This is a genomic window from Paraburkholderia caribensis, assembly GCF_002902945.1.
Taxonomy (GTDB): Bacteria; Pseudomonadota; Gammaproteobacteria; order Burkholderiales; family Burkholderiaceae; genus Paraburkholderia; species Paraburkholderia caribensis.
Genome location: NZ_CP026101.1, coordinates 1 through 230,686, shown reverse-complemented (window position 1 = coordinate 230,686; position 230,686 = coordinate 1). Strand labels below are relative to the sequence as shown.

Genomic DNA, 230,686 nt, shown 5'->3' with positions numbered 1-230,686 from the left:
CTCCTCTATTGGCGTAGATCTTGTATGGAAGCGCCACCTTTTTGTGTGATGCCGCAGCGCGGTCCAGGATGGGATTCTTGAACTACGCGCGAGTGTACGGAGAGCGCCTGGCGCTGACAAGCCGCGCGAAATGCGTTGGCGCGGCGGTGTCTTTCGAGTGTTGTATCAAAGCGAAAACACGGCGACGGCCGTCTTCAGATGCCGTGCCTGGTCGGCCATCGCGCCCGCCGCAGCCGCCGCCTGCTCGACGAGCGCGGCGTTCTGCTGCGTGACTTCGTCCATCTGCGCGACCGCGCGGTTCACCTGTTCGATGCCCGTGCTCTGCTCGCTCGATGCCGCCGAAATCTCGCCCATGATGTCCGTCATCCGCTGCACGGCCTGCGTGACTTCCGTCATGGTCCGGCCCGCGCGCTCGGCGAGCACGGCGCCGCTGTCCACGCGCGACGTCGAGCTTTCGATCAGTTCCTTGATCTCTTTCGCCGACACCGCGCTGCGTTGCGCGAGCGCGCGCACTTCGCCCGCGACGACGGCGAAGCCGCGCCCCTGTTCGCCTGCGCGCGCTGCTTCGACGGCGGCGTTCAGCGCGAGGATATTCGTCTGGAACGCAATGCTCTCGATCACGCCGATGATGTCCGTCATCCGCTTCGAGCCGGCCGCGAGTTCGCGCATCGTCTCGACCACATCGCCGACCAGGCCGCTGCCGCGCACGGCCACTTCCGACGCGCCTGCCGCGACGCCACCCGCCTGCTGGGCGTTGTCGGCGTTCTGGCGAACGGTCGCCGTGAGTTGCTCCATGCTCGACGCCGTTTCTTCCAGCGACGCGGCCTGCTCCTCGGTGCGTTGCGACAGATCGGTATTGCCCTGCGCGATTTCACCCGACGCCAGCAGGATCGATTCGCTCGACTCGCTGATCTTGCCGACGATCGCGGCCAGTTGCTCGCGCATGTTGGCGAGCGCGTAGAGCAGGCTCGCGGTGTCGCCGGGTTTCGTGTCGACGCGCACGCCCAGATCGCCCGCCGCAATGCGGCTCGCGATGTGCGCCGCGTAATCCGGCTCACCGCCAAGCTGGCGCGTCAGACGCCGCGCGATCAGCCACGCGAACCCTGCGCCCACGACGATCGACGCCAGCACCAGCAGCGACAGCACCACGCGCATGCTCGCGTATTCCGCGCCCGCTTCGTGCTGCGCGGCGTTGGCCTGCTGGCGCCGGTAATCGATCAGCGCGACGATCCGGTCGCGCAACGCCTCGCTCGCGGCGATCGCGCGTCGTACCAGTTCGGCGCTGTCGACGCCGGCAGGGACGGGCTGCAGCCCGATCTGCTGATGCACGATCGCTTCCCATACCTCGGTCTTGCGCAGCACGTCGTCGTACTGCGATTGCCCGCCGCCGCCCGCTATCGTCTCGCGATATCGCGCGTACGCGTCGTGCATGTGCTTCAGCGACGCGACGATGTCGTCCTTCAGCTTCTGACGCGCGGCGTCGTCGGGGGCGTAGCCGAGGTTGGCGGCGTCGAGATCGGTGTCGATCTTGTAGCGGTTCGCCTCTTCCATCCAGTAGAGGCCGTCCATGTGGCGGCTCGATATTTCTTCCGTGATGCCGTGCATCGACGCCAGCGCCGACAACCCCGCCACGCCAACGGCCACACCAAAGCCGATCACAGTCGCAAACGCGATCAGCAGCTTCTTCCAGACGGTCATGCGGTCAAACCACTTCATCGTGAGATCCTCGACAGTTCATCAGCCGTGCTTCGACGGGTTGAGTCGCAGGCAACGCGGGCCGGCGGGCTGCAATGCTTTACGGCGCCCGTTATGCGGACTTGATGAACGGATGCACGGCATAAGAAAGCCGGCATGAGGGTTTGCGCGAAGTGATTGGCCTGTTATCGGACGAAGCCGGCGCGGGGAGCAGGGCGACTTCGGAAGTCACCCTTTGGGAGTTATCTGATATCGGACCGCGTGTCCTGGTCCCTACACTGCATAGGCTGCGTGACCCCGATTGAGTAGCGCAAGCGATGTTGTAACTCTCCGACTTTCCGCTCATGCTCCCCGGCGTGAGCGGTTTTTTTTCGCCTGTTGCTTTTCGGCTGTGCGCGCTCAGGCGTCAGGCATTGGCCGCCGCATCCACGTCGAGCGCCCGTTTCGCCAGCTTGCGCGTGTGATCGCGCACATCGACGGGCCATGCGGCTGTCATGGCATCGAAGCGGGCGGCGTCGTTCGCAAACAGCGCGCGCGTCGCTTCTTCGTAACCGGCGAGATCGCCTGCCATCGCCGTCATGAAACGATATGCCGCTTCCTGCGCCTGGCGCAGGCGGTCCTTTCCTTCACTCGCGCTCCGCGCCGCGTCGACCAGCTTGCGCAGCGCAACCGACGCGCCGCCCGGCTGCCCGTTCAACCATTCCCAATGCCTGGGCAGCAGCGTGACCTCACGCGCCACCACACCCAGCTTCGGCCGGCCGCGACCGCGTGAGGCCGTGGCTTCGTCGCTCGTGGGGTCGGTTTGGCGCACTTCACCGTCGGGCTGACCGGCGAGCCGGGCAAGCACGTCGCTCGCGGAGCCGCGCAGGTCGAGTTCGATGGGACGGCTGGTCTGGTCGTCGAAGATCAGCACGGAAGCGCCGCCGCCGCGCTCCGTCGCAGCCTTCACCGCCAGCGCAACGTCCTTCAACGCGCCCGACGCGAGAAGTCGAACGCCTTCGAAGGCCGCGCAGGTTGTTGCGTGAATTGCCATGTCGGGCCTCGCATCGCGTGGAATCAATGTCCGCATTTTATCCGGGTATAAATATAAAATGCAATATCACCCGGATAAAAATACAACACCCATCGGACGACATCTGATCTAAAAACCCACGCCGCATTGCCGTTATCCAGAGTAGAGGCCGCGACGACGAAAGATCGCCAGGGCCATTGCCGCAACATCTGTCCGGGTAGTTCCATGTTCCTTCACCGCTATTCGCGTCGTCCGTCATCGCTGGCGGGACGCTGGGGTGCGCTTGCGCTCGCCGCCTCGATCTGTCTTTCACCTGCCGTCGTCGAGAAGACCGCTTACGCCGCGACGGCCGCCAGCGAGATCCAGGTATCGCTCACGATCCACGATGTCTGCACGATGAACACCGATGCCGTTCAGCCGAAAGTCACGTGCTCGGCAGGTGCGCCGTTCCGCGTCTATCGGGACGGCCACTTCGCGCGCGGAAACGAACAGCCGTTGGGTGTTTTTGCCGGTGCCGCGCACCAGACCGCGGTAGAGATTGCTTTCTAACAAATCGCATAAATTCAGCACAATCTGCGACAAAACATTCGTTTAGCATCCGTTTGTCCAACTTTTAAGCCGTATCTAACAAATAGTTACATCTTCAGACAATAGCGGTTCCATACTCGGATCGTCGCCATAAAGAGCGCACAAAGCGCTTAGGGCTCCGTGGAGATAATTCGATGCGCTGGCGCAACCTGATCGTTCCGTGTCTGTCTGTCGCGTTGGCTGCCGCACCCGTCGTCCCCTTCAACGCGTATGCCGCAACCCGTCAGACCACCTTCACTGTCACACTGACTCTGCAGACCGACTGCCAGATCGCCGCGACGAATCTGAACTTCGGTACGTCCGGCGTGATCGCCGCGAATATCGACCAGACCAGCACGCTGACCGTCACCTGCTCGAATGGCGCGCCGTATACGGTCGGGCTCGACGCGGGCTCGGTGACGGGTTCGACGGTGGCGAACCGGCTGCTCGGCGGAACGGGCACCCCTGTGCCGACCGTCGCCTACCAGCTGTATCGCGATTCCGCGCGCTCGTTGACGTGGGGCCAAACGGCCGGCACCGACACCGCCGCCGGCACAGGCACGGGCGCAGCACAAACGCTGACGGTGTACGGGCGCGTCGCGCCGCAGAACACGCCGGCGGCGGGCACCTATACGTCGACCGTCACCGCGACCGTCACTTTCTGATGCCATGATCGCGTCGTTGAAACGAGCCGCATGCCGGCTCGCGGGCGGTGCTTTGCGCCGCGCGCGGCGGGTGGCAGCCGCTGACAGTCATCCATGCGACACAGTCCGCGCGGCGGCCGTGACGCGAACGCCGCGGTCCGCGCGCAGCATTAGACTGGCCTCGACATGCCGCGGATTCGTAGCGACGTCGCTCTGCTGCATCGCCGCCCTGCACACGGGCGCGGCCCACGCCGCCGCGCTGCAGGTCACGCCCATCCGGCTCGACCTGGCCGCCGACCGCCCCGCCGCCGTCCTCACGCTGCACAACGTCGGCACCACGCCGCTCAACGCGCAGGTCCGCGTGTTCGCGTGGAGCCAAAGCGCCGACGAAGACCATCTGGAACGCACCGACGACATCGTCGCGAGTCCGCCCATCGTCCAGGTCGCGCCGGGGGCCGATCAGACCGTGCGCATCCTGCGCGTCGCGAAAGGCGAAGTGAGCGCCGAGGAGACCTACCGTCTGCTGATCGACGAGATTCCGAACGGCCAGAGCACGGACGCGACCGGCGTGCGCATGCAGTTGCGTTACTCCGTGCCTGTGTTCGTCGGTGCGCCGCCCGACGGCAAGCCGCCTGCGCTGCAGTTCGCGCTCGAACGCACCGCACCGGACGGCGCCACCCAGGGATCGGCTCCACCAGCAACCGCCCTGATGCTGCGCGCGGTGAACCGCGACGCGACGCACGCGCAATTGAGCAAGGTCAAGCTGACCTGGCACGACGGCCAGTCGACGCTGCTCACGCCCGGCCTGCTCGGCTATGCGCTGCCGCACGCGACACGACGCTGGCCCATCGCGAACGCACCCGCCGATGCGCGCGAGGCAACGCTGTCAGTGGTCGTCAACGGGCAGCCGGTGACCGCGCGTGTACGCGTGGAATCCGGTGCCGCGACGCCTGCCGACAGCGCGCCCGCACGCTAATAACGGCGAATCGATGCCATGGCGCCAGCGACACGCTGCAATCTACAGCGCCTGTACGGGCATCGCGTGGCCGCTGATGTGCGCGCAGGCGTGGAGCGCGCCGCCGGACACCAGCGCCGCGGGCGAGACAGCGCCCGCGCTCAGCGTCGCCGCACAGCCGATGCTGTCGTCGCCGCGCGCACCGACAAACGTGCCCATCCCGGCTGCGCCCGCAAACGGCGATGTCTATCTCGAAGTGACGATCAACGGCGAATCGACGAAGCAAATTGCGCACTTCGTCGTGACCGACGCAATGATCTACACGACACCCAATGAACTACGCGACGTCGGCATTCGCACCGACGATCTGCCGCCGCCCGGCACCAACGGCCTGATCGCGCTCGGCACCATTCCGGGCCTGCGCTACACGTATCGTCCCGAGCAGCAGCGGCTCGACCTGCAGGTCGTCGATGCGCGCCGCCAGCCTGCCACGCTGGAGAACATTCCTGCGCGGCCGCCCATGTCGGCGAGCGGCACGGGGCTCGTGATCAACTACGAGTTCAGCGCGCAGACCAATTCGCCGACACAGTACGGTCTCTACAGCGAGGAACGCTTCTTCTACCCGGGCGGCCTGCTCGACAACACGGGCACCGCGTACTGGTATCGCAACCTGCATCGTTACGTGCGGCTCGACACCACGTGGAGCCATTCGAACCCGGACACGATGGTGACCACGCGTATCGGCGACACGATCTCGTCGTCGCTGACATGGACGCGGCCCGTGCGTCTCGGCGGCGCGCAGGTATCGCGCGATTTCACGCTGCGTCCCGATCTCATCACCTATCCCGTGCCGACGCTCGCGGGCAGCTCCGCCGTGCCAAGCGCCGTCGATCTGTACGTGAACAACGTGCGGCAATTCACCGGCTCGGCGCCATCCGGGCCGTTCGTCATCAACGCCGTGCCTGCGATCAACGGCGCGGGCGAAGCGGTGATCGTCACGCGCGACGTACTGGGCCGCAGCGTGATGACGACGGTGCCGCTCTACATCGATTCGCGGCTGCTCGCACCCGGCCTCACCGACTTCTCGGTCGAAGCAGGCTTTCTGCGCCGCTCATACGCGCTCAGTTCGTTCGACTACGCGGGCGATCCTTCGTTATCCGTATCGTTCCGGCACGGCTTGACGTCGCGCATCACGCTCGAAACGCATGGCGAAGCGACGCGCGGCGTCTACAACGCGGGCGTCGGCGCGCTGCTCGAAGCGGGCGGCGCAGGCGTGCTGAACCTGGCCGTGGCGGGCAGCGCGGGCAACGGCGGCGACGGATCGCTTGCGCGCAACGTGCCCGTCACGGGTCTGTCGAACACGACGGGCGTACCCGTCGGCATCGGCTTCGTCGAAGGCACGACGAATACCTCGTCAGGCGGCGTACTGCCGACGCCCGGCGGCAGCGGCGCGCAGTGGTCGGCGGGCTGGCAATGGCATTTGCCCGCCGTCTCCATCGACCTGCAGGCGCAACACGCGACACCGCACTACAGCGATCTTGCCTCCGCGGAAGGCACGCCCGTGCCGCGCACGACCTATCGCGCGACGCTCGCGCTGCCGTTCCGTCTGTTCGGCTCGTCGAGCACGGCGAGCGCGAGCCTCGTCGGCCTCGACGATCCTTACTACGGCGATTCGCGCATCGGCTCGCTCGCGTGGACGACGACGCTGCCCGCGAGCACGTCGCTGTCGGCGAGCGTCTATCACGACTTCGGCGACACCGGCAACACGGGCGTATTCGTCGCGCTGAGCTTCCTGCTGGGCGGCTCGATGAACGCGAGCGTCAACGCGGGCAGCGATCACGGCAAGCCGCTGTTCGGAGCGGCCGTCACGCGCACGCCGGACTACGGCGGCGGCCTCGGCTGACAGGTGCAGACTTCGCGCCAGAACGGTCAGCAGCAATCGCTCGCGCAGGCCACCTGGCGCGGCCGTTACGGCGACCTGATCGGCAGCGTCGCGAACGTCGGCTCGCGCACGTATGGCGAAGTGGACGCGTCCGGGTCGATCGTGCTGATGGCGGGCGACGTGCTCGCGGGACGCCGCATCGACGACGCCTTCGCACTCGTCTCCACCGACGGCGTGCCGCACGTTCCCGTGCTGCACGAAAACCGCGAGATCGGCGAGACGAACGGCGCGGGGCATCTGCTCGTGCCCGACCTCGTCGCCTACGAGCCGAACCATCTCGCCATCGATCCGCTCGGCCTGCCCGCCGACACCTCCGTCGCCACCACGCGCCTGAACCTCGCGCCGCAATCGCGCGCGGGCGTGCTCGCACGTTTCCCGCTGCGCGACTTCACGGGCGCGCAACTGATCGTCGTCGATACTGCTGGCAAGCCGCTGCCTGCGGGCGCCGTGCTGACGCAGCGCGAAACGGGCAAGCGCTATGTGGTCGGCTATGACGGCCTTGCCTTCATCGACGACATGCGCGCGGCCAACGCGTTCACGTCGACATCGGCGCAGGGACCGTGCGAAGTCGATGTGACGTTCGAGCGCGAAGGCGGCGGACTGCCGACGCTCGGCCCGTTCACCTGCAAGGCGCGTTCACCATGAAGCGCGCACCATGGCCCGTTCTGGTCGTTCTGCTCGTCGCATGGCTGGCCTGCACACCGCGCATCGCGCTCGCGCAGACCTGCAACGCCATCGCGTCGAGTCTGAATTTCGGTCAGGTGAGCCCGATTGCCGGCACGACGGCGAGCACGTCGTCGACCATCACGATCAATTGCACGGGCATGGGCGTGCTGCCCGTGCGCGCCTGCGTGAACATCGGCACGGGCAGCGGCGGCAGCAGCTACCTGCCGCGTGTCGCGCTGAACGGCACGAGTCAGCTGCAATACAACCTCTATACGACATCGGGCGGCAGCACCGTGTGGGGCTCGCGCGGCTCGACGACGTACGCGCCCATCGCCGTCGACGTCGTCCAGAACGGCCTGACGGGCGCCGGCTCCGCGACGCTCACCGTCTATGGACGCGTGCCCGCCTCGCAGACTTCGCTCGTCGCAGGCACCTATACGTCGACCTTCGCGGGTGCGTTGCAGGCGGAGCTGGACTATGCGGCGTATCTGCTGGTGGCGCCCGCGTGTGCTTCGCTGACCTCGCCGAGCAACACCTTCAGCTTCGCGGTCAGCGCAAGCGTGATCAACGACTGCACGATCTCGTCGACGAACATCAACTTCGGCACAGCCGGCGTGCTCAACTCGACGCTCACGGCGACGGGCACGCTGAGCGTCGCGTGCACGAACAACGACGCGTATTCGATTGCGCTGTCGGCGGGCGCGGGCAGCGGCGCAACCGTCGCCGACCGCGTGATGACGCGCAGCGGCGGCAGCGACAAGATTCACTACCAGCTGTATCAGAACGCCAGCCACTCGCTGCCGTGGGGCGACGGCACGAACGGCACGACCGCCCTGACGGGCACGGGGACGGGTTCGTCGCAAAGCGTGACGGTCTACGCGCGCGTGTTGCCGCAAACGACGCCGCAAGCAGGCACCTACATCGACACCGTGATCGCGACGATCACCTACTGAGGCAGAACCTACCGAGCCAGACGCGGCGAAAAATCATTCGACACATGCGCGCAATGCGTTGACGAGATCGAGCGGATCGTACGGCTTGCGCAATTGCGCGACGCCCTGCAATTGCGTCCGCTGCTGAGCCGACAACGCCGCGTCTGAGCCCGTGACGAAAATCACGCGCATGCCGGGCTGGCGCGCGGCGGCGTCGATGGCCAGATCGACGCCCGACTCGCCCGCCAGCCCGACGTCCGTCAACAGCACGTCGAAATCGCGCTCCTGCAGCATCTGCGACGCTTGCGCCGCGCTCGCCGCCTCGGCGACTTCGAGGCCGAAAGTGCGCAGCAGCTCCGCCGTGCTGACGCGCACCAGTTCGTCGTCTTCGACGAACAGAATGCGCAGATCGCGGATCGCTTCGAACGTCTCGTTGCTGTGCCGGTCGACGACCCTGACGGTTTGCGAGTCCTGCGCCTGCAGCGTGACGGTATCGTCCGGCCGCGCGTACTGCACCTGTAGCGCGTGCTGGATCTTGCGCGCGAGCGCTTCCTGCGAATACGGCTTGCTCAACAGCTCGACGCCTTCGTCCAGCCGCCCGCCGTGCACGATCGCGTTGTCCGTGTAGCCCGACGTGAACAGCACCGCGATGCCCGGCTGACGCTCGCGCGCCTTGCGCGCCAGCTCCGTGCTGCGCAGCGGCCCGGGCATCACGACATCCGTGAAAAGCAGATGGATCGGCACGCCGCTTTCGACGATCGCCAGCGCGCTTTGCGCATCTTTCGCCCTCAGCACGCGATAGCCGAGCGACGCCAGCATCTCGACCACCGTCGTGCGTACGTCTTCATCGTCCTCGACGACGAGTATCGTCTCCGCGCCGCCTTTGGCCGGTCCTGCGTCGACATCCGTTTCGAGATCCTCTTCCTCGCGTACGCGCGGCAGATACAGGCGGATCGTCGTGCCGTGCCCCATCTCGCTGTAGATCTTCACATGGCCGCCCGACTGCTTGACGAAGCCATACACCATGCTCAAGCCCAGCCCCGTGCCCTGTCCTTCCGGCTTGGTCGTGAAGAACGGCTCGAACACATGCTCCTGCACGTCGGTTGACATGCCCGAGCCGGTATCGGTGACGGCGACCATCACGTACTGGCCCGGCGTGACGTCGGCGTGACGCTTCGCGTACGCATCGTCGAGCGATGCATTGCCCGCTTCGATGGTCAGCTTGCCGTGGCCGTCCATCGCATCGCGCGCATTGATCGCGAGATTGAGCAGCGCGTTCTCCACCTGAAACGGATCGACGAGCGTATTCCACAATCCGCCCGACACGATGGTCTCGATCTCGATGCCGTCGCCCAACGCGCGCCGCAGCATGTCGTCGAGACCGCGCACGAAGCGCCCGAGGTTCACCACCTTCGGCGCGAGCGGTTGACGACGGCCGAACGCGAGCAGTTGCGACGCGAGCTTCGCGCCGCGCGCGACGCCGCCGAGCGCATTGCGCACGCGTTGCGCGGGCCGCTCCTGGCCAACCACGTCGTCGGCGAGCAGTTGCAGATTGCCGCCGATCACCTGCAGCAGATTGTTGAAGTCGTGCGCGACGCCGCCCGTCAGCTTGCCGATGGCTTCCATCTTCTGCGCGACGCGCAATGCTTCTTCCGCGTGACGCAGCGCTTCCTGCGTTTCGCGGTCGCTCGTCACGTCGCGGCCGACGCCGTGAATGCGCTCCGTATCGGGATCGAGCGAAAGCGTCCACGCGATCCAGCGCCAACCGCCGTCGATATGCTTCAGCCGGTTCTCGAAACGCGTCGGCGCACCCGTGCGGCGCAGTTCGTCGAGGTGCGCCTTGACCATCGAATGGTCGTCGGCGTGAATCAACGAGAAGTACGACTGCAACGCGAGCCAGTGCATGTCGTGACCGAGCACGCGCGTCCACGAAGGACTGATGCGCTGCAACTCGCCATTGAAACCCGCGACCACCAGCAGGTCTTCACTGAAGTCCCACAGACGGTCGCGATCCGCGACGGCTTCGATCACGCGCGCCTCGAGCGTTTCGTTCAATTCGCGCAGCGCCTCTTGCGCCTTCGTGCGCTCGGCGATTTCGCGTTGCGCGGCCTGATAGAGGCGTGCGTTGTCGATGGCCGTCGCGGCCTGCGCGGCGATGCCTTCGACGACGCGCTCCGCGCGCGCGGTGAACACACCCGGCGTCGGATGTCCGAAGAACAGTCCGCCGAGCACTTCGCCCGTGCGCGACACGACGGGCGCAGCAAGATAGCTGCACACCTGCAGATGGCCCTCGGGCATCCCGCGATGCGGCGGGTTGCGGCCGTAGCGCGCGTCTTTCGTAATGTCGTCGGAACGCACGATGCCTTCGCCCTGGAACGTCGGTGCGAATACGGCCGTGTTGCGCGGCATCGGAAACTTCGCGAAGCTGTCTTTCGGCACGCCCGACAGCGTGTACAGCATGTAGCTGCCGCCCTTGTCGTCCTGCACGTTGTAGAAAAACGCGCCGAACGCGGCGCCGGTCAGTTCCGTCGCGGCATCGACGACGACCTGCACCGCGCGGTTCAGGTCGAGTTCCGCCGCGACCGCGGTGCCGACGCGGTTCAGGATTTCGAGCGTGCGCGACTCTTCGCGCAGACGGTTGCCTGTTTCTCGCCGCAAGCGCGCGAGTTGCAGATTGCCCGCGACGCGCGCGAGCAGTTCGCGCGCCGCGAACGGCTTGATCAGATAGTCGTCCGCGCCCGATTCGAGTCCGCCCACTTTCGCCTCTTCGCCCGCACGCGCCGACAGCAGCAGCACGGGCGTTTCGCGCAGTTCGGCGTCGGCGCGCAACGCGCGCAACAGGCCAAAGCCGTCGAGCTTCGGCATCATCACGTCGGACACGATCAGCTCGGGCTGCAGGTTGCGCGCGGCCGCGAGCGCTTCCTCGCCGTCGCAAGCAAGATGCACATCATGACCCGCCGCCGACAGAATACGCCGCATGTAGTCACGCAGATCGGCGTTGTCGTCGACGACGAGCAGCTTGCCCGTCGCTCGGCCGTCTACCCCGGCGGACGGTGTTTCGCCGGTGGCGGGCAGCGGGCCCGGATCGCTGGCACTGTCATCCGGGTACGCATCGGGCAGCCAGCGCAGCGCGGCGTCCGCGTAGCTGTGCGCGCTCGCGCTCGTCGTCGCGCGCGCGCTGTTACCGGACGCAGGGTCCATCGATAGCGTAGCCGGCAGCACGACCGTAAATCGCGTGCCGACGCCGAGTTCGCTCTCGACATGAATCACGCCGTCGTGCAGCCGCACCAGCTCGCTGACGAGCGCGAGCCCGATGCCGCTGCCTTCGACCGACCGCCCCACCGCGCCTTCGACGCGATGGAAACGTTCGAACAGGCGCGGAATCTCGTGCTCGGGAATGCCGATACCCGAATCGGCGACGCTCATTTCGATGCTGCCGCCCTGCGTCGCTTTCAGGCTCACCGCAATGCGGCCCGTGAGCGTGAACTTGAACGCATTCGACAGCAGATTGAGCACGACCTTCTCCCACATCTCGCGGTCGATCGACACGGGATACGGCAACGGTTCGCAATCGACTTCGAGCGTCATGCCCGCCGATTCGACCGCCGAGCGGAACAGCGACGCGAGGTCGGCGGTGAACGCCGCGAGATCGGTCGGCTGCGGATGGATCTCGATGCGCCCCGCCTGGATGCGCGAGAAGTCGAGCAGCGCATTCACGAGCTTCAGCAGCCGCAAGCCATTGCGATGCGTGACTTCGAGCAGCGGCCGGTCAGCCGTGCTGGCCGCATCGGGTTTCGCGAGCAGTTCTTCGAGCGTGCCCAGCATCAGCGTGAGCGGCGTGCGGAACTCGTGACTGATGTTCGAGAAGAAAGTCGTTTTCGCGCGATCGATTTCCGCGAGCGCTTCCGCGCGCCGCCGCTCTTCTTCGTAGGCGTCCGCGTAGCCGAGCGCCGCGCCCATCTGCCGCGCGACCAGCGTGAGAAACGTACGGTAGTTGTCGTCGACGAGCCGGTACGGATTCAGCCCGACGACCAGCACGCCGCCGCGCCCTGCTTCGCCCGACGGTTGCACGGGCAGCACAGCCGCCTGCGCGCTAGGCCGCTGCCATGCGCCCGAAGGCAAGGGCGCGTCGAAGCGCTCCGCGAGATCCGGCACGATGGCCAGACGCTGGCTGCGCAGCACGTCGGCGAACGGCCACGCGGCGCCGGGCGCGGCATCCATCGATTGCGGCGCGGCGGGATGGCCCGCGCCGATGCCGCATGCGCCCGCCAGCGACGCCGACGCGCCGCCCGGCTCGGTCTGATAGAACAGCGCGAAAGTGAGGTCGTAGGGATCGCTTTCGAGCGCGCGCACGCTGCGCTCGCAGACATCGCGCCACGACAGCGCGTCGCGCGTCGCCGCGCCGATCTCCCGTAACAGGCGTAGCTGGCGTTCGCCGAGCACGCGTACGGTGTCGTCGCTGTTCGCGCAGATGATGCCGCCCGTGCCGCCGTGATCGTCGGGAATCGGGCTGTAGGAAAACGTGTAGTACGTTTCTTCCGGGTAGCCGTTGCGCTCCATGATCAGGAGCTTCTGCTCCGTGAAGGTGCCTTCGCTGCCCGTCAGCGCCGTCTCCAGCAACGGCTGAATCTCGCCCCAGATTTCGCGCCACACCGTCGACGTCGGCTGTCCGAGCGCAGCGGGATGCTTGCCGCCGATGATCGACTTGTAGGGATCGTTGTAGAAGTAGATCAGGTCCGGCCCCCAGCCGATCCAGATCGGCTGGCGCGACGTGAGCATGATGCGGATCGCCGTCTTCAGGCTTTGCGGCCAGTCGTCGGGCGCGCCGAGCGGCGTCGCGCGCCAGTCGTAGGCGCGTATCAGACTGCCCATCTCGCCGCCGCCCGCGAGGAAGCTGGGAGACGCACTGCCTGCGAGCGCCGCGTCCGCCTCAGTGGACGCGCCCGCCATCGTGTTGTCCGGTTTCATCGACGCAACCTTGGGTCTGTTTATCTATGAAACGTACATGCGAACGTCCGAAACTGGCCGCAGGGCAAGGAGCAAGGAGCGCCGTTCGGCGCGCCAGACAGGCGACGCGCGACGCCGCCGCCGGCCGGTTTTGGGCGCTCCCGTGGAATCGGTCCGGAAGTCAGAGGGGCACGTCTCATAGGTGAACTGACTCTGCGTCCCGCCGTATCGCTCTCGCCCTGCGGCCACACGCGGTACACCGGTGTCCATGCTTGCTGCCCTCGCGCGCTACCTTGCTTCGCTGCGTTCCGTTCGAAGCCCCATCACCCCGTCGCGTCCGACCGCACGGGCGTGCCCGGATTGCGCGGCATGCCGCTCGCGCCGTCTGTCGCGATCACGCGTTCGATGTCGTCGAGCGAAGCAGGCTTCACGAGATGATGGTCGAAGCCCGCATCGCGCGTGCGCTGCCGGTCGCTGTCCTGACCATAGCCCGTGAGCGCGATCAGCAATGCGCCCGCCGTAGCCGGCTCGGCGCGCAACGCACGCGCAACCTGGTAGCCGTCGATGCCCGGCAAGCCGATATCGAGCAGCACCACTTCCGGCTTGAACTCGCCCGCCGCCGCGATCGCCGCCGCGCCGTCGTACATCACGCGCACGTCGTGGCCGAGCATTTCGAGCAGGATCGACATCGATTCGGCGCCGTCGACGCTGTCATCGACCACCAGCACACGGCGCTTCGCATCGGGCGCGCCCTGGGTGTCGTCGACGGGATTGGCGGCGGCGGGCGCCGTGTCAGTCGCGGCGTCGTCGCCGGACGTCGCCGCCCCGGAGGCTGCCGGCCACGGCGCCGCCACCTTTCCTGATGCCGCGATCGGCAATGTCACAACAAATTCCGAGCCCATTCCAAGTCCCGCAGAAAATGCCTCGATAGAGCCGCCATGCAGTTCGGTGAGCGTCTTCGCAAGCGACAGCCCGATGCCAAGACCGCCCTCCGAGCGCGCCAGCGAATCTTCCGATTGCATGAAGAGATTGAACACGTCAGCGAGTTCGTTCGGCGGAATGCCGATGCCGTTGTCGCGCACGCGGATCGTCATGGTGTCTTCGGCCACGCTCGCGTCGAGCTCGATCACGCCGCCTTCGGGCGTGTACTTCGCCGCGTTCGACAGAAGATTGCTGATCACCTGCGCGACGCGGATCGGGTCGCCGTAGATCATGCATGACTCGTCGGGCACGTTGACGTGCAACGTGTGCTGCTTCTTCTCAATGGACGGCTGGTTTGCTTCGACGGCCGTTGCGACGGCGGCGCCGAGATCGACGCATTCCATCTGCAGCGCGATCTTGCCGTGCGTGATGCGCGACACGTCGAGAAGATCGTCGACGAGCCGGCTCAGATGCTCGACCTGACGGCGCGCGATCATGCGCGCGTCGCGCACCGTCTCGGCGTTCGCGTGATGGCGCGGGTCCATCAGTTCGACGGCATTGCGGATCGGCGCAAGCGGATTGCGCAGTTCGTGCGCGAGCGTCGCGAGGAACTGGTCCTTGCGACGGTCGGCGTCGCGCAGTGCTTCCTCCGCGCGGTGCAGCCGCAATAGCGCGCGCACGTTGGCGGCGAGTTCGGCCGGCTCGATCGGCTCCGTCAGATAGCTGTCCGCGCCGCCGTCGAGCGCGCGGACCTTGTCGAACGATTGCACGGCGGCCGCCGACGTCTGCAGGATGAGCGTCGAGCGCGTTTGTGGATCGCGCTTGAGAATCGAGCAGACCTCGATGCCGCTGATATCGGGCAGCTTCACGTCGAGCAGCACGAGCGCTGGATTGTGCGTGCGCACCTGATCGAGCGCGCCCTGGCCCGTCGCCGCCTCGATGACCTCGAAACCGGCATGCACGAGCACGCGCGTTTTCGCGTAACGCGCGCCGTCGTTGTCGTCGACGTTGAGGATCAGCGGAGCGGCAACCGTCATGAGGTGCCTCCGTGCACGATGGCCGGGCCGCCGGTTGCGTCGTCCGCGCGCGGCCCGGCTACCGCTTCGAGCGGCAGCGTCGCGGAGAAGGTCGAGCCCACGCCCGGCTTGCTGTCGACACCCACGTGGCCGCCGAGCAGCGCAGCGAGCTTGCGGCACAGCGGCAAGCCGAGGCCCGTACCTTTGACCCGCTGCTGCAGATGGTTCTGCACCTGGCCAAACTCTTCGAAAATCACTTGCTGGTGCTCCTCGGCGATGCCAATTCCCGTGTCGGCCACGAAGAATGTGACGTGCTCGCCATCCGGCTCCATTCGCGCGCCGACGCGTATCTCACCGCGCTCGGTAAATTTGAGCGCGTTGGAGACGAAATTACGCAGTATCTGCGTGAGCTTGGCTTCGTCGGCGAAGATGGGTGGCAAACCGTACGCGTCCTCGAAAATCAGCTTCACCGACGGATCAGTCTGAAGCGGCGTCAGCATCGGGCGCAGCGCCGCAAAGAGCCCGGTGGCCTTGAACCAGGCAGGTGTCAATTCAGTACGGCCTGCTTCGATCTTGGCGAGATCGAGCAGATCGTTGACGATTTCGGTCAGATCTTCGGCCGATTTGCGTATAAGTAGCACCTGGCGTTCCTGCTCGGCGGACAGGTCGCCGTCGAGCCGGTTCACCAGCAGATTCGACAGCGCCCGGATCGAGCTGAGCGGCGTGCGCAGTTCGTGGCTCATGTTCGACAGGAAGCGCGACTTCATCGTGTCGGCGCGCCGCAGTTCGTCCGCGCGTTCGTCGAGTTCCGCGTATAGCGCGACCACGCCGCGATTGGTGGCTTCGAGTTCCTGCGTGAGGCGGGTCAACTCGTCCTGGCGGTCGCGCAGTTCCGTCAGCGTGGCGAGCAGTTCGCGATTCTGTTCGAGCACTTCGTCGAACGAGCGGCGCGCCGCGTCCCCTGCGCTCCTTGCTCCGCCCGGACGTCCGCCCAGCGCGTTCTGCTGGACGAGGTTGCGCATGATCGCGTCGATGCCCGACGCGGCCACTTCGGGGCGGTCGAGCGGCAGGAAGCGCGCCATCGTCACAGCCGTGCCGCGTTCCGCCGACGATTCGATTTCGCACCGATCCATCAGCCGGCGGCTCCCGGCGATGCCGCGGCCCATGCCCGTCGACGACCGGTAGGTGCCGTCAAGCACCGACTCGAGTTCGCGGATGCCAGGACCGCGGTCGCGCACGTCGATGATTAGCGCCTGCGGTTTAGAAGCGCCGTCGAATGCGAAGGTCACTTCGCCGCCATACGCGTATTCGAATGCATTGCGCGCGATCTCCGAGACCGCGCTTGCGATGCGTGTCTGGTCGAGCATGGAGAAGCCGAAGCCCGCGGCGATCGCGCGCGCCTTGCGGCGCGCTGCGACGACGTCTTCCTCAGCCTCGAGCCGGATGCGCAGTATGGGGGTCGTCATGCCTGAAATGTACTCCCTGGTCTGCCTTGACGACTACCACGGTGGCGTCGTCGCGGCGTCGCGAGAAATCGCGGTACAGCACGGCGGCGATCATCACGGCCGGCTGCAGATGCAAGCCGGGATACGCCGCCAGATCCCAGCGCGTGCCGATGCCGTCCGAATGCAGGATGAGCAGCGCGTCGCGCGTCCACGCCACTTCGAATTCCTGCGAGTCGCGCATCGTATGACCGACGATGCCGTTGCGCGACGTGAGTTGCCACGTGTTGCGCGCGGCTTCGGCTGCCGTGCTCGAGCCGAGGCTCGCGCCGCCGCCCACGAGGGCCGGCTTGCCGGTATTGAAGATCGACGCCGCGATGTTGCCCGTGCCCGTGAACACGAGTTGCGAGCGTGTGAGATCGAGCCGCGCCATGGCGACGGCCGCGCCGCGTGTGGGGCGCAACGCACCGTGCGCGAGCTCCATCAGCGTGGCGGGCGAGCGGCCCGCACGGCGCCGCGCGACATCGACGGCAGCGGCCGCCGCCACATGGGCGTCGGGGCCGTGGCCGAGACCATCGGCAAGCGTGATGGTCAGGCCGTCCCGATCCGCTTCGACTCCCCACGCGTCGCCGCACACGGATTCGCCCGGATACGGCACACATACGCCGCCGATGTCGGTGCCTGCCGCCGCGCGTCCCGGGCGCTCTTTCGTGCTGCGGCTGCGCACCACGGCGCGCAGCACGGTGCCGAGATTCGGCTGCGAATACACCGACAACTCTTCCGACAGGCGCCGGATCGCGCCCAGCCCCGTGCCCGGCGAGCCCGCCGTCGTGCTGCCGTCGCGGAACGCGAGCTGCACGTCCTGCATGCCCGGACCTTTGTCGAACGCGATGATCTCGACGCCGTCAGCGAGTGTGCCCGCCGTATCCGACGGCAGGACCCGCACGAGCAGTTCGCCGTGCTGCGCATGCTTGAGGATGTTGGTCGCCGTCTCCGTGACGATCAGGGCGACCCGCCCCAGATCCGTCTCATTGAGCGCGCCCTTTTGCGCCGCGTCATTGGCGCCGCGCCGCGCGAACGCGACGCTGCTTGCGTCGGCGATTTCGAAGGACGCGTGCATGGCGCGCAGACCGCTTAGCGAAGTTTCCATTTCGTGATCGACACCGTCGTGCCTTTTCCTGGTTCCGACTGGATTTCGAATTCGTCGCACAGACGCCGCGCGCCGCCGAGCCCGAGGCCGAGCCCCGAGCCGCTCGTGAAGCCGTCCTGCAACGCGCGTTCGATATCAGCAATGCCCGCGCCCTGGTCGACGAACGTCAGCTTCAGGCCCTTACGCGTGCCGTTGAGAAGCACGCTCAAGGTCGCGTCGCCGCCGCCACCGTACAAAAGCGTGTTGCGTGCCAGTTCGCTCGCGGCCGTGACGAACTTCGTCTGATCGACGAGCGAGAAACCTTGTGCGATGGCTTCGTCGCGCACGACCTGGCGAAGCTTGACGATCTCCTGATCCGAGCGCAGACCGACTTCGACAGTCGATGTCACCACCACGCCGAATGAGTTCATGTATGAGCGCCCCACCTGATCAGGGCTGCCGCTGCTTGAGCAGCGCCATGCCTCGTTCGACGTTGAGCGCCGTGCGCACCCCCGTCAACGTGAGTCCCAGTTCGACCAGCGTGATCGCGACGGACGGCTGCATGCCGACCACCACCGTCTGCGCGTCGAGCACCGTCGCCATGGCGGCCGTGTTGCTGATCATGCGGCCGATGAAGGAGTCGACGATATCCAGCGCCGAGATGTCGATCAGCACGCCTTTCGCCCTGTCCTTGACGATGCGCGCGGTCAGGTCGTCCTGTAGCGCGATGGCGAGACGGTCGTGCATGTCCACCTGAATCGCGACGATCAGGCAATCACCCATCCGCAGGATTGGAATGCGATCCATGGCGCGACCTTAGCTGACGGTGCGCGTCGGAATGCTCGACCCGCTCTTTTGCAGCGCAATGATGAAGGCATCCGCTAACGTGGACTTCGTGATCACATTGTTCAGGTCGACGCCGAGATGCACGATGGTCTGCGCAATCTGCGGACGAATACCGCTGATGATGCAATCCGCGCCCATCAGACGCGCGGCCGCGACGGTCTTCAGCAGATGTTGGGCAACGAGCGTGTCCACGGTCGGAACGCCTGTGATGTCGATGATCGAAATGGCGGCGCCCGTTTCGACGATCTTTTCCAACAGGCTTTCCATCACCACTTGCGTGCGCGCCGAATCGAGCGTGCCGATCAACGGCAGCGCGAGAATGCCGTCCCATAGCTCCACGACGGGAGTCGACAGTTCGAGCAGTTCTTCCTGCTGACGCGCGATGATCGCTTCGCGGCTGCGCTGGAACACTTCCGTCGTGTAGAGGCCGAGCGAGTCGAGCAACAGGTTCACCGTCCAGCTCATGTCCGCGAATTCTTGCGGCTGGCTGCTGAACGCCTCGCGAAGGCGCACATACAGCGGCTGCTTCAGCGAGAAGACGAAGGTCGCGGTTTCGACGGGCGTGAAGCCCTGACGCGCGCGATGCACCGACATGTCGGCGAGAAACGCCCGCACGGGCTCCCATTCGGGGCGGGTCGCGTCGAACGTATCGGCTTTGGCGAGCGTGTCGGAGAAGATGTTCAGGAAGTTGCGGAACTGGTCGCTCATCTCCGCTTCTGTGGCGAGTCCGCGGCGCAGCGAGATCGATAGATGCTGGTTCAACCATTCCGTGAGCAGCGTATCGCGATGACGCGTCAGCACCTCGACGAGGGCCGCGCTTTTAGATGCGGTCATAAGGTCTCCGGGAAGAGTGCAGGTAAATTTTGCCCAGTTGTTTGTGTGCAAACTGTTCACGCGCATTCGATGTGCGCAAACATTACCGGAAGGCGTGTGATGCGGGCAGATAGCGGCGCCTTGCAGCATGAATCGTCCAATACTACAGGGGCGCTGCGTGATTGCGGGTGAAATGAGGGCCGAAATGTGCGGTGCGAGACGGCGGTTCCGCGGGCTGCGATGCGCGCTTCCGTCTGGCTCAGGGTTCGCTGCAGACGAAGTTGTTTGCTTCGTTGAGATTGCCCTTGCCGAGATAGCGCGGGTACATCGGATAGCGGCATAACGGACGCGAGCGGCCGTTGGTCGGCGGGGAGATGTCGGTGGCGAGCAGCGTTTCCGGTGAAACGCCGCGCGTGACCCAGTTGTCGAGTGCGCCGAGCAGATCGACGGATGGAATGAACACGCCGCCGCCATGCTGGAAGCCCGGCACCATGTAGAGACGCATGAAGGCGTTGACGCGCTCGTCGCCGTATTGGTCGATGAGGCGGTCGTAGTAGGCGATCGTCTGGTTGGGGCTGATGACTTCGTCGGCGAGGCCCTGCATCGTGATCAGCTTGCCGCCCTTCGCGATGAAACGGCCCAGGTCGGGATTCATCGCGCCGATGACCTGCGACAGCGTGGTCAGTTGCTTCTGGTATTTGCCCGGGTGCAGTACGTCGAATTTGATCGAATCGAACGTGGCGTCCTGGGTGACGAAGTAGCGGATGTAGCCGTCGGCTTGCGCGAACAGATAGCCGTTGCCTGTGAAGGTAGGCGATGTTTGACGCGCCGGGTCGCGGCCGAGTCCGAGCATGCCGTTCAGACGCGTGCCCTGGAAGACGTTGTAGCCGTGGTAGCCACTGATGTCGTAGGCGAGCTTGTACGGCAGTTTGAGGCCGTCGCGCAGGACGTTGAGTGTCGATAGTTGCGGGTCGGTCAGACAGCCGCCTTCGTGGGCGTAGGACGTGCCGCGATGGCAGCGCAGCGAGTCGATGATTTCGGGTTCGCGCTGGCGGCATTCGGCGACATCGCTGACGATGCCGTCCGTCGCGCCGTCCAGCTTGTCGCAGACTTCAAGCGACTTCTGGTAGACGCGTTCGAGTAGTGCGGGCGGGACGAAGCCGCCGGGCGTCGCGTATTCGGCCTGGCCTACGCGTATGCCGATCAGTCGGACGCCGGAGAAATTCAGCGCGGGGGAATCGGCGATGACGCCGTCGTAGTCTTCCGGAAACCGCTGCATGACGGTGTAGCCTTCGCGGCCGCCCGTTGAACCGCCCGCGAAGTACATGCGGTCGGGTGGATGGCCGTACATGCGCACGATCAGCGCGAGGGCGGCGTCGTGGGTTTTCTTCAGATGCGCATAGCCGAAGTTCACGACGGCTTCGTCGACCAGACCGAATACCGCGAGCGCAGAGTTGCCGACGTGGCCAGAGTCGTCGCCGAACGTGACGTAGCCTTGGGCTAGCGGTGCGCGAACCGGCGAGAACGGCATCACGCCGATGCCCGTTACGACTGTGCCGTTGTAGCCGCCGCCGCCGACCTGCAAGGCGCGGCCGTTCCAGCGGCGTGGCAGGTTGAGGTCGAAGCGGATGTCGGGAGTGGTGCCTTTGATCGCGCGGATGACACCCGTGATGCGGCAGAACTCGCCCGCGCCGTTGCCCGGGGTTTGGGCTGTGATGACGGTTGCGGTTTCGACGTGGGCGCCGTGCGTGGGAAGCGCGATGGTTTCGGCGTCGAGCCAGAGGCCGGTCAGGTCTGTGCAGCGCGTGGCGAACGGGGGTTTGGGTTTTGAGGTTGTTTGCGTTTGGCTTTCGGGTGCGGCGGGTGCTGCGGGTGTTGCCGCTGTTGCTGCGCTGGCGGCGCAGCATAGGAGCGCCGTGCGTGCTAGCCGGAACGCCGCACGCGGCCATGCGATACCGCGCTTCATCGGCAATCGGCTCCGCTAACAGCGGCGCGCGGCTGCGTCGGGCCCTTCCAGTCTTTCCAGAAGCGCGCCAGTAGCAGGACGGCGATGATCGCTGCCAGGTCGCCGGCAAGCGCCGCGAGCCCGTGGGTCAGCCCGTGGATGCTGCGAGGCGTCGCCGTGTCGACGATCAGCGAGATCAGCGTGCCTCCGACGAAGCACACTAACCCCGTCTGCCCGACCTTGATGACGGCTGGCGCTTTTTGCGCGAGTTTCGCAATGATGCCGGCGCGGACAAAGACGACGGCAACCCAGGCGATAGCGAGGAAGTTGATCACGCGTTCAATCGACAAGTTCTGTTTCAGGTGGCCAGGGAGCGGTTGGGTCAGGATGAAAAGCTTCACCACTGCGAAGGCTAGCACGGCTGTTAGGGCCGCTTTTGTAAACCAGCGGCCGGGTTTTGATTCCAGGAATTGATCCGAAACCGGATGCTCACGGCACAGGATACCGATCACGAACATCAGTTGCCAGGCGAAAGGGTTGAAAGCCCAGTCGATGACGTCGTCTATGGCGAAGAGTTTGGCTAGGGGTATGGCTAGCGCCCAGATTATGAGGCTTCCGGTTAGCGCGGTAAGTGGCGCTTTTCGGGCTAGTGGGACGATGAAGGGGACGGTGATCGCGAAGATCACGTACATCGGTAAGACGCTTGATAGGTAAGGCTGGCGTCTGAGGATTGCTATGTTTAGCGCTTCCTTGATTGGTGCTGCTGTGAATATTGGCCAGCCTGTCAGGTCGACCATTGGGTGGTTTAGCTGCAGTCGCTGCAGGATCGCGCCGGAGAATAAGGTGAGGACGGCTGTTAGCAGGTAGGCGCGGTAGATTTCCCAGCAGCGTTTGTAGAAGCGGTTGTGGGCGGCTTTTTCGCCTTTCTTGCTTAGGACCGCGCCGTAGGCTGCTGCGGATGCGTAGCCGCCGAGGCAGACGAAGACTTCTGCTGAGTCACATAAGGCGTATGCGTGCAACATCAGGTGCTGTAACACCCCGCCCGGGATGTGGTCGAGCACAATCACGATCAGCACGATCCCTCGGAAAAAATCCACTTCGATAGAGCGCGGGCGGTGCGGGTCCATTCGAACGGCTCTTTTGGCAAGTGCGGGGCAGGTAGCGCGGGTTTGGCGGCGCTAAGGGTCGCAGGGTGTCGGGGTTTACGTGGTGTAGGAACCGTTGCGAGTGAGAACGTTCCATGCTTACGCAGGGTGAAAGGTGATGTGGGGGAAATGAAGTGGTTGGGGCGGGGAAGCTTCGGGAATGTGTCGAGGCGATCGACACAGACTTACTACTTTTTCAGCTATAGGGGCGTGTTATTGGTTCGCTGGCGCGGATGAGGATCGAACTCACGACCTTCGCATTGCGAATGCGAACAAGTCGACGTTGATCGAAATGAATTCACGCTTATCAAAATATTTAATTCCATGAATTTAAACGATTTTTATTGAAACCACCCCTCATTACTGTTGATCGAGATTCCCTCGTTGGCGCATAATCTGGTTACATGGCGGTTACATGAAATCGCCGGCTTATGAGCAAGGGGGTTGGGTGGCTAAGGTCAACTTCACTGCGGCTCGTGTAGAGGCGCATCGCTGCGAAGAGGGTAAGTCGCAGTCGTTTCTTTGGGACAGCAAGACCCCCGGCCTCGGCTTGCGAGCCACGCCTAGTGGAGCCAAGGCTTATATCTACCAAGGGAAGATCCATGGCTCGACGGTCCGGATGACGATCGGCGATCCGAGGAGCTGGACGATCGACAAGGCTCAAGAGCGCGCTCGCAGTCTCCAGACGATTATCGACGGCGGAGTTGATCCGCGCGAGCGAGAGGCTGAGCAGAAGGCCGAACACGAAGCCCGTCAGGCAGCGAAGCGCCGTCAGGACGTGACTGTCGGCGAAGCGTGGGAGCATTACCTGGAGCATCTGCGAACGAAGATCTCCCCTAAAACGAAAAAGCCGCGGTCCGAGAGATACATCATTGATCACATCAACCTCTCCTCGCCTGGGGGCGGTATTGCCAAACGCGGCGGCAAAGAGAAGGTGCGTGGGCCATTGGCGCCGCTCATGCCTCGGAGGTTGACCGAGATCACTGCGACGTCCATGTCGGAGTGGCTCGAGGCTGAGATACCCCGGGGACCGACAAATGCTGGCCATGCTTTCGGTCTGTTCAAAGCGTTCATTCGATGGTGTGACAGTGACGAGGCATATGCGGGCATCATTCCTCACGACGCTTACACATCTCCAAAGGTCAAAGGCATCCTTCCGCGAAGCGCCGCGAAAGACGACTGCTTGCAACGGGAGCAGTTATCGGCTTGGTTTAGCGCGGTGCGCGGCATCGAGAATCCAGTCATCAGCGCATATCTCCAAGGCCTGCTGATCACGGGCGCCCGGCGGGAAGAGTTAGCTGCATTGCGGTGGGAAGATGTGGACTTCCGCTGGCGCAGTCTCACTATGAACGACAAAGTCGAGGGTACTGGTGGACGAACGATACCGCTCACCCCGTATTTGGCGAGCCTATTGTTGAATCTTCGGCGACTGAACGAGACCCCGCCTAACAAACGTCAAACGAAGCGACTTGCCGAAAGACGAGAAGAATGGGAACCGTCCGAGTGGGTCTTTGCCAGCAAGACGGCGGCGGATGGAAAGATTGCCGAACCACGTCATGCGCATAACCGAGCATTGGCGCCGACAGGTTTGCCGCATGTCTCGCTGCACGGCCTACGTCGATCGTTCGGAACCTTGTCAGAGTGGGTCGAGGTTCCCGTTGGCGTCGTCGCGCAGATCCAAGGACACAAACCGTCGGCACTTGCCGAGAAGCACTACCGACGTCGGCCACTCGACCTGCTGCGGATGTGGCATGACAAGATCGAAGCCTGGGTGCTCAATCAAGCAGGGATCAAGTTCACAGGCAACTGAAAGGAGCGTGATATGCGCCCGCGGAAATCAGGCCAAACCGGAGAAGCTAGTGCATCGGATCAATCGAATGAGGCAAATCGGCGAAACCGTCCTAAACACGGTGCTGATACAGATGTGTTGTGGCAGCTTTCTCCCGCAGCAATCGCGCACTGGCCTACGGTAGCCCAACAACTCTCCGATGCTGGAGTGCTCAGCAGCGTCGATGCACGTTCCGTCGTCTCTTACTGCGAGGCATTCGCACGATGGCGCGCAGTGGGTGACGAACTCGCAAAAATGCTGATAGAGTTCGGAGCAAAATCCGTCCGACAAGTAGAGGAAGAACACAACGGTCCTCAAGGTCCCGAACCGCAAGCGGCGATCACCCCGATGAAGCCAGCGAATCCGCGGCCACCAGCCGCAATCATGAGGCGCGTAGAGGTCGAGAGGGAAACTGGGCTATCTCGCTCTACGATCTATCAACGGGTCAAAGAGGGGACCTTCCCTCCCCAGTTGAAGATCGGGCCAAGATCGATTGGCTGGCGAGTTGCCGACATCGAGTCCTTCCTAAAATCGCCAGCAAACTATCGAGCAGAAGATAAAAAACCATAGAACGCAAACGGTCCATGTCACCTTCGCTAGTTATTGAAGGCATCGATTGCACATCCAACTTCTCCTTGTCATTTTCCGTGTACATTTTGATCTACATTGCAGCGGTTGCCGCAGCAAACCTGAGCGTCGCGCATTTCGGCCCGGCGTCCACTCCGATCAACGCCTTCTTGTTGATCGGCCTCGACCTTGCTATCCGAGATCGTCTTCACTTGGACTGGCATGGGCACTCGCTGTGGGCTCGTATGGTCTGCCTGATCACCGGCGCCGGTGTCGTCAGCTATATGCTCAATCCGGCTTCAGGCGTTATATCCTTGGCGTCTCTCGTCGCATTTAGCGCGGCGGCCATTACGAGCGCGGTCGTGTTCCAAGCGGTGCGACGCTATCCCGTTCTCACGCGTGCGAATGGCGCAAACGTAGCCAGCGCAGCGATTGACTCTGTCGTATTCCCGCTGATCGCATTTGGCACGATATTCCCGACAATCGCAGGACTGCAATTTCTGGCGAAGGTTACAGGGGGCGCTATCTGGTCTTGGGTGTTGTTGCGCAAGGTTCGCATCGCTTAAAGCGGGGAAACGCTATAGATACGAGCGTAGGTTTGCTCTTTCGCGCCTTGCAGTTCTCGCCTGGCAGTTGGTAGTCTCCCCGCACTTCGGACCCCGTTTTCTGCACCGGTCACTCCAAACCCTGTCAGGGTGAGGAATAGTATCGTGCAAAATCAAATTATTAAATCGATACATCGCACCTTGTATGGAAGCGCTGAATCGCCGGCACGCCCTTAAGCACACTCGCGACGCGAAGGCAATTAGAAATGGGGTTCGATCGCCTGAATGATAGCAGTGGCAAATCGCGCATATTTGCAAGTTGTCGCACGTCTCAACTTCTATTTAGCGTTCAAGAAAGGATTTGCGGGTGCCGTTTACTACTCTGTAGGCGCCTTAGTTGTTGCTTTGAGACATAGGTAACATTTCACCGTCGCGCCAATCGTCGAAAGATCTTAAGATTGCGACGTTGTAAGGCATACCGGGGACCTCATGAGAGAGGGGTCGAGTGAAGCGACCATTAGCCGCTCACGTGAGCGATAAACAGAAAGTCTAGAAGCGCAAGGCGCCAGCAGAGATGCCGCAATTTCACTTTGGTTGTTTCACTTGTGAGGGTCGGGTTCGGGAATGCTATTCTGACGTGTATCGGAAAAGCCCGACATCGAGCGAATCCGGGTCTATTTTGGCGGGAGCGCGGTGATGCCGGCCACTCGACCTGAAGTCGGCGCATTCGTCCAGATCACCGCCGTGCCGTACTCTGCCTGGGGAATCGGAAAGTTCGCCGGTGCAACGAACGGAATCGCCCGTGTTCAATATTTCGATGCACCCGGGGCTGAACCGCAGGTTGTTGAATCATCCCTGACGAACATCAAGTCGATTTGCCTGCCTACCCAGACACGCGTATTTAGGCGGCAATCGACTGGCCGCTGGCAGGTGGGACGCGTGACCGACGGAAATGGCGCTGCCATTTTCGTGCAATTCCCAAATGGTGAATCGGCCAATGTCGAGGCCGCAGATCTTCAGGTCCGTTGGAACCGCCCCCTGCGCGACCCTCTGCCACTGCTCACCAGCGAAGCCACTGAAACACCATTTCTCGCTGACGCACGCAGCGCCTTCACGCGTCAGGTCGCGCTTCAGTACAGAGCGGCTTCGGGCATCACAGCCGCTCTCTCGTCTTCTATCGAACTGGTCGATTATCAATTTGAGGTCGTCCGGCGCGTATTGACCGATCCGGTGCAGCGCTACCTGCTCGCGGACGAAGTGGGCTTGGGCAAGACCATCGAAGCCGGCGTGATCATCCGCCAATTCTTTCTTGACACACCGCCGGGAAGTTCACATGCCGTCGTTCTTGCGCCTCCCGCTCTCGTCGCGCAATGGCGAGAGGAACTAACCACGAGGTTCGGCCTCGGCAACGACCTCGATGACTTTCTTCATGTTGTCAGCCACGAAAATGTCGCGGATGTTGAAGACGAACTCGCTAACGCCGGACTGCTCGTAGTCGACGAGGCGCATCACCTTTCACGTTTTAGCAGCGAGCACGAGATCACGCTGTACCGGCGACTGCAGGCCCACGCGCACCGCATTCCCCGGTTATTGCTGCTGTCAGCAACGCCCGTACTGTCGGACCCTGAAGGCTTCCTACGCGTACTGCATCTGCTCGATCCGGTGGCATTCCCGCTCGACGATCTCGATGGATTCAATCGACGAATAGCAACACGCCAGGTCGTCGCGGAGGTAGTCGCAATGCTGACTCCTGAAAATCTTTGGAGTCTCACTGGCGAGTTGGACCGCCTTCAAGAGGCGTACGGTGAAGACATCACGCTGATGGAAAAAGTCGATGCGTTGCGCGCGATTCTTAACGCTTTTCCAGATGAAGAAGACGAGGCATACGTCAACGCACTTGCGGATCTAAAAACGCATCTGGTGGAGAGTTATCGTTTGCATCGACGTATTCTGCGGAATCGCCGCAAGTCGCTGCAATGGGCCACGCCTAGACGTGCTGGCCTCAAGCGAGTCCCGTTCAGGAGCGCCGGGGCTGAGCGCTGGAGACGTCAACTGGAGGAGTTGCGGTTGCATCTGAACGGCTTGGACACGCTGCCCGCAACGCTGCGAACTGCCGTGCTCGGTCATGTGCTCAATTCGCGCGACCGTACCTCGGTGCGCAAGTTGCTCGAGCAACACAACATCCGCGACGACGAGGCGCTCGAGATTGCCGACGCATTGGACGGCAGCGCGGAACGCATGCGCGACGGTCAGGAGCGCCTAGATACCCTCATTGCCACGCTCGAAGGCATATTGGCGACACCCAATGCGCAGGTGGTCGTCTTTTGCAGCGATCGCACCGATGCCGACCGCGCCGCTCAACACTTGCAGCGCTCCTTTGGCGCCCAGGTCGTTCGTCACGAAGTTCGTGCGAACTGCGAGGACGAAGACACCCCGCTGCCTTGGCAGAAATTCCTGTCGACGACCGACAAGGTTCGCGTGCTCGTGTGCGACGCGCGCGCGGAAGAAGGCGTAAATCTCCATGGAGGCAAAAAGATCGCCGTTCACTTCGACATGCCGGGTTCGCCGAACCGCTGCGAGCAACGTCTCGGACGGCTTGACCGTTTCGGCAAAGGCGATCCCATCGTGTCCTATGCGCTGCATGACGAATCAAACCCCGATGAAGGTGCGTGGATCGACACGCTTGATACCGGCTGGCAGGTTTTCAACCGCTCGGTTGCGAGCCTGCAGTACCTGATCGAATCAGCCTTGCAGACGCTAGAGGAAGAGTGGTTCGCGCAAGGTACACCGGCTATTCGTGAACACGCGACCGCGCTCAGCGGGCCAATGGGCTTGGTCGAACGTGAACGAAAGCAGATCGATCATCAGGACGGGCTGGATGCACTCGGTGAGCAAGAATTGGACGCCATGGAACAAGTCGACGAATGTGATCAGTCGTGGCGTGAGTGGCGCGCCGCGCTGATCCGGCTTGCTGGCGAAGCCCTCAAATTTCAAGTTCGCTACGACGGCTCGCGCCCCATCAACCAAGACTCGGACGAGGCATTCAGGCTAGCCTATGTGATGGAACATGGTGTGCCCAGAACACTCATCCCGATGGGCGGCTATCTGCGCACGTTCCTGCAGAGCATCGACGTCGATGCGCCGAGCGATCGCTCGCGCTCGCCGCTGACCTATCGCTACGTGTTTCGCCGGCAGAATGCGCTGACGCGCGCTGCGCGGTCGCAGGGCGTGCGCGTACTGCGCGTGGGTGATCCGCTGGTGGCATCGCTCGAGGCGTTCTGCGAGCAGGACGACCGCGGACGCGCCTTCGCCATGTGGCGCGTCGACCGTGAGTACGAGGTGCACGATCCGAGCGGCGCCGATCTGTTCTTCCGGTTCGATTTCATCATCCGGCCGGCCGCACTCGTCGCGAAGCTGGACGGACGCGGTGCCGACGGACAGTCGATTCTTGAACAGTCACTCAGCCGCAAGTCGCAGGCGCTGCTCGCGCCGATGTTCCTTCGCATCTGGGTGGATGGTTCTGGCGCGGTCGTATCGGCCCCGTCGGAACTGATGGAAGCGTCGTATACCGATTTCTGGCAAGGCACGCGCCGCGACTTCAACCTGAATCCTCGCCGATGGCGCGACCTTCCGTCGCCGATCCAAACCAGTTGGCTGCGAGACTGGCCGGCCCTGTGCGCAGAAGCGCGGCAGACTGCCGAAGCCGCCGCGCTTCAGTCCGACGGGTGCCGTGCGCACGTCAGACAGGCGCTGACCGCGCTGGACCGCGAAGAGCGGCTACGTCACGCCCAGACCGAATCACGCTTGGCGCGGCTAACGGGCGCGCAGCGGCGATGCGAACTCGAAGAGCGCTCCAACGACGACGCGCTTTACGCCGCGATTCGCAATTCGCTTGCCGAACCCGATATCGATCTCGATGTTGCGGGTGTGGTTTTCCTGGCCTCTGAAGACCCGTTCGAGCAATGAAGCGCGATTTCTTCGGTGACGCCGAACTCAAGGAGTGTCTAGCGGATTGGGGGCGGGCGGATCAGATTCTGACAACGCATCGGGCCACAGGTTTGCTCGAGCGCCTCCGACAAGTACTGCTGCGATATGTCGATGGTCATGCGCACCGCTCGCACGTCGAATTGGCGGCCTTGCTGCGGCAGTGGTTACTGCTGCATACCCACCGCGGCGGGGCGCAATGGCTGAGCGTGCCAAGTGGACCGATATGGCCGGATCGCCACGCGTGGGAAGCAGCTCAGTTCCAGGTGATCGCTTTCAAGCGCCGTTTCGAGATTCGCGCAGAAAGTCCCCGGCTAAGCTGGTTGGGCAAGCAGAGCGACCTCTTCGACGACGTGCTAGTCGAAACTCAGGCGCTCGACCGCAAATGGATCGCAGCGGAGCCCGTCGTCGGCGACGCGCTGGGATTGCCGTTCTTCACCGGCGCTGGTCAGCGCGAGGCCGTGCGCAGCCTCCTTCACATGCCTTCCGACATCACGCTAATCGCCGCGCTGCCGACGGGGAGCGGCAAATCATTGCTGGCCCAATTGCCGCCACTTTTGAACGGTGAAGGCCATGTCACGCTGGCGATTGTGCCCACCGTCGCGCTGGCAATCGATCAGGGCGAGCGCATGGCCGAGTTCTTCCGCAGAGAAGACGTCAACTGGCAGGAGAAGCCGCTCGCGTATCACGGCGGCCTCAGCCCGGACGAGCGCACCGCAGTGTTTCGTGCGATGAATAATGGCACTCAGCGTGTGCTGTTCACCTCGCCCGAGGCAGCAACCGGCTCGCTGCGAGGCTTGCTAGAAGACTGTGCGAAAGCCGGGCGTCTCACCCACGTCGTCGTGGATGAAGCACATCTCGTCGTTACTTGGGGCAGTGGCTTCCGGCCAGCGTTTCAACTTCTTCCCGCGCTAATTTCACGCCTGCGCAGCATGGCGCCGCGCTCGATCCGAGTCGTGCTCGCGTCTGCGACGCTCACCTCGCACACTATCGAAGTGCTGCAACGCCAGTTCGGACCGCCTGAGAAGACCAGGCTCATTTCTGCCGTCTACCTACGGCCAGAGCCGCGTTACGCAACTCATTTCTGTGCAACGCTCGCCGAACGGAAGCAACGTGTCGTCGAGGCACTCAGATTAGCGCCGCGCCCGTTCATCCTCTATGTCACACGGCCCGACGAGGCCGAGGAGTTGCTAGGAATACTCCTCGAAGATGGCTTCGAACGCATCGCGCAGTTCACTGGCGAAACGGGTGCAAGCGCGCGAAAAACGCTGCTCGCCCAATGGAAACGAGATGAGTTGGACGGCATGATCGCCACTTCCGCGTTCGGCGTCGGCGTCGACAAGAGTGATGTCCGCACCATCGTCCACGCGACGCTGCCGGAATCGCTGGACCGCTTCTATCAGGAGGTCGGGCGCGGCGGGCGTGACGGCATCGCGTCCGCCAGTCTGCTGCTCTACACACAGGAGGATATCCAGCAGGCGCAAGGGCTCGCAGCGCCACGCTACGTTGGCAACGAAATCGCCTTCGAGCGCTGGAGCATGATGATCGAGCGTCCGGTTGCCCGTGACGCCGAAGGCGACCAGACTTGGGTGGATCTGCGCCGGCTCCGTCCGGCGCTAAATGTTCAAGGTTCAACCAATCTCGAATGGAATCTCCGCACGCTCAATCTCATGGCGTGCGCTGGCTTAATCGATATAACAGCACTATCCACGGTTCCGCCGGACAGATTCGGCAAACCTGATAGTGACCTCGAAGAATCCGAAACGACCGTTACATATGCAGCGGTACGCCTCTCCAATGCAGGCCATCTGGCGAGAGCGACTTTCGATCAGCAAATGCAGCGCGCTCGAAGTGACGCGCGGTCCGCCAACAACAAGGGCATGGAGTTGATGCTGTCGATCGCACGCAATGAACGGAAGGTAGAAGACGCCCTGAGTGAACTCTATCGGGTCGCGCTGCATACGGTTTTCGCTCCGGTTCGTCCTTATTGCGGCGGTTGCAACCATCACTGGTCCGAGCGACCGCGCAAGCCGATGGCGCCGTCACCGTTCGTTGCTCGACTGGACATCTTTTCGCGGAGACCAGATGTTCCGAACGCATTGCGGGGCGTCCCTCGCGTGTATGGCAATCTGTCATTCATCGTAGTGGATGACGTTTCTCGTGTTCTGCAGCAGTCGACCACAAACGTCCTCGACGCGCTCGTCAGCGCTTTGAAGCCACACACGATCGCGCTCGAGCGTGAGACGCAGGATGTCGCGCTGAACGCGATGCGGGCGCGCTTGCGACGCCTGCGCTCCGATGCATTCATCGACTTGTTCGATCCGGCCCGGCCCGACGGCCTGGATGGCGCCGAACATGAAGTACGGATCGTCATTTTGTCTTCCGAATCAATCGGTCACTCCCTAAGTTTGGCTTTGAAAACGTCGCCCTGTGCGATGACTATCGTGCTTCTTCCCAATTCTGCTCGAGATCCGGATCGCCCCGACCGTCTATGGTCAAGCGTACTTCCGCATACCGATGAACAGTCCCTGATCCGGGCATTGACCCTATGAGCCTACTGAATCTCACCAACGACGGGCTGCCGAACATCCTAGTCCAGCTGCACGCCACGGTCCTGCGTGCGATCAAACCAATTCCCCGCGAAGCCCTGCTCGATGCCGTCGCGCCGCCCGCTCTGGTTTCCGATGCTGGAAAACTGGCGCGCGGCACGCTGTTGCGCTGGACGGCGCTGGGACTATTTCAGGAAGTCGACGGTGCGATCACGGTAACTGAGCGTCCTGCCAGCCGCCGCGACGGCGCAAAGGACTTGCTCGCGTTCACACGCCGGACTGCCTGCGCGCGCGTCATGGCTGCAGAAAACAATGGGGAGTTTTGGATGTCCGAAGGCGCGGCCGCGGCGGACCTAACTCGTTCCCTTGCATGGATGCTCGCTCAGGACGTATATCGAACCGGCTTCAGCCAGTTCGAGGCGCTGGAAGTGCAGCAAATGGGAGAGTCCGACCGATTGCTGTTCCGCAACCCGACTCGACGCACTGGTTTGCAATACTGGGCGCGCTTCCTCGGCTTCAGCCAGCAACCGTTTGCGGACATCGATCCCACCGTCGCAATACGTGATGTCTTGCCCAAGATCCTGAAGGAAGGCGAAGACATCGACGCTACCCAGTTTGTCGACAAAATCGCGCAGGCCCTGCCCGTGCTCGACCGTGGCATGTGGAGGCAAGAAGTCCTCTCCTCCGTGGACGGCAACGCGCTCGCGCCGTTACAGGCGGGTCAACTCAGCACCGCATTGTCTAGGGCTTTGCTCAATCTACGCGGATCAGGAGACCTGCTGTTGCAGCGTCGCGCAGACGTCGGCAGTTCTATCGTTCTTACAGGTGTGAACGGCATGCGCGCCGATCTGAGTTTTCAGTGGATCGCAAGACCCGGCGCAGGAGCCATGTGATGAACCCTTTGATCGAATTCTGGCCCTCCGGCGAACATGTGGAGGAATGTCTGCGCACCGAAGCCGAAACGGTGGATCAGGCCCTGTTGCTCGCAGTACACCTGCCCATCACGCTGAAGCGACGCTCCGCTCAGGCCGGCAATGAAGTAGACGCGTCTGAAGTCGACCTGCTCGACTCGCTCATGCGCCCCGTCAACGACGGCAGCTCGGTCATCATTGCGATCACCGGCGCGTCCGGCGTCGGCAAATCGCACATGATCCGCTGGCTCGGCGCGCAACTCGATCGCCATCCGCGCCGCAAAGACCTAGTCGTGGTTCCAATTCCGAAGACGGCGAGTCTCCGCGAAGTAGTCGAACGGATTCTCGCCCCACTGAGCGGCGCGCGGTACGACGCGCTGAGGGCGGATCTGAGCCGCGCGGTGGAGTCGCTCGACCCGCCACGCGCGGCCGAACTGCTCGCGACCGCGCTCGCCGAGGAACTTGGCCCCTACGCTGCACAAGTGGAGGAGCAAATCCGCGCGAACGGCGACCGATCGCTCGGACCTCGCATCGTCGCTGCAAACCGGGTGCGCGATCTGATCCGCGACCCCGAGATTCGCGATCAGTGGTTCCGGAACGTTCTGTTGAGAATCGTCGATGCAAGCCTCAGCGGCACGTCCGACCCAGCGCGCCGGCAATTCCAGGTCGCGGACTTCGAACCACCTGCAGCCATCGCGAGCATGGAACTGCGCCGGACCGTGGGCCAGGCGCTCGCGTTCTTGGCCAGCTCGAACGGCGCCGCCCGCGGCATCGCCGCAGAAGTGCTGCAGGAAGTGCTGGATGCGGCTCTGCGCACCATTTTCCGATTCACAGAAGCCCTGAATCAACGCACTATTCAGGACGTCGTCGACGAGATTCGACGGGAACTACTCGCAGACGGCAAGGAACTCGTGCTGCTCATCGAGGATCTGGCGGCCCTCTCAGGCATTCAGCAACCCTTGCTGGACATCATGATCGCCGAGAGCGACGAGAAGGGCGTGCGCGTGCGCGCCCCGATCCGCACGGCAGTGGCTGTCACGGATGGTTTCCTTGCCGGCCGGCAGACCGTGCTGACGCGCGCGCGGGAGCAATGGGTCGTGCCGAGCGAAGGCATCGACGAGGAAACCGTCACGCGTCTGCTGGTCGAGTTCACGGGACGCTACCTCAACGCATCCCGCCACGGCATTGCTTATTTGAAGCAGCGTTTCAACACAGTGGCACCGAACCGGGACGATCTCTATTCGTGGGTGCCCAAATTCGATCCCACGCTGGACGCGGCCTGGTCCGAAAAACTGGCGTCGTTCGGCAGCAGTGAATCGGGTTATAGCCTCTTTCCGTTCAATGTCGACGCGATCAAATCGCTAGCTTCGAGCGTCCTCAAAATCGGCGACGCCTGGACATTCAATCCACGCGCCTACATCAACGAGGTATTGAGCAGCACGCTCAGTCAGCGCTTTACCTTCGAGGCTGCCGGCTTTCCTCCCGCCAACTTCCGCAATCCAAAGCTACTGTCCGCAGTGAGCGTCGGTTTGACTTATCAAGGTCTGACATCCGAACAACTCGGTCGAGTGACATCGGGGCTCGCTCACTGGGGTGGTAATCCCAACACGCTCGATACAGCCCCACCAGCCACGCGCAACGTGTTCGACGCGTTCTCGCTGCCATGGCCTTTCGATGCGGTCGTGACGCCCAAACCCGTACCGGTCGATCCAGATCCGCATCGAGGCGGCAAAGTGGCGCCACCACCCCCGCCACCGCCACCACCGCCCGAACCAGCGGAAAGCCCATATGCACAGGCGCTCGAGTTGTGGGACCAGAACACGCGCCTGATCAGAACGTATCCGGTCAGAACGCGCACCCTGCTCGCCGATGCTCTGAACAAGCGGATGAACTTCGGCGACTACTGCCTGAGCGGGCAGGAAGTAAACCGGGACTGGTTCTGGCTTCCGCCCGCCAGCACGATCAGCAATCCCACCAAGGGCTTGAAGATTGAAGTTTCGCCGCCGGACGCGCCGATTTCGCCGACTGTCATCGCCGGTCTGAAAGCGCTCGACCGTTGGGACAGCAACGGGAAATCCTGGTCCTATCCCAACGGGGAAACAGACTATGCCGCAGCCAACACCTTACTGGAACGGCTTGAAAATCAGATACTCGACATGGTGCTTGATGAGGCCGTTCGCGACACTGGGATTGCCGCGCTCACACTGCATCGACAAGATTTGCTGCTCGGCGTGACCACGCGTGCAGACAACCCCAGTCTACGGGACTTGCTTGCCGATGCACCTAAGGAAATCGCCGTCGCGGTCGATGATCTTTCGCAACAAGTGCGCAGAGCGATGACGACCCGGAAACTGGCGACTGACACGCGCCCCCGACTGCAGGAGCGCCTGCGCCGCTACTTATCGTGCTATCAGGGTGACGGCGGCAAGGTGCTGGCCATCGACAACGAACGTTTCCGCCAGGCCATTAAGCAGGAAGTTCAGGATCGCTGGGTGTTCGTACTCAACGGCAATGGCGAGGCTGGCAACGAAGTGCAGGATATGCTTGACCGACTTGAGCCGCAAGCCGTCGATATGATCGTGCGAGACCTCGCAACGGCAGTCGACCTGTATTTGCCGGAAGCTGCCGCGGCTTTCGCCGAAGACCATGCACGCGTTGCATGGCGAGACGAAATGCGCGCGATAGTGGATCAGGCGAGTCAGACGCCCGCTTGGCCGACTGGCTCCGTTGCGCTGAGCGAAGTTCGCGGTGCGGTGGATCGTCTGGCGGCCGAGCCGCTCGATCAGGCGATCCAACGTCTGCGAAAAGTACAGCCCGTCGACGCGAACTGGGAAACGCATCAGAAACTGGCGGCCCTCTCGCTCGTCCCGTTGCCGCAACTCATCACAATCTACAGGGAAGTCGCCCTGCTTCGGCGCTTCTTCATTGACCTCGACAAATCCATCAAAGCACAGACCACTTCGATCGACGATCAGGCAGCCGTCCAAGCGCATGACGCCCTCTTCCGCGATCTGGCTTGGGAGGAATGATGCCAACACTGCTCGAACAGGCTCAACTGACACGAACCGGACTCGATCAAGTCATCCGTACCAATCGGCTACGTTCTCACTTGTCGGCCATTCAGAACCGTTCGGCCGAATGGTCCCGCCGCAAGGAAAAGCGCGCTGAACTGCACGTGAAGTCCGGCTACCTTGCGCCGCCCGCATCCAAACTGGCCGAGCTTGCAAGCGCCGACGAGGCAACGCGAGCTCTATGCGCGGAAGCGCGCGAACGGCTCAGCAAAAGCGACGGCGTCGATGCATTGTCACGCGATGAGTTCTGGATACGACTACTGGCCCAGGCCGACAAAGCCAACAGCCTGAGCAGCGATGCTATCCGCGCAAGCTGGCGCGCGTTGATCCGTGATCTTGGTGAACCGGAAGCCTCCTCGGCGCTGCTTGCACGCGAACCGGAAACTCCCGGCAACAAGCAGGCGCTCGCCCGATATCGCGAGGTATACACGCTGTACGCTTCGCTCAAGAGCGCTGCCATGCCTCCCGATACCCGATCGGCGGACGCGCTGCGCCAACACGTCGAGGAATTACGCAAGATTGTCTCGACGCTGACGCCTACGCCTCAGTCCGTCAAATTGTTCTTCAAAGCAATGGAGGCAGACGGCGCCGCGCTCGATCTCCTCACCGAGGAAGTTCTCATCTGGCTCCGACAATACGACGACACCTCTCGCTTCGTCATCCGTACCCGCACGGTGGGCACATGGCGCTGACTCCCGATCTCACGTTGGCAGAACGCGCACTCGACGAACTGGAGCAGATCGAGGCGCGCGCGCTCGTGTGGGGGCTGGTCGACAATGCGCTCGGGGATGATGAAGTGTACGAGGCACTGAACCGTGTCCTCAACGATAAACGGAACTCCGAACTGCGTTACGACGTGGCTTGCAATATCGCCACCGCGCGTGACTTGCGGGACCAGCTCGTCGCGCTCCGCATGATATTCGAAGTACCGCATTCGCACACCGGCTCGGGTGACCATAGCCCGCGCTGGCGCACGCGTATGGCCGAAGGCGTACGCCTTATCGCGCGGCTGCGCCAGATGTTTCCGCAACACGCGGGGCCGACTCAATGGACCTCAGCACCGACGCTGGTCGCGGACTACCGCTTCCTGCGCCGCGCCCGCCGTTACCCAAAGCGCGATCAGCGGCGCGATGCGGTGATGAGCGTCATCGACACGGCCGTGACCGATCCCCTGTTGCGTTCGGCCGTCGCGCACTGGCTCGAACAGATGCCGCCAAATGCAGGCATGTCGCGCTTTCAAGTCGATGCCGCCGCGCGCATTCTGGATGGCCTGCACCATCGCGTGCGAGCGGGCACTCTAGTCTCGGCGGGCACCGGCAGCGGCAAGACGCTCGCCTTCTATCTGCCGGCGCTCGCGTGGATCGCCCGGCAGCGGGTGGAGTCGCCAAGGTCGTCGGTTCGGGTCCTCGCGCTGTATCCACGTAACGAGTTGCTCAAGGATCAACTAGCCGAGGTCTACGAACAGTGCGGCAAGTTCGATGACTGGATCTCGAGTCGCGGCGGCGCACCACTGCGAGTCGGCGTACTGTACGGCGAAACACCCGGAACCCGTCATAGCGCGCTCAAGCAGAGCGGCTGGCGATCCAATGGACGCGAATCCATCTGCCCGTTCTTCACCTGCCCCAAGCCTGGTTGCGGCGGAGAGATGGTCGTCCGCGCCGAAGACAAGGAACTGGCACGTGACCGGCTGGTCTGCAAGTCGTGCGGACATTGTGTCGAATCGGACCGGCTTGCATTCACGCGTGAAGCCATGGCAAAAGAGCCGCCCGATGTGCTGTTCACGTCGGTGGAGATGCTCAACCGCCACTTATCCAACCCGCAGTTGCGTCATCTCTTCGGCATCGGTCCGAAGGCGCTCGAAGCGCCTAGCCTCGTGCTCATGGACGAGGTACATCTGTACTCCGGCACCTACGGCGCACAGGTCGCGTATCTGATGCGCCGATGGTGGAGCGCGAGCGGCAGACGCTCGAGTTTCGTCGGCCTCTCCGCGACCATCTCTGAAGGCCGGCGCTTTTTCGCCAGTCTCACGGGGCTGGATGATTCCGTGGTCCAGGAGATCAAGCCGCTGGAGAATGACATCATCGATGAAGGCGCGGAGTATCTGCTCGCTCTTCGCGGCGATCCGGTGTCTCAGGCCGCGCTTCTGTCAACAACCATCCAGACGCTGATGCTCTCAGCGCGTCTGCTCGACCCGCGCAATCGATTCGACAAGACCAGCAACCCGTTCTTCGGATGGCGCGCGTTCGCCTTCACAGATCAACTGGATGCAGCCAACCGCCTGTTCCGCAACCTTCTGGATGCGGAAGGCCGCCATTTCTCTGGCCACCCGAATACATCGCGTTATCCCGAGGGCGGTCTTGCCCGGCTGCGTTCAAGCCTCGAGCAGAACCGCCGCTACGATGGCGGCCAGGATTGGCGTGTGCCAGAGAATATCGGTCACAAGCTAGAAACGCGGCTCGAAATCGCGCGCACCACGGCACTCGACTCCGGCGTCAGCTCTGCCAGCGAAGTCGTGGTGGCCACCGCTGCACTTGAGGTCGGCTTCGACGATCCGGCCGTCGGCGTGGTCGTGCAACATAAAGCGCCGCGCGACATTGCCTCGTTCCTGCAGCGCAAGGGACGGGCTGGCCGCACGCGTCACATGCGCCCGTGGACGATGATCGTCCTGACCGACTACGGCCGGGACCGTCTCGCCTATCAGGCCTACGATACGCTTTTCGATCCCGAGCTGCCGGCGCGTCAGTTACCGCTTTCAAATCGCTACGTGCAACGCATGCAGTCGGTCTATGCGCTGCTCGATGAGCTCGGCGATATGACGCACGCAGACCCGCTCGGAATCTACGTCTGGCGTGATATGAAAGGGCCGCCCGATGAAGCCCTGCTGAAACACTGGGAGCCGCATAACCTTCGCGAGCTCAGGGAAGTCCTCAAAAGCACTCAGCCCGAGAAAATTTCCGCGCAGCACAACGCATTGCGGACCAAGGCGAAGCGACTCGCGCCGAAAGGCTGGCATCGGGGCGAGAACCTGGAAACATCGGGCTGGTACTGGTTGAAGACGCGTCTCGCTCACAAACGTCTCCACGACCTACTCAAACACGTCCTAATCCGCCAGGATGCGGGCGAGCGCCTTGCTGCTTCGTTGCAGAAACGCCTTGCGATCCCGCGCGAAGACCTGGATGTGCTGCTGTGGAACCATCCGCGCCCGCTACTACTCGGCGCGGTGCCCACCGCCATGCGTCGTCTGCAGATGAACTGGCTGGGCAAGGACTCGGCGCATCCCGACTATAGCGCGGGCCATCCCCTGCCCGACTACATTCCAGCCAATCTGTTCGATGATCTGAGCCTACCCGAAATGCGCCTCGCACTGCCCGGCGAGGCAGCGGACGACCACTATCTGCCGGTTCAGCAGGCGCTGGGCGAGTTCGCGCCAGGCAAGGTCTCGCGTCGTTACGACCACGCGCTTTGGCTGGGTGTTTCAGCGCAAACGCTCAAAAGCTACCTCGACATGAATCAGGAGATCGTCGAGCAAGATGCGGATATCGGAGACTGGTATCAAATGCAGGGCGAGCGGCCGTTCCATCGCATGGAAGGCGGCAAGGTGGTCGAGTATCAAGCCTTTCGTCCCCGCACCGCGCGCCTGCAGGCAGCGCCCGCACGCAGCGCCGGCTTGCCCGAGATAAACGACACAACCAATGCGCAGCTCAAATGGAGCTCGCATCTCGAAGGGCCGCGCGACGGCACGGAATTCCGACCGCCCGAGCATATCGGCGTGAGTCGCCTTGTCAGTTCAATCGTCGCGCACACGCACGCGGGGCAGTCTGCCGCACTGATGCGGCGATACGCAATCGCATCGCGAGCGGATATGCGCATGCGGATCGGCAACACATCGCACCGCCTGACAGTCGACTGGCGCTTCACGCAAGAGGGCAAGCCCTCCGGCGTCGGCTTCGAGATCGACGCGGACGCGCTTCTGATCGTGCTGAATCTACCAGCCGAATTGCACAAAAGCATCGACTGGTCGGATGAGGCACGCGTGCGCGCCGCCCGTGCCGCACGCTACAACTGGGAAGCGCAGCATTGTCCGAGCTTCGTCGAGACCGTAGCGAATCCGTTTCTGCGCGGCTGGATTGCACAGATTTTCCAGATTGCGGCCATTCTGGTGGCCACCACGGAGAAACTGTCACTGACGGTCGCGTTGAACGAGCTCGCCAACGGCGCGCGCATGCAGATGCTGCAGGGCGTGCTCTCCACGGTGTTCCAGATGCCCGAGACAGAGCCTGGCGATGAAAGTCCCGATCGCCTCAGGCAAGCGCTCACTGAAGCGCTCGGTCTCGAAAGCGTGCGGCTCGCCGTGCGGGACGCGGCACGCGTACTCGTCATGCCGATCGACGCAGAATGGGAAACGTGGCTGGCCCGGACCATGCGCGCCACTCTCGGAGCCGCCTGCCTGGAGGCCATTCAGCAGGCCTGCCCCCAGGTCGACCCGGAAGGACTGATCGTGGATATCGATCCCGGCATACGCCTCGACGGCACTGCGCCACAACGAGCGGAAATCTGGATCTCGGAGACCAGCCCCGGCGGAAATGGCATGATCGAACAGGTGGTCGAACTGCTCGCTTCGCGTCCCGACAGCTTTTACCGGCACGTCGAAGCCGCGCTAGAGGCCAGTGATCTCGAGTCGACTAACACGCAGTTAAAGCAGCTGGTGGAGTGGCTCGGCGGCAACGATCGCAAAACCGAAATCGTCGATGCGGTCATGCGCGTGCGTAATGCCGCCAGTCCGACCACGGCGCAGGCAGAGTTCGCCCGTCTGCGCGCGGACCTGGTGCGACGCGGACAAGCCGTATTCCACGGCTACGCGGTGGCCCTGAGTCTGCGCATGCTGAGGCCCGGAACCCCTGAGGAAATCGACCGGCTGATTGCCGAGATTCATGGTCACTGGACGCGACTCGAACACCTGCACGGCATCGAGATCGATGTTCGGGTGATGTGCGCGGTCTACAGCAGCGACACGCGCTTGGACGCCGCCTTTGTGTCCTCTGGCCTTGTCTTGCCCATGAGCGACCGCGAAAGCTGGCGCTTCGGTGTGTTGATGGGTCTGTTGTGGCCGCAAGGCCACGCACTGCGCGCGGTAAATTTGCCGCTCTCGAATCGATTCGTGCCGAATATCGCGACTGAGCGTCTGCTGCTCGGACAATGGCTTACGCAACGCCAAGCGCCGATCGATCCGAGCCAGCCGGGTTGGCTGCAGAACGCGCGCGAGCAACTGATCGCTCGCTCTGAAGCAGTATTTGCGGTGGCGGCTGACCAGGCGCATGAACTCGTCCCGACGATCATTCGCACGCTGACTGTCGAGCCAATCCACTTCGATTATCTGAACGTTTTCGCGACGCTGTCTTCGGTCAGGCGGCGCGACGACACGATCGAGCTCCAATTCTCGATTCCGGAATCCGCATGAGTACCTCCCGAAGCATTTTCAAGTCGGCCACGTCTGCACCGGAAGCCGCGCGCAACGCCTTGGCGGCTGTCTTCGCCAAGGAGTTGCTGGCGCCGAGCAAAACGGTTCATCTGCTTGCGCCGTGGATCAGCAATATTGTCATCTTCGATAACAGCATAGGCAGTTTCAGCGGGCTCAATCCCGAATGGAGCAGGCGCGAGATTCGCTTGGTCGACGTTCTGGTGGCAATTGCTTCCAATGACACGCGGCTCGTGATTCGGGTCCGCGCAGAAAATCACAACAAGCCGTTCGAAAAACGCCTCTTTGGCGCGCTGGCGGATTCCGGACTGCAGGACAAGTGCGACTGGAAGGAAAGCAATACCTTGCATACCAAGAGCCTGCTTACCGACCACGTGTTGATCGCTGGGTCGATGAACTTCACGGAGCGCGGAATCGCGCTCAACGAGGAACACGTGACGTTGGAATTCGATGGAGAGCGTATAGCGCAGGCCAAGATGGAGTTCCAAGACCATGGCATCTGAGCATCAGTTACAGCTGGCGCAAAGTGCGGCCGCATGTCTCGATGCGTTCTTCGCCGCGCCTAATCTGTTCGTGCTTCCGGCCGCGCGACACGATGATACTGGCGAACCCAACACCAATGGAGTCCCCGAAGCGCTGGTCAGTGCGATCCAGCGTACACGCAAGGGCGAAGCCGATCTGCCCATGCTGCTGCCATTCCGCAGCGCGGCGGACGAACGCGTTACCTGGTACGCATGCGCGCGCGACAAGCAGGGCGAGCGCGCAGTCCGCGCCGATCTCGATGCGTTCGTTGGCCCAGGCTTCGCGGATTTCGACATTTCGACGGTCCCCCCTAAGGATGCCGACGATCTGTTCACAAAGCACGGTTTTCATGCGGTGCGATTCACCGCGAACCGACCGAAGTTTGACATGCAGATCGTCGAGCAGTGGTGCGTGTATTGGGAGCTGTTGCAGCGCAAACCGAAGCGCCGGAAGCTGGAGCACCGGACGTTCGCGCAGCTGCGCGCGGCGCTCGACTGGGCCTTGCTCGCGAAGAACGAGGCCGAAGCCAGCGCCGCCGTCGCGGCTTTGCGCGAACAGCACGGTCTGAGCGCCGAGAACCGCGCATTCCTGGACATTCGCATCGCGGCGTCGTTCGGCCGATGGGACGAGATCCTCGACCACGAAAACTTTTCGCACCTGCTCAAGTTGCGACTGCCGCCGGAAACCTTTGGTGACATTTGGGAAGCGCTGTACGAAACCTGCATCCGTCCGCACGAGGCGTCCGGTGATCCTGAGCGACTGAAGAAGGCCTTCGAAACGCAGGTTCGCCCGGCCGCCGGCCATCTGCTGCGTTCGCTGGGACGCTCGCGTCGCCCCGCCGCGCTGAAGTCGTTCGTGCTGCACGAGTTGTCGCAGACCCGGCCCGCCGTCGATCTCTGCGCTCAATGGTTGGCCGAACTCGGTGACCACGCCTTCGGCCCAGCAACGGCGGGTATTGTCAGGCTGATCGAAGCGCTTACGCCCCGGAACGGCTTTGACGTAGCGTGCGAGGACATGAACCTTGAACGCTACGAACAGGCCTACGATCTGCTGTCGTCGCTCGAAGATAGCGTAGATGTGCTGATTGCGCTGCTGCGTTGCTCTAAGGAAATCGACGATCCCGAACGCGCCGTGCAGACCATCGCACGCTTGGGGGCAAGCGACCCGGCGGTAGCAGCCGAGGTTCGGAAAACCCGCACGCGCTTGCTCGGCGATGTCACTCGACTAGCCGAGACTTTCCCCCCGCAAGACCTTAAGGCGCAGTTGCTGGACGAGGCCGAGAGGGAGCCGGCCGCGGCGGACAACGTGGTGGAGTTCTGGCGCGAACTTGCCAACGCCGACGCGCTCATCAAGATCGACGACGCCATGCAACAGCGTCTATTGCAAAGTATGGAAGACGAAGTGCTTAGCAACTCCGGCACGTTCGACGCGCTTCTGCCAGTCTGGTTCGACTGGATCGTCGAGCGGACCCGGCCGCATGTGCCGTTCATTCCTCTGTATGACCAACTGCTCGACACCATATGGGTGCGCGACCGCTATGGCGAAAGCGAACTGGAGCTAATCAAGCAGGCGGCGCTGCACGTCGTGCGGGCCGGCCCGACGCCCGAGCAGTACAGGCATCTGATGGAACGTCTGAAGAAAATGTTCGACGTCGTGCGCTCTCCTCACTCGATGCCTTGGGCGCTCGATCTCGCCGATTCACTGGCAATGTCGCCCTCGCGCGACGATCAGGCGCGGAACCACTTGCTAGTCGCCATTTTGAGTGCGGGCAGCGAATTCTCGGCCCGCCTCGCCGATGCGCAAAAGGCCCTCTTGCGCCTGCTGGCTAGTGAGAACTCGATTCCCTTCACGCTGCCGTCGCAAGAGGTCGTGAGGTCTGTTGAGCCGGAAACGACTGATTCCGAAGCGCGCGTGATGATCTATAGTTTGGATAGCCAGGCAACCCAACGCGCAATGGATATGCTCAAGACCTTGAGTCCCAAACTCAAGGTCACGACGAATTGCGACACGGAGTGCACGCCGCGCCTGCGTCAAAGTACTCGCCACGCCGACTTCGTGTTTTTCGTGTCGAGCGTGGCCACGCATCAGGCATTTTTCTGTATCAAGGACGCGCTGCGTACACCGGACGCCCTGTGCCATGTTCAGGGCACAGGAACGACGCGTATCGTCGAGACGGTGATGAAGCAGATTCAGGCGGCGGGGTAAGCGTCGCCCGTGTCAGATGCGCGCTTCTTCCCGAGCGTGCATCGCCATCGCCAGGTCAAGATCGCAGCAGTCTCCGCTTGCAGGTCGCTCCACCCGAACCCTAGAGATGTTCGGCAGCGCGCACGAAAGGTTGCGGTAGATGTAAGCGCATAAGCCTTCTAAGGTTGCCGCGCCGAGGCCGGGTACTTCATCGAGAAAACGATGGTCGAGTTGGTCGCGAACACGTTCGATCTCTCTGCGTAGCAGACCGAGGTCGACCACCATGCGTGTGGTAGGGTCCGGCCGGCCGCGCACGAAAATCTGTGCGTGATACGTGTGCCCGTGAACGCGACGACTGCCTTCGGCGTCGATCTCCCGGTGCAGCGTGTGCGCCGCCTCGAAATAGAACTTCTGGCTGAGTTCGTAGTTCATCTGGTCCGGTGCCACTTCCTACTCCTCCCTCATAACACCGCGCGTCATACCGCTACTTCCCGAAACGACTCGAAGCCTTTCTGCCGCAGTTCGCACGCCGGACATTCGCCGCAACCATAGCCCCAATCATGCTGCTCGTTTCGATCTCCGACGTAGCACGTGTGCGTTTCGGTGCGGATCAGGTCTACGAACGCAGCGCCTCCGAGGGTATCCGCCATGCGCCAAGTATCGGCCTTATCGATCCACATAAGCGGCGTTTCAATCACCAGCGGCTGATCCATTCCCAACGAGATTGCGACCTGCAAGGCTTTAAGCGTGCTGTCACGGCAATCCGGGTAGCCCGAGTAGTCCGTCTCGCACATGCCGCCTACCAGCAACTGCAGACCACGGCGATAGGCGAGAGCGCCTGCCAGCGTGAAAAACAGCAGATTGCGTCCCGGTACGAACGTGTTCGGCAGACCGCTCGCTTGCATTTCGATCGCCTTGCCCTGAGTCAGCGCGGTATCACTGATCTGGCCGAGGATCGAGAGATCAAGCATGTGATCGTCGCCAAGCTTCGCACCCCAAGCGGGAAAGTCCTCCCGAAGCCTGCGCAGCACGTTCACGCGGCACTCCAGTTCGACGGCGTGCCGTTGCCCGTAGTCAAACCCCACCGTCTCAACGTACTCATATCGGTCGAGCGCCCATGCCAGGCACGTTGTGGAGTCTTGCCCACCTGAGAAGAGAACGATCGCGCGCGTTTTCATGATCAACCTCAAATGACTAAGAGTTCGCAACCAGGCGGTGTTGACGAAGCGCTCGCTTCATCGACCGGACGAGATAGTTGGTAAGCAAGTCAATATCGCTTGGAGTGTTCTGAATTCCGTTCCAGGGACGTTCATCATTTGGCGCGAGGCGCCACTGGCCGCTAGTCCACGCTGTGTATTCCTTTAGCAGCGCAAGGCCATGTTCGAACTCTGTCTGCGTGGTTGCTCCTTCGCTGGAGTAAAGAAACTCCATCACGAAGCCCATCGCCACTAGCCCGGCTCCGTGTCGCAAGCGCGAGGTCTTCGGACTCATACCAATCCATTCGCTACCGAATACCTCGGTAACTGCCCCAAAGAACGCGTTCACGAAATCGTACGCGCGGTTCTCGAAGTCGCCATCTTTGATGAACTCGCGAATGGCGCCGTCCGACGCCGAGTTCATAACGACTTTCTGCATGGCCGTATCGCTCAGCACCCCCTTGGGATTGGTGTGCTGACGTATCTCTCCGCGAAGCGCCGAGTTACGCGAGAAATTCAGTCGGTCGACGATGCGTGCAGCAAATTTGCGAGCGGTGAATCGTTCAGGTAGACCTTCCACGTTCGGCAGCAGTTCGTAGATCAGCGTCTTGGGTAAAGGCCGCGTATTGTTGATCAACACGAACTGCTGACGCAGTTCATTGTAGTCCTTGCAAATGAGCGCAGACACGAAGACCTGAAACCCCGGCTTCGTGATGCCCGCTAGCGCGCTCAGGCGCTGCTGGCCGTCCACCACGAAGCCTGGTTTGCTGTCGGTCGCTTTGATCTCGATGTCCACCACGCCATCGCTCCTGTCCTTGACCTTGACGCCACCGATGAACGCGACAATCAGCGCGTTGGGCAGAAGTGCATCTTCGCGTCGCAGATAATCGCGGATCTCCTTTATGTGCGAGGCTATTTGGTGTCTCTGGAAGCCACGCAATTCTCCACTCTCCTCGCGCCCGACGCGTTCGATTTCCGAGAACGCCAATATCTGCTCGGGCGTGGCTGCAAAAGTGAAAACATCATGTTCCGCGGCTTGCGACGCGCGAATGGCCTTGAATCGATGGACGCTCACCGGTGCTTCTCCAGGGTACGTTGTACGTGCTTGTGATAAACGCCCAGATTGTGAAACCCGCGGCGCTTGTTTCGATTGCTCGAACGGAAAATAATGACCTCGACGCCAGCCTTGTTGCAAATGGAACAGTTGCAACGCTTCCAAGGCGCGTCTTCCAGCGTGCGTTGAATCAACGCTCGCATCTTCATCAGATCTTTGTAGTGAGCCTCGGGTGAGACACTGTCCGCGAGTGTGAGGAATTGTTGATAGTCCATCACCGCGTCGAGCGCTTCCTTCACCTTAACTCCACCGCTGTCAAACCGACGCAGGGTGGTAAGCGCCTTCTCCTCTCGACGCTGCAAGTCCTCTGAACTGAGAACGCCACGCTTGATGCCTTGCATCAGTCTAGCGTTTTCGATGGCCTGTGGAATGCGAATGGCGGCGTAGTAATCCAAGCCGCCTTTCGGCGAGTCGATGTAGTAATTAGCTTTTGCGTCCTTGAACGCACGAATGAGAGGCGAGGTCGAATCGAAACTGGTGATCCCGAAGTTTGTAAACTCGTGAATTGTGTCTGCCTTGGCGAACCCGAGAAGATGAATCTTCGTTTCTGGCTTGATCGCGCTTCGTAAGGCATGCAGCACCTGTTTGATAACATCGACCTTAAGCGGAACGAGACCTCCGATGCCGAGGTAGCGGTATCCCATCTTCTCCAACTCCACCGCCGCCGCCGCCATGCTTCGGGGCGACCACCCTTGAACAGCACCAAGCGGTTCGAACGCATGCCCTTCGGCCGCTGTGAGTTTGATGAACTCCTGCGCGTTGGCAAGCGTGATTTCATACCGCTCGACGATGCTCCCGTCAATGTCGCTGGCGGGCGGATTATCGGTCAGGCAATCAAAGATGATGTGGTCGGGGGAAACCCCATGTGTAAAGCCTGCGTCGAGATAGAACTCGACTACTTCATTTGGAGGGTACGCAGGAGTCTGGTTGTCAGCGTACGCAAACGCGCCACAGTCGCCCATCACCATTGCATCCTTGAATGGCGCCCCACCATAGCGAAGGAACTTACGCACGCCATCGCGCAACATGCGTTGCTCTTCAGCAGTCGAATAACGAACCTTGGATTTTGGAACGCCAGCCGCTTGGCGAACCGCGCTCATCGATACAAGAAGGCCATCGTACGGGGCCGGAGTCATCAACTCGTGCGCGTACATGTCGTCCCAGTAGCGGCGACGGCCGGGCGCGTTGCGGTCGTTAATAAAGTCGTACTCGGGATCAACGTAATCCTGAGTGTCGGAGTAAAGGAATTTCATTGTTTCATCGAACTGGTGTAAATCTGCACCAGTGTGTCTTGGAGTCTTCTAATATCGCGCGGGACGCTCTGGATCTCATTCCACGACACGCCGAGCGCCTCCCAAGTTCCATTGGTCCAGCGGCAAGCGGGCGCGACTTTCTCAAGTTCTTTGCGGACTGTCTTATAGTCTTCGCTCTGTCCAGCCAAGCGGGCGTAGATTCTATCCATCAATACGCCCATGGCTTCGATACCCGCTGAGTGCATAAGCCTGCTGCGTTTCGGGTCAACTCCCCAAGCATCAGGAAAGACATCGCGTACAGCTGACCAGTATGTGATGAGGATCTTATACATGCCGCCGACATCTACGCCTTCGCGTCCCAACCCCTTGTAGGGCGCCAACGCACCAAGCGGATTGTTCATGCTATTGCGTATCATCGTAATGATCGCGGTATCCGTAATTACGCTGACATTGCTATTTTTCTCCGAGATGCGCTTGATAAGCTTGTGAAACGGCGACTCCGGATCACGATTAAGCAGGCTGCAGATCTCCGATGGTACCTTCCGCGCGCTCAGTTCTCGCGGTAAAAGAATGCTACGTGTTTCAGGTAGTAGTTCGTTGATTAAACGCGTCGGCAAGGGACGTGCCTTGTTAACGAGGATAAATTGTTCGCGCTGAACTTCCAGGCTGTCTGACACGAATCCGACAACGGGAACCGGAATGCGCTTTTGCTCCGCTTGCGCCAGCGCGAGTGATCGTTGCTGTCCATCAACGATCCAAGCGACGCGTTGCCCCTCGTCGTAAACAGGAATTGTCAACGTTCCGGATTGTGCCACGCCATGATCGCCGGTAGGCTTGGTGCCGCGCGATGCCGCGAAGTGAACCGCTGGCGACATTGCCAAGATGATCGCGTTGGGAAACAACACGTTGTCCTGATTCAGATAGTCGACGATGCCTTTTACGTGTGTGCGAATTTCCGGCCGCTGAAACCCTTTTAGTACGTCGTCACCGTCCCGTTCTACTCGCGAGATGTCTGCGACGCGCACGATGTCGGAGCCTTGAATAAAAAAGGCGTACACATCTAGATTTTCGCCCTGGATCGTGCGCAGTGCTCGCACCACGATCTCGTTTCTAGCCATATCGACCTCATTCCTTTTTGTCGAATTCTTGCTGGAGATCGCACCAGAGACTGCGGAAACGCCCCTGCTCACAAGCGACTAACGCTTCATCACGAAGATATCGCAGGAGTCGCGAGGATGCTCCATTAAACCGATGCCAGTTCTTGCGCATAAGCGCCAGAATTTCTGCGTCGGTTTTCTTCTCCCGCGCAGGCACCACCGGCTTCGTCAAATCGCGCATCGCATTAGTCACAGACGCAAGTGCTTCGTCAGCGGAGAGTCGATGTCCGTCCAACATCTCCACGAAGTGGCGCATTGCCCGCTGCGCGAAATCCGTTCGTGTGCCCGCGTAGGGCGAACCCTCCAAGCGCTCGTCATATGGCAAAGCAACTCGCCGAACGTTATCGGGCACGAGCGTCCGGCCATGATCCGATGTGATGATGCGGATTCTATTGACTTGATCCCTAGTAAGGGAAGCCAGATCCTCAGCGACCAGTGACACGTAACTTCCAGGCAATGCAAAGAGCGCTAGCGCATCAGGATGTTGGTGAAGTAGGGTCGAAATGGAGTGCTGCCCCTCCAGTTCTGCCGTTAGTGCCTCCCACCAGTCGCTTGGGTTTAACCCCAACCGGGCGAGCAACGGCTTTAACGAATTCGCACCATCGGAGACGGTAAGGTCGTACGAGGGTATCCGATCCGCGGCACCAACTATGCCAAGTCCTGCGGAGACGATGTGTAACGTACCCTGCAGTGCGTCGGCCACTCGCTGCGCCTCCACAAACGCACGCCCCATGTAAACGTCCCGAGCCTGACCCGACGGCGTCGCTTGTCGAACGGCTTTGACCCAACGCGCAGCAACAGATTGGAGTGTACCGCCTGCTTCCAGCGAGGCCAGTGGGACGCTGACGCCACTGTGGCGCTTTCTGTTGGTGCAGTTTGTAACAACAATCGCTTTGCGCGTCATAACTGCACTCACAGTTGAAAATATCGCTACCAATACTACACACCGAATTCGCCGATAGTTTCGCACTTATTGATGAAAATTTCCATCTTTTCAGTGAGATACAGGGGGGTTCCTGAAGAAGATGTGTAGCTCCGGCGCAACGGTGCATGACAAACAATCGCCAGTGAGCCTAGTATCTGCGCCCTCAGTGCGATTCACTTGGCTAAACGTTGCCGTCATTTCTCATTCAAATAGCGTCGCGTAGTCCACGTATTGGAGTTGCCAGCAATTCTCAACGCGGGGTTAAGCCTTTCAGATGCTGCCTGGCTTTCTGGTCCAAGCGTTGGTCGATGTAACAACCCACAGCGATGCTGACCGACGAGAGTGACGCGCGTATCCATGGGGCATCGATTTCCCTACATATATTTCGTATTCCAGATTATTTTGACCATATATCACGTCGATGAGGCGAGCAATCGGTGCGCGCCTAATGGACGCTCTGGTCCAGATTCAAATTTCGAGGAAGCCTTATGTCCGTCGGAAATGTAGCAAACAGCACAGATGCATGTCCTCGCTGCCGATCCACAAACCTCGAGGTTCGCAATTAAGCGGCGAAAGTCGGAGGCACTGTTGGCACGGTCGCAGGTGCGGCAAGTGGAATTGCCATGGCTGTCTCTGGAGCCGAGGCCGGAGCGGCAGTCGGCCTCATTGCTGGGCCCATTGCTGCACTCTTGGGCGGCGTTGGAGGAGCCCTTCTCGGTGGGCTCGTTGGCGGTGCGACGGGTTGTGCGACTGGCTCAGCGGTCGGCAAACTTGTCGATTCAAAGGTAATCGACAACTATCGCTGCCTCGATTGCGGCCACGTGTTTAGCGATCAACGACCGTAGGCGTCAAGCTTTTTTCTGATCTAACTGCTCTTGCGATACGGCACGGCTGCAAGGCCGCGCGATATGCGCTTGAATTTTCGAAAGGATGTACGCATGCATCTCGTCCAAACAATGGCTTACGTGAAGGAAACGCCGTGGCACGGCCTGGGCAATCAACTTGATCCGAATCAGCCGCTCGAAGTCTGGGCAATTCAAGCCGGCATGAACTGGCGAATCGACGAAGCCGAAGCGCGTTTCGTCTCGGGCGGCGCGGAGTCCAATCTCGGTTCGATCCACGCCTTCCCGGACCAGAAAGTGGTAAGCGGCAGCTTTAGCACACCGAACGGAGAATCGTGCAACTGAGGGTGGTGCGTAGGGGCACCACCGAGGCGCGCTCAATGTGTCAGCAGCCATGTGCCCCGGCCTGCTGCTGCCGCGCATAGTTGAATGGCAGCAGGTCCGTCACATCCGCGTCGGGCGGCCGTTGCGGCAACTCCTTGAGCACGTGCAACAGGTATTGATACCGCACCGGAAGTCGATCGGCTCGCGATGCAGATAGACTCGCAGGTCGTCAGCGAAGCGCAGCATCACCGGCTCCTCAATGCGTCGATCATCGTTGTGAGCAGCGCCGTGTCCTGTTGCATACATTCAAGTTCGAGACTTACCCCATTAGGCAACTGCGCCATCAGGCGTGACGGCAACGGCGGGCGTTGCGACGGACGCATCGGTTCAGGCGCCCCGGGCATGGGCGTCACAGCCCCGGACGCGGGCGGTCTTGAATTCGCGCGCACCGCTCGCGGATCGGCTACTTCTACTACGGGTACGAATTCCGCCGTGCCCGTGCCGGGCAACTCCACGCAGTCGCTGCGCACCGCCCGCCTGCGCTCCAGCAGGATCCACTTGCGCAACTGGTTGGCGTTCACGCCAGCCTTGAGCGCCAGCCCGGCCACCGACGCGCCGGGCTGCTCACACGCCTCAATCAGTCGCCGCTTGCCTTCGGGATCAAAGCAGCGCCGACCGCCTTCGTCGACGTGCATGACTTTAAGGGGAAGGAAATCAAGTTCGTCTGAGGTCATGTTGCGTCCGCAAGTTGAGTGATTGCGGACGCAAGCTTGATCTTCCAACATCGCACGCGCTAGGCGGGCAGAAACTATCGCTTACGTAAATCCTATTTTTCCAGATGCGCGAGTCTGACGGCCGGACAGAACAAACGATGTCTCATTGATTTGGGCCGCCGAAATGTTCACGGGCTAAGCGGGGAATGACATCTCGTACTCCTTGAGCACGTCAACCTCTTCATCCGCGTCGAGCCATTGACCAGCTCCCAGCAAGACGCGCATCATTTCGCAGCGTTGCTGAACACGGCGGGCCATAGTTTCTTCATAGGTCCCAGACTGATAGCAGTAGATCACTTTGACTTTTTCGTGCTTTTTGCGATTACCGCCAATCCGGTGAACGCGGCCGATCCGCTGCTCCATCGCTGCCGGATTCCACGTCAGATCGAAGAGCACGACGTGATGGCAGTACACGTGCATATCGATCCCCTCTTGAGCCTTGGGCGTGGCGATCAATACCAAAGGCGTCGACGGTAAATTGAATTTTTCGACGTTCCGGTCCAGCTTGTCAGTGTTGGCGTCGTGACGCACGATGAGAGGCAGTGGTCGGTTGGCCCCCGCTACGCTGTTGAGCGCTTTCCAGCCCGCGTCGCTTCCATTCCCCAGATGCTTTCCATGACGTCGCCACCAACGCTTGACGGCCGCCATTTTGATCTCGTCCGGGTAGTCGGGCGAATGCGCCATGATCTTGGTCACGCATACGGCGTAGTCTGCTTCGAGGTCCAGCCACTGCGCCACCTTGCCGGCGTGGCGCCGGAACCGGTTCGTGCGCTTTTCGATCTTTGCAGTTCGGTAGGTCACGTACGGATCCTTTGCCAGCATCTTCGCTAAAGCTTCCGATGTCGCGATCCGCTGCGTAAAGACGACGACCTTGGTATTGCGTTTGATCAACTCGACGAGCTTTTCGACCGCGATCTTCAGCTTGGGATCGGTCTCCTCTCTCCCGTCAACGACCGCGTTAAATGCGTCCGTCCAACGAGTGTCCACCGCGGCAAGCGGCGATCGTTCAAGCGATTCCCGCGCTGCGGGCCACGATGAACAGAGCGATTCGCGACGGTTGGCGATATGCACTCGCTTGCCGCTTGCCAGAACGCTCTCGATGCTCCGCTCGAGCAGCAATGTGGGAAGCAGCGAATGCGCCGTCGGCTGAGCTACCCAGCGATCAGTTTCCCGCTCCTTTTCATGCTCCCACGATGCGCGCACCATATGACGGCGCAGCGTCGTCTCAAGCGCCTTTTTGCCGGGATAGGGCTCGCGTCGAAGGACCGCCTGCCGGAATGCATCGAGCGGAAGCTGGGACACTTCTTCGACGAACGACGGCCTGGCGCCAATCGCATGAGCAAAATCGGCGAGACGTTTGCGAAACTGTTCGACGGATAGTGCAAATGGCGTCGCCGTAACCAACAGGCATTTTTCGAACCGCCGATGCAGGAGACGAGCGATCACCCGATGGCGGATCGTGCCTTCGAGCTTGTGCGCTTCGTCGACGATCAGCAGATCGAAACGCGCCCCATCGAACTTTGCGCGGGCCTGGATATGATCCAACTCGTCTTCGACATGGGAACGTGCATCGCGCTTCCAGCCCCAGCTTTCCGGATCGAGCCAACGGTTGATTTTCCTCGCCTGGGCTTCGGATACAGGCTCGTCATGTACGCTTCTGAGATCGCATTCGAGTATCTGCTTGATTAGCTGGTTGCGATCGGCGCTCTGCAACTTCATACCAACCTGCACTTCCGAAAGCTTAAGCGCCGCGCGCAGAATGCCGGCGTCACGTTCATCGGTGGAGTAGTTCTTCAGCGTCTCGTAAGACGTGAAAGCAATGGACGGCAGGCTTCGGCTTGCAGCGTCGGCTTCGAATTCGCCAAGTTTCGAGTAAGTCCGGCACGACCAGTCCTTCGAGCGGGCTTGCCATTCGCCGCTCATACTTTTCTGCAGATCGATCCAGCGTTTGCGCCACACGTTCGCCATATGTCGGCTATGCGTGAGCACAAGCACTTTCGCGTCCTTCCTGCGCGCCAGCGCAGCAAAGGCGACACCCAAAGCCACGTATGTCTTCCCTTTTCCTACCTCATCCGCGAGCAGCACGCCGGGTTCACCCTGGCGATAGAGCCGGTCGCAGATCCCTCTCGATCGCTCGTTCTGTTCGTCGAGTTCGTTCTGAAATGCCTCACCAAGACTGGCGCCCGATACTGCCAGATCGATGTCTTTTCCTTTGCCGAATGTAATCACGTTGCGTTCCTGAGCTCACGCACCACGGCCTGCCATTGCGGCAAGAGTGCTTCCGGCAAGCCTTTCGTTACCGAACGGACGAGCGATCTGGCTCGCCGCTGCCATTCTTCGCTCACGGATCCGGACGCGGTCTTTGCCAGATTCTCGGCTGCTTGCCACAACTCGAGGCGCACCCATGCGCGCCACACGCTCTCCAGCGCTTCGAGTTCGCTGTCCGGCGCGTGTGCGTCGAATATCTGCTGGAAAAGTTTGAGGAGATACCCTCGCTCGATTGGCAACGTCTGGGGCCCGCGCATGACCTTCTCGAAGTACCGGACCCGACTCGCCAGTTCACGCACTCTCGACGACCACTCGAAGTGAGACGCGGGCCGTGCCCCCTGCTTGCCACGCCGTATCCTATTGGTAACACCGTTCCCCGGTAGACCATCCAGTCCACCCATCATTGCGAGCCACGCTTCCGGTGTACACTCGAGCGGTGCGCCGTCACAGGCGGGAAGCTCGTCAGGCGCGACGAAGATTGGGCAATACCCGTCCTCGAAACCCCCTTCGCGGTTGCGCGTGACCAGACAGGCCACCCCGTCCACCAGCGAGAAGTTCTGGAACACACGGCCGTCATAGGTCAACCGCTGATTCCCATATCGCAGTTCGGTTTTCTCGATGCATTCGCTGGAACGCCACGCGATTTCGAGTTTGCGCGTGAAGGGCGAATAAACCGCGTGTTTCAACGGCATCCACAGTGGCTTCCGATTGATCACCGGTGCCTCGAACTCCACCTCGTCGAGAGAATAGTTCCGCCCACGGAGCGGTTCGAGCACCGCGTGCTCGATAGCGTTCCACGGCGAGTCGAACATCCACGCCGTTTCAACATTGCCGCGACCTGGCTCCTCGAGAAGCGCGCTGACCGTCATGTTCGGCGAACCGGTCATCAGCCATGCCCGCCGTGCACGCCGGGACCGATAGACGATACATACCGCCTTCCCATGCAGAGGACCCGGCTTCGGCTGAACCGGATGCATGCGTAGCCTGTCCGCTACAACCTCGAATACTTCGCGGCTGCCTTGAACCAGAACCGGATCAGACTGCAATTGCGGAAGGTACACGTGAAACTGGGCGGACGGGTATCGGCTCGCAAGTTGAGCCAGCCACGCCTGATCCAACGGAGGCTCGGCCGACTCGTGCCGCTCGAAAAAGGGCGCCACAAGGTGAACCTCTTCGGCATCACGCGGCGCTTTCAAAAGAAACCGGCGACCGATCGGCTGTTCGAGACTCGTCATGAACGTCCCGTCGAGTTCTTTGACGCCCGCTCCCCTCGCCTCTTCTCGAATCAACTGGGCGCTTTGTACGTCCCCGAGCGAATGGAGCAAGGCAAGTAGTTCTTTCGGCAAGGTCTTGCTGCCTGAACGATGGAACATCGCAATCTCACGATTGGCGCACCATCCCGCGTGGGTAAGATTCAACGAACCATCGGACCAGACTACTTCATGTTCGAAGATCGCGATCAGCAGCTTCGGATGAAAAAGCCGCCTGGTGTCGCGCCAGAACGAGACGTTGAAGCCGGCCTTGTGCCCCTTATAGTTGGAACTGTCGCAGACTACGTCGATCGGAAAGTTTGACATCGACTGCTCGCTCGACAACAGTGACTCACTCGCTGCATCCTTGAACCGAGCGATCAAAGCGGCAAAGAAGTCGGCGCTCAGCGTGAACGTACACGCGAGCATTGCTCGAGGCGAACCAAGTTCTCTCAATACCTCCAACCAGCACGCTTCCAGCGATTGCAGCTCTTCAACGCGCATGAGCTTTCCATCCGGTCTGTTTGATCAGTGATTTCAGATTCGCAAAGCGAAAATCTCTTGCTTGATTGCCCGGCTTCCAGCCGGCAAACAGATGAGGACGATCGCCGATCATATGGAGCCAGGGCGTGCCACCTCGGACGTCGCGCGTCACCGCCAGATGCAGGCGATGCACCGTTTCCAGCGGACGCCCGCCCTCGGCGAGGCCGCTTATTCCGCGCTGCAAAGCGGCCGCCAGCGAGTTGCCCCGCTGCCAACTTGCGGGGAACGGCTTCGCTTTCAGCGTGGCCGAAGCGAGTTGGCGAAGTCTCGCGGCGTCCGACGCGCTCACGGTTCGTGCACCGTGAAGTGCGTCGGCGAAGATCTGCAGCGCCGCCAGTTCAAGCTGGGTGACGATGTCGGTCGCGCGGGCCAGCGTCCGCTGCTCCACATCGAGCTGCGCTAGCTCGATTTGCGACCACGATTCAGCGTCGGGACGACCGAGAACTGCCCTCGCAGCGTAGTGCATGCGGTCATCGGAGTATCCAAACAGGCGCTCACCGAGTGCTTTACGCGCCTTCTGGAGTTTCACCGAGTTGCACGTCTCATCGAGCGTTTCCCACTTCTTGTACCAGGCGTGACCGTTGGGAAACTCCACGTCGATCAACAGCCGGTCGACCTCTGCCTCGACCGGTTGGAGCGAACCTCGCTTGACCAGACCCAGTTCGCGCAGCGAGACGATATAGTTCCCGAGCAGACCGGTCGCCCGCTGGTTAGCGAGAATCGGACGCGTAACGTTGGGCTGGGTGCCGGCGCACAGCACCTTGACAACCTGGATGCCAGCGATTCTTCGCTGGCCGGAGGCGCCAGTCTTGTACCAGAACTGCTTCAGCGCCCGCTCGAATCGCGCGAATCCTTGCTCGAACAAATCTGCGTCCACGGCTGACTGCGTGACCGCTTTAGCCCACCTCAAGCCGATCATCGTCCACAGGTATTCGTCAGCGTCCCCCGTCGCCCCGGTGAGCAACGGAACCAGACCATTTGACATCGCCTCACGCAATGCGTCAAACCCGAGCGGGTCGGTCGCGCGCAGATCGCCGTCTGCGGACCGCTTGTTCCAGAAAAGAAAGGAGGGCATCCCGTGACTCAACCATGAAATCGAATCCATATCCTTAGCGTGGTCATACGTAGCGCGCCGCCCAGACTGCGGGCGGTATGACCAGCGTCGGACCGTGGAATTAGCGCAAGGCCTGATCAAGCGGCATCCGTCATCCGGAACTCCGCGTCGATCGCTTCGCCTTGATCGCGCCAGCGATGGAACTGCTCGCGCTTCTCTCGTCCCGCCACGACACTTTGCTCGACCGCCGCTACGTTGGCGCGCAAATCGACGAGTTCGGGGAAGAACTGATCCTCGAACTGCGGGCCGCCGATCAGGCCAAGCAATTCCGCGCGCTGGCTCTCGAAGTTCTCGACCATCTTGTCGATCATCTTGCGAAACGCCTGCTCGCGCTTCATCTGTTCCACCGAATCCCAGATCTCTATCGCGAGCCCGAACGCCGAAAGCAGGCCGTTGAGTCCCTTAGCGAGATTGACAGCACCCCACGGTTTGAACTTGAGCATCTTGCCAAGATCGAGGCCAACGGCTTTAGCTACGCCGACGATGCCATCGCGCGCGGCCAGCACCGACGTGTTGTTGATCATGCCACTCTTGACCACGTAGTCGATGCCCTGCTTGCCGAATGCGCGCACGCTCGCGTTGAAATGGTTCACCTCCGCGTCGAACCCCACGGCCATCTTGTTGACTTCGAGTTTCACCGAGCGCATTTGCTGATCGAACGCGTTTTGCAGATTGGCGTTGAGCACAACACCGTCTGCCCCTATGTTCCGCTCGAAGAACTCCGCGAACGTGTCCATCGATTCCCCCCGCGCCTGCAGGATCAAATCGGTGAAAAAGTCCGTCACGAATCTGCGTAGGCCAATGCGCACGTCATTGATACGTCCATCCGACGAAACCAGCTGGTTGCGCAACTGGTTGCTCATCGTTTCCAGGCGGCTCACTTCCTGTCCGATGCGGTCGTCGTTATGCACGGCAATCGGCAACTGCTTGCCTAGCACGTCGCGTACGATGCTGCGCCGAGTCTCATCGACGACGGCCGCAATGCCGCCCGCCGCAGAGACTTTTTCCGACGTCGCGCGTTGAAGCAACCCGACGCGCGAGAGCGAGCGAAAGCGTTCGAGGTCGGCAAGCCAGTATTCGGTGCCCATCTCGAACGGGTCGGCGGCGACGGCCACCACGGCAAGGTCAGCGGCTTCGGCGTCGGTCAATGCGATCAGATCGCGCAGGCGGCCTGCCACGTTGTCCTTTTTGATCGCGAAGAGTTTCGCGTACTCGTGGTCGTCTTCGACATCCGCGACTGCGTCGAATCGGCTCAGCACGAACACAGTACGTGGCAGCAAGTTGAGCGAGCGGAAAAGCCATGTGAGATCGTCGCGATGGCTCTCTTTAATCGGGTTCGTCGGGTCCATCACGTAGACCACGAGATGCGCTTCGCTTACATACTTACGCGTCAGTTCCTTGTACTTTTCGAGCGTGTTGGTTTGTGTGTCGAACTGCTCCTTGAAACCGAAAAGGCCGGGCGTGTCGATCAGCAGACACTCAGGACTCGCTTCGTAGACCGTCACCGCATTCGATGACTCTTCGTGGCTGATCTTCATCGTCGACTTGTCGAGCCGTTCGAGCCATGCGGCCGCGATCGCCGTCTTGCCTTCGGAGAAGCCGCCTATCAGGACGACGCGCAGCCTTTCCTCTTCCATGCTGCGGATCGCGCTGTCGAGCTTCGCCTTGACCTTCGGATCGGCATCGACACCAAACGATTCGCCTTGCGCGATGAACGCCTGAAGCTGGGTGAGCACCCTCAAGGTTTCGGCCTGCCGTTCCTTGAAAGAGTTGAGCGTCTGTTCCATTACACTGCCTCTGTTTCGGACATCGTTGTAGAAAAATGCGTGAGATTCGCGCTGACACGGATCAGCGCAGAATTGACTTGCGCGACCTGGTCGACCGATCGCTCGACTTCGGTCGCAATTTCTCCGATGCGCGCTTTCACATTGCCCATCACGTTATCGCAACTGTTTTTCATTGAATCTTCCATGCGTCCGACGACACGTCCGATGTTCTGGTTTGCCGCCTTGCGCTGCTGGGACTTCTTGTAATCGCTGTCGACGAGGCCCCAGAGAGCCTTCGCGATACTCACGACAAGGGTCACGCCGCCGAGCGCAAGCGACACCCAGCCTGCCGGATTCCAGAACATCAAGAGTCCACCTGCGAGCGCCGCAATGAGTGACATGTAATTGACGCCGCTGTCGAACTTCATGTTCAGTTCAAATCCGCCGAGCGTCGACGTGCCGATCGACCGATACGCATCCTGGAGTTCAGCGATGCGTCGCTGGAAGCGCTCAAGCATATCGCTCACGTCCCGCTGGAATCGCTTAAGCTCTGCCTCCATGATCGACGGCAGGGATGATTCAAGTCTCGCCTGCTCGCGCTGCATTGCAGCGCTCAGTGCATCCTTCACATCGTCGTTGTCGATGCCGTCCTTGATCCGCTCGTAGATCCGTTCGCGCACGCGCGTTTCGAACGTGCGGATCGCGGCGTCTGCATGCGTTTGTAAAGCAGGACCGAGCGAACTCACAGCGAGTTCGAGCTGCTCACTGACGTGTGCCCAATCGCGCTGCACGTCCGCCGCAAGTGGCGCAACCTTGTCGCGCTGAATCAGAGCGATCGTGCCAGCCGCCCTCTGCACTGCGCTGCGCACCTTGTTCACGTTAGCGGCGCGAATGCGCGCGTCGCTATCGCTCACCATGCTGCCGCTCAGCCAGTCGAGAAACGACTGGAAACCCGATCGCGCGAGCATGTCGGCGGGACTCACCTTCGCAAGGAACTTCTCCCGACTGCGAGCGGCATCCGAGGCTGGCACGAGGCAGTCGGCCGATGCCAGAAACGCGGGCTGCGCGCTCAACGCGATGTAGCGCCGATAGTTGTTTCCAAGATGTTCGCGCATCGTTTCGTCGAGTACCGCGAGGCTCGCGCGTTCACCCTGATTTAACAAATCGCCTTTTTCAAGCTGTATCGGATTCGTGATGCGCTTGTTAAAGATCGACCAGACTTCCGTCTGATCGCCAAGATGTTCACGAATTTTTTCGAGCGTTCCTTGCCCGTCCTTGTCACCGGTCTGCGGCGCCGACGGCTTGCCGGTCACGTAGAACACCGCGTGTGCGGCCTTCACCGCGCCAAGAATGTTATCGATCACGCGCGCCTCCTTCCCTTCGATGCCCGGCACGTCGAGCAGTTCGAAGCGCTGACCGTTCGTGTAGAATTCGTAGCCGTGCGTGTCGAGGGTGTAGTCGGAACGGCCCGTGCCGATGATCTGGCCGTCCGCGAACGGCGCGAGGCTGTCGAGCATGGTATGCGCCTTCGCCTGCTGCGCTTCGAGCGACTGAAGCGCCGTTTGCGCCTGGTCGACTTGCGCATCGATTCGCGCGCGCTCCGCCACGTGTGCCGCCGCCAGTTCCCGCTGTTGCTCTCCTGCACGTGCGAAGTCGAGTTGCTCCTGCGGCTTGCTAAATAGCCACACGAGCTTTTGCCAGAACGATGCGGCTCGGCTCTTCGCCTCGAACGCAAGGCTCAGGCGGTTCAATTCCTGTTGAAGCGCGTCTTGCTCCGCGTCAAGTTGGGCGTTACGTTCTCCAGCTTGCGCCCGTTGCACGTCGAGCGCCGTGCGGCTCGCCTCGATCGATTGTGCGAGCGTCGCCAAGGCGGCTTCGCTGATGCCGAGTTCTGCCGCCTTCGCGCGGAACGCAGCGCGCGCCTCGGTCTTGGACCCCTCTTGCAGCAAGATTCGCAGCGATTCGATGATCGTCGATTTGCCCGCGTTCGTTTCGCCATAAAACGCGATCGTGAACGTATCCCAGCGGGCGTGCCGCTGTAAAGCCTCTATTCGTTTCGCAAGATCGTCGTGAATTGGAGCGACGAGATCAACGACCTGCGTCATCGTGCTCGCAACGCGCGGGTCCGTCGCGTCGCGTTTGAGCTCCCTGAGCAAATCGCCAACCTCGCTCAACACGGCCTGATGCAGGTTGTTCGGTGATGTACCGGCGGTTCGTTGCATGCTGGATCGATATTTGGTGTTGTTGATGAAGCAAAGCGACGTGAATGTGCGCAACTATGTTGCAGTCGCGCACGTGGGATATGGCAGGAAAGCGGCCTTCCTTCCCACATGCCTTCATCCCGCTATTTTGATTTCTCTATTTTTCTTTCTTATAGACGACGCTCAGGTGCTCCTTGATCTGGTTCTTTCCCAGCTCGTAGTCGGGGTCCCACGTCGCGAGATTGTGCGCGGCAATCGCCGCGGCCGATGCCACGCCAGCGATCGCTGTAATTCCGCCGAGCACAGAGCCAGCCATGGCCGCCGACCGGTACTCCGTGTACACGCGGCAACTCAAGCCAGCCTTCTCGATCCGTCCTTCGACCTTCTCGACAACCGAACTCATGTGCTGGATGTTGACGATCTGAAACGATGCTTTTGATTCGATCAAGCTGTCCAGCTTGCTGTCTGTCAATTCGTCCGGCGTATATCGCACCAACTCAATAGACATAGAAAGGCCGCCCTAAAATTATTAAAATTGATCGAACAGACGCGATGATGCCAACAGGACTGGCCACGCCTCAAATCGCTCACGGTGAACTAGCTCCGTGAGCGTTGCACTTCAATCACCTACCCCACCAAATCTGGCTGAATCCGCCGGAGATCCACTCGATCAAATTTGGCTGTAAACGAACCAACGTATGCGCACCACATCTCGGACAATGCGAACGACTATCCATGTCCGGCGTCATGACATCGCTGCGCGGGGCAAACGTATGCTTCCAACCACACTGATTGCATTTCAACGTAAAGGGCGCTGGGCGTACTGGCATATCGCTTCTGGCAGTTTGTTTGTTCGATGTGGCGGACTACCTCAAACTCACCATCTGTCCGACACGGATCATTCATCCGCGTTGCGCGTCGCTCGTTACCGATTCGACATACGCTCCTACTGCCGCGGTTCCAACAACAGCTGCAACAAACACGATCGCAAACGCGGCCAGGTGTTGCAGGGGGGAAGAATTGCAATTCGTGAACATGCTTTTTCCTATGGGAGTTGTAAAAGGACGGCATCGATACGCCGCCTTATCAACTTAGTCTCAGCTTCAGACAAATCATGTCCGAACGCCATCACGAGACCCCGATCTGATAGCGGACACTGCGCTTTCACGATCTCACCCGCCCTCGTACATCCCTGCCAGCGCTCTCGCCTCCGCCGCGAACTCTGAGCGCAGGCCTTCCGGCGCCAACACTTCGACATTTGGCCCAAACGCGCGCAGCCACCACCGCAACCGCTGGCTCAATAGCACCGTGCCATGCACCTCAAGTGCGTCGCCGCTCTGGCTGACCTGCTGATCTGCTGACAGCGGCGCTTCCAGCAGATGATGGCCTGCGCCGTTCCTGAACCGCAGCCTCAAACGGACCTCGCCTTCAACCATAAAGTCGAACTGGCGCTGCTCCCGCACGTATTCCGAGAGCCTGAACCCACGTGGATAGGCAAACGACTCGGGCAAGATGGCGGCACGTACAAGACGATCGAGCCGGTACATCGCAGGATTCGGATGACGCGGCATCGCAGCCACGAGATAAACCAGCCCGCCCACTTCGACCAGCCCGAGCGGGTAGACGATCTTCGCTTCGGCGTTATCAATCTTCGTACGCGGCTGGTAAACGATTTCAAGTTGCTGCTCATAAAAGAGCGCTTGCGAGACAACAGCGAAGATGCTGGGATCAACCTCGGGGTATTGCAACGTGAAGCTACCTGCCTCGACTTCGATCTTGTCGATCCATTTGCGGTAGCGCCGCTCATGCTCGCTGTTGACAGCAGCCAGCCGCTTGCCGGCCACATCGAACAGTGGGGCTAACGTTTCAGCCACCAGCGTCGGGATACGCCAGGTCGAAAAGCGACGCAACGTCTGCAGGGCCAGTGCCTCGTCGTGCGTCATGATGCCCGCGGCCTTCGCGGCAAGGCCGCTCGCCCCGGCAACCTTGCGCCAATACTTGGCCCGCCCGCGCTGCTCCACTATGACGAGCCCGCTTTCGAGCATATCTTCCAGCCAGCGCTGCACGGTCTTCGCAACCGGAGGATCAATCAGCGTGGCGCTGAGCTTGCGATGCACATCCGGAGTGGAAAGTGGTTCTTCGTCTCTGCCTGCATCGGGCAGAACCTGCATGATTTCTCGATCCAGCATATCGGAAAGGGAGTCGGGGACAAACGGGGCAAGATCCTATCGTTTGTCTAACGGCGGATTTATGTGCTTCTTGAGCGCTACCTGCGAAATATCCATTTTGGGATGGGGTCTAACGGACTGGTCGATTACCCCCCCGACGGCAATGAAAACATTTTCGGTTATATATCACCGACCTGAGCACGGCCAATTCCGGCCTCTCCGCCAGTGCAGCTCTGCGCTGGTGCACCTGCTCAGGAGCCCCCATGCCTTTCCTCGGTCTGATTATCCCGTTCGCCGTCGCGGCGCTCGCGCCAACCATCGCCGGATTATTGTTTCTCCTTCTTCGTCGCAGAACTCCAGCACCTACATCGCCCATTACTAACCCGGCAAGCGTCGCCGTTCCGCCCGCGGCAGCGATTCCTGTACCACCACCGATTTCGTATCCGTTTGAAGATGAATGGGAAGCTCACGCGTCATATCCCGAACATGCGTGGCGTACGACAGCACCATTCATTCGCCCTTCGCGGCCTGAGCACCCACATCTGGCGCGCGAAGCATTTGCCTTCGAGGACGTTGACGACTACCGATTCGAGACAGCGTCAATGCCGTCGTTCAAGACCGAGCCGGATGTTGCTAAACGCATGGCGAACTACCCGTTCGGGCCATCTGAGTCGACCCTGCAGGAAATCACATCTGACACTACCCTACATTGTCCCAATTGCCGTTCGTCACGAATCGAAACCCTGAATGTCGCGCGCAAGGCGGGGGGGACGATCGGCAGCGTCGCAGGCGCGACGAGCGGAATGGCTATGGCCTTCTCGGGTGCAGAAGCCGGTGCCGTTGTCGGCGCAGTAGGTGGGCCCATCGGTTCGATCTTCGGTGGACTCGCCGGTGCGGTCATTGCAGGGCTGGTCGGCAGCGCTGCCGGCTGTGCCGCCGGTTCCGCGGTCGGTGCCGCGATTGACGACAACCTGCTGGAAAACTTCCGATGCCGTTCCTGCGGTCATTCCTTCGGCGCACATCAGGCCTGATCGCGGTCTGCGTGGCGCTCCTCGTCGCGCACCGGTTTATCCGCGCACCTCTCTCTTATTCAACCCTGCCCGGCTTGCGCCGGGCGTTATGCCTGCTACCTCGAAAAGGAACTCATCATGCATCTCGTTCAGACCATGGCCTACACCGGCCAGCAACCGTGGCACGCCCTAGGCAACCGGCTCACCCCGAAGCAGCCACTCGAAGCCTGGGCAAAAGCAGCAGGTATGGACTGGCGTATCGACGAAGCCGAAGTGCGCTTCGTCGCGGGTAACGACAATACCCGCCTTGGCGCAATTCAAGCGTTTCCCGAGCAGAAGGTACTTTATCGCAGCGATACCAAGACTCCGCTTTCGGTCGTCTCCGCGCGCTACCAGGTCGTGCAGCCGGCCGAAATTCTCGAGTTCTACCGGGACCTGACGGAAGTCGGCGGTTACGAGCTCGAGACAGCGGGCGTGCTCAAGGAAGGTCGCAAACTCTGGGCGCTCGCCCGGACAGGCCAAAGCGCAGCCCTGCGCGGGCGCGATACGGTCAACGGATACCTGCTCCTCGCCACCGCATGTGATGGCAGCCTGGCAACCACCGCCCAGTTCACCAGTGTGCGGGTCGTGTGCAACAACACACTGCAGATCGCGCTTGGCGACGGCACCGGAGCTGTCAAGGTCCCGCACAGAAGCCAGTTCGACGGGCAGGCCGTCAAGCGTCAACTCGGTATCGCCGTGTCTTCCTGGGACGCTTTCATGGTTCGCATGAAAGCCCTCTCGGACCGGAAAGTGTCGGACGCTGCCGCCGAGTCGTTCTTCCGGCGCGTGCTCACCTACCCGGCCAGCAATCCTGGCGAGCGCGACGGGACCGCTATCAATGAGCGCGCCATCAAGGCAGTCGGTCAACTTTTTGCCGGGCGCGGCAAGGGGGCGGAGCTTGCATCCGCATCCGGAACGGCATGGGGGCTCGTGAACAGTATCACCGAGTACGTCGATTACCATCGACGCGCGCGCAGCGACGATCACCGGCGAGATGCCGCATGGTTCGGCCAGGGCGCAGCACTCAAACAGAAAGCGTGGGATGAAGCCCTCAGGCTGGTCGTCTGATTACCCACTTTTATCTATCCAGTTTCAACGGCCCGCTCAGGTTCGCCTGCCGGGCTTTTTTATTTCAGGAGGCTTCGATGAATGCCATCGGATCCACCCAGATCGCGGCTCGCCCTGCACTTCGACTCGTTCCAACGAAGGGCCTTTCGCGTGAGGACTGGCTCACCGTACGCCGCAGCGGTATCGGCGGCTCGGACGCCGCCGCCGCCGTCGGTCTGAATCCGTACCTGAGCCCCCTAGAGCTATGGGTCGACAAGACAGGACGCGCGGAGGGACTTCCCCGTCCCGACACTGGCGACACGACGTCGCCGACATACTGGGGCACGCTGCTCGAGCCCATCGTTGCGGCCGCCTACACACAGCAGACGGGCAGACGGGTGCGCAAGATCAATGCAGTACTCAGGCACCCAACAATTCCATGGATGCTCGCGAACATCGACCGCGAAGTGGTCGGCGCACCCGAGGTGCAGATCCTCGAATGCAAGACGGCGGGGGAGTTTGGCGCACGACTGTGGCGGGATGGTGTGCCCGAATATGTACAACTCCAGGTGCAGCACCAGCTCGCCGTGACAGGGAAAGCCGCGGCCGATGTCGCCGTGCTGCTATGCGGACAGGCGCTAGAGGTTCAGCGCATTGAACGTGACGATGCGCTAATCGCGCGTCTCATCGAACTCGAAACCACGTTCTGGCAGCTCGTGGAATCCGACACGCCTCCGCCAGCCGATGGCTCTGAGTCGTCGGACAGGGCATTGCGTTATCTTTATCCGGGTACCGGCGGGACCGTCGATTTCTCGGACGATCGTCGTCTATCGGCCGTCTTCGCCGATCTAGTCGTAGTGCGTAGCGAGATCGACGTGCGCGAACAGATCGAGGCCACGCTCAGGCAGACGATCCAGCAGGCCATGGGCGAAGCCGACCGGGCGATGTTCGAGACGGGCGCAGTGTCGTTCAGGCGCAGCCGCGACGGCAACAGCATCGACCTGAAGCGGCTGCTTGCAGATCACCCACACCTCGCCGCGAAGTACGCGATACAGAAGCCAGGCTCACGCAGGTTTCTGGTCTCTACCTGACCTGTCCGTTGCTTTTGCGGTGTCCTATCCCCCACCTTCTAATTTTTCAATCAGGAGCCTAACGATGCTCAAGGGCCTTTCCATTACACCGCCTCTCATCGGGCGGATTTCCATCGGTCGTGTCGTCGAGAAGAACGGCAAACGTCTGCCTGAGAAGGACGACCAGTTCACCATCACCACGCAGGTCCAGACGCGCGACGGATGGATGCTCCATCCGCTGAACGAGTCGTTGCGCAAGGCGACATCGGGCAAGTTGCGCGCGATTCCCGTGCGGTTTCTGTTCAGCGATCCCGGCCTGAATCTTCGTGCGGAGTATTCGCTGTTCGATCGCGACACGGGCCGACCGGTCTGCGTTGGCAACGGCGAGACGTGCCGGCGCGCGACCGTCACAGGCATCGAGGAACTGCCCTGTCCATCGCCGGACGGTTGTGCCTTCGGCCAGACCGGCGGTTGCAAGCCTTACGGTCGGCTCAACGTGACCATCGGCGACGACGATGAACTCGGGTCGTTCATCTTTCGCACCACCTCGTACAACTCGATTCGCACGCTGGCCGCCCGGCTGCATTACTTCGGCGCGGTATCGGGCAACCTGCTGGCCTGCCTGCCGCTGGAACTCAGGTTGCGAGGCAAGTCGACCACGCAAAGCTATCGCTCGGCAATCTACTACGTCGATATCAGTGTGCGCGCGGGCACCACGCTCGAAGCGTCGATCACCCAGGCGCGCGAGTTGGATGCGCGGCGCCGGTCGGCGGGATTCGATCAGGGTGCGCTCGATAATGCCGCGCGCACCGGCTTCAGTAACGGTGCATTCGAGGAGAATATCGACGATGGCGGTGCCGTGGTCGAGGAATTCTATCCTGTCGGCGAAGATAACTCTTCCCCTGCGGGTGGGAACGGCACCGGCGATGTCGAACGTCCGCCACGCCGGTCCGGTCTGAAGGAGAGGCTGGATCAGCGTGCGGCGTTGCTCGGCGGAACCGAAGCATGATCCGGCTCAGCCCTGCACCACTTCTCGCCTTCACGGCAACGGGAACTGCTGTCTGTATGTCGATACTCGCCGGCTGGCAACGCGGAGGGTGGGTGACCGAGCGGGTCGTGTGGATCGCAACGGGTGTCGTACTGGTCGCGGGCGCACACCTGTTACCGGTGCTTTGCAGGTCAACGCCACTGGTAGCGCGCGCGATCGGTACGGTGTTGTGGCTCGGCTGCATGGCCACGGCGTCGTACGGACATGCGACGTTCTTCCTCCTGTCGCAGTCACATGCAGGTACATTGCGCGAGCAACTGGTCGCGGCCGGTAGTCCTCAGGCGCAGCGGAGTCTCACCGCTGTCATGGCGGAGCGGGCGACTGTAACAGCGAACCTTGCTGCGATCGGTGCCAAGCATTGCGTGCACGATTGTCCGTCATTACAGGCGCGTCGCATGTCGCTGAACGCGAGACTCGATGCACTGAACGCGGAAGTGGCGGATATCCGAAGGTTACAAATCAACGATGACCGTGACGCTGCGCGTCGCGATGCCGCCCGTGACGACCCCGTCACGGCGCGGCTCGCGGCGCTCTGGGGTACGTCAACCGCGAAGCTTGATCTGTTTGCGGGGCTGGCTTTCGCGGCAGTACTCGAGGGTGTCGCATGCCTGTTGTGGTGGGTCGCGTGGACACCTCACGTCAGTCGCACGCCGGTCGCAACCGATAGCGCAGCGGAAACTCAAGTCGCCCCAGATCCAATGACCGCCCCGTCCGCGATCGCCGCACCCGTAACGGAACTGGACATCCTCATCCGCGATGTCTCGGCCGGCCTGCTGCGTCCGACGGTATCCGGCATCCGCCAGCATCTTCACTGCTCGCAAACCAAAGCCATTGCCCTGCGTCGGCAGCTTGCCGAATCTGCGGCATAGCCGGGCGCACTCAGCGCCCGCTTTTCCTTCATCCAGCGGGTCTCGCATCCAGTTCATTCCGGAGGCGGGTGCTCGCGCTTTTTCCGGTGAAACGTCATGAACCACATTACACGTCTCAAACCGCTGTTCCATCCCGGGCGCCTGCACGTCACGCCGTGCGCACTCGACGTCTTGCGGGCGAACGGAATCCCCATCATCAGCGTCGTGCTCAGGCACCTTGCGGGCGACTGGGGAGCCATTTCGGACGAAGACCGACAACAGAACGATCTGTCGGTCACAGCTGGTCTGCGCCTGCTATCGGTCTATGTGCTGCCAGATGAGAGCCGCATTGTGGTCGCAACAGAATGGGATCGCTCCAGCACGACTATTGAACGCCTCGCGGAGAAGGCGACCTGGCAAGGCAGTTCGACGGATCCTTCGCCAGCTCATCAACGCATCAGCAAGCGCGTTGCGCCGCATTTCGTTGCGGACACACGCTTTAAAGCTCAATTCGTCAGCCGGCCACACCCGGCCGCTTTCTAACTATCCACAAGGTCGCCCGGCGCTCCCATCAGGTCGGGCGCTTTCGTATCTGGGTTGACTGAAATGAACCCTCCTTCCACGCCGCACGCCGTGCCACGTTTCAGGCTTGGGCGAATCCTGGCAACGCCTGCCGCGCTCAACGCGCTTGAGCATGCGTCAATATCTGCGATTTATCTCTTGATTCGCCACGCCTGCGGTGACTGGGGCGATCTCTGCGATGCAGATCGCCAAGAGAACGAGCTAGCCCTGTACACGGGCGCGCGCCTGCTGTCGAGCTACATGATCCGGGACAACCTACAGGTCTGGGTCATTACGGAAGCGGATCGATCAGCGACGACCCTACTGTTACCAGGCGACTACTGATCCGCCCCGCTCGCACAACTCAGATAAGACCAGAGTCGTTGATGCGAGCCAAAGCAAGAGCGTGGTCCAAGAGCGCCGCTTTTTGAGCTGAACCCAGTCTGTGATATGCAGCGATCAGTTTCGCCTCTGCTTCATCCTCAGAATAGAAGAAGCTGGGGGGCAGCCGCAATGCCGTCGCGATACGGTTCACCGTCGCAAAATCTGGCTCGTGTTTGCCGCGCTCGTACTGATTCATTCGGGCACTTGCAGACATTTCGTCAATGCCTGCGAGCACACCTAGTCGCTCTTGAGACAGACCCGCCGCTTTTCGTGCCTGCTTTAATCGCGCAGCAAAGACCGACATTGGCCAGCTCCCCTTAAAGGGAAACATGCTGTCGATCCTGAACATTCGAAACACTAAGACTTTCTTAGTATTTGCCGTTAACTACTAAGTCCGCTCAAGTTAAGCACCCCAACTCAGCGCCAGCAACTACTAGAAGGCTCACAAATGGCGGTGCGAAGAGCGGCACTGTGCGCATATCAGCCCCCGCCCGTGCGGAGCGATTTGCATCAGATCCGAGGCGCTCCCCGGCCGGGAGCAATATGAGCAAGGAAAAAAAGTGAAAACAATTTGTAATGCGGGTTTTGTGAAATTAACGTTGTCCGCAGTTGCATCAGCCGCGCTGGCGGCCTGCGGCGGTGGTGGAGGAAGCGGATCGGCCACAACGACGTCCAATCCGTCGGCACCCACTGCTTCTGCGCAGCTGACGGGAAAAGCGATCGACGGCTATCTCGTCGGCGCGACCGTCTGTTTTGATAATGGACAGGGTGCGTGTGATCCTTCCTTGCCGTCAGGAACAACCGACGCCAGCGGCGGTTACTCGTTGCCCGACACCGGCAATCTCCAGGGCAAGATGCTGCTCGTCACAGTCACACCCGGTACGAAGGATCTCTCGCGTCCCGGCTATACGTTTCCCGCGACGTTCACCCTGAGCCAGACGGTCGCGGCGTCAGGGCAGCAGAACATATCCCCGCTCACCACGATGATTTCGGCGCAGATGGAAGCCGGGCTATCGCAGACTCAAGCCACCGCAGCCGTCGCCCAGCTGCTCGGTGGTAACGTCGACCCGAATGCCGATTACATTGCATCGAGTAACGCCGCGACGGCATCGACCGCATCCGCGATTCTCGACAAGCTCACGTCGTTCGCAACGAACGGCGTGGTTGACGCCGCCACCGTGCGCAACACCATGAACGCAATCGTGGCGAAGGGGGATGTCGCCTCTGTCACGCTCACAGACGTTCAGACGCAGGCCGCCAAGCCGGTCTTCACTGTGGCGAACGCCTCGCAGGTTCTGTCCAGCCCCACCTACGCGCTTGACGGCTATCTGCCTTATTTTTCGAGCTTTAACGCGCAGCCGGTGCAGGCAATTGTGCAGGACGTGCGTCAGCTGCAGGGCGCACAGGTTACAACGAGCCAGCAGGAATACAGCTCAGGTACGTGGCAACCGGTCACCAACGGCAAGTACGAAACGATGTACGGCGCCTACGAACTCAGGAACGATGCGAGCTGGTCGGCCTTCGTACCTGTGTCGACGTATCGTGCGCCGCTGGCAGTTTCGGCGAACGGAACTGTGCTCAGCGGTACCGATCCCGTCACAGGCATCGGGTATAGCATCGAATACCGGACGGTCGATCTGGGCGGTCTGCCGCTCGCGACAGCCGTACCCGCCGGGAATTACGAATTGAGCGCGTTGTGGACGCTTGCGCCGCTGACCACTTCGACCTTCAGCGCTGCCACCAAGGCGTATGTCGGCCTGCAGTCATACAGCAACGATCGGGTAATCCTGCCTGTCTGGTTGCCAGCTTGCGACAATCCTTCGATCGCAAACGGAATGGTCTGTGACGGCGCGCAACCAGCCGTTATGGAAGATGGCGTGATCTCGCTGATTACAGGCGACGCCAGCACGACTTACACGTCGGTTCGGCAGGCGATCGGACTGAATCTTGAAGGTCGCGCCGGCGGTTTCGGTATGACGCTTACCGCCGACAACAAGGTCACAGCAACGTCGTTCTCTTCCGGCGGTCAGCAGACGGTCGTGATCGGTTCATGGGCACTCTACAGCCGTAACGCGAACGTAATCGTGATGAACGTCGATCCCGCGCAACTGGCTCAGCTCGGCACGGACCCGCTGCTCTCCCCTGTCTACGACGGCGCAAAGCTCGTGGTTGGACTGCGCAACGGTCATCTGCGTATGGGCTTCCTGTACCCGTCGACCTATGTCCAGAAGACGTTCGAGTTCAGCAGCAGTCTGAATGCACAACTGATATCCGGCGTCCAAACCGCCACGACACCCTAACCGCTAAAGCACAATCATCTGCATGATCGTCGCCGTGCCAACGACGCGGTTGCATGCACTCGTCGTCACGCGGGATCGCTCGCCATCCCTTCGAATCCGCGGTCGCATGCGGGTGGAGGGGGGATGCCACCGCCAGCGCGCGGTATCGATCTGCATAAGTACAACCCAAAACATCACGTGAAGAGCATGAACCCATCCCTCAAATGCCTCGCTGCTCTCGTTCTCTCAGCCCTGGCGCTGAGCGCCTGCGGCGCAGACAGTCATCTCAAGATCAAACTCAGCAGCAACCAGTTCTATCCGAACATTCCGGAACTGAGGATCACAGCCGAACAGGACGTCACGATTCGTGGCATCGAAGTCAATGACGGTGATTGTGGCCTCAATATGTTGGTGCGTTTCCCTATCGTGTTGGCAAAAGGCGAGTCCGACCACGTTGACATCAGGTCGGATTGCGATCAGGTCAGCAAGGTCAAGATTCGCACCACCGACGGCGAATTCAAATACACGTTTTGATTACGAGGCCATTCACCATGAAAAAGCTTCTGTGCGCCCTTGCCGCCGCCGTGTCCGTGTCTAGCGCCATGGCCGACGTAGGTTGCGTCTATACAAAAACGAAGACACTGGCTAACGGAAATCTGGCGCTGCTCCACCCTGTCTACGTGTATGCAGAACCGGATCAAAACTCACAACGCAAACAGCTCCCTACCGTAGGCGCGTTTTTCGTCACGCAGCGCCGACATGAATTCATCAAGCTTGCGGATCCAAAATACTTCGAGAGTAACCCCTCGTATTCCTTCGCGGGTTGGGCAAAGTCGAGCGATTTCGATGCAGTCGCCTATCGGAATTGCTCCGCCGCGTCTGTTGAATAGCGGTTCACTGGAAGCGGTCCTGACGTAAGCGGTGATCCATCGCTGCGCCTATGACAAATGGTGGGCCGCTTTTTTTTGTTCGTGACCTCCAAGGTACCCAAGATTACCGTTAGACCCGCTGCCAGGTGCGGGTACCGAGCTTCCCATCTCGACCCACTGCCGCTATCAGTCAAATGACAAAATGTCCGCAAGCCCAGTGTGCAAGAAGATCACTGCATGTTGCAGCGGCAACAGCTATGCATTGCCTTCATCACGCTGTCGACTAGATTCGCCAAGGCCACAACGCCTGTCTCCGACTTGTCAAAGGACGCAGTTGCCACGCGATTCGATGACAGCAGCTGGCCGAACCCGGAAGTTTCCGGAATGCGCGCGGGTGCCACTGACCTGACGATCGGCGAGCTTCCGTAGTTGACCCACTCCGGTCAGACGGCCTTCTCCAAAGCGGTCACTCAGTCGAATCCATGTTCTGTGGACCGGAGTGCCATAAAGCAGCCGTTGGTGACCTCACCCAATCGGCCACAAACGGTCGCTGGTGGCCGACCGCTTTGGAGCAGGCTAACCATGGGCGGCTACGGCCCGAAGTCATGGTTTGTGCGCTGTCCATTTGCGCCACGTCCCCAATGTACGGCTGAAAGCCAGCCATTCTGAGAGTTGGCAGTAAGTGTGCCAACTGCTAGCCTTTCAGACCCGCTCAGCCATGGAAGACAAGCTGAGCGTCTGCTGCAACTTCAGGTCGAACCGGCAAGATACGCACCGGCGGGGCCCGGTTCTGAGATCGCGTCGGGCCAGTTAGTGCTCTTCAGTTCGAACACTTCGCAGCCGGGAATCTTGGTGATTGCAGTGTTCGGTAGCAAGTACTCGCGTCCATGCCTAACGCCTAGGTCATCGTACGTAAAACCATCTCCCCTGAACTGTTCATTCACGCCGATAACAATGTAAAGAAAGCAGCGCACCTGCCAAAGCGTCGGCTGTGCAATATCAACAAGGCGCTGAAGATCGATATACTGTGGATGCGAATCTTTTGCATCCTTGACACTGCGGAAGGTGCAAGGGGGGGAGATTTGCGCCTGTATTTCTTTGAACGGGGTCCCTCTCAGGGCAGCGCTGAATTTTTGGACTTTTCTAGCGACTTCAGGGTACGCGCTTCTAATGGATTCGAACAACCCATCCCAGGTGGCAAGCTGACATACCTGCGTCGGCATAATCACCAACTTCCAAGTGTGTTCCTCAGCCAGCTTCTTGTCGACCCAAGCGGCAGGCTTGCCCATCAGGCTCATGACGGCATCGCGTAAATCTTTGACCGGTTCGATCTCACTCAGGTTGGAAATCCAGGCAAGCCGCTTCTGGTCCGGCGGGTACGCTAGGGTTTCAAAGTGACTTGGGTCGACTCCCCGGATCAGGCGGCAGCCTAGCCCGGCCAGAGCTGTATGTCGTTCCTCGGGGCTTGAGAAGGCACTGCCGTCCAAGATGCTCATAGCAGATGCTGCGTAACGCTTCCGCAGCGCCAGCAGTTGGCTCAGCTGTTGGCTCAGCAGTTCCATCATTGGATCGCGCATAGGGGCGGGGGCGGTAATTGCCTCAATGCCAGGAGGCATCGGCACGTCGTTCCATAAGCCCTTCATGTGTTCGTATAGCACGAGCTTGGCACGTCCGGGAGGAAGCTCGCGAAAGCTTTCATAAATTTCATGGGACGCCTCTTGTTTCAGCTGCCACGATTCGGGAGTATGAAACTGCAGCTCGAAGGTAAAGCTATTCCACTTGATGAAGGCGTTGACGCCCCGGTAAGTCGAGCCCTCCGCCCAATAGTTGAAACGCACGTGGGTACATAGCAAGCGTTCCTCAAGGGTTCGCAGCACAGCCTCCGTAGTCTGCGCATAGTCCTTAGCGCAGACCACCATGGTGTAGCGCAGTGCATCGTCGACCTCATGAAACACATCGGCCAGTCGCGGATAGTACAATCGGTGGCTCCGATGTCTCTCAAGAAGGCGACGCAGCCGCTCCTTTAGCTTGCGCTCCAGCGACTCGCCCGTCTTAAGTCGGTGGTTCTCGCCTTCAAGCCGGGCGTGGTGTACTTTGGCCACGTCACGCAGCAGGCTCGTCACTTGCCCTTCGAGATGGCGAGCGCGATCGCGCAGAGCCTTGGTGCCGCTTTCTAGATCGCGCAGGACTTGCCCGGTCGCCGCAACGGGAGTGCCCTCACCGACACGGAAATTCGAGCCGATCTTCTCTAGTTCCGCCTTCTCCGCCCACAGGCGCAGCAGTGTGTCACGCGGCACAGGGAACTGGTCCAAGATGGCTAGCAACTCGAGATACCAGCCCAGCGACCAAGTGATGCGTATGCGAGCGTCCTCGTCGCCGATCTCTCGGACGAAATATAGAGTGGCGTCCGGGGCAACTACGAGGTCCAGCGTTTCCCGCTGTTGGGCAACATTGGCCAAGTCGAGCAGATCGTTCTCCGAGAGGTGCTCCATGGCCGATCGCCGTTCAATGAAAGCATCGAAACTGTGCAACACCTCCTCGCGCGGGAGCGGTTCGCGAATGGCTAGGCCGCACGCCTTAGCGGCATGCGACACCGCTGAAATGCCGAGAATGCGCCCCGACAACTCCACGGATGAGCCCTGGTGAAACCGGCGCACTTGCTGACGCCACTGCCTGAGCCCTTCCTGCGTTCCCTGAGATTTAAGCAGGCTCAACCCTGTTTGGTTGCCAATTGAGTAGGGGTGGATCTTTGGGTCGGCCGTACTGCATTCAGTCATTTGCGTAGAACCGCCGCCAGCCGCCCATACTGCTCCGATTGACACGCCGAGCTTCTCGCAAGCGTATTTGGCCGCCGCCAGCTCAAGCCAAGCTTCCTCGCGCGGGGACAAAGTCTTCCAAATGACCACTGCGTCAGTCAGCTGTTGCAGAAGGTCATTGCCACGTTCCACCAGCTCAGTGCTGGCGTCGCGCATCCAGGCCGATGCCGCGACCAGCACCATGTCGGCCTTGTGTAGATCGAACTGTTTCTGAATAGTACCGACGAATTCTTTAGGGTCGTCTACATACGACGACGCGGGGCCTAGCTTCACCAGCTGCTTGAAACTGACATTCTCAGCTTGAACCGTGTACAGCAGAAGCTTTGTCTCGCCCGTGCCGCAGTCCACAACGATTACTACCGGCGGCTTCTCCAACAGGGCGAGCTCCTGGGGCATCTCCGACCGATCAGCGACCACGTTCAGACCTTCGCCGTCCGAGAGATCGTCTACGAACGACTTCAGCCACGCAACGGGGGTTTCGCTGTGGCTATTCAGTCCCTTAGAGATCGCCTCCAACAGGCTGTCGTGGTCAAAGATATTGATCGCTGGCCTCCATGATTACTCGTCAGTTTCCGGCATCAGGATCAGCAGACCTCGTGCGTATCGCTGGATTTGTTTACGTGTCGGCTGATCGGCCAAGTTCGAGATCATATCCGCAACCTTCACCTCAGTTGCAATGCGGGACCCTCTTATGCGACGATAATACGTCTCGTCAGATACGTTCGGATCGCGGGTAAGCAGCACTACTGCCTCCACAAGGTGCTTGGGAATGCCCGCCGCCTCCAGCGACTCCGCTGTCTCGCTAGAGTCCTCGAGCACGTCATGTAGCCAGGCGACGATCTGCAACTCAGGATCGCCAGCTAGCCGCTCAGCCATGTCCCGCGGGTGCTCGACGTACGGCACGAGCGTGCCTCGCCGAACCTGCCCTTCATGCGACCGGTACGCGATCTCCTTTGCCAACGCGACGATTTCTTCTGTGGACTTCATAATCTTGAAATGGGTGTACGTCCCTATACCCTGGGAGATGAGTCAGAATGACGTCCTCGAAAGGGCGCGCCCAAGCTAGCGACTTTTGGTCTGTTTCGAATTTCCTACACATTTAACCATGGCAACGGATTCCACGCGATATATCCCCCCTGCGACTGAAGCGGAGCTTGTGCTCTCATGGTTAAGACGAGCTCGCGAATCCCAATTTTCCCACTATGCCGCTGCGGCACGTTTGGGGGGCTATGGATGGGTTTACGGGGTTCCGGTTATCATTATTACGGCAGTGATTAGCGCGTCGGCGTTCGCATCGATCCTTGCTCAAACCATTCCACTATATGCCAAGGTGATTACAGCGTTATGCAGCGTCGCAGCCGCTGTGCTGTCGAGCCTCCAGACCTTTTTCAAATTTTCGGAGCGATCAGAGAAGCACCGGATGTTTGGGGCGAAGTTCGGCGCGCTTCGACGCGAACTCGAAATCCTTCACACCCAAAATCACATCACGATTGCGCAATTGACCACGATTCGCACGAAGCTCGACAACTTGGCGGCCGAAGCGCCTAATGTAAGGGCGGCGGTTTTCTCGCGAGAGAAGGCGGACGACGAAGATAGCCAGTAGCTGTGGTGCGGCCGCGTCGTGGAGCAGATGTTACATTTTTAGCACACTTTAGCCTAAAGTGTGCTAAGTACGGTAGGCGGTTGGCTGTGAATGATCGCAGCATCGTCCAAGTAGCAGGCTTCTGGCGAGTACCAGATGGATGACATTTGCGCCTTCGCGGTGTCCAGTGCACAGCTGAGGTACGCGGAAGTCGGTGAGGAAACCGTCGACTGGTAGGTGGAACGTGGGGCAAAAAGCTGCGTCAGTCCAGCTATAGGCCGCGGCATGTCCGTCACTCAGAGTCCGCAAGTCAGCGACCGCTGCCGGTCGCTGAAAGTTGCTGCGACCGTCCGCTTCGGGGCAAGCACTTCGGCAGGCCGACTGGCTGGTTTGGGTCCGGGCCGCGTCAGTCCGCTCTTCAAACTCATCGTTCGAAAGCGGCCAGTGAAATTGCGCTGCCCTGAAGCGGCCAGTCGTCAGTGCGTACTCTCGACCCTCTCCGGCCGTTCGACCCGAGATAGTGGAAAAGAGCAGCTTTTAAGTGCACAACGGCCGTTCGTTCCATTTTCAGAACCCTACGGGTGATCGGCGAGCGCGGACATTCAGGCGGTTCACTTCAGAACGGCTTCGGCAATACCCGCGAGCGCACAGATCATGACGACCGTAAGCGGCGGAATTTTCCAGCGTGTCAACAGGAAAAAGCCAATCGTCGCGATGGCAAAATCGACGCCGGAACGTATCCCGCTGGTCCAGACGGGCGAATAAAGCGCGGTCGGGAGTACGTAATCAGAAAACCTCGCTGTTTGATCAGAATAACTGTAGCTTTGAGTCACCGCATCGCTACCTGAAGGAAGCGCCGACCTAGCGTTGATGCTGCGCGGTCGCCCGACTTTCAATGATCGTGCGGCCTACGATGTATTTCTGCGCGAGGTCGTCATGCGCTCGTTGATTCGCATTCTTACCGACTCGCGGAACCACGGCACCGCAGCATCCGTGAGGCGTCGTACAGCATGTCGTCGATCTTGAATCTCTTCGATGACAGATGCCTTGGAAATCTCCGCAGGCCGGCTCCAGCTGATTCCGTGACGCTGCTTCCCGGTATGCTCCTGCTGCTCGCGTCCGCGGGATCATGAGCCGCCCGCGGGCTAACCCTCGCTGAAGTACTTTGCGGCTACCGAAGTCGAAGGAGATTTCCCGGTTGCACAGGAACATCCGAATCGCTTCGCCAAAAAGCCATGATGCGCGCAGTAGTGGATGGTGACCCACTAGTCAGACTTTCCGTCGAACCTAATGGAATAGTCGGCTCTTTCTTAAAACAGTCTCGTGGTCGTCTCGACCACATCGAGTAGAGTCTAACGCTGCGTGTCCTTAGCGCCCACACGGCGCGTTGGACACTTCGCTATTTAAAGTTAGATCTCGCCCCGTCTAGGGGCTCGATAGGTAGCGCTCCACGAGAAAGTCCTCGCTCCGCTTAAAAAAGTTAGTCGGTGACCTTTGAGGGTCACCGATGGAAGGGTAACGCTTCGCTCATGCCTGCGGCATATCGCTGCGCTTTAAGTGCCTCGCTTTGCTTGCGCTCGCTCGGAGAACGGTTGGTTCAAAACAAAGATGCAAACAATAAATTTTTATACCAAACGAATAATTCCTACGAAAACGAATTACTTCTGTACAAACTATCGGGCGTAAACGCCCTATCGTCCGAACAGAAGTAATTCGTTGTATGTCGTGTTATTCCCACAGGGAAATTCGGGCACGGGTTATATCACTAGCTCGCCAGTGAAGCGGGCTTCGTTGCGCAAGTGCCACAATTGCCTCGATCGACGGGAAGATAAAACGATGTCAGGCGCAGCGATTACGCCAAGATGCAAGGGCTGGCATACCCGCCTAACGGAACGATCGGCTACAGCCAGATCTCTTGCCACGTTCTAAGGATTAGGATAGACAGTGTCCCATCATGCAGCGTGGGTTGTTTAGTCACCTGCCTTGCGCCGACTCTATCGTAGGTCGGTAAGCTCGCTGGACTGAACGGAGGCTGGCAAACCCGACTGCCGCCCGAGGAAGAGAGCAAACCCCTCACCAACGATCGTTGTGTGTTGTCGGCAACACCAATAGATTGCTGATGGCACCCTTAGGAGGTGCCTACGAGATGTGCGATTGTCAGAATCGCACATCTCGTAGGAGGATCAGGTAAGCATGAGCGCGCCCTTCCTTTCATGTCTTCTCTCCAAAACCGCAGCTCACCGGTCCCCAAAAAGGGGACCGGACCTTGAACCTCCTCGTAGGCTAAGCGTCATTGCCGAACGCCTCAACGTCGGCATCCCTACTCCTCTGGTATTAAGCGACGGCGGCGATCTTCGCGCGTATTCGCGGGGACCCATGTCCCCCAAGAGCGTGCCCCCTCAGCTTCTCTAAACCGAATGAAATTATCTTTCTGCGCATTGTAATCAAGCTCTTCGTCGAGCAACCGCATCCTCACCGTGTCATCGACTCGGACGAGGCCTGCGACAGGCGAAGGGCTGTCGTTCAAGCCGGGGATACGAACATAGGCGGCGTCCTCAGGAACAGCAGCGTGCCAAGCACCGGCGACGAGTTCTACCCACTCGGTCGAATCCTGAACCAGCTCGGCATTGAGGAAAAAAATCCAGCGGAAACGATGCCCCTTAAGTTCGCCCCACGCCAGCGACCAGATCCCACCGATTGCAACAGCCGCGAACCTTGCGTTATGGCGGAGACGGTTAACAAACGTTGCATGATCGCCTTTGGCTCGATTGATCGGCACGGGGGATTTTCCGTCAGGTGGAGCGTATCCACATTCGAGCTGCATTACAAATAGCTCCGGATGCTTCGCGAAACATTCGCGCTTGAATTCCTGCATACGTTCGAATGTTCGAACACTGTCCCCCTTCCAAGAAGCTAAGATCTTGGAAATCTTCCGTGCCTTCCCCTCATGGCGAAGCAGGTTGAACAGGTCGTTAGCAAGCTCGCCACAGAATCGACACACGTTCCGGTCGAAATAGGTTGGCAGCCTGTCGAAACAGTCGGCAAGGATTGGAATCCTGTCGACGTGGTATCGGACTACGTCTCGAAAAAGCTCAGCGTGCGGCGGCAGCTTGAAGCGATCAAGATCCAGCTCGCCATCAAATATGGCGCGAACGAGAATTGAGAGCATGCCGTAATACCGCCCCAATGCATGCTCTTCAACACGGATCAACTTGCCGTCTTCGCGCCTCTCATAATCGAACGCGTTGCCATCATTGTTAACGACGAGCCATGCGAGCCAGTCCATTCGGTGCACGACGCTGGACAAACATCCCAAAGCCTTCGAAAGGATCTCGTAACGCACTCCCTCATGCTCCACGAGCGTATGCATCATGTCACTTTCGACTCGATCAAGGATACGGCGATACACCACCCCGTATGTCAACGCCGCCTGGTGCACCTTGTTGTTGTCGTCGGTGTAGACATAACGGGCATCTTTCGCGATCCACTGTGTTTCGTAGCGAGTTAGTTTTATGTTAGGCACGGTCGTCTCCCGCTAGCTCTGGGACGCGCTGGATTGAACCAGCTCGCAAAGCGCCTGATATCTACGACGCAGCTGGGTGGCCGTTTTCTGGGCGCAATTGAAGTGCTCCCGTATGCCGTCGATGGTCGGGCGGACCTCTCCTGCAGCGACGTCATGCACAAGCTGCATCAATCGACTGTCACCCTCGTCGGTGAGTGGCGCGGTAGTGTCGGGAACCGCCCCTTCGTCGACTGCGATCCGCCCGCGACTACCCCGGTCATTGAGCGCGACTACCGGATTTGCGTGCACGACAAAGGTGCTACGACGACGGTCAAGTACCAAGTACCAGCAAAAACTACCCGTGAAATCCAGGACGGCTGCACACACGAGGGCTAGCAGGAGATTCAGCGTCTGCTCATCGCGCCCAGTCGCTCTTGCAAGTCGTGCAGTCGCGGGATCGTCGCGCATCGAGTCGCGCCAACGCTGATCCACGTCGGCGTCACGGTCAGCCGCGACCTCATGCCGCTTTGCCTCGTGCTCCTCCGTCTCGATCATCCGTAGTCTGGCTTCAAGCAAGTCGTGACGCCTACGTTGCGCGAGGCAATTGGTACCGCAGTATTTCGAGTCATTGATCGCGAGCATGTTGCGGATGTTTTCCTCGTCAGAGGCAATTGCCATAACGTCTCGCGTTAGCACAGCACTTGACCGTCCTCCGGAATGCGGAACGGTGACAGTATCTGCGCGTTGATTGCCAGCGTTTCGTTGCGCCAAGAGGAAAAAGGACACCTGGCCGTAGAGCGTGACCAACAGACTCGCCGCACACAGTCCCAGCGAAAAGCAACGGATGGGGATTGATTTCCCTGTGCTTAGGGCAGGCAGTAGATGCGCGCCGATAACCGGCGCCACGGCCAACGCAACGCACGCGACTTGCTCCGGTAGCCCAACGGCGCGTTGCAGACCGGACATGATGGCGATATCGACCGAAGTCATTGTCGTAAGTAGTGCGAGCATCAGCGTGACGAGTATGTGAGGATGACGCCCCCGGGTACCAGGAGTGAAGATGGCATTGGCGGTCTCGCCTTGGTCGCGCGCCACTTCGTAATTCGGATGTTCATTCATTTGGAAGTCCTTGTTCGTACGTCCGGCGCATACGGCAGAGCGGTAGCACCCAAACGTTGGGTCGGCCACAGGCAAAGGCCACCCGTACGGCACTAGACGGTGCCGTACGGGTAATGCGGGTGATCTTGTGTTGCGATCAGCGACCGATCGAGAAGAAATGGGGCGACAGGCGGATGATTTTCGAGTTGCCATGGGCTTCTTCCATCCACGCCCAACGGGCCGCGAACAGACGCTGCAAAGCACGTTTGCAACGGACATCATCAAAGCCGAAGCTTGGCGCCATCGCCGATAGCTCACCCTTTCTGATAAATAGACGACGCCGCTGGAACGCGTGTCCACGAAGCATCTGCACGAGGGCATCAATGTCGGCCTTATCCACATCCGAAGGTTCCCGCATGCGAGCGAGAACCTTGCTTGTTCCCAAAGCCAGCCAGAATCCAATTTCCATGGCAATGCGCATCGTGTTTTCAGCGACGGGACCTTCACAGCCCTCGAATCGATGGAGCACCCCCGCGAGACGAGCGATCAGAACTGTCAGACGCCCCAGGTACGCCTCCATCTCAGCGGAATACCCATTGCCAGAGAGGCGAGCATGGATCAGTTCAGATGTTCCCTCCAGAACGTGGCCGGCCTCTTCGGAAATGTCAATAATTACCGGCTCGAAAGCGCCGCTCTTACGCATGCGCTTGCGCGCGTCGCGCTTCAACAAGACAACGCGTTCGTCGTACTGGCCAAGCGCTTCGTGTCGCATCGCACGTCCGGTCCGAAGGCGCACCGGCATCAGCTGGTGCACGTCGAGCAGCTGGAGACGCGAAAGGAACCCGGTACCCAACGCCTTCTTGCCGTGCTCGTTCAAATATCCGTATAGCGGACCTGGCTGCGTCGCGATCACCATCGAAAGAAATGCGCTTTCGACCGACTCCACGCCTGTGGTAACGCGCTCATTCCTTGCAAGACGTGCGTCGTATAACGTGCAGAAGTCGGCGAAGGCGCGCGACAACGGGTTGTTGAAAAACCGAATGCCTTCGTCAAGCACGACACAAGCCGACGGCCATACTTTGTGCAGGCGGTGACGCAGTGCCTGGATAGTCGTGTCTTCGGCGATCCACGAGGCGGTGAGCAGCAGGCGCGGCTCCTCTGATAGCACGTGGTCAAGCTTAACGCTCACAGTGTCAGGGTCCTTACCGGCGGCGATTGCCTCGTCGAGTTCTCGACGGAGCTGCCTGATCCGCCCCTTCCAGATAAACTGCGCCGACCGGTAACGCCGATATTCCTGTGCGCTATCTTCGGCGGCTTCGGCCTCGACATCCCTAAATGGCTTGAGCAAACGGGACATCAGGGTCGACTTGCCACTGCCAGGAGGGGCACTGACAACGAAGTAACCCGTAAGCGGTATGAGCGAGCCGTCGCTCATACGTACGTATGCACCGTCCTGGCACGCAAACGTGGCCATGCCGAGCACCAAGAACGTCGTCATGTCCTCGGAAGTTTGATAGTTGTGCCGGAGATCGTCGGAAACGCGGCCAAGCAAGGTATCGCGCAGCAGGTTGCAGATGGTGCTCTCAGGAACCACCTGCATCGCATTGTTGATTGCCGGACTCATCATGCGATCTCCATTGCCGCGCGAACCTCGGCGGCCTTGAAGTACCAGCGACGGCCAAAACGACGAGGTATCAACCCGTGATATGCGCCTTTTTGGGATATGGCTTTGCGAATCGTCTGCGCCTGGATGCGCAGGTAGTACGCTGTTTCTTCGATCGTCCACACAGGCAGGGAAAGAAACGCCACAAGTCCGGGTGACTGGTTGTGGTGCCTTTCAGGCTCAATGTGCGGCATGTGAGCCGCGCTATCGTTCACATTAAGATATGCAGGCGACGGGACCGGAAAGGCAGGCTCGTCAGTCGTGCATGGGCGATGGATCCTGATTTGAAGGGGGGCGGAAAGAGCCATTGCAAAACTCCACAGTGGCGAGCACACGCACGGCTCGTCTTCGTGGCGTATTTCACGCAGATGCAGCTCAATCGCAGTGAAAGACGCGAGACGAACGTTAGGGAATTCGCGTCAAGTTGACCCCAATCGCAAAAGGCCGTGAATCTCTATGGTTGACAAGAGCACACATTTGCGCTTGCTCACAAAGCTTTTCAGTCTTCGACAACTCTGCTAGCGTTATCGTTTCCTTCAGTCAACTTCATCATGGGCAAAATTCAAATCGCGATTTCGACCGACACCTCGCGGGGAAAACAACAAGCGAAGCACACGCGAAAGTTGGGCGAGATTTCGGATCTGAAGCGTATTGATGCGATCCTTGTTCATCAGCATGTACTGCGGCGCTTCAAGTTGCGTCATCGACCTCAGTACGACGCCCTCTTCGATATGCGGATGGAGCTAGATAGATTTCTTGCTGAAAAGGGATTTGCGATTTCTCAGAACCAGGAGCTTGCGATCTCGCGGCCGAAGATGCTCGCGCACCTCATGAACTTTTGCTGGAGAAAAAAGAACGTAGAACTTCTGCAGACTGATACGGTTGACGACATTTGCGAGCGCCTTGAAGAGCACATCTTAGATTTCGCCAACCGCAACTTTCGCAACCCTCTTATTGGTTCACCAGACTTGCCTCATCTGGCACGCATCCTTGTCCGCCACTCGACTGACATAGCTGAAATGCATCAGCGACTCAATTACTTCGTCTATTACAGCCCATACAGTCTGACAAGCGAGATTTCGGGAAAAAAACTATACACTCACTTTATCTTGGCCCAAACCGGGCGCAACCCCATTTCGTCAAGCTCGTTATCACCCGCGCGAGTCGTGCAGTGGAAATCAGGCAGCAAGGCCCTTGGCAGCGACGAAATTGAGGATACGCCTCACAAAAGCGCTCGATGGCTTTATACAGAAGAAGCCGCACAAGACCCGGACCTTTCGGCGGTTGTAGAGACAAGGTGCTATCTCCCTTCAAGTCAGGTTGATGCCAAGGTCTTTGCGGGCTGGGAAACGGAAATCGTGATTAATGGGATTAAAGCAGATAATCACCTAATACTTGCCATTCCAATTACGGAGTTTCCCACCAGAATAGACGCCATAATGGAGGAATTCAGAGAGGCATTGCTCCATGAGTTAATCAAGAGAACAACATTCGCCGGAGAGAATATCGATAAAGCGGAATCGTTCTACGCCTCAGCCTTTGCCAATACGTTATCTCACCACACCTGCCTCATTGACAGCTTTGGTGGAATTCAGATGGTCCTATTGGGTCTATGGGCATGGGACCTAGTTCAGCGTGAAGAGGAGACAGCGGAAAGAGTCTCCGATGCAGTGCGCAAAGGCATGGAGGATTTGAAAATCAAGCTTGGCAAACCGCCCGGTATCCTGATTCCCGAGCCAGACTCGATAAGGAAGAACGGATACGACAAGGTTGTCGCCACCGTCGGCTCCGCATCCGGCACGCAACGAAAACCAAAATCGAGCCGTGTCGACAGATATCTGACATCCTCGCGAAGCGTTGTACTTGGTCCGGTTGGTTGAGTGGACCAGACTATTCCCCAGTCGCTTTTGCCAACGGCAAGCGTCGTGGAAGTCCCGCATGTACCCGACGCTGCTCGCTCGTGTCGCTTCTGGTATCCAAAAATGAAGGAGATCGCCGTTGCGCGACATAGCTAACCGCGCCTCTGACGATTTAGCCCAAATGGTGGACTTATACGCGAGCGCGACGCTACCCTTGCGACGAATCCGGTCAGCGTCCTTGCTGTTTGGCCGATCGCAGGCGCTTCTTCGCTGCTTTATTCTGACCGTGCGTGACAGCCCTGTGCACGGGAGCCCAGCCTCACTGCGCCGCCGACTCTGTAATCAGTTTCGCCATGCCGACTAGTCCCAGCCTCTTGGACACGCCACCACCAAACATTAGCGCGATTGGTACACGAGAAGCCGAACTGTGCCACTCCGCCGTACTCTTTGAACTTGTCCTGTACTTGCGTCCCTCACTCACTGGTCCACCGGTGCCATCCTTCTTCGCTCGTAGATCGAGACGAATCGACATGGACCAAATCTGGTTACACAGCGGTTACACGGGCTCAATAACACAAAAGGGTTACACGAAAATCTCCTGTAACCCTTTGATTTTATTGGTGGAGCGGAGGAGGATCGAACTCCCGACCTTCGCATTGCGAACGCGACGCTCTCCCAGCTGAGCTACCGCCCCACGACCAAACGATTCTAGCACGACGAAAAATTACTGTGCCAGACCAAACACCGGGGTCACTTCGAAGAAGCAGGCGCCCCAGCCAGCACCCAATCCACGACTGCCCGAATATCAGCATCATTCATCGCCGGATGCGCAGGCATCGGAATCGCGCCCCAAACGCCGGAACCACCATCCTTCACTTTCCGCGCAAGCAAAGCCCCAGCCCCAGCATTCCCCTTGTACTTCTCCGCCACCTGCTGAAACGAAGGCCCGACAAGCTTCCGATCAACCGCATGGCATCCCATACAAGCATTAGCCCGAGCGATGGCCGGCCCACGCGACGGCGCATCGGCAGCATGCGCGGGGTTAAACAACCCAGCCACAACCAAACCACCCATCACCGCCCGACGACCAGCACCCCAAAAACCCAACCTCATTGCCCCGCCTTCGAATTCCCCGGACGCACCTGCGTCGAGTTGCTAACCGGCGCCGGCGCCTGCTGCTCCAACGGCTTCGAAGTAACCGACGAATCCGGCACTGCCCCAGAAGTCACCTCAGCATCAGGCTGAGGCGCCGCAGCCGGCGCCCCTGAAGCCGCCGACGCAGCCGCCGCCGACGCCGCAGCAGCCTCTTGCGGCTGAATATACTGAAACACCTTCACGACTTGCGTGACACCAGGCACCCGGCTAGCCACATCCGCCCCGCGATTCCCCTCATCAACAGTAACGAGCCCCATCAAATAGATAGAACCACGCTCACACACCACCTTATAGTTATTCGCCGAAATATCCTTCTCAGCGATCAGCGCCGTCTTCACGCGCCCTTCCAGATACGTATCGTTACTACGCGAAGAAAAGGAGCTGGCGGGCGCAATCGTCAACTCATTGATGATCGCATTCACGTTATTCAGGCTACGCAGAACCGATTCAGCCCGAGCCTTCGAAACCTCACCCGCAACCTCACCCGTCAGCAACACCCGCCGATTAAACACGGTCACATTAACGTGCGCCGAGTCCGGCAAATTCTGGCTGATCAGCGACATCGCCTTCACCTGAATCTCGCGGTCTTCCGTCTGCGCGCCAAGCGTGCGCCGATCGGTCGCGACCAGCGCGCTGCCGCCCGCCGCCGCGCCCACGGCCAGCACGCAGCCCTGCAACGTCGCAGCCAGCCCGGCGACGAGACCAACCACCAGCGTGGTCCTCACAAACGTACTCTTCACGCGATATGCGCTCATCAACTCGCTCTCCTTCGGAATCATTCTTCGCCGAGCAACATCGCATCGATGCCGTCGCACAGACTATGGATCGTCAACAGATGCACTTCCTGCACGCGCGCCGTGCGATCGGACGGCGCGCAAATATGGATATCGGTATCGTGCAGCACTTCATTGATCTTGCCGCCGCCCTTGCCCGACAGCGCGATCACGATCATCTCCCGGTCGTGCGCGTCTTCGACGGCAGCGAGAATATTGGCCGGATTACCCGATGTCGAGATAGCGAGCAGCACGTCGCCAGGCTGGCCGAGCGCGCGAATCTGCGTCGCGAAAATCTGGTCGAGCGAGGCATCGTTGGCGATGCCCGTGATGATCGAAGAATCCGTCGTCAGCGCGATGGCTGCCAACGCCGGACGCTCGCGCTCGAATCCGCCGATCAGTTCGGCAGCGAAGTATTGCGCATCGGCAGCGGACCCGCCGTTGCCGCACGCCAGAATCTTGTTACCGTTTGCAAGCGCGGCAAACATCGTATCGACGGCCGCCGCAATCGGCATCGACAAAGCTTCTAGTGCTGCGAGTGTGACTGCCGCGCTATCGCGGAAGTGCTGTTGAATGCGTTCGACTGACATCGACTCTCTATCGTGTACTGCTTGCGCTGCCCGCCTGGCAGCGCAGGTTCAAATGGACGTGTTGCCCTTCCCCGTGCGAAGTCCGCAGCCGCTCCGATCGGCGCGTCATGCGGAGCCGCTGCGCGGTTCCGCTTCGCAGCGCCTGCGTGCAAAGCGTTCGGCACGTATTCACACACCACGCGCTCGCCGCACTTTTCGCGTCCGCAAGTTTAGCGTACTCACGCGGCGAAACCGCCTGCTCAACAGCCGTCCGCACGAAAAGCGTCGCGCAGCCACACCAGACGTCCGCGCTCGAACGCGATCACGTCGAAGCGGCACGCGGGCATCGCGCCGTCATGCGCCGACAAAAACTGCTGCGCGGCGCGCACGATGCGCTGCTGCTTCTGCCACACGACACTTGCCGCCGCGCCGCCGTATCCGCCCCGCGTTCGCGCGCGCACTTCGACGAACACCAGCGCGCCGTCCGGCTCGCGCATCACGAGATCGATCTCGCCGCCGCGACACACGACGTTACGTGCGACGAGCCGCAGACGCCGCCGCTGGAGAAACGTCAACGCATGCGCTTCGAACGCTGCCCCGACGTTTTTGGACCGTGCGCCATCGGAAAAGTTGTGCGGGCGCCGCGCAGCATCGCACGCGTGGTCTGGTGCGCGCGCGGCTGCGTGGCACAATGTCGGCCTTGTTTCGTCTGTCTGTGTCTTCCGTGTCATGACTCCTCTTTCCGAACTCGCGCAGGGACAGCAGTACCCCGCTTCCGCGCTCTATGTCGTGGCCACGCCGATCGGCAACATCGCCGACATCACAGTGCGCGCGCTGCATGTGCTCGGCCTCGTCGATCGCATCGCCGCCGAGGACACGCGCAACACGGGACAACTGCTGTCGCGCTACGGCATCTCGAAGCCGCTCGTCGCCGTGCATCAGCACAACGAACGCGAATCCGCGCAGCGGATCGTCGAGTATCTGCAGGCGGGCGAGCGTATCGCGTACGTTTCCGACGCGGGCACCCCGGGCATCTCGGACCCAGGCGCAAAACTCGTCGATGCCGTGCGCGAAGCCGGTTTCCCCGTCGTACCGCTGCCGGGCGCAAGCGCGCTCGCCACGGCGCTGAGCGTAGCGGGCGACTGGGTATCGACGTTCTCTTTCATCGGTTTCCTGCCGCCCAAAGCGAAGCAGCGCGCCGCCGCACTCGCGCCGCTGACAAAGCATCCGTACGCGATGGTGTTGTACGAAGCGCCGCATCGAATCATCGAAACCGTGCAGGCGCTCGCGGACGCATTCGGCGGCGAGCGGCGTCTGTTGATTGCCCGTGAGTTGACGAAATTACATGAGGCGTTGCATCGCTGCACCCTGGCCGAAGGGCCTAAGTGGCTCGCAGACGATGCCAACCGGCAACGCGGCGAATTCGTGCTGGTCGTCGAAGGCGCGCCCGTCGATGCCGGCGGCGAGCACGATCACGATGCGCTGCTCGGCATGCTGCTGGAGGAGTTGTCGGTGAGCAGCGCGACGAAGATCGCGGCAGCGCTCACAGGCGCTTCGCGCAACGCGCTGTACACGCGCGCGCTGGCGCTGAAAAAGGACGAGTGAAAACAAAAAAGGCTGCATAAAGCAGCCTTTTCTACCGAGGGCATCGCATGCCCACGGCCATCGTTCAAAGACGATCTTACTTTTCGTTCGAATCGCTCTGATTCGACGCCAGGATTTCCTTCATCTCGGCCTTCGCCTCGCGCTGCGTCAGACCTTCGATCTTCACGCGCGCCGTACCGATATGCGCCAGATGCAAAATTTTCGCAGCCGCGTAAGAAAGATCGATCACGCGTCCGCGCGCGTACGGACCACGATCGTTGATCTTCACGACCACGGTATCGTTCGTCGCCGGATTGGTCACGCGCACATACGAACCGAGCGGCAACGTGCGGTGCGCAGCCGTCAGCGCATGCATGTCGAAGCGCTCGCCGTTGGCCGTCTTGCGGCCGTGGAAGCCGCGTCCATACCACGACGCGCGGCCCATCTGATGGAAATCGCCGATATTCGGGCCGTCGGTCAACGGCTCTGCGTCAGCGAGCTTGCCCTTCTGATCCGCCGCGTCGGGCAGATTGTTCATACCGGAGCCGTACGACTGCGGAGCAACCGCAGTATGCGCATCCGCAGTATGCGCATCCTTGGTCGTCGCGGACACGCCGCTGACCTGCGTGGTAGCGCCTGGAGGCACCGCGCAACCGGCGAGGGCCAAAAAGGCAAAAACGCTCCCAACACGTCGGGGTAGCCGAGTTTTCATAAGACAATTTGATACCAATGCGAGCCGCACCACGCGAAAAACAGCGCTTATGCATGCGACTCCGGCGGCAATGAACGAGCGCGCACCGCGCAACGCTGGCGCAGGACGACGAAAGCCCGGACGCGGCACAATCAGCCGCAACCGCACGGTTAGTTTTCACGTCTGACGGAACTGTCCCCGCAGTTTTGGCCAGACCCCACAAGCCGCCATCGAACGTGAAACACGCTCAGCGCCGGAAACTCACAGCGCTCAGGAAGGCGGCGTAGGCCCCATCCAGCGTTACGGCAGCGAGGCCGTGGCAGGCGCGTGGCACCTGGCTAGACAGGACGTGCGCATCGATAAAAGCGATCGATGCTGGATTTGTCACCGGATTACCCGACGACACTTGCTTGATGGTGAAGCAGCAGCGTCCATTCCCGTTTCATAGGACGAAATGCTTTTTCACCCAAAGACAGTGCGGTTTCCCACACCCATTACGTGCATTATAGCAAAAACACAATTCTGTGTTGCCAACTGCTCCATCCCGCCGATGAATTCTCACTATTACTGCAAAAATGCGCATGCACCACTCGGCTTTCTGGCCAATGGCACGCGACCCGGCGGTCGGTACAATCGAGTTTTTCACGCTTCGCGCGCCCGCCATGAAAGTCACACTAATGCCCGTTACGCCGTTCCAGCAGAACAGTTCCCTGCTCGTTTGCGAGAGCACCGGGCGCGCGGCCATCGTCGATCCGGGCGGTGATCTCGACATCATCAAGGGCGAGGTGGAGCGCCAGAATGTGTCGGTCGAAAAGGTCCTGCTGACACACGGCCACATCGATCATTGCGCGGGCGCGAAGACGCTTGCGGAACACTACGGCGTGCCGATCGAAGGGCCGCATGTCGATGAGCGCTTCTGGCTCGACAAGTTACCCGAACAGAGCGTGCGCTTCGGCTTTCCCGCAGCCGAGGCTTTCGAGCCGACCCGCTGGCTCGACGACAACGACACTGTGAGCTTCGGCGACGAAACGCTCGAGGTCTATCACTGCCCCGGTCACACGCCCGGTCACGTGATCTTCTTCAGCCGTGCGCATCGCCTCGCGCTGGTCGGCGACGTGCTGTTCGCCGGCTCGATCGGCCGTACGGACTTTCCGCGCGGCAATCACGGCGACCTGATCCGCTCGATCCGCGCCAAGCTCTGGCCGCTCGGCGACGACGTCACCTTCGTTCCCGGCCACGGCCCCACCTCGACGTTCGGCGACGAACGCCGCACGAATCCGTATGTCGCGGACGGAGTCGGCGCATGAGCGCAGAAATCTATGTGAGCACCGACGTCGAAGCGGACGGCCCGATTCCCGGCCCGCATTCGATGCTGAGTTTCGCATCGGCCGCTTATACGGCCGACAAGCAGCTGATCGGCACGTTCTCCGCGAACCTGGAGCTGCTCGAAGGCGCGGCGCCGCATCCCGTGCAGGAGGCGTGGTGGAAGACACAGCCCGAAGCGTGGGCGGCGTGCCGCAAGGACTTGCAGCAACCGGCGGCGGCGCTCGTCGCGTATGTCGAATGGGTCGAGGCATTGCCGGGCAAGCCCGTGTTCGTCGCGATGCCGGCGGGCTTCGATTTCACGTACATGTTCTGGTACATGATGCGCTTCGCCGGACGCTGTCCGTTTTCGTGGTCGGCGCTCGACATCAAGACGCTCGCGTTCGCTATGACAGGGCTGCCGTATCGCAAGTGCATCAAGCCGCGCTTCCCCAAGCACTGGTTCGACGATCATCCGCACACGCACGTCGCACTCGACGACGCCATCGAGCAAGGCGCCCTGTTCTGCAACATGCTGGCGGAGCTGCGGGCCAGCCAGAGCGCCGTGGCAGCGGGCGCTGACGGGGACGACTCAGAACAAAAACCCGCCGAGTAGGCGCCAAATTAGGGAATCTCCCTCAGCACGGGCAGTTTGCATTGCGTTTCGTTTCCGCGACCTCTACCATTGACGAAAAGGCGACGCGACAACGGAGGCGCAGTTGACACTCGATACGTTCTCTCAAAAAATCCTGCGTCTTTTGCAGCTGGACGCGCGCCGTTCGGTGCAGGAAATCTCCGATCAGGTCGGGCTCTCGAGCACGCCGTGCTGGCGGCGCATCAAGGACATGGAGCAATCGGGCATCATCCAGCGCTACACGGCGTTGCTCGATCGGGAAAAGCTCGGCCTGCATGTGTGCGCACTCGCCCATATTCACCTGACGCGGCATACAGAAGGCGGCGTCGAGCAGTTCGAGCGGGAAATCGCCACCTGCCCGGAAGTGACCGAGTGCTACAGCACGACGGGCGAATCGGACTACATCCTCAAGATCGTTGCGCCCGATATCAAGGCGTACGACACCTTCCTTCACGACCGCATTTTCAAGATTCCCGCGGTCGCGCAGGTGCGCACGAGCGTAGTGCTGCGTGAGATCAAATTCGATACGCAGTTGCCGCTTTAACCAGCTCGCTAAGGCGTCGGGAATCGCTCAGCCGTCGCCGCGCGGCTCGCGCATCAGCTCCGCGCCAGCCGTCGACACATCCACTGCGTGTGTCACGTTCAGGCGGCGCGCGCCCAGTTTGCACTTGAGCGCTTCAACATCGATCCGCGCGAGTTGAAGCACTTCGCTTTCCAGCGCGTCAAGCCTGGACGGTTGCAAGGTCACTTCGATGTCGAGCCCCGTGCTCAGATAATGCAGATTCACGCTGGCGGCCTTGAGTCCTTGCGCGGCAAGCGCCGCTTCCACTTCGGCGGCAATCTTTGCGCGTGGCGGCAGGTTGACGGGCGGCCGCGCAATCGCATCGTTTTCCGGATCGACGTGAATCAGCGCATCGAGCACGCGGTTGTCCGACAGCACGCGCGAACGCGCAGTCTCGGCGATGTAGTGGCCTTCGGAAACGGAGATCATCGGGTCGACGAGAATGTGCGCGTCGACGAGCGCGAAGTCGCCCATCTTCCTCGTGCGCAGTTCGTGGACATCGCGCACGCCCGGCGTCGATAAAATCCGAGCGCGCAGATCGGCGGAATCGGATTCGTCGAGCGCGCGATCGGACAAGTCCTGAAGCGCGTCCCAACCGAACGTCCAGCCCATGCGCGCCACCATGAAGCCGACAATAGCTGCGGCAATGGGATCGAGCAGCCGCACGCCCGCAATGCTCCCGAGAATGCCCAACGCAACCACCAGCGACGACGCCGCATCCGAGCGCGCATGCCATGCGTTCGCGATCAGCATTGCCGAACGCACGCGCTGTGCTTCGCGCAGCATGTAGCGAAACAGTGCTTCCTTCGACAGCAGCACGACGAGCGCCACCACGAGCGCGCTTACATGAACGGCGGGAATGTTGTCGAGATCCGTGAGCCGCTCGCCGGCGCGCCACAGCATGCCGCCGCCGACTGCGATCAGCAGGCCGCCCAGAAATAGCGACGCGACCGTTTCATAACGGCTATGACCGTAGTTATGATCGGCGTCCGGTTCGGCTCCGCTATGGCGATTGGCGACCAGCACGACAAAATCGGAAATGAGATCGGCAAGCGAATGCACGCCGTCCGCGACCAGCGCCTGGGAATGCGCAATCACGCCCACGACGATCTGCACCGACATCAGCACCGTATTGAGTCCGATGCTGACGTAGGTGGTTTTGCGGGCTACGCGCCGTTTCTCCGCGGATTGGGCGGTCGAGTTGGAAGGCATTTGAAGGCAAACGGTTTGGTTACTATTTATTCTACCTGCCGCCTTGTGAATCGGCTGTTAAGCCCACAAAAAAATACCTTTTAAATCATGTGCTTATCATAACGCGACTCATTCGCATCGAAGCACACACCGCATCGGCCACTGTTCTTCCTAAGAACTGCAAAGACTTGCGCAATAAAAAACCGCACTTCCAAATGGAGCGCGGTTTCTGTTAAATCCATTGCCTGCGGTGCAAGCCTTAAGTCATATTATTTCTCGATGAGAAATTTTTCACGGTCTTGACCGGCAATCCAGCGCGGCGGCTTACCACGGCCCGACCAGGTGCTCCCGCTTGCGGGGTCACGATATTTAGGCGCGACGCCGGCGCGGGGACGGCCCGCTGCCTTTACGGCTTTCGCACCACGTCCGCCAGCGCCGAGTTCAGCCAGCGTAATACCGTAATCAGACATTTTCTGCTTGATCTCGTTTAACACTTCCGCATACTCGCGCGCTTTCGCCTCTTCGATCTGTTTCTCGAGCTTTTCGCGCTGCGCGAGCAGTTCCCTGTAGGAGGACATAGTTTCCTTGTGGTTCGATAAATGGACGGACGGTCTATGCCGATTAGTCCGGAAAGTGATCATGCCTCGGAATTTGCTGGCGAGATTAACACAAAATAGAAACTTCGGAAAAGACACCGGCGAAAATTAATTAATCTCAATTTCATAATCTTTCTAGCGACTGCCAATCAACCCGGTCAGAAGCCTAATTATTCCCCTACTGAATAACGCTCCTCTGAGGAATAAATTCGTAATTAATTCGCAGGCCATGAAAAGCAATGGTTAATTTATTCCCGAACATTTCATACCATGCGAGTTTTAACCGGCAAAATGTAAAATGCCGGCCGGATTTCGCGGTAAAAACCACCTCTCGCTATCTATCACGCATTGGCTTGTCGCGCGATGCAATCTTCAAGGGCAGCGTGCAAGCAATCCGCATCGGGTGCGGGCGTGTCGAACATCACGCGGTTGCGGACGCCCGAAATGCTCAGGTCCGCGCCATATCGGTCTATGCCCATCAGTTGCACTTGCGCCGGCCGTCGCGGGTGGCGTTCGAAAAATTCGATGAGCGCGTTTTCCTCGTCGAACGAAACAGGAACGAGCGGATCGAGCTCTTCCTGCGTCAACCATCCCATCGCGCCGAAGCCGCCTATATAACGCATCCGCTCGACCGACATCACCCAGAACGAGAAATCCCCCAGCACCAGATAGCGCTCCGCATCCGGGTGGTAGCGCAGATACCGCTGGGTCACGGGCGGCGTCGGCTCGACATGCTCGAAGGTGCCGACCAGCGTGATGCGCTGCCCATTGAGCACGTCGCCGTCCGGCGCATGGACGATCAGGAAGCCCGCGCGCGGATCGGAGTGCAGGTTACGCGTATGCTCCGCGAGCCGGCTCACGAGTATCGTCGGGCGATGGTGCGAATCCGGCGCGAACGGCAGCACCGTCGGATACGGAAACCCTTGCGGCTGGCGCGCATGCGTGGCGAGCGTGCCGATGGCGGCCTGATGCAGCAGATGCAGCGGAGCATGAGCGGGAATGTTCAAGTGCGCGTCCTCGTCGGGTGTTGATGCGCCGCGCGATGCCGTTAAACGCGACGCGCGTGGAACGTAGATATTAGTTCAGGGACTTGCCCGCACGCGCGATCATGCTTCGCTAGAATGTGGAAGCGCTTTCATCGCGCTTACTTGCTGCATCTGCGCTTCCTCTTCGTTTTCAATCATCGAGCTTTCCGTGTCCGATCGTCCGTCCGATTCCGCATCCTTGCCCGCCGCGCATCGCAATCTGTCCGCGAGCGCGCGCAACCGCGCCCGTTACGCGACGATGGCCCTCTTCTTCATCGCGGGGATGATGTACGCGTCCTGGGGCGTCCACGTGCCCACCGTCCGCGACCGGTTCCAGCTGAACCCGGCCATGTTGTCGCTCGCGCTGTTCGCGGTGGCGGGCGGTTCGATCGGCGCGATGGTGACGAATGCGCCGTGGATCGCGCGCGTCGGCACGCGGCGCGCGTGTCTCGCGGGCGGACTCGTGATGTCGGCGGCTGGGGCGCTGATTCTCGTCGTGCCGTATTACTGGATGCTGCTCGTCTTGCTCGCGCTCTTCGGGGCGGGCATGGCGACCCTCGACGTCGCGATGAACGCGGAAGCCAGCACCGTCGAAGAGACGCTCGGCCGCCCGATCATGTCGGCGCTGCACGGCATGTTCAGCGTCGGCGGGATGGCGGGCGCGGCGGTCGGCGGCGCGGCGCTCGCGCATGGCATGGCGCCAGCCGTGCATCTGCTGCTCGCCTCGCTGATCAGCGCAGCCGTGTTGCTGGCCGCGTGCCCATCCGTCCTGCCGCATGTTCCGCATTCCGAGCATCCCGACGCGCACACGCCGCGCGGCAACCGCTGGCGCTCGCCCGCGTTGTGGGCGCTCGGCGCGATCGCGCTGATCGCGTTGATCGCGGAAGGCGCAATGTACGACTGGGCAACCGTCTATATGCGCGACGTCGTAGCGTCGACGCCAGCCGTCGCGAGCGCGGCCTATGCGGCGTTCTCGGGCGGCATGGCGGCCGCGCGGTTTGCTGGCGACGCAGTGCGCGCGCGATTCGGCGCGCCGCAGCTGATCGCCGCGAGCGCGTCGCTAGCCTGCGCGGGCATGATCGGCGCGCTGCTGCTGCCGCATCCCATCGCAGCGCTGACGGGCTTCACGCTGATGGGCCTCGGTCTCGCCAACATGATGCCCGTGCTGTTCGCGGCAGCGGCACGCGTGAAAGGCATCCACGCGGCCGAGGGCCTCGCGCACGTCGCCGGGCTCGCCTACTTCGGCCTGCTGCTTGGGCCGGTGATCATCGGCGGCGTGGCACAGGTAACGAATCTTCCCATCGGGCTGTCCGTCGTCGCGCTGTGCGCGGCGCTCGTCGCATTCATCGGACCCAAGGTCTTGCGCCGCCTCGGCATCTGAACGCAGGCCGTGAGCACTGCCGTCACGACGCTCGCGTTACGTTACGCGAGCCGCCCATGTCCGGACGTTCCGCGACACGTCGTCCTCATCGAAGCTCCGTCCTTTCGACACGCTGCGCCGAAGCGCCTGATCCATTTGGGTTTCGCGCGACGCATGGCCGTGCGATCGCAATGGCATAACCCTTGCAACTCTCTCCCGGACAGAACCAAACAGCACTTTCGCGTGGATGGCCAATCCATCGCACAGAAAAACTAACGACGGCAACCTGAGCGTCAGGGAGGACGGCGGACCAGCGCATCGGTCCGCCGTTTGTTTATCGCGGCGCCGCTCAAAGTTCGCGATACGTGCTGTAGGTGCGCCCGAAATCGTTGCGCTCGATGAAGTTCGTGTAAGTCATCGTCGCGGAAACGTCGAGCGCCTCGACGTAGTGCCACCAGCCGACAGGCACAAACAGCAGTTCGCCCGGTTCGATCGTGCACTCGATCACCCGCGCATGTTCGAAAGACGGAAACCGCTCGACATCGATCGCGCCGCCGTCGAGCTGCGAATAACAATGCAGATGGTTGTACATGTGGGCGGTGTCGGTGAACGGCACGAGCAGAACACGCTTGCGGCCGATCACCTGCGCCATCAGGTTGTTGGTCAGGTCGTGATGAAACGGCGTCCTGGTACCCGCGGGACCGAACCAGAAATAGCCTGCGTCGGTTGGCGCGGGATCGAGATACTCGCCGATCGCCGGCGCATCGGCCCAAAGCGTCGCGAGCGCGGTGCGGTTACGCGACGCGTTGTTCGCCGTCATGTAGAAGTCGTTCGTCACGCCCGCGCTTTCGACGAGATCGACGTAATCGCCAAAGCGCATCGTGCGCTTCAACACGGGTTGATTGATCTCGTAGTCCGAGTCCGCCTCGCGCCCGAACTGCACTTCGACTTCGGCAAGACCGCAGCGCGCGCGAAAGTAATCGAAATTCCACAGCTTGCGCGCCGGCCAGGCGTCGAACATGCCCGTGATGATCACAGGCCGGTTCTGAAAATAGAACTGCTCGTAAAACGCATCGCGCGACAGGCGCGCGCGGCGCTCGACACACGCCGCCCCCGCACGCATGCGATTCAACTCACCGTACACGGAAAGCATCCATTCGCGCTTACGCAAACGATTGCGCAAGCGCGAACCCGCTTGAAAATAAGGGCTTTGCAATGTGCTATCGATCTCGCATAACGCGTGTTCGCGTTCGAAACCATGCTCGACGAGCACAGCATGCACGGCTTCGGGCGAGGCTTCGAGCAACAGGTTCTCAGCAATCCAGTGCCGCCATTCGTCATCGATCATACGTGTCACGACCGCGTCCCTCGCGTGTTGTAGCCGATACGACAATATCGCCCGCACCGCGTGCGGTGCGCAAAAGAAATGCGCAGACAGGCAAGCGCAAAAGAACTACGCAAAAACAAAAGGCACGCGGGTCGAAACCCGCGTGCCTCCTAAGCCCTTTCGGGCTGGCCCGCGTTGGGCAGAACGCGGCGAACCGCGTTTGCGCCCGCTCGCCAGGCGCTCTTACATCTTCACGACGTCGAGCAGCGTCTTCTTGCCCGACTTGTAGTTGTACAGCGAGATCACGCCGTGCTTCAGGTCGCCCTTCGCGTCGAACGTGGTTTCGCCGATCACACCCTTGTAGTCCGTATTCGGCATCACTGCGAGGATCTTCGCCGGATCGGTCGAGCCAGCACGCTTCATTGCGTCGACGATGATGTACACAGCGTCATACGTGAACGGAGCGTAGATCTGGATCGGTTGGCCGAAACGCTTCTGATACTTCGCCTGGAACGCTGCGCCGCCTTCCATCTTCTCGAGCGCCATACCGGCTTCCGAGCAGACGATGTTGTCGGTTGCGTCGCCAGCCAGGTCAGACAGCTTGTCGGTACACACGCCGTCGCCAGCCAGCACCTTCGCGCGCAGGCCGAGCTGCTTGGCTTGCTTGGCGAACGGGCCGCCCGTGGCGTCCATGCCGCCGTACATGATCGCGTCCGGGTTTTCGCCCTTGATCTTCGTGAGAATGGCGCGGAAGTCGACCGCCTTGTCGTTCGTCGCGTCATGCGACATCACGTTCAGGCCCAGCGACTTTGCCGTCTTCTCGAATTCGTTTGCGAGGCCCTGGCCGTATGCCGTCGAGTCGTCGACGATCGCGACGCTCTTCACCTTCAAGCCCTTCGCTGCGTAGTTGGCCAGTGCCGGACCTTGCTGCGCGTCCGTTGCCACGACGCGGTACGTCGTCTTGAAACCCTGTTGCGTGTAAGCCGGGTTCGTTGCCGACGGCGAAATCTGAACGATGCCTGCATCGCTATAGATCTTCGAAGCCGGGATCGACGTGCCCGAGTTCAGGTGGCCGACTACGGCGACAACCTTGTCGTCGACCAGCTTCTGCGCGACCTGCGTAGCCGTACGCGGGTCAGCTGCGTCGTCTTGCGCGTCGAGTTGCAGCGTGATCTTCTGGCCGCCGATCGTCAGACCCTTCGCGTTGATCTCTTCGACTGCGAGACGTGCGCCATTTTCGTTGTCCTTGCCCAGGTGAGCGATGCCCCCCGTCAAAGGCGCAACATGGCCGATCTTGACAACAGTGTCGGCCGAAGCCGTCGTCGCCAACGTTGCAAACAGCATCGCCGCAGCGCTGATCGGCAACAGCTTTTGGATTTTGATGTTCATGTAAGTCTCCGATTTCGGTCCCAAAATCAACGTAATCGCCCTTGTGCCCCGCTTCCTTCACGTGTCGCTCAAATCCCGTGGACGACTCCGCCGGATGCATCGTTCATGCACTTGGCAAGCACGCGTTCCAGCCTGTTTGTGGCAGGTGGCGCCCCGCGCTTGCGCGCAAGTGTAGGCTATCAAATTAATTTGTGGGGGTTTTTTGAGAAAGTGGGAACACTACCAATAGCGTTTATCCCACTTAGTCATGAAAGACACACGGGACATGCCCGGAAAACAACGCCTGGCGCGGGTTTCGGGCAAACGAGGCGCGCATCTATAGTGCCGCTCTAAAGCTTGGCCGCGATCGTCCGTTAATGCGCCGGATGTGCGTCGAACGCGTCATCACGGGCAAACACAATAGTGGTAGCGCGCGGTCGAGAGCCTGCGCAAACACGCTTAAGCGATGCACTCTATATAGAGTACGCGTGCCGCGGTTTTTGACCGCCGCAACGCGCCTGCAACCCGGTCGCGCCGTCCGCCGGAACGGGAAGTCGTTTCAATCCCCTTACGGGAAGCCCGTCGCGCGGGGCTCTCGCTGCAGTTGCCTTCTTTTGATGGCACACTGAGCGCCCGCTGCGGGCGAGATGCCCGCAAACGATTGCCCGCCCGATAGCGGCTTCACCGTTTATGCAAGGAGAAACAAAGTGAGCGTGAGTTCCCGATGGATCGACATTCAAACCGGCAATGATTCGTTCGGCGCGTACATGTCGACGCCGAAAAGCGGCAAGGGTCCGGCCGTCATCATCATTCAGGAAATCTTCGGCGTGAACGGCCACATTCGCGACGTCGTCGATCAATACGCGCAGGACGGCTATATCGCAATCGCGCCGGATATTTTCTGGCGCACGCAGCCGCGCGTCGAACTCACCTACGCCGGCGCGGATCGCGACAAGGGCATCGAGATCCTGCAGAAGACGAACGTCGATCTCGCCGTCGCCGATATCGGCGCCACGGCTGCCGCGCTGCGGGCGATGCCGGAAGTCACGGGCAAGGTCGCGGGCATCGGCTACTGCTTCGGCGGCCGTCTGGCGTATCTGGCCGCGGCTGAAGGACTGCTCGATATCGCCGTGTCGTACTATGGCGGCGGCATCCAGAACCAGCTAGACAAGGCGCCGCAAATCAAGGTGCCGATGCAGTTCCACTACGGCGAACTCGACCACGGCATTCCGCTGTCGGCAGTCGGTGAAGTGAAGGAGCGCTTCGCGGGCCGCGACGAGGTCGAACTGTATATCTACCCGAACGCCGATCACGGTTTCAACTGCACCGAGCGCGCGAGCTATCACCAGCATTCGGCGGCGCTCGCGCATGGCCGCACGCTGACTTTCCTCGCCACCCACGCGTAAGGTACGCTAGAGGCGCGAGGTGGCCGCGTCGTGCCCGGCGCTTCCATTCAGGGCACGACGCCCCGCGCGTGCCTTCATCACCTTTCTTGTCCGCGAGGGTCGTCGTGCAATCCGATTATCTCGATCATGACGCGATCGGCCTCGCCGATCTCGTGCGCAAGCGCAAGGTGAGCGCGCGCGAACTGCTGGAAACCGCCATCGCGCGCGCCGAAGCTGCCAATCCCGCGATCAACGCCATCGTTCTGAAGGACTACGACGCCGCGCGTCAGCGCGCATCGCGCGAGCATGCGAACGGCGAGCACGACACGATTGGCGACGGAGCACTCGCCGGTGTCCCGTATCTCGTCAAGGATCTCGGGCTGCCCGTCAAAGGCCTGCGCATGTCGATGGGCAGCCGTCACTACCGCCATTTCGTTCCCGACGAAGACGCGCCGCTCGTCACGGCCACGCGCGCCGCCGGACTCAACATCTTCGGCAAGACGAGCACGTCGGAAATGGGCCAGATGCCTTATACGGAGCCCGAACTGTTTGGGCCGTGCCGCAACCCGTGGAGTCTCGATCACACGCCGGGTGGCTCCAGCGGCGGTTCGGCCGCCGCCGTCGCGGCGGGCATCGTGCCGCTCGCGCATGCGTCGGACGGCGGCGGCTCGATCCGCATTCCCGCGTCGTGTTGCGGCCTCTTCGGACTCAAGCCATCGCGCGGACGGCAGCCGTCGAACGCCGTGCCTGCGCCCGGCGATCTCGGCATCGATCACGCCGTCTCGCGCAGCGTGCGCGACAGCGCGCTGCTGCTCGATCTCACCTCAGGCAACGCCGGCCGTCCGATGGGTGCGCCCGGCACCTTCCTCGCCGCCGCCGGCGAACCGTGCAAGCCGCTGCACATCGCGTTCGTCACCGACCCGATGCTCGCGCCCGCGCTGTCCGCCGACGCCCGCGCGGCGCTCGACGACGCCGCACAACTCGCGGCGTCGTTGGGCCATCACATCGAGCCCGTATCGCTCGGCATCGATTTCGCGAGCCTGCGCGAAGCGTTCCTGATGATCTGGTCGGTGAGCGCCGAAAACCTCGTGCTACGGGCCGATCAGATCACGGGACGCAAGCCCAATCGTGAGGAATTCGAAATCGCCACGTGGACGATGGGTCATATCGGCCGCAAATTCGGCGAGCGCGAATTGCCTGCCGCGCTGGAGGCGCAGCGTCAGGTGAGCGCGAAGCTCGCGGATCTGATGACGCGCTACGACGTGATCCTGTGCGCGACGCTCGCGTCCGCGCCGATCAAGATCGGTGAAATGCAGCCCACCGCCGTCGAGAAAATGCAGATGCGCGCCGTCACCACGGTGCCCGTCGAGCCGCTGATGCGCAAGCTGCTGACAGAAGTGTCGAACAAGGCGTTCGCTTGGGCGGGCTGCACGGAGTTGTTCAATCTGACGGGACAACCGGCGATGTCCGTGCCGCTCTACTGGAACGCGCGCGGACTGCCTATCGGCGTGCAGTTCGCTACGCGCGACGGCGGCGAAGCGACGCTGCTGCGGCTCGCCGCGCAACTGGAAACGGCGCGTCCGTGGTTCGACAGGCGGCCGCCGCTGATGCCCGCGCGCAGCTAGCGCCGCCCCAGCACGTCGACGGGCTTGCGCATCGCGTCGAGATCGGCATGACGTTTCGCAGGCATGCACGCAACGGCGACGATCGACAGCGCGAGCCCGCTCATCACATAGTATGTCGGCGCGAGCGGCGAACCCGTCGTCTTGATCAGCCACGTGACGATGAACTGGCCAAAGCCGCCGAACAGCATCACCGCAAAGTTGTAGGCGAGCGAAAGGCCGATCGAGCGCACGTTCGCCGGAAAGAGCTCGGCCATCAGCGCGCCGAACGGACCGTAATAGCCGGATAGCGTGATCGACAGCACGGCCTGCACGAGAATCAGCTTCGAAACGCTCGGCGCTTCCTGGAGCCACGCGAAGAGCGGATAGATCAGCACCAGCGTGAGACCCAGCGACCACAACGACAAACCCTTGCGCCCGATACGATCGGACCACGCGCCCGTCAGCGGCGACAACACCATCAGCAGCAGATTCCCGACGATCACCGCCGAGAACGAATCCGAATAAGGCAGCTTCAGTTGCTTGACCGCGAATGTCGGCAGATAGCTGATCAGCACGTAGATCGTCACCGTCAGCGCGATCACCGAGCCCAGACCGCAGAGCACGTCGCGCGTATGATGCGCGAAAAGCTCGCGGAGCGTCGCGCGGCGCGCGGTCTTCTTCGCATGCAAAAATGCTTCGGAATCCGCGAGATTGCGGCGAATGTAGAAACCGATCGGCCCGATCAGGAGACCGATGATGAACGGCACGCGCCAGCCCCAAGATTTGAGCGCTTCCGGCGACAGGCCGCGCGTCACCAGCGCGCCGACGATCGCGCCGAGCAGCAGTGCCGCTGCCTGGCTCGCCATCTGCCAGCTGCCGTACAGACCGCGCTTCGAGAACGGCGCCGCTTCGATCAGCAGCGCGGTCGAACTGCCGAACTCGCCGCCCGCGGAGAAACCTTGCAGCAGACGCCCGACCACGATGATGACGGGCGCGCCGATGCCGATTGCCGAGTACGGCGGCGCGACGGCGAGCAGCGCAATGCCGAGCGTCATCAATGCGATGACCAGCGAAAGCGCCGCCTTGCGTCCCGCGCGATCCGCGTACAGGCCGAGCACGATGCCGCCGACAGGCCGCATGAAAAACGCGACGCCGAAGCTCGCCGTGGTGAGAAGAATCGACGCGTAGTCGCTGCTGGAAGGAAAGAAGAGTTCAGCGATGACGACGGTGAGAAAACCAAAGACGGTGAAGTCGTACCACTCGAGTGCATTACCGATGACGGCCGCTGTGACCGCACGGGTATTGAGGCTCCTCGCTGCTTGTGACATCGATGTCTCCGGCCTTCGTCGAGGCGGCGTCGGGGTGCGTTGTTTGAAGCGGTTCGAATGGGCCGTCGTGGAGGCCCCGCGCGCAAGCCATGCGAGTGTAAAAGAGCACGACATTGGATTTCAAGCAACTTTCATACGACAAAGAGCGCGACACCGCGTTGCACGGTGCGCGCTCTAGCCGTTACTGCAGATGGCACATGCGGCGATGCTGCATTGCGTCGCCCGACGCATGTCCATGCCGCCTGGATTTCGTTGTATCAGGCCTTCTTGTTATATGCGCTGCACCAACCCTTGCTCGCGACCTGCTTGCCCGCGAACATCGGGCAGCCGGCGTAGGCGTCGGTGGCCTTGCCCTGATAGAAACTGCAATTGCCGCAGTCCTGCCCTGCTGCGTACTTCGAGTATTTGGCCTTGTCGACCTTGGATGCGTCTTCCTTGTAGCCGAGCGCCTGCGCGGTCGGATCGGATTCCGCGACCTTCGGCGCGTCGGCGAACGCCTGGCGCGACAGCGCGAGCGTCGATGCCACACCGATACTCGTAATCAGAAACGTACGACGTGAATTGTTCATGGGAAGTCACTCCATTGGTATTGTGGGGATCTACGCCGTTCTGACGACAGCGATCCCCAAGCATATCAATGAAGCCGCCGCGCGTGAGGCGTCAAATGTCGGTCATAAGGGAATCCGTACCGTGTGCGTGGGTGGGCCAACGCGCGCGTGGCCGATGTCACGCGCGCGTCATGCGGTGTCGCCGGCGCGATGTGACGGCGCCGTGACGACCCAGATTCGATTTCCGCGCAGTCGCGCGCTCAAGCGCGGCCGCTGACTTCGCACACGCGCTGCGCAATGGCCAGCGAGGCCGTTAGACCCGGCGATTCGATACCGAACAGATTCACCAGACCGCGCACGCCGTGCGCGGCGGGGCCTTGAATCAGGAAGTCGGCGGCCGGCTCGCCGGGACCCGACAGCTTCGGACGAATGCCAGCGTAGGCCGGCTGCAGCGCATGATCGGGCAGTGCCGGCCAATACGTGCGGATCGCCGCGTAAAACGATTCGGCCCGTTGCGGATCGACGTCGTAGTTGATCGAATCGACCCATTCGACGTCCGGGCCGAAGCGCGCCTGGCCGCCGAGATCGATAGTCAGGTGCACGCCGAGCCCGGCTTCGTTCGGCATCGGATAGATCAGGCGGTGAAACGGCGCGCGCCCCGAGATGCTGAAGTAGTTGCCGCGCGCCAGATAAAGCGGCGGCACATGGCGCGCGTCGAGCCCGCGAATCTTGCGCGCGATCGCGTTCGCTTGCAGGCCCGCGCTGTTGATGACGCACGCGGCGCCGATGGTAGTTGGCGAACTGCCGCCTACCTTGACGATGAAACGTCCGTTGATCGCTTCGATCGCTTCGACGGGCGCATGGAACGCGTAGACAGCGCCATCGCGTTCGGCGTCGCCTTGCAGCGCGAGCATCAGCTGGTGGCTGTCGACAATGCCCGTCTGCGGCGAGAACACCGCTTCGACACATTGCAGCGCCGGTTCCAGCGCCTGCGCTTCCTCGCCGCTGATCCGCATCAGATCGAGCACGCCGTTTTCCTTGCCGCGCGCCATGATGCTTTCGAGCTGGGGAATCTGGTTGCGCGCCGTCGCGACCAGCAGTTTGCCGCAACGCTGGTGCGGCACGCCGCGCTCTGCGCAGTAGTCGTACAGCATCTCGCGGCCGCGCACGCACAGCGCCGCCTTGAGCGAGCCGCGCGGATAGTAGATGCCCGCGTGTATGACTTCGCTGTTACGGGAACTCGTGCCGACGCCGATGGCTTCCGCCGCTTCCAGCACGATCACTTCACGTCCACGCGCTGCCAGCGCGCGCGCGACGGCAAGACCGACGACACCAGCGCCGATCACCACACATTCGATCTGATCCATGTCCGTTGGACGCGGCTCGATGCGCCGCGTTCTACCTCGTCGTCCACCAGGATTTCGATAGCGTGCGGTGTCGTCAAAACCGTGACCGCGTGCTGTCGAACGCTTCACATGCACAATGCGAAATAACGCGACGCGCTACAGACACAAATGCCCGCAGCCTTGTGCGGCTGCGGGCATCAATATGTGGGAACGCGTCGAGCGTTTGACTCAGTGTACGCCCACGACGGTCGTTCCAGGTGAATTTGGCGGACTCGTTCCGCCTGAGCCACAACAGGCTTGATCAATCCTGCGCAGTTGTGCGTTTGAACAGATGACGGACGTCGACGTGCGCGATTGGTACCGTATAACCGCCCGTTGCTAACTGCTGAGGATAGGCGGGGGCGTTCGGATTGAGGCTCAGTTCGCCGTTCGCGCGGGCTTGCGCCAGATCGGCCTTCACCTCGGCGCGCGTCTTGGGCCCGTTGACGCTGGACGGGGTCTGCGTCGGAGCCGGGCTATAGCCGCTTGCAAAAGCGGGCGCGGCGACGACTGCGGAAATCAGCAAAGCGGCAAGCGAAAGCTTTTTCATGATCGGTTCCTGAGGTGAAGTCCGGAGCGAAACGCGGTTTGCATTTCAGTGAACCGAGTCTAGTCCTCGGCTATCGGATTGCCGACCCTCATTAACGGAATTGACTGTTGCTCGAATACGCTCAAATCAGGCGCGAATCGCCCCGTTTTGGCTATGGAGTGGTTGCAACATTGGAACAATGAACAGGCCGCGCGAGGGCGGCCTGTTCGCATAAATAACGCGAATGACGCTAGAAACCGATCGGTTTGCGGCGCGAATTGTAGTCAAGGCGAATGTCATCGGCGCCGATATGGTCCCGGCTCGCGATGCGTGCCGAGCCGAAGCCGTTGAGGATCGCGCGACGCATTTCGCGCGGCGACGCCTGCGCCAGCGCATCGAGCGCCGCGCCGCCGAGTTGCGCGGGAAACCGCTGGCCCCAACCGTGCGCCGAGCGGATTTCGTGGTAGATCGACTGCGCGATACGCCGCGAGCCGTCGCGGTCCGGCGGCGGAATCTCGTAGACGTTCATCCGGTTCAGGATCGGCTCGGGAATCGCGCGTTCGTCGTTCGCGGTCGCGATCCAGATCACATGGCCCGCGTTGATCGGAATCTCCGCGAACTCGTCGATAAACGTCTGCGCGGTATCGTGTTCGAGCAGCGCGTACAGCGCGCCGAGCGGATCGTATTGCGAGTCGCCCGTCGCCTTGTCGATTTCGTCGACGGCGATCACGGGGTTGGCGTAGCTGCCGTGCACGAGCGCGTCGAACACCTTGCCCGGCTTCGCGTTCTTCCATTGCGACGATGCGCCCGACAAAATCCAGCCCGCCGTCAACGAACTCATCGCGACATAGTGATACGCCGTGCCGAGCATCCGCGACAGCTGCTTCGCGAAGTGCGTTTTACCGATGCCGGGATCGCCGAGCAGCAGAATAGGCATCAGTTCGAGGCGGTCGTCGGTTTCGAGGCACAGCGCGACCTGCTTGCGGATATCGTCGAGCGGCTCGGTGAAGTTGGGTAGCGAGCCGATCAGATCGTCGATCGACGGCATCCGGTTCGGCTTCACGCAGAAGCGCAGATTGCCGACCTTCAGCATCTTTTCGTATGTGGAACGCAGTGCGTCGTTGGCGCCTTCGCTGAGTTCGTTCAACGCCGTTTCGACCTGATCCAGGTCATAGACCTCGCTGAACGATGCAACCGCGATTTCCTGTTTAACCATGGCCGTTGTCATTGCTTCACCCCGTCGTGCTGGTCTTGCATCCGCAGCGTCCCCGACGCCGCCTCAATTTCAGTGTAACGACGCCGAAATGGCATGCAAGCCAGCAGTCACGAGGGTCTGCTGCTAACCGCACATGCCGGGCGAGACAATTGCTTGAATCGTCACGTCCGCGCCCCTATCTGCAATGCAATGTAACCGCCGCGCGCTGAACCTTGGTTCCAGATCGGGTGTCAGAAAACCGTTATCCCGATAAAGCGTAAGATGGTCGGCGGTCGCAGAAAGAACGCGCGGATGCCGCACGCTTTAACGAAACGCAGCTTCCGGAGACTTTTTGTTCATGTGGAAAACCAGCCTCGTCGCCGCCGTGTTCGGCACTACGTTGATGGCTCAGGGCACGATGGCGCAGACGCCGCCGCGCAGCGCGCCGCCCGTCGTCAAATGGGAGTTGCAGGTGATGCGCGACGGCCAGCAGATCGATTCATTCGACGGCAACACGACCGTCGGCCAGGCGCGCACGGATACGCACCATCACGTGGTGCAGAACAGCGTCGGTTGCAAGGACGTGCCGGCGGGCAGCATCGATCTCGCGCGCACGTTGACCATTTCGCCAACTCAGGCTGATGCGAGCGGCGTCACGTTCGTGATCGACGCGCAGGAAACCCTCGAAGAACCGTCCACGCGCACCACGAGCACCGGCTGCAAGCTGCCGCCGCAGCCGCGCCAGGTGAATGCGAGCCATCCGGGGCTGAAAGTGCCGCCGGGCGACTGGACGTCATGGACGATCGTCGACAAGGAACCGAATCTCGTATATCGATTGCGTGCAAGCGTCGCAAACAACCCGTGAACTTAACGAAAAACGTGGATAACGCGGCATGCGAAACCCCGAAGAACTGATACGCGAAAACCTCGACAGGAAAGACTTCATCGCCGTGAGCTGGAACCTGCACAAGGGCCGCTCGCCGCTCGGCTTCCAGGCATGGCAGGCGATGCAGCGCTGGGTACAGTCGGTTCATGCCGACGCGTATTTCCTGCAAGAAGCAATGGCGCGCCGGATGCCCGGCCCCGTGCTGGCGAGTTCGTTTGGCGCGCGCCTGGGCGACATCGACGATGACGTGTGGCATTGCCAGGCGACCGAAATCGCCGATGCGCTGCAGTTGCAGATCGCGCTGGGGCCGAACGTATTCAAACCGTCGTGGCGGCACGGCAATGCGATCCTGTCGCCGCACCCGCTCGATCTCGGTGGACGCTGGGACATTTCCGCGCACCGCTTCGAGCGGCGCGGCCTGCTCGTCGCGCGCGCGACGTTCGGCGGTCACGCGGTGACGTTGCTGTGCGCGCATCTCGCGCTCACGCGCCAGGCACGGCTGCGTCAGATGCACTGGATCGCGCACTGGATCTCGAAAGAAGCGCCCGACGGCCCGCTCGTGCTGGCGGGCGACTTCAACGACTGGCGCAACGATTCCGTGCCGCTCTTTCGCGAGCACGGCCTTGAAGAAGTCGCGACGCTGCTGGGCGAGCCCGGACGCACGTTTCCGGCGTTCTCGCCCGCGCTGGCGCTCGACAAGATGTTCGTACGTGGGATGAAACCCGTCGAATGGATCCAGCCGGCGCAAGAGACGGCATGGCTGTCGGATCACCTGCCGTATATGGCGCGGCTGCGCGTCGACTGAACGCGGCGCGATGCGTCAGTCGCGCTGCGGCGTCCAGTTGAGTTCCGCGCTGAGCGTTTCGCCGGGCTGCAGCACGCGGTAGCCTGAGCGCTGGCGCGCGCCATCGTTGGCGTTGAAGCAGTCGGTCGTATTCGTGACGGGCTCGACGCACAACTGCACATCGTTCGCCGGTGCGAACACCACCAGATAATCGAAAGGCGCAGCGGCCGTCAGCGTCACGCTGCGCCTTTCGTCCGGCCATGCAATCGTCGCGCTGCGCGTCCAGCCGCTGAAGTTGTTGTCCAGCTCGAACGCGTCGGCGCTCATGCCGCGCCTGAGCGCGTCGACGGCGCCATGCGGGCCGAGATGCGTGGGCAGCACGTGCGCATCGGCATGCCACATTGCTTCCACATGCGCGGTGATCACCGTGTTCGACGTGCGCGGATAGTACGGATGATGGCCCATGCCGAACGGCATCGGGCTTTCCGACAGACTCTGCACGGCGAGCGTCACGCGCAGCGCATCGCCCAGCAACTCGATGCGCTGGCTCGCACGATAGTGAAACGGCCAGTCGCCAGGCGCATCGGCATCCGGCACATGCTCGAAATGCAGTTCGACCGAGTTCGCCGTGCGCGCGCCTATGCGCCACGGTCTGCGCCACGCGTGACCATGCAGCGCGTGCGCATAGCCGTTTCCGTCGCCGCCTAGATCGATCGTACGGCCGCCGAACTCGAAGCGCGCGTCGCGTATGCGGTTGCAATAGGGAAACAGCGGGAAGCTCGCCATTCGCAGCGGATCGCGCGCGCCGAGCGCCGCGCGCGTCGCGGGACGCAGCCAATGCAGCACGCGTTGCGACGTCGGCTCAGGCACCACATCGAAATAAGCAGCAATCGATCCGCCAACTTCCGGCGCGACCACCAGCGTCGTATTGCCACTGGACAGCACGACGAGCGACGGGTCGTCGATCTGCAGATCGGTGGCAGGATCCGCTGCGGACGGATGAAGGGAAGCTTCGCGCATAGTCGTTTGAATGGGCGTGGGCGGTTGCGACGTCGTCGGGCGCGCGCGTTCGATGCCATGCGCCGAAGCGGCCCGCGCGACCGAGAATCGCACGGAAGAACCCTTCGGTCAATATTATTAGTAATAATTCCGGAAAAATCCGCCGGCAAACGCCATCGCCGGGAACCCAAAAAGCGGGTTTGCGTGTGTTGTCCAGCGCATATTATTAATGGTACCGTCAGTGCCACGATGCCTGCGGCATTCACCGTCAACGAGCCGCCGTTGCGCGGCCAGATCAATGAAAAAATCGACTCAGCGCCGCCCGACGATGACCGATATCGCCAAGCTCACCGGCGTATCGCAATCGACTGTTTCTCTCGTCCTGAACAACGCGAGCAGCGCCAAGTTTTCCGAAGCGACCCGCAACAAGGTGCTGAAAACTGCGCAGGATCTCGGCTATCGCCTCACCCCGCGCGAACCGCTGCCGCCGTCGTCGGGCGAGCGCAATCTGATCATCTATCTCGCCGACGAAATCTCGACCAGTCCGCACCCAGTCGTGAACATCGACGGCGCGCGCGATGCCGCCTACGCAAACGGCAAGCTGCTCGCCGTCTATTCGACGCACGGCAATGCCGACGTCGAGCAGCAGGTGCTCGACGCGGCGCTCGCGAGCCCGACCGTGTTCGGCGTGATCTACGCGACCGTCTACACCCGCAAGGTGACGTTGCCCGCCGCGCTCGCGCGCGTGCCGACCGTGCTGCTGAACTGCTACACGAGCGAGGGCGGCCAGTCGTCGATCGTGCCCGCAGAAGTCGCGGGCGGCCATGTCGCGACCGAATACCTGCTGCGCGCGGGACACCGGCGGATCGGCTATATCAACGGCGAGCACTGGCAGGACGCGGCGAAAGACCGCCTGAAAGGCTACCGCACCGCGCTCGCCACGGCCGATCTGCCGTTCGCGCCGGAGCTGGTCCGCGACGGCGACTGGAGCTCGGGCACGGGCTTCGAGCACACGCTGTCGCTGATGCGCGAGCCGCATCCGCCGACCGCGATCTTCTGCGCAAACGACCTGATGGCGCTCGGCGCGATCGAGGCGCTAAAGCAACTCGGCTACCGCGTGCCCGACGACGTCTCCGTGCTCGGCTACGACGATCAGGAAATCGCGCGCCACACGCATCCGCCGCTGTCGACCGTCGTGCTGCCGAACTACGAACTGGGCCGCTGGGCTGTCGATACGCTGCTCCAGGAAGTGCACAACCAGGCAGCCGGCGCGCCCGTACGGCACCGGATGGTGAAACTCGACGGGCCGTTGATCGAACGCGGGTCAGTCAGGGAAATTACCGAGGCAAAACGCGCTGCAATTAATATTATTAGTGATTGACCAATAATAATTCACGATGAAATAATCGGCACGTCCGGTCACACCACCGACGTGCCGGCGGCAGTTGAAGCACAAAAGCAAAACACACCAACTGGTACTGGAGGAAGACATGGCGTCGCACAATCGGGATTCGCGCGGGCAACGGCTTCAGCCGCTCGCCGCAGCATTGCTGGCAGTCGCTTTGGGAGTTGGCATGGCATCGGCGCAAGCTGACGATCTGCCCAAAATCCCCACCAAGAAACCGCTGAAAGTGGGCTTCGCGCAGACGGAGAGCAACAACCCGTGGCGTCTGGCGGAAACGCAAAGCTTCAAGGACATCGCAGCCAAGTGTGGCTGGCAGATGGTGATGACGGACGCCAACGGGTCCAACTCGAAGCAGGTCTCCGACATCCAGAGCATGATCGCGCAGCACGTCGATCTGCTGGTGTTCCCGCCACGTGAAGAGAAGCCGCTTGCGCCCGTGGTGCTGCAGGCGAAGAAAGCGGGCATCCCCGTGATTCTCGTCGACCGCAACGTCGATCAATCGGTGGCGAAGGCGGGCCGCGACTACATCACGTTCATCGGCTCGGACTTCATCGACCAGGGCCACCGCGCCGCCGACTGGCTCGTCAAGGCGACGGGCGGCAAGGCGAAGATCATCGAACTCGAGGGCACGACGGGCGCGTCCGCCGCGAACGACCGCAAGAAGGGCTTCGACGAAGTGATCGCGAAGAATCCGGGCATGTCGATCATCGCGTCGCAAAGCGGCGACTTCGCGCGCGACAAGGGCCGCCAGGTGATGGAAACGCTGCTGCAGGCGCATCCCGACGTCACGGCTGTGTACGCGCACAACGACGAAATGGCGCTCGGCGCAATTGCCGCGATCAAGGCGGCAGGCAAGCAACCGGGCAAGGATATCCAGATCGTGACAATCGACGGCACGAAGGGCGGCCTCGACGCGATCGCGGCCGGCGAGCTTGGCGCTAGCGTGCAGTCGAGCCCGTTCTTCGGCCCGCTCGCATGCGATGTCGCGCAGAAGTTCGCGAAGGGCGAGAAGGTGCCGACGTGGGTCAAGGTGTCGGACCGCTTCTATGACAAGGGCAACGTGCAGGAAAGCATGCAGTACGGCTATTGAGCGTTCGTTGATGTAACCCGGCTGGCGCGCCCCGGTTTTCATGCTGCGAGGCGCGCCCGGCACGGCCGACAAGCAGGGCTCCACCGGGCGTTCGCGCCCGGCTGACGGGAAGGGTTCGAGGCGACGTGTCCGTGGCGCGCGCGTTCGCGTTCCGTGGAACGTCGCTTCGCTTTGCCGGGCGTACCATCGACCTCGCGAACCGATCGACAGCAAGTCATTTCTCGCGGCGGCCATTGCGATCACCACGGGCGGCGCTGCATCGCTCGCGATGCAGCGTGGGGCGACCGTGAGGCGCGAAGGCGCTAATGCTGGTCGACCGCGCTGCATGGGACCCGCGTAAGCGCTAAAGCGCTAACGCGGGTCGACAAAGGAGACACACGTGACGCAATCCCACGCGCCTTCCGACGCGGCCCCCGGCGCTCATCCGCCGCCGTCCTCACGCGCGCCCCTGCTCGACATGCAAGGCATCGACATTTCGTTCGGCGGCGTGCCCGCGCTGCGCGGCGCGAATCTCAGCGTCGCCGCGGGCGAAGTGCACGCGCTGATCGGCCAGAACGGCGCGGGCAAATCGACGATGATCAAGATCCTCACGGGCGCCTACCGGCGCTCGGGCGGCAGCGTGCGCTTCGAGGGCCGCGAGATCGATTTCCGCACGCCCAAGGAAGCGCGCGAAGCAGGCATCAGCACGATCTATCAGGAGATAAACCTGGTGCCGTTCCGCTCGGTGGCCGAGAACATTTTTCTGGGCCGCGAGCCGCGCCGTTTCGGGTTGATCGACTGGCGCGACGTGCAGCGGCGCGCGTTCGCGCTGCTCGAATCGTTCGGCTTACAGATCGACGTGAAGAAACCCGCCGGCAGCTATTCGACGGCGATTCAGCAGATGGTTGCGCTCGCACGCGCCGTGTCGTCGGACGCGAAGATGGTCATCATGGACGAATCGACTTCGTCGCTCGACGAACGCGAAGTCGAACTGCTGTTCACCGTCGTGCGCAAGCTGCGCGACGATGGGCGCGCGGTGATCTTCGTGTCGCACCGGCTCGACGAACTGTATGCGCTGTGCGACCGCGTGACGGTGATGCGCGACGGCCAGACCGTCGCGCAAAGCGCGATGAAGAATATCGACAAGCGCCAGCTCGTCACGACGATGCTGGGCCGCACGCTCGCCGCCGTCGTGCAGGACGACAGTGCCGCGCGCGAGGCGAATCTCGCGCGGCGCGGCGACAAGGCGATTTCGGCGCGCAATCTGTCCGCGCATCCGAAAGTGAGCGACGTGTCGCTCGATGTGCACGCGGGCGAAGCCGTCGGCCTCGCGGGTCTGCTCGGCTCGGGGCGCACGGAAACGATGCGCCTGCTGTTCGGCGCGGACCCCGTCGGGCGCGGCACGCTGTCGATCAACGGCAAGGAGGTCGCGCTGAAGTCGCCGCAGGACGCGATCGCGCGCGGCCTCGCATATCTCACGGAAGACCGCAAGGCCGAAGGCATCGTGCCGGATCTGTCGGTGCGCGACAACCTCACTCTCGTCTGTCTGCGCACGCTGTCGAAGCACGGCATCGTCGATGTGAAACAGCAGCAGGCGATCGTCGATCGCTTCATCGCGTCGCTCGGCATCAAGCTGCGTTCGCCCGATCAACCGATCCGCGAACTGTCGGGTGGCAATCAGCAGAAGGTGCTGCTGGCGCGCTGGCTCGCTGCGCAGCCGTCGCTGCTGCTGCTCGACGAACCGACGCGCGGCATCGACGTCGGCGCCAAAGCCGATGTCGCGAAGATCGTGCGCGAACTGCGCGACGAAGGCATGGCGGTGTTGTTGTCCGCTTCCGAACTCGAAGAACTGACGGCCGTGGCCGATCGCGCCGTCGTGATCCGCGACGGCCGCACGGTCGCCGAACTGGACGGCGCGCAAATGAGCGAATCCGCGATCATGGACGCGATTGCCTACGGCAGCGCGGGCACCTCGCAACTGGTGGAAGCGGCGCAGTCCGCACATATCGACGATGCACTGGAGGACGACCGTCATGGCTGATGAGTCGCTGCGCAACGACGGCGCGCCGCTCGCTTCGGCTTCAGCGTCGCCTGATCCATCGACCGTGAAAAAGAAGCGGCGCATCACCATTCAGCGCGAAATCGTCGTGCTGCTGGCGATGCTCGTCTTCAACCTGCTCTTCACACAGCACTTCTGGTCGCTGCAAACCTTCAACGTCAATCTGACGCAGGTCGTGACGATCGTGATTGTCGGCATCGGCATGACGCTGGTTGTCGCGACGGGCGGCATTGATTTGTCCGTGGGCGCGTCGATGGCGATTGCGGGCGCGCTTGCGCCGATGCTGTTCCTGCATATCGCCGGACCGCTCGGCATTGCGCTCGCGTTCGTGCTGCCCGTTCTGGCCGCCGCCGTGTGCGGCGTGTTCAACGGCTTTCTCGTCACGCGATTAGCCGTGCAGCCGATTGTCGCGACGCTCGTGCTGTTCATCGCCGGGCGCGGCATCGCGCAAGTCGTCACCGACGGCAGTCTGCAGGCGTTCAACAACCCCGCCTTCCAGTGGATCGCGCTCGGCAAGGTGGCGGGCGTGCCGTTCCAGGTGCTGCTGATGTTCGCGCTCGTCGCGTTCTTCGCGTGGGTCGTGAAGAAGACGCTATTTGGCCAATATCTGCTCGTGACGGGTGGCAATGAGAAGTCGGCGTATTTGAGCGGCGTGCCGACCGCGCGCGTGAAGATGATCGCGTACACGCTGTGCGCGGCGCTGTCGGGACTCGCGGGGCTCATTTCGATTTCGGTGAATTCGTCGTCGGATGCGAATGTGGTCGGGCTCGGCATCGAGCTCGATGCGATTGCGGCCGTGGCCGTCGGCGGCACGGCGTTGACGGGCGGCAAGGCGTATATCGGCGGCACGCTGATCGGCGCGCTGATCATCCAGTTGCTGCGCTACACGCTGCTTGCGCACGGCATTCCCGACGCGGCCGCGCTCGTCGTCAAGGCGGGCATCATCATCGCGGCTGTGTACGTGCAGCGGCGTTCGCGCTAACGCTTTGCAAAAGACGATCCGATGAAAAAGAACCTGCCCATCCTGATCGCGCTTGGCGCGCTGATCGTGCTCGGACTCGTGCGCTACGAGCATTTCGCATCCGAGTACAACATCACGTCCTTCTGGCGCTACAACTCGATGTTCGCGCTGATCTCCGTCGGCATGGCGTTCGTGATCATTACGGGCGGCATCGACCTGTCCGTCGGCACGGTCGCGGCGATGTCGAGTGTCGTGGCCGCGCTGGCGAGCCCGTACGGCGGCTGGGTTGCCGTGCTGGCGGGCGTGGGCGCGGGCCTGCTGGTCGGCGTGCTCAACGGCATCATCATCACGCGGCTGAAAATTCTGCCATTCATCACGACACTGGCGACGAGCCTCGGCGCGCACGGGCTCGGGCTGCTGCTCGGCAGAAACGATGCGGTATCGATTTCGTCCGATACGAACTTCGCGAACTTCGGCCAGGGCGATATGTTCGGCCTGCCGGTTCCCGGACTGATCGCGCTCGCCGCTGCCGTCGCGGGCTGGCTCGCGCTGCGCAGCACGCGCTTTGGCCGGCATTCGCTGGCGATCGGCGGCAGCGAGGAAGCGGCGCGTCTGATGGGGCTGAATGTTAGCCGCACGCTGGTCGCCGTGTATGCCGTGAGCGGCTTGCTAGCGGGGTTGGCGGGCGTGATTCTCGCCGCGCAGTTTGGCGCGGGGCAACCGAATGAAGGCGTCGGCTGGGAGTTGTTCGCGATCTCGGCTGTGGTGCTCGGCGGCACGTTGCTGACGGGCGGCGAAGGGTCGATCGCGATGACGATCGCGGGCGTGCTGTTGCTTGGGCTCGTTTTTAATTTGCTGAACTTTGAGAATGGGCGTGGGTTTATTAGCCTGTCGGCGTATTGGCAGTCGGTGATACGGGGCGTGTTTCTGTTGCTGGTGATCGTGCTGCAGGCGCGTGTGTTGAAGCAGCGGGGGAAGAAGCATACGGGGGCGGGGGCGGGCGCGGGGCAAACGGTGGGGTGAGGTTTTCTGCTTTTGCTTTTGCTTTTGCTTTTGCTTTTGCTTTTTGCTTTTTGCTGGCATCCGCGATTTGCCTTCGTGCTTCGAGCACCGCCAGGTGGCGTCTTTAGCTTTGCGCTAGCATCCGCGAATTGTTAGCTCGCTTCACGCGTCGCCCCTGTGCGGGGCGGCACCTACTTTTCTTTGCCGCCGCAAAGAAAAGTAGGCAAAAGAAAGCGGCTCAAACCGCCAGTGCTAGTTCTTGCCTGAGGGCCCCCAAAGGGTCTTACACTTCACACGGCAATCACGTGACCCGTGCTCGTTGCCAGCGCGCTGAATGAGCGCCTCACCCGCTTCACCCACCCGTGTTTCAGCACGCCGCGCCAGACAGCTCACCGCCGCCCAGGTGGCAAACTGTGTGTCGGCATTCGCGCCATACGCGCACCACTCCGGACCGATAGCGCATGCGTCCCACCCTGTAAGAGCGCCAAGCCATACGACGCGACAACCTACACACAGTTTGCCACCTGGGCGGCACATACCATTCGCTGCCGCTTACACGGCTACGGGAATTCGAAGCGGGTGAGGCGTTCATTCGAAGCGTTGGCAACGGGCACTAAGCACGGCACTGGCGTGTGAAGTGTGGGGACGTTGGGGGCCCGTGGGTAAACGTCAAGAATTGGCGGTGTGAGCCGCTTTCTTTTGCCTACTTTTCTTTGCGGCGGCAAAGAAAAGTAGGTGCCGCCCCGCACAGGGGCGACGCTTGAAGCGAGCTAACGTAGAGCGGATGCCAGCGCAAAGCCCAAAACACCAAACTGCGACACGCGAAGCACGCTAACAAATCGCGGATGTCAGCGAAAGCAAAGGCAACCCAAGGACACCAGCGCAGAGTCATCACGCGTATGCCAATGCAAAGCCCCCCGCAGGACGACGCAAACCGTATCGCACAGCTGCGCCTGACCGACGGTCAAACCAACCCCGCCCCAGAGTAACATCGCGGTTTCTTTCGCCCTCTTCCCTCAAACGCCCCGCCGCCCAGCGCGGCAAACCGTCGCCATGCATCACTACCTGCCGATCCTGCTGCAAATCGCCCTCGTCTACCTGATCGCGCTGATCAGTCCCGGTCCCAACTTCTTCATGATCACGCAACTGTCGCTGGCGGGAAGGCGCGGGCTGGGCGCGGCATCCGCGCTGGGCGTCGGCACAGGCTCGACCGTCTGGGCCTCGCTCGCAATGCTAGGCTTCGCGACCGTGCTGCAACGCATCGACTGGCTGTACAACGGCATTCGCATCGCGGGCGCGATCTACCTGGTGTGGTTCGGCATCAAGCTCGTATGGGCAAGCACGAAACGCGGCGAAACCATCGTCGTGAACGTCGAAACGCCGCCCGCCAACGACCGCGGCGCCCATTTCCGCGCATGGCGCACGGGCATGCTCACGTGTCTGACAAATCCGAAATCCTGCGCGTTCTGGACCAGCATCTTCGCGACGCTCTTCCCAGCGCACCCGCCGCTGTGGTTCTACGGCGTCGCGCTCGCGATGATCGGAATGATGTCGGTAGGCTGGTACGGCAGCGTCGCACTGATGTTCGCGACGGAGCGCACGCAACGCGGCTACCGACGCCTGCGCCGGCCAATCGACGGCGTGTGCGGCGCACTGCTCGTCGGCCTCGGCGCAAAACTCGCCGCCGAAAGCTGAGCGCGGGCGGCCTCTGCGGCCAAGTTTTCCAGCTTCGCGAGAAGGGTCAATGCTGCAGCGCGCGAAAAGTTTCCGGTATTATCCCGAAATAGCGCCTACCAGCGCCTGTTTTCGTTGACGGCTGCCATCGCCCGATGATCGACGGGCGAAAGCCGGTCAAGCGGCAACGGCCCGAACGCCCGTCGCAGATGGGCTAGACCCGTAGGGCAAGACCCGCGTGGGTTTTCGTAGGGTCATCCGGGCACAGACCCAGCGCCGCACACCCCAGCAGTACACCCATGCCGCGCCGCAGTTAGCCGTTCCGGGAAAACCGGACGACAGCCGCGCCGGCGCTTGATAACCAGCTTGACAGACCACATTCACCGTTCGACCCGCTGCGGCAATGCCCGGCGCGGAACGCGGTAAAATAGCGGATTGCGCATCATTCCCGGGTCGCTTCCGGTTCGGGACGGTGCATTGCCTTTGCCGTGCCGGCCCCGCTTTTATGTGGCCGACCTTGATTTCGCACCATCGAAGAAGCCATGAGCAACCTGAATCCACAAACCGTCCTGAGCGTCCACCACTGGACCGATACGCTTTTCAGCTTCACCTGCACGCGCGACGCGTCGTTCCGCTTCGAAAATGGCCAGTTCACGATGGTCGGCCTCGAAGTCGACGGCAAGCCGCTGATCCGTGCATACAGCATGGCTAGCGCCAACTACGAAGAGAACCTCGAATTCCTGAGCATCAAGGTGCAGGACGGCCCGCTGACGTCGCGCCTCCAGCATCTGAAGGTCGGCGACCAGGTCCTGATCGGCAAGAAGCCGACGGGCACGCTGATGGCCGACAACCTGCTGCCCGGCAAGACGCTGTGGCTGCTGTCCACCGGCACGGGCCTCGCACCCTTCATGTCGATCATCAAGGACCCGGACGTCTATGACCGCTACGAGCGCGTCGTGCTGACGCACACCTGCCGTTTCGTCGACGAACTGGCCTACAAGGAATACATCACGGACCACCTCCCGGCGCACGAGCACATCGGCGAGCTGATCCAGGAAAAGCTGGTGTATTACCCGACCGTCACGCGCGAGCACTTCGCGAACCGCGGCCGCATCACCGATCTCATCGAAACGAAGAAGCTCTTCGAAGATCTCGACCTGCCGCACTTCTCGCTCGAAAACGACCGCGTGATGCTCTGCGGCAGCCCGCACATGCTGCGCGACACGCGTGAACTGCTCGACAGCCTGGGCTTCCAGGAAGGCAGCAACAATAATCCCGGCCACTACGTCGTCGAGAAAGCGTTCGTCGGCTAAGACTGCGCCCACACGCGCTGGCGCCGCGTCGACGACGCGCGCGCACGCCGCAACACCCGAAACCGGAGCCTTCGCGCTCCGGTTTTTTCTTTTGGCGCGTCAGACTGCGCGGAGCGGTTGGCGGATCGAGCCTGGACGCGCCCATGTCCAGCCGGATATCGCGTTACAAATTCAATGGCTATTGAATAACCTTGCATGTAGGAATTTGTCCGACATAAGCTGTAGCGGCCGCCTCGACTATTGCGTGAATTTTGCGCTGCAAGCCAAGATGGACGGGCATTTTTTCTTTTTTTAAGATATGATCCCAGCGCAGCAGCATTTGACAGACTATTAACAATACTGTCTTCTATTTGTTACAGAATGTAAATTTCGTTACGTCCCGACGTAGCGTTTTTCCGTCGAGATAGTTCCTGTGACGGACATATCTGGGGGTCAGGGTTCGCATGCGTTCTTCCGTCTACATGCTGCCGATGCGTCGCTGTGGCGCCGGCCGAGTCGTTTCGTGAGCAGCGCCATGGATTCGTCGATCGTAGTGCCGATGCATGTGCACGGCGCGGCTGGTCGCGCAAGCGATGCCACGCGCGCATCCAGTGCGTCTGCCCGCCGCCGCTCCAGCAAAGCCGCGATCTCAAACCACGCCAACCCGGACGCCACTGCCGACGCCACGGCGCGTACAGCATCCAGCGACGAACTCGCGCGTTTGCAGGCGCGCGTGCGCGAGCTGGCGTCCGAACTGATGCGCACGCAGGAAACCACGCGCCGCCATGTCGCGCAGGAACTGCATGACAGCCTCGGCGCCGAACTGACGGCCGCGCGCTTCGCGCTCGCGGGCGTCGAAACCTGGCTGCCCGCCGATGCCCCGTCCCAATGCACCGCCGCCCTCGCCACCGCGCAGCGTTCGCTCGACGCCGTCACCGAAGCGGCGCAACAGGCCGTCGGCGACCTGCACTCGCCGACGCTCGACAAGGGCATCGTCAGCGCGCTGTCGCACTGGACCAACAGCTTCGCCACACGCACCGGCCTGCGCATGAGCTTCGTGTGCGCCGCCGACGCCCGCCTGACGCGCCTGTCCGCCGATGCATCGCTGGCTGTGTTCCGCGTCGCCCAGGAAGCGCTGAACAACGTCGCCAAGCACGCGCGCGCGTCGGGGGCCGACATGCGCATCGAAACCACCGCGCAGCATCTGAGCATCGTCGTCAGCGACGACGGCGTCGGCATTCCCGCGCACGCCGGACAGGACGAGCGCCAGTTCGGGCTGGCGGGCATGCGCGCGCGCTGCAACGCGTTCGACGGCGAATTGCGCGTCGCCGCGTCCGCCGGTCAGGCGCGCGGCACGACCGTGCACGCGCGCTTCGAGTGGAAAGCCTTGCTGGGCAATGCTCCGCGCGCGCGACGCACCGCCATCCGTCTGTGAACCGCTCGTGAACCGCTCGTGGCCCGCTTGTAACCTGCTGTTTGTGAACACTGACTTCCCGTTATGAGCCTGCGCATTCTGATTGCCGAGGACCACGCCATCGTTCGACAGGGCGTGCGGCAGCTACTGATCGACCGCGGCGTCGCCGACGACGTCGCCGAGGCGCAGACGGGCACCGAGGTGCTCATGGAAGCATCGAAGCACGTGTACGACGTGATCCTGCTCGACATTTCGCTGCCGGACATGAACGGCGTCGAGGTGCTCAAGCGTCTGAAGCGCAAGCTGCCGCGCGTTCCCGTGCTGATGTTTTCGATGTACCGCGAGGACCAGTATGCGGTGCGCGCGCTGAAGGCAGGCGCGGCCGGCTATCTGTCGAAGACCGTCGACGCCACGCAGATGATCGCCGCGATCCAGCAGGTCGCGGCGGGCCGCAAGTACGTGAGCCCGGCGATGGCGGAAGCGCTCGCCGATTACGTATCGTTCGACGGCGAGCAGTTGCCGCACGAAAAGCTCTCCGACCGCGAATACCAGACGCTGTGCATGCTCGCGTCGGGCAAGCGGCTGACGGATATCGCGAACGCGCTGTCGCTGTCGGTGAAGACGGTGAGTGTCTACCGCACGCGGCTGCTGGAGAAAATGAAGCTGCGCAACAACGCCGAGCTGACCTTCTACGTGATGAGCAACCGCCTCGTCGACCTGAATCCGGCGATGGCGGGCTGACAGGCGCGCCGGGCGCGCTGCGCACAACTGTTGTGCACCACGAGGGGCGGCCCCGCCCACTTCCGCTAAAATTGCGGGTTTTCCCCGACATTGGGCGCGCCACACGCGTGCTTCACAGGAGACCCCGCCAAATGTCCCTCTTTCGCAAAAAGAGCGTCGAGCACATGATCGCCGGCGCGCAGGCTGCCGGCCTGAAGAAAGCGCTCGGCGCGCTCGATCTCACCTTTCTCGGCGTCGGCGCCATTATCGGCACCGGGATTTTCGTGCTGACGGGCACGGGCGCGGTGCAGGCCGGCCCGGCGCTGATGCTGTCGTTCCTGATCGCCGCCGTTGCGTGCGGCTTCGCGGCGCTCGCATATGCGGAATTCGCCTCCACCATTCCCGTCGCCGGCTCGATCTACACGTATTCGTACGCGACGCTCGGCGAGCTGGCTGCGTGGATTATCGGCTGGGATCTGATGCTGGAGTATGGGCTTGCGACTTCGGCGGTGTCGGTCGGCTGGTCGGGGTATCTGCAATCGTTGCTGTCGGGCTTCGGCGTTGCGCTGCCTGTCGCGCTGACGGCTGCACCCGGCGCGCTTCCGGGCCACGAGACTCTGTTCAACTTGCCCGCGTTTCTCGTGATGATGGCGATCACGACGCTGCTGTCTGTCGGCGTGCGCGAATCGACGCGCGTGAACAATCTGATGGTTGCGATCAAGGTGACCGTGGTGTTGCTGGTGATCGTCGTCGGCGTGTTTCATGTGAAGCCGGAGAACTGGCATCCGTTCATGCCGAACGGCATCGGCGGTGTGTTCGGCGCGGCGGCCGTGATGTTCTTTGCGTTTATCGGGTTCGATTCGGTGTCGTCGGCGGCCGAGGAAGTGAAGGACCCGAAGCGCGACCTGCCGATCGGGATCATTGCGTCGCTCGGTGTTTGCGCGGTGCTGTATGTCGCGGTGGCCGCCGTCGTGACGGGGATCGTGCCGTCTGCGCAGTTCGCGAGTATTTCGCATCCCGTCTCGTATGCGTTGCAGGTTGCGGGGCAGAACTGGGTTGCCGGTTTTATCGATCTCGGTGCAGTGCTTGGCATGTTGACCGTGATTCTTGTGATGGCCTACGGCCAGACTCGTGTGATGTTCGCGATGTCGCGCGATGGGTTGTTGCCTGCGGCGCTTTCCAAGGTGCATCCGCGGTTTGCTACTCCTTTTACGACGACCTGGCTCGTTGGGATCGTGTTTGGGCTGATTGGCGCGCTCGTGCCGCTTAATGTGCTTGCTGAGCTGATCAATATCGGCACGCTGGCGGCTTTTTCGATGGTGTCCATCGCGGTGCTCGTGCTGCGGCGCACGCATCCTGATTTACCGAGGGCTTTTCGGTGCCCTGGCGTGCCCGTTGTGCCTGTGCTTGCCGTTGCTTCTTGTCTGTTTCTGATGGTCAATCTCAGCAAGGTTACGTGGATTGCATTTGTGATCTGGTTGTTGGTCGGGATGGTCGTCTATTTTGGGTACTCGCGGAGGCATTCCAAACTCGCGCACGGCGGGCGGTAGCGGTTCTTTTTCGCGGCGCGGCAGGGGTTTGTTTCTGGGGTTTTGGGCTTGGCGCTGGACTCAGAGGACGGTGTCTTTTTGCTGCGCAAGCTGGTTGGTTTTTTTAGGGCTTTGCGATGGCATCCGCGAATTGTTAGCTCGCTTCACGCGTCGCCCCTGTGCGGGGCGGCACCTACTTTTCTTTGCCGCCGCAAAGAAAAGTAGGCAAAAGAAAGCGGCTCACTCCGCCAGTGCTTGACGTCTGCCCACGGGCCCCCAACGTCCCCACACTTCGCACGGCAACCACGTGACCCACGTGCGTTGCCAACGCTCTCTCTGTACGCCTCACCCGCTTCCTATACCCCGCGTCGCAGCACGCCGCACCACACAATCCACCGCCGCCCAGGTGGCAAACTGTGTGTAGGTTGTCGCATCGTATAGGGTGGCGCTCTTACCGGCTGGGACGCGTGCGCTATCGGTCCGGAGTGATGCGTGCGAGGCACCACGGCCTACACACAGTTTGCCACCTGGGCGGCCCATACCATTCGCTGCCGCTTGACCGGGTACGGGTAATCGAAGCGGGTGAGGCGTTTAAACGATGCGCTTGCAACGAACCTATGCAAGCGCGCTGCCGCCTGAAGGATGGGGACGTTGGGGGCCCGTGGGCAAACGTCAAGTGCTGGCGGTGTGAGCCGCTTTCTTTTGCCTACTTTTCTTTGCGGCGGCGTAACTATTCAGCGGTAACCAGAGGTGAAACGACGAATCCGGCAAAGCCTAACGCCAGCGCGTTGATCAGCGAACGGTTCTGCTTGCGTAAGGTGGCAAGGTAGGAGCGGATCGTGCAGAACGCCTCCATGCCCGATTCCGAGCGGAAGCACCCGGAAATCTTCTGTTTGAGTTTGGGCATGCGGATATCGCGTTCGGCCTGATTGTTGTCGAACGGTACGCGGTGATCGGCAATGAAGCGCCACACCTCATCGGCATACTTGTGAAGCCGTGTGAGCAGGTTGCAGGTAAAGCTTTGCCTGATCCTGCCGCGACGTTCCTGGCGCAAGGGCTCACGCGCCTGCTGTGGATTGAGCTTGCGCGCCCGGGCGATCAGGGCGCGGCTGCGCCGTGTGTAATAGCGTTGGCGCGCCGGGCTCAGCATGTTGTTTCCTGAAGCCCGACTGAGTTCGACCTCGCGCTTTGCCTGGCGAAGCAGGTCAATCATCTGCTGTGCCCAGGGTTGCTGCGTGGACTCCAGGACGAACACCAGTTCACGCAGATGATGGGCATTGCACAGCGCATGCTCACACTCATAGCCGGCATACGGCCGCCAGCCGTCATGGACCGCGACTCCCGTAAAGCCGGGGAGAATGCCGAAGCTGTCCAGCGCCTGACTGCCGCGCTTGCTGTGCGCGCCATACCAGCTCAACGCGTGCGTCGAGGCGACATGCAGCCAGTGGGACTCACGCCCCACGCGCATGCAGCTCTCATCGAAATGCACGACGGGTTGCCCGCGTAGCGCCTGCTGGATCTGATCAACGCACGGCGCCAGTAACTGCGCGGCCTGATCAATACTGTGCTGGACGGTTCCCGTACTCACATGCAAACCGAACAGGTCTTCCAGCGCCTGGGCGGTGCGCGCAACCGGCAACTGCTGGTATTGCGTCAGATAGACGGCTGCGGCGCGAATCTGGGGGCCGTACTGAACCGCCTGGCTCACGCCCTTGGGAAATGCCCCCGAATGCTGCTTGCCGCAGCAGCGGCACTGTGCGATCTGCACGCGATGTTCAGTCACCTCAAAGCGCGTGGGCGGCAGATCAATCACCTGGCGGCCTTCGGGCAACACGGCCACGCTGGCTGCCGCGATGCGGTTGCCACATTTATCGCATACCCGCGCCACCGGGTGAATCTCGATGTGATCGGCTTGCGCGACGCGTTTGAGCGTCTTGCCTTTGTGCCCCGGTTGGGCGCCCGGCCTGGCGTCGCTCGTGTTACGCAATGACTTTGGCTTGCGCTTCGGACCATCGCTTGACGGCGGCTTGCTGGAGTTATGACTGTCCTTCTCAAGCTTTGCCTCGAGCTCGTTCAGACGCCTCACCAGATCAATGATAAGTGCGTCCTTCTGCTCCGGTGTCAGCTCCTTGATGTCGGGCATCTTCGTCATGCCCCTCACTATGCACATCCTGGTAGCAGTTTACAAGCGCTGAATAGTTACGCGGCGGCAAAGAAAAGTAGGTGCCGCCCCGCACAGGGGCGACGCTTGAAGCAAGCTAACGTAAAGCGGATGCCAGCAAAAAGCCTAAAACACCGAACGGCGACGCGTGAAGCGCGCTAACAATTCGCGGATGCCCGCACAAACACCGGCAAACCACCCAGCGTCGCAGACAAACCCAAAACCCAAAACCCAAAACCAAACCCCAACAAAAACCGCCGGAGGCACACCTCCCCATAGCCGCCTCCCGTTTTTTGTGTTTTACTTTTCGTCACAAACAACAAAAACAAAGCAAAAACAGCACCCCAACCGTACCGGACCCTCCAGCAGGCCAGCGGTAGCAAGTGAACATCGGGCCCGAGCCGGTCTCACCCCACCCGGGGCTCAATAAAAGAGCGTCCCTAGGAGACAGTTCATGGCGATCAGCATCAGTCTGACGGTGAACGGTTCACCCGTTACCGCGAACGTCGAGCCGCACACCCTGCTTGTCCAGTTTCTACGAGAACAATTGCGGCTGACAGGAACGCACGTCGGCTGTGATACCGCGCAATGCGGCGCGTGCACGATTCATCTGAACGGCCGCGCAATCAAATCCTGCAACATGCTCGCCGTGCAGGCAGAAGGCCAGGAAATCACCACGATCGAAGGGCTGTCGAAAAACGGCGAACTGCACCCGATGCAAGCCGCTTTCCGCGAGTGCCACGGCCTGCAGTGCGGCTTCTGCACGCCAGGCATGGTCATGAGCGCGACCGCGCTGGTCACAACCAATCCGAACCTCACGGAAGACGAAGTGCGCCGGCAGCTCGACGGCAACCTGTGCCGCTGTACGGGCTACCACAACATCGTCAAAGCCGTCGTTCAGGGCGCAGCCGGCATGCAGGCCGACGCGTCTTCGAAAGCCGCCGCGAACGTCTGAGGAGCCCGCCATGAACGCACCCGATTCGCACCGCATGGTGGGTACGCCCGTCAGGCGCAAGGAAGACTATCGCTTCCTCACCGGCAACGGCCAGTACACCGACGACATCGTCCTGCCCGGTCAGACCTACGCCGTATTCCTGCGCTCGCCCCACGCGCACGCGCGCATCACACGTATCGACACCACCGCCGCGAAGCAGTCGCCCGGCGTCGTCGCGATTTTTACCGGCGCCGATCTCGCCGCCGAAAATGTCGGCGGGCTGCCGTGCGGCTGGCTGATCCACAGCATCGACGGCAAACCGATGCACGAGCCGGCGCACCCCGTGATTGCGCATACGAAAGTACGCCACGTCGGCGACCAGGTCGCGATCGTGATCGCCGATTCGGTGAAAGCCGCAAAAGACGCCGCCGAACTGATCGAAGTCGACTACGCCGAACTGCCCGCCGTGATCGACACGGTACACGCCGCCGACGCGGGCCAACCCGCCGTCCACGACGAAGTGCCCGACAACACCTGCTACACATGGGGCCACGGCGACAAAGCCGCCACGGACGCCGCGTTCGCCAAGGCGCATCACGTGACGACGCTCGATATCGTCAACAACCGCCTCATCCCCAACGCGATCGAGCCGCGTGCCGTCAACGCCAGCTACGCGCCGCAGGATGACAGCTACACCGTCTATGTGGCCAATCAGAATCCGCACGTCGAACGGCTGTTGATGGCGGCGTTCGTGCTGGCGCTGCCGGAATCGAAAGTGCGCGTGGTCGCGCCGGACGTCGGCGGCGGCTTCGGCTCGAAGATTTTCCTGTACGCGGAAGACGTCGCGCTGACGTGGGCGTCGAAGAAAATCCGCCGCCCTGTGAAGTGGACGGCAGAGCGTTCGGAGGCGTTTCTATCGGACGCGCACGGCCGCGATCACGTGACGAAAGCCGAACTGGCCATGGACGCCGACGGCAAGTTCCTCGCCATGCGCGTGCACACGATCGCCAACATGGGCGCGTACCTGTCGACCTTCGCCTCCAGCGTGCCGACCATCCTCTACGCGACGCTGCTAGCGGGCCAGTACGCGACGCCCGCGATCTACGCCGAAGTGAAAGCGGTATTCACGAACACGGTGCCCGTCGATGCGTATCGCGGCGCAGGCCGTCCCGAGGCGACGTATGTGGTCGAACGGCTCGTCGAAACGGCGGCGCGCGACATGAACATGGACCCTGCCGAAATCCGCCGCCGCAACTTCATCCGCTCGTTCCCCTATGCAACACCCGTCGGGCTGACATACGACACAGGCGATTACGAACCCTGTCTCGACCGTGCGATAGAACTCGCGGACGTCAAAGGCTTCGCCGCTCGCCGACAGGAATCGGAGAAAAACGGCAAACGGCGCGGACTCGGCTACTCGTGCTACATCGAAGCGTGCGGTCTCGCGCCGTCGAACATCGCGGGCGCGCTCGGTGCGCGCGCGGGCCTGTTCGAAGCGGGCGAAGTACGCGTGCATCCGACGGGCTCCGTCACCGTCTTCACCGGCTCGCACAGTCACGGCCAGGGGCACGAGACGACGTTCGCGCAGGTCGTGTCCGACCGCCTCGGCGTGCCGATCGACAACATCGACATCGTCCACGGCGACACCGGGCGCATTCCGTTCGGCATGGGCACGTATGGCTCGCGTTCAATCGCAGTCGGCGGCTCGGCGATCATGAAGGCGCTCGACAAGATCGAATCGAAAGCGAAGAAGATCGCGGCGCATCTGCTCGAAGCATCGGCGGATGACATCGAGTTCAAGGACGGCACGTTCCGCGTCGCCGGCACCGACCGCACGAAGACCTTCGCCGACGTGTCGCTCGCCGCCTACGTGCCGCACAACTATCCGCTCGACAAGCTCGAGCCCGGCCTCGACGAAAGCGCGTTCTACGATCCGACCAATTTCACCTATCCGGCGGGTGCGTATATCTGCGAAGTCGAAGTGGACGTCGAGACGGGCGAGACGCGCATCGAGCGCTTCACGGCCGTCGACGACTTCGGCAACGTGATCAATCCGATGATCGTCGAAGGACAGGTGCACGGCGGTCTCGGCCAGGGCATCGGCCAGGCGATGCTGGAGCGCTGCGTGTACGACAAGGAGACCGGCCAGCTGCTGTCCGGCTCGTACATGGATTACGCGATGCCGCACGCGTCCGATCTGCCGTCGTTCACCGTCGAAACCGCGAAAGGCACGCCGTGCACGCACAATCCGCTCGGCGTAAAAGGCTGCGGCGAAGCGGGCGCAATCGGTTCGCCGCCCGCCGTGATCAACGCGATCATCGACGCGCTCGCGCCGCTCGGCGTCAAGGATCTGCAGATGCCTGCCACGCCGCATCGCGTGTGGTCCGCGATCCACGCTGCACAAAACTCACGTCCTTGAGCGGAGGCCGACATGTATTCATTCGACTATCAACGTGCTGCCGACCCGAAAAGCGCCGTGTCCATCCTGAGCGCCGACAGCGAGGCGAAGTACCTGGCAGGCGGACAAAGCCTGCTGCCGACGATGCGCCTGCGTCTCGCGCAGCCGTCGAAGCTGATCGACGTCACGCGCATCCCGCAGTTGAAGGAGATTCGCGTCGAGCCGACCAAAGTGACGGTCGGCGCGGCCGTCAGTCATGCGGACGTCGCAAGTCACGCCGACGTGCAGCGCGTATTGCCGGCGCTTGCGTTCCTCGCGGGTCATATCGGCGACCGGCAGGTGCGCTCGCTCGGCACGATCGGCGGATCGATCGCGAACAACGATCCCGCCGCGGACTATCCTGCCGCCGTGCTGGGCCTCGACGGAACCGTCGTGACGGACCGGCGCCGCATTTCCGCGGCCGATTTCTTCGTCGGTATGTATGAAACGGCGTTGCAGCCCGACGAACTGATCGTCGCCGTCGAGTTTCCGGTGCCGGAGAAAGCCGCGTACGAGAAGTTCAGGAATCCCGCGTCGCACTTCGCGCTGACGGGCGTGTTCGTAGCGAAGACGGCCGGTGGCGTGCGGGTTGCGATCACGGGCGCGGCGTCGTCGGTGTTTCGCGCGACGGACATGGAGAACGCGCTCGCCGCGAACTTCACGGAAGCCGCCGCACGCGGCGTGACGATCGCGCCGGACGACCTCAACACCGACATGCACGCGAGCGCCGAGTATCGCGCTCACCTGATACCCGTGCTGACGGCGCGTGCGGTGCGAGCCGCAAACGGCTAGCGGACGCGGCGTGCGACGCGTTTGAGCACCCGAGGCCCGGCGCGTCCGGGCCATTTCGTTTGTCGGGTTTGTCCGGCTTGCTCAGCGTTCGAGCAATGCAAGCCGATGTGCCAGGGAGAATCATGCAGCCCGCTTCAATCGACGACACCCTCGCCCAGCTCAATGCGCAAGGCTACTTCGCCAGCCGCGAACTGGCGACTGCGCTCTTTCTCGCGCTGCGCATGGAACGGCCGCTGTTCGTCGAAGGCGAGCCGGGCGTCGGCAAGACGGAACTGGCCAAGGCAGCGGCGGGCATGCTCGGCACGTCGATGCTGCGGCTGCAATGCTATGAAGGGCTCGACACGGCGAGCGCACTGTACGAATGGGACTATCCGCGGCAGATCATGGCGCTACGGCTCGCCGAAGCGGCCGGCGAGAAGCCCGACAGCAGCACGCTGTATCGCGGCGAGTTTCTGTTGAAGCGGCCTCTGCTGCAGGCGCTCATGCCGGACGAGCATCATCCCGGCGCGCGGCGCGTGCTGCTGATCGACGAAATCGACCGCGCCGACGAGCCGTTCGAGGCATTCCTGCTCGAACTGCTATCGGACTTTCAGGTGTCCATTCCCGAGTACGGCACGGTGCGCGCCGAGCATCCGCCGCTCGTCGTGATGACGTCGAACCGCACGCGCGAAGTGCACGACGCGTTGAAGCGCCGCTGTCTGTATCAGTGGATCGGTTATCCCGAGCGCGAGCGCGAACTGGCGATCGTCGCGGCGCGCGCGCCTGAAACCGGCGCAGCGCTGCAACGCCGCGCCGTCGATTTCGTGCATCGGCTGCGCGGCATGGATCTGTTCAAGGCGCCTGGCATCGCGGAGACGATCGACTGGTGCCGCGCACTCGCCGCGCTCACCGTCACCGAACTCGATCCGCAATCGGTGCAGGACACGCTCGGCGTACTGCTCAAGTATCAGGACGATCTCGCGCGACTCGACGCCGAACAGATCCGCCAATGTCTTGCGGCGGCGGAGTAGCGTCGATGATGCCCGTCAGCGATCCCGGTTCCGCGACGCTCGCGCGCAACGTCGTGCACTTCGTGCGGCTGTTGCGCGGCGCAGGCCTGCCGATGTCGCCCGCACAGGCGGTCGATGCGCTCGAAGCGTTGCGCTGGATCGATCTCGACAGACGCGACGATGTACGTGCGGCGCTCGCCGCGTTGCTGTTGCGCGCGCCCGACGAGCGCGACCTTTTCAACGCCGCGTTCGATCTTTTCTGGCGCGATCCCGATTGGGAAGGCAAGCTGCGCGCATTGCTGCTGCCGAAGGTGACGAGCGGCATCCCGCCGCCCAAACGCAACAACCGGCTCGCCGATGCGCTCGCCGCGCATCACGCGAAGCAGCGCAAGCAAACCGCGCAAGCCGCCGACAAAGAGCAGCATGAACTGCACGCGCACGTGACGTTCAGCGCCGAAGAGCGCCTGCGTCATCGCGATTTCGACACGCTTACCGCAGACGAATGGCGCACGCTGCGGCATCTGATTCGCGCGCAGCGTCTGCCGCTCGCGATGGAGCCGACGCGCCGGCTGAAAGCGGCGTCGTGCGGCACGCATGCGGATCTGCGCGCGAGCGCGCGGCATGCCGTGCGCGCGGGCGGCGACTGGACGGTGTGGAAATATCGCGCGGTGGTCGCGCGCAAACCGCCGCTCGTGCTGCTGCTCGATATTTCCGGCTCGATGAGCAGCTATTCGCGCGCCGTGCTGTACTTCTGCCATGCGCTGCTGCAATCGCGCGAACGCTTGCAGGTGTTTCTGTTCGGCACGCGTCTCACCAACGCGACGCGCGCGCTAAAAGAACGCGATCCCGATGTCGCGATTGCCGCGCTTGCGGATCAGGTGGTCGACTGGTCGGGCGGCACGCGCATCGGCGCGGCGCTCGCCGAATTCAACCGCCGCTGGGCACGCAGAGTGCTGACAGGCAGGGCAACCGTGCTGCTTGTCACCGACGGCCTCGATCATGAGGCGATCGACGTGCTCGAAACCGAAATGGCCCGCCTGCGCCGATTCGCGCATCGCATCGTGTGGCTTAATCCGTTGTTGCGTTACCGCGAGTTCTCGCCGAAGGCGCGCGGCGTGCAGGCGATGCTGCCGTTCGTCGATGCGCACAAGCCGGTTCACAATCTCGACAGCCTGGCTGCATTCGGCCGCGATCTCGCGCAATTGACGCGCGTATCCCGCGATGCCGCAGGGGCTGCGATATCTGGAGGAGCGACGTCATGGAGCTGACCGAAACCCACACGCTACCCGTGCCGCAGCAGCGCGCATGGGAAGCGCTGAACGACACGGAGATTCTGCGCGCATCGATTCCCGGCTGCGACAGCATCGAACCGGACGGCGAGAACGCGTACGCCGTCGCATTGAGCGCGGCGGTCGGACCCGTAAAGGCGCGCTTCAAGGGCCGCATGGAACTCACCGATATCGACGCGCCTCATACCTATACGATCGTGTTCGAAGGACAGGGCGGCGCGGCTGGCTTCGGTAAAGGGCAAACGCACGTGACGCTCGAACCCGACGGCGACGACGCGACGAAGCTCACCTACACGGCAACGGCGCAAGTCGGCGGCAAGCTTGCGCAGATCGGCTCGCGGCTCGTCGATGGCGCGGCGCGCAAGCTCGCTGGCGAGTTTTTCAGGCGCCTCGGCGAGCAATTGACGGGCGGCGGTGGCGGCGTGCAGGCAGAATCCGTCGAATCAGGCGACACTGCGAATCCTGTCGAAGACAGCGAAGCTGCCACCGACAGCAGTGGCGAGGAACCGAAGAGGAAGAAATCATGGACAGCGTGGATCTCGAAGTCCTGAAGTCCAGCGCGCGCTGGCTCGAACAGGGACATCGTGCGCTACTCGTGACGGTCGTGAAGACGTGGGGCTCGTCGCCGCGTCCCGAGGGCGCGATGCTGGTCGTGCGCGACGATGGCGCAGTGGTCGGCTCGGTGTCGGGCGGCTGTATCGAAGACGATCTGATTGATCGCGTGCGTCAGCGCGGAATCGAGCAAACAAAGCCCGAAGCCGTGAAATACGGCATTTCGGCTGAAGAGGCGCATCGCTTTGGTTTGCCGTGCGGCGGCACCATTCAGCTCGTGCTGGAGCCTTTGACAGAGGCGAGCGGCATCGCCGCGCTGTGCGATGCCGTCGAAGATGGACGGCTCGTTGCGCGCACGCTCGATATGGAAACGGGTGTCGCGCGTTTGGGTCCCGCACAAGCAACGGATGGCGTCGACTTCAACGAACAACGTCTGCTGACGATACACGGCCCGCGTTACCGGATGCTGGTGATCGGCGCCGGGCAACTGTCGCGCTATCTGTGCAATATCGCGGTCGGGCTCGATTATCAGGTGACGGTGTGCGATCCGCGCGAAGAGTACACGGATGAATGGGACGTGCCGGGCACTAAGGTCGTTCGTACGATGCCCGACGATACCGTGCTCGAAATGAAGCTCGATGAGCGCTGCGCCGTGATCGCGCTCACCCATGATCCGAAGCTCGACGATCTTGCGCTGATGGAGGCGTTGAAAACGCCTGCGTTTTATGTCGGCGCGTTGGGTTCGCGGCGCAACAACGCGGCGCGGCGCGAAAGGCTCAAGGAGTTCGATCTCACCGAGACGGAACTCGCAAGACTGCATGGGCCCGTGGGGATTTATATCGGCAGCAGAACCCCGCCTGAAATCGCTGTGTCGATTCTTGCCGAAGTCACGGCGGCCAAGAATGGCGTGTCGCTGCCGACGCTGCTGCAAGTCGAAGGTGCCAAGGCGGCGCGTGAGATTGCGGCGAGTGGTGGCGCGGCTTGTAGTATTCCGGAGTAGCTTTTCATCTGGGTTCGAACGCGACTCAGGCACGGTTCGCGTTCGAATTCCCCGATTCTGTCGACCAGTTCACATCACCCCACACACCACCGCCGCCACAATCGACCCGCCAACCAGCACCACACCCACGGTCCGTCGCTTGTTGAGTTCCGTCCATAGCAGCACGCCCGTCAGCGAAAGCAGAATCAGACTGCCCGCGATCGTATCGATCAACAGCACCCAGCCGACGCTCAAGCCAACGCCCTTATGCAGGTTGTTCATCGTGCCGAGAAACGAGTTTTGTGTGCGCTTCACCGACACGAAGCTGTTGCCCACCCAATACTCGGCCTGCACGTTCTGCCCCGGCGCGGCGATCCCGATCTGCCAGAACTCCGGCTGTACGGCGCTTTGATCGCCCCATGCCACCGGGTGCGCGGGCTCGCGCCGCGCCCTGCCCGGCTTGCCGTCGATATGCAGTTCATCCTTCAGCCAGTGCGCCATCTCGCCGGGCGACTTGAAACCCTTCTGCGGCAACGCGATTTGCAACTGCTCGACCTGTGGCTCGCCTGACGACACCTTCAGCGGTCCCGCGCGGTGATTCAGCAGAAAGCCCGTCACACCAAACAGCAGCCCGAGCACGGCGCCCCATAGCCCGACCCAGCCGTGCACCTTGCGCAGCCACTTGATGAAATTCGCGCGCCGCGAGCGCTGACGCCGCGCGGCCAGTTCGTCCGCGTCCAGCTGCTGGACGGCGGCGGACATCCCGCCCGCGCGGGCGACAGGCTTCAGTTCGATCGATTCGGGCGCGTTCATCGTGTTCCTGGCAAAGCGGGTCGTGCGCTGCCGACGTGCGGCAACGTTGGAATGGAAACTGGAAATGTCGTTCGGAGCGGAACGACGGATGTCCGAAGCTCGCCTGCCGCAAGACAGGCGGCAGCTACGGCATCCAGGCAAAAGCAGGATGGTCATCGAAGAGCTGGCTGGCCTGTCTCAGCACGTTCCTCGCATGGGACCAGAGACAAGCGCTAAAGCACTAACTCTGGTCGACAGAGGAGAAGACGACAAATCGCTGGCGACGCCCTTCAGATGAGAATGACTATCATTACATAGAATGTGATTTCTTTCAATCCCGACGGCTCGGCCCGGCGTCCGGAAAAAGATGCCGTTGTGTGCGGTTTGCCCGCTTGACACAAATGCCGTGTGATTTTGAAGTGTGAGATGCGACAGAACTAGACCAATTCCTTCGGACGCCTGATTCCCCATGCGCCTTTTCACGATCTTCCGTATCGCGATGGCCTGTTGCGCCTTCTGCACAGGCGCAGCCCGCGCTGCCGACCAACCGGCTGACAACCCGGGCCTGACGACACCGAACGCCGCAACGGCCGCGCCCATCGAGCCATACACGAACGAACGCGAAACGCAGACCTTCACGGTGAACGCCGATGGCTCCTACACGAAGATCGACGAAATGACGCTGCGTGTGAACAACGAAGCGGGCGTCGCGCGCGTCGCGCAGTACTACATCTGGTTCAACCGCAACATGGCGAGCGTCGACATTCTGGAGGCGTATACGACATCCGCCGACGGCAAACGCCACGACGTGCGCCCCGAGCAGATTCGCGACGTGCAGGAAGCGCGTTCGTTCGACGCGCCGATGTTTCAGGACATCCTCGAAAAGGTGATCGTGTTTCCCGCCGTCGAACCGGGTGCGCGCGTGCACCTGAAGTATCGGAAGACGCAGATGCAGCCGATCGTGCCGGGCCATTTCAGCGACTTCACGCCGCCCGATCTCGCACCGACCCATCACTTCCGCCTCGTCTACGACCTGCCCGCCGGCAAGCCGCTTTACGCCGATGCACGCGGCTTCGTCGCGCTACCGCCGTCGACGAAAAACGGCCGCACGCGTTATGAGTTCCGCTACGACAAGGCGCATTTCGCGCGGCTCGAATATGGATCGATTGCGTATGTGAGCTATGGCGACCGGCTAATGGTCTCGACGTTTCCCGACTACGCCGCGTTCGCCGCGAAGTACCGCGAATCGGCCGTCGATGCGAGCGTCAACGACCCGGCGATCGTCGGACTGGCCCGCTCACTCACTGCCGGCGATCCGACGCCGCGTGCCAAAGCCGGGACGCTCTATGACTGGGTGCGCAAGAACGTGCGCTATGTCGCCGTCAACATTGGACGCGGTGCGGTCGTGCCGCATCGCGCGACCGATATCCTCACACTGCGCTATGGCGACTGCAAGGACCACGTCGCGCTGTATGGCGCGCTGCTCGACGCCGTCGGCATTCGCAACGAACCGGCGCTGATCAGTAGCGGCACGATCTACACGCTGCCCGACGTGCCCGGCTACGGCGTGTTGAATCACGTGATCACGTGGCTGCCCGAACTTCAGCTATACGCCGATTCGACCGCGCCGAACGTCGAGTTCGGCTATCTGCCGTCGACCGACATGAACCGCCCCGTCGTGCTCGTCAACGACGGCGTGCTGTCGCGCACACCGTCGACGGCCACGATGTCGCGCACCACCGATCTGTCGATCAACGTCGCGCGCGATGGCTCCGCGACCTTCGTCTACCGGCTGGAATCCGCGGGTTGGGCCGCCGAGCAGGGCCGCGCGCTGCTGCGCATGCAAACGCCCGCGCAGCGCGAAGAGTCGCTGCAGGCGGAACTGCGCTTCGTGAACCTCTCGGGAACGGCAACGCTGTCGACCAGCAACCTCAACGCGACGGACGGCCCCCTGTCGCTCACGATGAAAGGCAAACTTGAAGACTTCGTCGTGCCTGGCACGGCCGCGTCGATTCCGGCGCTCACGAGCTTCGTCGGCGGATTTCAGTCGGACGCGCGCTACTGGCTCGGCGAACGGCAGCGCACGCAGCCTTTCGTGTGCCGCAATGTCGAGTTGCACGAGCGCACGCAGATTGCGCTGCCCGCAAATTTTCGCGTGCTCGATGTGCCGGAAGCGATGGCCGCGCGAAACCTTTTCATCGACTACCGCTCGACGTATTCGTATGACGCGAGCACGAATGTCATCACGGTGACGCGTGACGGGACCACGCGTTTCGCCAGCGAAGTCTGCTCGCCTGAAGATTTCACGCAGATGCGCGCGGGCATCGAAACGATTGGCCGCGACGTGCGCGCGCAAGTGATCGTGCGCTCGACGCTTGCGGATGCGGCACGCGGCGCGTCCGCGACGCTCTCGGCGCCACCGCGTGTGATCGCCGGATCGCCGGTCCGCGTTCAATCCGCCGACTGACGATCGCCCCACACGCGCAAGCATCACACCGGCCAGAGCGGCCCTTCCTGCATCGCACCGATCTGCTCGCGCAACTCGAGGATACGGTCTTCCCAATAGCGCTGCGTGTTGAACCAGGGGAATGCGACGGGAAACGCCGGATCGTCCCAACGACGCGCGAGCCACGCCGAGTAGTGAATCAGCCGCAAGGTCCGCAACGCTTCGATCAGATGCAGTTCGCGCTGATCGAAGTCGCAGAAGTCCTCATAGCCCGCGAGCAGATCCGTCAACGCGCGCGACGCCTCGTTGCGCTCGCCCGGAAGCAGCAGCCACAGGTCCTGAATGGCGGGGCCCATGCGGCTGTCGTCGAAATCGACGAAATGCGGGCCGGCGTCGGTCCACAGCACATTGCTCGGATGACAGTCGCCGTGCATGCGCAACTGGCGCACGTCACCCGCGCGTTCGAAGGCCTGCTCGACGCCTTCGAGCGCCATGTTGACAACGGCTTCCCACGCGACGCGCACGTCGGCGGGCACGAAGCTTTGCGAGAGCAGATAGTCGCGCGGCTCGTAGCCGAAGGTATGGATGTCGAGCGTCGGACGCGCCGTGTAGTTCACCGTTTGCCCAACGGCATGAATGCGCCCGATAAACCGCCCGAGCCATTCGAGCGTGTCCTTGCGGTCGAGATCGGGCGCACGGCCGCCGCGCCGCTCGAAGATGGAAAAGCGGAAGCCGTCGAATGTGTGCAGCGTTCGGCCGTCGAGCGTGCGCGCCGGCACGGCGGGAATCTCCCGCTCGCACAGTTCCGCGACGAAGGCATGCTCTTCGAGAATCGCTTCGCCGGTCCAGCGCTGCGGCCGGTAGAACTTCGCGACAACGGGCGGCCCGTCTTCGACGCCGACCTGATACACGCGATTCTCGTAACTGTTGAGCGGCAGCATGCGCCCGTCCGTGCGCACGCCTACCGTGTCCAGCACGCTATCGAGCGCATCCAGCACGACTTCCGGCGTAAGGCGGGCAAAGGGAACGGCATGGCCGTTCTGCGGGGTGGGAATCTCGGGAGTGTCTTCGTTCATGCCCGCATTGTGCGCCGTGCCGCGCGCAAAAACGAGCGTCAGTGTCACTCGGGATGCGTCGACCGCTCAGCGGCGCCGCATCCCGTCAATCACGACAGCAGGCAAGACAACCGCGATCAATGTATTTGCGCGCCAGCGGGGCGGACGAATTCGCCCGTGTCGATCAGATCTTCGAGGAAAAAGGGTTCCGTGTTCAGTATCTTCGACGTCCCCGGCTCGCCGGCGTACCACGCCACCATCGCCATGTCGCCGAGAATGCGCATCACGATCCCGCGCGCACCTTGCGGCACGGCGATATGCACGGATCGAACAATAGAACCGACTTGCATGATGTTTCCCCGTTCTCCCAATTGCCGGCTTGTTTGGGACTGCGCCGGTCAACGTGATGATAAAAGCGCCGCGACATCCGGATGGTTGCGTGCGCACCTGAATCGAAAACCAGGGGCCAGGATCGACTCGCATCCCTTCCGGCACACATCGGCCAATGCGAACCCCTCAGCCCCATTGTTGCCCTTTTGGGCGCTTTGGCAAAGTAAAAAGTAAGTCCTGGTGAGGTATCCGTCCGGTCAATTCGACTTACGAAACCCTGACTGTAACGACCCGTAACAGGCTCATCATAAACCGGACCGCGCGGTCGTCTCAAAAATGTCGATGTAAGCTACGATACGCGCTATATTCCTCTCGCGCACGCCCGGCCTGGGCGCCTCGCGCAATGCTGCTCGCTGCCGCCAGAAGCAGCGGCTCCCGCCCTCACCGGACCGCCCCGTTCATGTGGATCGTTCGTCTCGCGCTGCGGCGCCCCTATACGTTTGTCGTGCTCGCGCTGCTGCTGATCATCGGCCCGCTGACGATCCTGCGCACGCCTACCGACATCTTCCCGAACATCGACATTCCCGTGCTGTCGGTGATCTGGACGTACAACGGCCTGCCTGCCGACGAGATGGAAAAGCGCATCGTGCTGAACTACGAGCGGGGGCTATCCGTCGCGGTGAACGATATCGAGCACGTCGAATCGACTTCGCTGAACGGCATCGCCGTCGTCAAGATTTTCTTCCAGCCGCACGCGAACATCAACGAAGCGCTCGCACAAGTCACGGCGCTGTCGCAAACGCAGCTGCGCTCGCTGCCGCCCGGCATCACGCCGCCGAACATACTGCGCTACAACGCGTCCACGGTGCCGATCCTGCGGCTGTCGCTGTCGTCGCCGTCGCTCACCGAACAGGAACTGTTCGACTACGGTAATAACTTCCTGAAGACGCAGCTCGCGACCGTACCGGGCGCGTCGGCGCCGCTGCCGTACGGTGGCAAGCAGCGTCAGATCATGGTCGATATCGATTCGCGCAAGCTGCAGGAGCGCAATCTGTCGCCGATGGATGTGGTGAATTCGATCACCGCACAGAACCTGATCGTGCCGACGGGCACCGCGAAAATCGGCTCGACGGAATACTCGGTGCAGATGAATGCGAGCCCCGATTCGCTCGCAGGCCTGAACAACATTCCCATCAAATCGGGGCCGAACGGCACCATCTACATTCGCGACGTCGCGCATGTGCGCGACGGTTATCAGCCGCAGACCAACATCGTGCGCGTGGACGGCCAGCGCGCATCGCTGTTGACCATCAACAAAAGCGGCAATACGTCCACGCTGGAGATCGTCGATCGCATCAAGACCATGATGCCGGCGCTGCGCAATCTCGTGCCGGAGTCGCTGAACATCGATCCCGTCGCGGACCAGTCGCTGTTCGTGCGCGCTTCCGTGCAAGGCGTGCTGCGCGAAGCACTGATCGCCGCGTGCCTGACGGGCCTGATGATTCTGCTGTTCCTCGGCAACTGGCGCGCAACGCTGATCATTGCGGTGTCGATTCCGCTGTCGATGATCACGTCGATCATCGCGCTGTCCGCGCTCGGCGAAACGATCAACATCATGACCCTGGGCGGGCTGGCGCTCGCCGTCGGTATTCTGGTCGACGACGCGACGGTCGCGATCGAGAACATCAGTCATCAGCTCGAACAGGGCAAGAACCTCGAACAGGCGATTCTCGACGGCGCGCATCAGATCGCGATTCCAACACTGGTTTCCACGCTGTCGATCTGTATCGTGTTCGTGCCGATGTTCCTGCTGACGGGCGTCGCGCACTATCTGTTCATTCCCCTCGCCGAAGCCGTCGTGTTTGCCATGCTGGCTTCGTACTTCTTCTCGAGAACGCTGGTGCCGACGCTGGCGAAGTATCTGCTGCGCCATCACCATCGTCCCGCCGACTTCCATCATTCGCATGAAACGCGCAACCCGTTCATGCGCGTGCACCTCGCGTTCGAGCGCGGCTTTGCGAATGTGCGCGGGCGTTATCGCGCGTTTCTCGTGGCGCGCGTTGCGCGGCCCGGCATCTTCGTGACGGGCTTTCTCGCGTGCTGTCTGCTGTCGCTGCTGCTGATGCCGTTCCTTGGCCGCGACTTCTTTCCTGCCGTCGATGCCGGCACGATCGCGCTGCATCTGCGCGCAAAGACGGGCATGCGTGTCGAAGAAACGGCTGTCGTCACCGATCGCGTCGATGCGCGCATCCGCGAGCTGATTCCGCGCGGCGAACTGCATTCGATCATCGACAACATCGGCCTGCCCGTATCGGGCATCAACCTGTCCTACAGCGCGACGGGCACGATCGGCACCTCGGATGCCGACATCCTGATCAGCCTGAACCCCGATCACAAGCCCACAGCCGAGTACGTGCGCACATTGCGCCGCACGCTGACCGACGAATTCCCAGGCGTGCAGTTCGCATTCCTTCCTGCGGATATCGTCAGTCAGACGCTGAACTTCGGCATGCCGTCGCCGATCGACGTTCAGATCGTGGGGCGCGACGTGCCGGGCAATCGCGCGTTCGCCGCGACGCTGCTCGACAAACTGCGCGCGATACCGGGCTTTGCAGATGCGCGCATCCAGCAGCCTTCCGATCTGCCGCGCATCTTCGTCGATGTCGATCGCACGCGCGCGCAACAGGCGGGCTTCACGCAGAAGGACGTGGCGAGCAATCTGCTGATCACGCTGTCCGGCAGCCAGCAGACCACGCCGACGTTCTGGCTCAATCCCCGCAATGGCGTCAGTTACAACGTGATAACGGAAGCGCCGCAATACACGATCGATTCGCTGCAATCGCTCGCGAACATCCCGCTGAACGCGAACGGCCACACCAACATTCTCGGCGCGCTGTCGACGATGCGGCGCGAAGCAGGCAACGCCGTGCTCACGCACTACAACGCGCAGACCACTATCGATATCTACGGCACCGCCGACGGCCGCGATCTCGGCGCCGTCTCGGACGATATCCAGAAGATCATCGCCGACACCAAGGCACAATTGCCGAAGGGCTCGTCGATCGAATTGCGCGGCCAGGTGCAGACGATGAACGACTCGTTCTCGGGCCTGTTCACCGGCCTCGTGTTTGCGATCGTGCTGGTGTATCTGCTGATCGTCGTGAATTTTCAGTCGTGGCTCGATCCGTTCATCATCATCACGGGTTTGCCGGGCGCGCTGGCGGGTATCGTGTGGATGCTGTTTCTCACGCATACCACGCTGTCCATTCCGGCGTTGACGGGCGCGATCATGTGTATCGGCATCGCGACGGCGAACTCGATTCTCGTCGTCAGCTTCGCGCGCGAGCAGTTGCTCGAACATGGCGATGCGACGCGCGCCGCGATCGAAGCGGGCTTCACGCGCTTTCGCCCCGTGCTGATGACGGCGCTCGCGATGGTGATCGGCATGGTGCCGATGGCCATCGGCCTCGGCGAAGGCGGCGAGCAGAATGCGCCGCTCGGGCGCGCGGTGATCGGCGGGTTGACCATCGGCACAGTTGCGACGCTGGTGTTCGTGCCCGTGGTGTTTTCGATGATCTATCGACGGCTGTCTGGAAGACGCGCACGCGCTGCCGCGCATGTGGTCCAGAAGCCGCAATAAGGTGGCCGACGTGGCCACGGTCATAACAACGATGCGCAAGCACAGTATCTGGAGTTCCGATGGAAGGGAATCGTCCTGATGAGTCCGCGCCGCACGGGGAAGGCCCGCGCAGCTCATCGAAACGTTCGCGCTGGATCGTGATCGGTGCAGCGCTCGTCGTGCTGGCGCTCGCCGCGCAGGGTATCTGGTCGCGTCACGAAGCGCACGCGGCACTTGAACGCGACGCGCAGCATTCTGCGCAACTCGCCGTGGAAGTGATCAAGCCGAAAAAATCCGCGGCCGCGCTCGATCTCGTGCTGCCCGGCAACGTGCAGGCGTTTCTCGATACGCCGATCTACGCGCGCACCAACGGCTATGTGAAGAAGTGGTACGCGGATATCGGCGCACACGTGAAGGCAGGGCAACTGCTCGCCGAAATCGACACGCCCGAAGTCGACGACCAGCTGAAGGCGGCGAGCGCCGATCTCGCCAACGCACAAGCGACCTACGCACTCGCCAAAAGCACCGCTGACCGCTGGTCGGAAATGCTTCGCAGCAATTCCGTCTCGAAGCAGGAAACCGACGAAAAGGTCGGCGACATGCTCGCAAAGAAAGGCACGCTCGACGCGGCACGCTTCAACGTCGCGCGGCTCGAAAAGATGCAGTCGTTCCAGAAGGTCTACGCACCGTTCGACGGCATCGTGACCGCGCGCAACGTCGACGTCGGCGCGTTGATCGACGCGGGCAGCTCCGGCGGCCCGGCGAAGGAACTGTTCCATCTCGCTCAGGCCGACCGGCTGCGCGTCTACGTCAACGTGCCGCAGGCTTACGCGCAGGAAGTGAAGGCGCAGCAGACCGCGTTTCTGACGCTCACCGAAACGCCGGCCAAGCACTATCCGGGGACGGTCGCGCGCACGTCGGGCGCCGTCGATCAACAGCAACGCACGATGCTCGTCGAAGTCGACGTCGACAACCGCAACGGAGATCTGCTGCCGGGCGCTTATGCGCAAGTGCATTTCGCGCTGAAGTCGCAGGCGGCCGCGCCGTACACGCTGCCGGGTAACGCTTTCCTGTTCCGTCCGGACGGCGTGAAAGTCGCCACCGTCGATGCGCAGCAACGCGTGAAGCTCGTCAAGGTATCGCTCGGCACCGACTACGGCACGCGCGTCGCCATCGCCTCCGGGCTGACGGGCGACGAGCAGGTGATTCTGAATCCGCAGGATTCGATCGTCGATGGCGCTGCGGTGCGCATCGTGCATCCGAAAGCGAGCGGCGCGGCGGGTGCTTCAGGCGCTTCAGGCGCTTCGGGTACCTCTAGCGGCTCGTCGTCGCCGCAAAGCGAGCAGACTGCAAAGGCACAAGAGTGAGCACGTATCGCATGCGTCTTCGTTCGGTGGCTTTCGCGCTGGTAAGCGTGGGGCTCCTTGCCGCGTGCACGGTCGGCCCCGATTACAGGCGGCCCGCGACCGCAACGGCCGCCACGTATAAGGAACTCGAAGGCACCGGCTGGAAAATGGCCGAACCCGCCGACGCGCGCATCCGCAGCGCCTGGTGGGAGGTCTACAGCGACCCCGCGCTGAATGCGCTCGAACAGCAGGTCGCCAGCGCGAACCAGAACGTGCAGGCCGCGCAGGCGCGTTTCCGCGCGGCGCGCGCGCAGGTCGAGCAGTTCCGCTCGCAATTCTTCCCTGTCGTCACCGCGAACGGCGGCTACTCGCGTGCGCGGTCGTCGGAGAACGTGAAGTTCAAATCGACGGCGGGCAAGACGCTCGACGACTGGATCGTCGGCGCGGACGCGACCTGGGAGCCAGACTTGTGGGGCCGCGTGTCGCGCAGTGTCGAAGGCGCGCGGGCCAACGCGCAGGCAAGCGCCGCCGACGCGCAAAGCGTGCTGCTGTCGATGCAGGCCGAACTCGCGACGGATTATTTCGAACTGCGCGGCATCGACCGCGAACGGCAACTGCTCGACGACACGATCGCCGCCTACAAGGAAGCCGTCGAGCTCACGCAGAACCGCTACAAGGGCGGCATCGCCACCGACGCCGATGTCGCGCAGGCGCAGACGCAGTTGCGCACGACGCAGGCGCAATTGATCGATCTCGGCGTGCAGCGCGCGCAACTCGAACATGCAATCGCGATCCTGACCGGCCAGACGCCTTCGACCTTCTCGCTGCCGGTTGCGCCGCTCGTCGCCGTGCCCGCCGTCGCGCCCGTCGGCGTGCCGTCGACGCTGCTCGAACGGCGCCCCGATATTGCCGCCGCCGAGCGGCAGATGGTCGATCTGAACGCGCAGATCGGCGTCGCAACGGCGGCGTATTTCCCGAATCTGATTTTGTCGGTGACGGGCGGACTGGAGGCGACCAACTTCAGCGATTGGCTGCTTGCGCCCGCCCGCTTCTGGTCGCTCGGACCGACGCTCGCCGGCACGCTGCTCGACTTCGGCGGACGCGCCGCGAAAAAAGCCGAAGCCCAGGCGAACTACGACGAAGGCATCGCGCAGTACCGTCAAACGGTGCTGACGGCGTTCGGCCAGGTCGAAGACAACATTGCTGCCTTGCGCGTGCTCGAACAGGAGGCGCAGGCGCAGGACGATGCGGTTTCGGCCGCGCAGCGCTCGCTGGCGATCGTGTCGAACCGCTACAAGAACGGCGCGATCACGTATCTCGACGTGGTAGTCGCGCAAACGACGGCGCTCGCCAACGAGCGCCAGGCGGTCTCGATCGCGCGCCGCCGGATGGCCGCGAGCGTCGCGCTGATCAAGGCGCTCGGCGGCGGCTGGGACGCGACCGCATTGCCCACCGACGAACAGCTCACGCACCCCGATGCCGCCGGTCAACCCGCGAGCGTGCCCAGCGCGACGCGCGGCTGACACGGCTCGTGTTCCATTCCGGTTGCCGGATTCGACGACGTGGTACGCGCAATCGGCGTATCGTTGACCCTTCGCGCCTGTTGCACGTGTTTAGCGCGTGAGTCTCTGCGTCGTTTCAATCGTTTCCGGGAGTTTTGTTGTGACCGCATCGTCGGACCCGAGTCGGCCCGCTGATTCATCGTCTTTCGCTTCATCTTCTGCAACCTCCTCCACCGGCGCGCCATATCTCGAGCGCGGCACGCGCGCCTACTGGCGCGCCAGTCTTGCGCTGCTGTTCGCGGGCTACGCGACGTTCTCGCTGCTCTATTGCGTGCAACCGCTATTGCCCGCGTTCTCCGCTTCATTCGACGTCAGTCCTGCGCAAAGCAGCCTGTCGTTGTCGCTGACGACGGCGGCGCTCGCGCTCGCTGTTTTCATCGCGGGCTTCGTGTCGGAAGGATGGAGCCGCCATCGGTTGATGACGGCTTCGCTCACCGCTTCGTCGCTGCTGACGCTCGCGGTCGCATTCACGCCGCAATGGCATGCGCTGTTGTTGCTGCGCGCGCTCGAAGGGCTGGCGCTCGGCGGCGTGCCCGCCGTCGCGATGGCGTATCTGGCGGAAGAAGTGCATCCCGACGGCCTCGGTCTCGCGATGGGCCTTTATGTGGGCGGCACGGCGATTGGCGGCATGGCGGGGCGTGTGATTACGGGGGTCGTCGCCGATCTGTTTTCGTGGCGCGTCGCGATCGGCACGATCGGCGTGCTCGGCATTCTGTCGATGCTCGCGTTCCGCTCGCTGCTGCCGCCCTCACGCCATTTCGTCCCGCGCCGCGGACTTGGCTTCTCGCATCACCGCACGGCGCTCGTGAAGCATCTCGGACGGCCTGGTCTGCCGCTGTTGTTTCTGATGGGTTTCGTGCTGATGGGCAGCTTCGTCACGCTCTACAACTACATCGGCTACCGGCTGCTCGCGCCGCCGTTCGCGCTGAGTCAGACGGCCATCGGCGGGATCTTCGTCGTGTATCTGACGGGCGTCGTCGCGTCGCCGTGGTCAGGGCGCATGGCCGATACGTTCGGGCGCGGGCGCGTGTTGATCGGCAGCATCGTCATCATGCTGTGCGGTCTGCTGTTGACCGTCACACAGTCGCTTGCACTGATCGCGTGCGGGATTGCGTGCGTGACGTTCGGCTTCTTCGCCGGGCACGCGGTGGCGAGCGGCTGGGTCGGGCGGATCGCGAAGGAAGCGAAAGGCCAGGCGGCCGCGCTGTATCTGCTCGCGTATTACCTCGGATCGAGCATCGTCGGCTCGTATGGCGGGCGCGTGTGGGCGGCTTATGGGTGGACGGGGGTGGCGGCGCTCGTCGGCGGATTGCTGGTGATCGGTATCCTGGCGTCGGCGCGGCTGCGCGTCCGAGAGCGCGTCGGCATGGCGTAAGCGCGCAATTTCCGCCCGCGTTTTTCACCTTTTCACCGATAAAACGCATATTCAGAAAGGTCAGCGTAAGCGGGCGTTCGTATCGCGCTGGATTTGACGCGTCGCCGTGTATATGGCGCAAAGCCTTGCGCCGCTTGGCTGCGCGGCGCGAGCGACAGAAGCTCGCGTGCGTTCCAGCCCACAAAACGCATCGTTACCGTCTCCTATACTGGTAGTCAGGCGCGCCGCATGCAGTCGCGTCGGACGAGACTACAAAGGAGACAGGCATGCACTACTTCACGATCGGTGATTTCATTCTGGTCATTCCGATGGCGCTGGCCGGAGCGCTGTTCCTTGGCGCGCTGCCCTGCAAGACTGAGTTCAGGCACAACACGTTGAGGGTGCTCGGCGCGCTGCTGGGTGTGGTGTTTGCGGTTGTGTTGGTGGAAGGGCTACCCGCCCTGGTGTAGGTTTGCTTTTGTCTTCTTGTTTTTCATTCTTGTGTTTGCGCGGGCTGATGGAGGGGCGGTTGTGGGCTGCGCGAGCTGGTTTGGTTTTGGTTTTGGTTTTGCCGTTGCCTTTGCTTTCGCTGGCATCCGCGATTCGTTAGCTCGCTTCAAGCGTCGCCCCTGTGCGGGGCGGCACCTACTTTTCTTTGCCGCCGCAAAGAAAAGTAGGCAAAAGAAAGCGGCTCACACCGCCAGCCCTTGACCTTTGTCCACGGGCCCCCAACGGCCCCACACTTCGCACCGCAACGCCCTGGTTCGTGTGCGTTGCCAACGCTTCGAACAAACGCCTCACCCGCTTCAATTACCCGTACCCGGGCCAGCGTCAGCGAATGGTATGTGCCGCCCAGGTGGCAAACTGTGTGTAGGTTGTCGCGTCGTATGGCTTGGCGCTCTTACAGGGTGGGACGCATGCGCTATCGGTCCGGAGTGGTGCGCGTATGGCGCGAAAGCCGACACACAGTTTGCCACCTGGGCGGCGGTGGGCGGTCTGGCGTGGCGTGCTGAAACGCAGGTGTGTGAAGCGGGTGAGGTGCCCGGCAAGAGCGCTGGCAACGAGCAAGAATGATGTGATTGCCGTGTGAAGCGTAAGACCCTTTGGGGGCCCTCAGGCAAGAACTAGCACTGGCGGTGTGAGCCGCTTTCTTTTGCCTACTTTTCTTTGCGGCGGCAAAGAAAAGTAGGTGCCGCCCCGCACAGGGGCGACGCGTGAAGCGAGCTAACGTAACGCGGATGCCAGCGCCGACCCCAGCCCCAGCCCCAGCCCCCCAGCGTCGCAGACAAACCAAAAAACCAAACCTTCAAACATGCTGATCCGTCGAAGGCTTCTCCCACAGGTTCACACTGCCCTCCGTCGCATAACGATCAATCTCTGCCAACTCTTCCGCCGTGAACGACAGGTTCTTGAGCGCCGCGACGTTCTCGCGAACCTGCTCAGCCTTGCTCGCGCCGATCAACGCCGACGTCACGCGCGGATCACGCAACGTCCATGCAAGCGCCATCTGCGCAAGGCTCTGCCCGCGACGCTGCGCAATGTCGTTGAGCTTGCGCACACGCTCGATGTTCTGCTCGCTCAGATGCTCCTGCTTCAACGAGCCGCCGCCCGCCTTGTTGACGCGCGCATCCTGCGGCACGCCGTTCAGATACTTGCCCGTCAGCAGGCCTTGCGCAAGCGGCGTGAACGCAATCGCGCCCGAGCCGGTCTCTTCCAGCGCGTCGAGCAGTTCCTCTTCGATCCAGCGGTTCAGCATGTTGTACGCCGGCTGATGGATCAGCAGCGGCACCTTGTATTCGGCCAGCAGCTTCGCCATTTCACGCGTCTTCTGCGCCGAGTAGGACGAAATGCCGATATACAGCGCCTTGCCCTGTTGCACGGCGCTCGCGAGCGCACCCGCCGTTTCTTCGAGCGGCGTGTCGACGTCGAAGCGATGCGAATAGAAAATGTCGACGTAGTCGAGACCCATGCGCTGCAAGCTCTGGTCCAGGCTCGCAAGGATGTACTTGCGCGAGCCGCCGCCCTGGCCGTACGGGCCGGGCCACATGTCCCAGCCAGCCTTCGACGAGATCAGCAGTTCGTCGCGATACGGCTTGAAGTCGTCCTTGAAGATGCGACCGAAGTTGGTTTCCGCGCTGCCGTACGGCGGCCCGTAGTTGTTCGCAAGGTCGAAGTGCGTGATGCCGAGATCGAACGACGTGCGCAGAATCTCACGTTGCGTCGAGATCGGCGTGGTGTCGCCGAAGTTGTGCCACAGGCCGAGCGACAGCGCGGGCAGTTTGAGACCTGACTTGCCGCTAACGCGGTACTGCATGTCCGAATAGCGTGCTGAAGCTGCTTCGTAAGCCATTGCTGGTGTCCTTGTCGAGAACAGGAGTGAAGTCTGCGATGCGGCGCGCGCATCGCGTGAATAATCTTGTCGTGATTATGATGCCTGGTAGCGAAGTGCCGCCTGACCTGATACCGGTATCACATCGGCGCGCAATCATGCGGCAGCGGCCCAACCCACTATGTTAGCCAATCGCCGCGCTTGCTGCAGGCGCCCACATTGCGGGAAGCGAACATGGACTAGGCGGCGGCCATCGCCTAGACTTTCGGCCACTGTAATCCAACGATGAGGAGTGTTCATGACCAAAGCGATCTCGCTCGCATTGATCGTCGGCGGCGTGGTGCTGCTGTATTTCGGCGGCCAGTCGTTTCATTCGTTCAGCAACGACGTGTCGCGCGTGTTCACCGGTTCGCCGACCAACAAAACCATCTTCCTGATCGCAGGCGGCATCGTCGCGACGCTCGCCGGGTTGATCGGGCTCGCGTCGTCGAAGCGCTAACAGTCAGCGTTCAGAACGCCACTTCGGGCTTGGACGCGGACCGCGAGCCCGGCAGCGGCACGTTGCTCGCGCCGTGATAGGTGAAGACGAGCGAGAACTTCACCTGATCGGACAGGTTCTTGCCCGCCGAATGCAGCGTGTTGCAGTGGAAGAACACGACGTCGCCCGCTTTCAATCCGGGCGACACCGCTTTGCGGATCAACGCATCGTTCTCGGGCAGATCGGAGCGGAAAAACTTCGCGTCGTCGAAACGGTCCGACGTGAACGCCGCCGAGTGCGAGCCGGGCACGAACCAGAGTGCGCCGTTATCGACGGTTTCGTCACCGAGGGCGAGCCACACCGACACCAGATCGTCCCGCTCGAACGACCAGTAACGCACGTCGCGATGCCAGCCCGTCAGGCTGCCGTACGCGGGATGCTTGGTCATCATGCAGTTGTGATGCGCTCGCGACAGCCGCGGCTCTTCGCCGAAATACAGTTCCATCCAGCCGCGAATCTCAGGCGCCGTCGCCCACGCGGCAAAGTACGGATGACGCGCGTATGCATCGAGCAGCCGCCGCACCGTATGACCGCCCGGCGCGTGCTTCGACTCCGGCGCGCCCGGATAGCGCAGGTCCGCTTCGAACTCGACCGGCTCGGCGGCTTCCTGCAACTGCTGGCGCGCGATCTGTTTCATCTCGGCGCAGCGCTCGGGCGTGATGAGGCCCGGGACGATGACGTAACCCTGATCCCGCAGCACCTGGATCTGCTCTTTTTTCGAATGGACTGACATGGACGTTCCGTTCAGCTAGCGTTCGTTCGACAACGGCTTCCCATTGTAAAACGGGCACGATCGTACGGGCGCCCGTCATACGTTTGTGTTGATCCCGACGTGCAATCGGGACGGGCGAAGCTGCACGCCGGATGGGCAGCCGTGCACGTTCGTCGAGCGCAAAGGGCGCGATCGTGCCGGCTTCATCCTCGTAAAAACCCTGATCCCTCCGGACTTTCGACGGTCACGAATCACGTGTAGCCTGTCGTGCATGTCGATTGCAACACACGCTACTCCGCCATCGGCACGGCCATCCGCAGCCGCTGCTGATTCATTCCGTCTTTCCTCAGGCTATTGCGTCCCACTCGCTGGCATGGATGGTGCTGCTTTTGCCGCACCCTTCGTCGCGTGTCACGTCGCCTGATTCCTAAAGCCATGCACAGCCCATTGAGCACTCGCCTTACCCACGCGTTCAACGCCGCGCGTCCCGCGCGCCGCCATGTGGCGCGCGCCCTGCGTCACCATACCGCGCGCACGCGCGCACTCGCCGAGCAACTGCGCGACGCGAAGCCCGTCGATAACGTGCGCGTCTGGTTCCGCACCTTCTTCAGCGCACTGAGCATGCAGGGCGCGTCGCGGCGTTTCTCGCTGCGCACGTTGCTGCGCAATCCGGCGCCCGTACGGATGCTCGGCGTGTCGCCGCGCGCCGCCAAGCCCACGAGCGCGCCGCATCCGACGAGCCGCCGTCCGCGCCGTCTGTCGGTGACGAGCGAAGGCTGGTTTGCGTTTGCTCGCTAAGGGCGCGCCCGTTCGGTTTCGCTTTCGCAGGCGACAGATGCGCCGCTACAGTCGTTAGTGCGACGTTGCGCGCGGTTCGCGACGAAACCGCCGCACCAGAACAAAACGCCCTGCACGCGCTTCTCAGCGCATGCAGGGCGTTTTCGCTTCCTGCGATCTGAACCGATGACACCGCGCGACAATCAGCCGCGCGGCGCATTCACAGCTTGACTCAGGCGAGCGCGGCAACCGGCTCCGTACCGGCCGCTTCTGCCAGTGCGAGTGCCTTGTCGGTCGCTTCCCACGAGAATTCCGGCTCTTCGCGGCCAAAGTGGCCGTAAGCTGCCGTCTTTTCGTAGATCGGGCGCAGCAGGTCGAGCATCTGGACGATGCCCTTCGGACGCAGGTCGAAGTGTTCCTGCACCAGACGCGTGATCGTCGCATCCGACACGCGGCCCGTGCCGAACGTGTTGACCATCACCGACGTGGGCTGCGCCACGCCGATGGCGTACGACACCTGGATCAGCGCGCGCGAGGCGAGCCCCGCCGCGACGATGTTCTTGGCGACATAGCGGCCAGCGTAAGCAGCCGAGCGGTCGACCTTCGACGGATCCTTGCCCGAGAACGCGCCGCCGCCGTGCGGAGCCGCGCCGCCGTACGTGTCGACGATGATCTTGCGGCCCGTCAGACCGCAGTCGCCCTGCGGGCCGCCGATCACGAACCGGCCGGTCGGGTTCACGAGGAACTTGATGTCGCCCTTGATGAGGTCAGCGGGCAGCGTCGGCTTGATGATCTCTTCGATCACGGCTTCGCGCAGTTGCGCCAGTTCCATTTCCGGTGCGTGCTGCGTGGACAGAACGACGGTGTCGATCGAATGCGGCTTGCCGTCGACATAGCGAACGGTAACCTGCGACTTCGCGTCCGGACGCAGCCACGGCAGACGGCCGTCGCGGCGCAGATTCGCCTGACGCTCCACGAGGCGGTGCGACAGGTAGATGGGCAGCGGCATCAGTTCGGGCGTTTCGTCGCATGCGTAGCCGAACATCAGGCCCTGATCGCCAGCGCCCTGGTCGAGGTTGTTGTCGTGCGCGCGGTCGACACCTTGCGCGATATCCGGCGATTGCTTGTCGTACGCGACGAGCACCGCGCAGCCGCGGTAGTCGATGCCGTAATCGGTGTTGTCGTAGCCGATGCGCTTGATGGTGTCGCGCGCGACCTGGATGTAATCGACGTTGGCCGTCGTGGTGATTTCACCCGCCAGCACGACGAGACCCGTGTTGCACAGCGTTTCCGCGGCAACGCGCGAGTATTTGTCCTGGGCGAGGATCGCGTCGAGGATGGCGTCCGAAATCTGGTCAGCGACCTTGTCCGGATGGCCTTCGGAGACGGATTCAGAGGTGAAGAGGTAATCGTTAGCCACGTTACAGGCTCCCTTATTGGTTACGGTTGAGTTCCACGTAGCCTGCTTCGAGCCTGAAGCGGCGACGCTTTAGCGGATTTCCTGACCGTCGGGCACCTATCTGAAATATAAGCGCCTGCCGGCTTCGCCCCGCAAGTTGTCTATTAACTCGGCGAAGCCCTTATTATAGCGACTTCTTTCTTTTGTCACAGAGTGTCTGCGCGTGCGGTATATCGTCCTTTCTGCTGTTTTTCTTTACCCTGCGTGGTCTCGCGCACTAATCGGAGCCGCCGCATGCTGAGCCGACTGGGCGTCAATCTCGCTATCGGTCTGCTCAAGCTGTTCGCTTTGCTGCCGTATGGCTTCGTCGCGCGTCTGGGCGACGGCCTCGGCTGGCTGCTGTATCAGATTCCGAGCCGCCGCCGCCGCATCGTCCACATCAATCTGAAGCTGTGCTTCCCCGAGTGGAGCGACGAGCGCCGCGAGGAAGTCGCGCAAAAGCACTTCCGGCACGCGATCCGCAGCTATCTCGAACGCAGCGTGCAGTGGTTCGGCTCGGCGAAAAAGCTCGAGAAGCTGATCCAGCTGGACAGCGAAATCGATCTCACCGATCCCGATCTGCCGCCCACGCTGTTTCTGGGCTTTCACTTCGTCGGCATCGAGGCGGGCTCGATCTTCCTCAACTATTCGCTGAAGCGCCCGTGCGGCTCGCTGTATCAACCGATGTCGAACCCGCAGCTGGAAGCAGTGGCGAAGGCGCAGCGCGGCCGCTTCGATGCCGAAATGGCCAGCCGCGCCGACAGCGCGCGCATCGTGCTGCGCTGGCTGCGCGATCGCAAACCGGTGATGCTCGGCGCCGACATGGACTACGGCATGCGCAATTCGACCTTCGTGCCGTTCTTCGGCGTGCCGACCTGCACGCTGACGGCCGTCGGGCGGCTCGCGAAAGTCGGGCGCGCGCAGGTCGTGCCGTTCATCGGCGAAGTGCTGCCGAACTACAAAGGTTACCGGCTGAAGGTGTTCAAGCCGTGGGACAACTACCCCACGGGCGACGACGACGCCGACGCCCGCCGCATGAACGAGTTTCTCGAAGAGCAGATTCCGCGCATTCCCGAGCAGTATTACTGGGTGCACAAGCGCTTCAAGACCCGCCCGCCCGGCGATCCGAGTTTTTACTGAAGCGCGGCGGCGCACAGTGGGCGAGAGGTCCGGCCAGTCACTTACAATAGCGGCATGAAACTGAAATTCACCAAGATGCACGGCGCGGGCAACGACTTCGTCGTGCTCGACGGCTACACGCAACCGCTCAATCTGACGGAAGCGCAGGTGCGCGCGCTCGCGAACCGGCATTTCGGCGTCGGCGCGGACCAGTTGCTGGTGGTCGAGAAGCCGACTGTCGAAGGCGTCGATTTCAGATACCGCATCTTCAATTGCGACGGCGGCGAGGTCGAGCACTGCGGCAACGGCGCGCGCTGCTTCGTCAAGTTCGTGCGCGACACGCACCTCACCGACAAGCAGAGCGTGCGCGTCCAGGTCCAGAAAGGCGTGATCACGCTGACCATGCAGGCTGACGGCGAAGTCGTCGTCGACATGGGCGCCCCCGTGTTCGAGCCGGCACAGGTGCCGTTCGACGCAAGCGGCCTCGATGCGCGCCACGAAGGCAACGACGCGCTCTATCCGCTCGACGTCAACGGCGCGACGCGCTGGGTGTCGGTCGTGTCGATGGGCAATCCGCACGCCGTGCAGATCGTGGACGACGTCGAAGCGTTCCCCGTGCTCGCCGACGGCCCCGTCATCGAAAACCATCCGCGCTTCCCGCAGCGGGTCAATGCGGGCTTCATGCAGATCGTCAGCCGCAACGAGATCAAGCTGCGCGTCTACGAGCGCGGCGCGGGCGAAACGCTCGCGTGCGGCACGGGCGCCTGCGCGGCCGTCGCGGCAGGCATCCGTCGCGGCTTGCTCGACGCGCCCGTCAAGGTCCACACGCATGGCGGCATGCTGACCATCGCGTGGGACGGCGAGCCCGCGTCGCCGCTGATGATGGCAGGCCCGGCCGCCACCGTGTTCGAAGGCGAAATAGAGCTGGCCGACTGAATGCATCACCGCCGCGCGCAGGCTGGACCGCGTGGCGCGGCAGCAAGACAGTAACGAAGCGCGCAACCATTAAGCTGAAACCATGAACGATCGCGAAGTCGCCGACTACCTGCTGGCCAACCCCGAATTCTTCGCCGAGCACGCGGAACTGCTCGCGTCCGTGCGGCTCGCCAATCCGCACGGCAAGGCTGCCGTGTCGCTGCAGGAACGTCAGATGGACATGCTGCGCGAGAAGAACAAGCATCTCGAGCGGCGTCTCGCCGAATTGCTGCGCTATGGCCACGAAAACGACAGCATCGCGTCGAAATTCGGCCGCTGGACGACGCGCGTGATGGCCGAGCGCGATCCCGGCGCGCTGCCGCGCACGATCGCCATGGGCCTGCGCGACGTGTTCGACGTGCCGCAAGCGGCGCTACGCGTGTGGGAAGTATCCGAGCCGTACTCGCAGGCGGAGTTCACGCGCCACGTCGGCGAGGAAGTGCGTATCTTCGCGAACAGCCTCTCGACGCCGTACTGCGGCTCGAATACGGGCTTCGAGGCGGCGCAGTGGCTGACGCCCGCCGTGTCGACCGTGGCCGGCGAGACTGCGGCTCCCGGTGACGGCGTATCCGGCAACGGCACCGAATCGATTGCGCTGATCGCGCTGCGCGACCCGGAAGCGTCGAACGACGCCGCCGCGTTCGGGCTGCTGGTGATGGGCTCGCCCGATTCGCGCCGTTTCCACGACGGCATGGCCACCGATTTCCTCACGCAGATCGGCGCACTCGCGAGCGCCGCGCTGAGCCGCCTGCTGCCGCGCTAAGCGTCCGTCACGTGACATCCGCCGACCCGATCGCCACCTATCTGTCGAGCCTCGAGCACGAGCGGCGGTTGTCGGCGCACACCTTGCGCGCTTACACGCACGAGCTCGACGAGTTGAAAACGCTCGCGAACGGACGGCCGCTCGAAAGCCTCACCGCTACCGACATTCGCGGCGCCGTGGCACGCGCGCATGCGGGCGGGCTGTCGGCGCGCTCGATCGGGCATCGGCTGTCGGCGTGGCGCGCGTTCTACCGCTGGCTCGCCGGGCGCATCGAGTTGCCCGCGAATCCCGTCGCCACGGTGCGCGCACCCAAACGGGCAAAGACGCTGCCGAAAGCGCTCTCCGTCGACGACGCACACCGGCTGATGGAAGCCCCCGCGACGGCCACGGCCGAAGGCGCGCGCGATCACGCCATGCTCGAACTGTTCTATTCGTCGGGATTGCGTCTGTCGGAGCTGGTCAGCCTCGACGTGCATTTCTTCGACGCCGAGGGCTATCGCTCGACGGGCTGGCTGAAGCTCGACGAAGCCGAAGTCGAAGTGCTCGGCAAGGGCGAGCGGCGTCGCACGGTGCCCGTCGGCAGCAAGGCGCTGGATGCACTACGCGCCTGGCTCGCGGTACGCGGCGAACTGGTGAAGCTCGATCCGCATCCGCTGTTCGTGTCGGCGCGCGGCAACCGCATGTCGCCGAATGTCGTGCGCGATCGTGTGAAGCGCATGGCGCTCACGGCGGGCATTCCCGCCAACGTTCATCCGCACGTGCTGCGCCATTCGTTCGCGACCCACGTGCTGCAGTCGAGCGGCGACCTGCGTGCCGTACAGGAACTGCTCGGCCACGCGAGCATCGCCGCGACCCAGGTCTACACGGGCCTCGATTTTCAGCACCTCGCGCGAATTTACGATCAGGCGCATCCGCGCGCAAAAAAACGCGACTGACGCTGCTCAGGCCGCCAGTCATATCCGCTTTGCCGCTTCGCGCGGCATATTGTTCTGCTGAATCCTCACGAAGTCATGAATACCGTTACGCTGAAACCGTCGAAAGAGAAGTCGCTGCTGCGCCGCCATCCGTGGGTCTACGCGAATGCGATCGACCGCGTCGACGGCAAGCCCGCCGCCGGCGCCACCGTGCTGGTGCGCGCGCACGACGGCCGCTTTCTCGCCCGCGCCGCGTACAGCCCGCATTCGCAGATTCGCGCGCGGGTCTGGAGCTTCGACGAAAACGAACCCGTCGATCACGCGTTCTTCAAGCGCCGCGTGCAGCGCGCGCTCGCACACCGTCAGTCGATGGTGCACAACACGGGCGCGACGCGGCTGATCTTCGGCGAGGCGGACGGCCTGCCGGGGCTGATCGTCGACTATTACATCCAGGACGATGAAACGAAGCGTGGTCAGATCGTCTGTCAGTTCATGGCAGCGGGCGTCGAAGCATGGAAGGACGCGATCGTGCAGGCGCTGGTCGGCGCGACGGGCTGCCCGAACGTCTATGAGCGCTCGGACGTGTCGATCCGCGAAAAGGAAGGGCTCGAACAGACGGTCGGCGTACTCGCCGGCGACGCGCCGCCCGAGACGCTGATCGCCAGCGAAAACGGCGTGCGGTATCACGTCGACGTGCGCAACGGCCACAAAACGGGCTTCTACGTCGATCAGCGCGACAACCGCGCGCTGGTGCAGGAACTGTCGAACGGCCGCGACGTGCTGAACTGCTTCTGCTACACGGGCGGCTTCTCGCTCGCGGCGCTCAAGGGCGGCGCGAAGCGCGTGGTATCGATCGACTCATCCGGCGAAGCGCTGGCATTGGCGCAAGCAAATGTCACGGCCAACGGCTTCGACGCCGAACGCGCGACCTGGCTCGACGCCGACGCCTTCAAGACGCTGCGCCGCCTGTACGACGACGGCGAGCGCTTCGACCTGATCGTGCTCGATCCGCCGAAGTTCGCGCCGTCGCGCGAGCACGTGGACCGCGCCGCGCGCGCGTATAAGGACATCAACCTCACCGGTCTCAAGCTGTTGCGGCCGGGCGGCCTGCTGTTCACCTATTCGTGCTCGGGTGCGATCGATGCGGAGCTGTTTCAGAAGATCGTCGCCGGCGCGGCCGCCGACGCGCGCGTCGATGCGCGTATCCTCAAGCGCCTGGGTGCGGGCGTCGATCATCCGTTGCTGACCGCGTTTCCGGAAGGCGAATATCTGAAAGGCCTATTGTTGCAAATCGCCTGATCGCCCATAGTTAAGGCGTTATTTCCCTGGCGTTGACGGGGCTTTGGCCATGCAGCAGCGGCGCCCCGGCACTTATGCTTCAATATTCAGCTGAATTCATGCGGTTCGGGCCCTGCGCGCAGCGCGCGGTTCGCACCCCAGTTTGACGAACACAAGGCGACCTCACATGGCGAACAACATGATTCCCGTCACTATCCTGACCGGCTTCCTCGGCAGCGGCAAAACCACGCTGCTCAAGCGCATCCTGAACGAGAAGCACGGCATGAAGATCGCCGTGATCGAAAACGAGTTCGGCGAAGAGAACATCGACAACGACATCCTCGTGCAGGACACGGGCGAGCAGATCATCCAGATGAGTAACGGCTGCATCTGCTGCACGATTCGCGGCGACCTCGCGCGCGTGCTCGGCGACCTCGCCGCGCAGAAGCAGGAAGGCAAGGTGGACTTCGACCGCGTCGTGATCGAAACGACGGGCCTGGCCAACCCCGGCCCCGTCGCGCAGACCTTCTTCATGGATAACCAGATCGCCGACGAATTCCTGCTCGACGCGATCATCACGCTCGTCGACGCCAAGCACGCCAACGCACAGCTCGACGAACACGAAGTCGTGCAGCGCCAGGTCGGTTTCGCGGACCGTCTGTTCATCACCAAGTCCGATCTCGTCGACGAAAACGCGGTTGGCGACCTGCGCCATCGTCTGCTGCACATGAACCCGCGGGCGCAGATCCGCGTCGTGAATTTCGGTGAAGCGGACATCAAGGAAATCTTCGATCTGCGCGGCTTCAACCTGAACGCGAAGCTGGAAATCGACCCGGACTTCCTCGTCGAAGACGACCACGACCACGCGCATCACGATCACGACCACGACCACGACCACGCGAACTGCGATCACGATCATGGCCAGTGCGATCATGAAGGCCACGATCACGGCCATCATCATCACCATCACGCGCATCACGACGACAAGATCAAGTCGTTCGTTTTCCGCAACGACCGCCCGTTCGATCCGAACAAGCTCGAAGACTTCCTCGGCGGCATTCTGCAGATCTATGGCGAACGCCTGCTGCGCTACAAGGGCGTGCTGTACATGAAGGGCGTCGATCGCAAGGTCGTCTTCCAGGGCGTGCACCAGATGATGGGCAGCGACCTCGCCGCCAAGTGGCAACCCATCGAGAAAAAGACCAACAAGATGGTGTTCATCGGCATCGACCTGCCGCAAGACCTGATCACCGACGGTCTTGAAGCCTGCCTCGTCTGATTCGTTCTCTGCTATGGGATGAACGCCTTCTGGCGTTCATCCCAGTTGCCTTTTGTTCGCTTCCCAACGCGAAAAAGACCTTAGGAGCGCGAGCACGGCAATTTAAAAGCCGGCTTGCGGTCAAAGCACGTGAAAACCCTGTTACGAGAATACGTGTCCGACCATCGCTTTTTAGTGAACAGCGCGTTATATTTTCACGATAAGTGGAGTTTGCGGCAGGGATTTCCCCCGCTTGCGGTTTCGTATTGTGATTCAGTTACAATACGGCCCCACTGGAGAAAGAGAACGATTTGCCCGGTGTAAAGCGCGTAGTCGCTTCGCAGCCGTGCCGGGCCGAAAAACGGCGCCGGAAAATCTAATCCGGGGACATCGCCCACATGCCGGCCACACTCCGGCTTATAACGCGCTGCCGGGAAGCATTGCCTCAGGAGCATTGGAAGAATCGGTTTCCAGAGGAGTTCGGCCCCGCATCGGCGCTTCGGCGTCACGACAGCCCACCGTCCGTGTTCGCCGGCGCTCATTTGAGCGTCATCGAGGCGCCTTTGCGGGCAACACGAAAGTGCGGGCAATGATTTGCCTCACATTGACGAAGCAAGCCAGATGACGACGAAACGACTCTTGACCGAAGCCGAAATCCTGAAGATGAGCGACAAGGATTACATGAATGAGGATCAGCTCGCTTTCTTCAAGAACCGGCTCGAGCAGCTGCAGGCGGACATTCTCCGCAATGCCGGCCAGACCACCGAAAACCTCCGCGAAACCGTGATCGTGCCGGACCCGGCCGACCGCGCGACGATCGAGGAAGAGCATGCGCTGGAACTGCGCACGCGCGACCGCGAACGCAAGCTGCTGAAGAAGGTGCAGCAATCGATCGCGCGGATCGAATCGGGCGAGTACGGCTGGTGTGAGGAAACGGGCGAGCCGATCGGCATTCCCCGCCTGCTCGCGCGCCCCACCGCCACCCTGTCGCTCGAAGCACAGGAACGCCGCGAACTGCGCCAGAAGCTGTTCGGCGACTGATCGACGGGCGGCGCGGTTTTCGGGGTCCGCGCCCCAGACACGCTTCGTCAGAGGCGCACGGTGGATCGTGCGCCTCTTTTTTCTTTTCAGGCGGCGCTTTTGTCGGTCCGCTTGTCAGCTTGCCTACGCTAATCGGTAAATGCGCGCCGCATAATCGGGCAGGCGGACGCCCCGCCAGCACCTTTTACCGCCGCTGAAACCCTCGCGCGGCGTTTTCGCGCTCACCGCGCCCTTCCAGCTTTTCGCGAGCCAGTTCGACTGCGCCTCTTGATATGGCCGCGCTCGCCCTAAAATAAATCCGACATGCGTTGCACGCGCGCGCGGCACCCAGCATCGCGCGCCGGCCGCTCCCGCATTCCGTGGTGGCGCATCGACGCCTCCGCGTCCCCGAGGCGAATCGACCGGCGTTGGCGCTTCAGCGCTTACCCCGGTCCTTGGGCGAATCGACCCAGAGCTGGCGCTCTAGCGCTTGCTCTGGTCCCACGCAAGATATTTGCGGTTTTGGAAAAGGAACGCATATGGAGCAATTTCACGGCACGACGATCGTCTCCGTGCGCCGCGGCGACAAGGTCGCGCTCGGCGGCGACGGCCAGGTCACGTTGGGCAACATCGTCATGAAGGGCGGCGCGAAGAAGGTCCGCCGCATCTACAACGGCAAGGTGCTGGTCGGCTTCGCCGGCGGCACGGCCGACGCGTTCTCGCTGCTCGACCGCTTCGAAGCCAAGCTCGAAAAGCATCAGGGCAATCTCACGCGCGCCGCCGTCGAACTCGCGAAAGACTGGCGCACGGACCGCATGCTGCGGCGTCTGGAAGCCATGCTGATCACGGCCGACGCGACCACCACCCTCGTCATCACCGGCAACGGCGACGTGCTCGACCCCGAGGGCGGCATCTGCGCAATCGGCTCCGGCGGCGCGTACGCGCAAGCGGCTGCGAAGGCGCTCGCCGACAACACGGATCTTTCGCCGCGCGAGATCGTCGAAAAGTCGCTGGAGATCGCCGGCGACATGTGTATCTACACGAACCACAACCGCGTCATCGAGACAATCGAGTAAGGACACACGATGAGCACCATGACTCCCGCCGAGATCGTCTCGGAACTCGACAAGCACATCATCGGCCAGAATCGCGCGAAGAAGGCCGTCGCGGTTGCGTTGCGTAACCGCTGGCGCCGCCAGCAGGTCGCCGACCCGCTGCGCCAGGAAATCACGCCGAAGAACATCCTGATGATCGGGCCGACGGGCGTCGGCAAGACGGAAATCGCGCGTCGCCTCGCGAAGCTCGCCGACGCGCCGTTCATCAAGATCGAAGCGACCAAGTTCACCGAAGTCGGTTACGTGGGCCGCGACGTCGACAGCATCGTGCGCGACCTGATCGAAATCTCGGTCAAGCAGACGCGCGAAACCGAAATGCGCAAGGTCCGCACCAAGGCCGAGGATCTCGCCGAAGACCGCATTCTCGATACGCTGTTGCCGGGCGCGCGCACGGTCGGCTTCGGCTCGGGCGCAGAGTCGGGCGGCGACGAATCGAACGCGACGCGTCAGACGTTCCGCAAGCGCCTGCGCGAAGGCCTGCTCGACGACAAGGAAATCGAGCTCGACATCGAGATGCCGCAAACCACGATGGACATCATGGGCCCGCCGGGCATGGAAGACATGACCGAGCAGATCCGCTCGATGTTCGCGAACCTGGGCGGCGGCAAGAAGACGCGCCGCAAGGTAAAGGTGAAGGAAGCGCTCAAGCTCCTCACCGACGAAGAAGCCGCGAAGATGCTCAACGACGAAGAGGTCAAGACGAAGGCCGTGCAGAACGTCGAGCAGAACGGCATCGTGTTCCTCGATGAAATCGACAAGATCGCGTCGCGCAGCGAAGCCGGCGGCGGCGAGGTCTCGCGTCAGGGCGTGCAGCGCGATCTGCTGCCGCTCGTCGAAGGCACGACGATCAACACGAAGTACGGGATGGTGAAGACCGATCACATCCTGTTCATCGCGAGCGGCGCATTCCATCTTGCGAAGCCGAGCGATCTGATTCCCGAACTGCAAGGGCGCTTTCCGATTCGCGTCGAACTGGATTCGCTGTCGGTGAAGGACTTCGAAGCGATTCTCGACGCCACCGACGCCAGCCTCGTCAAGCAATACCAGGCGCTGCTCGAAACGGAAGACGTGCACCTCGAATTCGCCGACGACGGCATCCGCCGTCTTGCGGAAATCGCTTACTCGGTGAACGAGAAGACGGAAAACATCGGCGCACGCCGTCTTTATACGGTCATCGAAAAGCTGCTCGAGGAAGTCTCGTTCTCGGCGGGCAATCACGCCGGCAAGCACGTGGTGATCGACGCGGCTTATGTCGATCGCGCGCTGAACGAGGTTGCGCAGGACGAGGACCTGTCGCGCTACGTGCTGTAACGCGCGTCGTTACCCCCGCGAAAGGGCCAAACGAAAGGCCAAACAAAAGGGCGGCGCTCCTTGCTGAGCGCCGCCCTTTTTCATGTCCGGCCGCAAGAAACTACGGCAAGGTCATTGCTTGACCGGCCGCTTCGCGAGCTTGCGCTGCAACGTGCGTCGATGCATGTTCAGCGCGCGCGCCGTCGCCGAAATGTTGCCGCCGTTTTCCGCGAGCACGCGCTGGATGTGCTCCCACTCCAGCCGTGCAACCGACAATGGCGTCGGATTTTCGATCGCCTCTTCGGCCTGCAATGCGCTCGCTTCCGTTTGCAGCGCGGAGAGGATCGTTTCGACGTTCGCGGGCTTGGCCAGATAGTTGTCCGCGCCGTCCTTCACCGCCTGAACGGCTGTCGCGATGCTCGCATAACCTGTCAGCACCAGCATCCGCGCATTCGGTTGCAGGTCGCGCAGCGGCGCGACGAGATTCAGCCCGGAGTCATTGCCCAGATGCAGATCGACGGTGATCTGCCCGAACTTCTGCTGATTGGCGAGGCGAATCGCTTCGTCGGCGTTGTGCGCCTCGGACACCGTGAAGCCGCGACGCGTCAGACCGCGCGCGAGGATGCCGGAGAACACTTCGTCGTCGTCGATGACCAGAAAATTCTTATCGCTCATGCTTGCTTCTCCGTATTGGACGACGCGGCGCCCTGCCGGCCCGCGTCTGTTTGCTCGCGGGCCAAAGGCAACCGCAATACTGCGCGCGTGCCGCGCGGCTTGATTTCGCTGACGTCCGTGAGCTCGATCGATCCACCGAGCCGCGCAGCCGCCGAAAACGCCAGATACAGCCCGACCCCATGCCCGCCCTGTGTGCTGTCGACGGGCGCAGCGCCCAGCAAGCCACGCAGCGACGCCGGCACGCCCGGGCCGGCGTCGCAGACTTCGAAGTCGATCGAGTCGTTGTCGGCGAGCCTGGCGGCGAGCGTCACGTGATCGCGGCTCGCGCGCGCGGCGTTGTCGAGCAGGATGGTGAGAATCTGGCTGACGGCGACCGTATCGTCGACACTGACGTTCGCGGGCGGCTCGCCCACACGCTCGAACTTGACGTGCGGATGCCGCAGCCGCCACTGATTGGCGAACGAGTCGAGCCATTCGTCGACACGCTGGCGGCTGCCTTGCGTGGACGCGCGGCTGCGCAGGCGCGCAAGTGCCGACGTGCACAGCGTCAACTGCTGGTCGAGGATATCGAGGTCGGCGGCGTAAGCCTTCAGGCCTTCGTCGCTGCGCGCGGCATCGCGCAGCTCTTCCGTGAGCATCGCGATGGTCGACAGCGGCGTACCCATCTCATGTGCCACCGTCGCGGCCTGCACGCCCAGCGCCACCGCGCGTTCGTCGCGCAGCAGACGCTGTTGCGCCTCGCCGAGCGCCGTGTCGCGTTGACGCAGCCCGCGCGACATGCGCGCCACGAACCACGCGATCAGGCCGACGCTGACCATGAAGTTCACCCACATCCCGGCGCGGTAGTAGTCGAACAGATTCGCGGGATTGTCGAGATTGAGCGGCACCGATTCGAAACCGAGTACGGCATAGCACGCCACGGCGAATGCCGCGAGCCACGCCATCAGCTGCCAGGGCAGCACGGCCGCGGCAATCGCCAGCGACGGCAGGTACAACGAAACGAACGGATTGGTCGTGCCGCCCGACAGAAACAGCAGCGCGGACAGCGCGCCCAGGTCGACCCATAGTTGCCCGAACAGCTCGAGGTTCGACTCGGGTTTCTGGCTCGCGACGCGCAGCCACGTCAGCGCGTTGAAAATCACTTCGAGCCCGATGACGAGCAGCATCGCCGGCAACGGCAGCTTGACGCCGACAAAGGTCTGGACGAACGCAATCGTCACGAGTTGCCCGATGATGGCAAGACTGCGTAGCCAGAAGAGATGCCCGAGGTTGACCCGGCCGGTGACGGTTATGCGGTGCATCCTGCGAGTTTACCTGTTGGGAGGGGTCCGATTCATCTAGCGAATGATCGGAACTATAGTGTTGTTTATCGTTTCCGGCGCGCCCGGCATTCTTCACCCACAACGCTCAAAACAATGGTTGATCCGCATCAAGTTCTTTTGGATTCCTTCCAGACATTTCTGCGTCATGCTGTCGCAGCGCTGGAGCAAGGCGACCGCCAGGCCCATGACATCTGGCTCCAGGCCGCTTCACACCTGTTTCCGACCGATCCCGATTCGCTCGATGAAATGACGCAGCAACTGGCCGCCCGGCAACGCGGCCGCGAGGCAGAAACCATTGCCCGTGCTTGCGCCGCGCTCGCGCCGCACGATCCCGTAGCGCTCTTTCGCCTGGGTCTCACGCTGCAATTGATGAGCCGGCACGTCGACGCCGTCGCGCCCTACCGCAATGCGCTCGCCATCGCCCCCGACCTGCCTAGCCTGCGCAACAATCTGGCGGGCGCGTTGATGTCGGCGAATCCGGCTTCGGCGGAAGCGGCCGAACTGCTGGAAGCCGCGCTCCACCAGAATCCCGCCGATGCGAACGCGTGGGCCAATCTGGGCAAGTCGCACCTCGCGCGCTTCGACCTCGGCAGCGCGCTCGAAGCCGAGCGGCGCGCGATCGCGCTTCAGCCCGACAACACCGTCATGCTCGGCAATCATGGGCAGACGCTGCGCGAAGCGCAACAATGGGACAGCGCCGAGCGCTTCACGTTGGCTGCGCATCGCGCCGCGCCCGACGTGCCGTCGTACCTTTCCAACCTCAGCATGATCCACCTGCTGCGCGGCAACTACGCCGACGGCTGGCGCGAGCACGAGGCGCGCTGGGACGGATCGAAGGAACTGGCGGGCAAACGCCCCGTACTGCCGGGACCCGCCTGGCGCGGCGAATCGCTGGCAGGCAAGACGCTGCTGCTGTGGGGCGAACAGGGGATGGGCGATCTGCTGCAGTTCTGCCGCTATGTTCCGTTACTGGCCGAGCGCGTGCATCGCGAAGGCGGACGTCTTGCCTGGAACTCGTTTCCGCAGATGGGCGCGCTGCTGGAACGCTCGCTCGCGCAACACGCCGACGAATTCACGCTGGGCGGAGGCGTCGAACAGTTGCCGAAGTTCGACTATGAGGTTTCGCTGCTGTCGCTGCCTTTGCTCTTCGATACGCGCGAAGCAACGATCCCGTCGACTGTTCCGTATCTGCAAGCCGATCCGCAAGCCGTCGACGCCTGGCGTCAACGCCTCGCGGGCGACAAGCGGCTGAAGGTCGGACTCGTATGGACGGGCAGCCACGGACACCAGCGCAATCCGTTCCGCCGCGTCGGCCTGGAACGCTACGTCGACGCCTTCCGCGAACTCGACAAGGTCGCCTTCTATTCGCTGCAGCCCGGCGCCGCAGCCGAAGTGGCGGCAGCCCGCACGGCAGGACTCGATATCGCCGACCACACGGCAGAATTCAAAACCTTCGACGACACCGCCGCCTATCTCGGCGCGCTCGACCTGGTGATCACCGTATGCACGTCCGTCGCGCACCTGAGCGGCGCGATCGGGCAGCGCACGTGGGTGCTGCTCGATGTCAATCCGCATTGGGTCTGGCTGCTCGATCGCACCGACAGCCCGTGGTATCCGAGCGCGAGCTTGTACCGGCAGCCGCAGTTCGCACAGTGGGAGCCGGTGTTCGACAAGCTGACGCGCGATCTGGCGGCGCTGGCGGATTCGCGCGCGTAGTCCCGCACAGGGCGCCGGTTGCATCAGTCCGGCGCGGGCGCGGCGCCTCCTTCCGTTGCACGCGCCCGCGCGATTACATCGGCAAGGCATTCGGGGCATAGACAGCCGGTGCTGGCGTCGAGCGCCGTGGCGGGCAAGGCGGGCATCGATACGCACCAGCACGCCTCGCGGCCGCCGCGCCCGCCGCAGTCGAACACGCGGCGGCAGCGCGGGCACCGAGCGCTCGACATTGCGGAAGATTCAGTCGGTTCGGATGGGGACGGATTCATGACAACGGGATGAAACCGGTCAGTGGATTCAAACATGATGCCACTTCCGGCACATCAGCAAAACGCCTGCCCGCTCGCCGCCGATTCGCCTGGTTTTCCGGGCCGCGGGGCTTCCCCGTTGCGCGAGAGAACTTACCAGCCGGGCGACGGCCCAAACCAGGCACCGCACCGCTGCAAAATGCAGCGCGGACGAGGCGCCCGGCGCCCTCGAAATCCGCTTTTCCGCACTGCGGCACAACAGCCGCGATCGCCGCGACGGCACACGTCAGTTTCACTATTGCACCGCGCCAGTTGTGTACAATCCGGCGTTGTTTTCACCGTTTCCGTGTCCGAGCCGCCGCCATGTCCGAGTCTCCCGACCTGTCCCAGATCGCCCCCACGCTGAAGGCTGAAATTCTCGCCGAGGCGCTGCCTTATATCCGCCAGTATCACGGCAAGACCGTCGTCATCAAGTACGGCGGCAACGCGATGACGGAAGAGCGCCTGAAGCAAGGCTTCGCGCGCGACGTGATCCTGCTGAAGCTGGTCGGCATCAACCCGGTGATCGTGCACGGCGGCGGTCCGCAGATCGATCAGGCGTTGAAGAAAATCGGCAAACAGGGCACGTTCATCCAGGGCATGCGCGTCACCGACGAAGAGACGATGGAAGTCGTCGAATGGGTGCTGGGCGGCGAAGTGCAGCAGGACATCGTCACGCTGATCAACCACTTCGGCGGTCAGGCAGTCGGTCTGACGGGCAAGGACGGCGGCCTGATCCACGCGCGCAAGCTGCTGATGCCGGACCGCGACAACCCCGGCCAGTACATCGATATCGGCCAGGTCGGCGAAGTCGAGGCGATCAACCCCGCCGTCGTGAAAGCGCTGCAGGACGACGCGTTCATCCCCGTCATTTCGCCCATCGGCTTCGGTGAGGACGGCCTGTCGTACAACATCAACGCGGACCTGGTCGCGGGCAAGCTGGCCGTCGTGCTGAACGCGGAGAAGCTCGTCATGATGACGAACATCCCGGGCGTGATGGACAAGGAAGGCACGCTGCTGACCGATCTGTCCGCGCGCGAGATCGACGCGCTGTTCGCCGACGGCACGATCTCGGGCGGCATGCTGCCGAAAATCTCGTCGGCGCTCGACGCCGCGAAGAGCGGCGTGCGTTCGGTGCACATCATCGACGGCCGCATCGAGCATTCGGTGCTGCTCGAAATCCTGACGGAGCAGCCGTTCGGCACGATGATCCGCTCGCACTGAGCGCGGTCCGCCACGTCACGCGTCACGCAAACTCACGCATCGCGCGAAGCACGGCACGCTGGCCGCCGTGCTTCGCAGAAGGCATACTGGCCTTCCGTCTTTCGCGCAGTGTCCTGCGCTGTCTCGAGCTTTTCCCTCTGCGCGCATCGCGCGCCGCCCGTTTCGCACGGCAGCGGACCGCCTCGCACGCCTGACATCATTCACGCCGCAATTCACGCCGCAACATCATGCGCACTTTCCGTCCGAAGCGCCGTCGGCCGCAGATTCACGCCGGCACGCCTGTCTGGCTGTTCGATCTCGACAACACGCTGCATCACGCGTCGCACGCGATCTTCCCGGCTATCAACTCCGCAATGACGCAGTACATCATCGACGCGCTGCAAGTCGAGCGCGACGAAGCGAACCGTCTGCGCACCGGCTACACGCAGCGCTACGGCGCGGCGCTGCTCGGGCTCACGCGCCATCACGACCTCGATGCGCACGACTTCCTGAAGTACGTCCACACGTTCCCCGACCTGCGCGCGATGCTGCGCAGCGAGCGCGGCCTGAAGTGTCTCGTCGACGCGCTGCCCGGCCGCAAGATCGTGCTGACCAACGCGCCCGAAGCCTACGCGCTCGACGTGCTGAAAGAGTTGGGCATCGAACGGCTGTTCGAGCGCGTGATCGCCATCGAGCACATGCGCGACCGCCGCTACTGGCGCGCCAAACCCGATCACGCGATGCTGCGCCGTGCGATGCGCGACGCGCACGTGCGTCTCGCCGACGCGGTGCTCGTCGAAGACACGCGCAGCCATCTGAAGAACTATCGGCGGCTCGGCATCCGCACCGTGTGGATCACCGGGCACCTGCCGCAGCATGCCCGCCCGAACGGCTCGCCGGCACGTCTGCCGGGCACGGGTCGCCCGCACTATGTCGATCGATGCATTCGTTCGCTAAAATCGTTGAGACTGGGCACTCGCCCAGGAAGGCCGATCGAACCACTCACGGAGCATCCGGCCTGGCGATAACAGGGACGACAGACATGCAGCCTATCCGCAAGCATGACGAGGACGTAACCGAAGACCAAACCGCCGCACCGCGCTCGACACGCCTGAAACCGGGCGAGCGGCGCGTACATATCCTCCAGACGCTGGCCGCGATGCTGGAGGCGCCGAAGAACGAAAAAATCACCACCGCGGCGCTGGCCGCGCGCATCGGCGTATCGGAGGCGGCGCTGTATCGCCATTTCGCGAGCAAGGCGCAGATGTTCGAAGGGTTGATCGAATTCATCGAGCAGACGCTCTTCGGGCTCATCAACCAGATCATCGCGAAAGAGCCGAACGGCGTGCTGCAGGCACGCGCGATCGCGCTCATGTTGCTCAATTTTTCAGCGAAAAATCCCGGCATGACGCGCGTGCTGACCTGCGAGGCGCTCGTCGGCGAACACGAGCGGCTCACCGAACGCGTCAACCAGTTGCTCGAACGCGTCGAGGCGTCGCTCAAGCAATGTCTGCGGCTCGGATTGATGGACGCATCGAGCCACGCCGAACACAGCGCGATCCCGCTCCCCGCCGACTACGATCCCGTGGCGCGCGCCAGCCTTTTGCTCAGCTACATCATCGGGCGCTGGCATCGCTTCGTGCGCAGCGGCTTCTCGCGCGCGCCGGTTGAACAGGCCGACGCGCAACTGCGCCTGATCCTCCAGTAAGACCGGGCGGCGCAGACGCGGCGCGTTTTCCGCTATACTCTGCGCTTGACCGTTTTTGACGGTCCAGAATTGCACAACGCGCCGATTTGCTGACTCGATTGCGGGCGCGCGAACCAGCGGAAGGAGTTCATCCATCCCGGTTCACTATAAATGCGGCTAAAGAGGTCGTCAGCCGCGCACACGCTCCTTCCGCGCCATCGCCGACACCATTTAGCCGCCCCATGTCAGAAGGCGGAATGAATGGAATCGATCGGGATCGTCACTCCACAAACAATGCATTTCTCCGAGCCGCTGCGCCTGCAGAACGGCAGCTCGCTCGCGAACTACGACCTCGTCGTCGAATCGTACGGCACGCTCAACGCCGCGCGCAGCAATGCCGTGCTCGTGTGCCACGCACTCAACGCGTCGCATCACGTGGCGGGCGTCTATGCGGATGATCCGAAGAACGTCGGCTGGTGGGACAACATGGTCGGCCCGGGCAAGCCGCTCGACACCAACCGCTTCTTCGTGATCGGCGTGAACAATCTCGGTTCGTGCTTCGGCTCGACGGGCCCGATGAGCATCGATCCGTCGACGGGCCGTCCGTATGGCGCGAGCTTCCCCGTCGTGACGGTCGAAGACTGGGTGAACGCGCAGGCGCTCGTCGCCGACACGTTCGGCATCGAGAAATTCGCGGCTGTGATGGGCGGCAGTCTCGGCGGCATGCAGGCGCTCGCGTGGAGCATGATGTATCCGGAGCGGCTCGCGCATTGCATCGTCGTGGCATCGACGCCCAAGCTCTCGGCACAGAACATCGCGTTCAACGAAGTGGCGCGCTCGTCGATTCTCTCGGACCCGGACTTTCACGGCGGCAACTACTACGCGCACGGCGTGAAGCCGAAGCGCGGCCTGCGCGTCGCGCGGATGATCGGCCACATCACGTATCTGTCGGACGACGACATGGCCGCGAAGTTTGGCCGCGCGCTGCGTCGTGCGGAGGGCGCGGAAGACGTCTACAACTTCAACTTCGACGTCGAGTTCGAAGTGGAATCGTATCTGCGCTACCAGGGCGACAAGTTCGCCGACTACTTCGACGCGAACACGTATCTGCTGATCACCCGTGCGCTCGATTACTTCGATCCGGCAAAAGCGTACGACGGCGACCTCACAGCCGCGCTCGCCCACACGAAGGCGAAGTATCTGATCGCGAGCTTCACCACCGACTGGCGTTTCGCGCCCGCGCGCTCGCGCGAGCTGGTGAAGGCGCTGCTCGATCACAAGCGCCAGGTGACGTATGGCGAAATCGACGCGCCGCACGGCCACGACGCCTTTCTCCTCGACGATGCGCGCTATCACAACCTGATGCGCGCGTACTACGAACGCATTGCTGCGGAGGTCAACGCATGAACCAGCGCGCTCTCGATTATCTTGCGACGCGGCCGGATTTCCGCGCGATTGCCCGCTGGGTCGAGCCGCGTGCGACAGTGCTCGATCTCGGCTGCGGCGACGGCTCGCTGCTGTCGCTGCTGATGGAAGAACTCGAAGTGACGGGCTACGGCATCGAGATCAACGACGCCGGCGTGCTCGCGTCGACGAAGAACGGCATCAACGTGATCCAGCAGAATCTGGAAGACGGCTTGCGACTGTTCGAAGACGGCAGCTTCGATTTTGCGATCCTTTCTCAAACGCTGCAGACCATTCACCAGACGGCCGCGATCTTGCGCGAGACGGTGCGGGTCGGCAAGGAATGCATCGTTTCGTTCCCAAATTTCGGATTCTGGACGCATCGACTGTCCGTTTTGCAGGGACGCATGCCCGTGTCGAAGTCGCTGCCGTATCAGTGGCACAACACGCCGAACGTGCGCGTGCTGACCATCAAGGACTTCGAGGCGCTCGCGCCGGAAGTCGGCATTGAGATTCTGGATCGCGTCGTGCTGCATGGCGGCCAGCAGGTGCGATGGGGCGTGAACTGGCGTGGTAGTCTTGCGGTCTATCGCGTCAAGAAAAGCTAACGTCACTCATCTCATGTCGAACCCGCCACACGAGGCGCCCGCACTAACCGCTCACGAAGAACATCCCGGCTGGCGCGCGTTTCTCAACGCGCGCATGCTGATCTGCGTTTTCCTCGGCTTCACGTCGGGGTTGCCGCTGTTCACCCTCGTCTATCTCGTCCAGGCCTGGCTGCGCTCAGAAGGCGTGAACCTGAAGGAAATCGGCCTGTTCGCGCTGATCCAGTTCCCCTATACGTGGAAATTCCTCTGGGCGCCGCTGATGGACCGTTACGTGCCGCGTCTGCCCGGCTGGCGGCCGGGACGCCGGCGCGGCTGGATGCTGTTCACGCAGATTCTGGTCGCCGGCGCGATCGCATCGCTCGGCATCGTTTCGCCGCGCGATTCGATCTGGACGGTTGCCGCACTGACCGCGCTCGTCGCATTCTTTGGCGCGAGCTCGGACATCGTGATCGACGCGTATCGGCGCGAACTGCTGCATGACACCGAGCAAGGCCTGGGCAATGCGGTGCACGTGAACGCGTACAAGATCGCGGCGCTCGTGCCCGGTTCGCTCGCGCTGATACTCTCGGACCATCTGCCCTGGGCGACCGTGTTCATCGTCACGGCCGCGTTCATGCTGCCGGGCATGATCATGACCGTCGTCGTGCGCGAGCCCGAAGTGCACGGCACGCCGCCGAAGAACCTGCGCGAAGCAATCGTCGAGCCGTTCCGCGAATTCATTCTGCGCGACGGCTGGCGCGGCGCACTGTTCGTGCTCGGCTTCATCTTCCTGTACAAGCTCGGCGATACGATGGCGACCACGCTGTCCACGTCGTTCTTTCTCGACATCGGCTTTTCGCGCACGCAGATCGGCGTGATCGCCAAAACGACGGCATTCGGCGCGAGTCTGGCGGGCGGCATCATTGGCGGAATTGCGCTGATGCGTATCGGCATCGGTCGCGGCCTGTGGATCTTCGGCATTCTGCAGATGGTGTCGACGCTCGGCTTCGCGTGGCTCGCGCACGTCGGGCCGACGTCGCCGGGGCTCACCGTCGTGTACGACATCGCCGTCGCGCTCAGCGCGGGCACGACAAAACTGCTGTCGCTGCTCGGCATCGGCTGGACGGTGCAACTCGATCCGATGTCGGTGGCGCTCGCGCTCGTCTACGGCTTCGAAACCTTCACGACAGGCCTCACGCTCGCCGCGTTCACCGCGTACATCGCCAGTACGACCGACCCGCGCTACACGGCGACGCAGTTCGCGCTCTTCACGTCGCTGGCTTCGGTGCCGCGCACGCTGGCGTCGGCGGCAAGCGGCTTCGTCGTCGCGAAGATCGGCTGGTTCGATTACTTCCTGGTCTGCACGGCGCTTGCTATACCAGGCATGCTACTGTTGTTTCGCATCGCCCCCTGGAGAAAGCAGCCGTGATGGTGTTTGCGTCGCGGCGCGCCGTCATGGGTCCGGCTTCGCGCGCCGCTTTCCGTCGATCGCCTGCATATCGCATGCGCGCGCGTAGCCATGTCCTGCATCTGGCCGTTCTCGCCGCGTGCGCGGCGTTCGGCGTGATGTCGCCGTGGCAGGCGCGCGCGGCCGAATCGACATCGAGCGTCAGCGCGCCGCCTGCTGCGAACGCGCCATCCACGCCTTCGACCCTTTCCGCGCCTAAGTCGGAAACGGCGCCGTCCGCCACGTCAGGCACATCCGCGCCGTCGAACGCCGGCGCAGCGACACCGCCAACGCCCGTGACGGCTCGCACGCCGGCACCCACGCCCCCGCCGCCGCCCTTCGTGCCGAACCAGCAATTGCGCTATGGCGGCTACGCGGTATTCCGCAATCTGATTCCGTCGCCGATGCTCGAAGCGCAATCGGCTGAGGAATTCGATCAGATCGCGCGCGGCGCCGAGCATATGAGCCGGCTTTATCCGTCATCGGACGCGCACGTGAAGCGTGTGCAGTCGATCGTCGACAAGCTGGTTCCGTACGCGCTGAAATGGAACGACCGCGCGAAGAACTGGAAGTGGGATATCGCGGTGCTGCGTTCGCCGGATGTTCGTGTGTACTGTCTGCCGGGCGGCAAGATCATCGTGTATGGCGGCATGCTCGACAAGATCAAGCCCAACGACAACGAACTCGGCATGCTGCTCGGCCATGAAATCGCCCACGCGCTACGCGAGCACGCGCGCGAGCGTCTCGGCGAACAGCAGGCCGCGCAACTCGGATCGGGGTCGATTCCGCAACTTTTCGGTCTCGCCGATCTCGGCGAAGCGCCGCTCGGCATCGGTACGCAGTTGCTGGAGATGAAGTACGAACGCGCCGATGAAACCGAGGCCGACGTGATCGGCAGCGAGATTGCTTCGCGCGCGGGTTTTGATCCGCGCGCCGCGATCACACTGTGGGACAAGCTCGCCGTCGCGACCCGCAGCAACCGCGATCAGGGCTTCATCTACGTGCATCCGTACAATCCGACGCGCCGCGCGGACATCATGAAGCGCCTGCCCGACATGCTGCCGCTGTACGCGAAAGCCGTCGGCAAGAGCGTCGATGCGCTGCCCGACTATGCGGGCATCGGCCGCCCGCGCCGTACGACCGCGAGCGACTGACGCCGCTTTCGTTTATTTCTTCGCGATCTTGTGCGCGTAGTCGACGGTCACGGGCGCGTGATCGCTGAACTTTATGTCGCGGAACACATCGACGCGCTTCGCCGTCGCGGCAACACCCGGCGTCGCGATCTGGTAGTCGATACGCCACCCAACGTTCTTCGCATACGCCTGACCGCGATTGCTCCACCACGTGTATTGCTCGGGCCGCTGGTCAAGCGTGCGGAACACGTCCACGTAGCCGACGTCGTCGAACAGCTTGGTGAGCCACGCGCGTTCTTCCGGCAGGCAGCCCGAGTTCTTCTGGTTGCCCTTCCAGTTCTTGATGTCGATTTCCTTGTGCACGATGTTGACGTCGCCGCACACGATCACTTCGCGCTCTTTCGACAACTCCGTGAGGTGCGGCATGAACTCGTCCATGAAGCGGTACTTCGCCTGCTGGCGCTCGTCCCCGCTCGAACCCGACGGCACATACACGGAAATTACCGACAGATTGCCGAAGCGCGCTTCCACGTAGCGTCCTTCAGGATCGAACTCTTCGCTGCCGAAGCCGATCACGACTTCATCCGGCTCGTGACGCGTATAGAGACCCGCGCCGCTGTAACCCTTCTTCACCGCATGCTGGAAATAGCCGGTGAAACCGTGCGGCGCGAGAAATTCAGGCGTCATGTCGTCCTGCGAGCATTTGATTTCCTGCACGCACACGACATCGGCCTTCTGCTCACCGAACCACTCGAAAAAGCCTTTCTTGGCCGCCGAACGGATGCCGTTCAGGTTGGCGGTGATCACACGAAACATGTTTTTCCTTCGTTGTGTTTTTGTCTATTCGACCAGGTGAGGATCATTCGACTATCACGCCCTTGAGCGATTCTTTCGCCGGCGGGAATTCGAGCTCGAGCGACTCGAACGCGCGCAGCAGCAATTCACCGACCATCACGTTGCGATGCGTCTTCGAGTTGGCGGGAATCACGTACCACGGCGCGTATTCCGTCGACGTGGCCGCCAGCGCTTCTTCATACGCGTCCTGGTACTTGTCCCACTGCTTGCGCGCGTCGAGATCGGAGACGTCGAATTTCCAGTGCTTGGTCGGATCGTCGATGCGCGCCTGCAGGCGCTCGCGCTGCTCGTCCTTCGAAATGTGCAGCATGCATTTGATGATCGTCGTGCCGCTTTCCGCGAGCATCAGCTCGAAGTCGCGAATGTGCCGGTAGCGGCGCAGGCGCGCGTCCTTGTCTATCGAACCGAGCACCACGGGCACGAGCACGTCTTCGTAATGGCTGCGGTTGAAGATCGTCAGTTCGCCAGCGGCGGGCGCCTGCGAATGGACCCGCCACAGAAAGTCGTGCGCCAGCTCGGTGAGCGTCGGCGCCTTGAACGGCACGATGCGCAGGCCAAGCGGATCGACTTCATGAAACACCGCGCGGATCGTGCCGTCCTTGCCGCTCGTGTCCATGCCTTGCAGTACGAGCAGAACACGCTGCACGCGCTGCGCGTGCAGGCGTTCCTGCTGCGCATCCAGCGCCGCGCCGACCTCGGCAAGCCGTTCGCGGTCGGTATCTTTCGATCCCGTCGAAAACGGCTTCGAGGACGGATCGATGCTGGCGAGTGAAAACTTCGCCTTGTCGTTCCCGTCGAAAAAAGGCACGCGGTAATCGTCGAGATTGTTCTTCTTGGCCATCGTGGTTCCTCCTGTGCGGCGGGCCGTCACGTCGAATGAAAAAGCAAACGGGCCGTTGCGCGACTTTCGATGCGACAACAGCCCGTCATGGCTTCGCATGCGACGTGCCGCACGCGAAGGCTCGTACCGCTACGACACTCAGCCCAGCTTCTTCTTCAACAGCTCGTTCACCTGCTGCGGATTCGCCTTGCCCTTGGTCGCCTTCATCGCCTGGCCGATCAGCGCGTTGAACGCCTTTTCCTTGCCGGCGCGGAATTCTTCGACCGACTTCTGGTTCGCGGCGAGCACTTCGTCGATGATCGCTTCGAGCGCGCCCGTATCCGAAATCTGCTTGAGACCCTTGGCTTCGATGATGCGGTCGGCAGCGGTGTCATCCGTGGCTTTCTCTTCCCAGATCGCGAGGAAAATTTCCTTCGCGATCTTGTTCGAGATCGTGCCGTCGGCGATACGTTGCAGAACGAGCGCGAGTTGCGCGGCCAATACCGGGCTGTTCGCGATGTCGAGGTCTTCACGGTTGAGTTGCGACGACACTTCGCCCATCAGCCAGTTTGCCGCGACCTTCGCCTGCGCTGCGCCGACCTTCGCGACGACGGCTTCGTAGTACGCGGCCATCGCCTTGCTCGACGTGACGACGCCTGCATCGTACGGCGTGAGGCCATATTGCTCGACGAAACGCCGCTGCATCGCCGCCGGCAGTTCGGGCAGTTCGCCCTTCACGCGCTCGACCCACGACGACTCGATCACGAGCGGCATCAGATCGGGATCGGGGAAATAGCGGTAATCGTGCGCGTCTTCCTTGCTGCGCATCGAACGCGTTTCGCGCTTGTCGGGGTCGTACAGACGCGTTTCCTGCACCACCGTGCCGCCGTCTTCGATCAGTTCGATCTGACGGCGCACTTCGTACTGGATCGCTTCCTCGAGGAAGCGGAACGAGTTCAGGTTCTTGATCTCGGCGCGCGTGCCGAATTCCTTCTGGCCGACGGGGCGCACCGACACGTTCGCGTCGCAGCGGAACGAGCCTTCCTGCATGTTGCCGTCGCAAATGCCGAGCCACACGACGAGACCATGCAAAGCCTTCGCATACGCGACCGCTTCGGCGGCGCTGCGCATTTCAGGCTCGGTGACGATTTCGAGCAGCGGCGTGCCAGCGCGGTTCAGATCGATACCCGTCATGCCCGCGAAGTCTTCATGCAGCGACTTGCCCGCGTCTTCTTCGAGGTGGGCGCGCGTCAGGTTCACGGTCTTTTCGTACGCTTCTTTACCGGCCTTTTCGTTGGCGGGAACCTGAATCGTGATCTGGCCGCCTTGCACGACGGGGATTTCGTACTGGCTGATCTGATAGCCCTTCGGCAGATCAGGGTAGAAGTAGTTCTTGCGCGCGAAGATGCTGCGCGGCGCGATCGTCGCGTCGATGGCGAGACCGAACTGGATCGCGCGCTCGACGGCGCCCCGGTTCATCACGGGCAACACGCCCGGCAATGCCAGATCGACGGGGCACGCCTGCGTGTTCGGCGCGGCGCCGAACTGCGTGGCCGCGCCCGAGAAAATCTTCGAGACCGTCGACAGCTGCGCGTGGGTCTCGAGACCGATAACGACTTCCCATTGTGTTGCCATGCTTAAACTCCCGCCGGCGCCTTGCGATGCCAGTCCGTGACGCGCTGGAACGCGTCCGCTACCTGCAGCATGCGTGCTTCGTTGAAATAGTTGCCGATGATCTGCAAGCCGACCGGGCGCTGCGCATTCGCGCCCGCGCCGAAGCCGCACGGCACGCTCATGCCCGGCAAACCGGCGAGGCTCACCGACAGCGTGTAGATATCCGCGAGATACATCTGCACGGGATCGTCGCCCTTCGCGCCGATATCCCACGCAACCGACGGCGCCACCGGGCCCATGATCACGTCGCACTGCTTGAACGCTTCCTGGAAATCCTGCGCGATGATGCGGCGGATCTTCTGTGCCTGCAGGTAGTACGCGTCGTAATAGCCGTGCGACAGCACATACGTGCCGACCAGAATGCGGCGTTTTACCTCGGGGCCGAAGCCTTCGGCGCGCGACTTCTTGTACATGTCGAGCAGATCGCGATACTCGGCCGCGCGATGGCCGTAACGCACGCCGTCGAAACGCGACAGGTTCGACGACGCTTCCGCCGGCGCGATCACGTAGTACACGGGAATCGACAGTTCCGTCTTCGGCAGCGACACTTTGACGAGCGTGGCGCCGAGCGCTTCGTATTGCTTCAGCGCGGCATCGATGGACGCGCGCACGTCTTCGGCGAGGCCCGCGCCGAAGTATTCCTTCGGCAAGCCGATGCGCAGGCCCGCAAGCGGCTTGTCGGCCGCGTTGCCCGCGCCGGACCACGTCTGGCCGAGATAGCGCGTGTAGTTTTCGTGATCGTGCGTGAGGCTGGTGGAGTCGCGCTCGTCGAAGCCGCCCATAGCGTTCAGCAGCAACGCGCAGTCGGCAGCCGACTGCGCCAGCGGGCCGCCCTGATCGAGCGACGATGCAAACGCGATCATCCCGTAACGCGACACGCGGCCGTAGGTCGGCTTGATGCCCGTGATGCCCGAGAACGACGCCGGCTGGCGGATCGAGCCGCCCGTGTCGGTGCCTGTCGCGGCGGGCGCGAGGCGCGCGGCGACCGCCGCCGCCGAGCCGCCCGACGAGCCGCCCGGCACGGCCTTTCGGTCCCACGGGTTCTGCACCGGGCCGAAGTACGAGTTCTCGTTCGACGAGCCCATTGCGAACTCGTCCATATTGGTCTTGCCGACGCATACCATGCCCGCGCGCGCGATACGCTCGACCACCGTTGCATCGAACGGGCTCGTGTAGTTTTCGAGCATCTTCGAGCCGGCCGTGGAGCGCCAGTTGCGCGTGACGAACACGTCCTTGTGCGCGATGGGCAGGCCCGTCAGCGGACCGGCGTTGCCGGCGGCGATCTGCGCGTCGGCGGCTTGCGCCTGCGCGAGCGTCTGTTGCGCATCGACGTGAACGAAGGCGTTCAGCGCCTTGTGATCGTCAATGCGCTTCAGATACAACTGCGCCAGTTCGACCGCGGAGCATTGCTTCGCGTCGAGCGCGGCGCGCAGTTCGGTCAAGCTTTTCTCATGCATTGCGTTTTTCCTGGAAAGCGCGACGGCGCGATGCGCCGCCGTAAAGGCATCCGGCCGCCCGCCGGCAGGCCGGGCCGAACAAAGCGGGTTGTGTTGCGCGCAGACGTTGGCACGCGTGACACACAACCCTTTGCTTGATCATTGACGCGGCGCTTACTCGATGACCTTGGGCACCAGATACAGGCCGTCCTGCACAGCGGGCGCCGGACGCTGGTTGTCCTCGCGATTCACGTTTTCCGTCACGGCGTCGTCGCGCAGACGCAGCGCCACATCTTCGATCTGCTCGATGGGATGCGCGAGCGGCGCGATGCCCGTCGTATCGACCGCCTGCATCTGTTCGACGAGGCCGAAGAAATCGTTGAGCTGGGTCAGCGTGTGCTCGGCGTCGGCATCGGGCAATTCGAGCCGAGCGAGGTGGGCGATGCGTTTCACATCGGTCAGAGTCAGGGCCATGCAGTCACCGAAAAAGTGGCAGTCTGCCGCAACGATGAAAAAACGATGCTGCGACAGCGGGTTAGGTCATTGGAGCAGGCCCTCGAAATTGGGGCCAACGACGGCAAAAACTGCCATTCGTTTCCTTCAAATCAAGCAAAATTATAAGGTATCATTACGCGTTCGACCCAAACCCGGACCGTCTTACCAAGGGCTTTCTGACATTTTCGGATATGACTGAGCGACAGCTCGGCTACCTTGCTATAGCCTCCGGTACGTTCCCTCGCAGTTTCATGCTTCTTACGGCGCAATTGGCCGGACATGAGGCTGCTAATTTTTTTCCGCTGCCGCCCTACGCTTACGATGCGAGGCCCGGCCCCCAGCGAGACAGGATTTTGCATGTTCGGTTTTTTGCGCAGCTATTTCTCCAACGATCTGGCCATTGACCTCGGCACGGCCAACACGCTCATCTATATGCGTGGCAAAGGTATCGTTCTCGACGAGCCGTCCGTCGTTTCGATTCGCCAGGAAGGCGGCCCGAATGGCAAGAAGACCATTCAGGCAGTCGGCAAGGAAGCAAAGCAGATGCTCGGCAAGGTGCCGGGCAACATCGAGGCGATCCGCCCGATGAAGGACGGCGTGATCGCCGACTTCACCGTGACCGAACAGATGATCAAGCAGTTCATCAAGACGGCTCACGAATCGCGCATGTTCTCGCCGTCGCCGCGCATCATCATCTGCGTGCCGTGCGGTTCGACGCAGGTCGAGCGCCGCGCCATCAAGGAAGCGGCACACGGCGCGGGCGCGTCGCAGGTCTATCTGATCGAAGAGCCGATGGCAGCAGCAATCGGTGCCGGCCTGCCGGTTTCGGAAGCAACGGGCTCGATGGTCGTCGACATCGGCGGCGGCACGACGGAAGTCGGCGTGATCTCGCTGGGCGGCATCGTGTACAAGGGTTCGGTGCGGGTCGGCGGCGACAAGTTCGACGAAGCGATCGTCAATTACATCCGCCGCAACTACGGCATGCTGATCGGCGAACAGACGGCGGAAGCCATCAAGAAGGAAATCGGCTCCGCGTTCCCGGGCTCGGAAGTCAAGGAAATGGAAGTGAAGGGCCGTAACCTGTCGGAAGGCATTCCGCGCAGCTTCACTATTTCGAGCAACGAAATTCTCGAAGCATTGACCGACCCGCTGAACCAGATCGTGTCGTCGGTGAAGATCGCGCTGGAACAGACGCCGCCGGAACTCGGCGCCGACATCGCCGAGCGCGGCATGATGCTGACGGGCGGTGGCGCACTGCTGCGCGACCTCGACCGCCTGCTGGCGGAAGAAACGGGCCTGCCCGTGCTGGTCGCAGAAGATCCGCTGACTTGCGTCGTGCGTGGCTCGGGCATGGCGCTCGAACGCATGGACAAGCTCGGCAGCATCTTCTCGTACGAGTAAGGTTGCCAGTCTCCATGTCTGCAGCGCGCACTGAAAGGCTGGCTCCGCCAGCCTTTGTGCGCTTCGTGCATTGCGCGCGCGTCTAGCGCGCCGCCGTTTTACCCAACCGCTCACGCTCCCGGCGACCATGGAATACAGTCCGCCGCCCCTGTTCAAGCAAGGCCCCTCGGCACTCGCACGACTGATTTTCTTCGTGCTGGTCGCGCTCGCCCTGCTCATTTCCGACGCGCGCTTCCGCACCCTCGAGATCGTTCGCGGCGTGCTCGGCGCGGGCTTGTATCCGTTGCAGCGCGCGGCATTGGTGCCGCGCGACTTCTTCATGGGCGCCGCCGATCTCGCCGTGACCAGCGCGACGCTGCGCGGCGAGAACGAGAAGTTGCGCACGCGCAATCTGCAGTTGTCGCAGCAGGCCAATCAGGCGGCCCAGCTCGACGCGGAAAACGCGCATCTGCGTAATCTGCTGCAACTGTCGCAACGAATGACAACGCAGTCGATCCCCGCCGAAATCCAGTACGACACACGCGATCCGTTCACGCAAAAGGTCGTGATCGGGCGCGGTTCCCAACAAGGCATCAGAGACGGTTCGCCCGTCGTCAACGAAGACGGCGTGATCGGCCAGGTGACGCGCGTGTTCCCGATGCAATCCGAAGTGACGCTGCTCACTGACAAAGACCAGGCCGTCCCCGTGCAGATCGTCCGCACGGGTCTGCGCAGCGTGATCTACGGCACGCCGAAGGGCGACGCGCTCGACCTGCGTTTCGTGCCGATCAGTGCCGATGTGCTGGCCGGCGACGAACTCGTCACGAGTGGTCTCGACGGCATCTATCCGCCGGGGCTGCCTGTCGCCAAGGTGGTACGCGTCGACAAGCAGGCGGACACGGCGTTCGCGCGCGTGATCTGCCAGCCCGTCGCGCCGGTGCGCGGCGCGCGCGATCTGCTTGTCCTACACTACGAGAACAACGTGCCGCCGCGCCCCGCCGACGAACCCGATCCCGCCGCAGCCGCGAAAGAAGCGAAAAAGAAGAACGCGAAAACGCAGGACAAGGGCAAGCCAGGCGAAAAGGACGCGAAGTCTGCTCCGACGGCAGCCGCATCGGCGCCTGCGGCGGCTGCGGCAAAACCGGCCGCGCCGGCTGCCGCATCGTCGGCCAGGCCTGCCGGCAAGGTATCGACGGAGAAGAAGCCGGCCGCTGAAAAGAGCGCGAAGCCTCAAGCCGCTCAAGGGGCAAACCAGGGGGCCAAGCAATGAATCGCCCGCAGTACATCCTGCAGCCCGTCAATCCTTATTTCATCGCGTTCAGCCTCGCCGCCGCTTTCCTGCTGAACATGATGCCGTGGGGCCGTCTGGTCGGCGTGCCCGACTTCGTCGCGCTCGTGTTGCTGTTCTGGAACGTGCATCAGCCGCGCAAGGTCGGCATGGGCATCGCGTTCATGCTTGGCCTGTTGATGGATGTGCACAACGCCAGCCTGCTCGGCGAACACGCGCTCGCCTACACGCTGCTGTCCTACGGCGCGATCACGATCCACCGCCGTGTGCTGTGGATGTCGATCGGCGTGCAGGTTTTCGCAGTGATGCCGCTGCTCGTCGTCGCGCAACTCGTGCCGTTCGTGATCCGCCTGCTGACGGGCGCATCGTTTCCGGGCTGGGGTTATCTGATTGACGGGTTCGTCGAAGCGGCGCTCTGGCCCATCGCGAGCATTCTGCTTTTGATGCCGCAGCGCCGTCCGGCCGATCCGGACGATACGCGGCCCATCTGACCGCCCGCGCCGCCCGGCCGCTCATGAACACGCCATGCTGCCGCCCTCACGAGCGTTCGACGACACAAAGCGGCGGCGCAAAACCCGGCATCGCACCGGCGCCTTGCCGCCGAATTGATTCAAACCGCATAACCGGCAGTTCCTGCCCAACCGCATGACCGAATTCAAGGACACCCAGCAGCAGCTCACGAAATTCCGCCTGCGCGTCGCGGCGGCGGGGCTGTTCGTGTTCGTCTGCTTCGGGCTGATCGCGTTCCGCTTCCTGTTCCTGCAGGTCTGGCACTACAGCAAATACTCGCTGCAAGCCGACGAAAACCGCATCTCAGTGGCGCCGATCGTGCCGAACCGCGGCATCATCACCGACCGCAACGGCGTCGTGCTGGCCAAGAACTACTCGGCCTATACGCTCGAAATCACGCCGTCGAAGCTGAACGACACGCTCGACAACGTGATCGACAATCTCGCGACCGTCATCAGTATCGACGCACGTGACCGCCGGCGTTTCCGCAAGCTGCAGGAAGATTCGAAGAACTTCGAAAGCCTGCCGATCCGCACCCGCCTTACCGACGACGAAGTCGCGCGCTTCACCGCACAGCGTTTCCGCTTTCCGGGCGTCGAAGTGCGCGCGCGTCTGTTCCGCCAATATCCGCTCGGGCCGACGGCGGCACACGTGATCGGCTATATCGGGCGCATTTCGCAGCGCGACCAGGACAAGATCGACGACGCCAGCGACCAGAACGACAGCGATCCCGAGCACTACGACGCGCGCCTCGACGCGAACAACTACAAGGGCACCGACTACATCGGCAAGATCGGCGTCGAGCAGAGCTATGAGACGGAGCTGCACGGGCTGACGGGCTTCGAGGAAGTGGAAGTGACGGCGGGCGGCCGTCCGGTGCGCACGCTGTCGCGCACGCAGGCCACGCCGGGCAACAACCTCGTGCTGTCGCTCGATATCGGTTTGCAACAGGTTGCCGAGCAGGCGTTCGCGGGCCGCCGCGGCGCGCTGGTCGCGATCGAGCCATCGACGGGCGACGTGCTCGCGTTCGTGTCCGCACCGAGCTTCGATCCGAATTCGTTTGTCGACGGCATCGACCAGCAGACCTGGGACGAACTGAACAACTCGCCCGATCACCCGCTGCTGAACCGTCCGCTGCATGGCACGTATCCGCCCGGCTCGACGTACAAGCCGTTCATGGCGCTCGCCGCGCTAACGCTGCACAAGCGCACGCCGCAGTGGGGCTTCCAGGACCCGGGCTCGTACACGTTCGGCGGCCACACGTTCCGCAACGACGTGCCGCAGGGTCAGGGCTGGATCGACATGAACCGCGCGATCATGGTGTCGAACGACACGTACTTCTACATGCTCGCGCACGATCTCGGCGTCAACGCGATCGCCGGCTTTATGAAGCCGTGGGGCTTCGGCCAGATCACGGGCATCGATATCGCCGGTGAAGCGCGCGGCATCCTGCCTTCGACCGACTGGAAGCGCAAGGCGTATCGCAAGCCCGAGCAGCAACGCTGGTACGAAGGCGAGACGATCAGCCTCGGCATTGGCCAGGGCTACAACTCGTACACGATTCTTCAGCTCGCGCATGCAACGGCGACGCTCGCGAACAACGGCACGGTGATGAAGCCGCACCTTGTGAAGGAGATCGAGAATCCGATCACCCGGGCACTGCGCGCTACCGTACCGAAAGACGACGGACGCATCGACGTGAAGCAGTCCGATATCGACGTCGTGAAGCGTGGCATGGAAAACGTGACGATGAACCCGTCGGGCACTGCCTATCAGGTGTTCCGCAATGCCGCCTATGTGTCGGCGGGCAAGACGGGGACGGCGCAGGTGTTCTCGCTGCAAGGCGCGAAGTACCACGGCCACGCGCTCGCCGAACATCTGCGCGACCACGCGCTCTTCATTGCATTCGCCCCTGCCGACAACCCGAAAATCGCGATCGCGCTGATCGTCGAGAACGGTGGCTGGGGCGCGCAAGCGGCAGGCCCGATCGCGCGGCGCGTGCTCGACTATTACCTCGTCGACCGTCTGAAACCGGGCGTCGAACAGGCAGCCGTCGTGGCAGCGGCATCGGCGACAGAGGAAACCTCGGCGCCTGTGATCGGCAGCGCGCCGACAGCGCCGACCGGCGAGATCCAGCCTGTCGCCGTCGCGGCTGGCTTCAAGCCGCTGCCGATGCCAGCGGGCGCATCGACGCCGCATGCGGTGCCTGCATCGGATGCGTCTGGCGCCGTCGCGGCGTCGGGCGCGGCCTCGGCTTCGGCGCCTGTCGCGGCGTCAGCCGCAGTGCCGCGCGCCGCTTCCGCATCGAAGGCGGCCAAGGCGCCGCGCGTCGCGTCGGCCACAGTCGCGCCGTCGCCGGCTGCATCTGACGCGGCAGTCACCACGGCTGCGGCACCCGTCAAGGCGTCCGACGCCCGCAAGTCCCCACGCAAACCCCGTCCGGCCAGCGATTCGCGTCCGGTCGCTGCTGCGCCGTCGCGTAACGAGGAATCGCCGGCCGTGCCGCGCGGTCCCGTTTCCGGCGGCATCGACGAGTAAGGAGAAAGGCATGCAAATCGACAAGCGCGCCTGGCTCGAACGCTTCAAGAAGATGTTCGCGGGCTTCGATCGCCCGCTTGCACTGATCGTGTTTCTGCTGCTGTGCGTCGGCATCGTGACGCTGTACAGCGCGAGCCTCGACGTGCCCGGCCGCGTCGAAGACCAGCTGCGCAACATCATCCTGACGTTCGCACTGATGTGGGTGCTGGCCAACATCCCGCCGACCACGCTGATGCGCTTCGCCGTCCCGCTCTACACATTCGGAGTCGCGCTGCTGATTGCCGTGGCGCTATTCGGCCTCACACGCAAGGGCGCGAAACGCTGGATCAACGTCGGCGTGGTGATCCAGCCATCGGAGATTCTCAAGATCGCGACGCCGCTGATGCTCGCGTGGTACTACCAGCGTCGCGAAGGCAACATCCGCTGGTGGGACTACATCGTCGGCGTGCTGATTCTCGCGGTGCCCGTCGGGCTGATCGCGAAGCAGCCCGACCTCGGCACGGCCGTGCTCGTGTTCGCAGCGGGCTTCTTCGTCATCTATTTCGCGGGGCTGAGCTTCAAGCTGATCGTCCCTGTGCTGATCGCGGGGGTGATCGCCGTCGGCGCGATCGCAACGTTCCAGGACAAGATCTGTCAGCCCGAAGTGCAATGGCCGCTGATGCACGACTACCAGAAGCACCGCATCTGCACGCTGCTCGATCCGACATCCGACCCGTTGGGCAAAGGCTTCCACACCATTCAAGCCGTCATCGCGATCGGCTCGGGCGGCCCGCTCGGCAAGGGCTGGTTGAAGGGCACGCAGGCGCACCTCGAGTTCATTCCCGAGAAGCACACCGACTTCATCTTCGCGGTGTTCTCCGAGGAGTTCGGCCTGGCGGGCGGGATCGTGTTGCTGACGCTCTATATGGCGCTGATCGCGCGCGGCCTGTACATCGCGGCGAACGGCGCGACGCTATTCGGCCGATTACTGGCCGGCTCGCTGACGATGGCGTTCTTCACCTATGCGTTCGTGAACATCGGCATGGTGAGCGGCATTCTTCCCGTGGTCGGCGTGCCGTTGCCGTTCATGAGTTACGGCGGCACCGCGCTGACAACGCTCGGTTTCGCGATCGGACTCATCATGAGCGTTGCGCGACAGAAGCGTCTGATGCAAAGCTGACCTGACAGCACCAGCAACACGGACATGCAAAAAAACGGCGCCTGAATTTTCAGGCGCCGTTTTTCATTGTGGCTTCGCTTCGTGCGATTCGCGTAACTGTGTGCTGAGCTGCTGATACTTGAGCCGCGCCGCGGGGTCGCCCTGCGCGGCGGCCGCAGCGTAATAGGCTCGCGCGACGTTCAGGTTCTGCGTGACGCCATCGCCGCCGCGCTCGTAGAACGAACCCGTGACGTACTGCGCGGTCATGTCGCCGCCCTCGGCCGCTTTTTTGTACCAGAAGAACGCCTGCTGGTTGTCGCGCGCGGTGCCGCGCCCGTCGAGAAACTGATTCGCCAGCGCCAGTTCGGCCTGGATATGCCCTTGCTGCGCTGCCTTCAGAAACCATTGATGCGCTTCGGCAGGATCGCGCCCGACGAATTCGCCATCGTCGTACATCTTGCCGTACACGTATTGCGCGTGCGACATGTTCGCGTCAGCGGCTTTGCGCAGCCACTTCTTGCCTTCTTCGACATTCGCAGGACCGCCCTCGCCGTTCAGCAGCATCATTGCGTAGTTGAACTCGGCGAGGCGGCTGCCACGCTGCGCGGCCTTGCGAAACTCGGCGAGCGCGGACGTGAAATTGCCTGCGTTGTAATCGGCGACGGCCGTTTGCGTTTCCATATCCGAGGCGGGCGGCGTCTTGCCCTGCGCATGCGCCGCCGCGCTCGCCATCAGGGCGCTCAGCACGACGGCACGGCTTGCAGTGCGCACCGCGCGTAACGACAACAGCTTCATGACCGTGCCTCCTGCAGTGCCTGTCGCGTGGTGCGCAACAGCCACATGACGTCGGCGGCCAGCGCGATGAAGCGAAAGCCTTCCGACCGGTATTGCCGCGCGCTCGCGACGTCCATCGCGAAGATGCCCGTCGCAACACGCGCACGATGCGCGACGTCCAGAATATGCTTCATCGCGTCCTGGACTTCAGGGTGTTTCGAATCGCCGAGATGACCGAGGCTCGCCGCGAGATCCGCCGGTCCGACGAACAGGCAATCGACACCCTGCGTCGCCGCGATCTGCTCCAGATTTGCGAGCGCGTGTTGCGATTCGATCTGCACGATATTTGCGATCTGCGCATTCGCATTCTGCAGATAGTCGCGCCGCATGCCGTAAGCGGCAGCACGCACGGCGCCTGCGACGCCACGCAGACCGTCCGGCGCGTCGGCTGTGGCGTATTGCGTCAGGCGAACGGCGTGGGCGGCTTCGTCAGCCGTCTCGATGTTCGGAAACATCAGCGTGCGCGCGCCCGCATCGAGCACGCGCTTGACGAGCCACGGCTCGACGGCGGGCAGACGCACGACGGGCTCGGTCGGCAGATGCGCCGCAGCAATCGCGCGCAACTGTCCGGTCACGTCGACGCTGTCGTTGGGCGCATGCTCCATGTCGATCAGCAGCCAGTCGAAGCCGGCGTGCGCGAGCGCTTCCGCCGCGCTATCGCTGCCCAGCGACAGCCACAGGCCGAACAGCGGGTCCGGGTCCTTGAGACGCAGCTTGAGGGGATTCGTGAAGGTGCTCATCGCGCGCCTCCGTCGATGTGAGGCACAGCCGCAATCAGGCTCGAGCAAGAGACGACGCGGCCCGAAAGGCCGACGTCAACAACTAGATGATGGTGGCGGGCATCGAGCCCGCAGCGCAGCGCGGTGACCGGCATGTCTCGCTCCGTGTGGTTATCGAAACGATCATACCGTGACAATAACCCGTTTAGTCGCGAACGACGTCGGCCCAGCAATTCGGCGTCTCATACAGACGCACTTTGTGCAGACGCAGATTGACGCCGTAGTGCGCGTCGTAGACGTTCGCCAGAATGTCGAAGGCAACGGCCGCGAGGTTTTCGACGGTCGGAATGCGGTCGAGCACGATCGTCTTGTGGCCGGCCATCGATTCGAGAAAGCCGCGCACCTGCGTATCGCCTTCATAGACGAGAAACGCGTGATCCCACTTGTCGACGAGGTGCTCGTTCGCGAGCGCTTTCACGTCGGCGAAATCCATCACCATGCCGCGATCCGGCGCGCCTTCCGTTTCGACGAGGTCGCCTTGCAGCGTGATTTCGAGCACGTAGCGATGACCGTGCAGATTGCGGCACTGGCTGCGGTGATCGGGAATGCGGTGGCCCGCGTCGAATTCGAGTTTTCGTGTAATCGTCAGCACGGCAAATCAGGGAATGTTCAGGTACTTGTGAGTCTGCATCGACAGCCGCCATTGCGGATGACGCTTGCACCAGTCGATGGCGAGCTTCGTGTTGATATCGCGCGACGGACCGTCCATCGGCTGGACGAGGAAATAGTCGAAGTCGAGCTTCGCATAGTCGGCGAGACGCTGGTTTTCTTGCGGCACGACCACTTTCAGTTCGTTGCCTTTAGTCTGCACGAGCGGCGCATCGGCCTTCGGGCTCACGCAGATCCAGTCGATCGTGTCGAGCACGGGCAACGAACCGTTCGTTTCGATCGCGATTTCAAAGCCTTGTGCGTGCAATGCATCGACGAGCGGCTGGTCGATCTGCAACATCGGCTCGCCGCCCGTGCACACGACAAAGCGCTGGCCTTCGCCTTCGGGCCACAACGAAGCAATTTTCGCCGCGAGTTCTTCGGGCGTGCGGAATTTGCCGCCGTTCTCGCCGTCGGTGCCGACGAAGTCGGTATCGCAGAACTGGCAAACCGCGTCGGCGCGATCTTCTTCGCGGCCCGACCACAGGTTGCATCCGGCGAACCGGCAAAACACGGCCGGACGTCCGGCGTTCGCGCCCTCGCCCTGCAACGTATAGAAGATTTCCTTGACCGCGTACGTCATGCTGCTTTCTGCCCGATGCTCCGTGAAGCTCTGTTGATGTGCGCTTGTGCCGCGTGCTGTTGCTTGCCTGTGCCGTTCAAGCGGGTTCCGTGACCTGTTCGCCGTTCAGATACGCCTCGTAACCGCGCTTGCGCAAACGGCACGCAGGGCACTCGCCACAACCGAAGCCCCATGCATGCAGTTCCGCCCGCTCGCCGAGATAACACGTGTGCGTCTCGACGCGAATCAGCTCGACCAGTTCCTCGCCGCCCAGCTCATGCGCGAGGCGCCACGTGTCTGCCTTGTCGATCCACATCAGCGGCGTCTCCAGCACGAAGCGGCTGTCCATGCCGAGGTTCAGCGCGACTTGCAGCGCTTTCATCGTGTCGTCGCGGCAATCCGGGTAGCCGGAAAAATCCGTCTCGCACATGCCGCCGACCAGCACACGCAGTCCGCGCCGATACGCAATGGCCGCCGCGATCGTCATGAACATCAGATTGCGGCCGGGCACGAATGTATTCGGCAGACCGTTCGATGCTGCGTGGATCTCGATCTCGCGCGTCATCGCGGTATCGCTGATCGAGCCGAGCACTGACAGATCGATCATGTGATCGTCGCCGAGCCGCCCGCCCCACTCGGGGAACGTGCGCGCCACGGCGCTGCGAAATCCTTCGCGGCATTCGAGTTCGACGCGATGCCGCTGGCCATAGTCGAAACCCAGGGTTTCGACCGTTTCATATCGATCCAGCGCCCAGGCGAGACACGTGGCCGAATCCTGGCCACCGGAAAACAGCACGAGCGCGCTACTCTTGGCGTCTTTGCGGGTCACCGTGAAACTCCGTGTAGGTTGATTGCGTGCGCCAGCGGCCGCGCGCGGCGACTTGCGGCCGGCCTCGCGACCTGTTCGAGACCCTTCGGCGCTGGCCGGCGCGGACGTTGGCTCAAGCAGTATAGGCGGCGGCTTTCGCGCGCCAATCTGCTATGGCTTATACCGTTGATCGTCCGCCAGAGCGTTTCACGCTACACGATGCCTTGGACCTGAAACGAAAAAGGACTTGCGAAGAACATGCGGCAAGTCCTTGATACAGCGGGATTTTATCATGCGCAGCCGAGGCCTGCTCGCGGCCGCTGCGCCGCTCATCCCACGCCGCGAACGACATCTCGCCCGCAAATAGGAAAAGCCCCAGGAATCTTGCGATTTCCTGGGGCTGAATCCTGGTGGCCTGGGGCGGAATCGAACCACCGACACGCGGATTTTCAATCCGCTGCTCTACCAACTGAGCTACCGGGCCAACGAAGAAGCGAGAGTATAGCAAGCACTTTTGCCTTTCTCAAGCCCCTCCCGAAAAAAACTTGAAGCGCGCTTATTCGCCCTTGTTCTTGCCGAGATCGACGCCGAGTTGCTTGAGCTTGCGATACAAATGCGTCCGCTCCAGCCCCGTCTTTTCGGCGACGCGCGTCATGCTGCCGTTCTCGCGCGCGAGGTGATACTCGAAGTACGCGCGCTCGAATGCATCGCGGGCATCGCGCAGCGGAATGTCGAATGAAATCGATGCCGTCTGCGCGGACAGCACGCCGCCGCTCAGGCTGTCCGCCGACATGATGGGCAGCGCAGCCGCCGATGCCACCGCCGACGCATTCGTCGCCATCGCCGGCTTCGCTGCCATGCCGCCTGCCGCAGGCGCCGCGCTGCCGCGCGCGAGTCCCTGCTCGACGGCCTTCAGCAGCTTCTGCAGCGCGATCGGCTTTTCAAGAAAGTTGAGCGCGCCGATCTTGGTTGCTTCGACCGCCGTATCGATGGTCGCGTGACCCGACATCATGATGACGGGCATCGTGAGTAGCGCTTGCGCGGCCCACTCCTTGAGCAACGTCACGCCATCGGTATCGGGCATCCAGATGTCGAGCAGCACCAGATCGGGTGCCAGGCGTTGCCGGTAGTCGCGCGCCTCCTGCGCGTTCTCCGCGACCTCCACGACATGCCCTTCGTCGCTCAGGATCTCCGAGAGCAATTCCCGGATGCCCATTTCATCATCTACCACCAGGATGGTTGCCATTTAAGCTGCCCTTGTCTGCACTGTTGCTTTTGTCTTTCCCTGCGATGCACCGCCACTGCCGTGCACCGCCTGCGGCCCGCTTCCGGGCGCCGCAGCCTTGTTGTCTGCGAGTTGTAGGAAGAGGATCGAAATTTGCGCGCCTTCGATCACATCGCCCGCTTTCAGGCGATTGCGAATGTCGATTCGTGCGCCGTGTTCATCGACGATCTTCTTGACCATGGCAAGTCCAAGACCTGTTCCTTTGGCCTTGGTCGTCACGTAAGGTTCGAACGCACGCGTGAGGATGCGCGCGGGGAAGCCCGGACCGTTGTCCGACACGGTCAATCGCACCGCGACGCTCACTTTGCCCTCTGCGTCGGGATCGCCATATTCTACTGTCCTCGTCTCGAGCAACACACGCGGTTGCCCGATATCGGCGACAGCGTCCTGCGCGTTCTGCAGCAGGTTATGGATCACCTGACGCAATTGCGTCGCGTCACCGCGTATAACGGGCAAGTCCGCCAATTCGACGACAATCGGGCTCTTGCCTTCTTCGATTCCGTACAACGTCAGCACTTCGCTGACCAGTTCGTTCAGTTGCAGATTCGAAAGCACGGCAGGCGGCGTGCGCGCATAGTCGCGGAAATCGTCGACCATCTGCTTCATCGCGGCGACCTGATTCACGATTGTAGTGGCACCGCGTTTCAATACGTCTGCATCCGATGGCGAGAGCTTGTCAGTAAGCTTCATCTGCAAGCGTTCTGCCGAAAGTTGGATCGGCGTCAGCGGATTCTTGATCTCGTGCGCAAGACGCCGCGCGACTTCGCCCCATGCGATCGAACGTTGCGCGGAGATCACGTCGGAAATATCGTCGAACACGACGACGTACCCGGACGTCTCTTCATCGTCGCTCTCGTTGCCCGCCGCCGACACGAGCCGCGCGCCGCGCACCAGCAGCGTCAGCGGATCGGTTTCGCCCGGAATCTGCAGCGCCATCTGCTGCTGCCAGTGCCCTGTGTCACCTTGATCGCCGCCGCCAGCCGCTTCGAGATCCGCGAACGCCTTGCGCACCATCGCGCCGAATTCGCTCAGCACGCTGATGCGATCCAGCGACGAACCGAACAGCGACGCGAACGGCTGACGGAAGATACGCTCCGCGCCGCGATTGGCCGTCGTCAGGCGGAACTGGCGGTCGAACACGAACACCCCCGCTGTCAGATTCGCAAGAATGCTTTCGAGGTACGCCTTCGAATGTTCGAGCGCAACGCGGTTCGCCTCGACGGCCGCGCGCGCCTCCGACAACTGCCGCGTCATCGCGTTGAACGACTGCGTGAGGAAGCCGAGTTCGTCGCGCGACTTGATTTCGCGCTTCGGCGTGTAGTCGCCTTCCGTCACTTCCTTCGTGCCTTGCGCGAGCAGGAACAATGGCCGCGCGAGCTGATTGCCGAGCGCGAGCGCAAGCATCATCGCGATGAAGGTCGCGAGAAACAGCGCGAGCGTGAGCGTGCCGATGTACATCTTGCGCAAGCCCGTGCGCCCGAGCGCTTTCTCCTGATACTCGCGATACGCGCGCTGCACGGCATCCGCGTTGCGCGCCAATGATTGCGACACGGGTTGCGTAAGTTGCAGGAAGCGCTCGGTTGGCTGCAACTGGGTGGCGTTGGCGTCCGGGATGCGCTGCACGATGCGCAGACGCAAGGCGCCCTTGGCGCCGCGTGCTTTCGGATCGCCATCCACTTCGCCTTCGATCGATGCAAAGCCGCGGCCACGCGCCTGCTCGATCATGATCGGTGTGGGCAGATCGCTGGGCACCAGCGACGCGTAATTGCCGGTCGCCTGCGCGACCACATGCATTTCCGGCGTCGGGCCCGACATACTGCGCGACGGCTCGACGATCGTCGCATCCTGCACGCCGAACTGATCGCGCAAACGCAGCAGCGTGAGCGTCGTGCCGGCGGAGTCCGCGCTCGCGAGCTGCTCGGCCATCAGGCGGCCTTTGGTTTGAAGATCGGACAGCGACGCGTCGAGCATGCCGCGCCCGAGATTCAGCCCGGAGGTCAACGCCGTTTCGACATTCACGTCGAACCACGACTCGATACTGCGCGACACGAACTGATACGACACGATGTAGATGATGCCGCCCGGCACCACGCCGACGAGCGCGAAGAAGAACGCGAGCTTCGCCAGCAGTCTCGTGCCGAACTTGCCCTTGCGTAATCGCGTGACGATGATGACGACGAGCACCGCGACGATCAACATGAAGATCAGCGCGACGGCGACGTTGGCCGCATAGAGCCAGCCGTAGTAGCGATCGAAGAACTCGGTATTCGCGCTCGCCGCTGCGAGCAGCACGAGCAGCAGGACAGCCGTGACAGCCACCGTCGATACCAGCAGCCGCAGGACGAGGCTGCCGACACTGGTGGCGCGGCGCACTTTATTTAGCACGTTCGGTCACCGTGAAGGTAAAGCGCTTCCAGTCGGAAGCAAGATTCCAGTCGCGGTTGTTGACCGCGTCGATCTGGAACGGCTTGGGCATCAATGCGATATCGAGCTGCATGCGCACCGATGCAGTGTACGTTTCTCCCGCATGGACCTGATTGCGATCGATCACATGCCACGACGTGACATGCTTGATGACGGCCAGCGCCTCGTTCAGCGAAGCGAAGCCGAGCTGCAAACCGCCCGTCGACACGCGGTACTCGCGCGTAAGCGGCTGGAAAGAAAGCCGGATGCTTTGCGAAACGCTCACCGGCTGTTCGTCGAACCAGTACCAGCGGGGCCGGCTCAGTTCGAAGTCCGTCGTGAAGTAAACCGGTATGCCTTTGTTGACGGCGTCTTCGAGATTGCTGTTCAGCTCGAACTCGAAACGCGCATCGAGGCTCCAGCCGCTGCCGTCGGATTGCAGGGACGCGCGCTGCACGGCGATCGTTTCGGCTCGCGCCGGCCCGGCTGCCGTCAGGCAAAGGGCCAGCGCAATCCAGAGCGCGGCCACGAGCCGTAGCGGAAGAAAGCGTTTGATGATCACCGTTTCTGAAAGCGCGCGTAGAAGAATCCGTCGTGGTCTAAGCTCGAACCAGTGCTTTGTCCGGCGCGGGAACCAGCCGATACGTCGGCGGGCGCGCGGGCGACTGCAGGGAGCAGTTGCCCCGGCGCGTCCAATCGTACCGCATCCACGTGCCGGTTTCCAAACCACTGAGCCTGCAACTCGCCTTCTTCGGGAAAGATCGAGCAGGTAACGTACAGCAACTCGCCACCCGTTTTGACGAGCGGCCACAGCGCTTCGAGAATGCGGCGCTGTTCTTCGACGAGCGCGGGAATGTCCGACGCGCGGCGCAGCCAGCGAATATCCGGATGCCGGCGCACGATGCCCGAAGCCGAGCAGGGCACGTCGGCGAGAATGCGATCGAAGGGCCGATCGGCGGCGTCGTGCCATTGCGCAGGATTGCCTGCATCGCCGACCCGCACATGCGCGTGCAGACCCAAACGCTGCAGGTTTTCGCCGATGCGTCGCGCGCGCGTCGCATCGCTTTCGAGCGCGATCAGATCGAGGTCGGCGAGTTCGAGCAGATGTCCCGTCTTGCCGCCGGGCGCCGCGCAGGCATCCAGCACGCGCATGCCGTCGCGCACGCCGAGCCACTGCGCGGCGAGTTGCGCGCCTGCGTCCTGCACCGAGACGACGCCTTCGCTGAAACCGGGAATGCGGTCGACGGGCATCGGCGTGTCGAGACGCACGGCATGGTCGCCCGCCTGCGTCGCGGCAATCTGATGCTCGCGCAACGTTTGCAGGTAGGCTTCGACCGTGGAGCGGCGCGCGTTCACACGCAGCGTCAGCGGACCCTGGCTGTTGCCCGCGGCGAGCATCTCCTGCCATGTATCGGGCCATGCGGTGCGTACGGCGTCGATCCACCAGACAGGGTAATTCCAGCGAGCGACGGGATCGTTTTGCGCATCGGCTAGCAATGCTTCGCGCTCGCGCAAGAAGTTGCGCAGCACGGCGTTGACCAGACCCTTCGCAAACGCGACCTCGCGCCGCGCGCCAATCGCGTCCACGGCCTGATCGACGACCGTGAACGGCGCATAGGCTGCGTTGCTCTCTTCATCGGCCAGCAATGCGAGCGCGCACGCGAGCACATGCGCGATATGCGGGGGCGGTGCCTTGCGCACGAGTTTCGCGACCAGCCACTCGGCCGTGCCGAGCCGGCGCATCGTCCGGTACGCGATGTCCTGCACGGCCCCACGCGATGCCGTCGCGACGCTCTCTGGCAACGACACGAAGATCGCCTGCAACGCGGCCGGCAAGGCCGCGCCCTGGCGAACCGCGCCCACGGCTTGCGCCGCGCAGTCGAGCGCGAAGCCGAGGGATTCGGGCGCGAGATGCAGCGCCGGCGGACGGGAGTCGCGCGAACGCTGCGGCGCTGCAGACTTGAAAGGCTTTCGGGTCATGAAGAAGCGGAAAACGGGCGCGCACGGAAAGTGTCGCGCAAACGCCACATTGTAGCGTGACGCGCGTCGCGGCCCGGTGGCACAAGACCGTGCGATGCGAATCTGAAAGGAAAAAGGGGCGAGTCGAACTCGCCCCTTTGCGATGCTGCCGCGAAAGTCCGGCCGCTACCGGCCGGCGCGCTTAGTCGAAGCGTCCCGTACGCGCCATTTCCATCAGACGCGCAATGCGCTCCTCGGTGGCCGGGTGCGTCGAGAACAGGTTCGCGATGCCGCCGCCGGACAACGGATTCATGATCATCATCTGCGCGGTGGCCGGGTGCGCCTCGGCCGTCGGAAACGGGATGCCGTTCGCATAGCGGTGGATCTTGTCCAACGCCGACGCAAGTGCTTGCGGATCGCCCGAAATCTGCGCGCCGCCGCGGTCCGCTTCGAACTCACGCGCACGGGAAATCGCCATCTGGATCAGCGCGCCCGCGATAGGCGCAAGCAACGCGACGGCGATACTCGCGATGGGATTCGACGGGCGGCCATTCTCGTCGCGCCCGCCGAAGAACATCGCGAAATTGGCGAGCGCCGAGATCGCGCCAGCCATCGTGGCCGAAATGGTCGAGATGAGAATGTCGCGGTGCTTCACATGCGCCAGTTCGTGCGCCATTACGCCGCGCATTTCACGCTCGGACAGCACCCGCAGAATGCCCGTCGTCGCAGCGACGGCTGCGTGTTCCGGATTGCGGCCCGTCGCGAAGGCATTCGGCTGGTCTTCATCGATCAGGTAGACGCGCGGCATCGGCAGGCCGGCGCGCGTCGAGAGTTCGCGCACCATCCGGTAGAACTGCGGCGCACTCGTTTCGTCGACTTCCTGCGCGTTGTACATACGCAGAACCATCTTGTCCGAAAACCAGTACGAGAAGAAATTCATCCCGAGCGCGATCAGCAACGCGAGCATCATGCCGCGCTGGCCGCCGATCATGCCGCCGATCACGATGAAGAGTGCCGTGATCGCGGCCATCAGCATCGCGGTTTTCACCCAGTTGAACATTTCAAAGACTCCTTGCCCGCCACGCGGTTCTATATCCGTGCCGCCTTTTCGCGGCGAATGATTGTAAGCAATCTGTTAGATAGGGGCGAGCGTGAAAAATTCAATCACCGCGTTGCCGTGGCAAGCCTGATTCCAAGCCCGACGAACGCACTGCCCACCGTGCGGTCCAGCCATTTCTTGACGCCGGGCTTGCCGGAGAAGCGGCGCGTGACGCTGCCCGCAACCCACGCAACAAAGCTGTTCCACGCCATGCTCATGACGACGAACACGACGCCGAGCGCGAGAAACGAAAGGATCTTGTGGTTGCTGTCGGCGCTCACGAATTGTGGAAAGAACGACACGAAGAACAGCACAACCTTCGGATTCAGCACATTGGTCCAGAAACCTTGCATGAAAAGTTGGCGCAACGACTTCGGCGCGCCGGGCGCGCCCCTCATTCTGGTCGAGCCCGTGGCCTGGCTGGCTTCGGGCTTGACCAGGATGAGACGCACGCCCAGATACACGAGATAAATCGCGCCGACGAACTTGATCACCGTGAAGGCCGTGGCCGATGCTGCCAGCAGCGCGGTCAGCCCGAACGCGCACGCTAGCGAGTGCACGCAGCACCCGGCCGAAATGCCGAGCGCCGACATCAGCCCCGCGCCGCGCCCCTGCGCAACGCTTCGGCCGACGATGTAAGCCGTGTCGGGACCGGGCGTGACGTTGAGCAGAAAGACAGCAACGACGAAAAACTCGAAATGGGTGATGCCGAACATGAAATCCTCTTCAGGCGGAGTTGCACCGAAGATTCTAACGCGCCGCGCGAACGCGGCGCGCCCTGGCCGAACGGCAGATAGTGCGACGAGGCGAACGCCGTTATTGTGATTGTGCGAGGTCGAACCGCTGGCCCGTGGCCAGCGTCGAGCCGGCCAGGAAATCGCGTACCGGCAGGCGTTTGCCGCCCGGTTTCTGCAGTTGCGTGATGCGCAACGCGCCGTCGCCGCATGCCACGACAACGCCGTCGGGCGATACACCGACAACCGTGCCGGGTTCGGCCCGGCTCGGGGCGTCGATCGCCTCGGCGGACCAGATTTTGATCACCGTGCCGTCGAGCGTCGCCGCGCCGCCGGGGAACGGGTCGAACGCGCGAACCTGGCGCGCCAGTTCGGCCGCCGGGCGTCGCCAGTCGAGCGCCGCTTCCTGCTTGCCGATCTTCTCCGCGTAGGTTGCACCGTCGGCAGGCTGAGGCGTCGCGGCGAGCTTGCCGCTGCGCTCCAGTTCGATCAGCGCGTCGACGATCAGCTTTGCGCCCGCTTCGGCGAGGCGGTCGTGCAACGTAGCCGTCGTGTCGGTGTCGTGGATCGGCGTGCGAACCTCGGAAATCATCGCGCCCGTGTCGAGGCCCGCGTCCATCTGCATCAGCGTGATGCCCGTTTCGGTGTCGCCCGCTTCGATTGCGCGGTGAATCGGTGCCGCGCCGCGCCAGCGCGGCAGCAATGAAGCGTGAATGTTGATGCACCCATGCGGCGCAATGTCGAGCACTTCCTGCGGCAGCAGCAGGCCGTAGGCGGCCACCACCATCACGTCGTGCGGCGTGGCGCGTAGCTGGTCGATAGCGGCCGTGGCTTCGGCCGGGAATTTGCCGTTACGGCGCAGCGAAGGCGGCTGCGCGACCTCGATGCCGTGCTCCTGCGCGTAACGCTTGACCGGGCTTGCCTGCAATTTCATGCCGCGGCCTGCCGGACGGTCCGGCTGGGTCAGGACGAGCGGCACGGGAAAACCGGCCTCGTGGATCGCGGCGAGCGCCGCGGCGGCGAATTCCGGCGTGCCGGCGAAGATGACGCGCAACGAATGACTCATGTGCTGATGGCGGAAGCGGTCGGAAAGCGCGTCACATCGCGTGCGCGAGCTTTTTCATCTTGCTCTTGATGCGCGTTTGCTTGAGCGGCGACAGATACTCGACGAACACCTTGCCCATCAGGTGATCCATTTCGTGCTGGATGCAGACGGCGAGCAGCCCTTCGCAATCCAGCTCGAAGCTTTCGCCCTTCTCGTTCAGCGCACGCACGCGCACTTTCTCGGCCCGTTCGACGTTGTCGTAGATACCCGGCACCGAGAGACAACCCTCTTCGTGAATCTCTCGCTCGTCGCTCGACCAGATGATCTCCGGGTTGATGAACGCGCGCAGTTCGTCGTGCGCATCGGATACGTCGATCACGATCACGCGTTCGTGCACGTCCACCTGCGTCGCGGCGAGCCCTACGCCGGGCGCGGCGTACATCGTCTCGGCCATGTCGGCGACGAGCTTGCGGATACGGTCATCGACCTTGTCGACCGGCTTCGCGATCTTGTGCAGACGCTTGTCCGGGTAGTTGAGGATGTTGAGTAAAGCCATGGTCCTGAAATTGATTGGGCGCCGACGCAGTTGTACAAGTCGCGCGATTGGCCATTCGGCCAGGTTGTTCGCCAGGCGCGACACGCACAGGATAGATAGTGGCCGAACCGTGTTGATTCAACGCCAGTTCGATGTTCGAGCGCATGTCCGCAGGCTCGCGCGGGCGCGGCACAGCAGTGGTTTCGGAATATTTCGGATGATGAAAATTTTAGCATGGCGACTGAAAGGCTGGTTGCCGTGCGCGAGGACACAGCCATGCAGACGCTTCCCCTGACTGACCAGGAACTCGCCGCCTGGTTGCGGCTTTCGACGGCGCCGGGTCTGAACCCGGCCGCCCTGCGCCGCTTGCTCGCCGCCTTCGGGCTACCCGAAGCCGTGCTGTCCCAGACGTTCGCGGCGCTCGCCGAAGTCACCAATGAAGCCACCGCCCGGGCCGCGCTCGCGCCGCCGCCAGCGGATTTTCCCGCGCAGCTCGACGCGGTGCGGGCGTGGCGCGAGCCGCCCGGCAATGTGCTCGTCACGCTCGACGATCCCGCCTATCCGCCCCTGTTGCTGACAATGCCCGATCCACCGCCGCTGCTATATGTAAAGGGCCGGGTCGAACTGCTGCACGCGCGCAGCATCGCGGTAGTCGGCAGCCGCAGCGCGACGCCGCAAGGTATCGAAGACGCGACCCGTTTCGCTCGCGCCTTTTCGGACGCCGGGGTGACCGTGGTCTCGGGGCTTGCGTCCGGCGTCGATGGCGCGGCGCATCGCGGCGCGCTTCAAGGGCGCGGCAGCACGGTTGCCGTCATCGGCACGGGCGCGGATCTCGTCTATCCCGGCTCGCATCACGCTCTCGCGCACCAGATTGCCGGACACGGCGCGCTCGTGTCGGAATGGCCGCTTGGCACACCCGCCCGGTCCGCCAATTTCCCGCAGCGTAACCGGCTGATCGCGGGGCTCGTCGGCGGCGTACTGGTCGTCGAGGCGGCGATGCGCTCCGGCTCGCTGATTACGGCACGGTTCGCGAACGAGATGGGGCGCGACGTGTTCGCGATTCCGGGTTCCATCCATGCGCCGCTCGCGCTCGGCTGCCATCGGATGATCAAACAGGGCGCGAAACTCGTCGAAACGCCGGAAGATGTGCTGGAAGAACTCGGCTTTGCCACTCCGCCGCCGCCCGCACCCACGCAGGCACCCCGGCTGCGGGCAGTCCCGAAGCCGTCTCAGGCCGGGGACGGCACCCCGCCAGAAAGCGGCACGCCGGTGCCGCCGGAGGCCCGCCGCCTGCTCGATGCGCTCGGCCACGCGCCCGCCACGCTTGAAATCCTGGCCGAACGCACCGACATGGACGACACCTTGCTGCAAAGCACGCTGCTGCGGCTCGAACTGGCGGGAGAACTCTGTGCGCTACCCGGCGGCCGGTACGTCCGCGCGGCGCGCAACGGGTGACGCCTCGTGCTACATTCGCGCCAAATAACCCATGCAATACCGAAGGAAACCGCCATGCCCGCGCTGAACCTGGACACCGACGCGAAACGGATCGCCGAGCTCGTGACTGACAGCGAGACGCTTTTCGTTGCATGTTTGTGTGCGGAATGGTGCGGAACCTGTCGCGAGTACCGAACCGCGTTCGACACGCTTGCGGACAGGCATCCTGACATCTGCTTCGCATGGATCGATATCGAGACTCACGCCGACCGTTTCGACGACCTTGACGTTGAGAATTTCCCCACAATTCTTATAGAAGACGGCGTGACTACCCGTTTTTTCGGAACGGTCTTGCCTCAGGCGTCGATTGTCGAGCGGATGCTGGTCGATCTGACCGCGCTGCCCGGCGTCAAGGGCGCGCCGAAAATGCGCCCCGCTCTGCTCGAAGCCTGAGCCGGCCGTGAAACGCCGGGATTGTCCCGGCCCCGTTTTGCAGACTTGTCACGGGCGCGGAACGGCACCTGCAAGGAATCGTTGCGCAAAACGGGAAAAGCGGCACGGGACGGACGCGAAACCGCCGTCAGGAGCGGCCGTCACACGCTTGCCCAATTGATCTGGGCGCAATTAAGTTCACCCGCTTTTTTGGGCCCACCGGTTGCCGTTGCGGCGGCGTGTGCTATAAAGCGGTCGTTAATGGGTGCCAAACCCGGGTTGGAAAACCCGAGGTCCCAACCCGAATCCACCAATTTATTTTCAGTCATGTCCAAAGCACTGATCATCGCCGAAAAGCCATCCGTCGCGAACGACATCGCGCGGGCTTTGGGCGGTTTTACCAAGCATGACGAGTACTTCGAAAGCGACGATTTCGTCCTTTCGTCGGCGGTCGGCCATCTCGTCGAGATCGCTGCGCCGGAAGAATATGAAGTCAAACGGGGCAAATGGAGTTTCGCCAACCTCCCCGTTATTCCGCCGCATTTCGATCTGCATCCAATCGCGAAAAGCGAGTCGCGGCTGAAAGTCCTGAACAGGCTGATCAAGCGCAAAGACGTCGATCGCCTGATCAACGCATGTGACGCGGGGCGCGAGGGCGAGCTTATTTTTCGCCTGATCGCGCAGCACGCAAAAGCGAAGCAGCCGGTACAGCGCCTGTGGCTGCAGTCGATGACGCCCGCCGCGATCCGCGACGGCTTCGCGCAACTGCGCAGCGACCACGACATGCAACCGCTCGCGGATGCCGCACGCTGCCGCTCGGAAGCGGACTGGCTGGTCGGCATCAACGGCACACGTGCGATGACCGCGTTCAACAGCAAGGGCGGCGGCTTCTTCCTGACCACCGTCGGCCGCGTTCAGACGCCGACGCTGTCGATCGTCGTCGAGCGCGAAGAGAAGATTCGCCGCTTCGTGCCGCGCGACTATTGGGAAGTGAAGGCGGAATTCGTCTGTGCGGCGGGCTTCTACGAAGGCCGCTGGTTCGACCCGAAGTTCAAGAAAGACGAGTTCGATCCGGAGAAGCGCGATTCGCGCCTCTGGAGCCTGCCGGCTGCCGAAACGATCGTCGCCGCCTGTCGCGGCCAGACGGGCATCGTGACGGAAGAATCGAAGCCGTCGACGCAACTGTCGCCCGCGCTCTTCGACCTCACCAGTCTGCAGCGCGAAGCCAACGGACGTTTCGGCTTTTCGGCCAAGAACACGCTCGGGCTCGCCCAGGCGCTGTACGAAAAGCACAAGGTGCTGACCTATCCCCGTACCGACGCGCGCGCGTTGCCGGAAGACTACCAGGAGACGGTCAAGCACACGCTGGAAATGCTCAAGGAGAGCAACAACTATCTTCCTTACGCGAAGCAGGTGCTCGACAAGGGCTGGGTGAAGCCGAACAAGCGCATCTTCGACAATTCGAAGATCAGTGATCACTTCGCTATCATCCCGACGCTGCAAGCGCCCAAGGCGCTCTCCGAACCCGAGCAGAAGCTGTACGACCTCGTCGTCAAGCGCTTCCTCGCGGTGTTCTTCCCGGCTGCCGAGTTCCGCGTGACCACGCGTATCACGGAAGTCGTCGGCCATCATTTCAAGACCGAAGGCAAGGTGCTCGTCGAGCCGGGCTGGCTGCAGATCTATGGCCGCGAGACGGCCGGCGAGGACGCGAATCTCGTCCCCGTTCAGAAGGGCGAGAAGGTCAAGACGGACAAGATCGCCGCGCAGCAACTCGTGACGAAACCGCCCGCACGCTACAACGAAGCAACGCTGCTGTCGGCGATGGAAGGCGCGGGCAAACTCGTCGAAGACGACGAACTGCGCGAGGCCATGGCGGCAAAGGGTCTCGGCACGCCGGCTACGCGCGCGGCCATCATCGAAGGTCTGCTAGGCGAAAAGTATCTGGTCCGCGAAGGGCGCGAACTGATTCCGACCGCGAAGGCTTTCCAGTTGATGACGCTGCTGCGCGGCCTCGACGTGAAGGAACTGACCGCGCCGGAACTGACGGGCGAATGGGAATACAAGCTGTCGCAAATGGAGCGCGGCAAGCTGCCGCGCGACGCGTTCATGCAGGAAATCGCCCGCATGACGCAGACCATCGTGAAGCGCGCGAAGGAGTACGACTCCGATACGATTCCCGGCGACTACGCGACGCTGCAAACGCCTTGCCCCAATTGCGGCGGCCAGGTGAAGGAAAACTACCGGCGCTTCGCCTGCACGAAGTGCGAGTTCTCGATCTCCAAGATTCCGGGCGGCCGGCAGTTCGAGATCGAGGAAGTCGAAGAGCTCTTGCAGAAGAAGCAAATCGGTCCGCTTTCCGGTTTTCGCAGCAAGATGGGCCGTCCGTTTTCGGCGATCCTCAAGCTCTCGTTCGACGACGAAACGAAGAACTACAAGCTCGAGTTCGACTTCGGCCAGGATCAGGGCGGCGAAGACGGCGAGGCGCCGGACTTCTCCGAGCAAACGCCCGTCGGCGTGTGCCCGAAGTGCGGCGGCAAGGTGTTCGAGCACGGCATGAGCTATGTCTGCGAGAACTCGGTTGCGAATCCCAAGACCTGCGACTTCCGTTCTGGCAAGGTGATCCTGCAGCAGGAAATCGCGCGCGAGCAGATGGCGAAACTGCTGGAGGATGGCCGAACCGACCTGCTGACGAACTTCAAGTCGTCGCGCACGGGCCGCAACTTCAAGGCATTCCTGGTGAAGCAGAGCGACGGCAAGATCGGCTTCGAGTTCGAAAAGAAGGAACCGAAGGAAGGCGCAGCGAAGAAGACGGCCGCGAAGTCCGCAGCCAAGGCGGCGCCCGAGTCCGAGAACGACGAGGCGGCGAACGAGGCACCGGCAAAGAAGGTCGCAGCGAAGACGGCTGCAGCCAAGAAAGCGCCTGCAAAGAAGGCCGCCACCAAGACGACGGCGGCGAAGACCGCAGCTCGCAAGACGGGTTCGTAAAGCTGCCTGCGCGCGTAGCTACAGACGCACGCAAGCAAGCGCATAGCAAAAAGCGCAGTCACCTAACGGTGACTGCGCTTTTTTATCGTCTATCCGGAACGCCGCCGCGTCGCCTCAATGCGTCGGCGAAACGATGCCGCGTGAACGGTTCAGCGTGCGCGTGGCCGGCTTGGCCGGAGGAATCTCGCCGTCCAGCAGGCTCGACAGCGGCTCGGCGCCGTCGAACGCCTCGGGTGGCATCGACATGGCCGTCGATTCGAGCATCGACGGCGCGCGCTCCACGCCGTCCTTCACCCATTGTTCGCCAAGCTTGCTGTTCGGCGTCTGGTTGAAATGCTCGACGAGGTGGTCGATGAACGTGCGGACCTTTGCGGGCAAATGCCGCCGGCTCGGATATGCGATGTTGATCTCGACCTGCGGCAGACGGTAGTCGCTCAGGAGCCGCACCAGCTTGCCGCGCGTCGTGTCGCGTCCGATCAGATAGCTCGGCAGGATGGCGATGCCCATGCCGAGCAACGCGAACTGACGCAGCATTTCCGTATTGTTGGCGACGATCACGTTCGTCGGCCGCACACGCACTTCACCGTCCGGGCCGGTAAACACCCGCTCGTCGCCCCAGTATTCGGACGGCAGCGACAGGCAAGGATGCTCCAGAAGCTGTTCAGGCCGCGTCGGCGTGCCGTGCTTCTCCAGATACGCCGGAGTCGCGCAGACGGTCATGCAGCCCGTCGTGAGCCGCCGCGTGACGATACTTGCGCTGCGCATATGCCGCGCGATCACGACGCCGACATCGAAGCCTTCTTCGACGAGATCGACCTGCCGGTCCACCAGCGTCACATCGGGAATCACCTTCGGATAGCGCTCAGCGTACGTCTGAAGCACGGGCGCAAGGTTATGCAAACCGAACACGACTGGCGCGACGATGCGTAGCGTGCCGACAGGCTCGTGATTCCGCGCGACGACCATTTGCTCGACGTCTTCGAGCTCGTCGAGAATCTGCCGGGCGCGTTCCAGATAAACCTGACCGGATTCGGTCAGCGAGAGACTACGTGTGGTGCGATTCAGCAGTCGGGTACCGAGGCGACCTTCCAGATCAGCAACGTGACGGGTGGCGACTGCGTTTGAAATATCCATCGCGCTAGCCGCGCGGGCGAAACTTCCGAGATCCGCCACTTTGACGAAAACTCGCATCGACTGCAAATGATCCATGGACAACTCCTGCCGTATTACCGCTCCCCCGCGAACAGGAAGCACATTTGGGATTTTCCTACGACTAGGGAAATCCTGCAGAAGTTGCCTAAGAAAGCAGAAATTTTATGAAAATTTGAGTCAATATCTTAAGGGACGGAATAGCACAGGGTCTATTGTTCCCATTGTCGAAACAGTTTGCTGCATCGCGTCGGAATCGCACCGGTAGCTCGAACAGCGAAAGCGACGCGTCGGTAGCAGAATGGGGGTCGAAAGGTGGCGCCAAAATGGCCGAAATGACGAAAAAGCCGCCCGGGGGCGGCTTTGTCGTGGGTTAGTGAATGCTCACGACATCACGCGGCCAGCTTCTTCTCCAGCGCATTCCGCGTATCTTGCAGTGCCACAGGCAAGCCGTGCTTCAGCGTGTCGAACAATTCGCTATGCAATGCGAGTTCCTTGCGCCACGCGGCATCATCGACGGAAATGACCTGTTCGAACTGCTGCCGGGTGAAGTCGAGCCCGCTCCAGTCGATGTCTTCGTAGCGCGGCGAGACGCCAAATGCATGCTCCTCGCCCTCCGCCTTGCCTTCGATCCGGCCGATCATCCAGCGCAGCACGCGCATGTTTTCACCGAAACCCGGCCACACGAACTTGCCGTCGTCGCCCTTGCGGAACCAGTTGACGCAGAAAATCTTCGGCGTGCGCGCGCTCATCTGCTCCAGTTTTGCGCCCGTCTCGAGCCAGTGGCCGAAGTAGTCGCTCATGTTGTAGCCGCAGAACGGCAGCATCGCGAATGGATCGCGCCGCACGACGCCTTGCTGGCCGGCTGCGGCTGCCGTCGTTTCCGAGCCCATCGTCGCGGCCATGTAGACGCCTTCGACCCAGTCGCGCGCTTGCGTCACGAGCGGCACGGTCGTCGAGCGGCGACCGCCGAAGACGAACGCGTCGATCGGCACGCCAGCCGGATTCTCCCAATCGGCGTCGATCGACGGGCATTGCGAGGCGGGCGCCGTGAAGCGCGCGTTCGGGTGCGCGGCCTTGCGCCCCGTTTCCTTCGCGATTGCGGGCGTCCAGTCCTTGCCCTGCCAGTCGATCAGATGCGCGGGCGGCTCGTCCGTCATGCCTTCCCACCAGACGTCGCCGTCGTCGGTCAACGCGACGTTCGTGAAGATCACGTTTTCCTTCAGCGTCGCCATTGCATTGAAGTTGGTCTTTTCGCTCGTGCCGGGGGCCACGCCGAAATAGCCCGCCTCCGGGTTGATCGCGTAGAGCCGGCCGTCCTTGCCGGGCTTGATCCACGCGATGTCGTCGCCGATCGTGGTGATCTTCCAGCCGTCCATGCCCTGCGGCGGGATCAGCATCGCGAAATTGGTCTTGCCGCACGCCGACGGGAACGCCGCCGCGACGTGGTGCTTCTTGCCTTCAGGCGACGTCACGCCGAGCACCAGCATGTGTTCGGCGAGCCAGCCTTCGTCGCGGCCCATCGTCGACGCGATGCGCAGCGCGAAACACTTCTTGCCGAGCAGCGCGTTGCCCCCGTAGCCCGAGCCGTAGCTCCAGATTTCACGCGATTCGGGGAAATGAACGATGTACTTCGTCTCGTTGCAAGGCCACGCGACGTCTTTCTGGCCCGCCGCGAGCGGCGCGCCGACGGAATGCACGCACGGTACGAATTCGCCGTCCTCGCCGAGCACGTCGTACACCTTGCGGCCCATGCGCGTCATGATCCGCATGTTCGTGACGACGTATGGGCTATCGCTCAACTCGACGCCGATATGCGCGATCGGCGAACCGAGCGGGCCCATCGAGAACGGCACGACGTACATTGTGCGGCCGCGCATTGCGCCGTCGAACAGGCCGTCGAGCGTCGCGCGCATCTCGGCGGGCGCGATCCAGTTGTTGGTGGGGCCTGCATCGTCGCGATGCTGGGAACAGATGAACGTGCGATCCTCGACACGCGCGACATCGGAAGGATCGGACCACGCGAGATAGGAATTGGGCCGTTTGGCCGGGTTGAGTTTCTTGAGGGTGCCCGCCGCGACCATCTGCGCGCTCAGACGGTCATATTCCTCCTGCGACCCATCGCACCAGACGATCCGCTCCGGTTTTGCCAGGGCGGCCACACGCTGCACCCACTCGATCAGTTTTTGATGTTTGACCCAGGCAGGCGCTTCGAGGGTCGAATGGCCTGCAAATGCGGGATGATTCATCGAGCTGTCTCCGTTTTGGTAGAAAAAGAAAAACGGTGCTAGCCCAGCGACGCTGCAAGCGAGAGGCGATAATCGGCGCGAAGTGTTCGAAGACGCGCGATCCAGCAGTCGTAAGGGCCTTCCAGCCTGTCGCCGGCACGTTGAAACCGTCTGTAAAGCGGCTTGCGTGGACATGCAACAAACTGTTAAAAACGAGGGAACTTGCCTAGCCGTCGTGGCTCCGTCATAGCGGCTCCTTGTACGGTAAGGCATTCACAATAAGCATCATGTGGTCCAGGTCACATGATGGGACACCCGAACAAGCTCTCCGTTCCGCACCCGCATGGTGCGTCGCAAAACCATATACGCCATGAAGATTGCCATCCTTGACGATTATCAAGACGCCGTCCGCAAGCTCGACTGTTTCCAAATGCTCGCCGACCACGAGGTCAAGGTTTTCAACAACACCGTTCGCGGTCTGGGCCAACTCGCCAGCCGTCTGTCGGAAGTCGACGCGCTGGTCCTGATTCGCGAACGCACCCGCATCAGCTCGCAACTGCTCGACAAGCTTCCGCATCTGCGCATGATCAGCCAGACAGGCCGAGCAGGAAACCATATCGACATCGCCGCCTGTACGGAGCGCGGCATTGCCGTGCTCGAAGGCGTTGGCTCGCCGATCGCGCCCGCCGAGCTGACGTGGGCCCTAATCATGGCCGCGCAGCGCCGCATTCCGCAATACGTGGCAAACCTTAAGCAAGGCGCCTGGCAGCAGTCCGGCCTGAAGACTTCGGCGCTGCCGCCGAACTTCGGTCTCGGCCAGGTGCTGCGTGGACAAACGCTCGGCATCTGGGGCTACGGCAAGATCGGCCGGCTGGTGGCGGGTTATGGCAAGGCGTTCGGGATGAACGTGTTGATCTGGGGCCGCGAGCACACCCGCGAAGCGGCGCTCGCCGACGGCTATCAGGTCGCAGAAAGCCGCGAGGCGCTGTTCGAGCAGAGCGACGTGCTGTCGCTGCATTTGCGCATGCACGACGACACGCGCGGTATCGTCAAACAGGACGATCTGATGCGCATGAAGCCGACCGCGCTGTTCGTCAACACGAGCCGCGCCGAGCTGCTCGAAGAGAACGCGTTGATCGGCGCGCTGTCGCACAACCGGCCGGGCATGGTGGCGATCGACGTCTACGAAAGCGAGCCGATCCTGCAAGGCTACAGCCTGCTGCGCATGGAAAACGTGATCTGCTCGCCGCATATCGGCTACGTCGAGAAGGAAAGCTACGAGCTTTATTTCAGCGCGGCGTTCAAGAACATTCTCGCGTTCGATCAGGGCGATACGTCGAGCGTCGCGAATCCGGAAGCGCTGCAAGGCGGACGCCGCCGGTAAGTGAGAGTGCGCGGCCCTGCGCGGGCCGCAGCGCCGTTAAGTACGCGTTTCAGTCGTGCGCGGCGGCGTCGAGTAGTTCAGGCACGCGTTGTAGAAACTGCTCGCCGTCCACACGGCCGAGGTTGTAAGCGTGCTGCATCTGCGACGGGCTCGTGTAGTCCCAGCTCGAAATCGGTACTTTGCGCGACGGCTGCACGTACAGCCGCTGTTGCGTGCCGTGCGGCACCACGAACATCTGCGGACGCGGATAGATACGCGTCACCATCACCAGCACATTGCCGGGCGCCGGATCGAGCGCGCCGACGGGCACATTGTCGACCATCCCGCCATCCAGCACGGGACGCCCGTTGCGCCGCAGGACAGGCGTGAACGGCGGTGTACACGATGACTGGAGGATCAGGTCGGCGAGTTCTTCGACGCTCGCGCAATCCTGCGCGCGGACGAATTCCGGATGAAAGCCTAACGACTGGCCGAGCGTCGGATGCAGCGTCTTGCGGATGTATTTTTCGATGTTGTAGGCAATCAGCCCGGCCGCGACGGCGCTGCGCGCGCCCAGCCAGCGCGGCACGTGCGACACGCCGATGCGGATTTCCGGCGCCTTCGCCAGTTGCGCAAACTTTTCGCCGTAGATATCGAGCAGCGCCTGCCGGTAGATCCGGTAGTGTGGAAACACCGATTCGCCGCGCAGCAGATTGCCCCAGTACGCGTTCTTCGTGTTGTTGCGCAGGGCGGTCTCGTAATAGCGCATCACCCAATCGGCGTCGCGCGTGTACAGCATGCAGGCCGTGGCCGCGCCCGCGGAAATGCCCGTGATCACGCGCGGCTTGATAGCCAGTTCCGGCTGGATTACATCCCAGAATCCTGCTTGCCACCAACAGCGATTGCCGCCGCCTGCGAATACGACCTGATCGAACATCCGTTGCTTCCTTCGATTGCTACGGCGCCGTTCGCGCCGTCGACGAACGCGCGCTTAGTTGAGCAGCGCGTAAGTGGTGGTGGCGTGAACGGCCATCTTGCCGTCGTCGTCGGTCAGTTCGACTTCGCCGAACACCAGATTGCGGCCCATGCGCAGCACGCGCGCGGTGATCACCACGTCGCCTTTGCGAACGGCCCGCATGAAGCTGATATTCAGCGACACGGTGGTCATTGGTTTGAACCCGCCGAGCGCCGCTGAGATGGCGACGACCATCGCCGTATCGGCGGCTGCCATGAAGACCTGACCGCAGATCACGCCGCCGCTGTGGCGAAGCTCGCCGGAAAAGGGCAAGCGCAGCGTCGCGCTTTCATCGTCGACTTTGACGGGCGTGAGCGACAACGCGCGTACCCATGGCGCGAGCACACGATCCAGCAGTTCACGGACTTCGGTTTCGTCCATCATGATTTCCCGTTGAGGCCGCGCGGAAGGCCGCGAGGCAAGGTGTCGCGACATGATACCGGGACGAACGCCCGTGCGCTTCGATGGTGCTTTCGGTGGATTCTGGCGGTTCGGTTCTGTCTGGGGAGACTGGTGCCGAATCTTTTTTTAAGAAAATGGCGAGATGCACTTGCCAAGCAAGAAAAACTCCTGCATAATTTCGCTTCTGTTGGGGGCGTTAGCTCAGTTGGTAGAGCAGCGGACTCTTAATCCGTAGGTCGAGTGTTCGAGTCACTCACGCCCCACCAAAGAATTCGAAGGCCGGTCAAGCGAAAGCTGACCGGCCTTTTTGTTTTCCCCAGCGCCGCCGCGCGCCCAACGTCTTCAATTCCCAGGCACGGCCGCATCCGAAGCCGCCTTGGCCATCTTGTTCGCGCGTTCCGCTTTGGCGAGCGCCTGCTTCTTCAAATAGTCGACCGTGCCTTGAAACGCCGGGTTGACATCGGGATACGAAGCGTCCGTGACGAAGTTCAAGCCATTCTGTTGCGCCTCGATCAACTCCTGATACACCTCTGCGCGGGTCTTGCCTTGCGCGAAGACATTCGTCGAACCGAGTGCAGCGACGGAGACGGCCAGCAATGCGAGCATCTTCATTTCCAACTCCTTTGAAAACGTGCGGTACGCACAATGACGAACCACGCGACGCCGCAATCTATTCCCGCCTGCAAGCCAAAAAAATAAATATGGATGTCTAATCATTGAACGAAAACAAAAACGGCCGCATCCAGAGATGCGGCCGTCCACGCCCGAGCACAAAAAAGCATTAACCCGGCGTCGCGCCTGTCAACTGCGCATACACATCGTGCGCAATCTGCAGCATCACCTTGCGATCGATACCGCCCGACACCGCATAGCCAAAATCACCGTCAACCCAGTAAAACACATTCACCGGCCCTTCCTGATAGAGCTTGAACGCCGTCGTATTCGCATTCACCTTGCGATGAGAAATACAAAGCGTCACGCGCTCGCCGTTCGCGTTGTGATACATGAACTGCGCAACAGGCCCGTCGTCACCGGGCAAGATGCGGCCGCCCGCGAGCTCGAATCCACTTTTCGTAAGCATCGGCGGATGCACATCGGTGCCGAGCTTGTTCGCGAGGTACTGCACGAAGTCCTGCTCGTGGTCCTGGCCGATCTGCTCGGGACGATTGACGCTAGGCATGTACACGACGTGCGCCAACGCCGCCTTCCGCGCGAACACTTCAGAAGCATCCGCACTGACGGGCCGCGTGTTCGACATTCCCGATGACGTCACAGCCGACGGCGCAGCCACATCCTTGCCGATGTTCGTACCGACGCCAATGCCGATGCCCAGCACCAGCGCCGCCGCCATACCCGCAAACTGCGGCCAGTTCGCCGCGCTGAGCCAGCGACGCTTCTGCGGCATACGCAAACGCGCAGGCACGGGCTCGTTCAGCACGCGGTCATAGCGCTCATGGAACATATTGTTCAGCGAAAAGTAATCGCTGACGCGCGCCGCCAGCGCGGGATTCAGTTCGATCGCGCGCTCCACCTCTTCTCGGCGCTCGTCGGACAGCGTGCCGTCCACGTACGCATGAATGTCTTCTTCGCTGATGGGAGTCTGTTGATCGCTCATCGCACCACCTTCAGTTTCGCGCCGGGCTGTGCGCCCGCCATCAATGCGCGCAAGCGCTCGCGTCCACGCGAGAGCCGCGACATCACCGTACCGACGGGGATGTCGAGCGCAATCGCAACTTCGGCGTAACTCATTTCCTCTAACCCGACCAGCAAGACGACTTCGCGCTGATCAGCAGGCAACCGCTGCAACGCGAAATCGAGATCGCGCACTTCGAGCGAGCGCGCCTGCTCGCCCGACACCGCAAATTCGCTTTCGACAATGCTCTCGTCATCCACCGAAACGTGAACGGCGCGCGCCGACGACTTGCGCACCTGATTGACGAACACGTTGTGCATGATCGTGAACAGCCATGCACGCAGATCGGTTCCCGCCTCGAACATCTTCGTTCGCGTGAGCGCGCGTTCGAGCGTGTCCTGCACGAGATCGTCCGCGAGATCGCGATTGCTGATCAGCGCGCGCGCATAGCGGCGCAATCGCGGCACGTGGTCCATCAACTCGTTACGGATGTCCATTTACTCTACCCATCGAATATCGCGTGGCGCGCATTTCGCCGCGCGCGTCGCCTCTTGAAGCAGAGAACACAACCTGCTGCATTTTATTCCGCTTGTTTCGCGGAAACCGCAAAATCACGTGCGAATCGACAAGCCGTGCATTGGCTAACGGATCGTCAGCGCGTCAGCGGCGCGCATCAGACCGTGAGTCTTGGCCTTTCCGGCAAGCACATAGCGCCGGCCCTTCACCGTCCACGACAATAACCGCACCTCGCCGATGCGCTGCGCCGCCCAGTGCGGCTGGTCCGTTGCGAATGGTGCCGGAGCCGACAGCAGCACGACAGCTTCGCCATCGGCATTGCGGTAATCCAGTACGTCGATGCTCGCCAACGCGTTCGGATGACGCGTTTTCGTCGCAACCAGCTTTAGCCCTAAAGGCGCCAGATCGACCGAGTGCGGATCGTAAAGTGCAGCCTCGGGTGCAGCACCGGCTCGCTGCCCGGAATCGCGCATCAACGCCATGACAGCCGCGGCGTCGAGCATTTCCGGCGACACGCGCGCCGCAAAAAACCAGCCGGTCGCGGACAAAACCATCAGCACGATGCCCAGCAACGCGACGCCGATGCGCCGCACGAAGAACCTGCGCATCGCTGACGGGATTTCGATGGTCCGCTTACGTTCGCCATCATGTGCCTGAAAACCTTGCGGAAGCGCGCCTTCAAACGCGCTGCGCATCTGCATGTTCAACTGCCGATAGAACGCGATCCGGTCGGCCTCCCCGGGGCGCGCGCCCAGATACTTCCTTACGCGCGCGGCCCGATCCGGCGGCAGATTGCCGTCGGCAAATGCCTGCATGTCCGCTTCGGTAAGCGGCGTATCGGAAGGTGGATGGGGGCGGGACATGATCGTCGGTCGTGCAAATATCGGGCTCTTGCTGCGCTAACAGGAGCTTTGCAGGCTTTATTCCATCCGCTATCGACGATTCATTCATCAGACGTTACGCAAAGAGAAACGCGCCGCATGACGTGAGCCATGCGGCGCGTTGCGCGATGCAGCAAGGTGCTTACTTGGCCGAAACGTCGATATTGCCGAAGTATTTTTCCGCGAGCGTCTTGACCGTGCCATCCGCCTGCACTTTGGAGATGGCCGCATTCAACTGATTGCGCAGCGCCGTGTCACCCTTGCGAATGCCGAACGCCACGCCGCTGCCGAGAATCTTGTCGTCGCGCACCGCCTGACCGACGAACGCGAAGTCCTTGCCGTCAGGACGCGACAGGAAGCCCGCCTGACCCGCCGGCGCGAGCACCAGCGTCGCGTCGAGCCGGCCAGCGACGAGATCCGCGTACACCTGGTTCTGGTCCTGATACGGCACGACGGTGACGCCAGCGTTTTCCCAATGCGCCTTCGCATACGTTTCCTGGATCGACGCCTGCAACACGCCGACGCGCTTGCCTTTCAGGGACTCGGGCGTCGGTTGCAGCCCGCTATCCTTGCGCGCGATCAGTTGCGTCGGCACGCGGTAGATCACGTTGGTGAAGTCGATTGCCTGACGGCGCTTTTCCGTTGCGTTCATCGCCGAGTTGATCGCGTCGAACTTGCGGCCCTGCAACGCGGGGATCAAGCCGTCGAACGACGTTTCGACCCAGCTGCATTTGAGGTTCGCCGTCTTGCAGACCGCATTGCCGATATCGATATCGAAGCCCTGCAGCTCGCCATTCGAGCCCTTCGATTCGAACGGCGGATATTGGGCCTCGAGGCCGTAGCGCAGCGACGTCGCATCGGCGGCCATCGCCGATGCCGTCGCCACCGATGCGAACGCGCACGCCAGCATCAGCAGATTCTTCACAAGCTTCATATCGATCTCCTTCCCCTTATGTTCAATGCGGTTCAACGCACGTTCGACGGCGTGGCGATGCGCCGATGCGTGAGCACCGGCAAGCGGTTGCGCGCTTCGTCGAGCGCGCTTTGTGTCAGCGTCGCGAGTGCGATGCCGGGTTCGTCGTCATGCCGCGCGAGCACTTCGCCCCACGGCCCGACGATCATACTGTGGCCAAAAGTCCGCCAGCCATTCGAATGCGTGCCGCACTGGCCGGACGCGAGCACGAACGCCTGGTTCTCGACGGCTCGCGCGCGCAGCAGCAGTTCCCAATGCGCGAGACCTGTGGTGTACGTGAAAGCGGCGGGCACGGCGATCACATCGGCAGCGGGTTCCGCGCGATACAGCTCGGGAAAGCGCAAGTCGTAGCACACCGACAGACGCAACGTGCCGAACGGACCTTGCGCCGTGCCGATGCTGTCGCCGCCCACCATCGTGTCGCCTTCCGCGTGCTGCTCGGCGCCCTGGTTGAAGCTGAACAGATGGATCTTGTCGTAGCGCGCCGAGCATCGTCCCGATGGATCGAACACGAGCGACGTGTTGTACGCATGCGTGCCGGCCTGCGAGCCATGCGACGGCCGGATCGGCACCGTGCCGCCGATCAGCCACGCACCCGTCTCGCGCGCGAGTTCGGAAAGCGCCTGTTGGATCGGACCATCGCCGAATGCTTCGGCAAGGGCCACACGCTGCATTTCGTCATCGCCGATCCAGCAAAAGTATTCGGGCAAGCAGATGAGCGTGGCGCCATCGCGCGCGGCCTGATGCGCCCAGCGACGCGCTTCACCGAGATTCTGCTCGACGTCCGCGCTGCTGCTCATCTGCACCACGGCTGCCTTGATCGATTCCTGCATCATCGCGTGTCCCTCAGATTGAACGCAAACGGCGCGCGCCTTCGATCAGCGTCTCGTCGTCCTTCGAAAAGCTCAGCCGGATCAGGCCTGAATCCGTGCCGTCCGTATAGAACGCGGACAGCGGAATGGTCGCGACCTTCGCATCGCGGATCAGGCGCAGCACGAAGTCGCTGTCGCTTTCATCCGAGAAGCCGCGAAAACGCGCAAGCATGAAGAAGCTGCCCTCGCTCGGCAACAGTTCGAAGCGCGACTCGCTCAGCTCGCGCGCCAGCAGGTCGCGCTTGTGCTGATAGAACGCAGACAGGCCCAGATAGCTTTGGGGATTCGACAGCGCTTCGACGAACGCGTACTGCATGGGCGTGTCGGCGGAAAACACCATGAATTGATGGACCTTGCGGATCTCGTCCATCAGCGCAGCGGGCGCGAGGCAATAACCGACGCGCCAGCCCGTCACGTGATACGACTTGCCGAACGACGACACGATCACGCTGCGTTCCGCCAGCTCGCGGTGACACGCCATGCTGTGATGCTTCGCGTCGTCGAACACGACATGCTCATACACTTCGTCGGACAGAATCACGATATCCGTGTTGCGCGTGACGGCCTTCAGGCGCTCGATATCGGCGTCGCTGAAAATCGTCGCGGTCGGATTGTGCGGCGTGTTGACGATGATCATCCGCGTCTTCGGCGTGATCGCCGCGGACACTTCATCCCAGTTCACGCGGAAGTCGGTGGAAGACAGCTTGATCGGGATAGGCTTCGCGCCTTGCAGACGCACGATGGGCGCATAGCTGTCGAACGACGGCTCGAAGTAGATCACCTCGTCGCCGGGATGCACGAGCGCGCTGATCGTCGAATACAGGCCTTCGCTGGCACTGGCGATCACGGTCACTTCCGTCGACGGATCGTAGTGCACGCCGTACAGCGTTTCGACCTTCGCGGCCAGCGCTGCGCGCAAGGCGCCGATGCCCGCCATTGGCGCGTACTGGTTGTGACCGGCGCGCATGGCTTTGGTCACACCATCGACGAGCGCTTCGTCGGGCGAAAAATTCGGCGCGCCCTGTGACAGGTTCAGCGCATTGTGTTCGGCGGCCAGTTGACCGATCACCGTGAAAATCGTCGTGCCGACGTCCGGCAACTTCGAGCGGGCTTGCAAAGCGCTCTGCATGAGATTCCTCCTTCTCGCTGCAAATCGGCGGGCCACGCATCACGCGTCGGTCCCGTTCAGTTTGAACGATTAGGCAACAACGGGCGCACGAGAACAATCGAAACTTTGTCATGCGCCGTATGCGTTTCGCTCATGCGCGCCGTGACGGTAGACGAGGCGGACGATTGACACAAGCGTGCGCGCCCTTCTGCCGCAATGCGATATGCAGATGGCGGCGGGGCATTCCCGCCGCCATGAAAAGGAGTGATGCCTTCGCCTTCCGCTTAATCATCTGACGTTTGCCTTGCAAAACACAAAAGGCGAAAACAGGGTTCACTCGTCCATCAAACGCACTTTCACCTTCTTGCCCTTGACCTTGCCCGCGTTGAGTTTGCGCAGCGCGTCACGAGCGATGCCGCGCTCGACGGCGACATAAGTCGAAAACTCCGTCACGTTGATCTTGCCGATCTGCGTACCGTTGAAACCGGCGTCGCCCGTCAGCGCGCCCAGCACATCGCCGGGACGGATCTTTTCCTTGCGGCCGCCGAGAATCTGCAGCGTCTCCATCGGCGGCAGCAGCGGCTCGTTGCTCGCCGCCTTCAGCTCGGCCAGTGGATGCCATTCGACATCACGCCCTTGCGCCTCTTCGATGCCGCCCACGCGTCCCATCTCGTTCATGCTCGCGAGACTCAGCGCCCAGCCCTCCTGATCCGCGCGACCCGTCCGGCCGATGCGGTGCACGTGCACTTCCGGATCAGGGGTCACGTCGACGTTGATCACAGCTTCGAGCTGCGCAATGTCGAGCCCGCGCGCGGCGACGTCGGTTGCGACGAGCACCGAGCAGCTGCGGTTCGCGAACTGGATCAGTACCTGGTCACGCTCACGCTGATCGAGCTCGCCATGCAGTGCAAGCGCATGAAAACCTTGTGCGCGCAAGACGTCGAGCAGATCGCGACACTGGTTCTTCGTGTTGCAGAACGCGATCGTGCTCACGGGGCGGTAGTGATTCAGCAACTGGCCGACGGCATGCAGACGCTCGTCTTCCGTGACTTCGTAGAAGCGCTGGCGGATCTTGCTGTCGTCGTGCCGTTCTTCGAGCTTGACGTCCTTCGGGTTGCGCAGGAACTGCTGGCTCAGTTTCGCGATCCCCTCGGGATACGTCGCCGAGAACAGCAGCGTCTGCCGCTCTTTCGGACATTGACGCGCGACCTTCGCGATATCGTCGAAGAAGCCCATGTCGAGCATGCGGTCCGCTTCGTCGAGCACGAGCGTGTTGAGCGCGTCGAGCGACAGGCTGCCGCGCTCCAGATGGTCCATGATCCGCCCCGGCGTGCCGACGACGATATGCGCGCCATGCTCGAGACTCGCCGTCTGCGGACGCATGGGCGTGCCGCCGCACAGCGTCAACACCTTGATATTTTCTTCGGCGCGCGCGAGGCGCCGGATTTCCTGTGTCACCTGATCGGCGAGTTCGCGCGTCGGGCACAGCACCATCGCTTGCACCGCGTAGCTGCGCGCGTCGAGCCGCGCCAGCAATGCGAGCGAAAACGCCGCGGTCTTGCCGCTGCCCGTTTTCGCCTGCGCGATCAGATCCTGACCGGCCAGCGCGATCGGCAAACTCGCTGCCTGAATGGGCGTCATTTCGACGTAGCCGAGTTGCGTGAGATTCGCGAGTGCCGCTTCGGAAAGGGGCAGTTCGCTGAAGGGACGAGACTTTGTTGTCATGTCGATGTCGATGTTGGCTTAGTTGTACGGGCGACCTTCGATCTGCTCGTAGACGATCGTGCCGTCATCGGCATCGAATCGTTCGACATAGTTGCGCGCGCCGCACATCGGGCAGCGAAACAGCAAACCTTGCCCTTCGTTCTTGATGACGACGTCGGACAGTTCCCACTGCGCGCCGCAGCTTTGGTTGATGCAAGTAAACACGGTGATCTCCAGCTTGGGTCCTCCGCGCGACGTCTTCGTACGCGCAGAGGCCTTTTGATAATAGGTTTACCTGTATGTATACGTAGTAACAGTTAACAAGCGAACTGCTTTTCTGTGGATAACACAGGTTTACCGAAACGAATCAGCGTTTTGCCGGACGCATAACCGCATGTGCTCGGTGTGCGTACCGGATGAAGTTCGACGAACAACTTTTTTCGCTCGTGCGCGAGCGTCGAGTTACCCCGTTTACGTCCACATCGATTCCACACGCGTTCCGCCCCGCTGTCCTTGCGGTTATCCACAGGTCGCTGTGGACACCTTCATTCCGGCCGCTATGCGTGTTGTTTCGTCGATGAGGATGGTGGGTCGGGCGGCGAGACAAGGCCGCGCATGCCGCAATTCTAGCGGATGCGCAAAAGCGGCCGGCCGATGAGGCGCTAGTGAGCCAGCGGCGCGCTGGCGGTAGCGTGGATCGTTTTCAGCGTTTCAGAGGGACGCACGCCGAAAAGCTTGCGATAGTCGGTGGCGAACTGGCTCAGATGCCAGAAGCCCCATGCAGCCGCGACGTCCTGCACGGTCCGCTCGCCGGGCGCCGCGTCGCACAGGTCACGGCGTGCGCCGTTCAGACGGATTGCGCGCAGATAGCTCGCCGGTGCGAGGCCCAGCACGTCCTGAAAGCAGTATTGCAGCGTGCGGCGGCTGACGTGCAGACGCTCGCAGAGTTCCGGCACGCCGATGGGACGGTCGCGATTCGCGAGCACGTAATCGCGCGCCTCGGAAACGATCCACTGCCTGCGCGGGCGGGCAGGAATAGCGACGGGCTCTAGCGACGCCGTCGTGCACAGCTCGAACAGCGAAGACAGCACCGAGGCTTGCAAATTGCGCCGGGCTCGTTCTGACAGCGCGGCGTTAGCCGCGTCGTCGAGCATGCCGGCGAGGAGTGCGCAGAAGCGCGACTTGTTTTGCGTATCGATGGGAATGATGCCGGTGTGCGCAGCCTGGCCAATCGCAGCCCGACCGATCGCGGCCCGACCGATCGCGGCCCGACCGATCCGATCGGCGTGCTCGACGAATTCCGCATGCCGGTGCAGCACCTCGCCGCGCACCACTACGCCGAAGATCGCGTAGCCCCCGGGTGTCAGCAGCTCGAACTCGACGCCGCCGCGCTGAAAGGCAAGCGAATCGCCGCCGATCGGTTGCGGGCCAATGCGGCCGACACGTTGGTCGTCGGCGGGAATGCCGAACCAATAGGCGTCGGACGGCACTTCGCAGGTCTGCCGCAGCGTCTGGCTGGTCGTCTCGCAGAACACGTGCATGTCGTCGAGGTGCAGACCCGTCAGCCTACCGACGAAGCGGCCCGCCGTGAGCTGGTCGTAGGTCTGCGTCCAGCCGTGAAGATTGCGCGCCTGTTCGTCGGCATCGTGCGCGACGCTCGTTTCGAACCGGCAGGCAGCCATTCGCGGCAACGGAGAAGAAAGGTCGGTCGTCATATGGGGCGTCGATGATGAACATGCACCTGCATGTGACATTGAACTAACGAGCGCAAAAAGACGCAAGTCCCATGCCGATCGGATCATGACATCCTGCGCGGAGGCCGCGCGCCGCCCTGTTCATTCGGTGAACACTCGCGTTTCGAACTGCTCATGGATGCAACGTCATCCAGATGCTCACCCGCGCTCAAAAAAGGACGTGCATCGCGACAGTGCCGCGTGCACCGGCATTGTCCAGGCTCGCACGCATGTTGGCACGCTTCTGGCGATAAGCACACGCGGCAGCGGAATAGCGCCAAGCCGGGTGATATATCCAATCGAATACATCGACGTCCGATCATGTGAGGAGCACACAGATGAATCACGCAGAGATGAAGTTTCTGACAACCGAGTTCCCGTTCAAGAAGCAGTACGCGAATTTCATCGGCGGTGAATGGGTGAAGCCGGTTGGCGGCGAGTACTTCGACAACGTCTCGCCGATTACGGGCGAACCGTTCACGTCGATTCCGCGTTCGCGCGAAGCCGACATCGAACTTGCGCTGGACGCCGCGCATCGCGCGAAGGCGGCCTGGGGCAAGACGTCGACCACCGAGCGCGCCAATATTCTCAACAAGATCGCCGACCGCATGGAGGCGAACCTGCAGCGCCTCGCCGTCGCCGAGACGATCGACAACGGCAAGCCGCTGCGTGAAACGATGGCGGCCGACATTCCCCTCGCAATCGATCACTTCCGCTATTTCGCGGGCACCGTGCGCGCACAGGAAGGCGGCATTTCGGAGATCGATCACGACACGGTCGCGTATCACTTTCATGAGCCGCTCGGCGTGGTCGGTCAGATCATTCCGTGGAACTTCCCGATCCTGATGGCCACATGGAAGCTCGCGCCCGCGCTCGCGGCAGGCAATTGCGTCGTGCTGAAGCCCGCGGAACAGACGCCCGCTTCGATTCTCGTGCTGCTCGAACTGATTCAGGATCTGCTGCCGGCGGGTGTGCTGAACGTGGTCAATGGTTTCGGTCTCGAAGCGGGCAAGCCGCTCGCGTCGAACAAACGCATTGCGAAGATCGCCTTCACGGGCGAAACGACGACGGGCCGCCTGATCATGCAGTACGCGAGCCAGAACATCATTCCCGTGACGCTGGAACTTGGCGGCAAGAGCCCGAACATCTTCTTCGCCGACGTGCTCGACAAGGACGACAGCTTCTTCGATAAGGCACTCGAAGGCTTCGCGATGTTCGCGCTGAATCAGGGCGAAGTCTGCACCTGCCCGTCGCGAGTGTTGATCGAAGAGTCGATTTACGACCGCTTCATGGAGCGCGCGGTGAAGCGCGTCGCCGCCATCCAGCAGGGACATCCGCTCGACTCGAAGACGATGATCGGCGCACAGGCTTCGCGAGAGCAACTGGAAAAGATCCTGTCGTACATCGATCTCGGCAAGCAGGAAGGTGCGCAATGCCTGATAGGCGGTGAGCAGAACAAGTTCGACGGCGAACTCGCGAAGGGCTATTACGTGAAGCCGACCGTGTTCCGCGGTCACAACAAGATGCGCATCTTCCAGGAAGAAATCTTCGGGCCTGTCGTTTCCGTCACGACGTTCAAGAACGAAGAAGAAGCGCTGGAGATCGCCAATGACACGCTGTATGGCCTCGGCGCCGGCGTCTGGACGCGCGACGGCACGCGTGCCTATCGCTTCGGTCGCGAGATCCAGGCAGGCCGTGTGTGGACGAATTGCTACCACGCGTACCCGGCGCATGCGGCATTCGGCGGCTACAAGCAGTCGGGCATCGGACGCGAGAATCACAAGATGATGCTCGATCACTACCAGCAAACCAAGAATCTGCTGGTCAGCTATAGCGACAAACCGTTGGGCTTCTTCTGAGCGTTGAGCTCCTGTTGGGCGGATCGCGCGATGCGGTTCGCCCTTTTTTCCCAGCGGATCAAGCCAAAAGAGGAAGCGCGATGAGCGAAGAAGGCGTTGCGCGTGTCGTGGCAACGGATGCGGCGGTCAAGCTGATCCGGCAGTTGAGCGCCGAGCACGGTCCGATTATTTTCCATCAGTCGGGCGGATGTTGCGACGGCAGCGCGCCGATGTGTTTTCCGTCGAATGAATTCATGGTCGGCGGATCGGATGTGAGGCTCGGCGAGATTGCAGGCGTGCCGTTCTATATGAGCGAATCGCAATTCGAGTACTGGCAGCACACGCAGTTGATCATCGATGCCGTGCCTGGCAACGGCGGCATGTTTTCACTGGAGCGGCCCACGGGTCTGCGGTTCCTGACGCGCTCGCGCCTGTACAGCGATGAAGAGAATGCGTGGCTCGAAAAGCACCCGGTGAGCAAAGCCGACGCTGTTTGATGTCGATGTGTCGAGTGCCCACACGCTGCGTGCGTCTGGGCACTTTTCTATTTCTTCGAGGCGTCGGGAATAGCGGGCGCAGCTTCTTCGGCATGAAGCAGCGCGTCGCTGTCGTCCTTCAAGCCGACGCCTGTCAACCCCAGACGACGCGCATGCGTCAACAGATAGTGCAGCTTGTGCGCCGCGGCTTCGTAATCGAGTCCTTCAGGCCGCACGTTTGAAATGCAGTTGCGCTGCGCGTCGCTGCATCCCACTTTCGGCGCATACGTCAGATAGACGCCGAGACTATCCGGCGAACTCAGCCCCGGCCTTTCGCCGATCAGCATCACGACGAGCTTCGTTTTCAGCAACTCACCGATCTCATCGCCCAGCGCGACACGCGATTGACGTGCAACGATCACAGGTCCGATCTTCCAGTCGGCGAGACGCTTCGTGATCGCTTGCAGGAGTGGAATCGATTGTTTCGACGCGGCGAATGCAGACAGTCCATCAGCGATCACGAAGACGACGTCGGGTGCATCATTGGTCGCCGCCGTGCGTAGCGCGTCGCGGCTCTCATCGGACAGGCGCCGTCCCATATCCGGACGCCGCAAGTAATGCGCGCGATCCGGCGCGGCGCTATGCACGTCGAGCGACACGAAGCCGTGCGCGCGCAGCTGTTCGTGCAGGATGTCGGCGTCGAGAGGATGGTGCACGGCATCGCGCGCCTGCGCATGCGACAGATTGAACGCGAGCAGCGGCGCAGTCGGCAGACTGTTGCCCGCGCGGCCCAAGGCGATGCGCGCATTCGTGAAGGCCCGCAACGCCTGCCACGCATTCTTTTCGATCGAATCGCTCATGCGATGCCCATCCATTCGCTCGCGCCTTCGAGCAACGGCTGTCTGGTCGGCGCATTGAGCAGCGCACCGCGTGGATCGGTGATCTGCATCGACTCCAGCCATTCTTCGAACTCGGGCGCGCGGCGCAAGCCGAGTACGTCACGCACATAGAGCGCGTCATGGAACGACGTGCTCTGGTAATTCAGCATCACGTCGTCCGCGCCGGGAATGCCCATGATGAAGTTGATGCCCGCGACGCCAAGCAGCGTCAGCAGATTGTCCATGTCATCCTGATCGGCTTCCGCGTGATTCGTGTAGCAGATGTCGCAACCCATCGGCACGCCGAGCAGCTTGCCGCAGAAGTGATCTTCAAGGCCCGCGCGCGTGATCTGCTTGCCGTCGTACAGATACTCCGGGCCGATAAAGCCGACCACGGTATTCACCAGAAACGGATTGAACTGGCGCGCGACGGCATACGCGCGGACCTCGCAGGTCTGCTGATCGACGCCGTGATGCGCATCCGCCGACAGCGCACTGCCCTGCCCCGTCTCGAAGTACATCACGTTGTTGCCGACCGTGCCGCGCTTGAGCGACAACGCCGCGTCATACGCTTCCTGCAGCAGCGCAAGCGAGATGCCGAAACCCGCGTTCGCCTTCTCGGTGCCCGCGATCGACTGGAACACGAGGTCGACGGGCGCGCCCTTCTCGATTGCCGCAATCGTGTTGGTGACGTGGGTGAGCACGCAGGATTGCGTCGGCACCTGATACCGCGTGCGGAAGTCGTCGATCATCATCAGCAGCTTCGTGATCGCGGAAAGACTGTCGGACGCGGGATTGATGCCGACCATCGCGTCGCCGCAACCGTACATCAGGCCGTCGATCATCGAAGCGGCGATGCCCTTCACGTCATCCGTCGGATGATTCGGCTGCAGACGCACCGACATGTGACCCGGCAGCCCGACCGTGTTGCGAAAGCGCGTGATGACAGGCCGCTTGCGCGCCGCGAGGATCAGATCCTGATTGCGCATCAGCTTCGACACGGCCGCGACCATCTCGGGCGTGAGCCCTTTTGTGATGCGCGTGAGCGCCGCCGTATCCGTCGAACTGGACAGCAGCCAGTTGCGAAACTCGCCTACCGTCAGATGCGAAATCTCGGCGAAGGCTTCAGGCGAATGCGTATCGACGACGAGGCGCGTGACTTCGTCGGTTTCGTAAGGAACCAGCGCTTCGTTGAGGAAGGTGCGCAGCGGCACGTCGGCGAGCGCCATCTTCGCGGCGACGCGCTCTTCCTCGCTCGCCGCCGCGATGCCGGCGAGCTGGTCGCCGGAACGCAGCGGGCTCGCCTTCGCCATCAGCATCTTCAGATCGGCAAAACGATAGGTGCGGCTGCCGATTGTCTCCGTGTAGCTCATGTCGTGTACTCCATCGCCGCTGCTGCTGCTGCGCGGCTTGTTGCAGGTACGCCGGTGCTTCTACAGCGTGGTCATTCTTCGAGCAATGCATCGGCGGGCGCGACTTCGCGTTGATGACGGGTCATCAGGAAGTACCCGTAGCCGAGCGCGATGAACGCGGCGAACACCAGCGCGACGAGCAGATTGAAGTAGATCATCGTCGCCAGCGAAATCACTGCGGCCACCAGCGCGAACGCCGGAAAGTACGGAAACAGCGGCGCGCGGAACGGACGCTCCATGTTCGGGTCGGTACGGCGCAGCTTGAAGAGCGACAGCATGCTGATGATGTACATCACGATAGCGCCAAATACCGACATCGTCACGATGTTCGCTGTCAGCGTCTGGCCGCCGAACTGGATCAGTTCGTCGCTATAGATCGCGGCGATGCCGACCACGCCGCCCGCGAGAATCGCGCGATGCGGGGTCTTGAAGCGCGGATGCACTTTCGACAGCCACTCGGGCAGGTAACCCGCGCGCGCCAGCGCGAAGATTTGCCGGGAGTAACCGAGGATGATGCCGTGGAACGACGCGACGAGGCCAAACAGGCCCAGCCAGACCAGCATGTGCATCCAGCCGCTGTTTTCGCCGACGATGAATTTCATCGCTTGCGGCAGCGGGTCGTTGATGTTGGAGAGCTTCGTCCAGTCGCCCGCCGCGCCCGCGAACACCATCACGCCGATAGCCAGCACGACGAGCGTCAGGATGCCCGTCACGTAGGCGATCGGGATGGAGCGCTTCGGGTTCTTCGCTTCTTCGGCGGCCATTGCAACGCCTTCGATCGCGAGGAAAAACCAGATCGCAAACGGAATCGCCGCGAACATGCCGTGGAACGAGCCCATGCTGAACGTATCGGAACCGGCCCAGCCGCCCTTCGCGAAGTTCGACCACTGGAAGCCCGGCGACACGACGCCCATGAACACGAGCAACTCGAAGATCGCGAGCAGCGTCACGCACAACTCGAACGCCGCCGCGATCTGCACGCCGACGATATTCAACGCCATGAATACCAGATACGCGCCCATTGCCGCGTGTTTGGGTTCGAGGCCGGGAAACTGCACATGCAGATACGCGCCGATCGCGAGTGCGATCGCGGGTGGCGCGAACACGAACTCGACGAGCGTCGCGGCGCCCGCGATATAGCCGCCCGTCGGACCGAACGCGTGGCGCGCGTAGGCGAACGGGCCGCCCGCGTGCGGAATCGACGTGGTGAGTTCGGTGAAACTGAAAATGAAGGTCGTGTACATCGCGGCGATGAACAGCGCGGTGATCACGAAACCGAGCGTGCCGGCGCTCGCCCACCCGTAGCTCCAGCCGAAATACTCGCCGGAGATCACGAGCCCGACGGCGATGCCCCAAAGCTGCCAGGTGCCGAGCGTCTGTTTCAGTTCGTGATGCGTAACGGCGCCTTTGTGCTGGGTTGTCGACTCTGATTTCATCTGAGGCTCCCTTGTAGAAGTTGCCGGCGAACCGGCCCGCATGCGCGCTCCCCGGAGCGGTCCTTTCAGCAGCGGCATCTGGCGATGGTAGGAAGCCATTAATCGAGGTGTTATCGAAAATCGGCAAAGATTCGCGCTGGATTGTTTCTTCGGCTTCGTCGAGTCGCGGTTAAGGAGATGCTGAATATGCCCGGCGATTGACGGGCAGTAACCGCGAAAATCCGCAGGATTTGGTAAATCGCCGCGTGCTATCGTGTTTTCATCGATCCTCTTCCGATGCTTGCCATGAACGATATCGGCCATCGCGCGCACTATGCCGCGCGGCTCGCGCGGGTGCTCGACCATATCTACGATCACCTCGACGAGCCGCTCGATATCGACCGGCTTGCCGGGATTGCGTGTCTGTCGCCGTATCACTGGCACCGGATCTATCAGGCGATGTACGGCGAAACGGTCGCGACGACCGTGCGCCGGCTGCGGTTGCATCGCGCGGCGGGCTTTCTTGCGAATGGGTCGATGCCGATTGCCGAGATCGCCGGCAGGTCTGGCTATAGCAGTTTGCAGTCGTTCACGCGGACGTTCAGCGCCGTTTACGGCATGCCGCCCGCGCTGTATCGGAAGGCCGGGACGCACAGCCGGTTCCGGCCGTCACTTGCGGATTCAGGAGGATGCCAAATGACGATGAGAGATGTGGTGATACGCGATATCGACGGCTTCGACGTGCTGAGCGTCGATCACGTCGGGCCGTATATGCAGATCGGCAAGGCGTTCGATACGCTGATGGGATGGCTGGCTTCCCGTGGACTGCTGTCGAACGAGATGCGGATGATCGGCATTTACTACGATGACCCGACGGCGGTCGCCGAGGGTGAACTGCGGTCAAAGGCAGGTGTGTGGCTGCCGCGTGCCGTCGATGTCTCGGGAGATGGGCTGGTGAGCGTCACGTCGATCGCGGGCGGCCGGTACGCGGTGTTGCGGCATAAGGGGCCTTACGCGGATATGGCGTCGGCGTATCAATGGCTCTATGGCGAGTGGCTGGTGAACTCGGAACACGAGGCCGCCGACGCGCCAGTATTCGAGGAGTATTTGAATAATCCTAAGGAGACCGCGCCGGCGAACTTGCTGACGGATATCTGCTTGCCGGTGGTTTAGGAATGGATCGTGCTCGAGGATTCTGACGTTCTGGTGCGGTCCGACGTGAGGGCGTGCATGAAGCGGTATCGGGATTTGAGCGGGCAGTCGGGCGTCGTGGCTTACGAGGTATCCGATGATGCCGTCACCGTGAAGTTTCGTGACGGGGACGTGTATCGGTACGACTATGCGACGACGGGACGGCGGGAAGTCGAGGAGATGAAGCGGCTCGCCGTGGCGGGGCAAGGTTTGTCGACTTATATCTCGCGGGTCGTGAAGGATCGGTACGCGCGCAAGTGGTCTTGAGATTGTTCCGGCGATAAAAAAACTCCAACCGGAGACGGTTGGAGTTTTTGATGGTGCCTAGCTGATTTGGCTCGGGACGCTCAAACGTCGATATTCCCCGCCCGCAACGCATTGCTCTCGATAAACGCGCGACGCGGCTCGACTTCATCACCCATCAGCGTCGTAAAGATGCCATCCGCTGCAATCGCATCTTCGATCTGCACGCGCAGCAAGCGACGCACGTTCGGGTCCATCGTCGTTTCCCAGAGCTGTTCGGGATTCATCTCACCAAGTCCCTTATAGCGCTGCTTCGAAACGTTCCGCTCGGCATCGGCGATCAGCCATTTCATCGCGCTCTTGAAGTCGCCGACAGCCATGCTCCGCTCGCCACGCTTGATCACAGCGCCCTCGCCGATCAACCCCTTGAACGTGTTCGCCGTGTTCACGAGTTGCTGATAATCCGCCGTGAGCTGGAACTCTTCGTCGATGACACTGACCTTCACATTGCCGTGATGACGACGCTCGACGCGCAGCGAACGCAGTTCGCGCACGGGATCGTACATCGGGATCACGTTAACCTCGGGCTTGAGCGGATCGTCGCGCAGCTTGTCCTGGAGCGCGACGGCCGATGCCTGCGTCGACTGTTCGCTCGACAGATCGATCGTCACACCGTCCATGACCGCGCCGAGGGCCGCTTCGTCGTACAACCTGCTCAGACGATCCACGACTCCCTGCGCCAGCAGATAGGAACGAGCAAGCTCGCCCAGCGCATCGCCTGAGATCGGCGTCGTGCCTTCTGACGGAATCAGTTCAGACCCGTTGAGAGCCAGACGCAGCATATGCGCGTTCAACTCCGCCGTGTCCTTCAGATAACGCTCGTCCTTGCCCGCCTTCACCTTGTACAGCGGCGGCTGCGCGATATAGATATAGCCGCGCTCGATCATCTCCGGCATCTGACGATAGAAGAACGTCAGCAGCAGCGTACGGATGTGCGCGCCGTCGACGTCCGCGTCGGTCATGATGATGATGCGGTGGTAACGCAGCTTCTCGAGGTTGTAGTCTTCCTTGCCGATGCCGCAGCCCAACGCCGTAATCAGCGTGACGATCTGTTCCGAGGACAGCAGCTTGTCGTAACGCGCCTTCTCGACGTTCAGCACCTTGCCGCGCAGCGGCAGAATGGCCTGGAATTTTCTGTCGCGGCCCTGCTTTGCCGAACCGCCTGCCGAATCACCCTCGACGATGTAAATCTCAGACTTGGCAGGATCTTTCTCCTGGCAGTCCGCAAGCTTGCCCGGCAACCCAACGCCGTCCAGCACGCCCTTGCGTCGCGTCATTTCACGCGCCTTGCGTGCCGCGTCGCGAGCACGCGCGGCATCGACGATCTTGCCGCAAATGATCTTCGCGTCGTTCGGCGTTTCCAGCAGGAATTCTTCGAGCGCCTTCGCGACCACGTCTTCCACGGGCGCGCGCACTTCCGACGAAACCAGCTTGTCCTTCGTCTGCGAGCTGAACTTCGGCTCGGGCACCTTCACCGACAGCACACACGACAGCCCTTCACGCATGTCGTCGCCTGAGGTTTCGACCTTCGCCTTCTTCGCGATTTCGTGGTCGACGATGTACTTGTTGATCACACGCGTCATGGCCGCGCGCAGACCTGTCATGTGCGTGCCGCCGTCGCGCTGCGGAATGTTGTTCGTGAAGCACAGCACGTTTTCGTTGTAGCTGTCGTTCCACTGCATCGCCACTTCGACGCCCACGCCGTCCTTCTCGCCGACGATATGGAAAATGGTCGGATGCAGCACAGTCTTCGTCTTGTTGATGTACTCGACGAAGCCCTTCACGCCGCCCACGAATGCGAAATCGTCTTCCTTGCCCGAACGCTGATCGGTGAGACGAATCCGCACGCCGTTGTTCAAGAACGAGAGTTCGCGGATGCGCTTCGCAAGAATGTCGTAGTGGTATTCAACGTTGCCGAAGATCGTCTCATCGGCCATGAAGTGCACTTCAGTGCCACGGTTTTCCGTATCGCCGACCACGGGGATCGGCGACAGGCGTTCGCCGTCCACTTCTTCGATCACGCGGTTCTGCGGCACGCCACGGTGGAACTCCATGAAGTGCTTCTTGCCGTCACGGCGCACGGTGAGGCGCAGCCACGACGACAGCGCGTTCACGCACGACACGCCCACGCCGTGCAGACCGCCCGACACCTTGTAGCTGTTCTGGTCGAACTTGCCGCCCGCGTGCAGTTCGGTCATGACGATTTCAGCGGCGCTGCGCTTCGGATCGTGCTTGTCGTCGCGCTTGACGCCTGTGGGAATGCCGCGGCCGTTGTCGGTCACGGAAATCGAGTTGTCGGCGTGGATGATGACCTGAATGTCGTCGCAATGACCGGCGAGCGCCTCGTCGATCGAATTGTCGAGCACCTCGAACACGAGGTGATGCAGACCGGTCCCGTCCGATGTATCGCCGATGTACATACCCGGCCGCTTGCGCACGGCCTCCAGACCTTCGAGGATCTGAATGGACGAGGCGCCGTAGCTGTTATCGGGTTGCGAATTGTTCGTATCAGTCATGGATTTCTTCCGGATCTGCGTTACTGCTTCGTTACTGCTCGGAGCTTTTCAAAACACCATAAAAACACCAAAGGGGCGCTGCGCCCCTTGATGTGTTCTTCGTGTCGGATGCGTCAGATGCGCATCGGCATCACCACGTATTTGAACTCGTCGTTCTCGGGAATCGTGATCAGCGCGCTCGAACTCGCGTCGCCGAGGCTGATTTCCAGCAGGTCGACCTTCAGGTTCGCGAGCACGTCGAGCAGGTACGTGACGTTGAAACCGATGTCGATGCTGTCGCCCTGGTAGGGGATTTCGAGTTCTTCCTGCGCCTCTTCCTGGTCGGCGTTGGTGGACATGATCTTCAGCTGGCCCGGCTCGACGATGCAGCGCACGCCCTTGAACTTGTCCGACGTGAGAATGGCCGCACGTTGCAGCGAACGTTGCAGCTCTTCGCGGCCGATCACGAACGTGTTCTTGTGCGACTTCGGAATCACGCGCTGGAAGTCGGGGAACTTGCCTTCGACCAGCTTCGACACCAGCTCCACGCCGCCGAACGTGAACTTGACCTGCGTGGGCGCGATGTCGATCTTGAGAACGTCGTCAATGTCCTCGAGCAGACGCTGCAGTTCGAGAATCGTCTTACGCGGGATGATGACTTCCTGGCGGGCGAACGAACCCTCGATCTTCATCGACGAAAATGCGAGGCGGTGACCGTCCGTCGCGACAGCCATCAATTGATCGCCATCGACCACCAGCAGCATGCCGTTCAGGTAGTAACGGATGTCCTGCTGCGCCATCGCGAAGTGGACCATGCCGAGCAGCTGGCGGAATGTCTTTTGGGGAACCGCGAGGTTCGCGCCGAAGTCTTTAGCTTGAGCGACGGTCGGGAACTCGTCGGCCGCCAGCGTCTGCAAGGCGAAACGGCTTTTGCCGGACTGGACGGTCAGGCGTTTGTCGTTCAGGGTCAGCGTGACCTGCCCGTCGGGCATCGCGCGCAGAATGTCGAGCAGCTTGCGTGCCGCCACCGTCGTGGCCACCGAATCACCGCCGACACCGAAGTCGGCGCGCGTGGTGATTTGCAGTTCGAGGTCGGTGGACAGGAACGAGACGTCCGGGCCGTTCTTGGTAATCAGCAAATTGGCGAGGATCGGCAACGTATGACGGCGTTCGACAATGCCGCTCACGGTTTGCAGCGGCCTGAGGAGGTTATCGCGTTCGGTCTTGACCAGTTGCATAGAGTTCCTTCGTTGATGTGACGGCCTGCGCGCCTTGCCCAGCAGTATTGAAGCGCGCGGCCCCGGCCCCCCGCCGGCGCGGTGCTGCGCCAGTCACGGCATTTGAATCCCGCCCGCTTTTGCCGGACGGTTAAACCTGTATTGTGCCTGAAAATGGAAGCACTTCCCTAAATTGGGGGTGGCTTGCGCAATAAACAGATCGAATTTTCCGACCAGTTCGAGGAAACCTTCGACCCGATCCGCCCCCCTTACCGCGCTCAACCCTTCAGCGTCTGCTCCAGCACGTGGAGTTCGTGATTGAGCTGCGCGTCCTTGCTGCGTTCGTCGGCGATCTTGCGCACCGCGTGCAGCACCGTCGTGTGGTCGCGCCCGCCGAACAGCTCGCCGATCTCGGGCAGGCTTTTCTGCGTCAGTTCCTTCGCCAGATACATCGCAATCTGGCGCGGACGCGCGATATTGGCCGGGCGCTTCTTCGAATACATGTCGGCGACCTTGATGCTGTAGAAGTCGGCGACCGTTTTCTGGATGTTTTCCACCGAAATCTGCCGGTTCTGCACCGTCAGCAGGTCTTTCAGCGCTTCCTTGGTCAGTTCGATCGTGATTTCGCGGCCGTGGAACTTCGAGTACGCGAGAATCTTGCGCAGCGCGCCTTCCAGTTCGCGAACGTTCGAGCGCAGATGCTTCGCGACGAAAAACGCGACATCCTCGTTCAGATTCACGCCTTCCGATTGCGCCTTGCGCATCAGAATCGCGACGCGCATCTCAAGCTCGGGTGGTTCGATTGCGACGGTGAGGCCGGAGTCGAAGCGCGAAATCAGACGGTCGTCGATGCCTGAGATTTCTTTCGGATAAGTGTCGCTGGTGATGATCACCTGCGCCTTGTTCGCAACCAGCGCTTCGAACGCGTAGAAAAATTCTTCCTGCGTACGCGACTTGCCGGAGAAGAACTGAATATCGTCGATCAGCAGCAGGTCGAGCGAATGGTAATAGCGCTTGAAGTCGTCGAATGCCTTGCGTTGATACGCCTTCACCACGTCCGACACGTACTGCTCCGCGTGGATGTAGCGGATGCGGGCGCCGGCTTTGTCCATCAGCAGCTGGTTGCCGATCGCGTGAATCAGGTGGGTCTTGCCAAGGCCCACGCCGCCGTACAGGAACAGCGGGTTGTACGAGATGCCGGGATTGTCGGCGACCTGGATCGCCGCCGCGCGCGCCAGCTGGTTCGCCTTGCCGGTCACGAAATTGTCGAAGGTGAGCACCGGGTTGAGCTTAGAACGCTCGTACATCGAGTCGTTTTCGCCGCTCGCGGCTTGCGCGGCCGCGCCCGGACGCCACGTGCGGCGTGCAGCCGCGGCTTCGTTCGCGTCGAGGCTCGGGAGATCGAGGTCGGCGGCATCGTCGGTCAGTTGCGCGGCGTGCGCGTGCGCGCCGAGGCTCGCCATTGCACCGCCTGCGCCCATACCGCCCGCCCGTGCCGCGTGGGCAGCCTGCACGGCGCCGACTGCCGCATCCACGGCTGCGGCGGCGCTGCTCGCACCCACGGACGATGGCCGCGCCGGCGCGGCAGGCGCCGGACGCACGCCGGCTTTGGGGTCGAGGACGAACTGGACGTCGACGGGGGAATGCCAGAAATCACGCGCGAGATCGGTGATGCGGCCGGAAAACTGGCTCTTGACCCAATCCAGCTTGAAACGGTTCGGCGCCGCGATGCTCAGGGTATTCGCATCGGCGTCGAAGGCGACCGGGGCCAACGGTTTGATCCACGTCACGTACTGCTGGGGCGTCAATTCACGCTCCAGCAATGCGGAACAGTGTTGCCAGAATTCGTTCAT

At 62.1% G+C, this 230,686-nt stretch carries 190 protein-coding genes, 4 tRNA genes and 2 pseudogenes; 95 read left to right on the top strand and 101 right to left on the bottom strand.

What is annotated here, in order from left to right; translation table 11 throughout:
• Positions 1-165: 165 nt before the first annotated feature.
• Positions 166-1,716, bottom strand: a complete 1,551-nt coding sequence (locus C2L66_RS00990; RefSeq protein WP_060599359.1) for a methyl-accepting chemotaxis protein — start codon at positions 1,714-1,716, stop codon at positions 166-168.
• Between the two features lie 385 nt (positions 1,717-2,101).
• Positions 2,102-2,728 (bottom strand): DUF2239 family protein, encoded by a 627-nt coding sequence (locus C2L66_RS00985; RefSeq protein WP_060599360.1) that lies wholly within the window; start codon positions 2,726-2,728, stop codon positions 2,102-2,104.
• Between the two features lie 204 nt (positions 2,729-2,932).
• On the opposite strand from C2L66_RS00985, the gene C2L66_RS00980 reads away from it, so the two are divergent.
• From C2L66_RS00980 to C2L66_RS00955, 6 genes are all read left to right on the top strand, one after another.
• Positions 2,933-3,256: a hypothetical protein gene (locus C2L66_RS00980; RefSeq protein WP_060599361.1), complete on the top strand. Its 324-nt coding sequence runs from the start codon at positions 2,933-2,935 to the stop codon at positions 3,254-3,256.
• 173 nt (positions 3,257-3,429) lie between these two features.
• The gene (locus tag C2L66_RS00975; protein ID WP_054929519.1) at positions 3,430-3,939 is read left to right on the top strand and encodes a Csu type fimbrial protein; all 510 of its coding nucleotides are present in this window, start codon (positions 3,430-3,432) and stop codon (positions 3,937-3,939) included.
• A gap of 118 nt (positions 3,940-4,057) precedes the next feature.
• A complete protein-coding gene (locus C2L66_RS00970) occupies positions 4,058-4,894 on the top strand; it encodes a fimbrial biogenesis chaperone (protein WP_233444923.1) in 837 nt (278 codons plus the stop codon).
• A gap of 13 nt (positions 4,895-4,907) precedes the next feature.
• Positions 4,908-6,776 (top strand): fimbria/pilus outer membrane usher protein, encoded by a 1,869-nt coding sequence (locus C2L66_RS00965; RefSeq protein WP_148654542.1) that lies wholly within the window; start codon positions 4,908-4,910, stop codon positions 6,774-6,776.
• A gap of 3 nt (positions 6,777-6,779) precedes the next feature.
• Entirely contained in the window at positions 6,780-7,460 is a 681-nt protein-coding gene (locus tag C2L66_RS00960) for a fimbria/pilus outer membrane usher protein (protein WP_060599364.1), read from the top strand.
• Positions 7,457-8,434 (top strand): Csu type fimbrial protein, encoded by a 978-nt coding sequence (locus C2L66_RS00955; RefSeq protein ID WP_060599365.1) that lies wholly within the window; start codon positions 7,457-7,459, stop codon positions 8,432-8,434. The genes C2L66_RS00960 and C2L66_RS00955 overlap by 4 nt, the downstream gene beginning before the upstream one ends.
• 33 nt (positions 8,435-8,467) lie before the next feature.
• Here C2L66_RS00955 and C2L66_RS00950 read toward each other — a convergent pair whose 3' ends face one another.
• The 10 genes from C2L66_RS00950 to C2L66_RS40520 form a co-directional block, all read right to left on the bottom strand.
• Positions 8,468-13,381: a response regulator gene (locus tag C2L66_RS00950; protein WP_060599366.1), complete on the bottom strand. Its 4,914-nt coding sequence runs from the start codon at positions 13,379-13,381 to the stop codon at positions 8,468-8,470.
• A gap of 302 nt (positions 13,382-13,683) precedes the next feature.
• The gene (locus tag C2L66_RS00945) at positions 13,684-15,318 is read right to left on the bottom strand and encodes a response regulator (protein ID WP_060599367.1); all 1,635 of its coding nucleotides are present in this window, start codon (positions 15,316-15,318) and stop codon (positions 13,684-13,686) included.
• Entirely contained in the window at positions 15,315-16,763 is a 1,449-nt protein-coding gene (locus C2L66_RS00940) for a sensor histidine kinase (protein ID WP_060599368.1), read from the bottom strand. Before C2L66_RS00940 ends, C2L66_RS00945 begins: the two co-directional genes overlap by 4 nt.
• The gene (locus C2L66_RS00935; RefSeq protein WP_060599369.1) at positions 16,726-17,889 is read right to left on the bottom strand and encodes an ATP-binding protein; all 1,164 of its coding nucleotides are present in this window, start codon (positions 17,887-17,889) and stop codon (positions 16,726-16,728) included. Before C2L66_RS00935 ends, C2L66_RS00940 begins: the two co-directional genes overlap by 38 nt.
• Positions 17,874-18,299, bottom strand: a complete 426-nt coding sequence (locus C2L66_RS00930; RefSeq protein ID WP_035987038.1) for an anti-sigma regulatory factor — start codon at positions 18,297-18,299, stop codon at positions 17,874-17,876. The genes C2L66_RS00935 and C2L66_RS00930 overlap by 16 nt, the downstream gene beginning before the upstream one ends.
• 19 nt (positions 18,300-18,318) lie before the next feature.
• Positions 18,319-18,675 (bottom strand): STAS domain-containing protein, encoded by a 357-nt coding sequence (locus tag C2L66_RS00925; protein ID WP_035987040.1) that lies wholly within the window; start codon positions 18,673-18,675, stop codon positions 18,319-18,321.
• 9 nt (positions 18,676-18,684) lie between these two features.
• A complete protein-coding gene (locus tag C2L66_RS00920) occupies positions 18,685-19,548 on the bottom strand; it encodes an STAS domain-containing protein (RefSeq protein ID WP_060599370.1) in 864 nt (287 codons plus the stop codon).
• Between the two features lie 238 nt (positions 19,549-19,786).
• Positions 19,787-21,493, bottom strand: coding sequence for a tannase/feruloyl esterase family alpha/beta hydrolase (locus tag C2L66_RS00915; protein ID WP_060599371.1), 1,707 nt, complete (start codon positions 21,491-21,493; stop codon positions 19,787-19,789).
• On the bottom strand, positions 21,490-22,599 hold the full coding sequence (locus tag C2L66_RS00910) for an OpgC domain-containing protein (RefSeq protein ID WP_060599372.1): 1,110 nt from the start codon (positions 22,597-22,599) through the stop codon (positions 21,490-21,492). Before C2L66_RS00910 ends, C2L66_RS00915 begins: the two co-directional genes overlap by 4 nt.
• Positions 22,600-22,842: 243 nt before the next feature.
• A tRNA-Ala gene (locus tag C2L66_RS40520) sits at positions 22,843-22,921 on the bottom strand.
• 144 nt (positions 22,922-23,065) lie between these two features.
• Between C2L66_RS40520 and C2L66_RS00905 the strand changes: the two genes are divergently transcribed.
• From C2L66_RS00905 to dpdD, 11 genes are all read left to right on the top strand, one after another.
• Positions 23,066-24,427, top strand: a complete 1,362-nt coding sequence (locus C2L66_RS00905; protein WP_060602381.1) for a tyrosine-type recombinase/integrase — start codon at positions 23,066-23,068, stop codon at positions 24,425-24,427.
• 12 nt (positions 24,428-24,439) lie between these two features.
• Positions 24,440-25,015, top strand: coding sequence for an AlpA family phage regulatory protein (locus tag C2L66_RS42260; protein ID WP_322789541.1), 576 nt, complete (start codon positions 24,440-24,442; stop codon positions 25,013-25,015).
• 14 nt (positions 25,016-25,029) lie between these two features.
• Positions 25,030-25,578, top strand: coding sequence for a VUT family protein (locus C2L66_RS00895; RefSeq protein WP_233444922.1), 549 nt, complete (start codon positions 25,030-25,032; stop codon positions 25,576-25,578).
• Positions 25,579-26,253: 675 nt separating this feature from the next.
• Complete coding sequence (dpdE, locus tag C2L66_RS00890; protein WP_082670290.1) at positions 26,254-29,523, top strand: protein DpdE; 3,270 nt, start codon at positions 26,254-26,256, stop codon at positions 29,521-29,523.
• Positions 29,520-32,093: a protein DpdF gene (gene dpdF, locus C2L66_RS00885; protein ID WP_060599375.1), complete on the top strand. Its 2,574-nt coding sequence runs from the start codon at positions 29,520-29,522 to the stop codon at positions 32,091-32,093. The genes dpdE and dpdF overlap by 4 nt, the downstream gene beginning before the upstream one ends.
• Positions 32,090-32,983: a protein DpdG gene (gene dpdG, locus C2L66_RS00880; protein WP_060599376.1), complete on the top strand. Its 894-nt coding sequence runs from the start codon at positions 32,090-32,092 to the stop codon at positions 32,981-32,983. Before dpdF ends, dpdG begins: the two co-directional genes overlap by 4 nt.
• A complete protein-coding gene (gene dpdH / locus C2L66_RS00875; RefSeq protein WP_060599377.1) occupies positions 32,983-36,030 on the top strand; it encodes a protein DpdH in 3,048 nt (1,015 codons plus the stop codon). Before dpdG ends, dpdH begins: the two co-directional genes overlap by 1 nt.
• A complete protein-coding gene (locus C2L66_RS00870; protein WP_158660353.1) occupies positions 36,030-36,764 on the top strand; it encodes a hypothetical protein in 735 nt (244 codons plus the stop codon). Before dpdH ends, C2L66_RS00870 begins: the two co-directional genes overlap by 1 nt.
• Complete coding sequence (gene dpdJ / locus C2L66_RS00865) at positions 36,755-41,530, top strand: protein DpdJ (protein ID WP_060599379.1); 4,776 nt, start codon at positions 36,755-36,757, stop codon at positions 41,528-41,530. Before C2L66_RS00870 ends, dpdJ begins: the two co-directional genes overlap by 10 nt.
• Entirely contained in the window at positions 41,527-42,051 is a 525-nt protein-coding gene (gene dpdK / locus C2L66_RS00860; RefSeq protein WP_060599380.1) for a phospholipase D-like domain-containing protein DpdK, read from the top strand. Before dpdJ ends, dpdK begins: the two co-directional genes overlap by 4 nt.
• Positions 42,041-44,275, top strand: a complete 2,235-nt coding sequence (dpdD, locus tag C2L66_RS00855) for a protein DpdD (protein ID WP_060599381.1) — start codon at positions 42,041-42,043, stop codon at positions 44,273-44,275. The genes dpdK and dpdD overlap by 11 nt, the downstream gene beginning before the upstream one ends.
• A gap of 12 nt (positions 44,276-44,287) precedes the next feature.
• Here dpdD and C2L66_RS00850 read toward each other — a convergent pair whose 3' ends face one another.
• The 6 genes from C2L66_RS00850 to C2L66_RS00825 are packed head-to-tail and all read right to left on the bottom strand — an operon-like array spanning position 44,288 to position 49,878.
• The gene (locus C2L66_RS00850) at positions 44,288-44,686 is read right to left on the bottom strand and encodes a 6-pyruvoyl trahydropterin synthase family protein (RefSeq protein ID WP_060599382.1); all 399 of its coding nucleotides are present in this window, start codon (positions 44,684-44,686) and stop codon (positions 44,288-44,290) included.
• Positions 44,687-44,730: 44 nt separating this feature from the next.
• Positions 44,731-45,432, bottom strand: coding sequence for a 7-cyano-7-deazaguanine synthase QueC (queC, locus tag C2L66_RS00845; protein ID WP_060599383.1), 702 nt, complete (start codon positions 45,430-45,432; stop codon positions 44,731-44,733).
• Between the two features lie 16 nt (positions 45,433-45,448).
• Positions 45,449-46,525: a DGQHR domain-containing protein DpdB gene (dbpB, locus tag C2L66_RS00840; RefSeq protein WP_060599384.1), complete on the bottom strand. Its 1,077-nt coding sequence runs from the start codon at positions 46,523-46,525 to the stop codon at positions 45,449-45,451.
• Positions 46,522-47,817 carry a tRNA-guanine transglycosylase DpdA gene (gene dpdA, locus C2L66_RS00835; protein ID WP_060599385.1) on the bottom strand — a complete coding sequence of 432 codons (1,296 nt, stop codon included), beginning with the start codon at positions 47,815-47,817 and terminating at the stop codon, positions 46,522-46,524. Before dpdA ends, dbpB (C2L66_RS00840) begins: the two co-directional genes overlap by 4 nt.
• Positions 47,814-48,935 (bottom strand): DGQHR domain-containing protein DpdB, encoded by a 1,122-nt coding sequence (dbpB, locus tag C2L66_RS00830; RefSeq protein ID WP_060599386.1) that lies wholly within the window; start codon positions 48,933-48,935, stop codon positions 47,814-47,816. Before dbpB (C2L66_RS00830) ends, dpdA begins: the two co-directional genes overlap by 4 nt.
• A gap of 7 nt (positions 48,936-48,942) precedes the next feature.
• Complete coding sequence (locus C2L66_RS00825; RefSeq protein ID WP_060599387.1) at positions 48,943-49,878, bottom strand: hypothetical protein; 936 nt, start codon at positions 49,876-49,878, stop codon at positions 48,943-48,945.
• Between the two features lie 959 nt (positions 49,879-50,837).
• Here C2L66_RS00825 and C2L66_RS00815 point away from each other — a divergent pair.
• Positions 50,838-51,044 (top strand): annotated as a pseudogene (locus C2L66_RS00815) (DUF932 domain-containing protein); the annotation flags it as partial.
• Between the two features lie 82 nt (positions 51,045-51,126).
• On the opposite strand, the gene C2L66_RS41140 reads toward C2L66_RS00815, so the two are convergent.
• The 9 genes from C2L66_RS41140 to C2L66_RS00770 form a co-directional block, all read right to left on the bottom strand.
• Positions 51,127-51,252 (bottom strand): hypothetical protein, encoded by a 126-nt coding sequence (locus C2L66_RS41140; RefSeq protein ID WP_265736907.1) that lies wholly within the window; start codon positions 51,250-51,252, stop codon positions 51,127-51,129.
• Between the two features lie 58 nt (positions 51,253-51,310).
• Positions 51,311-51,799 (bottom strand): IS66-like element accessory protein TnpA, encoded by a 489-nt coding sequence (gene tnpA / locus C2L66_RS00810; RefSeq protein ID WP_060599389.1) that lies wholly within the window; start codon positions 51,797-51,799, stop codon positions 51,311-51,313.
• A 174-nt stretch (positions 51,800-51,973) separates the two neighbouring features.
• The gene (locus C2L66_RS00805; protein WP_060599390.1) at positions 51,974-54,067 is read right to left on the bottom strand and encodes a DEAD/DEAH box helicase; all 2,094 of its coding nucleotides are present in this window, start codon (positions 54,065-54,067) and stop codon (positions 51,974-51,976) included.
• Positions 54,064-55,860 (bottom strand): phospholipase D-like domain-containing protein, encoded by a 1,797-nt coding sequence (locus tag C2L66_RS00800; RefSeq protein ID WP_060599391.1) that lies wholly within the window; start codon positions 55,858-55,860, stop codon positions 54,064-54,066. The genes C2L66_RS00805 and C2L66_RS00800 overlap by 4 nt, the downstream gene beginning before the upstream one ends.
• Complete coding sequence (locus tag C2L66_RS00795) at positions 55,850-57,004, bottom strand: hypothetical protein (RefSeq protein WP_148654544.1); 1,155 nt, start codon at positions 57,002-57,004, stop codon at positions 55,850-55,852. Before C2L66_RS00795 ends, C2L66_RS00800 begins: the two co-directional genes overlap by 11 nt.
• A gap of 86 nt (positions 57,005-57,090) precedes the next feature.
• Positions 57,091-58,800, bottom strand: coding sequence for a LeoA/HP0731 family dynamin-like GTPase (locus C2L66_RS00790; RefSeq protein WP_060599393.1), 1,710 nt, complete (start codon positions 58,798-58,800; stop codon positions 57,091-57,093).
• Positions 58,800-61,001 carry an importin beta family protein gene (locus C2L66_RS00785; RefSeq protein ID WP_060599394.1) on the bottom strand — a complete coding sequence of 734 codons (2,202 nt, stop codon included), beginning with the start codon at positions 60,999-61,001 and terminating at the stop codon, positions 58,800-58,802. Before C2L66_RS00785 ends, C2L66_RS00790 begins: the two co-directional genes overlap by 1 nt.
• Before the next feature lie 136 nt (positions 61,002-61,137).
• Positions 61,138-61,452 carry a hypothetical protein gene (locus tag C2L66_RS00780; protein WP_211301920.1) on the bottom strand — a complete coding sequence of 105 codons (315 nt, stop codon included), beginning with the start codon at positions 61,450-61,452 and terminating at the stop codon, positions 61,138-61,140.
• A 700-nt stretch (positions 61,453-62,152) separates the two neighbouring features.
• Positions 62,153-63,151, bottom strand: a complete 999-nt coding sequence (locus tag C2L66_RS00770) for a helix-turn-helix transcriptional regulator (protein WP_233444921.1) — start codon at positions 63,149-63,151, stop codon at positions 62,153-62,155.
• Between the two features lie 260 nt (positions 63,152-63,411).
• Here C2L66_RS00770 and C2L66_RS41560 point away from each other — a divergent pair, with 260 nt between their 5' ends.
• From C2L66_RS41560 to C2L66_RS41555, 7 genes are all read left to right on the top strand, one after another.
• Positions 63,412-64,179, top strand: a complete 768-nt coding sequence (locus C2L66_RS41560) for a hypothetical protein (RefSeq protein ID WP_233444920.1) — start codon at positions 63,412-63,414, stop codon at positions 64,177-64,179.
• Positions 64,180-64,296: 117 nt separating this feature from the next.
• Positions 64,297-65,268 carry a DUF932 domain-containing protein gene (locus C2L66_RS00760; RefSeq protein WP_060599397.1) on the top strand — a complete coding sequence of 324 codons (972 nt, stop codon included), beginning with the start codon at positions 64,297-64,299 and terminating at the stop codon, positions 65,266-65,268.
• Positions 65,269-65,345: 77 nt separating this feature from the next.
• The gene (locus tag C2L66_RS00755) at positions 65,346-66,338 is read left to right on the top strand and encodes a YqaJ viral recombinase family nuclease (protein ID WP_060599398.1); all 993 of its coding nucleotides are present in this window, start codon (positions 65,346-65,348) and stop codon (positions 66,336-66,338) included.
• Positions 66,339-66,402: 64 nt separating this feature from the next.
• A complete protein-coding gene (locus tag C2L66_RS00750; protein ID WP_060599399.1) occupies positions 66,403-67,326 on the top strand; it encodes a recombination directionality factor in 924 nt (307 codons plus the stop codon).
• On the top strand, positions 67,323-68,234 hold the full coding sequence (locus tag C2L66_RS00745; protein WP_060599400.1) for a hypothetical protein: 912 nt from the start codon (positions 67,323-67,325) through the stop codon (positions 68,232-68,234). Before C2L66_RS00750 ends, C2L66_RS00745 begins: the two co-directional genes overlap by 4 nt.
• Positions 68,235-68,330: 96 nt before the next feature.
• Positions 68,331-68,756 (top strand): hypothetical protein, encoded by a 426-nt coding sequence (locus C2L66_RS00740; RefSeq protein ID WP_233444919.1) that lies wholly within the window; start codon positions 68,331-68,333, stop codon positions 68,754-68,756.
• Positions 68,757-68,819: 63 nt separating this feature from the next.
• Positions 68,820-69,119, top strand: a complete 300-nt coding sequence (locus C2L66_RS41555; protein WP_060599401.1) for a hypothetical protein — start codon at positions 68,820-68,822, stop codon at positions 69,117-69,119.
• 19 nt (positions 69,120-69,138) lie between these two features.
• On the opposite strand, the gene C2L66_RS00730 is transcribed toward C2L66_RS41555, so the two are convergent.
• Positions 69,139-69,489, bottom strand: a complete 351-nt coding sequence (locus C2L66_RS00730; protein ID WP_233444918.1) for a helix-turn-helix domain-containing protein — start codon at positions 69,487-69,489, stop codon at positions 69,139-69,141.
• Between the two features lie 268 nt (positions 69,490-69,757).
• Here C2L66_RS00730 and C2L66_RS00725 point away from each other — a divergent pair, with 268 nt between their 5' ends.
• The 3 genes from C2L66_RS00725 to C2L66_RS00715 all read left to right on the top strand — a co-directional run bounded on the left by C2L66_RS00725 (position 69,758) and on the right by C2L66_RS00715 (position 72,327).
• Entirely contained in the window at positions 69,758-71,458 is a 1,701-nt protein-coding gene (locus C2L66_RS00725) for a hypothetical protein (RefSeq protein WP_148654545.1), read from the top strand.
• Positions 71,459-71,644: 186 nt separating this feature from the next.
• Positions 71,645-71,971 (top strand): hypothetical protein, encoded by a 327-nt coding sequence (locus C2L66_RS00720; RefSeq protein WP_060602388.1) that lies wholly within the window; start codon positions 71,645-71,647, stop codon positions 71,969-71,971.
• A 17-nt stretch (positions 71,972-71,988) separates the two neighbouring features.
• Positions 71,989-72,327 carry a hypothetical protein gene (locus C2L66_RS00715; protein ID WP_060599403.1) on the top strand — a complete coding sequence of 113 codons (339 nt, stop codon included), beginning with the start codon at positions 71,989-71,991 and terminating at the stop codon, positions 72,325-72,327.
• Positions 72,328-73,055: 728 nt separating this feature from the next.
• Here the strand turns inward: C2L66_RS00715 and C2L66_RS00705 are convergent.
• Positions 73,056-75,638, bottom strand: coding sequence for a hypothetical protein (locus tag C2L66_RS00705; protein ID WP_060599405.1), 2,583 nt, complete (start codon positions 75,636-75,638; stop codon positions 73,056-73,058).
• A gap of 42 nt (positions 75,639-75,680) precedes the next feature.
• Positions 75,681-76,109 carry an HD domain-containing protein gene (locus tag C2L66_RS00700; protein WP_060599406.1) on the bottom strand — a complete coding sequence of 143 codons (429 nt, stop codon included), beginning with the start codon at positions 76,107-76,109 and terminating at the stop codon, positions 75,681-75,683.
• Positions 76,110-76,227: 118 nt separating this feature from the next.
• On the opposite strand from C2L66_RS00700, the gene C2L66_RS00695 reads away from it, so the two are divergent.
• Positions 76,228-76,725 (top strand): SLATT domain-containing protein, encoded by a 498-nt coding sequence (locus tag C2L66_RS00695; RefSeq protein ID WP_060599407.1) that lies wholly within the window; start codon positions 76,228-76,230, stop codon positions 76,723-76,725.
• A 590-nt stretch (positions 76,726-77,315) separates the two neighbouring features.
• On the opposite strand, the pseudogene C2L66_RS40510 reads toward C2L66_RS00695, so the two are convergent.
• From C2L66_RS40510 to C2L66_RS00675, 5 genes and pseudogenes are all read right to left on the bottom strand, one after another.
• Positions 77,316-77,486, bottom strand: a pseudogene (locus tag C2L66_RS40510) (chromate efflux transporter); the annotation flags it as partial.
• A gap of 1,538 nt (positions 77,487-79,024) precedes the next feature.
• On the bottom strand, positions 79,025-80,227 hold the full coding sequence (locus C2L66_RS00690) for a hypothetical protein (RefSeq protein ID WP_060599409.1): 1,203 nt from the start codon (positions 80,225-80,227) through the stop codon (positions 79,025-79,027).
• A gap of 12 nt (positions 80,228-80,239) precedes the next feature.
• Complete coding sequence (locus C2L66_RS00685) at positions 80,240-81,325, bottom strand: hypothetical protein (protein ID WP_060599410.1); 1,086 nt, start codon at positions 81,323-81,325, stop codon at positions 80,240-80,242.
• 136 nt (positions 81,326-81,461) lie between these two features.
• Positions 81,462-82,931, bottom strand: a complete 1,470-nt coding sequence (locus C2L66_RS00680; protein WP_060599411.1) for a DUF3987 domain-containing protein — start codon at positions 82,929-82,931, stop codon at positions 81,462-81,464.
• The gene (locus tag C2L66_RS00675; RefSeq protein ID WP_060599412.1) at positions 82,928-83,275 is read right to left on the bottom strand and encodes a helix-turn-helix domain-containing protein; all 348 of its coding nucleotides are present in this window, start codon (positions 83,273-83,275) and stop codon (positions 82,928-82,930) included. Before C2L66_RS00675 ends, C2L66_RS00680 begins: the two co-directional genes overlap by 4 nt.
• 243 nt (positions 83,276-83,518) lie before the next feature.
• On the opposite strand from C2L66_RS00675, the gene C2L66_RS00670 reads away from it, so the two are divergent.
• On the top strand, positions 83,519-84,847 hold the full coding sequence (locus tag C2L66_RS00670) for a hypothetical protein (protein ID WP_103323670.1): 1,329 nt from the start codon (positions 83,519-83,521) through the stop codon (positions 84,845-84,847).
• Between the two features lie 597 nt (positions 84,848-85,444).
• On the opposite strand, the gene C2L66_RS00665 is transcribed toward C2L66_RS00670, so the two are convergent.
• From C2L66_RS00665 to C2L66_RS00645, 5 genes are all read right to left on the bottom strand, one after another.
• Positions 85,445-85,520, bottom strand: a tRNA-Ala gene (locus C2L66_RS00665).
• Positions 85,521-85,576: 56 nt separating this feature from the next.
• A complete protein-coding gene (locus tag C2L66_RS00660; RefSeq protein WP_060599415.1) occupies positions 85,577-85,939 on the bottom strand; it encodes a c-type cytochrome in 363 nt (120 codons plus the stop codon).
• Complete coding sequence (locus C2L66_RS00655) at positions 85,936-86,736, bottom strand: BON domain-containing protein (protein WP_060602391.1); 801 nt, start codon at positions 86,734-86,736, stop codon at positions 85,936-85,938. Before C2L66_RS00655 ends, C2L66_RS00660 begins: the two co-directional genes overlap by 4 nt.
• 20 nt (positions 86,737-86,756) lie before the next feature.
• Positions 86,757-87,344, bottom strand: a complete 588-nt coding sequence (locus tag C2L66_RS00650) for a phosphoheptose isomerase (RefSeq protein ID WP_035987053.1) — start codon at positions 87,342-87,344, stop codon at positions 86,757-86,759.
• 239 nt (positions 87,345-87,583) lie between these two features.
• Positions 87,584-88,054, bottom strand: coding sequence for a YraN family protein (locus C2L66_RS00645; protein WP_098021491.1), 471 nt, complete (start codon positions 88,052-88,054; stop codon positions 87,584-87,586).
• Between C2L66_RS00645 and rsmI the strand changes: the two genes are divergently transcribed.
• The gene (gene rsmI, locus C2L66_RS00640) at positions 88,053-88,928 is read left to right on the top strand and encodes a 16S rRNA (cytidine(1402)-2'-O)-methyltransferase (RefSeq protein WP_060599416.1); all 876 of its coding nucleotides are present in this window, start codon (positions 88,053-88,055) and stop codon (positions 88,926-88,928) included. The genes C2L66_RS00645 and rsmI overlap by 2 nt on opposite strands.
• Positions 88,929-89,004: 76 nt before the next feature.
• On the opposite strand, the gene C2L66_RS00635 is transcribed toward rsmI, so the two are convergent.
• A complete protein-coding gene (locus C2L66_RS00635) occupies positions 89,005-89,619 on the bottom strand; it encodes a septal ring lytic transglycosylase RlpA family protein (protein WP_082670293.1) in 615 nt (204 codons plus the stop codon).
• A gap of 641 nt (positions 89,620-90,260) precedes the next feature.
• Here C2L66_RS00635 and C2L66_RS00630 point away from each other — a divergent pair.
• The 3 genes from C2L66_RS00630 (at position 90,261) to C2L66_RS00620 (ending at position 92,078) form a co-directional block, all read left to right on the top strand.
• Positions 90,261-90,905 (top strand): MBL fold metallo-hydrolase, encoded by a 645-nt coding sequence (locus tag C2L66_RS00630; RefSeq protein ID WP_060602398.1) that lies wholly within the window; start codon positions 90,261-90,263, stop codon positions 90,903-90,905.
• On the top strand, positions 90,902-91,516 hold the full coding sequence (locus C2L66_RS00625; RefSeq protein WP_054929473.1) for a 3'-5' exonuclease family protein: 615 nt from the start codon (positions 90,902-90,904) through the stop codon (positions 91,514-91,516). Before C2L66_RS00630 ends, C2L66_RS00625 begins: the two co-directional genes overlap by 4 nt.
• Before the next feature lie 103 nt (positions 91,517-91,619).
• A complete protein-coding gene (locus C2L66_RS00620; RefSeq protein ID WP_012399541.1) occupies positions 91,620-92,078 on the top strand; it encodes an Lrp/AsnC family transcriptional regulator in 459 nt (152 codons plus the stop codon).
• Positions 92,079-92,105: 27 nt separating this feature from the next.
• Here the strand turns inward: C2L66_RS00620 and C2L66_RS00615 are convergent, their stop codons facing one another.
• The 3 genes from C2L66_RS00615 to C2L66_RS00605 all read right to left on the bottom strand — a co-directional run bounded on the left by C2L66_RS00615 (position 92,106) and on the right by C2L66_RS00605 (position 94,890).
• Positions 92,106-93,308, bottom strand: coding sequence for a cation diffusion facilitator family transporter (locus tag C2L66_RS00615; protein ID WP_054929472.1), 1,203 nt, complete (start codon positions 93,306-93,308; stop codon positions 92,106-92,108).
• Positions 93,309-93,556: 248 nt separating this feature from the next.
• Complete coding sequence (locus tag C2L66_RS00610) at positions 93,557-93,865, bottom strand: H-NS histone family protein (RefSeq protein ID WP_054929471.1); 309 nt, start codon at positions 93,863-93,865, stop codon at positions 93,557-93,559.
• Between the two features lie 359 nt (positions 93,866-94,224).
• Positions 94,225-94,890: a HugZ family pyridoxamine 5'-phosphate oxidase gene (locus C2L66_RS00605; protein ID WP_060599417.1), complete on the bottom strand. Its 666-nt coding sequence runs from the start codon at positions 94,888-94,890 to the stop codon at positions 94,225-94,227.
• A 187-nt stretch (positions 94,891-95,077) separates the two neighbouring features.
• Between C2L66_RS00605 and C2L66_RS00600 the strand changes: the two genes are divergently transcribed.
• The gene (locus C2L66_RS00600; protein WP_060599418.1) at positions 95,078-96,289 is read left to right on the top strand and encodes an MFS transporter; all 1,212 of its coding nucleotides are present in this window, start codon (positions 95,078-95,080) and stop codon (positions 96,287-96,289) included.
• A gap of 328 nt (positions 96,290-96,617) precedes the next feature.
• On the opposite strand, the gene C2L66_RS00595 is transcribed toward C2L66_RS00600, so the two are convergent.
• Together C2L66_RS00595 and C2L66_RS00590 are read right to left on the bottom strand one after the other, a co-directional pair.
• Complete coding sequence (locus tag C2L66_RS00595; protein WP_060599419.1) at positions 96,618-97,616, bottom strand: cupin-like domain-containing protein; 999 nt, start codon at positions 97,614-97,616, stop codon at positions 96,618-96,620.
• 222 nt (positions 97,617-97,838) lie between these two features.
• The gene (locus C2L66_RS00590) at positions 97,839-98,984 is read right to left on the bottom strand and encodes a branched-chain amino acid ABC transporter substrate-binding protein (protein ID WP_054929467.1); all 1,146 of its coding nucleotides are present in this window, start codon (positions 98,982-98,984) and stop codon (positions 97,839-97,841) included.
• A 686-nt stretch (positions 98,985-99,670) separates the two neighbouring features.
• Between C2L66_RS00590 and C2L66_RS00585 the strand changes: the two genes are divergently transcribed.
• Both C2L66_RS00585 and C2L66_RS00580 read left to right on the top strand, forming a co-directional pair.
• Positions 99,671-100,369 carry a dienelactone hydrolase family protein gene (locus C2L66_RS00585; RefSeq protein ID WP_054929466.1) on the top strand — a complete coding sequence of 233 codons (699 nt, stop codon included), beginning with the start codon at positions 99,671-99,673 and terminating at the stop codon, positions 100,367-100,369.
• Between the two features lie 104 nt (positions 100,370-100,473).
• Positions 100,474-101,973, top strand: coding sequence for an amidase (locus C2L66_RS00580; protein WP_098021492.1), 1,500 nt, complete (start codon positions 100,474-100,476; stop codon positions 101,971-101,973).
• Here the strand turns inward: C2L66_RS00580 and C2L66_RS00575 are convergent.
• From C2L66_RS00575 to C2L66_RS00550, 5 genes are all read right to left on the bottom strand, one after another.
• Entirely contained in the window at positions 101,970-103,280 is a 1,311-nt protein-coding gene (locus tag C2L66_RS00575; protein ID WP_060599420.1) for an MFS transporter, read from the bottom strand. The genes C2L66_RS00580 and C2L66_RS00575 overlap by 4 nt on opposite strands.
• A 257-nt stretch (positions 103,281-103,537) precedes the next feature.
• Positions 103,538-103,849 (bottom strand): high-potential iron-sulfur protein, encoded by a 312-nt coding sequence (locus C2L66_RS00570; RefSeq protein WP_054929463.1) that lies wholly within the window; start codon positions 103,847-103,849, stop codon positions 103,538-103,540.
• A gap of 239 nt (positions 103,850-104,088) precedes the next feature.
• Positions 104,089-105,195, bottom strand: a complete 1,107-nt coding sequence (locus C2L66_RS00560; protein WP_054929462.1) for an NAD(P)/FAD-dependent oxidoreductase — start codon at positions 105,193-105,195, stop codon at positions 104,089-104,091.
• Positions 105,196-105,475: 280 nt separating this feature from the next.
• The gene (locus tag C2L66_RS00555; RefSeq protein ID WP_060599422.1) at positions 105,476-105,763 is read right to left on the bottom strand and encodes a DUF4148 domain-containing protein; all 288 of its coding nucleotides are present in this window, start codon (positions 105,761-105,763) and stop codon (positions 105,476-105,478) included.
• A gap of 229 nt (positions 105,764-105,992) precedes the next feature.
• Positions 105,993-106,970, bottom strand: a complete 978-nt coding sequence (locus tag C2L66_RS00550; protein WP_054929460.1) for an AAA family ATPase — start codon at positions 106,968-106,970, stop codon at positions 105,993-105,995.
• Positions 106,971-107,295: 325 nt separating this feature from the next.
• On the opposite strand from C2L66_RS00550, the gene C2L66_RS00545 reads away from it, so the two are divergent.
• Positions 107,296-107,802: a hypothetical protein gene (locus tag C2L66_RS00545; protein ID WP_054929459.1), complete on the top strand. Its 507-nt coding sequence runs from the start codon at positions 107,296-107,298 to the stop codon at positions 107,800-107,802.
• A 28-nt stretch (positions 107,803-107,830) separates the two neighbouring features.
• Positions 107,831-108,628 (top strand): endonuclease/exonuclease/phosphatase family protein, encoded by a 798-nt coding sequence (locus C2L66_RS00540; RefSeq protein ID WP_035987090.1) that lies wholly within the window; start codon positions 107,831-107,833, stop codon positions 108,626-108,628.
• 15 nt (positions 108,629-108,643) lie between these two features.
• Here C2L66_RS00540 and C2L66_RS00535 read toward each other — a convergent pair whose 3' ends face one another.
• Entirely contained in the window at positions 108,644-109,627 is a 984-nt protein-coding gene (locus tag C2L66_RS00535) for an aldose 1-epimerase (RefSeq protein ID WP_060599423.1), read from the bottom strand.
• Positions 109,628-109,934: 307 nt separating this feature from the next.
• Here C2L66_RS00535 and C2L66_RS00530 point away from each other — a divergent pair, with 307 nt between their 5' ends.
• From C2L66_RS00530 to C2L66_RS00480, 10 genes are all read left to right on the top strand, one after another.
• The gene (locus C2L66_RS00530; protein ID WP_054929527.1) at positions 109,935-110,987 is read left to right on the top strand and encodes a LacI family DNA-binding transcriptional regulator; all 1,053 of its coding nucleotides are present in this window, start codon (positions 109,935-109,937) and stop codon (positions 110,985-110,987) included.
• A gap of 109 nt (positions 110,988-111,096) precedes the next feature.
• Positions 111,097-112,101, top strand: a complete 1,005-nt coding sequence (locus C2L66_RS00525; RefSeq protein ID WP_035987094.1) for an ABC transporter substrate-binding protein — start codon at positions 111,097-111,099, stop codon at positions 112,099-112,101.
• 457 nt (positions 112,102-112,558) lie between these two features.
• Positions 112,559-114,121 (top strand): sugar ABC transporter ATP-binding protein, encoded by a 1,563-nt coding sequence (locus tag C2L66_RS00515; RefSeq protein WP_176056857.1) that lies wholly within the window; start codon positions 112,559-112,561, stop codon positions 114,119-114,121.
• Positions 114,114-115,121 (top strand): ABC transporter permease, encoded by a 1,008-nt coding sequence (locus C2L66_RS00510; protein ID WP_060599426.1) that lies wholly within the window; start codon positions 114,114-114,116, stop codon positions 115,119-115,121. The genes C2L66_RS00515 and C2L66_RS00510 overlap by 8 nt, the downstream gene beginning before the upstream one ends.
• A gap of 21 nt (positions 115,122-115,142) precedes the next feature.
• Entirely contained in the window at positions 115,143-116,123 is a 981-nt protein-coding gene (locus C2L66_RS00505; RefSeq protein WP_060599427.1) for an ABC transporter permease, read from the top strand.
• A 1,032-nt stretch (positions 116,124-117,155) separates the two neighbouring features.
• Complete coding sequence (locus C2L66_RS00500) at positions 117,156-117,797, top strand: LysE family translocator (RefSeq protein ID WP_054929452.1); 642 nt, start codon at positions 117,156-117,158, stop codon at positions 117,795-117,797.
• 521 nt (positions 117,798-118,318) lie between these two features.
• Positions 118,319-119,089, top strand: a complete 771-nt coding sequence (locus C2L66_RS00495; protein WP_054929451.1) for a ferredoxin--NADP reductase — start codon at positions 118,319-118,321, stop codon at positions 119,087-119,089.
• A 514-nt stretch (positions 119,090-119,603) separates the two neighbouring features.
• Positions 119,604-120,503: a sensor histidine kinase gene (locus tag C2L66_RS00490; protein ID WP_060599428.1), complete on the top strand. Its 900-nt coding sequence runs from the start codon at positions 119,604-119,606 to the stop codon at positions 120,501-120,503.
• Between the two features lie 63 nt (positions 120,504-120,566).
• Complete coding sequence (gene rqpR / locus C2L66_RS00485; protein ID WP_035987111.1) at positions 120,567-121,223, top strand: response regulator transcription factor RqpR; 657 nt, start codon at positions 120,567-120,569, stop codon at positions 121,221-121,223.
• A 131-nt stretch (positions 121,224-121,354) separates the two neighbouring features.
• A complete protein-coding gene (locus tag C2L66_RS00480) occupies positions 121,355-122,752 on the top strand; it encodes an amino acid permease (RefSeq protein WP_060599429.1) in 1,398 nt (465 codons plus the stop codon).
• A 709-nt stretch (positions 122,753-123,461) separates the two neighbouring features.
• Here the strand turns inward: C2L66_RS00480 and tnpC are convergent.
• A complete protein-coding gene (gene tnpC, locus C2L66_RS00475; protein WP_054935262.1) occupies positions 123,462-124,883 on the bottom strand; it encodes an IS66 family transposase in 1,422 nt (473 codons plus the stop codon).
• A gap of 463 nt (positions 124,884-125,346) precedes the next feature.
• Here tnpC and C2L66_RS00470 point away from each other — a divergent pair, with 463 nt between their 5' ends.
• The 7 genes from C2L66_RS00470 to C2L66_RS00440 all read left to right on the top strand — a co-directional run bounded on the left by C2L66_RS00470 (position 125,347) and on the right by C2L66_RS00440 (position 132,885).
• A complete protein-coding gene (locus tag C2L66_RS00470; protein ID WP_054929448.1) occupies positions 125,347-125,847 on the top strand; it encodes a (2Fe-2S)-binding protein in 501 nt (166 codons plus the stop codon).
• 10 nt (positions 125,848-125,857) lie between these two features.
• On the top strand, positions 125,858-128,245 hold the full coding sequence (locus C2L66_RS00465) for a xanthine dehydrogenase family protein molybdopterin-binding subunit (RefSeq protein ID WP_054929447.1): 2,388 nt from the start codon (positions 125,858-125,860) through the stop codon (positions 128,243-128,245).
• Between the two features lie 12 nt (positions 128,246-128,257).
• Positions 128,258-129,055, top strand: coding sequence for an FAD binding domain-containing protein (locus C2L66_RS00460; protein WP_054929446.1), 798 nt, complete (start codon positions 128,258-128,260; stop codon positions 129,053-129,055).
• A 122-nt stretch (positions 129,056-129,177) separates the two neighbouring features.
• The gene (locus C2L66_RS00455; protein ID WP_054929445.1) at positions 129,178-130,065 is read left to right on the top strand and encodes an AAA family ATPase; all 888 of its coding nucleotides are present in this window, start codon (positions 129,178-129,180) and stop codon (positions 130,063-130,065) included.
• 5 nt (positions 130,066-130,070) lie between these two features.
• Entirely contained in the window at positions 130,071-131,312 is a 1,242-nt protein-coding gene (locus C2L66_RS00450) for a vWA domain-containing protein (RefSeq protein ID WP_060599430.1), read from the top strand.
• Positions 131,303-131,884 (top strand): CoxG family protein, encoded by a 582-nt coding sequence (locus C2L66_RS00445; protein ID WP_060599431.1) that lies wholly within the window; start codon positions 131,303-131,305, stop codon positions 131,882-131,884. Before C2L66_RS00450 ends, C2L66_RS00445 begins: the two co-directional genes overlap by 10 nt.
• Positions 131,857-132,885, top strand: a complete 1,029-nt coding sequence (locus C2L66_RS00440) for an XdhC family protein (protein ID WP_060599432.1) — start codon at positions 131,857-131,859, stop codon at positions 132,883-132,885. The genes C2L66_RS00445 and C2L66_RS00440 overlap by 28 nt, the downstream gene beginning before the upstream one ends.
• A gap of 69 nt (positions 132,886-132,954) precedes the next feature.
• Here the strand turns inward: C2L66_RS00440 and C2L66_RS00435 are convergent, their stop codons facing one another.
• Positions 132,955-133,677: a PepSY-associated TM helix domain-containing protein gene (locus C2L66_RS00435; protein WP_060599433.1), complete on the bottom strand. Its 723-nt coding sequence runs from the start codon at positions 133,675-133,677 to the stop codon at positions 132,955-132,957.
• A 448-nt stretch (positions 133,678-134,125) separates the two neighbouring features.
• Here C2L66_RS00435 and C2L66_RS00430 point away from each other — a divergent pair, with 448 nt between their 5' ends.
• Positions 134,126-136,123 carry a DUF3857 domain-containing transglutaminase family protein gene (locus tag C2L66_RS00430; RefSeq protein WP_054929441.1) on the top strand — a complete coding sequence of 666 codons (1,998 nt, stop codon included), beginning with the start codon at positions 134,126-134,128 and terminating at the stop codon, positions 136,121-136,123.
• Between the two features lie 23 nt (positions 136,124-136,146).
• On the opposite strand, the gene C2L66_RS00425 is transcribed toward C2L66_RS00430, so the two are convergent.
• Positions 136,147-137,178 carry a serine/threonine protein kinase gene (locus C2L66_RS00425; RefSeq protein ID WP_060602403.1) on the bottom strand — a complete coding sequence of 344 codons (1,032 nt, stop codon included), beginning with the start codon at positions 137,176-137,178 and terminating at the stop codon, positions 136,147-136,149.
• Positions 137,179-137,294: 116 nt separating this feature from the next.
• Positions 137,295-137,507, bottom strand: a complete 213-nt coding sequence (locus C2L66_RS00420) for a hypothetical protein (RefSeq protein ID WP_007582104.1) — start codon at positions 137,505-137,507, stop codon at positions 137,295-137,297.
• 440 nt (positions 137,508-137,947) lie between these two features.
• Here C2L66_RS00420 and C2L66_RS00415 point away from each other — a divergent pair, with 440 nt between their 5' ends.
• The 5 genes from C2L66_RS00415 (at position 137,948) to C2L66_RS00395 (ending at position 145,838) form a co-directional block, all read left to right on the top strand.
• Positions 137,948-141,127 carry an efflux RND transporter permease subunit gene (locus C2L66_RS00415; RefSeq protein ID WP_060599434.1) on the top strand — a complete coding sequence of 1,060 codons (3,180 nt, stop codon included), beginning with the start codon at positions 137,948-137,950 and terminating at the stop codon, positions 141,125-141,127.
• A gap of 59 nt (positions 141,128-141,186) precedes the next feature.
• Positions 141,187-142,473 carry an efflux RND transporter periplasmic adaptor subunit gene (locus C2L66_RS00410; protein WP_060599435.1) on the top strand — a complete coding sequence of 429 codons (1,287 nt, stop codon included), beginning with the start codon at positions 141,187-141,189 and terminating at the stop codon, positions 142,471-142,473.
• Between the two features lie 11 nt (positions 142,474-142,484).
• Positions 142,485-143,975 (top strand): efflux transporter outer membrane subunit, encoded by a 1,491-nt coding sequence (locus tag C2L66_RS00405; protein ID WP_060599436.1) that lies wholly within the window; start codon positions 142,485-142,487, stop codon positions 143,973-143,975.
• A gap of 139 nt (positions 143,976-144,114) precedes the next feature.
• Positions 144,115-145,389: an MFS transporter gene (locus C2L66_RS00400; RefSeq protein WP_060599437.1), complete on the top strand. Its 1,275-nt coding sequence runs from the start codon at positions 144,115-144,117 to the stop codon at positions 145,387-145,389.
• A gap of 266 nt (positions 145,390-145,655) precedes the next feature.
• Entirely contained in the window at positions 145,656-145,838 is a 183-nt protein-coding gene (locus tag C2L66_RS00395; protein ID WP_007582094.1) for a hypothetical protein, read from the top strand.
• An 836-nt stretch (positions 145,839-146,674) separates the two neighbouring features.
• Here the strand turns inward: C2L66_RS00395 and mgrA are convergent.
• Complete coding sequence (mgrA, locus tag C2L66_RS00390; protein WP_060599438.1) at positions 146,675-147,718, bottom strand: L-glyceraldehyde 3-phosphate reductase; 1,044 nt, start codon at positions 147,716-147,718, stop codon at positions 146,675-146,677.
• A gap of 277 nt (positions 147,719-147,995) precedes the next feature.
• Here mgrA and C2L66_RS00385 point away from each other — a divergent pair, with 277 nt between their 5' ends.
• Entirely contained in the window at positions 147,996-148,196 is a 201-nt protein-coding gene (locus tag C2L66_RS00385; protein ID WP_028363859.1) for a DUF3185 family protein, read from the top strand.
• A gap of 10 nt (positions 148,197-148,206) precedes the next feature.
• On the opposite strand, the gene C2L66_RS00380 is transcribed toward C2L66_RS00385, so the two are convergent.
• Positions 148,207-148,968 (bottom strand): phytanoyl-CoA dioxygenase family protein, encoded by a 762-nt coding sequence (locus C2L66_RS00380; RefSeq protein WP_054929426.1) that lies wholly within the window; start codon positions 148,966-148,968, stop codon positions 148,207-148,209.
• 414 nt (positions 148,969-149,382) lie between these two features.
• On the opposite strand from C2L66_RS00380, the gene C2L66_RS00375 reads away from it, so the two are divergent.
• Entirely contained in the window at positions 149,383-149,745 is a 363-nt protein-coding gene (locus C2L66_RS00375; protein ID WP_054929425.1) for a hypothetical protein, read from the top strand.
• Between the two features lie 211 nt (positions 149,746-149,956).
• Here C2L66_RS00375 and metK read toward each other — a convergent pair whose 3' ends face one another.
• Positions 149,957-151,144, bottom strand: coding sequence for a methionine adenosyltransferase (gene metK / locus C2L66_RS00370; RefSeq protein WP_007744723.1), 1,188 nt, complete (start codon positions 151,142-151,144; stop codon positions 149,957-149,959).
• A 273-nt stretch (positions 151,145-151,417) separates the two neighbouring features.
• Between metK and C2L66_RS00365 the strand changes: the two genes are divergently transcribed.
• The 9 genes from C2L66_RS00365 (at position 151,418) to hslU (ending at position 160,915) form a co-directional block, all read left to right on the top strand.
• The gene (locus C2L66_RS00365) at positions 151,418-152,302 is read left to right on the top strand and encodes a lipid A biosynthesis lauroyl acyltransferase (RefSeq protein WP_054929424.1); all 885 of its coding nucleotides are present in this window, start codon (positions 151,418-151,420) and stop codon (positions 152,300-152,302) included.
• Positions 152,303-152,356: 54 nt separating this feature from the next.
• Positions 152,357-153,217: a diaminopimelate epimerase gene (dapF, locus tag C2L66_RS00360; protein ID WP_060599439.1), complete on the top strand. Its 861-nt coding sequence runs from the start codon at positions 152,357-152,359 to the stop codon at positions 153,215-153,217.
• Between the two features lie 82 nt (positions 153,218-153,299).
• Positions 153,300-154,019 carry a DUF484 family protein gene (locus C2L66_RS00355; RefSeq protein ID WP_060599440.1) on the top strand — a complete coding sequence of 240 codons (720 nt, stop codon included), beginning with the start codon at positions 153,300-153,302 and terminating at the stop codon, positions 154,017-154,019.
• An 11-nt stretch (positions 154,020-154,030) separates the two neighbouring features.
• Entirely contained in the window at positions 154,031-154,954 is a 924-nt protein-coding gene (gene xerC, locus C2L66_RS00350; protein WP_054929421.1) for a tyrosine recombinase XerC, read from the top strand.
• 75 nt (positions 154,955-155,029) lie between these two features.
• Positions 155,030-156,232 (top strand): class I SAM-dependent rRNA methyltransferase, encoded by a 1,203-nt coding sequence (locus C2L66_RS00345; RefSeq protein WP_060599441.1) that lies wholly within the window; start codon positions 155,030-155,032, stop codon positions 156,230-156,232.
• 178 nt (positions 156,233-156,410) lie between these two features.
• Positions 156,411-157,490, top strand: a complete 1,080-nt coding sequence (locus tag C2L66_RS00340; protein WP_176056856.1) for a CobW family GTP-binding protein — start codon at positions 156,411-156,413, stop codon at positions 157,488-157,490.
• A gap of 600 nt (positions 157,491-158,090) precedes the next feature.
• Positions 158,091-158,510, top strand: a complete 420-nt coding sequence (gene dksA, locus C2L66_RS00335) for an RNA polymerase-binding protein DksA (protein WP_012399496.1) — start codon at positions 158,091-158,093, stop codon at positions 158,508-158,510.
• A gap of 518 nt (positions 158,511-159,028) precedes the next feature.
• The gene (gene hslV / locus C2L66_RS00330) at positions 159,029-159,565 is read left to right on the top strand and encodes an ATP-dependent protease subunit HslV (protein WP_035987163.1); all 537 of its coding nucleotides are present in this window, start codon (positions 159,029-159,031) and stop codon (positions 159,563-159,565) included.
• Between the two features lie 9 nt (positions 159,566-159,574).
• Entirely contained in the window at positions 159,575-160,915 is a 1,341-nt protein-coding gene (gene hslU, locus C2L66_RS00325; RefSeq protein WP_054929418.1) for an ATP-dependent protease ATPase subunit HslU, read from the top strand.
• A 111-nt stretch (positions 160,916-161,026) separates the two neighbouring features.
• Here hslU and C2L66_RS00320 read toward each other — a convergent pair whose 3' ends face one another.
• Together C2L66_RS00320 and C2L66_RS00315 are read right to left on the bottom strand one after the other, a co-directional pair.
• On the bottom strand, positions 161,027-161,569 hold the full coding sequence (locus tag C2L66_RS00320; protein WP_007743952.1) for a response regulator transcription factor: 543 nt from the start codon (positions 161,567-161,569) through the stop codon (positions 161,027-161,029).
• Complete coding sequence (locus tag C2L66_RS00315) at positions 161,566-162,870, bottom strand: ATP-binding protein (RefSeq protein WP_054929417.1); 1,305 nt, start codon at positions 162,868-162,870, stop codon at positions 161,566-161,568. The genes C2L66_RS00320 and C2L66_RS00315 overlap by 4 nt, the downstream gene beginning before the upstream one ends.
• Positions 162,871-162,984: 114 nt before the next feature.
• Between C2L66_RS00315 and C2L66_RS00310 the strand changes: the two genes are divergently transcribed.
• Positions 162,985-164,607 (top strand): tetratricopeptide repeat protein, encoded by a 1,623-nt coding sequence (locus C2L66_RS00310; protein ID WP_060599442.1) that lies wholly within the window; start codon positions 162,985-162,987, stop codon positions 164,605-164,607.
• A 23-nt stretch (positions 164,608-164,630) separates the two neighbouring features.
• Here the strand turns inward: C2L66_RS00310 and C2L66_RS00305 are convergent, their stop codons facing one another.
• Entirely contained in the window at positions 164,631-164,912 is a 282-nt protein-coding gene (locus C2L66_RS00305) for a cysteine-rich CWC family protein (protein WP_082433743.1), read from the bottom strand.
• A 306-nt stretch (positions 164,913-165,218) separates the two neighbouring features.
• Between C2L66_RS00305 and argB the strand changes: the two genes are divergently transcribed.
• From argB to C2L66_RS00270, 7 genes are all read left to right on the top strand, one after another.
• Complete coding sequence (gene argB / locus C2L66_RS00300; RefSeq protein ID WP_054929415.1) at positions 165,219-166,118, top strand: acetylglutamate kinase; 900 nt, start codon at positions 165,219-165,221, stop codon at positions 166,116-166,118.
• Positions 166,119-166,345: 227 nt separating this feature from the next.
• Entirely contained in the window at positions 166,346-167,125 is a 780-nt protein-coding gene (locus C2L66_RS00295; RefSeq protein ID WP_060599443.1) for a pyrimidine 5'-nucleotidase, read from the top strand.
• A 14-nt stretch (positions 167,126-167,139) separates the two neighbouring features.
• Entirely contained in the window at positions 167,140-167,805 is a 666-nt protein-coding gene (slmA, locus tag C2L66_RS00290) for a nucleoid occlusion factor SlmA (protein ID WP_054929413.1), read from the top strand.
• Between the two features lie 240 nt (positions 167,806-168,045).
• Positions 168,046-169,191, top strand: coding sequence for a homoserine O-succinyltransferase MetX (gene metX, locus C2L66_RS00285; protein ID WP_060599444.1), 1,146 nt, complete (start codon positions 168,046-168,048; stop codon positions 169,189-169,191).
• Complete coding sequence (gene metW, locus C2L66_RS00280; protein ID WP_054929412.1) at positions 169,188-169,796, top strand: methionine biosynthesis protein MetW; 609 nt, start codon at positions 169,188-169,190, stop codon at positions 169,794-169,796. The genes metX and metW overlap by 4 nt, the downstream gene beginning before the upstream one ends.
• A 13-nt stretch (positions 169,797-169,809) precedes the next feature.
• A complete protein-coding gene (locus C2L66_RS00275; RefSeq protein ID WP_060599445.1) occupies positions 169,810-171,204 on the top strand; it encodes an AmpG family muropeptide MFS transporter in 1,395 nt (464 codons plus the stop codon).
• The gene (locus C2L66_RS00270) at positions 171,204-172,376 is read left to right on the top strand and encodes a M48 family metallopeptidase (RefSeq protein ID WP_082433742.1); all 1,173 of its coding nucleotides are present in this window, start codon (positions 171,204-171,206) and stop codon (positions 172,374-172,376) included. The genes C2L66_RS00275 and C2L66_RS00270 overlap by 1 nt, the downstream gene beginning before the upstream one ends.
• A gap of 12 nt (positions 172,377-172,388) precedes the next feature.
• Here C2L66_RS00270 and C2L66_RS00265 read toward each other — a convergent pair whose 3' ends face one another.
• From C2L66_RS00265 to gatC, 5 genes are all read right to left on the bottom strand, one after another.
• Positions 172,389-173,171, bottom strand: a complete 783-nt coding sequence (locus tag C2L66_RS00265; protein WP_054929410.1) for an exodeoxyribonuclease III — start codon at positions 173,169-173,171, stop codon at positions 172,389-172,391.
• Positions 173,172-173,214: 43 nt separating this feature from the next.
• Positions 173,215-174,051, bottom strand: coding sequence for a PPK2 family polyphosphate kinase (locus C2L66_RS00260; RefSeq protein ID WP_054929409.1), 837 nt, complete (start codon positions 174,049-174,051; stop codon positions 173,215-173,217).
• Between the two features lie 138 nt (positions 174,052-174,189).
• On the bottom strand, positions 174,190-175,665 hold the full coding sequence (gene gatB / locus C2L66_RS00255; RefSeq protein ID WP_060599446.1) for an Asp-tRNA(Asn)/Glu-tRNA(Gln) amidotransferase subunit GatB: 1,476 nt from the start codon (positions 175,663-175,665) through the stop codon (positions 174,190-174,192).
• 2 nt (positions 175,666-175,667) lie between these two features.
• Positions 175,668-177,161 carry an Asp-tRNA(Asn)/Glu-tRNA(Gln) amidotransferase subunit GatA gene (gene gatA, locus C2L66_RS00250; protein WP_060599447.1) on the bottom strand — a complete coding sequence of 498 codons (1,494 nt, stop codon included), beginning with the start codon at positions 177,159-177,161 and terminating at the stop codon, positions 175,668-175,670.
• A gap of 153 nt (positions 177,162-177,314) precedes the next feature.
• Entirely contained in the window at positions 177,315-177,614 is a 300-nt protein-coding gene (gene gatC / locus C2L66_RS00245) for an Asp-tRNA(Asn)/Glu-tRNA(Gln) amidotransferase subunit GatC (RefSeq protein WP_060599448.1), read from the bottom strand.
• Between the two features lie 378 nt (positions 177,615-177,992).
• Between gatC and C2L66_RS00240 the strand changes: the two genes are divergently transcribed.
• The 5 genes from C2L66_RS00240 (at position 177,993) to rodA (ending at position 184,510) form a co-directional block, all read left to right on the top strand.
• Complete coding sequence (locus C2L66_RS00240; protein WP_004189550.1) at positions 177,993-179,036, top strand: rod shape-determining protein; 1,044 nt, start codon at positions 177,993-177,995, stop codon at positions 179,034-179,036.
• Between the two features lie 127 nt (positions 179,037-179,163).
• Positions 179,164-180,285: a rod shape-determining protein MreC gene (gene mreC, locus C2L66_RS00235; protein WP_054929405.1), complete on the top strand. Its 1,122-nt coding sequence runs from the start codon at positions 179,164-179,166 to the stop codon at positions 180,283-180,285.
• Entirely contained in the window at positions 180,282-180,794 is a 513-nt protein-coding gene (mreD, locus tag C2L66_RS00230) for a rod shape-determining protein MreD (protein WP_007581986.1), read from the top strand. Before mreC ends, mreD begins: the two co-directional genes overlap by 4 nt.
• Before the next feature lie 154 nt (positions 180,795-180,948).
• The gene (gene mrdA / locus C2L66_RS00225) at positions 180,949-183,351 is read left to right on the top strand and encodes a penicillin-binding protein 2 (protein ID WP_060599449.1); all 2,403 of its coding nucleotides are present in this window, start codon (positions 180,949-180,951) and stop codon (positions 183,349-183,351) included.
• A 10-nt stretch (positions 183,352-183,361) separates the two neighbouring features.
• The gene (rodA, locus tag C2L66_RS00220) at positions 183,362-184,510 is read left to right on the top strand and encodes a rod shape-determining protein RodA (protein WP_007581982.1); all 1,149 of its coding nucleotides are present in this window, start codon (positions 183,362-183,364) and stop codon (positions 184,508-184,510) included.
• A 63-nt stretch (positions 184,511-184,573) separates the two neighbouring features.
• On the opposite strand, the gene C2L66_RS00215 is transcribed toward rodA, so the two are convergent.
• The 14 genes from C2L66_RS00215 to def all read right to left on the bottom strand — a co-directional run bounded on the left by C2L66_RS00215 (position 184,574) and on the right by def (position 197,201).
• Positions 184,574-185,221, bottom strand: a complete 648-nt coding sequence (locus tag C2L66_RS00215; protein ID WP_224101700.1) for a tetratricopeptide repeat protein — start codon at positions 185,219-185,221, stop codon at positions 184,574-184,576.
• A gap of 59 nt (positions 185,222-185,280) precedes the next feature.
• Positions 185,281-186,063 carry an HpcH/HpaI aldolase family protein gene (locus C2L66_RS00210; RefSeq protein ID WP_054929402.1) on the bottom strand — a complete coding sequence of 261 codons (783 nt, stop codon included), beginning with the start codon at positions 186,061-186,063 and terminating at the stop codon, positions 185,281-185,283.
• A 184-nt stretch (positions 186,064-186,247) separates the two neighbouring features.
• Positions 186,248-186,691, bottom strand: coding sequence for a 6-carboxytetrahydropterin synthase QueD (queD, locus tag C2L66_RS00205; RefSeq protein ID WP_085954608.1), 444 nt, complete (start codon positions 186,689-186,691; stop codon positions 186,248-186,250).
• A gap of 9 nt (positions 186,692-186,700) precedes the next feature.
• Positions 186,701-187,333 (bottom strand): 7-carboxy-7-deazaguanine synthase, encoded by a 633-nt coding sequence (queE, locus tag C2L66_RS00200; RefSeq protein ID WP_042305021.1) that lies wholly within the window; start codon positions 187,331-187,333, stop codon positions 186,701-186,703.
• A 76-nt stretch (positions 187,334-187,409) separates the two neighbouring features.
• Positions 187,410-188,141, bottom strand: coding sequence for a 7-cyano-7-deazaguanine synthase QueC (gene queC, locus C2L66_RS00195; RefSeq protein WP_060599450.1), 732 nt, complete (start codon positions 188,139-188,141; stop codon positions 187,410-187,412).
• Positions 188,142-188,528: 387 nt separating this feature from the next.
• A tRNA-Phe gene (locus C2L66_RS00190) sits at positions 188,529-188,604 on the bottom strand.
• A 72-nt stretch (positions 188,605-188,676) separates the two neighbouring features.
• Positions 188,677-189,366, bottom strand: coding sequence for a response regulator transcription factor EsaR (gene esaR / locus C2L66_RS00185; protein ID WP_054929400.1), 690 nt, complete (start codon positions 189,364-189,366; stop codon positions 188,677-188,679).
• Positions 189,367-191,790 carry a sensor histidine kinase gene (locus C2L66_RS00180; RefSeq protein WP_054929399.1) on the bottom strand — a complete coding sequence of 808 codons (2,424 nt, stop codon included), beginning with the start codon at positions 191,788-191,790 and terminating at the stop codon, positions 189,367-189,369.
• The gene (locus C2L66_RS00175; RefSeq protein ID WP_054929436.1) at positions 191,780-192,370 is read right to left on the bottom strand and encodes a DUF4390 domain-containing protein; all 591 of its coding nucleotides are present in this window, start codon (positions 192,368-192,370) and stop codon (positions 191,780-191,782) included. The genes C2L66_RS00180 and C2L66_RS00175 overlap by 11 nt, the downstream gene beginning before the upstream one ends.
• Positions 192,367-193,788, bottom strand: a complete 1,422-nt coding sequence (gene rsmB, locus C2L66_RS00170) for a 16S rRNA (cytosine(967)-C(5))-methyltransferase RsmB (protein WP_060599451.1) — start codon at positions 193,786-193,788, stop codon at positions 192,367-192,369. Before rsmB ends, C2L66_RS00175 begins: the two co-directional genes overlap by 4 nt.
• 181 nt (positions 193,789-193,969) lie before the next feature.
• A complete protein-coding gene (gene htpX / locus C2L66_RS00165) occupies positions 193,970-194,827 on the bottom strand; it encodes a zinc metalloprotease HtpX (RefSeq protein WP_060599452.1) in 858 nt (285 codons plus the stop codon).
• A 104-nt stretch (positions 194,828-194,931) separates the two neighbouring features.
• Positions 194,932-195,582 (bottom strand): LysE family translocator, encoded by a 651-nt coding sequence (locus C2L66_RS00160; protein WP_060599453.1) that lies wholly within the window; start codon positions 195,580-195,582, stop codon positions 194,932-194,934.
• A 100-nt stretch (positions 195,583-195,682) separates the two neighbouring features.
• Entirely contained in the window at positions 195,683-196,666 is a 984-nt protein-coding gene (fmt, locus tag C2L66_RS00155) for a methionyl-tRNA formyltransferase (protein WP_060599454.1), read from the bottom strand.
• A 31-nt stretch (positions 196,667-196,697) separates the two neighbouring features.
• On the bottom strand, positions 196,698-197,201 hold the full coding sequence (gene def, locus C2L66_RS00150) for a peptide deformylase (RefSeq protein ID WP_054929395.1): 504 nt from the start codon (positions 197,199-197,201) through the stop codon (positions 196,698-196,700).
• A 255-nt stretch (positions 197,202-197,456) separates the two neighbouring features.
• Here def and dprA point away from each other — a divergent pair, with 255 nt between their 5' ends.
• From dprA to C2L66_RS00135, 3 genes are all read left to right on the top strand, one after another.
• The gene (dprA, locus tag C2L66_RS00145) at positions 197,457-198,635 is read left to right on the top strand and encodes a DNA-processing protein DprA (protein WP_060602405.1); all 1,179 of its coding nucleotides are present in this window, start codon (positions 197,457-197,459) and stop codon (positions 198,633-198,635) included.
• Between the two features lie 54 nt (positions 198,636-198,689).
• The gene (locus C2L66_RS00140) at positions 198,690-199,067 is read left to right on the top strand and encodes a thioredoxin family protein (protein WP_054929394.1); all 378 of its coding nucleotides are present in this window, start codon (positions 198,690-198,692) and stop codon (positions 199,065-199,067) included.
• A gap of 306 nt (positions 199,068-199,373) precedes the next feature.
• The gene (locus C2L66_RS00135; RefSeq protein ID WP_054929393.1) at positions 199,374-202,031 is read left to right on the top strand and encodes a DNA topoisomerase III; all 2,658 of its coding nucleotides are present in this window, start codon (positions 199,374-199,376) and stop codon (positions 202,029-202,031) included.
• Between the two features lie 114 nt (positions 202,032-202,145).
• Here the strand turns inward: C2L66_RS00135 and C2L66_RS00130 are convergent, their stop codons facing one another.
• Positions 202,146-203,240, bottom strand: coding sequence for a LysR family transcriptional regulator (locus C2L66_RS00130; RefSeq protein WP_054929392.1), 1,095 nt, complete (start codon positions 203,238-203,240; stop codon positions 202,146-202,148).
• Positions 203,241-203,572: 332 nt separating this feature from the next.
• Positions 203,573-205,429: a phosphoenolpyruvate carboxykinase (GTP) gene (locus C2L66_RS00125; RefSeq protein ID WP_060599455.1), complete on the bottom strand. Its 1,857-nt coding sequence runs from the start codon at positions 205,427-205,429 to the stop codon at positions 203,573-203,575.
• Between the two features lie 349 nt (positions 205,430-205,778).
• On the opposite strand from C2L66_RS00125, the gene C2L66_RS00120 reads away from it, so the two are divergent.
• Positions 205,779-206,792 (top strand): D-2-hydroxyacid dehydrogenase family protein, encoded by a 1,014-nt coding sequence (locus C2L66_RS00120; RefSeq protein ID WP_035987228.1) that lies wholly within the window; start codon positions 205,779-205,781, stop codon positions 206,790-206,792.
• 49 nt (positions 206,793-206,841) lie between these two features.
• Here C2L66_RS00120 and C2L66_RS00115 read toward each other — a convergent pair whose 3' ends face one another.
• Both C2L66_RS00115 and C2L66_RS00110 read right to left on the bottom strand, forming a co-directional pair.
• A complete protein-coding gene (locus C2L66_RS00115) occupies positions 206,842-207,708 on the bottom strand; it encodes a patatin-like phospholipase family protein (RefSeq protein WP_060599456.1) in 867 nt (288 codons plus the stop codon).
• A gap of 54 nt (positions 207,709-207,762) precedes the next feature.
• Positions 207,763-208,167 carry a PaaI family thioesterase gene (locus C2L66_RS00110; RefSeq protein WP_035987232.1) on the bottom strand — a complete coding sequence of 135 codons (405 nt, stop codon included), beginning with the start codon at positions 208,165-208,167 and terminating at the stop codon, positions 207,763-207,765.
• Between the two features lie 211 nt (positions 208,168-208,378).
• On the opposite strand from C2L66_RS00110, the gene C2L66_RS00105 reads away from it, so the two are divergent.
• Positions 208,379-208,454: transfer RNA gene (locus tag C2L66_RS00105), tRNA-Lys, on the top strand.
• Positions 208,455-208,530: 76 nt separating this feature from the next.
• Here the strand turns inward: C2L66_RS00105 and C2L66_RS00100 are convergent.
• The 10 genes from C2L66_RS00100 to C2L66_RS00055 all read right to left on the bottom strand — a co-directional run bounded on the left by C2L66_RS00100 (position 208,531) and on the right by C2L66_RS00055 (position 217,590).
• A complete protein-coding gene (locus C2L66_RS00100; protein WP_054929389.1) occupies positions 208,531-208,800 on the bottom strand; it encodes a DUF4148 domain-containing protein in 270 nt (89 codons plus the stop codon).
• A 169-nt stretch (positions 208,801-208,969) separates the two neighbouring features.
• The gene (locus C2L66_RS00095; protein WP_060599457.1) at positions 208,970-209,803 is read right to left on the bottom strand and encodes an anti-sigma factor family protein; all 834 of its coding nucleotides are present in this window, start codon (positions 209,801-209,803) and stop codon (positions 208,970-208,972) included.
• Positions 209,800-210,318, bottom strand: a complete 519-nt coding sequence (locus tag C2L66_RS00090; protein WP_054929387.1) for an RNA polymerase sigma factor — start codon at positions 210,316-210,318, stop codon at positions 209,800-209,802. The genes C2L66_RS00095 and C2L66_RS00090 overlap by 4 nt, the downstream gene beginning before the upstream one ends.
• Before the next feature lie 144 nt (positions 210,319-210,462).
• On the bottom strand, positions 210,463-211,200 hold the full coding sequence (locus C2L66_RS00085) for an anti-sigma factor family protein (RefSeq protein WP_063803349.1): 738 nt from the start codon (positions 211,198-211,200) through the stop codon (positions 210,463-210,465).
• A gap of 160 nt (positions 211,201-211,360) precedes the next feature.
• The gene (locus C2L66_RS00080; protein ID WP_054929433.1) at positions 211,361-212,152 is read right to left on the bottom strand and encodes an ABC transporter substrate-binding protein; all 792 of its coding nucleotides are present in this window, start codon (positions 212,150-212,152) and stop codon (positions 211,361-211,363) included.
• A 32-nt stretch (positions 212,153-212,184) separates the two neighbouring features.
• Positions 212,185-213,027, bottom strand: a complete 843-nt coding sequence (locus C2L66_RS00075) for a carbon-nitrogen hydrolase family protein (protein WP_060599459.1) — start codon at positions 213,025-213,027, stop codon at positions 212,185-212,187.
• Positions 213,028-213,037: 10 nt separating this feature from the next.
• Positions 213,038-214,192, bottom strand: coding sequence for a pyridoxal phosphate-dependent aminotransferase (locus C2L66_RS00070; RefSeq protein WP_054929384.1), 1,155 nt, complete (start codon positions 214,190-214,192; stop codon positions 213,038-213,040).
• A 312-nt stretch (positions 214,193-214,504) separates the two neighbouring features.
• A complete protein-coding gene (gene dbpA / locus C2L66_RS00065) occupies positions 214,505-215,896 on the bottom strand; it encodes an ATP-dependent RNA helicase DbpA (protein WP_060599460.1) in 1,392 nt (463 codons plus the stop codon).
• An 18-nt stretch (positions 215,897-215,914) separates the two neighbouring features.
• Positions 215,915-216,100, bottom strand: a complete 186-nt coding sequence (locus C2L66_RS00060; protein WP_007581925.1) for a hypothetical protein — start codon at positions 216,098-216,100, stop codon at positions 215,915-215,917.
• A 437-nt stretch (positions 216,101-216,537) separates the two neighbouring features.
• A complete protein-coding gene (locus C2L66_RS00055; protein ID WP_060599461.1) occupies positions 216,538-217,590 on the bottom strand; it encodes a helix-turn-helix domain-containing protein in 1,053 nt (350 codons plus the stop codon).
• Positions 217,591-217,946: 356 nt separating this feature from the next.
• On the opposite strand from C2L66_RS00055, the gene adh reads away from it, so the two are divergent.
• Together adh and C2L66_RS00045 are read left to right on the top strand one after the other, a co-directional pair.
• On the top strand, positions 217,947-219,467 hold the full coding sequence (gene adh / locus C2L66_RS00050) for an aldehyde dehydrogenase (protein ID WP_060599462.1): 1,521 nt from the start codon (positions 217,947-217,949) through the stop codon (positions 219,465-219,467).
• A gap of 80 nt (positions 219,468-219,547) precedes the next feature.
• Positions 219,548-219,943, top strand: coding sequence for a DUF779 domain-containing protein (locus C2L66_RS00045; protein WP_054929379.1), 396 nt, complete (start codon positions 219,548-219,550; stop codon positions 219,941-219,943).
• 47 nt (positions 219,944-219,990) lie between these two features.
• Here C2L66_RS00045 and eutC read toward each other — a convergent pair whose 3' ends face one another.
• From eutC to eat, 3 genes are all read right to left on the bottom strand, one after another.
• Positions 219,991-220,782, bottom strand: coding sequence for an ethanolamine ammonia-lyase subunit EutC (gene eutC / locus C2L66_RS00040; protein WP_054929378.1), 792 nt, complete (start codon positions 220,780-220,782; stop codon positions 219,991-219,993).
• Complete coding sequence (locus C2L66_RS00035; RefSeq protein ID WP_060599463.1) at positions 220,779-222,173, bottom strand: ethanolamine ammonia-lyase subunit EutB; 1,395 nt, start codon at positions 222,171-222,173, stop codon at positions 220,779-220,781. Before C2L66_RS00035 ends, eutC begins: the two co-directional genes overlap by 4 nt.
• Before the next feature lie 71 nt (positions 222,174-222,244).
• Positions 222,245-223,648, bottom strand: coding sequence for an ethanolamine permease (eat, locus tag C2L66_RS00030; RefSeq protein ID WP_054929376.1), 1,404 nt, complete (start codon positions 223,646-223,648; stop codon positions 222,245-222,247).
• A gap of 285 nt (positions 223,649-223,933) precedes the next feature.
• Here eat and C2L66_RS00025 point away from each other — a divergent pair, with 285 nt between their 5' ends.
• Together C2L66_RS00025 and C2L66_RS00020 are read left to right on the top strand one after the other, a co-directional pair.
• Positions 223,934-224,800 carry an AraC family transcriptional regulator gene (locus C2L66_RS00025; protein WP_054929432.1) on the top strand — a complete coding sequence of 289 codons (867 nt, stop codon included), beginning with the start codon at positions 223,934-223,936 and terminating at the stop codon, positions 224,798-224,800.
• Between the two features lie 57 nt (positions 224,801-224,857).
• Positions 224,858-225,085 carry a hypothetical protein gene (locus C2L66_RS00020; protein WP_054929431.1) on the top strand — a complete coding sequence of 76 codons (228 nt, stop codon included), beginning with the start codon at positions 224,858-224,860 and terminating at the stop codon, positions 225,083-225,085.
• An 80-nt stretch (positions 225,086-225,165) separates the two neighbouring features.
• Here C2L66_RS00020 and gyrB read toward each other — a convergent pair whose 3' ends face one another.
• The 3 genes from gyrB to dnaA all read right to left on the bottom strand — a co-directional run bounded on the left by gyrB (position 225,166) and on the right by dnaA (position 230,686).
• Positions 225,166-227,637, bottom strand: coding sequence for a DNA topoisomerase (ATP-hydrolyzing) subunit B (gyrB, locus tag C2L66_RS00015; protein WP_054929375.1), 2,472 nt, complete (start codon positions 227,635-227,637; stop codon positions 225,166-225,168).
• Positions 227,638-227,750: 113 nt separating this feature from the next.
• Positions 227,751-228,854 carry a DNA polymerase III subunit beta gene (dnaN, locus tag C2L66_RS00010; protein WP_007581912.1) on the bottom strand — a complete coding sequence of 368 codons (1,104 nt, stop codon included), beginning with the start codon at positions 228,852-228,854 and terminating at the stop codon, positions 227,751-227,753.
• Between the two features lie 257 nt (positions 228,855-229,111).
• Positions 229,112-230,686, bottom strand: a complete 1,575-nt coding sequence (gene dnaA / locus C2L66_RS00005; protein ID WP_060599464.1) for a chromosomal replication initiator protein DnaA — start codon at positions 230,684-230,686, stop codon at positions 229,112-229,114.

What these genes read in the sequence shown, in the direction of transcription:
- C2L66_RS00990 (WP_060599359.1), bottom strand. Translation starts at nt 1,716, where the DNA reads ATGAAGTGGTTTGACCGCATGACCGTCTGGAAGAAGCTGCTGATCGCG.
- C2L66_RS00985 (WP_060599360.1), bottom strand. Translation starts at nt 2,728, where the DNA reads ATGGCAATTCACGCAACAACCTGCGCGGCCTTCGAAGGCGTTCGACTT.
- C2L66_RS00980 (WP_060599361.1), top strand. Translation starts at nt 2,933, where the DNA reads ATGTTCCTTCACCGCTATTCGCGTCGTCCGTCATCGCTGGCGGGACGC.
- C2L66_RS00975 (WP_054929519.1), top strand. Translation starts at nt 3,430, where the DNA reads ATGCGCTGGCGCAACCTGATCGTTCCGTGTCTGTCTGTCGCGTTGGCT.
- C2L66_RS00965 (WP_148654542.1), top strand. Translation starts at nt 4,908, where the DNA reads ATGCCATGGCGCCAGCGACACGCTGCAATCTACAGCGCCTGTACGGGC.
- C2L66_RS00955 (WP_060599365.1), top strand. Translation starts at nt 7,457, where the DNA reads ATGAAGCGCGCACCATGGCCCGTTCTGGTCGTTCTGCTCGTCGCATGG.
- C2L66_RS00950 (WP_060599366.1), bottom strand. Translation starts at nt 13,381, where the DNA reads ATGAAACCGGACAACACGATGGCGGGCGCGTCCACTGAGGCGGACGCG.
- C2L66_RS00945 (WP_060599367.1), bottom strand. Translation starts at nt 15,318, where the DNA reads ATGACGGTTGCCGCTCCGCTGATCCTCAACGTCGACGACAACGACGGC.
- C2L66_RS00940 (WP_060599368.1), bottom strand. Translation starts at nt 16,763, where the DNA reads ATGACGACCCCCATACTGCGCATCCGGCTCGAGGCTGAGGAAGACGTC.
- C2L66_RS00935 (WP_060599369.1), bottom strand. Translation starts at nt 17,889, where the DNA reads ATGGAAACTTCGCTAAGCGGTCTGCGCGCCATGCACGCGTCCTTCGAA.
- C2L66_RS00930 (WP_035987038.1), bottom strand. Translation starts at nt 18,299, where the DNA reads ATGAACTCATTCGGCGTGGTGGTGACATCGACTGTCGAAGTCGGTCTG.
- C2L66_RS00925 (WP_035987040.1), bottom strand. Translation starts at nt 18,675, where the DNA reads ATGGATCGCATTCCAATCCTGCGGATGGGTGATTGCCTGATCGTCGCG.
- C2L66_RS00920 (WP_060599370.1), bottom strand. Translation starts at nt 19,548, where the DNA reads ATGACCGCATCTAAAAGCGCGGCCCTCGTCGAGGTGCTGACGCGTCAT.
- C2L66_RS00915 (WP_060599371.1), bottom strand. Translation starts at nt 21,493, where the DNA reads ATGAAGCGCGGTATCGCATGGCCGCGTGCGGCGTTCCGGCTAGCACGC.
- C2L66_RS00910 (WP_060599372.1), bottom strand. Translation starts at nt 22,599, where the DNA reads ATGGACCCGCACCGCCCGCGCTCTATCGAAGTGGATTTTTTCCGAGGG.
- C2L66_RS42260 (WP_322789541.1), top strand. Translation starts at nt 24,440, where the DNA reads ATGCGCCCGCGGAAATCAGGCCAAACCGGAGAAGCTAGTGCATCGGAT.
- C2L66_RS00895 (WP_233444922.1), top strand. Translation starts at nt 25,030, where the DNA reads ATGTCACCTTCGCTAGTTATTGAAGGCATCGATTGCACATCCAACTTC.
- dpdE (WP_082670290.1), top strand. Translation starts at nt 26,254, where the DNA reads ATGCCGGCCACTCGACCTGAAGTCGGCGCATTCGTCCAGATCACCGCC.
- dpdF (WP_060599375.1), top strand. Translation starts at nt 29,520, where the DNA reads ATGAAGCGCGATTTCTTCGGTGACGCCGAACTCAAGGAGTGTCTAGCG.
- dpdG (WP_060599376.1), top strand. Translation starts at nt 32,090, where the DNA reads ATGAGCCTACTGAATCTCACCAACGACGGGCTGCCGAACATCCTAGTC.
- dpdH (WP_060599377.1), top strand. Translation starts at nt 32,983, where the DNA reads ATGAACCCTTTGATCGAATTCTGGCCCTCCGGCGAACATGTGGAGGAA.
- C2L66_RS00870 (WP_158660353.1), top strand. Translation starts at nt 36,030, where the DNA reads ATGCCAACACTGCTCGAACAGGCTCAACTGACACGAACCGGACTCGAT.
- dpdJ (WP_060599379.1), top strand. Translation starts at nt 36,755, where the DNA reads ATGGCGCTGACTCCCGATCTCACGTTGGCAGAACGCGCACTCGACGAA.
- dpdK (WP_060599380.1), top strand. Translation starts at nt 41,527, where the DNA reads ATGAGTACCTCCCGAAGCATTTTCAAGTCGGCCACGTCTGCACCGGAA.
- dpdD (WP_060599381.1), top strand. Translation starts at nt 42,041, where the DNA reads ATGGCATCTGAGCATCAGTTACAGCTGGCGCAAAGTGCGGCCGCATGT.
- C2L66_RS00850 (WP_060599382.1), bottom strand. Translation starts at nt 44,686, where the DNA reads ATGAACTACGAACTCAGCCAGAAGTTCTATTTCGAGGCGGCGCACACG.
- queC (WP_060599383.1), bottom strand. Translation starts at nt 45,432, where the DNA reads ATGAAAACGCGCGCGATCGTTCTCTTCTCAGGTGGGCAAGACTCCACA.
- dpdA (WP_060599385.1), bottom strand. Translation starts at nt 47,817, where the DNA reads ATGAAATTCCTTTACTCCGACACTCAGGATTACGTTGATCCCGAGTAC.
- dbpB (WP_060599386.1), bottom strand. Translation starts at nt 48,935, where the DNA reads ATGGCTAGAAACGAGATCGTGGTGCGAGCACTGCGCACGATCCAGGGC.
- C2L66_RS00825 (WP_060599387.1), bottom strand. Translation starts at nt 49,878, where the DNA reads ATGACGCGCAAAGCGATTGTTGTTACAAACTGCACCAACAGAAAGCGC.
- tnpA (WP_060599389.1), bottom strand. Translation starts at nt 51,799, where the DNA reads ATGACCTCAGACGAACTTGATTTCCTTCCCCTTAAAGTCATGCACGTC.
- C2L66_RS00800 (WP_060599391.1), bottom strand. Translation starts at nt 55,860, where the DNA reads ATGCGCGTTGAAGAGCTGCAATCGCTGGAAGCGTGCTGGTTGGAGGTA.
- C2L66_RS00795 (WP_148654544.1), bottom strand. Translation starts at nt 57,004, where the DNA reads ATGGATTCGATTTCATGGTTGAGTCACGGGATGCCCTCCTTTCTTTTC.
- C2L66_RS00790 (WP_060599393.1), bottom strand. Translation starts at nt 58,800, where the DNA reads ATGGAACAGACGCTCAACTCTTTCAAGGAACGGCAGGCCGAAACCTTG.
- C2L66_RS00785 (WP_060599394.1), bottom strand. Translation starts at nt 61,001, where the DNA reads ATGCAACGAACCGCCGGTACATCACCGAACAACCTGCATCAGGCCGTG.
- C2L66_RS00770 (WP_233444921.1), bottom strand. Translation starts at nt 63,151, where the DNA reads ATGCAGGTTCTGCCCGATGCAGGCAGAGACGAAGAACCACTTTCCACT.
- C2L66_RS41560 (WP_233444920.1), top strand. Translation starts at nt 63,412, where the DNA reads ATGCCTTTCCTCGGTCTGATTATCCCGTTCGCCGTCGCGGCGCTCGCG.
- C2L66_RS00760 (WP_060599397.1), top strand. Translation starts at nt 64,297, where the DNA reads ATGCATCTCGTTCAGACCATGGCCTACACCGGCCAGCAACCGTGGCAC.
- C2L66_RS00755 (WP_060599398.1), top strand. Translation starts at nt 65,346, where the DNA reads ATGAATGCCATCGGATCCACCCAGATCGCGGCTCGCCCTGCACTTCGA.
- C2L66_RS00750 (WP_060599399.1), top strand. Translation starts at nt 66,403, where the DNA reads ATGCTCAAGGGCCTTTCCATTACACCGCCTCTCATCGGGCGGATTTCC.
- C2L66_RS00745 (WP_060599400.1), top strand. Translation starts at nt 67,323, where the DNA reads ATGATCCGGCTCAGCCCTGCACCACTTCTCGCCTTCACGGCAACGGGA.
- C2L66_RS00740 (WP_233444919.1), top strand. Translation starts at nt 68,331, where the DNA reads ATGAACCACATTACACGTCTCAAACCGCTGTTCCATCCCGGGCGCCTG.
- C2L66_RS41555 (WP_060599401.1), top strand. Translation starts at nt 68,820, where the DNA reads ATGAACCCTCCTTCCACGCCGCACGCCGTGCCACGTTTCAGGCTTGGG.
- C2L66_RS00730 (WP_233444918.1), bottom strand. Translation starts at nt 69,489, where the DNA reads ATGTTTCCCTTTAAGGGGAGCTGGCCAATGTCGGTCTTTGCTGCGCGA.
- C2L66_RS00720 (WP_060602388.1), top strand. Translation starts at nt 71,645, where the DNA reads ATGAACCCATCCCTCAAATGCCTCGCTGCTCTCGTTCTCTCAGCCCTG.
- C2L66_RS00715 (WP_060599403.1), top strand. Translation starts at nt 71,989, where the DNA reads ATGAAAAAGCTTCTGTGCGCCCTTGCCGCCGCCGTGTCCGTGTCTAGC.
- C2L66_RS00700 (WP_060599406.1), bottom strand. Translation starts at nt 76,109, where the DNA reads ATGAAGTCCACAGAAGAAATCGTCGCGTTGGCAAAGGAGATCGCGTAC.
- C2L66_RS00695 (WP_060599407.1), top strand. Translation starts at nt 76,228, where the DNA reads ATGGCAACGGATTCCACGCGATATATCCCCCCTGCGACTGAAGCGGAG.
- C2L66_RS00685 (WP_060599410.1), bottom strand. Translation starts at nt 81,325, where the DNA reads ATGAATGAACATCCGAATTACGAAGTGGCGCGCGACCAAGGCGAGACC.
- C2L66_RS00680 (WP_060599411.1), bottom strand. Translation starts at nt 82,931, where the DNA reads ATGATGAGTCCGGCAATCAACAATGCGATGCAGGTGGTTCCTGAGAGC.
- C2L66_RS00675 (WP_060599412.1), bottom strand. Translation starts at nt 83,275, where the DNA reads ATGGCTCTTTCCGCCCCCCTTCAAATCAGGATCCATCGCCCATGCACG.
- C2L66_RS00670 (WP_103323670.1), top strand. Translation starts at nt 83,519, where the DNA reads ATGGGCAAAATTCAAATCGCGATTTCGACCGACACCTCGCGGGGAAAA.
- C2L66_RS00660 (WP_060599415.1), bottom strand. Translation starts at nt 85,939, where the DNA reads ATGAGGTTGGGTTTTTGGGGTGCTGGTCGTCGGGCGGTGATGGGTGGT.
- C2L66_RS00655 (WP_060602391.1), bottom strand. Translation starts at nt 86,736, where the DNA reads ATGAGCGCATATCGCGTGAAGAGTACGTTTGTGAGGACCACGCTGGTG.
- C2L66_RS00650 (WP_035987053.1), bottom strand. Translation starts at nt 87,344, where the DNA reads ATGTCAGTCGAACGCATTCAACAGCACTTCCGCGATAGCGCGGCAGTC.
- rsmI (WP_060599416.1), top strand. Translation starts at nt 88,053, where the DNA reads ATGACTCCTCTTTCCGAACTCGCGCAGGGACAGCAGTACCCCGCTTCC.
- C2L66_RS00645 (WP_098021491.1), bottom strand. Translation starts at nt 88,054, where the DNA reads ATGACACGGAAGACACAGACAGACGAAACAAGGCCGACATTGTGCCAC.
- C2L66_RS00635 (WP_082670293.1), bottom strand. Translation starts at nt 89,619, where the DNA reads ATGAAAACTCGGCTACCCCGACGTGTTGGGAGCGTTTTTGCCTTTTTG.
- C2L66_RS00630 (WP_060602398.1), top strand. Translation starts at nt 90,261, where the DNA reads ATGAAAGTCACACTAATGCCCGTTACGCCGTTCCAGCAGAACAGTTCC.
- C2L66_RS00625 (WP_054929473.1), top strand. Translation starts at nt 90,902, where the DNA reads ATGAGCGCAGAAATCTATGTGAGCACCGACGTCGAAGCGGACGGCCCG.
- C2L66_RS00615 (WP_054929472.1), bottom strand. Translation starts at nt 93,308, where the DNA reads ATGCCTTCCAACTCGACCGCCCAATCCGCGGAGAAACGGCGCGTAGCC.
- C2L66_RS00610 (WP_054929471.1), bottom strand. Translation starts at nt 93,865, where the DNA reads ATGTCCTCCTACAGGGAACTGCTCGCGCAGCGCGAAAAGCTCGAGAAA.
- C2L66_RS00595 (WP_060599419.1), bottom strand. Translation starts at nt 97,616, where the DNA reads ATGATCGATGACGAATGGCGGCACTGGATTGCTGAGAACCTGTTGCTC.
- C2L66_RS00590 (WP_054929467.1), bottom strand. Translation starts at nt 98,984, where the DNA reads ATGAACATCAAAATCCAAAAGCTGTTGCCGATCAGCGCTGCGGCGATG.
- C2L66_RS00575 (WP_060599420.1), bottom strand. Translation starts at nt 103,280, where the DNA reads ATGTCACAAGCAGCGAGGAGCCTCAATACCCGTGCGGTCACAGCGGCC.
- C2L66_RS00570 (WP_054929463.1), bottom strand. Translation starts at nt 103,849, where the DNA reads ATGAACAATTCACGTCGTACGTTTCTGATTACGAGTATCGGTGTGGCA.
- C2L66_RS00560 (WP_054929462.1), bottom strand. Translation starts at nt 105,195, where the DNA reads ATGGATCAGATCGAATGTGTGGTGATCGGCGCTGGTGTCGTCGGTCTT.
- C2L66_RS00555 (WP_060599422.1), bottom strand. Translation starts at nt 105,763, where the DNA reads ATGAAAAAGCTTTCGCTTGCCGCTTTGCTGATTTCCGCAGTCGTCGCC.
- C2L66_RS00550 (WP_054929460.1), bottom strand. Translation starts at nt 106,970, where the DNA reads ATGACAACGGCCATGGTTAAACAGGAAATCGCGGTTGCATCGTTCAGC.
- C2L66_RS00545 (WP_054929459.1), top strand. Translation starts at nt 107,296, where the DNA reads ATGTGGAAAACCAGCCTCGTCGCCGCCGTGTTCGGCACTACGTTGATG.
- C2L66_RS00540 (WP_035987090.1), top strand. Translation starts at nt 107,831, where the DNA reads ATGCGAAACCCCGAAGAACTGATACGCGAAAACCTCGACAGGAAAGAC.
- C2L66_RS00535 (WP_060599423.1), bottom strand. Translation starts at nt 109,627, where the DNA reads ATGCGCGAAGCTTCCCTTCATCCGTCCGCAGCGGATCCTGCCACCGAT.
- C2L66_RS00530 (WP_054929527.1), top strand. Translation starts at nt 109,935, where the DNA reads ATGACCGATATCGCCAAGCTCACCGGCGTATCGCAATCGACTGTTTCT.
- C2L66_RS00525 (WP_035987094.1), top strand. Translation starts at nt 111,097, where the DNA reads ATGGCGTCGCACAATCGGGATTCGCGCGGGCAACGGCTTCAGCCGCTC.
- C2L66_RS00515 (WP_176056857.1), top strand. Translation starts at nt 112,559, where the DNA reads ATGCAAGGCATCGACATTTCGTTCGGCGGCGTGCCCGCGCTGCGCGGC.
- C2L66_RS00510 (WP_060599426.1), top strand. Translation starts at nt 114,114, where the DNA reads ATGGCTGATGAGTCGCTGCGCAACGACGGCGCGCCGCTCGCTTCGGCT.
- C2L66_RS00505 (WP_060599427.1), top strand. Translation starts at nt 115,143, where the DNA reads ATGAAAAAGAACCTGCCCATCCTGATCGCGCTTGGCGCGCTGATCGTG.
- C2L66_RS00500 (WP_054929452.1), top strand. Translation starts at nt 117,156, where the DNA reads ATGCATCACTACCTGCCGATCCTGCTGCAAATCGCCCTCGTCTACCTG.
- C2L66_RS00495 (WP_054929451.1), top strand. Translation starts at nt 118,319, where the DNA reads ATGAGCAACCTGAATCCACAAACCGTCCTGAGCGTCCACCACTGGACC.
- C2L66_RS00490 (WP_060599428.1), top strand. Translation starts at nt 119,604, where the DNA reads ATGGATTCGTCGATCGTAGTGCCGATGCATGTGCACGGCGCGGCTGGT.
- rqpR (WP_035987111.1), top strand. Translation starts at nt 120,567, where the DNA reads ATGAGCCTGCGCATTCTGATTGCCGAGGACCACGCCATCGTTCGACAG.
- C2L66_RS00480 (WP_060599429.1), top strand. Translation starts at nt 121,355, where the DNA reads ATGTCCCTCTTTCGCAAAAAGAGCGTCGAGCACATGATCGCCGGCGCG.
- tnpC (WP_054935262.1), bottom strand. Translation starts at nt 124,883, where the DNA reads ATGACGAAGATGCCCGACATCAAGGAGCTGACACCGGAGCAGAAGGAC.
- C2L66_RS00470 (WP_054929448.1), top strand. Translation starts at nt 125,347, where the DNA reads ATGGCGATCAGCATCAGTCTGACGGTGAACGGTTCACCCGTTACCGCG.
- C2L66_RS00465 (WP_054929447.1), top strand. Translation starts at nt 125,858, where the DNA reads ATGAACGCACCCGATTCGCACCGCATGGTGGGTACGCCCGTCAGGCGC.
- C2L66_RS00460 (WP_054929446.1), top strand. Translation starts at nt 128,258, where the DNA reads ATGTATTCATTCGACTATCAACGTGCTGCCGACCCGAAAAGCGCCGTG.
- C2L66_RS00455 (WP_054929445.1), top strand. Translation starts at nt 129,178, where the DNA reads ATGCAGCCCGCTTCAATCGACGACACCCTCGCCCAGCTCAATGCGCAA.
- C2L66_RS00450 (WP_060599430.1), top strand. Translation starts at nt 130,071, where the DNA reads ATGATGCCCGTCAGCGATCCCGGTTCCGCGACGCTCGCGCGCAACGTC.
- C2L66_RS00445 (WP_060599431.1), top strand. Translation starts at nt 131,303, where the DNA reads ATGGAGCTGACCGAAACCCACACGCTACCCGTGCCGCAGCAGCGCGCA.
- C2L66_RS00440 (WP_060599432.1), top strand. Translation starts at nt 131,857, where the DNA reads ATGGACAGCGTGGATCTCGAAGTCCTGAAGTCCAGCGCGCGCTGGCTC.
- C2L66_RS00435 (WP_060599433.1), bottom strand. Translation starts at nt 133,677, where the DNA reads ATGAACGCGCCCGAATCGATCGAACTGAAGCCTGTCGCCCGCGCGGGC.
- C2L66_RS00430 (WP_054929441.1), top strand. Translation starts at nt 134,126, where the DNA reads ATGCGCCTTTTCACGATCTTCCGTATCGCGATGGCCTGTTGCGCCTTC.
- C2L66_RS00425 (WP_060602403.1), bottom strand. Translation starts at nt 137,178, where the DNA reads ATGAACGAAGACACTCCCGAGATTCCCACCCCGCAGAACGGCCATGCC.
- C2L66_RS00420 (WP_007582104.1), bottom strand. Translation starts at nt 137,507, where the DNA reads ATGCAAGTCGGTTCTATTGTTCGATCCGTGCATATCGCCGTGCCGCAA.
- C2L66_RS00415 (WP_060599434.1), top strand. Translation starts at nt 137,948, where the DNA reads ATGTGGATCGTTCGTCTCGCGCTGCGGCGCCCCTATACGTTTGTCGTG.
- C2L66_RS00410 (WP_060599435.1), top strand. Translation starts at nt 141,187, where the DNA reads ATGGAAGGGAATCGTCCTGATGAGTCCGCGCCGCACGGGGAAGGCCCG.
- C2L66_RS00405 (WP_060599436.1), top strand. Translation starts at nt 142,485, where the DNA reads ATGCGTCTTCGTTCGGTGGCTTTCGCGCTGGTAAGCGTGGGGCTCCTT.
- C2L66_RS00395 (WP_007582094.1), top strand. Translation starts at nt 145,656, where the DNA reads ATGCACTACTTCACGATCGGTGATTTCATTCTGGTCATTCCGATGGCG.
- mgrA (WP_060599438.1), bottom strand. Translation starts at nt 147,718, where the DNA reads ATGGCTTACGAAGCAGCTTCAGCACGCTATTCGGACATGCAGTACCGC.
- C2L66_RS00385 (WP_028363859.1), top strand. Translation starts at nt 147,996, where the DNA reads ATGACCAAAGCGATCTCGCTCGCATTGATCGTCGGCGGCGTGGTGCTG.
- C2L66_RS00380 (WP_054929426.1), bottom strand. Translation starts at nt 148,968, where the DNA reads ATGTCAGTCCATTCGAAAAAAGAGCAGATCCAGGTGCTGCGGGATCAG.
- C2L66_RS00375 (WP_054929425.1), top strand. Translation starts at nt 149,383, where the DNA reads ATGCACAGCCCATTGAGCACTCGCCTTACCCACGCGTTCAACGCCGCG.
- C2L66_RS00365 (WP_054929424.1), top strand. Translation starts at nt 151,418, where the DNA reads ATGCTGAGCCGACTGGGCGTCAATCTCGCTATCGGTCTGCTCAAGCTG.
- dapF (WP_060599439.1), top strand. Translation starts at nt 152,357, where the DNA reads ATGAAACTGAAATTCACCAAGATGCACGGCGCGGGCAACGACTTCGTC.
- C2L66_RS00355 (WP_060599440.1), top strand. Translation starts at nt 153,300, where the DNA reads ATGAACGATCGCGAAGTCGCCGACTACCTGCTGGCCAACCCCGAATTC.
- C2L66_RS00345 (WP_060599441.1), top strand. Translation starts at nt 155,030, where the DNA reads ATGAATACCGTTACGCTGAAACCGTCGAAAGAGAAGTCGCTGCTGCGC.
- C2L66_RS00340 (WP_176056856.1), top strand. Translation starts at nt 156,411, where the DNA reads ATGATTCCCGTCACTATCCTGACCGGCTTCCTCGGCAGCGGCAAAACC.
- dksA (WP_012399496.1), top strand. Translation starts at nt 158,091, where the DNA reads ATGACGACGAAACGACTCTTGACCGAAGCCGAAATCCTGAAGATGAGC.
- hslV (WP_035987163.1), top strand. Translation starts at nt 159,029, where the DNA reads ATGGAGCAATTTCACGGCACGACGATCGTCTCCGTGCGCCGCGGCGAC.
- hslU (WP_054929418.1), top strand. Translation starts at nt 159,575, where the DNA reads ATGAGCACCATGACTCCCGCCGAGATCGTCTCGGAACTCGACAAGCAC.
- C2L66_RS00320 (WP_007743952.1), bottom strand. Translation starts at nt 161,569, where the DNA reads ATGAGCGATAAGAATTTTCTGGTCATCGACGACGACGAAGTGTTCTCC.
- C2L66_RS00315 (WP_054929417.1), bottom strand. Translation starts at nt 162,870, where the DNA reads ATGCACCGCATAACCGTCACCGGCCGGGTCAACCTCGGGCATCTCTTC.
- C2L66_RS00310 (WP_060599442.1), top strand. Translation starts at nt 162,985, where the DNA reads ATGGTTGATCCGCATCAAGTTCTTTTGGATTCCTTCCAGACATTTCTG.
- C2L66_RS00305 (WP_082433743.1), bottom strand. Translation starts at nt 164,912, where the DNA reads ATGTTTGAATCCACTGACCGGTTTCATCCCGTTGTCATGAATCCGTCC.
- argB (WP_054929415.1), top strand. Translation starts at nt 165,219, where the DNA reads ATGTCCGAGTCTCCCGACCTGTCCCAGATCGCCCCCACGCTGAAGGCT.
- C2L66_RS00295 (WP_060599443.1), top strand. Translation starts at nt 166,346, where the DNA reads ATGCGCACTTTCCGTCCGAAGCGCCGTCGGCCGCAGATTCACGCCGGC.
- slmA (WP_054929413.1), top strand. Translation starts at nt 167,140, where the DNA reads ATGCAGCCTATCCGCAAGCATGACGAGGACGTAACCGAAGACCAAACC.
- metX (WP_060599444.1), top strand. Translation starts at nt 168,046, where the DNA reads ATGGAATCGATCGGGATCGTCACTCCACAAACAATGCATTTCTCCGAG.
- metW (WP_054929412.1), top strand. Translation starts at nt 169,188, where the DNA reads ATGAACCAGCGCGCTCTCGATTATCTTGCGACGCGGCCGGATTTCCGC.
- C2L66_RS00275 (WP_060599445.1), top strand. Translation starts at nt 169,810, where the DNA reads ATGTCGAACCCGCCACACGAGGCGCCCGCACTAACCGCTCACGAAGAA.
- C2L66_RS00270 (WP_082433742.1), top strand. Translation starts at nt 171,204, where the DNA reads ATGGTGTTTGCGTCGCGGCGCGCCGTCATGGGTCCGGCTTCGCGCGCC.
- C2L66_RS00265 (WP_054929410.1), bottom strand. Translation starts at nt 173,171, where the DNA reads ATGTTTCGTGTGATCACCGCCAACCTGAACGGCATCCGTTCGGCGGCC.
- C2L66_RS00260 (WP_054929409.1), bottom strand. Translation starts at nt 174,051, where the DNA reads ATGGCCAAGAAGAACAATCTCGACGATTACCGCGTGCCTTTTTTCGAC.
- gatB (WP_060599446.1), bottom strand. Translation starts at nt 175,665, where the DNA reads ATGGCAACACAATGGGAAGTCGTTATCGGTCTCGAGACCCACGCGCAG.
- gatA (WP_060599447.1), bottom strand. Translation starts at nt 177,161, where the DNA reads ATGCATGAGAAAAGCTTGACCGAACTGCGCGCCGCGCTCGACGCGAAG.
- gatC (WP_060599448.1), bottom strand. Translation starts at nt 177,614, where the DNA reads ATGGCCCTGACTCTGACCGATGTGAAACGCATCGCCCACCTCGCTCGG.
- C2L66_RS00240 (WP_004189550.1), top strand. Translation starts at nt 177,993, where the DNA reads ATGTTCGGTTTTTTGCGCAGCTATTTCTCCAACGATCTGGCCATTGAC.
- mreC (WP_054929405.1), top strand. Translation starts at nt 179,164, where the DNA reads ATGGAATACAGTCCGCCGCCCCTGTTCAAGCAAGGCCCCTCGGCACTC.
- mreD (WP_007581986.1), top strand. Translation starts at nt 180,282, where the DNA reads ATGAATCGCCCGCAGTACATCCTGCAGCCCGTCAATCCTTATTTCATC.
- mrdA (WP_060599449.1), top strand. Translation starts at nt 180,949, where the DNA reads ATGACCGAATTCAAGGACACCCAGCAGCAGCTCACGAAATTCCGCCTG.
- rodA (WP_007581982.1), top strand. Translation starts at nt 183,362, where the DNA reads ATGCAAATCGACAAGCGCGCCTGGCTCGAACGCTTCAAGAAGATGTTC.
- C2L66_RS00215 (WP_224101700.1), bottom strand. Translation starts at nt 185,221, where the DNA reads ATGGCGAGCGCGGCGGCGCATGCGCAGGGCAAGACGCCGCCCGCCTCG.
- C2L66_RS00210 (WP_054929402.1), bottom strand. Translation starts at nt 186,063, where the DNA reads ATGAGCACCTTCACGAATCCCCTCAAGCTGCGTCTCAAGGACCCGGAC.
- queE (WP_042305021.1), bottom strand. Translation starts at nt 187,333, where the DNA reads ATGACGTACGCGGTCAAGGAAATCTTCTATACGTTGCAGGGCGAGGGC.
- esaR (WP_054929400.1), bottom strand. Translation starts at nt 189,366, where the DNA reads ATGGCAACCATCCTGGTGGTAGATGATGAAATGGGCATCCGGGAATTG.
- rsmB (WP_060599451.1), bottom strand. Translation starts at nt 193,788, where the DNA reads ATGACCCGAAAGCCTTTCAAGTCTGCAGCGCCGCAGCGTTCGCGCGAC.
- htpX (WP_060599452.1), bottom strand. Translation starts at nt 194,827, where the DNA reads ATGTTCAACTGGGTGAAAACCGCGATGCTGATGGCCGCGATCACGGCA.
- C2L66_RS00160 (WP_060599453.1), bottom strand. Translation starts at nt 195,582, where the DNA reads ATGTTCGGCATCACCCATTTCGAGTTTTTCGTCGTTGCTGTCTTTCTG.
- fmt (WP_060599454.1), bottom strand. Translation starts at nt 196,666, where the DNA reads ATGAGTCATTCGTTGCGCGTCATCTTCGCCGGCACGCCGGAATTCGCC.
- def (WP_054929395.1), bottom strand. Translation starts at nt 197,201, where the DNA reads ATGGCTTTACTCAACATCCTCAACTACCCGGACAAGCGTCTGCACAAG.
- dprA (WP_060602405.1), top strand. Translation starts at nt 197,457, where the DNA reads ATGCAGACGCTTCCCCTGACTGACCAGGAACTCGCCGCCTGGTTGCGG.
- C2L66_RS00140 (WP_054929394.1), top strand. Translation starts at nt 198,690, where the DNA reads ATGCCCGCGCTGAACCTGGACACCGACGCGAAACGGATCGCCGAGCTC.
- C2L66_RS00135 (WP_054929393.1), top strand. Translation starts at nt 199,374, where the DNA reads ATGTCCAAAGCACTGATCATCGCCGAAAAGCCATCCGTCGCGAACGAC.
- C2L66_RS00130 (WP_054929392.1), bottom strand. Translation starts at nt 203,240, where the DNA reads ATGGATCATTTGCAGTCGATGCGAGTTTTCGTCAAAGTGGCGGATCTC.
- C2L66_RS00125 (WP_060599455.1), bottom strand. Translation starts at nt 205,429, where the DNA reads ATGAATCATCCCGCATTTGCAGGCCATTCGACCCTCGAAGCGCCTGCC.
- C2L66_RS00120 (WP_035987228.1), top strand. Translation starts at nt 205,779, where the DNA reads ATGAAGATTGCCATCCTTGACGATTATCAAGACGCCGTCCGCAAGCTC.
- C2L66_RS00115 (WP_060599456.1), bottom strand. Translation starts at nt 207,708, where the DNA reads ATGTTCGATCAGGTCGTATTCGCAGGCGGCGGCAATCGCTGTTGGTGG.
- C2L66_RS00110 (WP_035987232.1), bottom strand. Translation starts at nt 208,167, where the DNA reads ATGGACGAAACCGAAGTCCGTGAACTGCTGGATCGTGTGCTCGCGCCA.
- C2L66_RS00100 (WP_054929389.1), bottom strand. Translation starts at nt 208,800, where the DNA reads ATGAAGATGCTCGCATTGCTGGCCGTCTCCGTCGCTGCACTCGGTTCG.
- C2L66_RS00095 (WP_060599457.1), bottom strand. Translation starts at nt 209,803, where the DNA reads ATGAGCGATCAACAGACTCCCATCAGCGAAGAAGACATTCATGCGTAC.
- C2L66_RS00090 (WP_054929387.1), bottom strand. Translation starts at nt 210,318, where the DNA reads ATGGACATCCGTAACGAGTTGATGGACCACGTGCCGCGATTGCGCCGC.
- C2L66_RS00085 (WP_063803349.1), bottom strand. Translation starts at nt 211,200, where the DNA reads ATGTCCCGCCCCCATCCACCTTCCGATACGCCGCTTACCGAAGCGGAC.
- C2L66_RS00080 (WP_054929433.1), bottom strand. Translation starts at nt 212,152, where the DNA reads ATGAAGCTTGTGAAGAATCTGCTGATGCTGGCGTGCGCGTTCGCATCG.
- C2L66_RS00075 (WP_060599459.1), bottom strand. Translation starts at nt 213,027, where the DNA reads ATGATGCAGGAATCGATCAAGGCAGCCGTGGTGCAGATGAGCAGCAGC.
- C2L66_RS00070 (WP_054929384.1), bottom strand. Translation starts at nt 214,192, where the DNA reads ATGCAGAGCGCTTTGCAAGCCCGCTCGAAGTTGCCGGACGTCGGCACG.
- dbpA (WP_060599460.1), bottom strand. Translation starts at nt 215,896, where the DNA reads ATGACAACAAAGTCTCGTCCCTTCAGCGAACTGCCCCTTTCCGAAGCG.
- C2L66_RS00055 (WP_060599461.1), bottom strand. Translation starts at nt 217,590, where the DNA reads ATGACGACCGACCTTTCTTCTCCGTTGCCGCGAATGGCTGCCTGCCGG.
- adh (WP_060599462.1), top strand. Translation starts at nt 217,947, where the DNA reads ATGAATCACGCAGAGATGAAGTTTCTGACAACCGAGTTCCCGTTCAAG.
- C2L66_RS00045 (WP_054929379.1), top strand. Translation starts at nt 219,548, where the DNA reads ATGAGCGAAGAAGGCGTTGCGCGTGTCGTGGCAACGGATGCGGCGGTC.
- eutC (WP_054929378.1), bottom strand. Translation starts at nt 220,782, where the DNA reads ATGAGCGATTCGATCGAAAAGAATGCGTGGCAGGCGTTGCGGGCCTTC.
- C2L66_RS00035 (WP_060599463.1), bottom strand. Translation starts at nt 222,173, where the DNA reads ATGAGCTACACGGAGACAATCGGCAGCCGCACCTATCGTTTTGCCGAT.
- eat (WP_054929376.1), bottom strand. Translation starts at nt 223,648, where the DNA reads ATGAAATCAGAGTCGACAACCCAGCACAAAGGCGCCGTTACGCATCAC.
- C2L66_RS00025 (WP_054929432.1), top strand. Translation starts at nt 223,934, where the DNA reads ATGAACGATATCGGCCATCGCGCGCACTATGCCGCGCGGCTCGCGCGG.
- C2L66_RS00020 (WP_054929431.1), top strand. Translation starts at nt 224,858, where the DNA reads ATGAAGCGGTATCGGGATTTGAGCGGGCAGTCGGGCGTCGTGGCTTAC.
- gyrB (WP_054929375.1), bottom strand. Translation starts at nt 227,637, where the DNA reads ATGACTGATACGAACAATTCGCAACCCGATAACAGCTACGGCGCCTCG.
- dnaN (WP_007581912.1), bottom strand. Translation starts at nt 228,854, where the DNA reads ATGCAACTGGTCAAGACCGAACGCGATAACCTCCTCAGGCCGCTGCAA.
- dnaA (WP_060599464.1), bottom strand. Translation starts at nt 230,686, where the DNA reads ATGAACGAATTCTGGCAACACTGTTCCGCATTGCTGGAGCGTGAATTG.